Below are 230,686 nucleotides of genomic sequence, written 5' to 3'. Positions count from 1 at the left end.
ACCGACAAGAAGCAGGCTTCATTCGGGGAGGCGGTGCGCACCATCCGTACAAGCGTCAACCTGACAGCAATGGACGAGAAACACCGACTGTTTGGTGTCACCTCAACGGTGCCCGGTGAGGGCAAATCATCGGTGGCCTCCAACCTGGCGCTGGCTCTTGGGCAGCTGGGCAAAACCCTCCTGATTGACTGTGACTTACGTCGCCCGGTGGTGGGTAAAAACTTCCATATCAAAGGGGGTTCTGCCGGGCTGGCCAACTTAATGGCCGGTACCGCCAAAGTGTCCGATGCGGTGCATAAACTGGAAGAGATTGATGTGATTCCCTGCGGCATGGTACCTCCGAACCCACAAGAACTGCTGGCTTCTGATCGACTGGCAAGCCTGCTGACCAAACTGAGGGAGCATTACGACTACATCGTACTGGACTGCCCACCGGTGCAGAACGTCAGCGATGTATTGATGGTCTCCCGCCATTGTGACGGGCTGGTCTATGTAGTGGAAGCCGGCCGTATGCAGGCCAATGCCGTCAACGCGGCGGTTGGCCGACTGCTGCAGGCCGGGGCTCCGGTTACCGGAGCGGTGCTGAACAAGATTAACCCGAAAGCCAAAGATCCTTACGGTTATAACCAGCGGTATTACGACACAACTGGTTACTACTCCGGAGCCTCCTGATCTCTGTTAAATCGTGAAGAGCGCTAAGGCTTAAAAAATGGCCTTAGGCTCTTGGTAAATCGAAAAATACCGTTTTATGTCGCGGGAGCAATTCAAGCTGAGGCCAAAAACGAGAGCCTGATACCTGCCAATGATAGACCAATTGCTGTGGCAGGTATTGACCAAAGTCGTATATTAGTTAATCGAAATATTGATTATGTACGACAGATTAAATATGTTATTTTTAATGCTCGGCGTGACCTCTGATACTTTAAATATAAAAATATTGTCTAAAACTAAAAACCATAGCTTTTCGCTACTGAGCCAGTGAAATTACCAAAAAACTATTCAGGGCTGTAGTACAAACTCCCTGAAAACAACGACTTATGGGGTTTAATGCGGTCATACACTCATGTGAACACAGTACAAAACATGCGTCGTACTTGAAATGTAATATTGTAGCCGTAAAATGTATCTCCATTGTTATCGGGGTGCTAGATCTCTCTAATTTTTCCCTGTCTGCTCATACCTGCATCATTGGTTGTCAGTGGTGTGCTTTTTTTTATTTGACAGGCAGCGTGGTTGGCGATGTAAGCAATGCCTGTTACCGAGGCCGTATGGTTAGACATCACAACTCAACGCTGGTTGTTTCAGTAAAAACCGAAAATCTGAGGGGCGGTAGCGTGTTTTTTTATCGCAATAGTTGTCTAATGCTGCCAGATTCTATGAATTCCGGTTAGTTTATCTAACCAGTTCCCGCACCCGCGTCTGACGGCTTTGAGCAAAATTAACGCTTCACGCATTACCCAGCACTTTTTAACCGGTTTGGCCGGGCTGCTGCGAAAATACACGATCACAAATCTGCCTCGGCAATTTTGACGCTCTGAATATACAAGTGACTCCAATGCCTAAAATTGCAATAGCCGGAACCGGATATGTCGGTTTGTCCAATGCCATGCTTTTGGCCCAACACAATGAAGTGATTGCGCTGGACATTATCCCTGAGAAAGTGGGTATGCTGAACGAACGCCTCTCACCGATCGAGGATGACGATATTGAACGTTTCCTTCGCAGTGAGATGCTTCACTTCCGGGCCACTCTGGATAAACAGCAGGCATTTGCCGAGGCTGATTATGTCATTATCGCAACCCCTACGGATTATGATCCGAAGACCAATTATTTTAATACCGAAAGTGTTGAAACAGTGGTTCGTGATGTGATGGACATCAACCCGGATGCCGTCATGATCATTAAATCAACGGTACCGGTAGGCTTCACCCGGCAATTAAAAGAAGACACCGGCAGCAACAACATCATCTTTTCTCCGGAATTCCTGAGAGAAGGTAAGGCACTGCACGACAACCTCTTCCCCTCCCGAATCATCATTGGTGAACAGTCAGAGAGGGCAAAAAAAATAGCGGAGCTGTTTGCTCAGGGTGCGGAGCAAAAAGATACTCCCATTCTTTTCACCAACAGCACCGAAGCCGAGGCCGTGAAACTCTTCTCGAATACTTTTCTGGCACTGAGGGTTTCCTACTTTAATGAACTGGACACCTACTGTGAAACCCACGGTATCGACTCACGGCAAATCATCGAAGGTGTTGGGCTGGACCCAAGAATTGGCAACCACTACAACAATCCAAGCTTTGGTTATGGCGGCTATTGCCTGCCAAAAGATACCAAACAGTTACTGGCTAATTATCAGGATGTGCCCAATAACCTGATCAGAGCCATTGTTGATTCCAACACCACCCGAAAAGATTTTATTGCCGACTCCATTCTCCGGCGCAACCCTGAAGTGGTCGGAGTTTACCGACTGGTGATGAAAGCTGGCTCCGATAACTTTCGTGCATCAGCCATTCAAGGTGTGATGAAACGGATAAAAGCCAAAGGGGTTAAAGTTGTCGTCTATGAGCCGGTTCTGACTGAAGATGAGTTCTTTCATTCAGAGGTGATCAACGATTTGGAAGCCTTTAAAGCAGTCAGTGATGTGATTATTGCCAACCGCAAAGAATCTGATTTGGAAGATGTTGCGGAGAAAGTTTATACCCGTGATTTATTTGGCGTGGATTCGTGAAGTCGCAGATCAAACGCACTCAGTTTTTCACACAACCGAGTGAATTGCTCATCGTATTTAATGCCGGTTAACACTTCTTGCAATATCGGGCCAATCATCACAGCCCGGTGTTGGCGGATTAATCTCTGCAACAGTATTGTTTCTTCAGGTATGGATTCAGTCCTGCGTCGACGCAGTGCAGCCGACCATACACAGGTATCAACAAGCACCATTATTTTCTTCGGGCCTCTTTTTTAAGGGGCTGAGCGTCGTAATCAATGGTGCCGAGATCATCCAGTAGTTCCAACTGCTTGCGGTGGCGAATAAATTCGGCGAGAGCTTCGTTAACGGCTGCTTTTTTGGTTTTATAGCCACCCAGTTGTTGGACCTGAGCAATCAAGTCGTCGTCTATAGCGAGGTTTGATGGCATGTTATCAACTGCTACACAATGGTTTACACAAAAAATCAATTTAGCCCGAGTGCTCATCCATTGCCAATGGCTGAACAATCGCAAAACCTGAGTGACCGACTAAGACCAGGTAGAAACGACTATCGGCTGAGGCATTCCATGAGACCATCGGCAGCATTAAAAAAATACCGGGTAAAGATCAAGGCCATCATAAAAGAGCACAAAGCGGCCAATGCCAGAGTATTTGGCTCTGTACTGAATGGAACAGACACCGAAACCAGTGACCTGGACATACTGATTGACCCAGATCAAGGCATGACCCTATTTGATATTGGAGCGATTCGCCACAAGCTAAAGCAGCTAACCGGTGTAAAAGTTGACATCCTGACCCCCGGCTCACTTTCAGACTCGATCAGAGAAGAAGTTCTTAGCCAGGCAGAGCCGATATAAAACTGAAAAATCCCCTAACCTCAGTTTTTTGACCTGAACCTGGTTTCCTACTCTTCGCACCTTAAAGTAAAACTATATTTGTCTTACCTTAAGCTGAAGGTAGAAAACCATGAAAAAGAAAACAGAGAGTAATTTTCTGCGTTATCTGAAAAGCACAAAAAAGATGACAGCCGACTGGCCTGAGTGGAAAAAAGAGGCTTTGAAGACAAGGTCTGCAGAGCATGATGTTCTGGATGACCATGATGCTCTCAATAATACGCAAGTTACACAAGATCGTAGCGATTGTGCTCAGTGGCTAAAAAATCACCTGTAATGGGTGATGAAGAGTAACCAAAAGCACATGGGTGAAAAAATGATCGACTTTGGAAAGTTCAAGCAGTCACTTGTGCTTCTAGAATCGCAATTCGGAAATTGGCAAACTCTGGATACCTCATTACCTTCATGGATTCAGGAAGCAGTTTCTGAATCCGTTATCCGGCGGTATGTAACCTGCTACGACTGCTTATGGAAAGCCCTGAAACACTACCTGAAAGAAGGCCTTGGTCTCCCTGATGTGCCTAACAGTCCAAAGCCGCTGTTTCGGATAGCCAATGAGAACCGCTTACTAACATCTGATGTCGCTCAGTGGATGACATACGCAGACACTCGCATCGGAACTTCTCACGACTACGATGGGAAAAAAGCAAAAGCTGCACTAAATATTATGGATGCCTTTATCAAAGATTCCGTAAAGCTTTATGTAAGCATGAGCGATGAAACCTGGTCATGAAAACAGCGTTGGAAACACCTGACCTGAATGCTCTGTTGGGCATTCCATTTACAGACCAAATACTGGAACAGGGAGTGGCAATTAACCTGGCCATTCATTTGTTTCGAAATGACGTGGTTACCCTTGCTAAAGGGGCCAGGATAGCCCGGGTTCCACTGGGTGATTTTATCCAGATTCTGGGTGCACAAGGCATTCCTGTAGTTGACCATGACCCTGCGGATCTGGACAGTGACCTTGAAAACCTTGGATAAGCCGAGGATACTTCGCAAATCGTAGCCAATAGCAGCCCAATAATTGCCTTTGATAATCACCAGAAATTCAACACCAACAGTGAAAATCAGCTTTTTACACTGACTTCCCTGCTGTTTCTTAAGAAAGACATCAATGGGTTTACGCACTATTCGGCTGACAGTTACATAGCAGATATGGAAGACCTGAAACCAGCAGCTATTTTTTATGATCATTACGGTTCAGGTACTTAACCCAGATCACCAGTGCACAGACAATGGAAAAGAAAATAGCCAGAGCCCAGGCGAAAGGGTTCATCTCAATCATGGTCAGACTCCAAATGAAAGCCCAGACCCCGGTTTTTCCTTGGAAAAACCCGGCAAAAAAGTTACGTTGCCTAAACCATTACCGATAGAGCTAATATCAAACCAATGGAACCACTGCACAAGGCAGTCATCATCTCATTTCTCAGGCAAGCTTATGGTGACTTGTCACAAGGTATACTGCTCTTTGGGAGCCATGCCAACGGCACAGCCAATAAAGAAAGTGACATAGACTTGGGTATTTTGATTGACGGTATGGCTGACCCGGTTGAACTATGGGAAAACGCCCAGACACTAGCCAGCCAGGTGAATACCAATATTGACCTGATAGATTTACGCGCAGCAACTACTGTACTACAGCATGAAGTGATCAATACAGGAATCTGGCTGTGGCAGCAAGATACCCTAACCTGTGACTTATTCGAACTCCAGGTTATGTCGTTGTACCAGCAGCTACAATACGATAGACGGGAAATCCTGGACGACTTACAAAGAAGGCTGCGTAATGAATGACATTATTCTTAACAAATACTCAATCATTCAGCGCTGTATTGCCCGTATTAATGAAGAATACAAAGGTCATGAGTCTGAACTGGCGACAAATTACACTCAGCAGGATTCTATAATTCTGAATATTCAGAGAGCCTGCCAGGCTGCCCAGGATATGGCGAACTACGTTATCAAACTGAAAAAATTGGGAATCCCCCAGAATGCCAGAGAATCTTTCCAGCTACTAAACGATCATGGACTAGTATCAGCCCCACTCACAGTCAGTATGACAAAAATGGTGGGGTTCAGGAATATAGCGGTTCATGAGTACCAAAAATTGAACATAGCTATTCTCAAATCTGTTATAGAAAACCATGTTGATGAAATTAACGGGTTCGCAGAAGAAGTTATGCGCAGTTTTAATAAGGATTGACAATGAAAGACCTGAACATGGTTTTCCTGACCCCGGTTTTCCTTTCCGGTTTTTGTAACTTGAACACGTATCCAAATGGATACATACTTCTTTAATGTACTTGCTCAAGACCACTGACCACTTCGAGAAGTGGTTGAACAAACTCAAAGACAAGCCGGGCAAGGCTCGAATCCTGGCCTCTCTGAAATTGCTGGAGCAGGGGCACATCGGGGACTGGAAATCAGTTGGAGGCAAAGTGTCAGAGCTTCGGGTGCACTAGGAGGCCGACCGAGAATAGACTGCCCTACTGCGGCGGCAGCAAATTGGTCTAAAAATCCGCTTTTGTTCGTCAAATAGCTCGCTATTCTCCTCACAAAACCGAATTTTCATCCTCAATTTTCTGCCGTCCTCGCTACGGGCGCTATTCTCGGTCGGCCTCCTAGGGGGCAGGCTATAGGATCTACTTTGCCAGGCAAAAGGATATCATCATCGTATTACTCAATGGTGGTGACAAGTCCAGCCAGTCCAGAGACATTGAAAAAGCAAAAGCCATTTTAAAAAATCTGGAGGCATGACATGAGCAGGAAGCTAAAGACCTTTGATGCATCAGAGTATCTTGACGACAGTGAAACGATTGCAGAGTACCTGAATGCTGTCATTGAAACGGGTGACCAGGCTTTGCTCTTATCGGCTATTGGTGATATCGCCAAGGCAACAGGGATGCAGAAGATAGCCAATGACTCAGGCCTTGGTCGGGAAAGTCTATACAAAGCCCTGGCACCAGGTGCGAAACCAAGGTTTGAAACAGTGTTCAAAATTCTTCAGGCTCTGGGAGTGAGTTTGAAAATCAGCCCTCAGCATTAGTGTTATTCTGGCATCGGACAATACAAAGTATAAAAGTATAATAAGGATGTTGGGTTACATTGTGAACGATGAAAGACCTGACCCCGGTTTTCTTTCTATTATCAGTAACCCTCGCCAAGCTTGGTAAGTTGACAACAGCTAAAAGACAGCCTTTTGCATCACGGGAGAAGTCCCGTGGATGCTGTTGTCAGGTGCCGTGGTTATTTTTGGAGGTGGTTTACAATGATAGCCAGAGTGTCTTCAATCTTGTCAAAACGTTCACGGTTTTCTTGCTGGTTAGCGTCGATCTTGTTAAAACGTTCACGATTTTCTTGCAGGTTAACGTCAATCTTGTCAAAACGTTCACGATTTTCTTGCTGGTATTGGCGAACTTCTTGCTGGTTAGCGTCAATCTTTTCATTAAGTGACTCAATAGCTATTTCCTGCCGTGCGCTGTGCAGGTACAGCTTCCTAATATCGTCCTGTGAGTTTTTTACACTGACCTCTATGCGACTGATGGCATTAAAGAAATCATCTGTGTCTTTATCGTGGTTCACGCGTACACCCTGTGATTATTTCTTGTGCGTTGAGCATAGCAGACAATAAAAGATGGCACAGAGACACCTAACCTTTTTCTGACCATCTGTGCTGTCACTGCCAGCGCAGAAAGCCAGATGTATTTTGTCAGTGTTATCATCTTCGTTAAGTTTTTGAATGGATGCAAAAGCGACATATCCTCAGTTCTGCCGACAGCTGGCGGAAAATGCGTGAAATTCGCAATGCATTTTCTCACGACTACCCGGAAGCTGAATCAAAGCGGGCTGAGGCGCTTAACATGGCATGGGCTGTGGCTCCCGAACTGATTGAAATCACCGAACAGTTCGAAGCCTATGTACTCAAGCTCCACAATATAAAGTTAGGCGGCGGTCATTGAGAATCAGTCCGGAACAGAAAGACGACATCATCGAGTTGGTCAGGAAAGAGATCAGCCAGCAGGCCAGGGTCTGGCTCTTTGGCTCCAGGGTCAGAGATGACGCACGGGGTGGCGATATTGACTTGTTGATTGAAGTCGATGGTTTAAGCAACCTGGTCGAAAAGAAAACCACTTACGCCTGGCCACGGAAAACCGGTGGGGTGAACAAAAAGTGGATATTCTGATTCACGACACCCAGCACCCTGAACAGCCCATTCAGCGAATTGCCAAGCTGGAAGGTGTACGGTTGGTTTGATGTAGATGTTTTTAGACATTTTAGAGTCAAACTGCTGAACAATACGAAAACCTTCAAAACGGGCCTGAAGAGAAAACAAAAGAAAGCTGCTATAAGTATAAGCTAACTGGCTGATGTCCTTGCTGGGGAGGCGATTTCATAATTTTGCCGTAATGTCTGAGTAGAGCAGAGCAACAGTTAATGATTCAGGATTAAAGAACTACCCCCAGTTGATTAATTGGTTAACTAAAAACGGAATAAATTCAAAATGAAAAAAATTCTTGCTGTGGCTTCCGGTGGTGGTCACTGGAAGCAACTAATTAAATTGAAACCTGAATTAGAAAAAGCAAATATAATATATGCAACAACTATCAAAGGTTTGGCTGAACAAGAGGGTATTAAAAACTCATATATCTTGCCTGAAGCTAGCAGTACTGAAAAGTTAAAAATACCCAATCTTCTTTATGAAGTCATTAAAATGATTGTTAAGGAACGGCCAGATATTATTATTTCGACAGGTGCTGCACCAGGCTTATTAACAATAGTGTGTGGTCGGCTATTAGGCTCAAAAACACTATGGGTCGATAGCATAGCAAATGGTGAAAAACTTTCTATGTGTGGTAGATTATCCACCTTCTTTGCGCATAAAACGCTTTCACAATGGGAAAACCTTTGTGATGGTAGAAAAGTTTTTTATCATGGTTCAATTATTTAAGAGATAAGTACATTGATATTGGTTACTACAGGCACACAGTTTCCTTTTGACCGAATGGTTCTTGCTGTAGACAAGTGGGGCAGTATAAATAGTGAAGTAGAGATATTTGCCCAAATTGGTAAAGGTGGAATTAAGCCACAACATATAGAGAGTACTGATTTCTTAACTCCAGTACAGTATTCAAGCTTGCTAAAAAAAACAAAGGTTATAGTAGCGCATGCTGGCATGGGTTCTATTTTAACCGCTTATGAATTGAATATTCCTATTATAATTTTCCCTAGAAGTTTTGCTCTTGGTGAGCATAGGAATGATCATCAAACATCAACAGCAAACAAATTTAAAGATGTATCTGGAATCTATGTTGCGACAAATGAAACTGAAATACACAACTACTTAGATAAATCGAATAGATTAAAGAAACCTGAACAAAAAAATAATCCTGAATATTACAAGTTGAAAAATTTCATCAATTCTTTTATTGAAGGGAATGAATTATGAAATTCTTACTTATGACAACTTCAATATTAAGCGAAAAAGCAATAAAGGAATTAGAACGCCTGTTTAACAGTATTGAAGAATCAGAGAACAGGCTAGAAAAAATTAAACACATAGTTCTTCTTCAAAACTTTACAGAAGAATATCAGTTTTTTATAGAAAAACACTCGAGATTAATTGATTTCATGACTTTTGATTCAAAAATGTCTTTATCAAAAGCACGAAATCTAATGTTAGCAAAGGCTAGAAAAGAAGGTACTTTGACAAATGTTGATATAATTGCTTACCCCGATGACGACTGTTGGTATACAAAAAGTTTTCTGGAATACATTAGCTCTATCTTTGCAAGCAAAAACAACCTTGACTTCTTATTTTGTAAGTATTCATCTAAGCCGGTAGATGCATTGGATAGTAATAAACCAAAAAAAGCTAAAATTACTGATCTAATAAAAAATGCTTCATCAAATACTATATTTGTCAGGTCAAATATAGCAATAAATGCAGGTGGCTTTGACGAATCATTAGGTGTGGGCACACCAAATAATGGGGGTGAAGATTTGGATTATGCAATAAAATTATTCTTATCATCTAGGTCAACAGAATTTATTGATAATGAACTGGTTGGTCACAGAGATAAAATATTAGAACTGAAAGAAAAATATTTCCAAGGTAGCCATATTGCTTTAAGAAAACATGCATTTAAAAAACCAACCCTTTTTTACCAATGGTTTCGAAAATTGATTGTTGGGATCGTATTGATTATTAAAGGAGACATGAATATTACTAAACTTATGAAGGCTAAATATTAAAGAACGAACACTTCTAGTTTTTTTGAAAAACCATATCAATTTATTGAAAAGACGCTAATGATCCACCGTATAAAATATACAGCATTAATTACAAAGCACACTAACAACTAAACAATGACTATGAAAGCTATTTTTGTATGTGAACGATTACCAAGCTTGGGCTTCAGTGGCGCTCAAAGCTACAACCTTAATATAATTAATGCATTGTTAGACTGTGGTTATGAGGTAACTGTAATAATAACTGGTGACTACTTTCCTGCTATCTTTTCAAGCAAATACGAAATCAAGCATCCACAAGTTAAAACTAAATATGTAAATGCGGTAAAGATTTTTAGTATTTATCTGTCTAAATCATGGCGTTCATTTTTAAGGCCATTAAAAAAAATAAGTTATTTGTTTTTTGATAGTCATAGTCCTCAAAAAAAAATGACAATTGGTAAGTTTTTATCAAAAAGAGATACCAACTCTACAAAAAAACTGATTACGAAAGAATGCAGCTTAGTTGTTGTAGACACAATATTTAGGTCAGCAATTATTGATGAGCTATCGTCAAAAAAAATATTAATAGCGCATGATGTATTTTTTGATCGGACTAAATCATTTCAAAAACGGGGTTATGAAGTATCACCTAGTATTACAAAGGATAAAGAGATTGGTATATGGAAAGAATTTGATTGTATTGCAGCAATCAATATTGAAGAGATGGATTTAATATCTTCATTAATAAAGAATAAGTCAGTGGTAACCATTTATCCAAGTGTTTCTAATAACACCTATCCGGCATTACGTACTTATAATGGATCTAGTATCTTATATATTGGTGCTAATGCAAACCACAATGTTGATGGGCTTAAATGGTTTTTTAATGAAGTTTGGCCAACCATTCTCAAACAGCATCCAAATATACATTTAAATATTATCGGTTCAGTTTGTGATGCTTTTCAAAGCCCGCCAGAAAATGTCAACTTCCTTGGTCGATTAGATTCCATAGAGGAAATTGCTAAAGACTGCCTATTTGCAATCAATCCGGTATTAATGGGGAGCGGGATAAAAATAAAAATTCTTGATTACTTAGCTTTAGGGTTACCGACAATAACCACAAAAGAAGGTGGATACGGGTATCCGAAGGGTGATCATGTGCCATATATTTGTGTATCAACAGCTAGTGAGTATATCAATGCTATTTCTAGCTGGATAGGTGACCGTAAATTAGTAACTGAAAGAGCAGAATATTGTTCGGCTGTTTTAGAGATTTTTACAAGGAAGTCTGCAGCAAAATCAATGGCTGGTTGTTTTAAAAAATTAGGTTTGAATAGTGACACAGATACGATCTAGCTTATTATGGTCAGCAGTAAAAAACTCTCTAGTCCGATTCAGTGGTGCTATTACTTTTATAGTAATGGCCAGGGTTTTGGAAACAGAACAACTAGGTATATTTTCAGCAGTTCTTGCAGTTTTAGCATTCCTAGAAATTTTTAGTGATGGTGGTATTAGTGATGCTCTTATTCAAAGAGAAAAGCTTAATGATATAATATTAAATACTGCTTTTGCTATAAATATTGTCATTGCCCTTATACTGGTTGTTTCGGTATGGTCTTTTTCAGACAACTTGGCTTTTCTTTTGCCAATGGAGGGAATAACAGAAATTCTTAAATTTGGTAGCCTTGCACTATTAATGAACGCTATTGGCTTTGTACCACAAGCGTTACTCAGGAAAAATTTTAAGTTTAAATGGCTGGCAATAAGAGCAGCTTGGGGTGCTCTAATCAGTAGTGTTTTTGGTATAACCCTTGTATTGGCAGGCTTTGGTGTATGGAGCCTACTGGCTCAGTTTCTATTAATGGCTCTTGTAAATGTGGTACTGGTTTGGAAAGGAGTTGACTGGCGTCCAAGCACTTCTTTTTCGATTACAGAAGCCAAACCGCTAGTTAAGTTTGGATCAAATTTAATTGGAGCTAAAGTACTGGATTATTTTTCAAATAGATCTGTAGAAATCTATGTGGTTACAATTTTTGGGCCCGTATCACTTGCTTTGTATGTAATGGGGCAAAGATTATACAGTCTGGCCATGCAAGTTATTTCTGCTGTGACCGTAGATGTATATATGCCCAAGTTTTCATTGTTAAAATCTTCCCATGAGGAACTTAGCAGTTGTTACTATAGAGCAGTAACTGTTACAGCTGCTATTGGCACACCCATATTTATTATACTAGCTATTTTGTCGCCTGAAGTCGTTAATATACTTTACTCGCATAATGGGCAAGGTTCTGAAAGGGTGGCCTTTTATCTTTCTATTTTAGGTGCAATACAAGTTATTCAGTTTTATAATGGTACTCTTCTAAATGCTATAGGGAGGCCAGATCTCACTCTTAAAATACTTTTAGTAAAAAGTATTGGAGTGTTGACATTAATGATATTTGCCACAGAAGTAAGTTTTTCTGACTTTGTTTTTTTCTACTTCACAGTCCAACTTTTTATTGTACCAGCCAGTTTTTTGATGGTCGCAAAATACTCCAAAACCTCATTAATTAATATTGTTAAAAAAACATATCCGTTTTTCTTAGCTTCCACTGCAATGGCGTTTAGTGTTACTCATCTCAGAGATCACCCGTTATTATCTTTGAATAATTCCCTTCTGAGTTTATTTTTACTTGGAATAATTTCAGTATCAATTTATTTTTTTGTTTTGGTGACTTTCTTTAATTCGAAAGCCAATTTAGTTTTGAAAATTGTATTAGGTGATAAATATTATGGTTTTTCACAATCAAAAAAAAAGTAAGGAAACAAAATCAATCAAATCTCAGATTAGAGAGTTTATTTTGCCACCGCTAATGTTTACTTCGTGGTATTTTTTAAAACGCAAGATAACTCCTATCAAAGTTGATAATTGTGTTAAAAAATTGGTATTTTTCTCACCCCATACAAGCAACCCTTTCGGCTCTAAAGGTGATGAAGCAATGCTTATTGCACTTGTCAATAAGTTAAAGGTTCAAAACCCTGATATCGAGTTAGCAATAGCGGTTGAACCTGGAGCATTTGTTTCTCCTTTGAAAAAGCTTGATGTAAAACCAATTGAGTGCTGGTCTTATCCATGGAGCCTTAAAAATATTTTTGCCCATGTAAAGGATTATGATGCAAGTATTTGCATAGGTGCAGATGTTATGGATGGCTATTATTCTGACATTAAGTCACTGCGGCTTTGGCTAATTTCAGATTTGATGGCTCGACATGGAAAAAAAACAATAATAGGAGGGTTTTCATTTAATTCTTTGCCTGCTACTTTTACCAAACTCTTTTTAACTAAATTTATATCAGACAAAATCATTGTAAATTTAAGGGACTCTTGTTCTTTAAAGCGCTATGATCAAATAGCTCGCTTTGATGCCAAACTCGTCGCAGATAATGCATTTATGCTTGCTCCTACTTTAAGTAAAGAAGTGAGTGATATAAAAAAATGGGTTGAGATACAGAAAAATAACAAAAGAATGGTTGTTATTTTTAACATCCACCCGATTTTAGTTCCTGATCGTTCTAAAGAAAAACTGACCTCAATGATTAACAGCTGTGCACAAACTGTTGACTTTATCATATCTGAATATAATGCAAGCGTTTTATTTGTAGCACATGATTTCAGAGATAAAAACACTGGTGATGTTTTTATGTTGAATGAGATTTATTCCAAGTGTAAGAGTGATAAGAGTTATCTTTCAACAGTATTCAATGATATTCCTGCCTCAGACTTAAAGGGTTTAGCATCATTGGCTGATTTGGTGATTACAGGACGAATGCATTTATCAATAGCAGCCTTAGGCTCAGGCGTACCTATATTAGGAATAACCTATCAAGATAAATTTGAGGGTCTTATTAAACATTTCGAACTTCCAAGTTACGTGCTTGCATCACCAGAGAAGATTATTGACGCTTCATTTTTTAAAAAATTTTGTGAGCATGGGATTCATAATGTAGATGAACTCAAAAAAAATGTTCAATCCAAAGTAGAGGTTGTCAGTTCGCTTTCAGAAAAAAACATACGATTAATTTGAACAGTTTAAATGTTGTCTAGTCTCACTCTTGGTAAAACAGTATTTAAGTTACTAACTTGTGATTTTTAATTTGTAAAATTCGGTTTTCAATTCTGGCTTGTTTAAAGGAGGTGCTACTTTGCTTTGGCAGGCGTAGTTCGTATTGTAGCAAAAAGCAAAAAATACTGTTCTTATTCTCGATTAACTAGTTACAAGTTTTTGTGCTTTAAACCATAAGAATTGCTTAAATCAATTACCCCCCACATATGTCATTCGGTAAATTTATACTTTAGTAATCTGTTATAGATTTATAGCCAGGTTGTATTTCAATATTGGTTTTTTAAAAGATAATGATTTTCTACCAGCTTTTTTCATTTTCATTGCTTTTATTAGTATTAAATGTTGGAATGGTTTTTAATGTCGGTTTTGCAAATCCAATAGAAAAATCCTTCCTACTACTTTCAGCATTGGTACTAATTTTTAGACGGCATTTTGATCATAGAATAATAGCAATACTATTTGTTATTTTAATGATCACTCTTTTTAGTGCGATCCTGTCAGATTACTCTGATTTTAGTTGGATTATTTACGGAAAAGCTTTATTTCAAATAATTACAATTTTTATTTTCTTATCTGCCAGATTAACTGAGGCTGAAATAAGGTTCGTCTTAAAGGTGGTTACCTGGCTACCAACTTTTTCAATACTAATTGGTATGTTTTATTGGGTTGCTTTTGGCAGAAGCATATTTAGTTATGAGTTTGCTAGTGGTTTACCTAGGCTACAAGGTTCGTTAATACCTGCCTATCTTGGAGCCTATTGTATTGCAGGTTGTTATTCATCTTTAAGGTATGCTGATACATATGATATACGTTATCTCTGGTTAGTTTTTATTAATACAGTCATACTTATCTTAACTGGAGGGAGAATGGCGCTATTTATTGGTGCTCTTCTCTGCTTTCCAGTTTTCTGGGGTGGCTTCAAAAACTACATGAATCTAAAACGACTCATAATTATTGCAGCAGCTATATTTTTAATTTTATTTTTGATATTGTTGGGCGATGTTATAATTGGTCGTATTTTTCAAACACATTTAAGTGGCAGAGAAATCATTTGGGATTATCTTAACGACGTACTCGCCAAACATTGGTGGTTTGGTGTTGGTTATGGGCATCAGGCTACAATCCTTCCAGATGAGGTTAGAATTTTAGTGGGTGGAACAATAAGTGCGCATAATGAGTATTTGAGAGTCGCAGTGGAAATTGGATACATCCAAACTATTGTATTCTATTCTCTTTTGCTCCTCGCACTTATTCTCAAGGCTAGGCTGACAGAATGTACTAAGCCCTTTGAAATAATTTGGTCCAGCATATTATTTTTATTAATTTGTATAACTGAGAATGCAATTTCTTCAGTTTCTGGTTTTTTGTTCTTAATTGTTGTTGTAATGACTCGCATGGAACCAATGCGTACTTCTATGCGACAACCGTAAACTATTTACCTCTTGCTAGGATTTTGCAATGAGTAATCAAAATAGAATTAGCTCTCGTAGTAAAAGTGGAGGGGACAAAAAACTGTTTTAAATACTTTTGTGTTTTAAAATTTAATAACCAAATAATAAATATAAACTCCCTCAAAAAAGTCTATTAAAAATTAATAATCCTTCATAGGTTGGGCTTACTACGAGGCTTAGAGACTTATGAAGCTGACATATTCATTTTTTTGAGTGATTCCAAATTAACTTTATTTTCTTTTAAGAACTTAACGAAAGATGACTCTAAACAAATTCCTTTTTTTACAAAGAGCTTTAGTAAAGCTGAGATTGTTTTGGTATACACATTTTTGGGGAATGAAGATACATAAAACAGTCGTTATATCTATGAGTGCAAAACTAGATAAAACCTACCCTAAAGGAGTCAATATAGGTGAATACTCATACTTAGCATTCCGATGCTCAATCCTGACGCATGATATGACTAGGGGGATTAAAACGAATACTATTATTGGCAAAAACTGCTTTATCGGTGCTAACAGCATTATCTTACCAGGCATAACTGTTGGTGATAACAGCATTGTGGCTGCTGGGGCTGTAGTAACAAAAAATGTACCCAACAATTCTATTGTTGTAGGTAATCCGGCAAAGTTATTACGGTCCAATATCTGTGTAGATAAATATGGAGTTCTCATTGCAGAGAATGATCATTCCACGAAATAAAATCCTATTTATTCTCTCGTCTTTTTTACTATTCACTCTGTATGGTTGCACAAGCACCCTTACCAAGGAAAAGCCTGCAACAGGCTGCCAAATCTTATGGAAGCCTAACTCGGAGAATTTAAGATTCAAAGGTAGTTCCGCATCATCTATTATCATGGCGCTTGCTCCAGATGATTCACCGTCACTAAAGAGAAATGTTTTTAAGGGTCCAAATGATATAGCACAAATCAAACTTACTTTATTTGATCGCAATATAACAGCTGCCAGAATAACCTTTGATATTTTTCTTGAAGATGGATTTGAGTTCAGTCGCGGTGGTCATAAGCTACCACTCGGTTTATGGGGTGGCAGTTTGGATAGCAGATGCCTTGCAGGTGGTTGCCCACCTACAAGGCAAGATGGATTCAGTATAAGGTTGATTGAAAATCAAGGACTCCTCGGTTTATACATATATAACCTAAACAGGTCATCAGGTTCGGATAAGAAAGTATATGGCTCTACTCACATTAGCTCCACTTATATTGAATCTAATCGTTGGCACAAAATAGCTATAGATGTTTTCTTGAACTCCCCTAATAGAAACGATGGTATGTCCTATCTCTGGTTGAACGATAAGCTCGTTTTAATTGTGAGAGACTTGATTTTTAGAAATGCAGATGACTGGTTTATTCGTGGACCACTCCTGACTGAACTATGGGGGGGAGATATTTATCTATGGGGCAGTCAATCACCAAAAGATCAGAGTATTTGGTTTAAAAATTACAGAATTAACAAACTAAATTGCCATGAAGATTTATGATTTAATATTTATTGTTTTGATTACTATGATATCGACTCCCACAGAAGCATATGAAAATAAAAATAATATTGAGATCATTGCTATTGGGACAAGCTTGACAAAGCGCGGTATATGGTTAGAAGAATTAAGTAACGAATTAAGCAAATGTTTATCAGCTCCAGTAAAGCACCTAAATTTCGGATACCCTGGTAGAAACATTGAATATGGTTTAAGTCAACTTGATCTTATTCTTAAAAATAGAGCTGATTTTTTTCTTATTGAATTTTCGGTTAACGATGCCGACCTTATTAAAGGTGTAACGTTTACTAAAAGCAAGGAGCAAACAACAACACTAATAAATAATATAAGAACAACTTATCCTGAAGCCAAGATAATCATGATGAAGATGAATCCTGCTCTTGGCTTAAAGAAAGTAATGCGACCTAGGCTTAAATCTTTCTACGATATTTATGACCAGTTTGCCACGCTCCATAATGTATTTGTGATTGATTTTTATGAAAAATGGGAAAGTATACTTTCTGATGAACTTAAAGAAAATATTCCAGATGGGATTCACCCTGCACCCACCTACGCAGCTAGAGTAATGGTTCCACCACTTTTAAAACTCCTAAGTAACGAAAACTGTACTAATTAGTTCTAAATACATAACAAAATAAAATCATATGTTATCTTGCTAGCAGGCTACAAAAACCCAGAAATATACTTAAAAAACTAAATCGCCTTACACCTAATCTTTACTTTAATCGGTAAGCCTTAATATACCTAGTGTTAAATATTATTCCTTTTATTACATGTCAAGATTGACTACATCATTCATTACCTTGAGTTAACGTAAGAATATCTATGTTTTTAACACCCGTCATCATGTCCGGCGGCACCGGCAGCCGCCTCTGGCCCCAGTCCCGCTCTCTATACCCTAAGCAGTTCCTGCCACTGGTAAACGAACAAACCATGTTGCAGAACACACTTTCCTGGCTTGACGGGTTGGATTCGGTATCGGATCCGTTAGTGATTGCCAATGAAGAACACTGCTTCCTGGTAGCAGAGCAAGTCCGCCAGATGGGGGGCGGTGACTTCGGCCATTATTCTTGAACCTGTCGGTAAAAACACGGCACCCGCCGTCGCTCTGGCAGCCCTGAAAGCTCAATCCCTGTCTGAAAAGTAAGACCCATTACTGCTGGTATTGGCTGCGGACCATGTGATTCAGAATGTACAAGCTTTTCATCAGGCGATTGAAGCTGCATTACCTGCGGCAAGCGTTGGTGTATCAGTGCCATCCAATATTGCGGAAGGTGCTGGGCGGGGCAGCAACAAGGATTACTTGCGCTTTCTTTATATTGCCAGAGGTGCACTTCGTGAATTGGAAACACAGCTTATTATCGTAGGTGAGCTGGGTTTTTTTCCACCTGGAACCATATTAGCGAAAGTCGATGGGCTATTCAGAGTGCTGTCAGGCTTAATCAGCGCCATCAAAAAAACTCAATAACTATTCTCTATTCCCAGCCCAAAACTCCCAAGGATTTAACAATTTCACCCCTGTCTGTTCAAAGTCCTTAATGTTCCGGGTAACGACCGTCAGTTGATGGGTGATTGCTGTGGCAGCAATCATGGCGTCCCGCTCGGATTTTGGATTGGGGATATGTAACCGGGCACAGGTCAGGGCAATCGTGGTATCTAGTGGCAAAATGCGCCCCTCGAAAGCGGGTAGCATTCGCTCGTTCATCCATGCTCTGAGCGACCGGCCCTGCACTGGGTCTTTCCTGTCTTTCAACAGGATGCCCATTTCTATTTCCAGGACGCTGATGACTGATAAATAGAGTTCATTCGGTGCCACGGTTGTGGCCCAATGACTCACTGAAGGATGACCTTTGCCTGCACTGCACTTGCGCAGCTCAGACACAACATTAGTATCAAGCAGGTACATCAGGAAAAATCTTCCGGTTTCAGGAAGTTGTCTTTCAGGGGCAGCGCTTCCAGATCGGCATCCTCCACATCGGGCATCGCCAGCAGCTCGAGTATGTTGGCTGCATTGCGGGTAATCTCTTTATAGTGTTCGATATTAAGCAGGACATGGGTGACGGTCCCTCTGTCGGAAATAAATACCGGCTGCTTGAGCGCAGATCGTTTAGCCTCAGTAACATTCTGGTTGAATGTCCGTGATGAAATGGTCGTTATACTCATATCGAAATCCCTCTGCCCCTATTAACTTTTCACTATTAACTATTCACCACGTAGTAATGTAGCTACATTATTTATGGTTTTCAAAGTTTATAAATAACGTTTATGTGGCGGGCCACCAGGGCATGGTGGGCTCGGCTATTGTTCGTCAGCTGTCTGGACAGGCTGATATAGAACTGATCACCCGAAGTCGTGATGAGTTAGATCTGACCAATCAACTGCATCAACACACCAAAGACTACTTTCTTTAATTTTTTTTGGCTGCAAAAGCACGGTGAAAACCTGTGCTAAAAAAAAGTCTGTGCCTCCGTTAACTCTTGGCAAATATCCTCTATGAATTTAATACCCGTTATCATGTCCGGCGGCTCCGGCAGCCGCCTCTGGCCCCAGTCCCGCTCTATATACCCTAAGCAGTTCGGAGTTCCTGCCACTGGTAAACGAACAAACCATGTTGCAGAACACACTTTCCCGGCTTGATGTGTTGGATTCGGTATCGGATCCGTTAGTGATTGCCAATGAAGAACACCGCTTCCTGGTAGCAGAACAAATCCGCCAGATGGGGCGGCAGACTTCAGCCATTATTCTCGAACCTGTCGGTAAAAACACGGCACCTGCCGTCGCTCTGGTAGCCCTGAAAGCTCAATCCCTGTCTGAAGAGGAATAACCATTACTGCTGGTATTGGCTGCGGACCATGTGATTCAGAATGTTCAGGCTTTTCATCAGGCGATTGAAGCTGCATTACCTGCGGCAAGCGATGGCAAGCTGGTGACCTTTGGTATCGTACCTACCCATCCGGAAACCGGGTATGGCTATATTAAGGCCAGTAAAACATTAACCGGGAATAGTGAACAGGTTTCTCCGGTAGACAATTTTGTGGAAAAGCCAGATTTAGAAACGGCTCAGGGCTATCTTGCTTCCGGTGACTATTATTCCCATTGGTGTCGTGCATCGACTGGAAAACCCCGGCAAGTTTGACCTTGAGTTGATTGAGGTGCAGAGCGGCGGGTATCTGGGTGAGGATGATATTGTGCGGTTTGAGGATACGTACGGTAGGGTGTAATGAGTCGTGGGTGAATGCCGCCACCCGCTGCCCGCCTCACGTTAATCGCAAGCGTTTTGTTCTTTTGGTAAGCGGGCACAGGGCAGCGTTTCTTGGCATTCACTATTCCCTCATAAGCCAAAGGTGATTGCTCCCCGCCCTGTCGAGGGTGTTGCAAAACTCCAACAACTCGTTCCCACGCTCTGAGGTTGTCGCAAAACTCCAACGGCTCGTTCCCATGCTCTGAGGTCGTCATTCCCGCGAAGGCGGGAATCCAGCGCCAACGGCGGATCTCTGTCTCGGGGATGACAAGGCCAGGGGGCACCGGGCGGTTTGGTTCTGGTGGTGAGTCAGTGTGGATTCCTGCCTTCGCGTGAATGACGAGAGTGAAGTCGGGGATGACAAGGCCAAGGGGGCACCGGGCAGTACGGTTCTGGTGGTGAGTCAGTGTGGATTCCCGCCTTCGCGGGAATGACGAGAGTGAAGTCGGGGTTGACAAGGCCAGGGGGGGCACCGGGCAGTATGGTTCTGGTAGTGAGTCAGTTTGGATTCCCGCCTTCGCGGGAATGACGTGAATGAAGCCGGGAATGTCGGGAGTCAACTCGTTCCCACGCTGGAGTCAGTTTTGCGACACCCTCTAAGGGCAATAGATCTCCAACCACTTGGGCGTATAGCAGGAGCTGATAATGATTAAAATTGTTCAGGCTGTTTATCAGACAAGGCTGGAAATAAAGCTTCGCTTTTCTGATGGCAGCTTTGGTGTTATGGATTTTAGTGAAATGTTGTCACATAAAACCAGCCTTACCCTGGCTTTAGAGGATGGCGTTTTTTTTCAGCGCTTCTTTATCGAGCTGGGTGCTCTTTGCTGGCCTAATGGCCTGGAGTTCAGTGCGGGCAGCCTTTATAAAAGGCTGGAAGAATCCGGTAAACTGGTTAAGCCAGCTGCATAGGAATTGTCTTCTAAATAAGTTGCCTATGGGGCAAATAAGCTTTTAAATTTGCGTAGCTCCGAGACAACGTTGGTATCAAGCAGGTACATCAGGAAAAATCTGCCGGTTTCAGAAAGTTGTCTTTTAAAGGCTCTGCTACCAGATCGACATCCTTCGCTTCGGGCATAGCCAGCAGTTCAAGAATATTGGCAGCATTGCGGGTGATCTCTTTATAGTGATCAATATTGAGCAGGACGTGAGTAACGGTCCCTAACTCCCTATTGCGCTGAAGATTTGAGTCTTAATCCTGTGTTGGCGATCGTCGCCTTGTCTTAAGGCTCAAATCTCCATGCTTATCACAAGTGTATTAAGACACCAAAGATTATTTTTTAAAAAGACTGAACCTTAAAAATTATGAATTTAATACCCATAATCATGTCCGGCGGCTCCGGCAGCCGCCTCTGGCCCCAGTCCCGTTCTTTATACCCAAAGCAGTTTCTGCCGCTGGTCAATGAACAGACCATGCTGCAAAACACATTGAGCCGGTTGGATGGGCTAAACTCTGTTTCCGCTCCAATGGTGATTGCCAATGAAGAGCACCGCTTCCTGGTAGCAGAGCAGTTTCGCCAGGTGAATCGCAAAGCCTCTGCAATTATTCTGGAGCCAGTGGGGCGGAATACTGCACCTGCTGTTGCCTTGGCTGCTTTAAAAGCCAAGACCCTCTCCGAAGATGAAGAACCGCTGTTATTGGTATTGGCTGCGGATCATGTGATTAATGATGTCAATGCTTTTCATCAGGCTGTTGAGGCTGCGTTGCCAGCGGCTCTTGATGGCAAGCTGGTCACTTTCGGGATTGTGCCTGGTCATCCGGAAACAGGGTACGGTTATATAAAAGCCTTGAACGACAGTGAGACAAAGGCACAAGGTTTTTCTTCTGATGAGCAAAAAGAAACCTTTGAGCCTTCGAGCCTTTCTGCTGAAAAAATAATGCCTGTGGAGCATTTTGTAGAGAAACCAGATCTGGAAACGGCACAGGGTTATCTGGCTACAGGTGACTATTACTGGAACTCCGGCATGTTCCTGTTCAAAGCCTCGCGCTATCTGGAGGAATTGAACAAGTTCCGTCCGGATATTCTGGAAGCCTGCCAGAAAGCCATGGAAGTACAAACTGCTGATCTGGACTTCGTCCGTTTGGATGAATTGGCCTTTAAAGCCTGCCCGGAGGAGTCCATAGATTACGCCGTGATGGAAAAAACCACCGATGCAGTGGTGGTTCCCTTGGATGCAGGCTGGTCTGATGTTGGCTCCTGGTCATCGCTGGCAGATATTTCTGAAAAAGATGAGGTTGGAAACTCCACCCTGGGTGATGTTCTGCTTCATGATACCCGTAACACTTACGTGCGCAGTGAGAAAAAACTGATTGCCACCCTGGGCGTCGATGATCTGGTGATCACCGAAAGCGATGATGCCATTCTGGTGGCCCATAAGAACCGGGTGCAGGATGTTAAAAAGATTGTTGAACGGCTAAAGGCAGCTAACCGGTCTGAAGCTAAATTGCACCGTAAGGTTTATCGCCCCTGGGGTGCCTATGACTCGATTGATATGGGCGACCGCTTCCAGGTTAAGCGCATTACTGTTAAGCCGGGTGCACAGCTTTCTTTACAGATGCACCATCACCGGGCCGAACACTGGATTGTTGTGAAAGGCACTGCGCTGGTCACCAATGGCGATCAGGAAATTCTGCTGACTGAAAACCAATCGACTTATATTCCTATTGGTGTCGTGCATCGACTGGAAAACCCCGGCAAGTTTGACCTTGAGTTGATTGAGGTGCAAAGCGGCGGGTATCTGGGTGAGGATGATATTGTGCGGTTTGAGGATACCTACGGTAGGGCTTGATTGACGCCGCCCGCTGCCCGAAAACGCACAGCTCTTATCTTTTATGGGGAGCGCGAGGCGAGCGGCGCTCCTTAACTATTCATTCCCTGTGAAGAAGCCGGTATCTGGTCATTCATTGTGCATAACCAGCAAATCTGCTACATGCTGTATGCCTACACCAAAAACCGACAAAAAGACTTAACAAGTGCCGAGAAAAAGTTACTGTCAGAACTAGCGAGGGAGTTTTGCAATGAGTGACCATGAATTTAACTTTGATGAATTGGTGGAGAGCGTCAGGGAAGCGATCGACATTAACAAAGGCATTAAGAAACCTTCACGGTCGTTCAAATATGAAGAGATTGACGTCTTTGCTATCAGGAAGGCAACGCACCTTTCACAGGAGAAGTTTGCCGCCCTCCTTGGTGTGAGCATCAAGACAGTGCAGAGTTGGGAACAAAAGGTGAGAAAACCGCTCGGGCCAGCCAGATCGCTACTTATTATGTTTCGCAACAATCCTGCCCAGGCAATGGCTTTGCTTCATCAATGAGAACGTGATATAGACCTGTTAAATAAGAATTCTCGAAAAAGAAAAAAGATTTTATGCAGGCTGTTCAATGTGTTGCGAGCCATAACGCAACAGCACATTGGTAGCCACAGCAGTCATTGTTCGCCCCGGAATTTTCTGGCGGCTTTGCCTTTGATGGCTTTTTTGGTGTTCTCTGGCGTCAGGGGCAGATGGGTATCAGCGGATAATTTGATGGTGCCAGAGAGATCATCGGAGTTCATTTTTACCAAATGTGCCACACCGTCGCGCTCGAAAACCTGTATAAAGTCGCCTGGTTTTAGCCCGAGCTTTTGGCAGATGCTTTGAGGAATAGTCACTTGCCTTTTGGTCGTTAATTTATGCACATCGCACCTCTTTATGTATTACTGTGTTGCAATAGTAATATTATCTGTAGGCACAGATTGTACACAGGGCAACTATTATCGCTACTCGCTGCCCGAAAAGTGGAAAATGACCTTGACCAGCTGCAAACGTACAGTTATTAAGGATGATCATTGCATGGCTTTCCATGGCTCGTTGGTGCATTCCGTGAGATCATCGGCCTGTGATTTTGACGCCAGCTCGTTCAGAGCTTTACCGGCTGATTGTCTCAGGGCGACAGGTGAGGCAATCGTGGCCAGCATTTCGCCATTGGAAGTGACCGTAACTGGTTGACCTGCCTGAGCTTTTTTTAGATAGCTCAACAGATTGGCTCGTAGTTCACTGATATTGATCAGTTCCATGGTGATCTCTTTTTTGTACGTAAATTTTGTACAAAATAGCAGATTCAGTGAACCCCAGGCTTGCTTATTGACGTGATTTAATCCTGTTACACTTGTTGGCCCTCTTTAAGTGATACTGGCAAATTTGACCTTGAATTGGTCGAGGTTCATAGCGGGGTATCTGGGTGAGGAAATCAAAATGATTAAATTTCGCAAGGTCGATAACTCGGAAATAGCAGTGATTACTGCTATTGCTGGATATCATCCTTTGCAACATTTAAAAGCATTGAGTGTTGAGCTTAAGTCTATTGATTATTGTGGCGTTGTCGTATTTGACCTTTTGGTTTTTAATGGCCAGAGTGATAACCGTTTTGCAACATTATTTTTTAATGGAAAAAGCTTCGACAGAGCATCATTGATTCGACGAGTTTCCAGGCCGGGACGCTGAGCGCTGGACCAGTCAATATGTTCATAAATGCTGTCGTGGCCCTCATCAAAGGCCTGGTCAAATTCTTTGGCTTTCATAAGCGGCTATCTCTTTGGCTCTTGAGCGGCGTATTGAAATAATTGAGGTTTTATCTTTACTGGCGTAAATATGGCAGTCCAGTGCTTCCCGGCGTATTTGGCAATGAACAGGAAACTGGCGACATTAGATTAGGGTCACGGCCAGCCAAAACCCGAAAGACTAAAACGGTATGAAGCTGGTGCGGGAAGAAAGCAAGCCGATTTCCGGGGATACCGGGTTGCGGAAGGCGGATAGCGTTCATTAACTATTTCCGACTCACTCGAAATCGCCCATCCAGCCTGACCAGAACTTTCAGAGCTTATGGCTGAGGCACGATCTGAACCTGCAATGAAACCTGCATTTTTTCTCGCAGTGCAGAAAATATATCTGCCAGATTATCCATACTGGGATTTCCTTTGCCCGATAACATTCGATGAAGGCTTTTGCCGGATTTTTGGGTAGTATTCGCCAACTGCTCGAAACCGATCGTGGCATTTACCAAATCCCTTAGAACCATTCGGGCGGCATCGGGCTCACCGTTAAGGAACAGGGTTGCGGCTTCGTCCAGAAGGGTACAAGCAAAATCAGGATCTCGTTCTGCCCGGGCCTGTATTGTCTTTTTGCAATCTCGTGTTAATGGCATAGCGAAGTTCTCACTGGTTTTTGGCTTATATCAACATTAGAGCCGGATTGTTTTTCTTTTATTGAGGCAACTTAGTCAATAAATCAGCTGGTTGCCGGACTTTTATTTTCGGGGTTTACAATGACCAAACGCTCTTGTTTCAAGGCTTACGATATCCGTGGCCGCATGCCTGATGAATTGAATGAAGCTGTCGCCTGGCGGATTGGCCGGGCAACAGCGGAATATCTAAAACCCAAAACCATGGTAGTGGGGGGCGATATTCGCTTGTCTACGCCTGAGTTAAAAGCTGCTCTGAGCGACGGTCTTCGGGCAGGCGGGGCGGATGTGATTGATATCGGCCTTTGTGGCACTGAAGAGGTTTACTTTGCCACATCGCACCTGAAGGCAGATGGCGGCATTATGGTCACGGCCAGCCATAACCCGAAAGACTACAACGGGATGAAGCTGGTGCGGGAAGAAAGCAAGCCGATTTCCGGGGATACCGGGTTGCGTGAAATTCAGCGGTTGGCTGAAGATGTGTTTGTGGAGCCAAATAGAACGGGCTCCCCGGATACCCCATTAGGTTCTTATCGGCAGATCAGCAACCTTGCTCCCTATGCCGATCACATTCTGGGGTATATCAAACCGGATGAGCTAAAGCCTCTGAAACTGGTGGTCAATGCCGGCAATGGCGCTGCCGGGCATGTGATTGATGCCATTGAGGAACGGTTTAAGGCATCTGCTGTGCCGGTGGAGTTTGTGAAGATTCACCATGAGCCGGATGGTCACTTTCCCCATGGCATTCCTAACCCGCTGTTACACGACTGTCGGCAGGCAACGGTGGATGCGGTTCTTGAGCACAAGGCCGATATGGGCATTGCCTGGGATGGGGATTTTGACCGTTGCTTCCTGTTTGATGAAAAAGGCCAGTTTATTGAGGGGTATTATATTGTCGGGCTGTTGGGCGAGGCGTTTTTGGCTCACTATCCCGGTGCGAAAATTATCCATGACCCCCGATTGACCTGGAATACTACTGATCAGGTTGCCAGTGCCGGTGGTGTGCCAGTGTTGTGTAAAACAGGCCATGCTTTTATTAAGGAACGGATGCGGGAAGAAGATGCGGCCTATGGCGGAGAGATGAGTGCGCACCATTATTTCCGTGACTTTGCCTACTGTGATTCCGGGATGATTCCCTGGTTACTGGTGGCGGAGTTGATGTCCCATAAGAACAAGAAGCTTTCTGAACTGGTGGCCGAGCGGATTGCCCTGTTTCCATCCTCTGGTGAGATCAACAGTACATTGGATAATCCACAAGCGGCTATTGATCGCACTCTGGCAATTTATGAAAAGGATGCGGTGGCGGTGGACCATACCGATGGTATCTCTCTGGACATGGGTGACTGGCGATTTAACTTGCGCCTTTCTAACACTGAGCCAGTGATTCGGCTGAATGTGGAAAGCCGGGGGGATGTGGCGCTGATGGAAGAAAAAACATCTGAACTGTTGAGTTTGATTCGGCAGTGATTGTTTTGGACACGGAGGCACGGAGTTTTTCTTTTTAAAAAACTCATTCTCCGTGCCTTTGTCGCCAATAAACAGGGTTGTGAATGGTACGGATTATAGCGGCTGGCTGGCTGGCCTTTGTGGTGATTCTTTCCGCCAGTAAGAGTCTGGGCTATGGCAAATGGGCCTGGGGCAGTATTGAGCATTTTCTGGGCGGCAATTTGCAGATGCATTTTGTCATGGCGTTTATCCTCTCTGCATTGGCACATCTGGCCAGCTCAGGATTCTGGCAACGGGGCTGGTTGTTAATACTGTTGATTATTGGCTGTGCACTGGATGAAAGCGTGCAGTTTTTTTTACCCCTACGAAATTTTAACCCGCTGGATTTTCTCGTAACCTGTATCGGGTTGTTGTTGGCTGCTTTGCCGTTTATGGTAGCGCAGTGGAGAATTCTGAAGAAGAGTTGTACTCCAAAAAGATAGAGTCTATGTAAATGCCTACCTCTTTGTTATCGGGCCGCTCCCGGCTGCCTCTTTTTTCTCTGGTGATTATGGACATAGCCATCGCAATTGGTTGTGCTGAGCTGTCCGAATATATCCGTTTTGGGAATCATGCCACCCATTATGTGAATGCGATGGCCATACAGGCCCTTTTAGTCGTGGTTTTTTCGTTTTTGTGTGATGTTTACTCGCCGTGGCGGGGGCGTAAACTCATTGAGCGGCTCAGCAGAGTTTTTGCTGCATGGCTTCTGTCGTTTATGACGTTGTTTGCCATTTTGGTATTGACCAAAACCTCTGCGCAGTATTCCCGAATCTGGTTATTGATCTGGGGGGTGGGAGGCATTTTCATGGCGCTGCTGACCCGCTTTGTTCTCTATCGTATATTGATGTCGATTCGACGGCGCGGTCGCAATACCCGGCATGTGCTGGTGATTGGCGAAGGCCGTAACTTTGAGGCAATGCGCGCCTATTTTTCCAAAGACAACAGCTTGGGTTTCCGTTTGCAACATGTGATTGAGCATCACAATAATGAGCAGGCACTGGCAGAGCTACAAGAATACCTTGCTGAAAATAAAGGCTTTGATGAGTGCTGGCTTTGTATTCCTTTTAACAAAAACTCTCTGCTTCAGCCGGTGCTGTTCACCCTGCGCCACAGTACCGCCAACATTCGTTACATGCCAGGGCTGCAGGATCTGCCGCTGTTAAACCATAACATTACCAAAGTCGGTGATTTTGTTACCCTGGATATCAGTTGCTCCCCCATGGACAACAGTAACGCTTTTATTAAACGGATGTCTGATATTCTGTTTGCTAGCCTGATTCTGTTGCTGATATCACCCGTGATGATAGGTGTCGCCATTGCCGTGAAGCTTTCGTCACCGGGGCCAGTGTTTTTCAGGCAATACCGTCACGGTGCTTCTGGCAAGCAGGTGAAAGTGTATAAGTTCCGCGTAACCGCTCATTTGAGGACGTCTTCAAAAATCACAACCTGACTGCCAGCCTTTCCCCTGCAAACAACGCAGGAGATACCTAACGTGAAGCAACTGACAAAACCCTTTACCCGTCTCAACCCTGAGCAGTGGCAACAGATCATTGATCAGCAAATAGCCAGTGGCTTGAGCCAGAAAGCTTTTTGCCAAACTCAAAACATAAGCCTGGCAACATTCACAAACTGGAAGCGCAAACTCAGGGATAACGACAACACTGACTCCTTTGATATCGCTCAGGCTTCTGCCCCGGAATGGGTTGAAGTCCCAAACGGGCTGACTGAACCTCCAGCCAGCTTAAACTGGCAGTTGGAACTTGAGCTGCCCGGTGGTGTTATTCTTCGTATGCGTCGCTGATCATGTTTTTTCCAGAATCTCAGGTTCGGATCTGGCTCTACAACCGGCCCACCGACATGCGTAAATCCTACGACGGCCTGTCTGCCCTGGTGAGAAACAAACTTGAAGAAGACCCACTCAGCGGCCAGCTGTTTGTCTTCATCAACCGCAAACAAACCCAGTGCAAGGTGCTGTATTTTGATCGCAGTGGATACTGTATCTGGAGCAAACGACTGGAACAGGGTCAGTTTCATACTCATGCAGGCAAATCCATCAAGCAAACAATGGCGTGGACAGATCTGAAGCTCATCCTTGAAGGCATTGATACCCGCTGCGTTCAGCAATATAAACGCTACAAACATCAACCGTCCCGTTACACAAAAGGAGAGTCAAAGGTCTATCTTTAACCGCCATGAAATTACCTGTTTCGACCCCCGGCACCACTGACCAGGACCTGCTCCAGCAGATCCTGGTCTTGCTGTCGGAGCGTGATCAGGAAATAGCTTCTCTTAAACATCAGCTGGCCTGGTTTAAACATCAGCTATTTGGTGAAAAATCCGAAAAGCGCCTGATTGAGAATCCGGACCAGCTGGCGCTGGGAGAAATCCTTCAGGACAAGCCTGAAGAGCAGGAAACTCCCACAGAAACCATCACTTACGAACGGCGGAAAAAGAATCGCCCTGAAGACTGTGTGACCGATCAGGGGCTGCGCTTTACTGAAGATGTACCGGTTGAACTCATCCCGATGCCTGCTGCAGAAATGAAGGGTGAAGACGCAGACCAGTACGAAATCATTGACTACAAGTACACCTATCGGCTGGCGCAGCGCCCTGCCAGCTATGTCATCCTGAAATATCAGCGCGAAGTCGTTCGCCATAAGCCCAGCCAGACGCTAACAACGGTAGCCGCACCATCAGGATTATTTGATCGCAGCTTTGCCGATGTCAGCTTTATCGCAGGTCTGCTGGTAGAGAAGTACCGCTTTCACGCACCGCTTTACCGCCAGCATCAGAAACTTGAGTCCAGTGGTATTACTATCAGCCGTGGAACCCTGACACATCTTGAGCAGCGTGCCGGGCACTTACTCAAACCCATCGCTGACGAAGTGCTCAACAGCTGTCTGGAAAGTCGTGTCCTCACTCTGGATGAAACGCCCGGAAAAGCGGGCCGTAAAAGCAAGGGCAAGATGCAAAGAGGCTACTTCTGGTGTTTTTACGGAGACCAGAATGAGATAGCTTTTACTTTCTCCACCACTCGTTCTGGCAGGGTCGTAGAACCTTATCTGAAAGAGTATAAGGGGGTCTTGCTGACCGATGGTTATTCGGAATACGACCGCCTGTGCATGAAATACCCCAAAATCATCCATGCCCAGTGCTGGACACATAGCAGGAGATACTTCGTTAAGTCACAAGAGGTCGAGCCAGAAGCCGCAAAAGAGGCGCTGGACTGCATAGGTGCGATCTATCAAGTCGAAGACGAAATCCGCAAAGCTGAGCTGCAAGGCGAAGCAAAGCGGGAATACCGCCAACAGAATGGCAAGCCACTGGTTGATCAGTTCTTTAACTGGCATGAAGAACAACTTCGTCGCCTGAATCTGGTGAAAAGCAACCCATTGAGCAAGGCTCTTGGCTACGTGAACAAACGGGAAAAAGAGCTACGGCTTTATCTGGATAATCCGGATGTCGCCATTGATACGAATCACCTGGAGCGAAGTCTCAGGTGTATCCCGATGGGGAGAAAAAACTGGCTTTTTTGCTGGACAGAAGAAGGAGCAGACAATGTTGCCGTGTTCCAGACGTTAATCGTCAGTTGTCTTCTTGCAGGCATTGATCCATACAAGTACTTCGTCGATGTGCTTCAGCGCATCAGTTACCATCCGGCTCGAGATATCCGGGAGCTAATCCCACGAATCTGGAAAGAGAAATTCGGGGCCAATCCGTTAAAATCCGATCTCGATAAGTAGGGGGAGTCTATACCCTGCTTGAACGCTTACAGTTCCGCAGTATGAAGGTACATAAGGAAGGCGAGGGTAAAGTAACCCAGGCCACCAAAGGTGATCCGCGAGTGACTAAAGTCGGTGCCTTTATTCGCCGCACCAGTCTGGATGAGCTGCCCCAGTTTATTAATGTGCTGCAGGGGCGGATGTCCATTGTCGGGCCAAGGCCTCATGCCCTGGCTCATAATGAGTATTACAAAGACCTGGTGGAATCCTATATGAAACGCCATAAAGTGAAACCGGGTATTACCGGTCTGGCCCAGGTGCGCGGCTTCAGGGGTGAGACCGATACACTGGATAAGATGCAGCGAAGGGTGGAGTGTGACCTGGAATACATCAACAACTGGTCGCTGTGGTTGGATATCAGGATTATCATCGGTACCGTGTTTAAAGGGTTTATGAACCCTAACGCCTATTGATTTGACGCTGCCTGCCTTGCCCGAAAAAGATAAGACTGAGACTTTTATGAGCAGCGGGCAGCGGATTTAAATAAACATGAAACAAGTTCTTTTTTTAGCATTGCTGGCGGTGATGCTCTGGCTGCCGTTACCCGAAGGCAGCAAGCCCGAGTGGGCGATGGGGATTATGATGATGCTGGTCTTCGGGCTGGCGTTGTTCTGGTTACTGGGTTATGCCCTGAATCGGCTGCCGGTGACCCTTGTTTTTCAGAAAGCCCGCTGGTTTCACGTTGGGTTTATTCTGATCACCAGCTGGCTGTTTATACAACAAACGCCGCTACCGGCTAATTGGGTAAAAACGATTTCCCCCCATGCGTGGGATATTCATTCTCAAGCCAGTTTGGCATTGGAATTGCCTCTTCCCGAATGGCTCCCACTCTCTATTGATCCTTTTGCCACGCTGGTTACGGCCTTGCTGACAATGGCTTATTACCTGCTGTTTTGCCTGTGTCTTCTACTGATTGACCGGCCTGAGAAACTGAAAATCTTTGCCTGGGTGCTGGTCATTTCAGGTATTTTACAAGCAGTGTTTGGTTCATTAACTACGCTGTCAGGTCTGGAGGTTTTGCTGTTCCGGGATAAGCCCTCTTACTTCGGTGTCGCCACCGGTACCTTTGTGAACCGTAACAGTTTTGCCGGTTTTCTGGAGATGACTTTAGCCGCTGGTATGGGGTTGCTGATTGCCCAGCTTAATGAGCGACCTTCCCAAAGTTGGCAGGAATGGCTGCACCGCACCCTGAAAACCCTGATGAGCAATAAGGTAATTCTCCGCACCGGGCTGGCCATTATGGTGATTGGTCTGGTGCTCTCGCGCTCACGTATGGGGAATACTGCGTTTTTCACAAGCCTGATGGTGACCGGCTTTTTGTACGTCATCTGTCGAAAACAGCTGAGCCGGAGTATGGTGGTGCTGTTTGTCAGTTTACTGGTGATCGACATTGCTATTGTCAGTCAATGGTTTGGCCTGGAGAAGGTGGTGGAGCGTCTTGAGCAGACTTCACTGGAACGGGAGACCCGTCCCAATGTCTCCGAAGTGACACTAAATGCCATTGGCGATTTTGGCCTGACCGGCTCCGGTGGCGGCTCCTTCTATACGACACTGCCTTTTTATCACGATGGTAGCTGGAGGGGGTATTATGACTTGGCCCATAATGATTTTCTGCAGTTTCCCCTGGAGTTTGGTTTGCTCGCTTATGCCATTCTGGCGCTGATGGTGCTTGCTGCGGTCTGGCATGCCATTGTGGCCATGCGCCAGCGTCGTAATCGGCTGATGATTGGTATGGGCTTTACAGCCTTTATGGGCATTCTGGCCATTATGATTCACTCATCGGTGGATTTTAATCTGCAAATCCCTTCTAACTCAGCGTATTTTATCTGCATGATGGCGCTGGCATTGCTGGCGCGATATTTGCCGACGGTTGGCAAAACACGCAGGTAAAAGATCTCTGGTGAGAGGTTTTTGAATAGGGATAAATCATGAAAGCCCCCGAAGTCACTGAGTTCAATGGCTATAAGGATGTCCACCTTAATAGACTATAATTTTCTGTCACATATGTATTGGAGCAACATATAAGCATGAAATTTACTATTGAAGGTAATGATTGCATGCCTCCACTTTCAGGAGGTTATTTAATCATTTTTCTTGACAACCAGGAAATACATGTTGTTAGTGTTCCATCTCCAAATATATTTGCAGATAGACATAAGGACAGCATTTCAGAAAATCATGATGAATTTGAAGACTCGAATGGAAATGAATTTTCAATATCGGTATGGTCTTCAAATGTGGGTGTGGATTGGCAGCTAGACATAACGTCAACTAATAATAGAGAAAACTTAAAAGAACGTATTGGTGTGGAGTATCGCCCAAATGACTTCTGACCGATGCAAAAGTAGTTTCTATGAAGAATTCTGTTCTGGTATAGAAATAATAGAAAACCAAAGTAATGATAAGTTTCACAATAAATTATATTTTTCTAATGTAATAAGCTTGATGGAAAAATATCTATATGACCTTTTCATAAATGAAATCTCTTCAAATAGGGAGGCGATTGTAAGATTAGGAATGCAGAATAAATTTAGAACTGAATCACTGAAAATTCCTTACTTGCTTCATCATACAGTTGAAGAATATTTAATTAATGCAATGAAAAACATGGTCTGGCATAGACTTAACGATATTGATGTTTTGTTCAAAAATGTAATTGGTATAAAGATTAATATCAGTACAACATTGCTTGAAATTCTCAACATAAGGCACCACATCATTCACAGAAATGGTTACGATCTTGAAGGAAATAAAGTAGTAATTGAAGATCAAGATTTACAATACTGTATAGCCCTAGTCAACTCTTTTGTATTCGAAATAGATAAAAAGTATCAGGCTCAAAGGTAAATGAACAAATTGTAGTTTTGTGCATTAGCAACATAACGAATCTGTCATTTATGACGCATGTCAACAATGGAAAGTAGATCATAAACTTGCTGATATTCTGCTCTTAACCATCTCTGCGGTCATTGCAGGTTGTGAAGATCGGTAAGAAATTGAAGACTTCGGCAATGAAAGGCAGCCATGAGCACACAATACCTGTCTGAAATCCTTGCTGGGTGTGAGGTTTCGTGATTTTTCCCCAGGCTTTTAAGCCTTTCAGCCACTTTTCAGTGGCTGAAAGCAATGCCTCCGGCTGGCTGGCAGCTATCCAGAAGATACTGTTGTGAGGTATCAATCACTGCCAGGTCATCCAGCGTATTCCGCCCAAGCAGAATACTCTGGGGAAATTTGGAACGTGAGGTAAGGCTGAACTCGGTGGTGGTTTTTATATTGCCCAGTTCGATAGTGGCTTCTATGACGGGCCGTCGTTGTGGTTTCCCGGAATGGGTTAGTACACGAATAAACCGTTTAACGGGTTTGAGCAGGGTCACTTCCCGACCATAACCGCCCCGCTCTGTCAGGATCTTGAACCTTACCCAGTCTGAACCATTGACTGAGGTTTCGAAATTAATATCCCTGGCATCCATAGAGGATGTGGTGGAACCGGAGTCAATCAGTGCGGGAAGTTGGGTATCAAACTGATGGTCAATGCGAGTCACGGTTTCCAGATGGCCCACCAGGTAACGGTTGCCAATATTGCACTGTTGAGAAGTGCTGGCCGAAAGGGGCTGAGACAGTGGCGGGAATAACAGCATCAGAGCCAGTGAAAGAAAACCAGCTGCATAGCGCAGCCTTAGAGAATACAACATATCTTCCTCCATGAAGGTACTACTTCTTTAACCTTTCCTTAAGTGTATTCATGGAGGATGGTGTTGCCGGAGGGTGCTGACCAGAGGCATTAAATGGCGATGTACCTAATTATCCCGATGATTGCTCAGGGTCAGGGCGTCAGGAGTTCAGCACTGCGAACGGGCTTATCGGGTTTCTGGTGAATGGGATTTGTGAAAACGTCAATATCACGGCGAAAATCATGAACGAGCCTCTGCTGACTAATGCCACCATTCTCCTTTGGGTGGTAGTTGCAGAGGTGCCGGTGATTAATGCATCATCTTGTGACGTCCCAGCAGTTCGAAATAGACAGAAACTATTCTTCAATAAAAGCAAAGTACGTTGTTTGCTCCAGCTAATTATACAATTGCCATTTGACAAGAGCAGGCAAAGGGTTGGCACACTGCGTTAGCCTCTCCTACAAATTCGCAACTATTGATTTTTGATGGTTATAGGTAATACTACTCTTACTCAAAATCCAAGAAAGCAAGGCTTGACTGTGTAACGTCAAGTTACGAAAATTCAGTAAGGTAGTACAATGTGATTGAGTTTTTATTGCATAAAAGGCCAGTGTCGCTCCAAGTAAAGAGGCGAGAAAATCTTCAAGCATGGAAAGATTTTATTTACGGGAGGGCCAGGCAATTCTGGCGTGGCCCACCTTTAACAGAAGATAACGACATACACCTAACAGTCGTCTATTTTTGTAATGATTCACCTGTCGATGTGGACAATATAATTAAACCTATTCAAGACGCACTTAGCAGCCTTGTATTCGCTGATGATGTGCAAATCACTGACGTTGAAAGCCATCGCCGCTATTTATCCGATGGTATTGATGTGTTACAAATTTGCCCTCTATGCTAGCTGAAGCAGCAGCAACAGGCGAAGAAAGTGTATATATTAAAGTTGGACTTGCTAGTGCTTTAGAGGAATATTTATGAAATCTTTTTATGAGAAGTGCGAGCAAAAAGCAAATGAGCTTGCTGAAGAGTTACATGAGAAAGGATACTCTGTTAATATACAGCCTCAGAGGGACTCACTTCCTTTCACTCTTGAAAATTATCAGCCTGATATTATTGCCACAAAAGGAACTGAAGGTCTTATCATAGAAATAAAATCCTCAGCCAAGCGAGTCTCTATTGATAAATTCCAAAGTATTTCAAATGAGATTTCAAAGCACGAAGGGTGGAGGTTCATATTGGTCACCCTTGACGATGAGGGGATTGATTTATTTTCATATAGCAATGAGTCTCTACCTAGTAGAGATGAAATCAATGAGCGCAAAGAAGAAGTTGAACAACTGATAACAATAGGAATGTTTGATGCTGCACTGTTGTATTTATGGAGTACATTGGAAAGCTGTTTAAGGATTTTAGCCTTAAATACAAACATTCCAGTAGAAAGATTGGCGTTTAATAAATTATCTGATCACTTATATTCTAATGGAGAATTATCTATCGAACAGCATGAGTACTTGAAACAGATAATAGTGTTAAGAAATCAAGCAGCGCATGGATTTAATACAGAAATTCAAGCAGATCAGTTAAACACCGGTGTCAAAATATTAGAAGATCTTAATACTAGAGAACGAGGCTAACACATATGCTTAGGGTAGACATTAAGCCCCACCCTCAGCACAAAGACCTAATCTTGTACGCCCTGAACAACCATCTCGTGCAGGGTGTTCACGTTTCGCATTATTTGCCCAGAAGTTGTGCAGCTTCCTTATATGTGAGAGCAGAGACTTTCCTGCATTCATCAGGGATAAAATGACATTACCAACTGCCTTTCACCACCCCGATTGATATTTGCCTAAAATCTGTTGTCAAAGAAATAAACAGACATTCAGGTGCACCAACATGCCTCAAGCTCAATACCAGTCTAAGAACCTCAACCACCTTGGCTTGGTTGCCGCTATGTGTCGGGAGTTAAAGATAGCCGAATACATTGATGCCCGTATCACAAATGACTCCGATGTTCGTAATGTCACTATTGGACAAGCTGTAGTTGCAATGATCATCAATGGCTTGGGCTTTACGGGGCAAACTCTGTACATGCTCCCTGAGTTTTTTGAGGATAAGCCGATTGACCGCCTTATCGGGGAAGATATACAGGCTGAACACTTGAACGACAAGGTACTTGGTCGGGCTCTCGACAGTTTGTACGACGCTGGTGTTAGCGACTTGTATCTCAATCTGGCCGTCAAGGTCGTCAATCATCTGAAACTTCCTTGCAAGGCATTAAATCTGGATGGCACCAGCTTTCATGTGGATGGAGTCTATAACAGTCATGACAATCCAGACGACTTAAATTGTATTCATATCTGCCAAGGTTACAGCCGTGACCACCGGCCTGACCTGAATCAGGTAGTCTTGCAGTTAATGACTGAAAATCAGGCGGGCATCCCTGTGTTTATGGCCCCTGCCAGCGGTAATGTAAACGACAAAACCTGTTTTCAGGAAATTATCAAAAATCATCTGTCATGTTTTAAGGCCGCTTTGAATAGCCGCTATCTGGTTGCTGATGCTGCCATGTATGTTGCAGAAACCCTTCAGTTGCTTGATGAGCAAAAGCAGCTGTTTATCTCCCGGGTGCCCCTGAACATCAAGGAGGCAAAGGAGCTGGTCTGCAAAGCGCCAACCATGTCGCTGGTGCCTGTTGAAGGCTATGAAGATTACTACTCAGCTGAAGTGCCTTCCTGCTACGGAGGGGTTCAGCAACGATGGTTCCTGTTTCTCAACAAAAAGCGCGGGCTTAGTGAACGGAAAACATTGACCCGAAAGATGCAAAAGCAGTCACTGAAAGAGGCCCGTGATCTGGAGAAGCTGAGCAAAAAGGCCTTTTTGTGCCGGGACGATGCATTGAAGGCTTTTGCCTTGTGGCAGAAACAATCGAGACTTTGCCAAAGCGAAACAGAGCCAGAGGTTATCCGTAAACCCTGCTATTCGGGCAAAGGAAGACCATCGCCGGATAGCAAGCCTGATCACTTCGAGTACTTTGTGCAGGCTGAGTGCTTTGTTTCCTGCGAGAAAAGGGAGCATGCAGAAGCCTCACTGGGTTGTTTTATCCTAAGCACCAATGAACTGGATAAAAATAGTTTGAATGCCTCTGAGCTGCTGTCTACTTATAAGTCGCAACAAAAAGTTGAAGGCGGCTTTCGGTTCCTGAAGAGCCCGGACTTTCTGGTCTCTTCGCTCTATCTGAAGAAAGCGGAACGTATTGAAGCCCTGTTAATGGTGATGACTCTATGCCTGATGGTCTATGCTGCTATCCAGCACAGAATCAGGCAGGAACTGAAAAAGCAAAGTCGTGTATTTCCAGACCAGAAAAAAAAGCCCTGCCAGAACCCAACAGCAAGATGGGTATTTTTCTGTTTCCAGGGGCTTAGTGTATTAACGGTCAATAATCAGGAGGAACATGTGATTGGCTTGAAGGAAAGGCAGTGGACGATCATTCAAATTTTGGGCATTTTTTACGAGTCCATGTATTCCTGATAGGGGTGGTGAAAGGCGGTTACCAAACAACCGGGTTCCACTTTTCATCGCCTTATGCGTCGAGATTTCTTCAATGGCTCCACTTTCATAAAGGTTCGCCTGCGCAGCGTGGGCAAGATACTTTTTCAACGTCACAACCACGAAGGATATTAGAATCAGACTAAACACCAGTGTCGCTGATTTAGTGTTAAAACGATGCCACCCTGAATAGGACTTGGTCAAAGTTATTGAGGAGGTTCTGAGTAAAAACTCATAAAAAAAATCCAGAGGTCGGCGCCGACACGCTGCCCCTGAATTTGGCGTTATGCGCTTAGTAGTAAGGTGCATTCAACTATCTGCTATATTGTATTTCCTGAATTAATTATTTTGTATGAGGTTTTCTATAGTGAGTCAACTGAAAAGAATAAAGTCGGCCTTGATTAACTAAGCTTATCTTGATCCAAAAGATTTCAAAATTAATATAATCCGAGGTGAGCCAGCTACTGTAGAACATCTCGAATCAGGAATAACCATATCAATCTATCCAAATGATTCGATTATTGTTAATGGGGCAGCATTAAAAATATGGGCCATGAACAAAAATTAAAAGTTTGGATTTAGACAGTGATGAATGGGTGAATGTTTGGAGAAGACTTAAAGATAATAACGAGATATAAAACATTTAAAAAGTCATGGGGTTAATAATTGATTGCCTTCATTAAGTGGTTAAATGAACCAAACCGAATCAAAAATTGGTTCTCTTGGTTGGCCTGGGTTAGCTTATCTGCATTATTCATTGCGGCTGGTCATAAGGCAGGATACTGGCCAGTAACATTTCTGGGTATTTTTTCTGCATTCTTATGTTGGGTTTCTTCTGTTCATAGTTTATCAAACCTCGTAGGGGATTTTATTACCAAAAGGTTACCAAAATGGTTGGGCTGGCCTATTGCAGGTATTGTTGTTGCTATAATGCCACTTGGTATCCTGATTCTACTATCAATGTCACTGGTCGCACTCATCAGCAGCGCATAACGAATAAGGATAGATCGCGCCCAGCCGCAATCTTATCCTGTTGTTGCACAAGCAGACGACGCTAGACGTGCCGCCGCTTTGCTCATCGTTAAGTGCTATTCATGAAAATTGAACAAATGAATATTTGGATGAATTTCAAAGTTAGGCTTAATATCATGTCTTTCCAAGTCTGCCATTTCCTGAATAGCTTCTGGAGTTACTACTTTGGAAATACCATCTTGGATAATTCCGATAAAGTGTATGAGAGATTCATTAGATAGATAGTGGTATAAACGCCATATCCTGATGCCTTGAATTCTATTTTCTATCATGAAATTGAAATATTCAGACAAGCAATGATCACATCGATTTAAATTTTCTATCATTAAATTTAAGACTCTGCGAGCACCAAAACACCATGCTACCCTGTGCTCATCATACATAAGCCGATCTAATATCTCTTCGTAATCAGAGTGAACAGATGAGCTACTAAGGCAAATGACAAACAATACATACTGAAAGTATTTACTTTTCACGCTGGCAACCTGCTATAGATCAGTAAGTTAGCGGTATTATAGTTTTCATACTCCCCTGTAGCACGCACCTAAACGGGTAAGAGCTGGCCTTTCTCCAGCTCTCCCCAGTCGAGTCAACCAAGCATTCGGGCATGTAGATCTATACCGCAGTAATATGGGTGAGAATTAATGCAGAATCCCATTGGGTCTTCTCCATGTGGGATTGATTGGTTGCCTTTAGCTTATTGTTTCGGCAATAAGCTGGGGAGAAGGCTCAATAAGTACCGAATGGTTCCAGTTCGTGGGCCTGCGCCCCCTCCAACCGACGTCCGCAGCGCGGTTGAACCAGGCGTTATGCTCCTATCAATTCTTCTAGTTCACAATTTGTAAAATTCCCTTATGCGTGCTAGAGTTCACAATACGTGAATATAGAGACTATTATGCACGTTATCTCAAGAAAGCCGTTTAACGAGGCTGCAAAAAAGTATCCAAACGATGCTACTGCAATTGACGCAACCTATAAGTCATTGAGAAATAGTGATTTTCATAGCCCGAATGAGTTGAGTTCACTATTCCCCAGCTTGGATAATTTCAAGTACAAAGATAAATGGTGGGTAATAGATGTTGGTGGCAACAACCTTCGACTCATAGCTTTCATTGAGTTCAGAGACAGTAGAATGTATGTCAAACACATCGTCTCACACTCTGAATACGACAAACTATGCAAGAAGTACGCAAAGGAGGCTGGTACATGAGATACACAAATCTTAAGCAAAAGGCTCTAGACTTTTTTTCTGAAGCAGGCTTTGTAAGTCGTATTCATAGTGAGGAAGAGTATGAACAAGCTCTGGAATTGATGGAAGAACTCATCGAAGACTACGATAAATATCTTCCTCTAATCGAAGTTCTCTCTATATCCATTGAAAAATGGGAAGATGAGTCTGAGGATTTTTCAGATTTCAATGCAAGAATTGAAGCTCTGGATGATGGTGTAGCTGTTCTAAGAACACTAATGGATCAATATCAGCTCAAAGCTGATGATTTAAAAAGTGAGCTGGGAAGTAAGAGTTTGGTTTCAATGATCTTGAATGGTTCACGAAATCTAACCAGAGATCATATTCAGGCTCTTTCACAACGGTTCAAAATATCGCCGTCTGTATTCTTCAGTGGAGCATAAATCGGGTAGCCGGAGGATTCTAACCTCCAGCCCCCACTCCACGAAGCGTGCGGGTCCGCACTACACGAGTCACCGAGGATGGTGAAACCTGATCCATAAGTCTTTCAGAGAAACAAGCCCAGGATTTGCAAGAAAGCTGTCGTTCAATGCTTGCTGCACTGCGAACGTTTTGCTCAACCGGTAATACCCTTTGTTACTGGCTGCGATCGAGGCGGCTTTGATATGGTCAACGCCTAACTTGATCAGATTTATATAACGGGTTTTCGGTTTACGCCACTGCTTGATAAAACAGCAACGGATGCGCCGACGTATCCATTGATCCAGTAACAGTATGGGGCAGTAATTAAAGCGAAGCAGGCCCTTCTGTGACCAGCGGATTCTCTTCCCTGTGAAGGTAAAACTCAGGAACTCGATCTCGTGAATTTCACCACCTTGCTTGTGGTCGGGTTGACTGTCAGTTTTAGTCGACGTTCAAGGTACTGAGTGATGCTTTCCATCACCCTTTCCCCTGCCCATTGGCTGCGAACCAATATCACGAAGTCATCGCAATATCTTGCGAAACAGTGACCCCGGTATTCCAGTTCCTTGTCCAGGTTATCAAGAAGTACATTCAACAGTAGCGGTTAAAGTGGACCACCTTGTGACATACCTACCCGAGTGGGGTAGCATTGCCCATCAATCTTATCAGTTGGCCTGTTAGGCGCAAGATCCGATGCTGGTTTACCCAGAAGGGACTTTCATCCCATAATTTCATGCCCATGCCGGGCGTACCAAAAAATTTCAGCGGACACTAGCTCCGTTGGTGCCGCTGAATTTGGCGTTAGGCTCCTAAAATATCATTTGGTATGATTGCGCATTAAGCTATCATTTCAAATCATGAATAATGCAAATAGAAAAACACTAAAGGCGCTATTTGCCGACCCGATAAATGGCAATATTGAGTGGCGCAAGCTCGAAGCATTGTTTCTGTCATTGGGAGCCAAACGGACAACTAAGGGAGGTTCTTCAGTCAGTTTCGTTCTGAATGATGTACGTGCTGATTTTCATAGACCGCACCCAGACAAAGCATCGCTACGGTACCGGATTAAGGATGCCAGGCGTTTTCTGGAACAGGCAGGGATTAAACCATGAATATAATGAAATATAGAGGCTATATAGCCAGAGTTGAATACGATGATGAAGATCGTATATTTGTAGGGCATCTGGCTGGCATAAAAGATATTGTTGGTTTTCATGGTTCTTCTGTAGATGAACTGGAAACGGCTTTTCATGATGCGGTTAATGACTATATTGCAATCAGTGAAAAAACGGGGCGTCCGGTTCAGAGACCCTATTCGGGCAATCTGATGCTGCGGATTTCACCGGAAGTTCATGCTGCTGCTGCGACTGCCGCCGAAGCAAAAGGGAAAAGCCTGAACCAGTGGGCTTCAGAAGTTCTAAGCAATGCTTCTCAAATTTAACCTCTCTGCCTACCGAAGCCTAAATCGGGTAAGAGCTGGTCTTTCTCCAGCTCTCCCCACACCACAACAGTATGCGGGTCCGCGCCTGGCGATTGACCGAGGATGGTGAAACCTGATCCATAAGTCTTTCAGAGCAACAAGCCCAGGATTTGCAAGAAAGCTGCCGTTTAATGCCTGCTGCACTGCGAACGTTTTGCTCAACCGATAATTTCACGTGCCCTTGCGGTGAATAGCTTTTAAACATGATCGATATTCATAACCATATTATCCCCGCCATTGATGATGGCCCGGACACCCCGGAGCAGTCTCTGGAACTGCTGCGCATTGCCGAAGCCAATGATATCCAGCGGTTGGTCTGTACGCCCCATATGCATCCTGGTCGTTACGATAACGATATCACCACCATTGCTCCCGCCTTTGATGCACTGTTAGGCTTAGCCCTTGAAGCAGGCGTGGGTATTCAACTGGCCATGGGCGCTGAGGTGCGCTTCAGTGACGAGTTGATGTTTCAGCTCCGCAATGAGCGTATTCCGATGATCGGCAAGTGGGAGGGCAACGACTGTCTGTTGCTGGAGATGCCTCACCAGAATATTCCCATGGGCATTGAAGAAATGCTTGAGTGGCTGACTCGGCAGCATGTGAGGGTAGTGATTGCTCACCCGGAACGTAATAAAGAATTGATGGCCTACCCTGAGCGAATCTTCCCGCTGGTGGAGAGGGGCGCTTTGTTGCAGGTGACTGCGGGTTGCATTCCCGGTTTTTTTGGTGAAAAGGCGCAGACCACAGCCCGCTGGCTACTGGATCATGAACTGGTGCAATTTGTGGCTTCTGATGCTCATCACAGCAAACATCGACCACCCGCGATGAAGGCTGCTGCAGAGGTGCTGGATGACTGGTACGGTAAGGAGTTTCGGGATCAGTTGACGATGATCAATCCGGACTTGTTGACCTTTTCGCTCTTTGGTAACCAATCACTCTTAAAGGCTGGACGTGATGTTTAAGCGATGGTTGATGGTTTTTCCAGCGATAGTTCTGCTGGTAACCGCCTTGAATACTGCATGGAATCTGGTGCAGTCGCAGATATGGCGCTCCCAGACAGAGAACTTTCTCGATCATTGGGCTGCTAAAACGAAAGAAGATGACGGCTTCTCGGTGGATAAAGAAGAGTGGCAACTCACGCTGAATGGTGCAGATAAGGCGTTAGACAACATGCCAGGCTCTCCGGACTTGCTGGTGATGCGTGCCAAAGTACTTGATCGGGGAGTACAAGCGGGCTGGTCAAAGCATGATTACGGAGAGCTGTCAGAACTTGACGCCTGGCAACAATCCATTCTGTTAAGGCCTGGCTGGCCTTATAGCTGGAGCAACTATGCTCAGGCTCGTTCACAGCGATCATTAATTGACTCGTCGTTTGAGCAGGCATTGGTTCGCGCTGACCAACTCGGTCCGTGGGAACAATACGTAATGGAAAACGCCAGCATTCTTGGCAGATATTATCACGGATGGTTGTCTGAGCCGACTCAGCAGATGCTCAATAGCAGTCATCAGCGGCTGGTAACGCTTTATTCTCATCGGGCTAAACAGATAGAACAGAAATACCCACTGCCTTAAAGTATTAGCCATTTTCCCCAAAGGGCATAAAAAGCTCTTAAATCACAAAAGTACAATTGATTATGCTGAAAAAATGTCTTTTCCCTGCTGCCGGGTACGGTACGCGTTTTCTGCCTGCTACTAAAAGTATGCCCAAAGAGATGATGCCGGTGGTGTCCAAACCACTGATTGAATACGGTGTAGAAGAATCCCTGCAGGCTGGCTTATCGGACATCTGTATGGTGACTGGTCGCGGTAAGCGAGCACTGGAGGATCACTTCGATACCAATTACGAGCTGGAGCACCAGATCGCAGGTACGGACAAAGAAACATTGTTGACCAATATTCGACAGTTGATCGACAGCTGTACTTTTTCGTACACACGACAGCGAGAGATGAAAGGTCTGGGCCATGCCATTCTCTGTGGTGAAACATTAATTGGCAAGCAGCCCTTTGGTGTGGTCCTGGCCGATGACCTGTGTATCAATGCCGATGGGCCTGGTGTACTGGCACAGATGGCACAGCTCTACAAACAGTTCCGTTGCTCAATTGTGGCAGTCATGGAAGTGCCGGAAGATGAAGTCCATAAATACGGTGTCATTGCCGGACAGGCTATTTCTGATGACCTGATTCGCGTAGAAAATATGGTGGAAAAACCTGCCAGAGAAGAGGCTCCCAGTAATCTGGCCATTATCGGGCGCTATATTCTCACTCCGGACATTTTCGACCTGATCAGAGATACCCAGCCGGGCAAGGGAGGTGAGATCCAGATTACCGATGCGCTGATGACCCAGGCTCAGCTTGGCTGTGTGCTGGCTTATAAATTCAAGGGCAGACGGTTCGATTGCGGCAGTATTGAAGGTTTCATCGAAGCCACTAACTATTGCTACGATAAGCTTTACGCTCATTAATAATAAGTGGTTGACTTTGAACCCACTTTTTGAATAATTAGCCTCAGGTTTCACCGGGGGCGATCTGGATTCGACGACGGTTACGAAACCTTAGGTGCATGTCGAGAATGTAGTGATTCTCGTAAATCAAAACACTACAACCTTTTAGTTGCTAACGAAGACAACTTCCAAGGAGCTCTGGCAGCCTAAACCCTGCCTCCTCCCGGTCACTCCGACTTGCCTGTTGGCTGGAAATGACCGCTACTGAAAACAGGATCGCCTTGATGTCTGCCTGGGGCTGACAGGTTAAACTTTTCAGGATCGCGCAGTGTCACCCTGACCGTTGGGTCGTTCTGCGTTAACCTAATAACGGAATCTAAGCATGTAGAGCCGAAGGCGGAGAATCGGCGGACGCGGGTTCAATTCCCGCCGCCTCCACCAACTTGTCAATAGCCCTAATGAGTTCTTAGCAACCATTAGGGCTTTTTATTTTAAATTAACTATCAACCCTCGTTACTGACTCTCGAATCCATCAGGCTTCTTCTTGCCATCATAACTGACCCAGACCTTAATCCTGTTGGCATCGCCATTATCAATCCATAATAATCCATATGGATCCGCGCCTTCACTCACACTGACACTGGGGGCCTCACCAGTCTTTTTCTCCCACCAAAATTTCGCCACTCTCTCAGAGTGTGCTTTGCTTTTCACCAGGAACAGCTGGGTAGCAGCGGACTTTTCGCTACAAGCACCGGATTCAAGATAATGGATATTCATGGATTGACCGTTTTCATACGCCTGAATCGTCCCCACATAACGAGGCACGACAAAGTCAACACATACGCCCGATGAGTCCCACACTGCCTTAACGGAGTAGGCGTCCTCATCGGGTCCGACTTTCTGAAAGATTTCTACCTGCCTCACACCGTCGGAGAGAACATTCAGGGAGCATAAAGAGAACACAACCGTTAAAAACGCGAGCTTAAAGGCCTGCCTTGTATTTTGCGTCAACATAATGGAATCTCTCGCTACATCACAACAACTTACATTCTAGCTGCCTTTCACCACCCCGATTGATATTTGCCTAAAATCTGTTGTCAAAGAAATAAACAGACATTCAGGTGCACCAACATGCCTCAAGCTCAATACCAGTCTAAGAACCTCAACCACCTTGGCTTGAAGTGGTCTAATGACACCGGACACCTCGTTAAGCACAATAGTGCAACCAGTAACGAGGTTCATAATGGCAACGCGAAAACATTATTCTCAGGAATTCAAACTCAAAGCTGGAAAACTGTTTACTGAACAAGCTCAGTCGCCTACAGCAGTCGCCAGAAGTCTAGGAATTTGTGCGACTAACCTCCGTCGTTGGGTTCGACTCAGTGAAGAGAAGAAAGAGCTGGCTTTCCCCGGCAAAGGCCATCAGGCCCTGACGACTGAACAGCAGAGAATCAAAGAGCTTGAAGCTGAAAACAAACAGCTGAAAATGGAACAGGAAATCTTAAAAAAAGCCATGGCCTTCTTTGCGAAAGACCAGCTGTAAGATACGCCTTCATACAGCGGGAGAGGAAGGCCTATCCTGTCGTAACGCTATGCAAAGCACTAAAAGTTAGTCGCAGCAGCTTCTACTAATGGAATAAACAACAGGCAAAAAATCAACAGATTGACCCGGAGATGTTTCGCCTGGAGGCAGATGCCCGAGAGATTTTTGCTCAATCAGGTGACTCTTATGGAAGTCGTCGAATGGCGAAAGCCCTGCATTCAAAAGGTTACAGCATAGGGCGTTATCAGGCCAAAACCCTGATGCAACGGCTTGGCCTGCGGGTTCGGGTGGTCAAAAAATTCAAGGTGACAACCAACAGCAAACACAAACTGCCAGTGGCGGCAAACCTTTTGAATCGTGAGTTTTCAGTTTCAGCACCCGACAGAGTATACGTAGCTGATATCAGCTACCTCTGGACTCGTGAAGGCTGGGTTTATCTGGCGGCTGTCGTTGATCTGTTTTCGCGGAAAGTCGTCGGTTGGTCGATGAGTAACCGTATGACGACAGAGCTGCCCCTGGAAGCTTTGAGAATGGCTTACTGGGGCAGAAAGCCTGGAGATGGTGTGATGCACCATTCAGATCGTGGCAGCCAGTACGCGTCTCTGGAGTATCAGAATCAACTCAGGGAGTATGGGATGGTCTGTAGTATGAGTCGCAAGGGTAATTGCTGGGATAACTCTGTGATGGAGCGGTTCTTTGGCAGCCTGAAAAGGGAAAGAACGGATCATTATATTTATGATACTCGGGCAGAAGTAGAGGCACATGTTATTGATTACATTTTGTTCTACAACAATAACAGATTACATTCCTATCTGGACTATATGAGTCCAGTAGACTTCGAGAAGCAAAAATTGAAAAAAGCAGCTTAATCAGGTGTCCGTTTTTACTTGACCACTACAAAAAATGCTGGCAAAAATAAAGGCACAACACAGATACTTCATTGCAGATAACCAAGCTCAAATAGAAACAAAACATCACTCTGGAATATTCAGGGATTAGTGCTGACCACCAACAGTAAACACTGAACGTACTGATCTATTTTTTCTGCCCTGAGCAGCTCTTATCCATTAAATCAATATTCAGTTGCATCCACAGCAGAGTAGCAGCCAGGTTCACGTTGTTATGGCAGGTTCCATCATCGAGAGATAACAGGCCCCGAGTCTTATCGATCACCTGATTCACCTCCTGTTGGCGTTCTTCAGGAAAATTTTCCAGCAATCGTTTCAGACGCTGCTGCCCTTGGGTCAGATATGCAAACCTCGGAGGAAACTGGCACAGCTGATAAAGTTTAACCAAATCTGGTTCCAGCCCCCAGTCCTTCCAATTTCGCAATGCCATCATAACAAGGGATTCCAGATCAAGGGTATCAAAGGCAGGCTTGTCTAGCGTTTCAATAAAGTCCTTATCCTCCCCATTGATTACCAATCGTCCCAGTTGTTCACTTCCCTCCAGATACATTATTTGCAAAAAAAATCTCAACATCTTCTCTTTAGTAAGAGGTTCTTTTTCTGAATAATAACCGTTATCAGCCAACATGGGGAATGCCAACAATGTTTCCAGATCGTGAAACACGAATGACTCACAACCAAAGCGACTGACTTGACGTTGAGGAAAAAAGTAAAACCGGGAATCAGTAAAGCCGTGATATTTTATCGCCAGTGTTAAAGCTAAAGCGACAAAATGCGGCAGGGGTGAATAAGTTTGTTCATTATTGTAGTACTTAAAAACATTCAGGCTATCAGCGACAAAAACCCGATAATGCCCTTTGCTATTTCTCCTGATAGAAAAAACACTAATGTGGCCTGTTTTAACCTGAAAAATATAGTTTTTTGGCTCTTCGGCTGCCATTAATGGCAACTCGGTTATAAATAACGCAACCAGCTGATAAAGACACTGCGGGAAGCCAATATAAATATGCATGAGTTTTATAATATCTGCGCTGGCAGCATCCAAAACCCTCTCAACTAACTCGTCGTCGAGCAGCCCTTTGGGTAACTCAAGCTCAGGAAGCACCGCTTTGGCAAAAAATTCGATTAAATTTACTGGTAATTTCTTAAGCTTTGGATAGTCAAGTAGAACATGTGTCATTTCACCAGTTTCCAGCTTTCCAGGAAAATAAAGCTGAAGTAAACTTAGAATCGCTTTCCAACGGTATTGACTCTTCTCCAGAGAGCCTTTTTCTTCCAGAATACCGGGGTTTTCGGCGTAGAATTTTTTCACTTCTTCATTAAAGTCATCAATATTTTTTTTCTGATCCATTGTTTTCAACGACTTTTCAGTGGCCTTAAGTATTTCTTTCAGTTTTTCAAGATACCTGGCATGACCCTCACCGTTTCCGGAAGCTGACGCTGACGCTGCAGCAGAGGAACCTGAACTGCCCAGCCCTTCACTGCGTTGCTTTTTGCTTTGTCGCTGCTGCTGTGGTGGTGGCGATTGATTGCCCGTTTTGGTCTGTTTCTTGTTTTCATTACCAAAACGGTTCAATTCGAATGGATAGGCAGAAAACACCGTTGCTTTATCTGGCTGTAATCCTCCCCATTCAGAGACAGGTGAACTGACTATCGAACCTTTTTTTTTTCTTCTGTAACAGCAAAAACGGAACAACCTTAGACTCAGGTAAACGAATGGGGTCAGATAAGAAAGAGGAAAGAATCGCATCGACACCACCACTGGAGAGCAATGACGAAGTGTGAGGAATTACAGCCTGGCCGCCAGCTGACCAAAAGATGCTGGCAAAAATAAAGACATGGCTCATATTCTTCATTGTTGATAACCAAGCTCAAATAAAGACAAAAATATCATACTAGACAAAAAACTCAGATTTGCCCGACTAGGTGGTGTCTTCTTTTTGTCTTAAGAAGATTGTCTTAAACAGATCAGAAGCTCAATATATACGACATCAACTAACTAAAAACCGGGAATTCCGTCTATGTTACCTTTAGACGTATTTTCAGAACTGATTCAAGCTCAGGCAGATAATCATCGATCACAAATACCCGCTACTCCATTTTGTAGTAAATATTACCGTTTAAACATGCCCAACGGAATCAATCTTTGACTACCTGACCAGTTGATTTTGCAGACGCCTCAAATTCAGTTTTTGCAGATTGGTAACCGGGAGCACCAGGAGCAAAATAGAGTTCATCAAACAAATTATTTGTTTCAATATATGCAGATTCCCCAGATGTATATTGTTTAGCAAATCTTGTCTCACTAACAGTTTGAGTTACAGTCAATAACACTTCACCCCTGTAATAGACACGATAATGAGTACTGCTATAACCTTCACAACATGAACAAATATTATTCCCGTCATGAACATCTTCGCCCTTTGAAATATCGCAAGGTTGAAGATATTCAAGTAATTGGATGGCGTTCTCGAATACCTGAATCTTCGGGTTAGGTTTTTTTGCGCGATAGTGCTCATCGTTTTCAGTCAGGATTTTTTTTAACCTGTTCATATGCTTTATGATGCCTGGCACAGTTTTATGAGCTTTTGAAGCGGTCGAAGAAGTACGCCTACGCTTCGATTGTTCAGTGTCAGAAGAGGCGTCAACATGCTCATCTACTTCCTCAAACCTGCGTTTTTTTGACACTTTCTCCTTTCTCCTTTTCTCCTTTTTCCGTTTCTCTTTTTTTCTTTTCTTAGCTTGTCTCTCTACTTTTGCAATAGCCTTATCGGCGCGTGGCTGAGAGCGTTGTTTTTCTTTCATCGCGTGATGACTTTGGCTTGTCGAACTTTCAACGGAATTCAGCGCCCCTTCATCAGACTCACTACTGTTGGATGATAGAGAGAATTTACAAATGCCATAACAGGCAGCGACATAGCAATTTAAACCAAAAGTATGCTGTTCTTCTTCAGGGTCTTCCTTTCCATCGTCAGAGTCAGACGCCAGTGGATAAGTGAAATAGCCTGCAACACGGGTAGTTGTCCCTGAGCCTGAGGCTTGCTGACCGGATGATTCTGATTGTGGGTTTTGTTGGTCATTTTGTTGTTGGCTTTGTCCGGGTAGCACCAAAGTGGTGATCGCAAACGAGTCATCCTGACTTACCCCCAGCTGACCCATTGACTTAAACAGCATCGAATCGGGCTTCCAATAGCTTTTTAAAAGCCAGCCGACAGTGACAAGCGCTTCTGCAGGTATCCATGAATAATGTTTGTCACTCAGAGCGGCGTGATTGGTTGCCAGGATCAGTTCGTAAGCAACCAGCAGATTGGTGACGAAAAGCAATCGCCATGAAATGGACTCACTAAAGTTCATTTTTAGCCCGTAAACACCGTGTCTGCCTGGCTTGTCATCATGTGGCAAAGTTGATCCTGCACAGTCGTTTGTGTCAGCAAGGTCTGTCGGATTGCCCAACAACGGATTGAAGTTGTGCTTTACAGAAAAGCTCTGAGTGATTGGCGTATGCTCGATAACAAAATGTCTTGTCAACGATTCTGCCTGACAGACAATAGACAGCGCTAAAAGCAGGAACAGCAGCGTCGCAAAAAGCGATTGTTTCATTATTCGACCTGCGCACTTTGACACTCCCCGCCTTGTCGAGGGTGTCACAAAAGAGTAAGCAAGGCTGATTTATTTTCCCTGCCCCTGGCAGTTCCCATCCAACAAATCAACATTCAATTTCATCCATAGTAGGGTAGCAGCCAGGTTCACGTTGTTACGGAGAGTTCCATCATTGAGGGTTAACAGGCCCCGAGTTTCATCGATTACCTGATTCACCTCCTTTTGACGTTCTTCAGGAATTTTCTCCAGCAACCGATTCAGATTCTGCTGTCCCTGAGTCAGGTGTGCAAACCTCAGAGGAAACTGGCGTAACTGACACAATGTAACGAAATCGGGTTCCGGCCCCGATATATTCAAAATGTGGATCATCATGTAAATAAAAGAGTCGAGGTCTTGCGCATCAAAGGCAGGTTAGGTTTTGGTATACGAACTGGGTCGGCGGATAAGATAGAGGACAGAATTGTATCTACACCATAACCAGAGACCAATGATGAAGTGTAAGGAATTGTAGCCTGACTGCCAGCTGAAAAAAAATATGCTGGCAAAAATAAAGACACAACAATTACTCTTCATTATTGATAACCAAGCCCAAATAGAAGCGAAAACATCATTCTAGACAAAAAACTCAGATTTTCCTCACTCTTGGATAACTTATTTAATCTGAACCAGCACCCGGTCATAATATACGTCATTAAGTACCTAACCAGTTGATTTTGCACACGCCTCAAATTCACTTTTTGCAGATTGGTACCCGGGGGCATCAGGAGCATAATAGAGTTCATCAAATAACGTACTGGTTTTAATATCTGCTAACTGTCCACAACTGTACTTAGTTGAAAATCTTCTTTCACTAACAGTTTCATTAACAGTGAATAACACATCACCTTTATAATAAACATGGTAATAAGTATTGATGCCAAAATCATAGTTTCCACAGACATCAGGCACGAATTTAACATCTTCACCTTTTGAAATAACCCAAGGTTGAAGATATTCAAGTAATTGGATGGCATTCTCGAATGCCTGAATATCCGTGTTAGGATTTTTCGGGCCATAATGCTCATCGTTTTCAATCAGAATTTTTTTTAAAGAGTTCATGTGCCCTATAATACCTGACACAACTTCATGAGCTTTTGCGACTGCCGAAAAAGTGCTGTGCTCCGCTGGAAAGGCGTTAACAAGTGGCTCACTACTATCAGATGATTGTCGGAGTTCACAAACACCACAACAGGAACCGACGTAACAATTTAAATCCAAAGTATGCTGGTTTTGTTCAGGGTCTTCCTTTCCGCCGCCAGATCCAGACGACAGTCGACTTGTGATAGAGCCTGAAACACGGGTACTTGTCCCTGAGGCTTGATGACCGGATGATTCTGATGGCGGCTTTTGTTGGTCACTTTGTTGTTGCTTTTGTCCCGGGAGCATCAAAGTGGTGATTGCAAACGAGTCATCCTGACTTGCCTCCAGTTGATCCATTGGCTTAAACAGCAGTGAATCGGAGTTCCAGTAGCTTTTTAAAAGCCAGCTAACAGCGACAAACGCTTCTGCTGTTATCCATGAATAAGGTTTGCCGCTGGAAGCGGTGTCACCTTTGGCCAGGATCAGTTCGTAAGCAACCAGCGGATTGATGGTGAAAAGCAATCGCCATGAAATGGACTCGGCAAAGCTCTTTTTTCGCCCGAAAACAACAAGCCTTCGTAGTTGGTCATCAGGCGGAAAAGTTGCCCATGCATAGTCGTTTTTATCGGCATTGTCTGACGGGGTGTACTGCAATGAATTCAAGGCGCACTTAATAGAAAAGCTCTGGTATAACTGTGCATGCTCGACAAGAAAACGTGTTGTCAACGATTCTGCATGACAGATGACAGACAGCAACAGAAGCGGTAAGAGCAATGTCGTAAAAAACAGCTGTTTCATTATTCGGTCTATACAATTTAATTTTGTGGAGATTAATTAATAGACCAGAAAAATGGCAAATCAAAAAAATAACTGTAATTTGCCTTCAGAAACAAACCAAAGGTTGCCGCAAAAAAAGTTTGTAGACACCATTGCCACTAGCACCATCGCAGTGTCTTGAGAGCTGGGAAGATGGCAGACCATCCGCTGAGCAATACATGAGGCCTTGCCCCTTCTTTCACTTTTCTTCATCAAGATAGGTTTACAGCCTGAAATCCTGATGCAAGTTTTTCCAATGCTCTGTTAACTTTTCTTTGTGTTTCACATTCATCGGAAGTTCTTTAATAGCGGAATGCCACAATGTTCGGGCCCTATACATTACATCTTCTAGATGAGGCCTTACTGCTCGCCATGGTATGCCCGATTTTTCTGACCACGCCTTGAAGTTTGAGAATGATACAGCATACCAATCTTTTGTTTTTCCCAAATTCAAAGCAAAGTTTCGCTCCCCATCGATATACACATTTGTCGTTACTATGTCATAAGCAGGAGATAGCCGTGGTGTCACCTTGTCTTCGTATAAAAGACTCCAGTTTTTTAAATGCGCGTCACCATTTGCCAACAAAATATTCACTAACAGTCGTCTTGCGAACTGCTGTACATCTGTTAATGCATCACCAGAAAACTCGTACAAGACCCTGGCAATCTGTTCATAGTTTGCGGTGCGATATTTTTCATGGGGATACTTCACCAATACTTGTGCGAAGTCTTCCATATGAACTCGCCTGCTCTTTTTTCGATCAAAACGCTTTATCGCAAAAGCAAGGGATTCTTCAGGTAAATTGATTTGTGGCAGGTTATCCAACTGCCCCATATCAACCAGCTTGATTTCCGGTATATCAATACCCGCTATGGATGCCAGAGTCATCGCCGAATATTCATTAACAGGAACATCTCTATATTTTGTTGATGGCGTTTTTATAATCCAATCGCCTAAAACCCCGGATTTACAAAGGTTATAACGCCCATCCTTTTCTTCCATTGAAAACTTCATCTGGACGCCTGCCAGGGAAAATTTATTTTCTCGTTCTAATTTTTCGAACTTAATCACTTTCGCATTTCGATAATGACCTCTGGAAATAAGGGATACAACATCATCAGGTACGTGTTCTGGCTCTAATGGTGTGGCAATGATTGCTCCGGGCAAATCTTCCCCCAGATAAGAGAAGATTTGAAATTCATTATCAATATGCACCTTTAATCCCTGTGCAATGAGTTCTCGCAGCGATCCTTCTGGTAATAAATTTGATAGCGTTGGATGCAAGCGTTGATTTCGTGCCCAAGGCTCTGACATCAATTTATCAGAATGAGGAAATGCAGGATGGGTGATCAGGCTAAACGTTGACCGATGAATATTACTGCTAAATTCATCGGCAAAAAAAAGTACATTCCTACCACTCTGGTAGCCAGCCAAATAACCCACGCACTCTCCATGAAGTGTCAGCTTAATGACGTTAACATCGTTGCTCACGAATCATCTCCAAGCAAATCTTGCCACGGATCATCAAACAAGCTTTTCTTGTTCACTGAATTAGACTGATCTCTTTGGCCTGAGCTAACACCTTCAGATCCTGCCTCCTGCTCTTCGTTAACGCTTCTCCCCAGGACGGTCAGAACCGCCCCAAGCTTCTCTTTGGGTATAAGCACTACTTCACTATTTAAGCCCTTTGCTATCAATTGGAGCGTGTCAAGCCGTGGATTCCCTTTAGACTCCAGGCGCTGATATTGCTGGCGGGAAACACCAACACGCAGCAACATGTCGTTTTGTTTCAGACCTAAATCCAAGCGCCTTTTTTTAAGTTGCTGAAGCAAAGTATCCATATCATCTTGTCAACTTACTAGTTGCTTTGTTAGCTATAAAGAAACATATTAGTTTCATTTTTGAGAAAAGCAACTAATGTATTGCTTTACAATTTTCCAATCCATTGAATCAGACCCAAAGCAGCCAGAATTGCAAGTTTTCAGTCAAATGCTATTTTTTCATGTCCAATCATGAATTAATTACCATTGAGGTCGCTTTATGAAGAATTACCTGTTTGTAATAATGCTTGGGTATACGAGTGTTTTCTCAAGCACTGCCCGCTCTAATGACGTCTGCGTCGTCCCTCGCAGCTACGATCAAAAACCCATGTTGTCAGGTTTATACGATGAGGAAAACTCCAATGATGACTACGTCGTCCCTCACAGCCACAATCGAGAACCCATGCTGTGGGGTTTATACGATGAGATAAGCTTGAGGAGGACCTTGCTGGCATTGCACGCAATGGGGCTTGTTGTTTATTGGGTTATTCCACGTGCATGTCTAGGCGCTGCTGGAGGATATTATTTTTTCTCTGGATCACCCCACATCAGGGCGTTGAAGGGTGCTGCAATTCTGGGAGGGCTATCAGCATGTGCATTTTCAACTGCAGCTGGCGTTATGCTTTATAATTGCCGCATAGATAATGTAAAAGAGGGGTCGCACTGAAAGAAAAACAGATCACCCGTATATTTCTTAATCTCCCTGGCTTAAAGCGTCGATAACCTCTATTGTTCCTTGCACAATATATAACCTGCTGCCTGACTCTCAAGTTAGCTTTCGTTTCTTTCTTGCCTTTTCACCAAAGATGCTGATTCCAATCAGAACCTTCTTAGCTTGGACGATGGTTCAATAATTTTTTCAATCACGCTCAAAGCAGCCCGGCTTGCAAGCTTTCAGTCAAATGCTATCCTGCGTGTTCAATCAGGAACTAATGGCCATTGAGATCATCTAATGAAAAACTTCCTGTTTGTCATAATGCTTGGATATGTGATTATTTTCTCAGGCGCTGTCTTCTCCAGTGGCAGCAGTGATCATGGCAATTACAATTATGGCTGCTGCGATGATGATGACAACTTTGGTCCTGACAGCTACAGCAAAAAAACCATTTTGTGGGGTTTATACACTCCGAAAAGCTTGGTGAATACTTTTGCGGCATTGTTCGGAACGGGAGTTGTTGTTTTTACTGTGACTCCACACGCATTCATAGGCGCTGTTACAGGGTATTGTATTTACCATGGATCACCCCACATCAGGGCGTTGAGAGGTGCTTTAATCTATGGAGGTCTGGCAGCATGCGTATATTCACCTCGAGTTGGCATTTTGCTTTATGACTGGAGCAGAGGTAACGGGGGATCAGACTAAGCCAGTAATCTTCGTCAAAACAGTCCTTCACCGGCCAGTGGCAACTCCTGTCCTTTAAAAACACAACCCTTTTCGATGAACAAACTTTAATCTACCGGACACGATCTGTTTATCCACAACCCTCTACACTTGAGCCATGACTAACTTCCTCCCTGATCGAGGTAAATCATGGAAAAATGGCTCAATCAATTAAAAAATGACTTCATTCACGTTAAGACTGCTTTTTTTGAGCAGCGTAATGGCGCTGCCATCAGCCCGTTTAAAGCAATTCTCGGCACCGTTATTCTCACGGGCCTGTTTGTACTGATGTTGCCGCTGATCATGCTGATCTTTATGGTTCAGATGGGGCTGATTCTGGTGGGTATGGTTGCTGTTCTTTTTATGGGGACCCGAAAACAGAGTGGACAATGGCCCAAAGAGGAAAAGCTGGTTAATCCCAAACCTGAGCCCGCAGAAACCGACAGGGAAGCGGAGATAGGAGGCTGATATTTTTGAGTTAGCTGTCCGGATAAGGTATTTTTCATCGACTTATCCACAGATCGGGTGATCCTTGTGTCTACTGCTATCCTCATTGTTTTTATTGCTGTCATCTTGTTCTGGGGCAAACGCCGCTTTGACCAGAAAAAACAACTGGCTCAGGAGGCCCTGGTTCAGGGTCAGGCTTTTCTGGAAAAAAACCGGAATGAAGAAGGCGTGATGACTACAGAGTCCGGATTGCAGTACAAGATTCTTGAGAAGGGTGAAGATTCCGATCACCCCACAGCCACCAGCAAAGTGAAAGTGCACTATCACGGTACGTTAATTAATGGTCAGGTGTTTGACAGTTCTGTAGACCGTGGACAGCCGATTTCTTTTGGACTGAATCAGGTGATTCCGGGCTGGACCGAAGGTCTGCAACGGATGTCGGTAGGCGACAAGTTCCGACTGTTTATTCCTGCCAATCTGGCGTACGGCAGCGGGGGTGCCGGTAAAATCCCCGGCAACTCTGCGCTGATCTTTGATGTGGAGCTGCTGGGTATCGAATAAACCATTCATTCATGATAAGGGCAGAGACCCTCTGCCCCATTAATCACTTATTCTTCAACAACCCCCTGCTTGCGCAGGTAATCGTCATAAGTTCCGTGGAAATCGACGATGCCATTTTCTGTGATTTCAATGATGCGGGTCGCCAGAGACGATACAAACTGACGATCATGACTGACAAAGATCAGTGTGCCCGGATAGTTTTCCAACGCCAGGTTCAGAGATTCAATGGATTCCATATCCATGTGGTTAGTCGGCTCATCCATCAGTAATACGTTCGGTTTTTGTTGAATCAGTTTGCCGAACAACATACGGCCCTGCTCACCACCGGAAATAACGCGGACTGACTTTTTGATGTCGCTCTGGGAGAACAGCATACGGCCCAGAACACCACGGATCACCTGCTCATCGTCGCCTTCGTTCATCCATTGACTCATCCAGTCGTACAGGTTCATATCCTTATCGAACTCGTCGCTGTGGTTCTGGGCGTAGTAACCGATATCAGCGTTTTCTGACCACTGGATAGTGCCTCCCTTCGGTGCCATCTTACCGGCCAGAGTATGCAGCAATGTGGACTTGCCAATACCGTTCTGACCAATGATGGCAATGCGCTCACCTACTTCAACCATCAGGTTAACGTCGTTGAACAGCATGTTGTCCTGGTAACCCTGGGACATTTTTTCCATCACCAGCGCATTGCGGAACAGTTTCTTTTCCTGTTCAAAACGGATAAACGGATTCTGTCGGCTGGAAGGTTTAACCTCTTCGAGCTTGATCTTGTCGATCAGCCTGGCCCTGGAGGTCGCCTGCTTGGCTTTGGAAGCATTGGCAGAAAAGCGACTGACAAAACTCTGGAGCTCCGCAATCTGGGCTTTCTTCTTGGCATTATCAGCCTGCATACGCTCACGAGCCTGGGTAGCCGCAATCATGTACTCGTCGTAATTACCCGGGAACGTTCGCAGCTCACCGTAGTCCAGATCAGCCATGTGGGTGCAGACACTGTTCAGGAAGTGACGGTCGTGGGAAATAATGATCATGGTGCAGTCGCGCTGCTTGAGTACCCCTTCCAGCCAGCGGATCGCATTGATGTCCAGGTTGTTGGTGGGTTCGTCCAGCAGCATGATGTCCGGATCGGCAAACAATACCTGAGCCAACAGAACACGGAGCTTCCAGCCCGGGGCAACAGCACTCATTGGACCATAGTGTTGCTCCAGAGGAATATCCAGGCCCAGCAGCAGTTCACCGGCACGGGCTTCGGCGGAATAACCGTCCATTTCACCAAACAGAACTTCCAGATCTGCGACACGCATACCTTCTTCTTCTGTCATGTCAGCCTTGGCATAAATGCGGTCACGCTCTTCCTTGACCTTCCAGAGTTCGGCATGGCCCATGATCACGGTATCAATCACCGTGTTTTCTTCATAGGCGAACTGATCCTGGTTCAGCTTTGCAATACGCTCGTTGGGATCGTAGCTGACATTGCCGGCAGAGGGTTCCAGTTCGCCACTGATAATTTTCATCAAGGTGGACTTACCACAACCGTTAGCACCGATCAGACCGTAACGGTTGCCGTCGCCAAACTTGACGGAGATATCTTCAAAGAGGGGTTTGTCCCCGAATTGCATGGTCACATTAGACGTTATCAGCATAACCTAGCTCCCCCTTGGCGATCTGCCTGACCAGACAGCCTATACATCATTTAAAAGATAAACCGCCAATTATTACACAAATGTGCCTGTTTGGTTATCAGAGGTGCTCCATACTTCCCTGTTGATAGTGACAGTGTCCGTCAGCAAACGGCTATGGCCTCCCGGTTTGCCGCTGGCAATAGAAGAAGGATCTCACTATTATCAGCTAACTGCCCGAGCTCTGTGCGGACATACAGGCTTATCCAAAGGAATTAATAATTTATATTCTATGACCATCTTCGCATTTCTTTCAGGCATCCTGTTAACTTGGCTGGTAATGTCAGGACTTTTGTCCCAGCTGATCAGTCTGATCGTCAATATCTGGTGGCCCCCTTCTAATGGAGAGCGTGGCATGCTGGCTGATCAGTGGCTTTTGAACAGTGGTGTATCAACTTCCTCCGGCTGGAGGCTGATCGGTTATTGGCGCGAGACTTCCGATTATGGTCATGCCTGTTCCGAGCTGGCAGGTCTGCTTGCCGATAAAGCCTGCCTCTCCAATCAGGATAAGGTTCTGGATGTGGGTTTCTCCAGCAACGATCAGCTTTTGGTCTGGCTCGATTATTATCAGGTTGATTCACTCACCGCATTGGCAGAAACAGAGCAACTGCTGGCAGGCGCCCAGGACCAGTGTGATCACTATGACCAGCTGAAGCTGGTAAGAGGCCACGAGCTGGAGCTGGCGAAGCTGGAGGCTGATTCTTTTGACAAATTGCTGGCCCTTGATTGCGCTTACCAGTTTGATAACAAATCGCGTTTTTTCAACAACGCCAGAAAAGTCCTTAAGGATGGCGGCAGCCTTACCCTGACCGATATGATACTCAGCCGCCCTTTCAGGAATCCCATGGAACGAAGAATGGTAAACCTGCTGGCAAGACCCTGTGGTATTTCTGTGAAAGGCTTAATGGTTCGGCAAAAGTATGAATTCCATCTTAAAGAAGCGGGCTTTGAAAAAGTTGAGTGTCTGGACATCAGCCAGGATGTTCTTTCGGGCTTCTGCTTCTGGTTCTCGCAGCACTATCGTCAACTGTCGCCTGTTACCCGTCCAAAAGTCTGGATTCGTTTGCGGCTGCTGGTCTGGTTTATCCGCTGGATGCAACACCGGGGATTGCTGGAATACCACGTCATATCTGCACGATGATGACAGTTATGTTTCATTATCCACAAATATTGTGGATAACCTTGTGACTTCTTTCTGGATACATCTGGAAGCCTCATTAAACGGTTTTTTTGTCAACTGATCAAAAAACAACCAACTATTTATGTAGATACTTTAAGGCTGTCGTTTAGATTCAGTCGTCGGAATGCAAAGAGTGTGGATAACCCATGCATCCCGGAAGACTGACTGTAAAATGACTCAACTCAAAGCTGGAAGAAGGGTTGCAGAAGCCTGGGAACGAGACCATTGAATCGTAAAGGTGCATCAGTGGCAATCAGACAAATGCAGTCTTCGCCTGTGTCTGCCACCGGTTGATGTTGAACGTCCGGGTCCAGATCGGCTACATCTCCAGCGCAGAATCGACCCAGCTCATCCGAATAGGAACCTCTCAATACCATGGTAAGTTCTGAGCCGGTATGCCCGTGGGAAGGCATGCAGGTGCCAGGTGCGATCTTTAACAACCGCAGGTTGCTGCCACCAGACGCTGGCAGTAAGAATTGCTTCAGGCCCGGAGCCATGTACCGCCAATGCAGATCGTCCAGGTAATAGCCGAGCAAGGGTCTGAAAGGAGCCGGTATATCGGCATCAACCGGAACATCCCGCTCCTCTCTGCTACTGACGGGAGCCTGCTCAATCTCATCAAGCAGGGCAAGAATGTCGTCTTTAGCATGGTCAGACATGGGTGCTGGTTCTAACTCTTCCAGTAAACTGATACCGACTTGTTCAGCTTCCTGAACCTGTTGTCTGCAATGACTGCAAACACTCAGATGAGCAGCAACCACAGTAGCAATGGCATCAGGCAGACTGCCCGCAGAGTAGCTCATCAGGGTGCTGAGGTCAGGATGATGTGTAGTCATTTTAACCCTCCCGCCTGACTACGAAGTTTGTTGAAAGCCAGTCTCAAGCCTGACTTGACACTGCCCAGAGGCATGTCCATGTCTTCAGAAATTTCCCGGTGGCTTTTTCCTTCGTAGTAGACCTTATACACCAACTGAGCCTGTTGTTGAGGCAGGCTCTTGAGAGCGGACTTGATCTTTTCTGAATCAAGCTCCGCCATGGCTGGCTCAAAATGGCTTTCCGGATAATTATCTAACGGCGTCATCAAGTCCGCTTTTTCCTTTCTCAACCGATCAATCCAGAGGTTGCGTGCAATCCTGAAGATCCAGGTGGACGCCGTAGATTTCTCGGGGTCGTAGCTTTTGCAATGTCTCCAGACAGAGAGCATGGTTTCCTGAACCAGCTCTTCAGCCATTTCTCCGTGTGCGCCTTTAGTCATCAAGTGTCTTTTGAGTCTGGGTGCAAAAAAACTGTACAGGAGCGCAAACGTTTGTTTGTCCCGATAGCGGCCCAGATCAACCAATGACTGCTTGAGCTTGTCTGGCATTTCAGAGTGACTGTTTTCTGAATCCATTGTGGTCTTGTTCGTAGATGGACTTATCATGAGAGTATCGTGTGTCCAGCTCATTTGTCTCTCTTTACGCTATGAAATGTCGTTTGGATCATCTGGATTCCGATTTTTTAGTGAGTGATCCAAATAAATCGTTATAGCGTAAAAATCTTGAAGATTATGTTTACAGGTCGCCCTATGACAGCTAAAGGACTCAGCATTGCTGTAATTGGATCAGGCATCAGTGGGCTTTCCAGCGCCTGGTTACTGTCCAAGCAGCATCAAGTCACTCTATTTGAAAAAGATGATCGTTTTGGAGGTCACAGTAACACGGTGATGGTTCAGGATGATGACCAGTCTATACCCGTGGATACCGGTTTTATTGTCTTCAATGATAAAACTTACCCCAATCTAACAGCTCTTTTTGACCATTTGGATGTACCTGTCACCAATACGGATATGTCTTTTGCGGTATCCATGAATAAAGGACAGACTGAATATTCCGGAACAGACCTGAATGGACTGTTTGCCCAAAGGTTGAATGCCGTTAAGCCCGGATTTCTGAAAATGTTGCTGGATATTTTCCGGTTCTATCGGTCCAGTGCCAAATTAATGAAACAGCTGGACCCATCAGTCACGCTCCGGGAACTGCTCACAGGTCGGGGCTACAGCCAACGTTTTATGGATGATCACCTGGTGCCAATGGGAGCGGCTATCTGGTCAACGCCATCCGATCGAATGCTGGATTATCCCGCCCTGGCTTTTATGCGTTTTTGCCAGAATCACGGCTTACTGCAGCTGACAAATCGTCCTCAGTGGCAAACTGTCGATGGCGGTAGCAAAGAGTATGTTCGCCGCATTCTGGACGACATGGACGGCCTGGCCATCAAAAATCGCTGTGTTCGAAAGGTCAAGCGCCATGCAGACCGGGTTATCATTTCTGACTTGCAGGGCGATACTCATGAGTTTGATCATGTTGTTATGGCCTGTCACGCAGATACTTCTCTGGCGATGTTGAGTGAACCCAGTGAGTTGGAACAATTACTGTTAGGATCGTTCAGTTTCCAGCGTAATCGGGCTATTTTGCACAGTGATGAACGACTGATGCCTAAACGAAAAAGAGCCTGGGCGAGCTGGAACTATTTTGGCACCCAGAGCAATGAGGGTCCTTCCGTCACTTACTGGATGAATCGTCTTCAGCATCTGGAAGGTCTTCCTCTGTTTGTCACTCTCAACCCTTCCTTAGAGCCTGAATCTATTCATGGTTGCTACCTCTACGACCACCCTGTGTTTGATCGAAATGCTCTGGAGGCACAATCAAGATTATGGGAGTTACAGGGCCGTAATCGTACATGGTTCTGTGGCGCCTGGTTTGGTTTCGGTTTTCATGAAGACGGCCTTCAATCCGGGCTGGCCGTTGCCGAAGCACTGGGTGGAAAAAGAAGACCCTGGTCTGTTGAAAACCAGAATGACAGGTTGATCTGGCCCGAACATGGTATCGGGAAGAGGCCGGTTTCTCATTTTACAAACAGCACTACCAACAAGGTTACAGACAGCAGTGTCAGTAATGGGAGGCGGACATGAAGTCAGCGGTCTATTGGGGACAGTTAATGCATAACCGTATTCGGCCCCGGAAGCACCGTTTCAGTTATCGGGTGGCTTCCTGGCTTATCGATCTGGATGAGCTGAATCAGCTTGATGACGAGCTCAAGCTGTTTTCAGTGAGCCGATTCAATGTGCTCTCTTTTCATCCAAAAGACTTTGCTGACGGTTCCGGAAACTGTCTCAAAACCCAGGCAACCAAGCTTTTGTTGGCATATGACATCCCGGCACCTGAACAAATCTTTATGTTGTGTTACCCCAGAGTACTTGGCTATATCTTTAATCCTCTGACGGTCTATTACTGTCTGGACTCAGAGCAGAAACTGTCTACCCTTATCTATGAGGTGTCCAACACCTTTGGTGAACGACACAGTTACGTTATACCGATAGAAAACAGTGAGGGTAAAAAAACAACCTTTCACCAGTCCGTCAAGAAGCAACTTCACGTTTCACCCTTTTTTGAAACCGAATGTGAATACCGTTTCAAGGCCCGCTTGCCCGACCAGATTCTGAAACTTGGCATTCATCTACATAATGCTGATGGCCAGCTATTTGCAGCAGTTCTCAAGGGCGAGCGACAGGCGCTCAGTGATCTGAACATTCTCAGGCAGTTGTTTGTTCTGCCATTGCAGGCTTTCAAGGTAACTCTGGCCATTCATTGGGAAGCTCTCCGGCTATTCATTAAAGGTGTTCGGGTAGTTCGCCATGTTCCAAAAGATCGCTTCTTCAGTTGGAGTCGCGGCATCACACACCGCTGGAATAGCACCCTGAAACGCACAGGAAAAACAACAACCATGAACGAACAAAAAAAGTACCAGAAACAGGGGGCGTAAATGTTGGACATCTCAGGAAAAACCCTGTCGCAGAATGGATTGCCTCCCGGGCAGAGCGCAGCTAACCTCCATGCTGAAAGAAGCGCCCACAGCGAAGGAAATGCCCTTGGCGAAGGTGAATTGTTTCTCAATAAAACATCGTCCAAAGCCGTTAATTGGCTGGTTAAACGGTTGGAGAAGGCTTCGCTGAGTCGTATTGAGTTAGTACAAAAGAACAGTGTGATAAAAATAGGTTCGTCTCTACGGGACGTACCGATTGCCAGAGTCAGAATTAATCACCCTTTCAGCATGCTCCTGGCAGCCAACCGGGGGATCATCGGGCTGGCAGAATCTTACATGAAAGGCGACTGGGATACGCCAGACCTGCAGGCTCTGCTGGACTGGGGAATGTTTAATGAAAAGCAGTTAGACAAGCAATTTTCCTCAAACTGGCTATTTCGAAAACTGAATCGATTAAGTCATCTTTTAAACAACAATAGTCGCTCAGGAAGTCGTCGCAATATTGCCGCCCATTATGATCTGGGCAATGACTTTTACCGATTGTGGCTGGACGACTCCATGACCTATTCCAGTGCCTTGTTCAGCAACAACGATGAAACACTTGAACAGGCTCAGGCCAATAAATACAGATGGGTACTGAACTGGCTGGATGTGATGCCAGAACATTCCGTGCTCGAAATCGGTTGTGGCTGGGGAGGTTTTGCCCGCTCATTACAGCAGCAGGGAGGACAGAATTATTCCGGAGTGACGCTGTCCAGAGAGCAGTTACAGTTTGCCCGTGATTCGCTTCAGCAGGATGCCGGTTTTAACTTTCAGCTAAAGGATTACCGGGATATCCAGGGACAGTACGACCGCATTGTCTCCATAGAGATGTTAGAGGCCGTGGGAGAGAACCACTGGCCCATTTATTTCCGGAAAGTGTTTGATGCCCTCAAGCCTGGCGGAGTGGCGGTGATTCAGGTGATTACCATTGATGAAGAGCGCTTCAGCGATTATCGGGCGGAAGCCGACTTTATTCAGCGTTATATCTTCCCGGGCGGCATGCTCCCGACAGACCAGGTGATCCACGACCAGTGTCATCAGGCAGGCCTGAATATCGAGAACACTCATTCCTTTGGCCGTGATTACGCCAGAACACTTTCAATCTGGGCCCAATCATTCAGGCAACACTGGCCAGAGATTGTGACTCTGGGCTTTGACGAACATTTTAAACGTATGTGGTTGTTCTACCTGGCTTATTGTGAAGCCGGCTTTAAGCAGGACAGCATTGACGTGAGACTTTATCGAATCAGTAAGCCCGGTATATGAAGCAGGCAGGGAGGTCTTAGTTATGCGGGAAGCAATACAGAAGCGATACAGGCAGGACCAACCTGTTCTAACCATTGAACAATATTTCCAGGGCACCACCTATGCCTGGGGAGAGTTTGTTGATCGCTTTGGTAAAGTGCGGAACTACTTTGAAGTCATCATGAAAGGTCGAATAGAAGACAATACACTAATACTGGATGAGGACTTTATTTATGACGATGGCACTGCATCCAACCGGCTCTGGAAAATAAAAACACTGGATGACAGCCACTACGAAGGTCAGGCAGATGATTTGATCGGTCTGGCCACAGGCAGCAGTCAGGGCAACACCTTTAACTGGACCTATGAAATGAATTTACCCATCAAGGGAATCAACTGGCGGGTGAAATTTGATGATTGGCTGTTCCTGCAGGAAAATGGCCAGATTCTCAATATTGCTGATGTCAGCAAATGGGGGTTCAGGCTGGGCACCCTGACCTTCTATTTCAGTAAAGATGCTTCGCTGATCAGTGCATCATCGCTGGAAAAACTGCAGCTTTCGAATACAGAATCAGAGAAGGAAAAATGAAGAAACTCCCATCTCTGAAAAACAAGGTAATCTGGATTACCGGTGCCAGTCAGGGAATCGGTCGCCAGCTGGCTTTAATGATGGCCCGTCAAGGTGGCACGGTCATAGCTACGGCGCGAAGTTTCGGCAATCTGGACCGGCTACAGAACGAAGCGCTTGATCTGGAGGGAGTTATTATCCCTTTGCCTGCCGACGTGACCCGTCAGGATGAGGTGACGCGAGTAGCCGAGGAGATTATGAGCCGCTTTGGTCAGGTGGATATTGCCGTATTGAATGCAGGCACATTTATTAAAACAGCAGGCGTGGATTTCAGATCCACCCATATGCGTCAACACTTCGAATTGAATGTGATGGGCGTCTGTCATTGTCTGGATGCGTTAATCCCCATGATGGTGAACCAGCAGTCGGGAACCCTGGCGATTAATGCCTCGCTGGCCGGCTATCGTGGTTTACCTGCTGCCGCCGCTTATGGGGCCAGCAAGGCAGCTCTGATCAATATGGCTGAGTCCCTGTATACGGATCTGAAACCGAAAGGTGTGGATATCAAACTGATCAATCCGGGATTTGTAAAAACCCCTCTGACGGATAAAAACACCTTTGAGATGCCCTTTCTGATGGATGCTGAGCCAGCAGCAGAAGCTATTCTGCGCGGTTTAAATGGCAAACATTTTGAAATTCGATTTCCGAAGGTGTTTGGCATGATGATGGGAATGCTCAGAATTTTGCCCTATAGAGCCTATTTTGGTGTGACCGGTCGGCTGAATCAATAATGGTCTCTTCAGGTTGTGCCAGAATGGACTCAACGGCACCCTGTTTCGGAGACTTGGGAGGCTGATCAACCAATAACAGATCTCACTCTTTATGAAATTTGCCAAGTACCTCATCATCCTGACCGCTGTCCTGGCTGCCATTGTCTGGTTTGGGGTAATGGATTCGTTCAGCCCATTGGCGAGAGAGGATATTACCCACCCCGTATTTACCATTGGTGATGCCAGCTATCAGAGCGCCCTGTCGGAAGGCAAAAATATCATCAAGTTTGGGCCTATGTTCTGGGGGTTATATCCCGGTGGATTGGCGTTTAAAAGTGCCAGAGAAGCCACAGCTTTTATGCAAAATAACCAAAGTGAACTGGATAAATTTGCTTCCGGCTGGGCGGTTTACGAATTGACCGGGGATTTTGAAATGGATACACATTCATCAGGCCAGCATCGCTATTTAAATCAATCGTTACTGGTCAGGCGGCGAGTGGGCCAACCTTAGCCAATACAAAAGCTCTAACATGTTCGGCTGGGCAAGGGTTTAAGGCGTTTTTGCTAAAGCTCGTCTATTTCCCCCAAATACACCTCTGCCTGATGAGTAATAACTGCCTGTTCATCAACGGACTGTTTATCCCAGTTCTTGTAAATCATGCCGATTCTGGGGTTCTTGCTCAGTTGCTCTCTGTGTTTCACCATAAAATGCCAGTAAAGACTGTTGAATGGGCAGGCCCGCTCACCGGTTTTTCGCTTCACGTCGTAGTGACAGCTTTTGCAGTAGTCACTCATCTTGTTGATATAGTTACCGCTGGCCGCATAGGGTTTTGAAGCTAACAAACCACCGTCTGCAAACTGGCTCATGCCACGGGTGTTTGGGAGTTCGACCCACTCAATAGCGTCCACATAAATGCCCAGGTACCACTCATCAACCTGACCGGGGTCGATTCCTGCCAACAAACAGAATGTGCCGGTAATCATCAATCTCTGGATATGGTGGGCATAGGCATAATCCAGAGACTGACCAATCGCCTCCTGCAGACAGGTCATTCGGGTTTCGCCGGTCCAGAAAAAGTCCGGCAATGCACGCTGAGCCTTGAAGTAGTTGAGTGAGGAATATTCTGGCATGTTGACCCAGTAAATGCCCCGAACGTACTCCCGCCAGCCAAGAATCTGTCGGACAAATCCTTCCACCTGGGCAATGGAGATGGACTCGGGGTCTGCTCGCCAGGCTCTGACTGCGGCCTGAATCACCTGCATTGGGGTCAGCATTTTACTGTTCAGGGCAAAGGACAGACGAGAGTGATAGAGGCTCCATTTTTTATCACTCCGGTGAGTCATAGCGTCCTGAAACTGCCCGAACCGCGGCAATCCGTGTTGACAGAAGTAACGCAGTTGTTTGAGTGACTGCTGCCTCGTAATCGGCCAGATCAGCTCGGGAGTGGCTTTACCAAAATATTGAATATTTTGTCTGTTCAGCCTTTCCAGAATGCCTGTCACCGGATTACTGAACACCAGTGGCTCCGGGATCTCTTCAAGATCACTGGCTTTGAAGTAGTTACGGTTCTCCTGGTCATAATTCCACTGTCTGCCTTCTGGCTGATCGCCGTCCATCAGAATGTCGAATCGCTTTCGCATCTTGCGATAAAAGTGCTCCATCCTTGTGGCTTTGCCCTGAGAGAAATAGCTCGAAAGCTCATCAAACGGCAGTAGAAAGTGTTCGCTATCGACTTCCTGGACAGGGACACCGATATTCATGTCCTGCAACTGCCTCAGAAGCCGGTATTCATCGGCTCTCTGGTATTGAAACCGCTTGATCCCGTGGGTTTTGACCAGCGCTCGCAGAAGGGATGGCAAATCCTCGTATTGAGCCGTCTCATCGAGGGTTAAATGCAAAACCTCATGGCCGGACTTTGCCAGTGCCGCAGCAAAGGCTTCCATCGCTGCAAAGAAGGCACAGATCTTTTGTACATGGTGCTTTACATAGGAGGCTTCCTGATAGAGCTCTGCTATCAGATAGAGGGTATCCGGCTCTTTGTTACTGAACCAGCTATGGCCAGCGTATAGCTGGTCTCCGAGGATGAGCCTCAGTGTTGAATAGGTTTTCATAGAACCTTCGCAAGTATCTGCCTACATCCTTACCTTTAATGCCTTCTGGGGCAAGAGGAACTTTCTCACCCTTAGTCGTGTCTAAATTATTAAACGGATTTACTATCAGGAGGTACCATTATGAAGTATTTATGGACAATTCTATTGATTCTGGCCCTGCCACTTAAAGCTCCAGCGGAAGAAATCAATCAGGGAATGATTGATATGGTTTCCACAGCCTACGGTTTGAGCGTATCGGGCGCCTATCCCGAGACTGCTTTAGTGGTCGGCAATTCTGCTTATTATGAACAAATGCTCGCTGCCGGAGCCATCGGTAACGACCACTCTGTGGACCCTGCTTTCTCTGAAGCCTATACAGCTCTTGGAGCCAAGGCTGAGGAGAATTTTTCCAAACTCTGTGAAGCCTATAAATTGTCAGCTTCCGAGAGTAAACCGACGGCACAGGATGTTCTGGATGCCATGAAGGCGCTGGACTTCGGCAGGCAATTTAATGCCGGCATTGAGGCATCCCGCAACAGAGATGACGGGCTCTTACTTTACAAAACGCCTTCCCTGATTAAAAAAGCTTTTAAGTCACTCCTGCCCTCTCGTGCAAGAAGTTTCAGAAAGCTCATAGAAAGCAGCCATGCCAGAACCATGATTTTCAATATCAATAAAGATCTTGTTAATTTACTGGGCATCGGTTCAAAGGCACGTACTGACCAGGTTAATGACATCGTCAGCTTTACCTCGAACAGCAAAGATTCAAGACTCATAAGGAGCAACACCGGCAATGCCGAGGGCATGAGCAAGGGGTTTAATGCCGTAGCCGGTGGATCTGGCCTGCAACTAAGTAAAGTAGACCCCGGAAAAGTCGTCAGCCATTACAGTGGCAAAAGTCAGGCTGATGTCATCATTGCTGCCGTTACAGAGCACGCTGCAAAACATGAAGACGTCGTCTACCTGCTGGCATTTTATGGTCAGTCCAAATACCAGTATTTCACCGTCAGCATTGCCAGGGGGTTCATCAACATTACCTTTGCGGCTGATGATAACAAACCGATTCCGGTCGTCATTGCCTCAATGCCCGCAAGCAGAGTCGATTATTCAACCCTGGCGGCAGCCATTAATGACTTTATGAGAGGCAAGGATGAAGTGCCGGATCTGCTGGGAATCTGGAGAATGGCTGACCTGTAAACTCGCTTGATTCCGGGCTAATTGTTCATGAGAGCCTGCCGGGACGTCAAAGTTAATCCCCTTTTCTGGGAAAAAGCTTGTGACGAACCCAGCCTCTCAGGCTATTCCCCCCCAAAACATAGCGATCCAGTTCCTCCTGCATGTGAAGGAAACGATCGCTGTCCCGAAACATAAATTCTCTTTTCAGCATCCGGCGTTGGGGGTTCAGCTTTTTAATGACTTTGGCCGGATTGCCTCCCACTACCGTATTGGGAGGCACGTCTTTCACAACCACCGCACCTGCTGCCACAACACTGTTCTCGCCTATGGTGATACCCTTGCCAACTTTTGCACCATGCCCTACCCAGACATTATCTTCCAGCACAATAGGTTTGCTGCAATGGAAGGGGCGCAGACGGTTATAGAGACCGTGCCAGTCGCTGTCGGATATGTAGCAATCGGCGGCTAACATACAGTTGTCACCAATGGTAATGCTGGCTGCTGAAGATATTGTAGTTCCCGGAGATATCAGGCAATGATCACCTATTTTGATATCACCCTGGATTCCCCGGCCGCTCCAGGTGGAAAGACTGACCGGGTTATGGCGGATACTGATCAGGTGGACAAAACGACCAATGGAAATACCGGCACCATGAACATTGACAGTAGAAGGGTGAACCACCATGGGGTGTTCGCCCAGATGTTCAAAATGTTTGCTGAAAAAGTGCCGGATATAAAACCGCTGCCAGCGGTCTGAGAGCACCTTGATCCAGAAAGGTTTATGATTTTTACGCACTGTCCAAGCCTGATTTGTTATTATGCCTTTGCAGCCAGTCATCTGACTGAACTACTTCCGACGTATAAATTGAAAAAAACGAACGACCTTTTTACAGACAGGTCTTTTACAAACGGGTCTTTTACAAGCTATGCCTCTAAAACTGCCACTCAATATCGATTCGGTTAAAGGCTTTCTGGCACCGGATGAAGGTGAAGCACTTTATCAGTTCGCCCTGAAAGCCAGCCAGCTGGGCCCCTGTCTGGAAATTGGCAGTTACTGTGGCAAGTCTACGGTCTACCTGGGTGTTGCCTGTCAGCAAAATAACAGTGTGCTCTACGCCGTCGATCACCACCGGGGTTCAGAAGAGCACCAGCTGGGAGAAGAGTACCATGACAGTGACCTCTACGATGCCAGCATTCAACAGATGGATAGCTTTAAAGCGTTCCGAACCACAATGCGCGAAGCCAAACTGGAAGATACGGTTGTCCCTGTTGTTGCACCTTCAGCGGTAGCATCCCGTCACTGGGCCACGCCTCTGGGCATGGTGTTTATTGACGGCGGTCACAGTGAAGCAGCCGCCCGGACAGATTTTCGCAGCTGGGTCAGCTTTATCAAGCCCCGCGGCATTCTGGCCATACACGATATCTTCCCCGATCCGAAAGACGGTGGGCAGGCGCCTTACAATATCTGGAAGCTGGCGAAAGCCTCCGGATTGTTTGAAGAGCTGCCCATGGTCAACACTTTGGGGCTTTTCCGCCGCCTTTAATTGTTGACTGCTGCCAGAGCTTCTTCGGTTTCTGGCAGTTCCACTTCCGGTTTTATCTCCAGACTCGATTCCAGAAACAGACGGGAAGCGGCTGTGTGTTCGGTCAGAGCATCGGCTGCCAGCAAAATAGCACCGGCAGTCCAGGTCGTTTTTTCCTGCGGCCAGATCACCTCTTCAACGTATTGATAGCCTGTCCAATAGCCGCCATCACTGTCACGCCAGTTGTGCAACCAGCTATAGAGCTGAGTGGCTTTCTGCTTTTCACCGGCAGCCAGCAGCGCCATGGTCAGCTCGCAGGATTCAGCGATGGTGACCCAGGGTTGATCGCTGACACAGAGACAGCCCATGTCTTTACGTACAAACTTGTCCCAGAATGTCTGGATTCGGTCACGGGCTTCCTGACCACGGAAGACACCGGCCAGAATGGGATAAAACCAGTCCATGGAAAAACGCTCTTTGCTTTCCCAGGTGCGGTCGAAGTACTCGGGATGGAATTTCAGAGCCTGCCCCAACTGTTGCCAGGCATTGAGCCATGGCTCAACCTTCCTGTTCAGCGCTTGAGCGATCAGAATGGCGCATTCGAGACTTTTCAGAACCGAAGAGCAGCCTGTAATCAGCGCATCTTTGTGTGGCTCACCATCTTCCATGACCGCCCAGTAAATCTCACCAGTAAACGACTGTTGTCGTAGTACAAACTGGATGGCACTTTCGACCATGGGCCAGTTCAGTTCCAGAAACCCGATATTTTCAGTAATCAGATAGTGATGCCAGACACCGGTCGCCACATAGGCGACAAAGTTCGTTTCTCGCTTATCACTGTATAGAGGCTTGCCGTCCTGATAGTTGGCGAACCAGCTGCCATCTTCCAGCTGCTCTTTTCGCAGCCAGCCATAGGCGCTTTCAGCTTCAGAATAATGACCAATAATACTCAGTCCCATGGCCGCTTCGGTATGATCCCAGGGGTCCAGCTTGCCACCGGTAAACCAGGGAATGCTGCCATCTTCCTGCTGTACAGAGAGGATGTGCTCTGCCGTTTTGTTGAGAAAATCTCTTGGGAACAGGCCTTTGGTCAGCAGCAGGCTATCCATAACAGACCTCCTTGTTGGTATCGTTGGATTTACCTCTGCCTGACTCCCACTCGAAGTACATCACGACACTTTTTCCCATGACCGGATCAAGCAGCTTTTCGGTAATGCGGGTCACCTTCGGCTTTTTCATAAGATCCCATACCAGCAGTTTGTGATAGTGATCGACCAGTTTAGAGGGCTGTTCCCATTTCCAGCACTTCAGCCACCAGTAGGGAACGTGCAGGGCGTGAGCCCAGTGTCGTGAATAACGACGCCAGCCAAGCGATTCGATATCATGGCGCAGATGCGTGGCGTTGAAGATGCGAATATGGCCACCTTCCACCTCATGGTATGCTTTGCTCAGTCGCCAGCAGATCTCTTCCGGCCAGGCTCTGGGCACACTGACTGCCAGCAAACCATCGGGCTTCAATACCCGTTTGATCTCGGCCAGCACCCCCAGGTAATCGGGAATATGCTCCAACACTTCGGAACAGATTATTTTGTCGAACGTGTCGTCTTCAAAAGGCAATTCCAGAGCGTTGCCCTGAATAAAACGAAGACTGCGACCGTCTTCTGCCCCCTGCAGAAATTGTTCAGACTCCTGCTGCCTGTCACGGGCTGTTTGCAAGTCTTTTTCGCAAAGGTCCAAACCTGTCACATCCACTCTGACCTTCAGCCAGGCTGCGATGGAGTGACGGCCCTCACCGCAACCCACGTCCAGCACTTTATCGCCACTGCGTAACTTCAGACGATTAAAATCTATGGTTTGCATATTGTTTCAGTTATCCTCTGGCATCACCCGCTGACAGCGGTTCGCTGGTCAGGCTCTGCATCGGCAGCGATTGTGGCTTTTAATTCTTCGGGTTCTTGTTCAGTATCCAACAGGTTCAGGTAATACTGGCTGAACTGTCTGGCGGCTAGTTTCCAGCAGAAGGTATCCAGAATTCGTTGTCGGCCAAGCTGGCCGTATTTCATCCGCTGTTCAGGGTTTTCCAACAGTGTCCGCAAGGCTTGTGCCAGGGCTTTGCTGTTGCCAGCCCGGACAATCAGGCCAGCATCTCCCACAACTTCAGGGAGAGCTCCTCCGTCTGAAGAAATGACTGCACATCCACAGGACATGGCTTCTCCGGCTGGCAGCCCAAAACCCTCATAGAGTGAAGGGGTCACAGCAATGGCGGCCTGGGAATAGTATTCCACCATTTGTTCAGTGGAAATGCCGGACACAAAAGTTACCACTGAACCAAGATTCAGTTGTTTCAACTGCCGCTCTGTCTGACCACCTGCTCTCAGTTTGCCTACCACCAGCAGTTCCAGCTCAGGATAGTCCGGTTTTAACAAAGCCATGGCTTCCAGAAGGTGTTTTAAACCTTTCAAAGGCTGGTCCGCAGAGGCTGTTGTCATAATTCTGAACGGCTTGCGTTCGATATGGGGTTGAGGACTGAAGACTTCGGTATCAATCCCATTATAAATAAGACTAATGTCGTCAGCTGGACGCTCAAAGGCTTCAGCAATATCCCCCCGGGACTGCTCCGAAACAGTGACAATGTGCTTCAGTTTACGAACCACTTTGCCCTGCATGGTCAGGAAGGAATACCAGCGACGAGTCAACAGACGGTGCTTCCAGTCAGGCGCGGCATCCAGAGCCAACTGTCTGTCCCGGGTTATGGGGTGATGGACGGTGGCGACAACAGGAATACCCTGTTTTTGCAGGTCCAGAAGGCCATAGCCCAGACTCTGGTTGTCATGAATAATGTCGTAGTCATGACCGTTTTTGTGCAGATATTTCACGACACGACGGGTAAATGTGTAGGGCTCGGCAAAGCCTCCGGTCAGCATGGCCCACCATTCAAAAAAATCAGACCAGGATTTCAGGTGTCTGGGTCTCAGGGCTGTGACATGACTTTCCTGGCTGAACAGATCCAGACTGGGGATTTCAATCAGTCCCACCCGGGGATCAAGATCCGGATAGGGAGGGCCGGAAATAACATCCACCTGATGGCCAGCTTCGACCAGAGCCTTGCTCAGGTATTTGAGGTAGATGCCCTGACCGCCCACGAAAGGATGACTTCGATAACACAGCAGACAGATTTTAAGCGACCTGGCAGGCTGTTTAGATACCTCAGACGACAGAGGGCTTGCTGACGTCAGTGTGTTGGGTAGTTTTTCTTGTATGGTCATTGAATAACCTGTCACCAGACTGGTTTATGGGCTTGAAACAGCGCAGTTTGCTGAATGTGACGGGACAAAGGCCACCGTTTTCTACCCGTATCATTTGCGGGTGAGTCCTTTCTGTCAGACTCGGACAGGCTCCTGATCGTCAGGGTCGTGGGAAAATAGCATAAAGTGAAGCGGGCGTGAAATGGCGGGTGCATATCGAATGAATCTCTGAGGGTCATGCTCTCTTTGTCTGCAGCGAACTAATGACAGATCTACCTTCATGCCTGATCTTTTGGACAGAATGTTGGTCACGCAAAAAAACTGTTATAACACTTTTATGCGCAATAAAATGTTATAAAAATACACTTTATTGCGCATAAAAGTGTATACACCTACACTTTATTGAAGAACGATCAAAAATCCGACATAACCCATGAAAAGATTGTTGCTGAAAAAACTGCTTGATTGGAAGCAAAGCCCCTCAAGAAAGCCTGTTCTGCTTGATGGTGCAAGGCAAACGGGCAAATCTTTTCTCCTTGAAACACTGTTCGGTGGACACTTTGAACAAGTCATACGCCTGGATTTTCTTGAGCAGCCCGGTTTGGCGAACCTGTTTGCCGACTCTCTCAAACCAGACGATATTATCACCAATATCGAGATTGAACTGAACATCAGCATTGACAGGCAAAAGGATCTCATCATTTTTGATGAGGTTGGAGAGTGTCTGGCGGCCCTTCACTCCCTGAAGTTTTTTGCTGAACAGTGTCCTCATATGTATCTCTGTGCATCGGGGTCAAATATTGGTCTTCTGGATTCATTTCCCGTTGGTAAGGTGGAATGGCTTGAACTCTACCCAATGACATTTGAGGAATTCCTCCTGGCCTCCAATCAACCGCCTCTGCTTAAAGCTTTTGAACAAATGAATCTGGGTAAGGTAGCTCATGAAAAGCTCTTCAGTTTGCTTATTGACTATTACTTTGTTGGAGGGATGCCAGAAGCAGTAAAGGCCTGGTTTGAGATTGATAAAGACATCACTGAAAGAACCCGGACAGTCCAACAAATACATACTTCACTTCTCTCGGGTTATGAGCGCGATTTCGGAAAGTACTCCGATAAACTTTCTGCACAACATATACAGGCAATTTTTAAAAATGTGCCAGTTCAGTTATCCAATACCATGGACGACTCAGTTAAACGGTTTAAGTTCAAAGACGTTTTAGAGAAAAAAAGTCGCTACAAAGAGCTGGCGGGCCCCATTAACTGGCTGGAAAATTGCCGACTGATCTCCAAGTGTCACCCCATAGACTGCAAGCCTGACTCCCCCCTTAAACCACTGGCCAAAGAAAATATCTTCAAACTGTTTTTATTCGATATTGGCTTACTGGGACACATGCTGCAGATCAACTACAAGGAGCATCGGGATCAGAAGTATCACTACAAGGGTTTTATCGCAGAAAACTTCATACAAAACGAACTCATCACCCTGATCGGCAAGCCAACCTATTCATGGGAATACGCCAGAAGTGAAATCGAATTTCTGTATAAAACCGAAGCAGGTGACATCGTACCTGTAGAAGTAAAAAGTGGCAAAAGGACTCGAGCCAAATCGCTGCAAACTTATGTCCAGCGATATAGCCCAAATACAACACTCAAGCTGATTGGTTCAACAGGCTCACTGGATGACCCTGCTGCCAGAGTCCTGCCTTTGTATTACATTTCTAAAATCAAAGAGATTCTGGGGTAATTTGGATAGCCGGACTTCTGTGCGCCAGGTGCTGCTGGAACAATAAGAGATGGGAGCGAGATATATAAAAAATTGTCTTACTTCTATAGATGGCCTATAACTAAATGATCCAATGAAGTTTTGATCCGGGGGCGATCTGGATTCGACGACGGTATCGAAACCTTAGGTGCATGCCGAGGACGTAGTGGTTCTCGTTAATCAAAACACTACAAACCTTATAGTTGCCAACCTGGTAGCTCTTGGAGACGCTCAAAACGAACTCTTCGATCAAGAAGAGATCGCACTTGCAGCTTAATCGTAGCTAAACCCTACGAGTCTTCCAGTCTCTCCGGCTCGTCTACTGGCCGGTTTTTGGACTGTCACCGTAAGTAGACTCGCGAGGCCCGGTATGCCTGTGGCTGGCCAGCTAAAACTTAACAGGATCGCTCAGTAGAACCCCGACCGCTGGGTCGTTACTGAGTTAAATCCAAAGGCGGATCTAAGCATGTAGAGCCGAAGGCTGAGAATCGGCGGACGCGGGTTCAATTCCCGCCGCCTCCACCAATATAAAGCCCTGTGGATAATTGATCTGCAGGGCTTTTTTTATGTCTGACAAGACACTTTTTCTTCAGGGTTCCGAAAAAGTATCAAAGGTTTGTCGAGCGAAACTTCCAGCCGTTTTCGCAGGTTTATCTCCGGGTCGTGCAATTCTCGAGCGCATGAACATTTGCCACCTGCCTGAAACACATCATCCCTGACGGACTATTTTTGAAGAAATAAAGATTTCTTATCAAGTTTGTTTGTTCCCACAAACTTCTATCTTGAAGTAATTTGGAGTCAATATGAAAATTGCAGTACTGTCTCGCAACCCCAAACTGTACTCTACTCGTCGTTTAAAAGAAGCCGGCGAAGAAAGAGGACATGAAGTTGATATTATTGACACACTCCGATGTTATATGGATGTAACACGCAGTCGCCCCACTGTTCGTTGTGATGGTGAGTCTCTTCCATACTACGACGCAGTCATACCAAGAATTGGCGCTTCAATTACATTTTATGGCACCGCCATCGTCAGGCAATTTGAAATGATGGGCACATTCTGTGTGAATGAATCTGTTGCCATTACTCGCTCTCGCGACAAATTACGTTCTTTACAATTGTTGTCACGAAAAGATATTGGATTACCGAGAACAGGCTTTGCCTGTAAACCCGAGAATGTAAAGGACCTTATCAAAAACGTAGGTGGAGCCCCCCTGGTTATAAAATTACTGGAAGGTACTCAGGGTATCGGAGTAGTTCTCGCAGAGAATCAGAAAGCAGCAGAAGCAATAATTGAGGCTTTTTTTGGGTTGAAAGCTAATATTTTAGTTCAGGAGTTTATAAAAGAAGCAGGAGGTGCAGATCTCCGTTGCTTTGTGATTGGCAGCAAAGTCGTAGCCGCTATAAAACGACAGGGAGCAGATGGAGAATTTCGCTCAAACCTCCATCGCGGTGGAACAGCAACGCTTGTCCGTTTGTCAAAAGAGGAGAGAGCGACTGCCGTTAATGCCGCAAAAGTAATGGGACTGAATGTCTGTGGTGTCGACCTTTTACAATCTGACAATGGGCCAGTCGTTATGGAAGTTAACTCCTCTCCGGGACTGCAGGGCATTGAAACAGCAACAGGAAAAAATGTTGCTGGCATGATCTACGAATTTATTGAAAGCAAAGCAACTAAATCAACCCGAACCCGTGGAAAAGGCTGAAGGTGACAAAGATGTTATTACCAGATATCAGTATCGGTGGCTCTGTGATCAAGGCCGGGCAAACCAGACAAGTTAGTCTGGAGGTTGCAAAGCTGTACACCAATACCGACTTTTCAGTACCTGTACATGTTATACACAGTAAAAAACCGGGTCCAAAAGTCTTTGTGTCTGCAGCTGTTCATGGTGATGAACTGAACGGAATTGAGATTATTCGTCGGCTAATAAATTTAAAGACATTTAAAGTTACTGTGGGCACATTAATTCTTGTCCCAATGGTTAATGTTTATGGCGTGCTTTATCAAAGCCGATACCTCCCAGATCGCCGAGATTTAAACAGAAGCTTTCCCGGTTCACCGAAAGGCTCATTGGCCAGCCGGTTAGCTCATATATTCCTGAAAGAAATAGTCAGCCTCTGTGAATACGGCATAGACCTCCACACAGGTGCTATTCATCGCTCAAACCTGCCTCAGATTCGTGCCAACCTGATGGATAAAGAAACACTCTCTCTGGCCCGTGCATTCGGTGTACCCGTTTTATTGAACGCCAATATTCGTGATAATTCTCTTCGACAGGCAGCTGAAGAGCACAATGCGCGAATACTGCTTTATGAAGCTGGAGAAGCCTTAAGATTTGATGAAGTCAGTATACGTGCGGGAGTTCATGGCGTTATCAATGTGTTAGCTGAACTGGGGATGCTCAGACTAAGGCGCAAAATAAAAGCTTTTACTCCCTACATAGCGAACAAAAGTTCGTGGGTCAGGGCTAATGCCAGCGGCATTATCAACTCACTTAAAAATCTTGGTGATCAGGTTGATAAGGGAACTCCATTAGCCACTATTGGTAGCCCACTTGGTGAAATCATTGATGTAGTAAAAGCGACACAGGCAGGCATCATTATTGGTAAACAGAATATCCCTCTCGTTCAGGAGGGTGAGGCTATGTTTCATATCGCTTTCTTTTCTGCATCCGATGATGATGTTGCTGAAGATATAGAAATGATGCAGGAAGAACTGCAAACTGAATCGTCCGTCTTGGAGTAACTTAAATGTTTAAAAAAATACAAAAAGCAAACAACAAACCTGTTATTGGCTGTGTAGAGCTATGCGACCTGCCAGACCTGGGTATTTGTGGCGTTGAAGTACGCATTGATACCGGAGCAAAAACCTCCTCCCTGCATGTGGACAATTTAATATCCTTTGAAGACGAGGGGAGCCCATGGGTTATGTTTGACCTGCATCCAAACCTCCATAACGTGGAAGAAGTTCTAAGCTGTAAAGCGCCTGTTAAAGATATCAAAACCATAAGGTCATCAAACGGGATGATAGAAAAACGGTATGTGATTAGTACCACATTAAAATTGCATGACTACATCTGGACTATCGATGTAACACTTTCTAACCGTGCAAAGATGACATATCTGATGTTACTTGGAAGAGAAGGGATGGGTAATTTTTTTTTAGTAGATCCTTCTCGGAAATTTATGAAGAACAAATAGGATAGATACATTCTTTGGGTGTGAATGCCAAACCATGCTGGCAGCAACACTCGATTCTGCCTGCCGATTGCGACCTGTATATTCTCGTCGATAAAGTTGCCACCCGGGATGCCATTCCAGATGGAAAGATATGAGGAGACCACCGGTAAAGTGATTTTCGGATTTTTAACCATGCAGCAGCCATCAGCTAGTGTTTTTCGGGAACTTACACGGGGTCCGGCGTGTCTAATGTGCATGGCTTAAGCAATTTTAAATATCAGCTCATTCTTATTAATTCACTAAACTTCTTGACTGAAGCGAAGTGTTCTGAAGATTGGAGGATCGTGTAATGAAGAGATTTCTCAAATTTGGCCTTCCTTTCACCCTGTTATTTTCTCTGGGTGCGAGTGCCGAACCATGTTGGCAGCAACAGTCGGTTCTGCCTGCCGACGGCAACCTGTGTATTCTCATCGATGATAAAGTGGAGCCAGATCAACCAAAATGGTTTTTCGGCAGGGCGGCACTGGATCTGAGTGAAACCGACCAGGCGGATGGCAAAATAAAACACTTTTGTGTTTATGAAGTAAAGAGTGAAGGTGGCTATGACATCAGGCGCAGCAATGACTATTTCTGGCTGGATGCGACGGAAAGTGAGGTCCAGTCAAGATTTCAAATACTGCCTAAGCACAAAAATGATCCACTCAGCCCTGATCAGTCTGATAAATGGGTTTTGAGCTCAGGCGCTCTGGCAGATCTTTTCAAGTTCTGCTCTGCTGAAAAACCAGAAGTGGTTGATTCAAGCGATATCAGCATGTGCGCAAAACCTTTGCAGAACGAAAGCATTGCTTTCGGAAAACTTTCCACACAGGCTAAATGCAAGGTGTTTGATGCAGCGGTAGGCGAAGGTGTATTGCCCCTCCGTCTGGTGCAGGCTATGCGTAAAGATATGTCTTATGCCACGTGGATAGGCGTTGGCTGGGCTGTGCGCAATGGTCAGCCATTTGCCACGCATACGGTTTATGGCCCTCCCTACTCCACAGAATATTGCCTGCTTCAGGCCATGATTCGAGGCCACGAGTACTGTAGCGTTGATAAAACCGGTCACTATCAAACTGGCAATCTGATTGACTACGATGACACAGCCGACGGCATAAACGACGCTTATCTTTTAAATTATCCTGATCAACCCTCAGGCAAACCGGAACTGTAATATCAGGGATTACTGCTATCAATCGACAGTCTGGCGGCCTCAAGCAGAAAGACGGCTAAAATAACATGTCAATAACTGTTAGATTTTAAAAGCTATTCTTCGCAAAAAAGCAGTAGATCCCTGACAACAATGGAAATAAGAAAAGCACAACGCAGCGATGCCCATAGAGCTTTTGAGCTTCGAACTCTGGCGATACGTTCTGAATGCAAAGGCCATTACAGTGATGAAGCCATCGCTCTTTGGACTGATGGTTCTGCCACTGAGAAATTTGTCGATGACGTTGAGCAGAATTTTCATGTTGTGGTGATGAAAGGGGAAGTGGCCGGTACAGGAATGATTGATATTGGGAACGGTATGATCGATGCCATCTTTGTGGACCCTCGATTTATGGGAATGGGCGTAGCCCGCAGGATGATGACTCACCTGGAACAGATTGCGAGAGAAGCCGGTCTGCCTGAGATGAAGCTGAATTCAACTTTGAATGCGGCTCCGTTTTATAGACTTTGTGGTTTTGAAGGAAATGAAGTATCGACTTATCATTCTTCCAGAGGATTTCAGCTGGACTGCATTCCCATGACGAAAAACCTCTCTGATGATGCCTGCTGACTCATTGTTGTGGTTTCACCCACACTTCTAAGAGGCTGTCGCAAAAGTGCTGCGCTTCTCCGAGGGCAGCCCTGGAGGCGGCTGGGATGCTCATTTACTCGTTGTAAACTGGCCTTTTTCGCCAATTGGTGCTGTGTCTCAGCTTGACTCGGTAGTTTTTCAGCAGCCTCTTAACCCGTTGCTATTCGTGACTTTCAGCTGAACCGTAAAGACAGGGTTTGTACCTATCCATCATCGTTTATTCATCTATATTATATGGAAATAATAACAAACAAACTTTATGTCATATTGATATTCCGGAATTACTATGAACGATTTCATTTCTGCATCGAATAATCTTCTTTGGGGAAGTATCCTGATTTACCTGCTGCTAGGAGCCGGTATTTTGTTCACTATTCGTACCCGCTTCGTGCAGTTTCGCCGCTTCGGTCTGGCCGCCAAAACCATGATGGGAAGTCGCAGAACCCACTCCCACCGCCAGATTTCTGCGTTCCAGGCATTCTGCACCAGTCTTGCGGCCCGAATAGGTACCGGTAATATCGCCGGTGTTGCCGTTGCCATCTACCTGGGTGGACCCGGTGCTATCTTCTGGATGTGGCTGATCGCCCTGCTGGGTATGGCAACCAGCTTTTCTGAAAACATTCTCGCCCAGATATACAAAACCAACAATGGCGACGGCACCTATCGCGGAGGTCCCGCTTACTATATGCAGAAAGCGTTGGGTCAGCGCTGGATGGGCATTGCTTTTTCCATCGCCCTGATTATCGCATTCGGATTTGCTTTCAACAGTGTTCAGTCCAACTCTATTGCGGCTGCTTTTTCGGGTTATAACATTGCTCCTGAGTACATTGGTGCAGGTCTGGTACTGGTCAGCGGCATTGTTATCTTTGGCGGCATTCGTTCCATTGCCAAAGTCGCTGAAATGATTGTTCCTGTGATGGCTCTGGGCTACCTGGCTGTGGCTCTCGTGATCGTTGCCATGAATGTCTCTGAACTGCCAGCTGTATTCACTCTGATTTTCAAGAGTGCTTTCGGTCTTGAAACAGCTATGGGTGGCGGTGTTGGCTACATGGTTTCCCAGGCGATGATGCAAGGTATCAAGCGCGGTCTTTTCTCCAACGAAGCGGGTATGGGTAGCGCACCTAACGCTGCAGCGACTGCACACTCTACTCACCCGGTCAGTCAGGGCATGATGGGAATGCTGGGCGTATTTATGGACACTATCGTCGTATGTACAGCCACGGCTGCTATCATTCTGATGTCTGGCATGCTGGAACCGGGCAGTGGCCTGACCGGCGTTGCATTGACTCAGGCTGCCCTGTCCAGTGAGATAGGCTCCTGGGGTGAACATCTGGTTGCAGTAGCTATTTTGTTGTTTGCTTTCACTTCCATCATTGCCAACTACTACTATGGTGAGTCCAACCTGCTGTTTATCAAAAACAGCAAGCCTCTGTTGGTGCTTTATCGTCTGGCAGTGCTGGTTATGGTGTTCTGGGGCTCTATTGGCAATCTTCCTGTCGTCTGGGCTTTTGCCGATCTGTCTATGGGTATCATGGCCCTGATCAACATTACCGCTATTCTGCTACTGTCAGGCATCGTTGTGCAGGTTCTGAAAGACTTTGACGAACAGGTGGCTGACGGCGTTGTCCCGGTATTTAACCGTAAGAAGTTTCCATTGCTTGATAAGACCATGGATAAAGACGTATGGCAGGAGCACAATGCTGGCGGGGTTCAACCATACCCTATCCCGAAAGGGAAGGTCCAGACGGCTGTTGAATAACATCTGTTGAGGTCGAGCCACCTGCCCGACCTCTTTTTCCTGAAAATGCTCTCCTGCCTGACATAAAACCGCTTCAGCAGAACCTGTCCTAACCCGGATTTGTGATATGCTTGAGCCCGTTTAAAGTTATCCAGGTGAGTACCGTCCTTTTTGCCATGCACTGAAGCACTCTGGCTGTGAAAGGTCATCCCAAAGGCAGGTATTCCCCCACCAAGTCAATGGAAAAGGTTTCTGAGCATGCCGGAAAAAAAGCAGGGCTTCGCCTTTGAGCAGTCGCTCACCGAACTGGATACACTGGTCCAGCAAATGGAATCCGGTGATATGTCGCTGGAAGAGTCACTGAAGGCCTTTGAAAAAGGGGTAAAGCTGACACGTGAATGTCAGAAAGCCCTGACTGAAGCAGAACAGAGAGTCCAGCAGCTTCTGGAAAATCAAGGCCAGCCGGAAACCCGCCCGTTCGATCCGACAGAAGGCCAATAATCCATGACTCTGCTGGAATACATCAAGGGTTGTCAAAGCCGCGTTGATGAGCAGCTCAAAAATCATCTTCCCGGAATCAGTCAGGTCAGTGAAAGACTGGTTGAGGCTATGTCCTACTCCGTTTTTAACGGCGGCAAACGCGTCCGACCGATCCTGGTTTATGCCGCCTCTGAAGCCCTCGGCGGCGAGCAGACTCAAGCAGACCCTGCTGCCTGCGCTGTAGAGCTGATCCATGCTTACTCCCTGGTACATGATGATCTTCCAGCAATGGATGACGATGACCTTAGAAGAGGCAAACCCACCTGCCACAAAGCTTTTGATGAAGCCACAGCCATTCTGGCCGGTGACGCTCTGCAAACCCTGGCTTTTGAAGTACTGGCTACCAACAGTCATGAATTACCCGCACCTGTCCGTCTGCAACTGGTCAGGGAGCTGGCCCGTGCTTCTGGCCATGGGGGCATGTGCGGTGGCCAATCCATGGACCTCAACTCGGTAGGCAGTCCTCTGAATCAGGAACAGCTGCAGTTAATGCACAGCCACAAAACCGGGGCGCTGATTCGCGCCAGTGTTGTCATGGGCGCCATCTCAAGCGGTAAAGTCGAAAGGGAACAACTGACCCACCTTATTCGTTATGCGAACGCTATTGGTCTGGCTTTTCAGGTTCAGGATGACATTCTTGATGTCACTGTCGACACCGAAGTATTGGGCAAACAACAGGGGGCAGACCTGGCTCTCGACAAGCCCACTTACGTATCGCTCATGGGACTGGAAGGAGCCAGAGAGCTCGCCAGCTCCCTTTCTCAGCAGGCGATTCACTCCCTTGAAAGCTTCGGGAGTCGAGCCATAATACTCAGGCAAATGGCAGAGTATCTCATCCAGAGATCTCATTGAACCGATCTGAGCAGTATTCCAATAGAAAAAACCTCCTGTTCAGGTACAATCCTATAATTCACCGATGACATTTACTGTTATCATTCTTTGCCCTTTGAGAAGAGTGTGGAATGATATCAGTCTCTCATGACTGTGTTATGACGCTGTCAGGCTTCGATACCCTCAAACCTGGCAAACTGCCGGAAGCATCAAGGTTTCCCCTTCCCGTCCCATACAAGTTGTGGTGAATGAGGAACTACGTCGAATTTTTGAAAAGCGACCCGGAACACCGCTTCCCCTGAAAAAGTCGCTTTTTATGGCTGAGAGGCCTGGATCGCAAGCAAACATGTTTCACGAAATACCCAAGACAAAACCTGATACTCCGCTGTTGGATCAGGTCGATACGCCTGATCAGCTGCGCCAACTTGACAGGACAGATCTGCCCCAGCTGGCCCGGGAACTCAGAGAATTTCTGCTCTACTCGGTCGGTCAGGTAGGTGGGCATTTTGGTGCCGGGCTGGGTGTTGTTGAACTGACTGTCGCCCTGCACTATCTCTTCGATACCCCCCATGATCGCCTGGTATGGGATGTGGGCCACCAGACCTATCCCCATAAAATAATCACTGGTCGCAAAGACAAAATGAGCACTCTTCGTCAGAAAGACGGTCTGGCTGCGTTTCCAAAAAGAGAAGAAAGTGAATTTGATACTTTTGGCGTAGGTCACTCCAGTACGTCTATCAGTGCCGCAATGGGCATGGCGACCAGCGCTCGACTGAAAGGAGAAAAACGTCGTACCGTTGCCGTGATTGGCGATGGTTCCATGACGGCCGGGATGGCTTATGAAGCCATGAACCATGCCGCCGACCTCAAAGCCAACATGCTGGTTATTTTAAACGACAATGACATGTCCATTTCAAAAAGCGTGGGCGGCTTGTCGAATTATCTGACCAAAATCTTATCCAGCAGGACCTATCACCATATTCGGGAAGGCAGCAAGAAAGTACTTAATGGCATCCCCCATGCCTGGGAGCTGGCGCGCAGGACCGAAGAACACATGAAGGGAATGATCATTCCCGGTACTCTGTTCGAAGAAATGGGTTTTAACTATTTTGGTCCTATTGACGGCCACGACCTGCCCATGTTGCTGCACACTCTTGAGAACCTCAAAGATCTGGACGGTCCTCAATTCCTGCACGTAGTAACCCGCAAGGGTAAAGGCTTTACACCGGCAGAAAAAGACCCTATTGGTTATCACGCCATCACAAAACTGGAACCCAGCTCCAAAGCCAGTGAAGAAAAACCCAGTCTTCCCAAAAAACCCAAGTACTGTAATGTCTTTGGTCAATGGCTCTGCGACATGGCTGCAAAAGACGACAAACTGGTCGGTATTACCCCGGCCATGTGTGAAGGCTCGGACCTGATTCGCTTTGCTGATCGCTACCCGGATCGCTATTTTGATGTCGCCATTGCCGAACAGCACGCAGTGACTCTGGCTGCCGGTATGGCTTGTGAGGGAATGAAACCCGTCGTAGCGATATACTCTACTTTCCTGCAACGAGCCTACGATCAGCTGATTCACGACGTTGCCGTTCAAAAGCTGGATGTCCTTTTCGCCATCGACCGGGCAGGCATGGTTGGCGAAGACGGCCCGACTCATGGCGGCTGTTTTGATATTGCCTACCTGCGCTGTGTACCTGAAATGCTGGTCATGACGCCCTCTGATGAAGATGAAACCCGTCGTATGCTTTCTACAGGTTACCAGTATCAGGGACCGGCTTCTGTCCGTTATCCCAGAGGAACCGGACCCGGTGTCGCGATCAGTGAAAGTCTGGAACCCATGACAATCGGTAAAGGAGAAATTCGTCGTCGGGGACAGCAAGTAGCTATTCTCTCTTTCGGCACTTTGCTGCAGAACGCTCTGCAAGTCGCTGACGAACTGAATGCCACTGTCGCAAACATGCGCTTTGTCAAACCGCTGGATAAAGAGCTCATTCAACAACTGGCCAAAGATCATGAACTGCTGGTCACTCTGGAAGAAGGCTGCATTGCCGGTGGAGCAGGCTCAGCCGTTTCCGAGTTCCTGAATGAGCATGGCATTAATGTGCCCATCATGCAGCTGGGCATTCCGGATGACTACATCGAAGCCGCCAGTCACAAACAACAACTGGCCGAGTGTGGACTGGATGCCGAGGGTATCAGACGATCCATTTTGAAACGCATGAGCCGGAGCCTGAAAAGAGCGATTAAAATCGCCCACGTCACCCCGGCCTGATCATCTCATTATCAGCCTCCTGTTCATGGGAGGCTGATTCATTTCACTTCTGATACTCTGATCTATTGCTGAACAGATGTTGCTAAATGCATAGCTTCTTCGCCTTCCATCTGAATGGTCACATCTTCATACAGTGATATTTTATTGTCGCGCATCTCTATATAGCCAAATATTTTAAACAAGGCGGTAGTGCCCTCATTGGAGGTTACTCTGGAGGTGTGGTGATCGAACCCCCGGTCACCGTCAAAAAAAATCCGATGCACAGAAATATCTACGCTTCTGGTATGCTCCTTTATCCACTGTAATCGCTCGCAAATTTGTCGGCTGCCCTCCAGACGTCTTTCATTGATGATTATGACGGCGTCCTCCGTAAAATAATCAGTCACTTTTGAGGTGTCATGCTTTGCCAGGACAATTTGTAGAGCATCACAGAAAAGTTGCACTTTTTGCTGATAAGTCATTACCTTTGCATTCATGAGTACTATTCCTACCTTCGACATCCTCCCCGCCGTGAAGAGGGTGTCGCAAAACTCTCTCCAGCGTGGGAACGAGTTGACTCCCGTCATTCTCGTCATTCCCGCGAAGGCGGGAATCCACACTGACTCACCACCAGAACCGTACTGCCCGGTGCTCCCCTGGCCTTGTCATCTCCGAGAAGGCAGAGACCCACCGTTGGCGCTGGATTCCCGCCTTCGCGGGAATGACGACCTTCAGAGCATGGGAACGAGCTGTTGGAGTTTTGCGACACCCTCTGAACGACGGGGATTCCTACAGCTAGGAGCCTGACCGAGAATAGCGCCCGTAGCGAGGACGGCAGAAAATTGAGGATGAAAATTCGGTTTTGTGAGGAGAATAGCGAGCTATTTGACGAACAAAAGCGGATTTTCAGACCAATTTGCTGCCGCCGCAGTAGGGCAGACTATTCTCGGTCAGGCTCCTAGAGGGTCATGCCCGAGCGCAGTGTACACCTTACCCAACAGCGGCATACACCTTATTCGACAATCTGCTCTACCTTTCGGATTGTCTGGGCGACCCCTTTAACAAACACGGGCAGAAAGCGGAAGGTATTTTACTTTTCCTGTCAGGTAGCGTAATCGCTAAAAACACCTGACGGATAGCAAAACAGCACAAGGGGCTTGCTCTGCAAGCCGAGCTTTCATCCCCGTCCTCAAAGTACGGGGTTTTACGCTCATTCGATAAGAAAGGTTCAATTTCTTCAGATATCCCACCCATTCTGAACCAACTGGAAATTGATTCAAATGAATGGCTCAAAACCATGAGATGGAATAACCGCCTTTATCGGGCAATGGGCAGGCTGGAAGCCATGAAAACTATTGCTCGGAAAATGGGGCAGTAATGAGTATAGGGATCGTTTACCTGTAGTCGCTCATTTCATGGCGTAAGCTGACTGCCCAACTTTTCCATTGTTATTTGTTTGTCCTGTCATATGGGGACCTTTACTATTTCTGACTTTTCCCCTTTTGAGCTATTCGTTTGTCGTTTGTTATGACAAACGATTATTCTGCTTGGCTGTAGGTTTGATGGTCTGCTGGGCTCGCGGTTAATAGGCCGTATTTTATATTTTTATATGGATGTCCTATTTTTCTTTTGAACTTTAATGACCATTACCTGTCTAAAACTTAGATGGCCATTGCTCGTCTAAAACTACAAATTATTACGAGGGATATATAATGACTTACGGAGTAACAACCAGCGCCGCAGTCAGTGCGGTAACTCAACCGCCGCATTACAGTGCAGCCGCGTCCAGGACCGATTCGGAGGCTACAACGCTTATTCCACGTGTTGATCAGCCTTCTGTAGATGAGGCTTCAGGCATTGCAGCCCGTAAAGCAACTAAAAGAAAGTTTGAAGAAGTACTGTTGGTTCCGACAGACAGGCCGCCTTCTGGCAGTCATCCCTCTACTTCCATTTTGGAAAATAGAGAAAATAACCATGAAAAATATTCACAAATGACTAACGCAGAATATGCTAGCACGTTTAGTTATGACGATCCGTTAGGATCAAATATAGAAGTTATCCTGGGAACAGGGGATTCAATTTGGGCTGAGTTGCCTTCCATTTATAGTGCGTGTCATCGTTATTGTTATCTTCTGATTTCTGCGAGTGAGAACAGAATTAATGCAGCCATGCATACTGCCATGAATGAAATAAACCTTGACTCTCATAAGGGAGAGGTCGATGATTTTTTAGAGGAATTCGGTGATAAAAAGTATAAAAAACTACTTTTTGTAAGAGACCATGAACTCTACTCCCATCTTGTTGAAAATGGTACCAGATTGGGTAACAACAGCGACGTTTATGTGTGTTTTTTTAATGAAAATCCTGTTACCGCATCCGACTACGATATTCAGTGTGATGCAAGACATAACAAATACGTGATATTAGACTCATCCGATAAATCAATCATAAAAGAGGGCAGAATATTTCATGATTAAATCCTCATTAGCCGACAGCTTGCACTAAGTTCTGTGCAAACTGTCAAGTGCCGAAAACAATGGAAAATACAAGACACTCGTAACCTGTTCCTTTTTTGGGATATATGGTTGATTTGTTTCCAGTAGCATTTTTGGGTGCCCAGTTTATTTCATATGGGACCTTTGCTATTTCTGACTTTTTCCCCTTTTGAGTCATTCGTTTGTCGTTTGTTATGACAAACGATTATTCTGGGGAGCTGTCAGGGTTTGACGGGCTGCTGGGCTCGCGGCTTATGGGCTGTATTTATATGGATGTCCTACTTTTTTCACCAAGAGCCAGAAACAGGTCGCATCTGGCTCCAGCTCAGACATCATGCAGTATCGTACAAGTGTCCCAGCTTCCAGACCTTGGTGGTCAGGTACTTCTCGTTATGAGGATTCTGCCCGGTCTGATGGGGCTGACGATGAATAATATCAATCCCCTGACGGGTCAAAGCATCAACCTTTTTAGGGTTATTGGTCATCAGCACTAACTGTGTGACCCCCAGATGATCCAGCATGGTCTTGCACATATCGTATTTGCGCAGATCAGCAGCAAAACCCAGTTCTTCGTTGGCTTCTACGGTATCCAGACCTGTATCCTGAAGCTGGTAAGCCCGTACTTTGTTCAGCAGACCAATGCCACGGCCTTCCTGACGCAGATACAGGATAACCCCGCGACCAGCTTCGGCAATCTTGCGCATGGCCTCCTCAAGCTGGGGGCCGCAATCACAGCGCATGCTGAAAAGAGCATCTCCGGTCAGACACTCTGAATGAACCCGTGCCAGAACGGGACCACCCTGACTCACATCCCCCATGGAGAGAGCCAGATGCTCCTTGCCGGTGCCACTCTCTTCAAATCCATGCATCATGAACTCACCGAAAGGGGTGGGCAAGCGAGACTCTGCAACGTAACGAACAGACACTCACTACTCCTCAAGACAGTCGTGCGTTGGGATTGTAACAGTACAAGATGTTACAGGCGAGTTAATATGGAGCCTCCAGTGTCATGACCCCGCCTTCCTCACTGAATCGGATATTCTTCAGATAACTCATACCCAGTAACACCTTTTCAGGGCTGCTGCCTTCGATGACCGTCGCTTCAACATTGGCAACCCGTATGCCGCCGACGGACACGAAATCCAGCATCACCCGAAAACCCCTGACGACGCCACTGGCCGTTTCGACACGAACCGCGCTGCCATCCCTGTAGCGAATGCCAAGACGGTCAGCCGTGGCACCGTTGATGGCGACAACATTCGCTCCGGTATCTATCAGCACCTGAACCGGATTATTGTTAATGACACTCTGGGCAAGGTACTGCCCATCATTGCTTCTGTTGATTCGAAACGTCAAAAGCTCGGGCGATTGAATGCCGTTACCCATATCGCGACTGAGAAAATAATCTTTCGCTACGCCATTGATTTCGAGCCGGGCTTTTCGACTGCTGGCGTCGATCAGTTTGACACCTTTCACCGGTTCTTGACCGGCCTTAAGAAATTGACGTTCACCATCAATGAAGACAAGAGCTTTGTCTGGAAACAGGGCCACTACCCTGACATTGACGGCGTGGGAAGAGTATGAAAAAGACAACAATAGGCTGGTAAAAACCCCAGCAATCACCTTGAAAGAGAATACTGATTTCATTCTATTTTTTATTTTGATCACCCACGAAGGGTTATAACCAATTCCGTTTAGGCACTATCTTGCTCACCACAGGCGACAGGGTCAAGTTGTTAGACACAGCCGAATATTTTATTCTCGAAAACACCCACCAACTCTCAGAGTCGGCACTCAGCTCTATGGCTCTGAGATCCAACAGGACACAAGCCATCAGAGCACAAAATAAGCAATAACCTGAAGACAGACAAGCGCAAAAATACCAGCCACAATGTCGTCTATCATTATACCCAGACCACCATGCACTCTCTTGTCTAACCAACCGATGGGCCAGGGTTTCCAGATATCGAAGATTCGGAACAGGATAAAACCGACTAACACCCACTCCCAGCCTCTGGGAGCAGCCAGCATAGTGATCCAGTAACCGACAAATTCATCCCAGACAATACCCGGATGGTCATGGACGCCCAGATCTTTAGAAGTCTTTCCACACAGCCAGATACCCAAAACAATACTGACAGCCAGTATTAAAAAATAATTCCAGAGCGGCAGGTACTGGAACATCAAATAGAAAGGAATGGCCGCTACCGTACCAAAGGTTCCCGGCGCAACAGGCGACAGGCCACTACCCAGACCAAAGGCTAAAAAGTGCACCGGATTTTTCCAGACTGAGGGTGTATTGCTCATAAGTTTCTGTAGTCCATGAAAGAATGCTCTTTCATAAAAAAGATGTCACTAAAAGTGCTGGTAGGCTCGTGGAGAAAGTGGCTCTGCCGTCTCTGCATCCACCAGCCCGGTAGCGGAAGTTATTCGACCGATACAGGTTACAGGATTTTCAGCCAGCAGGCTGTCAGGAAGCTGCAACTTTTTTCGATCGGGCCATGTAAAGCACAGCTCATAATCATCGCCTCCAGCCAGGGCCAGCTCCCTGGCTTTCTCCAGACCCTGCAAACTTTCGAGCTCTTTGGAGACGGGAACCGATGAAGTACTGATTTGAGCACCTACCTGGCTGGCTTTGAGAATATGCCCCAAATCGCCTAATAGACCATCGGAAATATCCAGGGCAGCTGTGGCTCCATTTTCCAGTAACCACTGACCCAACGCTATTCTGGGTGTCGGTCGATAGTAACGTTTCAGCAGATGACGCTGTTCGAGGGTGCGAACACTGTCCGGGCTCTCACCTCTCAAAACATCAGGTAATGCACCGACAGCGTCACCAAGACAACCACTGACGTAAATCAGGTCTCCGACTTTAGCGCCATTTCGCCGCAGCGCTTGAGCTACAGGTAATGTTCCCTGTACCTGTATCGAGAGGGTCAATGGCCCGAGGGTGGTGTCACCCCCGATCAATCCTATCTGATAGGTTGACGCAAGCTCTGCCAAACCGTCAGAAAACGACTGCAGCCAGACATCATTCGATTCAGGCATGGTGAGACCCAGCGTAAAACTGTGGGGTTTTGCCCCCATAGCGGCGAGGTCACTGAGATTAACGGCCAGCGCCCGACAACCCAGCAGATAAGGGTCGCAGTTTTTCGGGAAGTGAATGCCTTCAACCAGCGTATCCAGGGATTGAGCCAGTTGTTGACCAGGTTGAAGAGACAGAAGCGCACAATCGTCGCCTATACCAACGACATCACTTAAGTGCGATCGAAGACCCGGACGATCGAAGAAACTGCGAATCAGATCAAATTCGCCAAGCGCCATAGGAAAGGTTCCAGCCAAGCTAAAATATGAGTTTAACCTGCTGTCAGGCGGGTTAACAGATCAGGAGACAACAGCGCTACCTCCTGATCAAAAACCGATTACTTCCGACGGAAGTTACGCACCTCGTCAGGACGAACACGGGGTGCCAGCTTGTCCAGAATGCCGTTTATGTAACGGTGAGAATCCTGAGCACCAAACCGCTTAACCAGCTCAATCGCTTCGTTGATGACCACGCGGTATGGAACATCAGAGCGATTCATCAGTTCGTAGCAACCAATGCGTAGAGCCGACATTTCAACCGGGTCCAGCTGTGAAATGGGACGGTCCAGCAGCGGCGACATGGCGTCATCGAGTTGACTGACTTCACGGGCAATCCCGGTCAGCAGCATGTGGAAATAGCCGTCGTCAACTTTGCTGAAATCGTTGTCCGCACGGAACTGCATTTCAATCTGGGTGACGGATGACTGGGACATCTGCCACTGGTACAGGGCTTGCAGCGCCAGTTGACGTGCACGACGACGGGCAGATGGTTTAGGACGCGGGGCAGGTTTCTGCCCGGTTTCCTGCTTCTCAGTGGACAACTCAGGCCTCCAGTTTCTTGAGCAGGGACACCATTTCGAAAGCTGCCATGGCAGCCTCTTCACCCTTGTTACCCGCTTTGGTGCCGGCACGCTCGATAGCCTGTTCAATGGTGTCTACGGTCAGAACACCAAAGCTCACTGGAATTTCTTCCTCCAGATTCACGCTGGACAGGCCTTTCACGCACTCGTTAGCAACGAATTCAAAGTGTGGCGTGCCACCACGAATGACGGCACCCAGAGCAATAATAGCGTCGAAGCGTTGGGTTTTGGCGACTTTTTTAACAGTCAGTGGAATTTCGAACGCACCCGGACAACGAATAATAGTAATATCTTCTTCCGCAACACCGTGACGGGTCAGGCTGTCCACAGCCGCATTGAGCAGACTTTCTACAACAAAGGCATTCCAGCGGCCAACAACAATCGCATACTTGCCGTCATTAGCCTGCAGAGTACCTTCGATGGTTTGCAATGACATTGCGCTTTCCTCAATAAATCTTTGTAATGCACTTACTTCAAAGTACATGTGCTCTGACGTTCAGTCTTCACACGGGATATATTCTACAATTTCCAGATCAAATCCGGACAGGGCAGCGAAGCGAACCGGTGAGCTGAGCAGGCGCATTTTGCCTACTCCCAGGTCACGCAGAATCTGTGAACCGGTACCAATGGTCAGATAAGCACCGGACATACCGTTGCTGCCACTCTTGCCTTCCGAGAACTTTTCCAGTGCTCCGCCCAGGTCCAGTCTGGACTCAGAGTCCAGCAGCACAATCACGCCACGACCTTCACTGGCCACTTTGGCCATCGCCTTGTGCAGCGGCCAGCTGGACTTACCGCTTTCCGGATGTGCCGACAGCAGATCACGGAATGGTTCCATAGCGTGAACTCGCACCAGCGCCGGAGAGTTCGGTGTAATATAGCCCTTGGTCAGGGCAATGTGCGTAGCGCCGCTGATAGAATCCTTGTAGGCCGTCATATCAAACTGGCCAAAATCGGTATCCAGTGTGCGCCGCTCTGACTTTTCAACGGTTTTCTCATTCAGGATTCGGTAGTTGATCAGATCGGCGATGGTGCCGATTTTCAGATCATGCTCTTTGGCAAACACTTCCAGATCGGGACGACGAGCCATCGTGCCGTCTTCGTTCATGATCTCGATGATAGCGGCTGCCGGTGTCAGTCCGGCCAGACGCGCCAGGTCACAACCGGCTTCGGTATGACCCGCACGGCTGAGTACACCGCCAGGCTGCGCTCTCAATGGGAATACATGACCTGGCTGAACAATATCGCCGGGGCGGGACAGTGGGTCCGCTGCCACTCGAATGGTTCTGGCCCGGTCATGGGCAGAAATACCTGTGGTTACGCCTTCTGCGGCTTCAATGGAAACGGTAAAAGGTGTACCAAAGCCCGATGCATTGTCTTCCGAAGTCACCATCGGTGGCAGCCCCAGAAAATCACAGCGCTCTCCGGTCAGTGTCAGGCAGAGCAGACCTCTGGCCTCCCGGGCCATGAAATTCACGATCTCAGGAGTGATTTTTTCAGCAGCGATTATCAGGTCACCTTCGTTTTCACGGTCCTCATCATCTATCAGGATGACAGGTTTCCCGAGGCGAATATCCTCAATAATCTCTTCAATGGAGTTAAGCTGCATAACACCCCCATGTGTGTTTTTTATACATCCGGTATGCGAAACCGGCGTATTCTAACGGTTTCGTTCCCAAGCTGGAAGCAGTCACTTCATAAAGCCATGTTCAGCAAGAAAACCGGCTGTCAGGCTGGCAGGAGCCGATTCACTCTGTTCCCTGAGGCTCGGGTCCATTAGCCTTTCCAGATACCTGGCCAGCAGATCCACTTCCAGATTGATTTCTGTTCCTGCCCGGTACCCGGCAATAATGGTTTCCTGCCGGGTATGAGGCACGATGTTCAGGGCAAAGCGACAGCCATCCACCCTGTTTACCGTTAAACTGACACCATCTATCGTGACTGACCCTTTGTGGGCAATGTACCGGGCCAGATGAACGGGAGCCTCCACCCAATAGACCGTCGAACGACCCGAGAGTTCGATGGAGACAATTTTACCGACACCGTCGACATGACCACTGACCAGGTGGCCACCCAGCCGGGTTGAAGGCGTCAGAGCTTTTTCCAGATTCAGGGCAGAACCGACAGCCTGTCCCGAAAGCGTTGAATTTTCAAGCGTTTCCAGGGAAACATCGGCTACATATCCCTGTCCGGTCAATTCCACCACAGTCAGGCAGACGCCATTGGTGGCAATACTGTCACCCAGTTTTACATCAGAAAGATCCAACGAACCAGAGTTGACCGTTAACCTCAGATCACCAGAGAGGGGTTCTACTTTCTGCAGGCTACCAACAGCCTCAATAATGCCTGTAAACATGAATAGTGAATCTCAGTAATCAGTGTTCTGTTTAAACGTTGCCTTAATAAGCCAGTCATCGCCAATAGCACGGATATCAGAGATATTAAGACCCAGCTTTTCTGACATAAACTGGAATGGAAGGTTCAACAATGGCCGGGCTGCTGACCCCATCAAGATCGGGGCCATAAAGATATTCAGCTCATCCACCAGTCCTTCACTGACAGCGGCTCCGGCAAGGGTAGCTCCTGTTTCCAGCAAAACTTCCTGGCAATCTCTTTGAGCCAGTTCGCTCATTAATGCGTTCAGGTCCACCTGTCTGTCGGCGTTCAGCCTGATCACTTCAGCACCGGCAGCCTCCAGCTGTGCCTGTCGGCTCTGTTCTGCCTGATTCGTGCAGACAATCAGAGCCCTGCCGGGCCCGGTGACCACTTTCGCGTCGACAGGGGTTTGCAGGGATGAATCCAGAACCACCCTTAATGGTTGTCTGCGGGCCAGTTTTTCAGCGTCTGGCAGCCCCAGCTCTTCAGCTCTGACTGTTAATGAAGAATTATCATGAAGAATCGAGCCAACACCCGAAACAATGGCACAGCTCTGCGCCCGGAGCTTTTGAACTTCACTGCGGGCATCGGGTCCGGTAATCCACTGGGATTCACCACTCTCCATAGCCGTTCTGCCATCGAGGCTCATGGCCAGCTTGAGTCGGACGAAAGGTTGCCCGCTCATCATCTTTTTGATGAAGCCAGGATTCAATGCTCTGGCTTCGGCTTCAAGAACACCGGATTCAACCTCAATGCCGACGTCACTCAGCCTTTTCAACCCACGACCGGATACCAGGGGGTTAGGGTCTTCCATAGCAGCGACCACCCGGCTCACCCTGGCATTGATCAGCGCTTCTGCACAGGGCGGTGTTTTTCCGAAATGACTGCAGGGCTCAAGGGTGACATAGACCGTTGCTCCCTTAGTCCGGTCACCTGCCATTTCCAGGGCATGCACTTCAGCATGGGGCTCGCCCGATCGTTCATGAAAGCCTTCACCGACAATGACGCCATCCTTTATGATCACACACCCTACCCTGGGATTGGGCATTGCGGTGTATAACCCTTTACGTGCCAGTTGCAGCGCACGAGACATCATTTCATGATCAATCGCAGACGCCATGGGACCTTCTCCAGGCTCAGTCAGAAATGGGGCCAGTTTATATGAATTTACCTCCGGCATCACTCACTGGTGAAAGCGCTCGATAAAATTTAAAGAGGACAATACTCACTTCTCATTGCCCCCTTCAGCCAGGGAGAATCAGCCAAAAGTAAATGAGTTTAGCGGGATGCTTTCGGTTAAAAAAGATTCAGTCAATGGCCCATATCGTCTTAAGTCCGGGCTGACAAAGGAGGCCATGGACGCTGCTCTTCGCTCTCAATCCAGGCCTTGACCCAACCTTCCGGCTCTGGACGCCAGTCTTCCCTGCCCGTGGCTTTTCTGACTCGTTCAGTGGCGACTATCCGGCCCTTCTCGGTGACGGCCGTTCTTAACAGAATTGAAGAAGCCGGTTCCCCTTTGACCCACATGGACTGGATAATATAAACCCATCGCTCATCCATCGCAGCCACCTGAGTGTACATAGTTACTTTGTCGAACATCCGGACCCGCTTTCGATAACGAGTGGTACTGCCAGCAACCACCAATCCCCACTTCTCTCTTTTGAGGACATCAGACAGCCCACACTGAATAGAAAGAGTAAACCGGCCCAGATCATAGAGCGTCAAAACACGACCATTGTTCATTTCCATGAACAGATCTAAATCCCATGGCATACAGCGAAAGCAGTTTTCACTGACAGCATCGACGGAAATTTTGGGCGCTTTTTTGGCTTTACGGATTGTGGTCAGCAGTCGAATGAATGGATACATACTCAAATCTTCTAGTAATTATGCCGAGCATCATAGCCATTCAAACAGTAGAAAGAAACAAGCGTTTAAAACTGAGTCATTCACGCTTGTTAATCAATAGCTCAAAGTCTGTTCGAAGCTGATATGTTGTCTAGACTATCCTAGATAGCTTTCAGCCCTGTATGAGATGTTTCATGGCTAAGAACTAAGTGCATGCAACTGATGACAGGACGTAATGACAGCTACCCCTCACAAACGACGTACCCATTAATGAACTTTGTCCGGAAGATGACAAGCCCGGAGATAAGAGAGGGAGAGGCCAGGAAAACAAGCCCTTCTTCCGGAGTAAACTATGAAAAAATTATTATTTATTATTCTATGTTGGCTAATGACCAGCCCTGTATTGGCGTTACCTGCTATTAAACCGGCTCCTCTCAATAAGGGTGATACCGTTGCCTTAATTTCCAGTGGCTTTCGTGTTAATACCGCCCAGGATGTGCAATTTGCAACAGAACGACTCGAGGCACTGGGCTTGAGCGTTATCTACGGTAAAACTATTTTTCAACAAACCGGATATTTTGCAGGTACTGATCAGGCACGAGCTGCTGATATCAATGACATGTTTGCCAATCCAAAAGTAAAAGCCATTATCGAGTTGCGGGGCGGCTGGGGGTCAGCGCGAATACTGGAATATTTAGATTTCCCTTTAATCAAAAAGCATCCCAAGATTTTTATGGGTTTTAGCGACATTACCACCTTGCTGCTAGCCATCCACCAGAAAACCGGCTTAATAACGTTTCACGGCCCGATGGCTGCAGCTTACCCCTGGACACAATACACCGTTAATTATTTAAAGAAAATTCTCTTTGAAGGTAATGCCATTACCATGAGCAACCCCATCATCAAAAGCGATGATTTAACCCGTACTGTTGCCAGGATTCAAACTATTCGCCCTGGCATTGCCACAGGGGAAATTCTGGGTGGCAACTTATCCGTTTTAGTTTCTATGCTGGGAAGCCCCTACTTACCCAGTTTTAAAAATAAAATTCTGTTTTTGGAGGATACCGGTGAAGATGTTTATCAAATTGATCGCATGTTAACCCAGTTACAAACTGTCGGTATATTAAAAGAAATCTCTGGTTTTATTTTTGGTCAATGTATAAATTGTAATGCCAAGGTTCCTTATGGCTCTTACCGCTTGCAGGAGGTGTTAAAACAACATATTTCACCCTTGAATATTCCAGCCTGGAATGGAGCAATGATTGGCCATCAGGCCAGTATATTTACCATTGGTGAAGGTGTGAAGGTTCGTATCGACGCAAGTAAAGGGACTATTACGATGCTGGAACCTGCCGTCAATCCCTGAGACGAAAGTTTTGAACCGAAACTGCCTGTTCTAAAAGCCGGAAACTGAGAACAGACCACCAAAACAGATACTAAGACATATTTGTATGGCAGCACTTCGGTAATTCCTCTGGATATCATTCTCATAGCTTCTGGCGATTTGCATACTAACCAGCCTGTCAATGGATCGCGCCAGCACCTCTTCATCCATGACTATGGGAAGATTGGCATGCAGCAGGGTACCGCGTCATAAGAGTGCCATTATTCTTGCTGCATTTGCCGTCTACTATGGGTGTGCTGGCATTGTCAATCATTGACTTATGAACGAAAAACTCTGCAATGAGGTCAGCAATGGCCTCATTGTTTATCAATGGTTTCCAGTCGTTCAATTTCTTCCCGGAATTCATTCAGGTCCTTGAAGTGACGATAAACAGAGGCAAACCGGATATAGGCTATTTCGTCCAGCTCCCGAAGTACACGCATCACTTCTTCCCCCAAAACCAGGGATTTTATTTCCCGCTCACCGGTGGCCCGAAGCCGATGCTTGATCCGGTTCACAGACTCTTCAATCTGTTCCACGCTGACAGGACGCTTTTCCAGAGCTTTGGATATGCCTGCCCTTAGTTTTTCTTCATTGAAGGGTTCACGGGAACCGTCCCTTTTGACCAGCCTGGGAATCAACAACTCTGCCATTTCATAAGTCGTAAATCGTTCACTACAGGTCAAACATTCACGACGACGGCGAACCTGGTTACCGTCTGCCACCAGGCGGGAATCAATGACTTTGGTATCGACAGCGTTGCAAAAAGGGCAGTGCATGGGTAAGAGAAACGTTTTTCAGAGTGAGTCTTCCATCATAATTCACCCCTGTAAAATTACCAAGACTTTGCAGAATGAAGTGATTCTGTGTGGGTAAGCCGCTGACCCGATTCTCAGGTCAGCCGTCTTACTTTGAAAAACAGCCCTGGATCAGCTGTAGACAGGCAGACGCTTGCAGATTGCCAAAACCTTCGCCTTCACATCCCCGACAACCTGTTCATTACCAATGTTTTCAAGTACGTCACAGATCCAGCCTGCCAGAGCAGCAGAATCCTCTTCATTGAAACCACGGCGGGTAATGGCCGGAGTACCAATACGCAGACCACTGGTGACAAATGGAGAGCGAGGATCATTTGGAACAGCATTCTTGTTGACCGTAATGTTAGCTTCACCCAGAGCCGCTTCGGCGTCTTTACCTGTGTACTCTTTACCGATCAGATCCATGAGGAACAGATGGTCGTCAGTGCCGCCGGATACAACCTTGATGCCGCGCTCGAGCATAACCCGGGTCATCGCCTGAGCATTTTTAACGACCTGCTGCTGGTAAGTCCTGAAGTCATCGGACATGGCCTCTTTGAAGCAAACCGCTTTAGCTGCAATCACGTGACACAGAGGACCACCCTGGGACTCGGGAAATACCGCAAAGTTGAACTTTTTGTTCAACTCTTCATCATCGTTAGCCAGGATCAGACCACCACGGGGACCACCCAGGGTTTTGTGAGTCGTTGTCGTAACAACATCGGCAATACCTACCGGAGACGGGTAAACACCGGCAGCAACCAGACCAGCCACGTGAGCCATATCAACCAGCAGGAAAGCACCTACCTTGTCGGCTATATCGCGGAAACGCTGCCAGTTCACAACACGGGAGTAGGCCGAGAAGCCTGCAACGATCATTTTTGGCCTGTGTTCATCCGCCAGACGCTCAACTTCTTCGTAGTCGATCTCGCCGGTTTCAGGATTCAGGCCATACTGAACCGCTTCGTAAATACGGCCGGAAAAGCTGACCTTGGCACCGTGAGTCAGGTGGCCACCATGGGCCAGGCTCATACCCAGAACCTTGTCACCGGGCTTGATCAGAGCCATGTAGACCGCCGCATTGGCCTGGGAGCCGGAATGAGGCTGAACGTTAGCGTAGCTGGCACCAAACAGCTCTTTGGCACGATCAATAGCCAGCTGTTCAGTGACATCAACATGCTCGCAGCCACCGTAGTAGCGCTTGCCCGGATAACCTTCTGCGTATTTGTTGGTCAGGACAGACCCTTGTGCTTCCATCACTCTGGGGCTGGTGTAATTTTCGGAAGCGATCAGTTCGATGTGCTCTTCCTGGCGAACCGCTTCAGCGTCTATGGCAGCCTTGAGTTCAGGGTCGAACTCAGCGATGGACATGTCCTTTCTGAACATTAATGATTCCTCGGAATGTTGCCTGTTAATGAGGTTTTTCGGCGACCATTCTAATACAGCTGTTCAGGATTTCGTATCGAAAAAGTTTCATGTCAATTTGAGCGAGACTCATGGGCTCTGGCTCAGCTTTCTGGCAGCCAGTCCTCAGTCATGATCTGATCAAAGCTCCAGGGGGAGTCAGCCGGGAAATCATCGGGCTTACATTTCATGTCAGCCGCTGCATCTCTTTTTGCAGACCGATAGGCTTTTGGCAAGACCTCATCAATCTTACTGTTTAGGCCAGGGTTATCTTCGAGTAGATCGAAGATGGCACCTCGTTGTTTAGCGATACTGACCAGCCAGCTCCTGTACCAGTCCGTCATTGTGTGCTGATCGTCTTTTCCAGACTGCATTTGCCATTTCAGCAGGTGCAAGAGCAATTCTTTAACACAACTGCGTAAAGCCTGATACTGAGCCTTACCCATGTCTTCAATTTCCTCTACCAGATTGGCAATATCAAGTTCATTGAAACGACCTTGCCTAATCAACTCGGCCTGACGATACGACCAGCTATAGAAATCAGTGTCATACAGGTTTTCCATAAAAATACCTCCATTGCCATAACACTGTAGGCAAAGAACGGAAGGGAATCAAAATGAAGCATGCAGAGGCTGACGCCTTTGCGGAGTAAGTACGAGCATACAGAAATGCCTCAAAAGTGCTATCATACGGGGGTTTCGATCAAACCTATTATGGATGCCTAAATTGTCACAATACGTCTATACCATGAACCGGGTGAGCAAGATCGTTCCCCCAAAGCGCCAGATTCTTAAAGACATTTCCCTCTCTTTTTTCCCCGGTGCCAAAATTGGCGTCCTGGGTCTGAACGGTGCCGGTAAGTCCACTCTGCTGCGCATCATGGCTGGTGTCGATCAGGAATTTGATGGCGAAGCCCGTCCACAACCCGGTCTGAATGTTGGTTACCTGCCTCAGGAGCCGCAACTGACACCCGGTAAAACAGTCCGTGAAGTGGTGGAAGAGGCACTAGGTGAAATCAAGGAAGCCCAGGACAAGCTGGAAGCCGTTTACGCAGCTTACGCTGAGCCCGATGCGGACTTTGACGCCCTGGCGACAGAACAGGCCAGACTGGAAAACATTATTCAGGCGGCCGATGCCCATAACCTGGAGCGCAAACTGGACGTCGCTGCCGACGCTCTGCGTCTTCCCGAGTGGGACGCTGTCGTAGACAATCTGTCAGGTGGTGAGCGCCGTCGTGTAGCTCTTTGCCGCCTGTTGCTCTCCAGTCCCGAAATGCTGCTGCTGGACGAGCCTACTAACCACCTGGATGCCGAGTCAGTGGCCTGGCTGGAGCGCTTTCTCGTTGAATATCCGGGAACCGTTGTGGCTATCACCCACGATCGTTACTTCCTGGATAACGCAGCGGGCTGGATTTTGGAGCTGGACCGTGGCCACGGTATACCCTGGGAAGGTAACTACAGCGACTGGCTGGAGCAAAAAGAAGCCCGACTCGAGCAGGAAAGCAAGCAACAGGACGCTCATCGAAAAGCGATGCAACAGGAACTGGAATGGTCCCGCTCAAATGCCAAAGGTCGCCAGTCCAAATCCAAAGCACGTCTGGCACGCTTTGAAGAGATGCAGTCCCAGGAATTTCAGGCCCGTAACGAAACCAACGAAATCTACATTCCACCCGGCCCACGTCTGGGTGATAAGGTTCTGGAATTCAATCATGTTTCCAAAGGCTTTGGTGATCGGCTGCTGATCGACGACCTGAGTTTCAGCATTCCCAAGGGTGCTATTGTCGGTATCATCGGGGGTAACGGTGCTGGTAAAACCACCCTGTTCAAGATGATTACCGGAGACGAACAGCCTGATTCCGGAAGCATCGAACACGGCGAGACGATCAAAATCTCTAATGTTCAGCAGATGCGTGACGAGCTGAAAGACGACAAAACTGTTTTTGAAGCGATCTCCGATGGCCAGGACATTCTTCGCATCAATGGCTACGAAATGCAGTCCCGCAAATACATTGGTCGTTTCAACTTCAAAGGCGGTGACCAGCAGAAGCGTGTGGGTGAGCTCTCCGGTGGTGAGCGCGGTCGACTGCAATTGGCCGCGACACTGAAAGAAGGCGGCAATGTACTGCTACTTGACGAACCCTCCAACGACCTTGATGTTGAGACCCTGCGTGCACTGGAAGATGCACTTCTGGCCTTCCCGGGCTGCGCCATGGTGATCTCTCACGATCGCTGGTTCCTGGATCGCGTGGCCACACATATCCTGGCTTACGAAGGCGATTCCAAAGTCACCTTCTTCGAGGGCAACTACACCGAGTACGAAGCCGATCGCAAAGAGCGTCTGGGTGAAGAGGCAGCGGGCCCTCATCGTATGAAATACAAGCGTATTGATGCCTGATTGCCAGCCGACTAGGAGCCTGACCGAGAATAGCGCCCGTAGCGAGGACGGCAGAAAATTGAGGATGAAAATTCGGTTTTGTGAGGAGAATAGCGAGCTATTTGACGAACAAAAGCGGATTTTCAGACCAATTTGCTGCCGCCGCAGTAGGGCAGTCTATTCTCGGTCAGGCTCCTAGAGCGTAGCTTTCTGGCTACGCTCTTCAGTCAGCAGTGCGTGATTCGTCCGGTTACTCAGCCATTGACTGAGACCTGAGAGTAGGTCCCCTGTAATATGAAAAAACGACGAATGTCTGCTTCAACCGATCGACAAAGCCCCGAAAAGAAATGGAAACATTTGTTTTCGGGGCTCTCAATTTGTCTGGCTGCGCTCTAAAAGTTGCTGCGGCCATGCATGGGAACAACTTTGACTTTGAATCTACTAAGTTCAGCCATTGGATCTCCAGCGTTGAATAATGGCAGCTTCTCATCAAGTTTATTTGAGTAGTCGATAACACAATCAGTGTTATATCCACTTAGTTGCGGAACTTGTGAAATTATTTCATTTGGATTTGTCGTTCCATCCAACTGTTGTATTATCAGCCCCTCTGCGGAATTTTCACCTGCGTATATCCTCATCCCCCTACCCATAATGAAGAATGGTTCATCGGCTCCTAACTCTGTTGCAACCTTCAGTGCTGATCTTAATTTTATATAGTGGATTCTTTTTCCATCAATTGAAATTGGTGGATTCAACCTGAATTCCTGTTCGTAAAACAGCAATCCTTCTTTAGTTCGAACGCACTCCATTGTCTTCTCTGCAAAGGCTTCGAAAGACATGCACATAATAACTATTGGCAATATCAGATAGGATTTAAACATCTCATAACCTTTTGAACAACGTGTTTAAAATAATACACATTTGTTTTTTTTCAACATCAACCGAGACCCGGTACAGTAATGCTCTTCAGCACTTCCGGCTACTTGCTTTTTAAGCGGTCACGAACGAAAAAGTACTTAAGAGCCGTTTCTTTTCAGACCCTGACCGCTTAATCCCGAATAAGAATAGAACTTTCCTAAGATTCATCTAGTCTTCTCACTTCTGCAAAATAATTCAGGATTTATGGCTATGCTGTTTAAGGCACTCGGTAGTTTGCGTCTTGGTTTGATGTGCACTATTACAGGCTCAATACTGTCAAATAGTGCACAAGCTTCCGGAGCGGTTTTTATTGGGAGAATGGGAAGCTTGGCAGTACAGGTTCAGGGAGATAAGGCCCTGTTTAAAAACAACGAAATGCTTCACAAAAGCAACCCGTTGTCTCTGGCAATGGATAACAAAGGCATTCAAAAAATAGAAATAGAACCGGACAAGATAGAAATTTACAAAGATAAAAACAACTTGCCAGACACCATTTATTTTCCACTACTGATTGAGCCAACCCCATCGGCCACAGGCATTCAAACCATTGACCAAACCAGAGGGCTACAACTACTGAACGACAGCGTTATATCACTGGCAACCACCGTAATCGATAAAACCATCGTTCTTTCTACACCCACTCTGTACGCCCCGCCAACGGAATACAACTCTAAAACGATCGCTTATTCTGAGCTGGAACTCTATCAGGAGACTCAAAATACATTTTATGCGACAGCTTCTATTCCTATGCTGACCCCTGTGTCCTCAGCGGCATCCGAGGGGGATTATATTGACCTTGATTTTGAAACTCGGGATACCATCAGGGTTTACCCAAAAGGAAAGGACTCTGACTCCACATCCGGTTTTTTTGAGCAGATTATCAGAAAAGTGCCTGATAGCCCTGAGAAAAAAAGCGAAAACGGAGGGCAACAGGAAAAGCAAACGACCAATTCGTCCGGTGATGACCCCAACTCGGAAGACACTACTTCAGAAGACACTACTTCAGAAGACACTACTTCAGAAGACACTACTACAGAAGCGACAACAGATTCCTCGACCACAGTCGAAACTGCTTCAACCCCCACACAGCGATCGGAAGCCTCAGCGCTGGATGAAAAAGCTGATCTAACGCCGAAGCCTCTATCTGAAAATTTCAACACGTATCACTCAATAGAAAACAGTTCGAATCAAATCGTGCTTGATGCCATTAGAGCATTCATTGAAGAAAATGATGAACAGGATCTTTCATGGGTCGTACTTGAAAAAATTCACGGCTGCAACTACAGCTTCTGGACGGACGGCAGCATTGTTAAGGTGGGTAGAAGGAATGATTGGATTGGTGAAGATGAAAACTTTTTTAACCACCGCCCGGTAAATGAACAATACAGAGAAATGATTCTTGATATGCACCGGAAGTTCTGTAAAGAAGGAGACATTTTAAATGTTACGGGCGAACTCTACGGCAAATCTATTCAGAAAGAAATTTTTTATCAGGATAATATAAAATTTGCGGCTTTTGACATTTTCGTCAACAAACAAAAAATAGATTATAACACTTTTAAACAGTGGACTTCAGCTATTGGTATCCCTACGGTTACAGAGATAAAAATATGTGACTCCCTTGAAAGTGCTCTTTCTTTCAATCCGGTTTTTACAAGTTTTCATAGTCAAACCGGTGATGTTGCAGAAGGTGTTGTTATTAAGCCTGTGCAGCCTAAATTTTTAAAATACCAAAAACCTGTCATTTTAAAAATAAAAAACCCGAGATTTGCTGAAACCAATTTTAAAAAAGCACTTCCTAACGAAAATAAAAAAATAAAGCAAGAGAATCAGATTATACTCTCCTCACTTCTTGCAAAAGTAACGGAAAACCGTCTTTGTTCTGTTACTTCAAAATCAGATAAATTAACAACAAAAAACACTAATAAAATTAAAGGCGAACTTGTTAAGGACATTTTAGATGAATATGAAAGAGAGAATGAGCTAGCTGCCAAGAGTAAAGTAAACGATAACAAACAGTGGAAACTTATAATTTCTGAATTATTTAAAGCCGCATATCAACTGATAAATGATCGGCCTGAGACTTTTCAATAACCGGGAAAGCCTGTTGACTAGTTTGACTCGTTCCTATGCCAGTTCATGGTAATGAGTCATTCTTTGTGAAACTCTATAGCCAAACCTCACCCCTCGATAAGAGTTAACTACGAATTGAAAAAATCACACCAAATGAAAGAATGTCTTTGAAAACCTTTTCCTAGATGTTACTCATCCCAATTTTCAGTACAATTGATTGAAGAGTTTTCATAACGCATATAATTACGTTCATATAAAAATGGTCTCAATACCCCCTCAAAGACTTTTCTAAAGGCATATGGGAAGCGTGATAATTGTAACTGTGGCGTTATAGATAATATGGTAATTAAAGCAGTAATTGTTAGCACCGGAAAAAGATCAAATAATGCTTTATTTAATTCCTGGATGTTCGTTATATTTCTCTTTAGCTCAGCCCGTGTATCTTCTGGCAAAAGAAACCAGTAGAAAAAAATAAAATAATGGTTAAATAAACAACTATCTCTCGCATACGTATATATAGTATTGCAATCAATATGGTAAGAACTACCTAAACCAGCATTCGGGTCAGCTCCATATACTAATAATAAAAAAATAATCTGCATGCTTTCTGTCTCAAAAATGGCTGGATGGAAAGAAGAATAGCCAATAAATCTAATACAAAAAGCAGACACATTGGGATCAGCCCCATTTTGAAGTAAATGAAGTATCATCTCAACACTTCCATGCTGAAGAGCTGCCACTATTGGATAGACAGCCTCTTCATAGATTTCTTCATCTTCAACTACTCCATCGAACTCCCTTACATTAATATCTTTTCCTTGCGTAACGAGCAGAGTAACTTTCTCCTTATCTGCACTTTTTATGGCATCTAAAAACTCTCCGGAATAAACATAAATTGGATATAAAAAAAACGCATCTTAATAAACCTGAAAAATTGTAACCCAGTGCAATATAGCACCGAAATCATGAAACAACTAAATGAGCAAAAATCCCCACTGACTAAAGACTTTTAATTGCGTACAATACGCAGTCCGAGAAACGTCACCTTCGCTTCGCAAGACGATAAAACAGCAAAGCCCGGGAGTAGGAAAGTGATCAGCAAACTGAACCAACAGGCCGTCAATGCCACCAGCGCAGAAGGGACGCTGTATCAGAATTTTGCCGATCGGCTGGCCAGCTCCGGATTCCAGGGCGATATAGAGCTGGGCTATGCAGAACGGACTGTGCTGGCTACTGACAACTCGATCTATCAGGTGTATCCGGCAGGTGTCCTATACCCCAAAGGCACCGAAGATCTGAGCACAATGTTGTCATTGGCTAATGAACCTTCTTTTCAAACGGTTGTACTCTCTCCAAGGGGAGGAGGTACCGGCACCAACGGCCAGTCACTAACCTCGGGATTTATGGTAGACACCAGTCGCTATATGAATCAGGTTCTGGAGATCAACCCTGAAGAGCGCTGGGCAAGGGTTCAAAGCGGTACCGTCAAAGACTATCTGAATGATCTGGCTGCAAAGCACGGACTGTTTTTTGCCCCGGAACTGTCCACCAGCAACCGGGCGACAGTGGGTGGCATGGTGAACACCGATGCCAGTGGTCAGGGTTCGGTTGTCTATGGCAAAACCCGCCATCATGTCCTTGAACTGACCTCGGTCTTTGCTGATGGCACCGTATGGAACTCATCACCACTGACAGAACAGGAGCTTGATGAAATCTGTCAGCGCAAAGACCGCGCAGGGCAGGTTCACAAAACGGTGATTGAAGCCTATAACCAGAATAAAGATCGTGTCGAAACCATCTTTCCAAAGCTCAACCGAAATCTGACCGGCTACGATCTGGCCAACATCCGCAGAAAAGATCCTGTGAACCCTGAAGACGTTGGCAAGTTTGATCTCAATGCCATTCTCTGCGGTTCTGAAGGGACTCTGGCCATGATCAGTGAAATCAAGGTCAACCTTCTGCCTATACCCGACACCTCTGCACTGGTTCTGGTGTTCTACTCCAGCTTTCAGGAATCGCTGAGGGATGCCCAGTCCCTTATGCAAGCGACTCCAAGCTCGGTTGAAACCATTGATTCCAAAGTTCTGTCGCTCGCCAAAGCAGACAGTGTCTGGGAGAGCGTCAAAGAGTACTTTCCGGATGATGTTGATCAAATAGACGGCATTAACTTTGTTGAATACACCGGCCAGTCGCAAGCCGATATTGAAAAAGGTATTGAACGCTTAAAAGCAGAGTTGGACAAGCCATCGGAAATCCAACGGGTGGGTCACAGCGTTGTGACAGGAACTCCAAACGTTAAAAAGATCTGGAATATGCGCAAGCAGTCCGTGGGATTGCTGGGCAACATGGAAGGCGACGCACGACCTATACCCTTTGTAGAAGACGTTGCCGTGCCACCAGAGAATCTGGCTGCTTTTATCGCTCGCTTCCGGGCGTTACTGGATAGCCATAACCTGTCTTATGGCATGTTTGGTCATGTCGACGCCGGGGTTCTCCATGTAAGACCCGCCATTGATATGAAAGATCTTGAGCAGGAGGTTCTGGTCAGAACCATCAGTGATGAAGTCTCTGCGCTGGCGAAAGCCCATGGTGGCGTCCTTTGGGGAGAGCATGGCAAAGGCGTTCGCTCTGAATACGCACCCGACTTTTTTCAGGATCTTTACCCGGTACTACAAAACATCAAAAGTGCTTTCGACCCCCATAATCAGTTGAATCCGGGAAAAATAGCGACACCCTCCACCCGGGCATCAGAAACCCTGCTGAAGATTGACGGTGTGCAAACCCGTGGCCAGCTGGACAGAACCATCGAAAGAAAAGCCTTCGATGCTTTTACCCATGGCATGTATTGCAATGGCAATGGCGCCTGCTTCAACTACAATCCCAACAGCGCCATGTGTCCAACCTGGAAGGCCACTCTGGATAGAACTCAATCACCCAAAGGCCGATCAGGACTGGTACGTGAATGGTTGCGACTGCAAAGCGCGGCGGGCAGCAACATCTCTGAAGCAGTGGACGAAGCTCGCCAGTCCGGACTTTTCTATAACGCCATGGACAAGACCCGCAACAGCATTGCCAAGCTGCGAGGCAAGGAAGATTTCAGTCATGATGTTTATGAAGCACTGGACAGCTGTATGAGCTGTAAGTCCTGTGCAGGTCAGTGCCCTATTCAGGTGAATGTGCCTGACCTGAGGTCCCGGTACTTTGAGCTTTACCACACTCGCTACCTGCGCCCTGCTAAACATCATGCTGCTGCGATGTTGGAACCCGTTCTGCCAACACTGGCAAAAGCCAAATCTGTTTACAACCGTGTGGCCAACTCGGGTTTGATGAACAAGCTTTCGGCCAAAACGTCCGGTCTTCAGGATCTGCCGACTATCACCAGTGCATCCCCTCTGGAAGACAGCTGTCGTTCTGGTGCCTCCGTGGCCTCAGACAGTCTACTTGCTTCCATGACAGAAAAAGAGCTGGCTCGAACGGTGGTGATTGTTCAGGACGCCTTTACCAGTTTTTTCGAAACTCCGGTATTGACTGACCTGGTCGAGCTGTTGGTCAGACTCGGTTATCGTCCTCTCGTTGCGCCCTATAAACCCAACGGCAAAGTGTTGCATGTCTATGGTTTTCTGGGGCGTTTTGAGAAAGTCGCGAAAACCAATGCCAGAGCACTCAAAAAACTGGCCGATAAAGGTGTAGCCCTGATAGGGATTGATGCTGCCGTTACCCTGACTTATCGCGATGAATACCATGAGATCATGGGTGAAGAAGCTCCCAAAGTGCAATTACTCTCGGAATGGTTTGCCAGTCAGGCAGATACCATTCGTGAGCTTCAGTTAAATCTGAATGGTGAGTTCAAGCTGCTGGGGCACTGCACGGAGACCACGAATGCGCCAGCAGCACCGGCACAGTGGCAAAAGCTGTTTGCCGCCTGTGGACTAAAACTGACTTACCAGGCTACTGGCTGTTGCGGTATGGCGGGTATCTACGGACATGAAACCCGTAACCAGGAAACGTCCCGCAAGCTATACGACATGAGCTGGAAACCTGTGATCGAGAATCCTGACAACCAGGATCAACTGTTGGCTACCGGCTACTCCTGTAGAAGTCAGGTTAAGCGTTTTGGGAATACCGAGATTCCTCACCCGGTCTCAAGGCTGTTGGCCTTGATGAACGAGTAAAATAACAGTGCTCAACCCACTGCCAACAGCTCTGACAGCTCATTAGGATTCTCAATCAGATCAGCCACCAGCGTGTAAGCTTCCAAAACCGCCATGAACGCTGACACAGGGGGTCATCGTCCTGATTCGTGAGCAGATTGAAATCCCGGGCGCTCACCAGGATTCGGCCCTCACAAGGAAATCTGATCTGTGCTGAAGAGTGCTCAGGGTGCTCTCCTGCTGACGCCTTTTTGTCATCTCCACTCACTGTTAAAGCTTATCTAAATGTTGAATCAGGTTTCTGACTCTGATCCTGACTCTGTTTCTGTTGCTAGATTCTTGATAAAGAGGTTTTAAAACAGGGAAGTAAACAATGACTCAGGGTCTTTATGAACAGGTTCGGGATCTGACGCTAGATCGTAATAAGTTTGCACCGGGTACCAGGGTTGGACTCAATGACCAATACGAACTGGTGGAAGTAATAGCCAGCTATAAAGACTGGATTGTCACTCATCCGGACCCGGTTCGCCTGAGAAACCTGCTCGGCTCGCTGATTCAATCAGCCCAGAATGTGAATCAACATCTCAACCTGAGTGATCGCTCCGTCTCAATGCTTGAAGCAAAGGTAGCGGGAGAGCTGGACTTCTCAGTACTGACCAAACAGGTTGCAGCATTCCTGAAAACCCCCGCCTGTCAGATCATTCGTACCAGAGAGCAGCTCAATAATCTGCTGCAAGCTTCCGTCAAAGCCAAAAAAACCGGGAAAAATATTCAGGTCGAACTGAAACAAACCCTGCATGAAGGCTTTTCAAGATTCTGCGACCTTATGGACGTCAGCGATCTCAACCAGCTTGTCGGATTCTACAGAACAGCACTGTTTGAATGGCTGGATGAATTCAGTCATCTGTGCGCAACTCAGGGCGATCTGAATGACCTGTATCAGACCACCCGGAACTGTTTTGATGCCTTCACCAAAGACCTTATTACTGAGACTCAGGGCAATGTTGTCACGCCTTCTTCTACCAAGGCAGCGAATCAGGTTGCAAAAGATGAGAAGCGACAGTGGGATGATAATGCCGAATCACTGATTGAAATGGATGGCTGGTTGCAATCATCCAACACTGAAAATCTGGAACGACTGCTGAAGAAGATCCGTCAGGATAAAGATCTTGGTGACAGGTTTCTGAAAGTTAAAGGGTTTGAACTCAGATCCCGTCTGGAAAAATGTCCTGACGCCGTAGCTATGGACCTGAAGAGCATGAAGCTTTCACTCGATGATCACCTCCTGCGCATTGCAAAGCCTCAGCGCAAGAAACAAGATCCTCTTTATCAAATTGTTCTCTCTGTTGCCCGGCAGCAGAGCACCGACATTATTGCCCGTCTGCCACAGGATGATCCTGACATGATGGGTCTTGGTCTTTATCTGAAATACCCGAATGTGTTGGCTCGATGTAAGTCAGCCCTCGTGCATCAGCTCATTCTTCTGATTCAACTCAGCCCGGAAATGGAAGAGCACTATATTACCGTAGCCTCAAAACATTATCTGAGGCACCAGAACGGCTTGATGGTTGCCCGGTCACCGCTTTTGTGCAAAGCCACCCGAAGTACACTGCTACTGTCTGACTTTACCCAGGAAAAAACTATCACTCTGGAATTCATCAAACATTACCCAAAAGCGGCTCTGGACATTGAGCCGACTGTTTTTAAAAAACTACTTGCTCACCCTGATCTGGTCGACTTCTGGCCCGGGTTTATCGCAGAAAATGCGACCCGGCTCAGTATTGAAAACTGGCAACAGCTCTTTTCTGGAAACCCTTCCGGTTTTCATCAATTGATCACCCGACAAATGTCAGCAACACCTCCCGTGGTTTGCCGGTTTCCCAACGCTTTCGCAGCTCAGGTAAAGAGCTTCCTGAAAAACAACCCGGATATGTTAAGCAAAGTACTGAAGTTACCCAGACAGGTAGAAAGTGCTGGTTACAGAACGTTGATAGCCATCGCCCAATCACTCTCTTTTGAAATTGCCACCCTCTCGGAAATCAAACCTGATTCAGGTTTGAAATCAGAGGAAATTGGCAGCTCAAGTCAATACCGAATCATAAACGACGATGGACAAATGAACTCGGCATCGCAGGCAAGACCATGCCTGCGGCCGAAACACGGCCTGAAGCCAGGGTTGTATGAGTAGAGGTGTTTGGTATCGACAGTTGAAATAAAAATTGTCAACTAACGCCAAAAAACTGCTGATAAGGCCAGTGTTGTCATGAATACTCCGGGCGTTAATTACTTAGAAGACATTTTCTAGCACGGTGAAACCTTTGTTTTTGAAAAAATACTTATTTTCTTGATCTATCAATTTTCTGGTCTAGCCTCTCAATTCTTAAAAACACAAAACAGATGTAAGGATAAAGCTTTGAAAAAGCCATTTTCCAAGGCACTGCTGTTATTGCTAATATTGCTGCCTGTTACCTGTAATGCCAAATCTTTTAAAAGACATTTTATTGTCGAGTTTGAACAAGATGGAGGCGTTCCAGAAAGGAGTTTTTTCATAGAATACAATAAAAACACATTGTCGTACGATAAGTCATACTCTGCCGAAACAAATGATGACTCAGGATCAATTTTTCCGCCTGATCACAAATCATACAGACTTGGCGATTATGGAGAAACAACGCCTCTTATTGAATCAATCCCGTGGGAATTGATTTATGTCGCTCATCTGCTGGTTGCTTACAAGCTGGTTCTGACCACCAGCGCCCCGCTTCTGAGCGCCAAACCCTATTCATGGATACCCGCAGAAGCGTTTGTCGCTGTCGGCATACTTTTGAAAAGCTATTGGAACTCCAATTCATCGCTGTTTAACCCGGTGGATCAACTGGAGACAAGTCAGCATCATCCGTTTGCGATCACCACTATGGTGCTTCCGGGACAGGATCAAACAGAAAATGGCCAACAAAACCAGGCATCAGCATCATCCGGTCAGCAGGCCTCAGGAACAATCACCCGTAGAGGCTTTTTCGCCAGGTTTCTGTCTCGCGGCTCTGGCGAAGGCAAAGAAAATCCCGAACAACATCAGCATACTTTCGGCTTAAATTGTTACGTCGATTCCTGTAATGGCGTTTGTCAATTCCGATCACAAGCTGATAGCAGCAGGCAACCTGATAGAGGTGAGGAGTGCCCCATATGCTTTGAAATGTTTGGAAAAGTAACTGTGACTCCCTGTTGTTCGAATAAAATTGACACACACTGTTTAAAAGAGATATTTCTGAGCACTTCACCAGGGTCAACGAAAACCTGTCCATTTTGCAGAAGAGATCTGTCTTTCCTGGCAGAATCACCGGATTTTGCAGCAAGTGTAGAATCACAGCAGGACTTAACAGTTGCTGATAACAAGCCTTCGGGTATCAGTTCCTCACAAACGGCCTCTTTCACTAACACTATGAGAGCACTTGATCTAGCAGTCTGCGAGGTGATCCTAATGGACGGGATTGGCAGGGTGTTGCCATGTGGGAAGGTCTGCAAAAATCACGCAGCCCTGGCCAATCATGTATCACACTTCCACTTTCGCCGATGAAACTGTGACGTGGCCAGAGAGCCCCCTCTATGATTGGAGCGGGGAATTTCATACCAATCGATCATTTTTTCTTGATTTAACAACGTTCTGATCTAGCCTCTCTATTTCAAAAAATACGAAATAGATATTAAGGATGACCCCTTGAGAAAACCATTTTCTGCGGCATTGCTGTTCTTGCTGATGTCGTTGTCTGTTATCTGTTACGCCGAACCTTACAACAATGCCCTGAGCGCCAAACCTTATTCATGGATACCGGTAGAAGCGTTTGTCGCCGTCGGCATGCTTTTGAAAAGTGATTGGAACTCCAATTCATTGCTGTTCAACCCGACGGATCAACTGGAGGCCAGTCAGGATCATCCGTTTGCCATCACTACTATGGTACTTCCCGGACTGGGTCAACAAAAAAATGACCAGCAAAGCCAGGCATCAGCATCATCCAATCAGCAGGCCTCAGTAACAACCACCCACCTTAAAAACTGTTTCGCCCAGCTCCAGACTTGCCGCCGCGACGGTAACGGGAACCCTGAACAACCCCAACATACTTTCGGTTTAGAGTGTTACGTCGATTCCTGTAATGGCGTTTGTCGATTTCGATCACCCGCTGCTAGCAGTATGTCACCTGAAGCAAGTGACGAATGCCCTATATGCTGTGAAACGTTTACCAATACGATTCTTACTCCTTGTTGTTCACAGAAAATTGACAAACACTGCTTGCAAGAGGCATTTGAGAAAACTGGGAACACCTGCCCATATTGCAGAGAAGATTTGTCTTTTCTAGCTCAATCACCGGATTTTTCTCCAAGTGAAGCAGATGGGGAGTGCCCTATATGCCATCAAATGTTTAGAGATGATGTACTTGTGACTCCCTGTTGTTCGAAAAGAGTCGAGACATGTTGTCTACTGGATGCTTTGGTATGGTCGGAGTCGGGACACTGCCCATTTTGCACAGCAGGCACGTTATCAGTATTACGATCACTAGGTTTTATAGCAAGCGCAGAGGCACCGCAGGACTTAACAGGTTCTGTTAACGGAGACTTGCCAATAGTTGGCGAGGATGGGCCATGTCAAAGAGTCTACAAGTATGTTAGAGACCTGATCGGGTATCTCGAATAAATATACCCCTGATGAGTTTCTGGTCTAGCCTCCACATTCTCAAAGACACAAAATAGCTGTCAGGTTAAACCTTTGAAAAACCCATTTTCAGCGGCACTGCTGTTATTGTTAATGTCGGTTTCTGTTATATGTTCCGCCGAACCGTCGAAAAGCTATTTTATTGCCGAGTTTGAACAGAATGGAGGCGTTCCAAAAGGGAGCGTTTCTATAAAACTCAACAGTTACGTTGAAACAACCTCTTTTATTGAATCGATATCGTGGGAGCTGATTTCTGCCACTCATCTGCTGGCGGCTAACAAACTGCTCCTGAACACCAGTGACACCTCTTTGAGCGCCAGACTTTATTCATGGATACCATTAGAAGCGCTTGTTGCTGTCGGAATGCTTTTGAAAAGCTATGGGAACCCGGATTCACCTCTGTTTAATCCGCTGGATCAACCGCAGGCAAGTCAGGATCATCCGTTTGCGATCACCACTATGGTCCTTCCGGGACAGGGTCAAACAGAAAGTGGCCAGCAAAGCCAGACATCAGCATCATCTGGTCAGCAGGCCTCAGGAACAATCAACCGTCTTATAGGCTCTTTTGCCAGGCTTCTCTCTTGCCACCGCGACGGTAATGGAGACCCCGAACAACAGCAGCACACTTACGGTTTAGATTGTTACGTCGACTCTTGTAAAGGCGTTTGTCGATTACGACCACCAGCTGAGAGCAGAAAGCTACCTGAAGCAAGTGCCGATTGCCCTATATGCTTTGAAATGTTTACCAATGCGATTCTTACGCCCTGCTGTTCACAGAAAATTGACAAACATTGTTTACAAAATATATTTCAGACAACTCCGGAAATCTGCCCGTATTGCAGAGTAGGCCTGTCTTCATTAGCAAACTCACCAGATTTTGTAGTACGCGATGGGGCACAGCAGCACTTGCCGGAGCCTTATGACGAGTCCCGGGGTGTCAGCTCCTCACAAACGGCCTCTTTCGATATCCATTCGAGAGTACGTGGTCCAATAGCTTGCAACATGATCTTAATCGACGAGAATGACGGCCTGCGGCAATGTGGGATAGTCTTCAGTAATTATGCGGCCCTGAGGACTCACATAGCAAGATACCACCCCCCAGCACCCGGGCCATGACAGGGAGCAGCCCTGAAGCTCGAAGTAAACAGGATTCTAAAAAACTGACTGATTGCACATACGACTTTTGCTGTCATGGCTGTGAGCCCTGTGCGAAAAAGGCTTCAGACTCGCAACAAAGAGATGGCGCTTTAAGTTGGAGCTGACACAAGGACAGGCTACCATACAGTTTTATCTGAAACCTTCTAATGGCCAAAGCAAAATCCAGAAAAGCCTATGTCTGCACCGAGTGCGGCAGCGAGTCCTCCAAGTGGCAGGGGCAATGTCCAGACTGTAAAGCCTGGAATACGTTCAAAGAGGTCAACCTGGGACCTGCGGCTTCCCCCTCTATTGGTGCCGTCAATAAATCAGGCTTTGCAGGCACCCTCAGTGGTCTTCAGACCCTGAGTGAGGTGGATGTTGCTGAAGCGCCCAGATTCAGCAGTGGCACGTCAGAGTTTGACCGGGTTCTCGGCGGTGGTTTTGTCAAAGGCAGTGCTGTCCTGATTGGCGGCCATCCGGGGGCTGGCAAGAGTACCATCCTGCTTCAGGTACTGTGTCATGTTGCCCAGAGCATGAATGCCCTTTATGTCTCCGGTGAGGAATCACTGCAACAGATTGCAGCCCGGGCCAAACGCCTCGACCTGCCTGCTGATCGCCTGAAGATGCTGGCAGAAACCTCAGCCGAAAATATTGTCGCTGTGGCCGAACAGGAGAAGCCAGGGGTTATTGTTATCGACTCTATCCAGGTCATGTATATGAACGGTGTGGATGCGGCTCCCGGAGGCGTTGCCCAGGTCAGGGAGTCCGCTGCCTTTCTCACCCGTTTTGCCAAACAGACAGGCACTGTCTTATTGTTGGTAGGCCATGTGACCAAAGATAATTCTCTGGCAGGCCCCATGACCCTGTCCCATATTATTGATACCCAGATCATGCTTGGAAATACTGATGATTCACGCTTCAGGGTTATGCGGGCAACCAAGAACCGATTTGGTCAGGTGAATGAGCTGGGCATCTTTGCCATGACGGAAAGGGGCATGAAAGAAGTCAAAAATCCTTCAGCCATTTTCCTGTCCCGGGCATCTGAGCCCACCTCAGGCAGCATTATCAATGTTTTGTGGGAAGGCACCCGCCCTCTTCTGGTGGAAATTCAGGCACTGGTCGTAGACTCGCAGCTAGGCAACCCAAGACGTGTAACAGTGGGACTGGATCAAAACAGGCTGGCCATGCTGCTGGCGATACTGACTCGACACGGGGGTATTTTTACCAGCGATCAGGATGTCTTTCTCAACGTGGTAGGGGGCGTGAAAGTCACAGAAACCAGCGCCGATCTGGCCGGTTTGCTGGCAGTCGTTTCCAGCCTGCGCGACAGTGCTCTGCCCCAAGACCTTTTTGCCTTTGGGGAAGTGGGCCTTGCGGGTGAAATCAGGCCCGTTGCCAATGGTCAGGAGCGCCTGATTGAAGCGGCCAAACATGGTTTCAGAAGAGCCATTGTTCCGGCAGCAAACAAGCCCAGAAAACCCATTGAAGGATTAACTGTTGTCGGTGTTCACAAACTGTCCGAGGCACTGGAGGCTATCTGAATTATCCGGGTCGACACTCATCCTGTTATAATCCGTCGAAATGTTTGAAATCAGGTTAGAACATGCTCAAAGGTCTCTACGGTGTAACCGACAGCCAGCTTCTCCCCGACGATCGTATTCTACTGGAAGCGGTTGAACAGGCTTTGATGGGCGGCATGAAAGTACTTCAGTACCGAGACAAAAGTCTGGATCATGAAAAGAGGTTCCGTCAGGCCAGTACTCTGAGGGTGCTCTGCCACACTTACGGGGCCCTTTTGATCATCAATGATGACATTGAACTGGCTGTAGAATCGGAAGCAGACGGCGTGCACCTGGGACAACAGGATGAATCCATAAAATCCGCCCGAAAAAGGCTCGGGGAATACGCTATTATTGGTATCAGCTGTGAAGGATCTCTCGATCTGGCCCACAAGGCTGTTGAGGAGGGTGCCGATTACATTGCCTTTGGACGTTTTTTCCCCTCACATACCAAGCCTGACGCCAAGCCTGCCGAGCCGTCACTTCTGCCTTCTGCCCGGGAGACCTTTGAAGTCCCTGTTGTAGCTATTGGAGGAATTACTGTGGATAATGCCCCGCAGCTCATAGAGGTGGGTGCTGATATGGTGGCAGTGGTTCATAATTTATTTGCTTCCACAGATATTCAGAGTCGTGCCCGCAGTTTTACTGAATTGTTTTAATCAGGAATAGATCATGTCCCTTCCCCATGAACGCTCTAGCACTCTGTTTACTGAAGCCCAGGCTGTCATCCCGGGGGGAGTCAACTCACCGGTCAGAGCGTTCAAGGGTGTCGGTGGCAAGCCAGTCTTCTTCAAAAGTGCCAAAGGTGCCTATATTCAAGATGTCGATGGCAACAGCCTGATTGATTATGTGGGTTCCTGGGGTCCGATGATTCTCGGACATAACCATCCGGATGTTGTCAGCGCCGTTCGCGATCAGGCTCTGGATGGAATGAGCTTTGGTGCGCCCACAACCCTGGAAACCGAGCTGGCTCTGAAAGTCCGTGAAATTTTTCCCTCCATGGAACTGCTCAGAATGGTGAGCTCGGGCACCGAAGCCACCATGAGTGCTATTCGTCTGGCCAGGGGCTTTACCGGCCGTGACAAAATTGTCAAGTTTGAAGGCAACTACCATGGCCATTCTGACTCACTGCTGGTAAAGGCTGGCTCTGGCGCACTGACTCTGGGAGTGCCAAGTTCTCCGGGAGTTCCTCAAGCTCTGGCAGAAAGCACTATTACACTGACGTACAACGACATTGACTCTGTTAAACAGGCTTTTGCAGAAACAGGCAGCGAAGTGGCCTGTATCATCGTCGAACCAGTGGCCGGTAACATGAACTGCATTCCCCCGGTCAAAGGTTTCCTTGAAGGTCTGAGAGAAGTATGTAGTGAGTACGGCGCCCTGCTAATCTTTGATGAAGTCATGACCGGATTCCGTGTTGCCCTGGGTGGAGCACAGGCTCACTATGGCGTAAAACCAGATCTGACGACACTGGGTAAAATCATAGGTGGCGGTCTGCCAGTGGGTGCTTTTGGTGGCCGAAAAGAGGTCATGGAGCACCTGGCTCCACTGGGACCGGTTTATCAGGCTGGTACCCTGTCTGGTAACCCGTTGGCTATGGCCGCAGGGCTGGCGACACTGAGAAACCTGAGTCGTCCCGGCTTCCACGCAGAACTTACCGAAAAAGCAGCGAAGTTACTGGCAGGCTTCAAGGAGAAAGCCTCACAACATGGTATTCCCCTGCAAACCTCTCAAGTGGGTGGTATGTTTGGTTTATTTTTCACTGACCAGCCTCGCGTCGACCGCTTTAATCAGGTAATGGCCTGCGATGGAACCTTCTATGGTCGCTTCTTCCACGCCATGCTGGATGAGGGAGTCTATCTGGCTCCCTCCGCATTCGAAGCCGGATTTATATCCGAAGCTCATGGTGATCTGGAGATTCAGAAAACCATAGAGGCTGCGGATCGTGCTTTCCTTCACTGTCGATAAGGTAATCAATTGACCGTGAAAAATATTTTACTGCGTCGTTTTCCATGCTCACCGGATTCATACATGAGAATGACGCAAAATAGTTTTCTTACCTCACGGCTGTATTCACTATGAGTTCACTGGCTCTTTCGGATGCGGTGCTGGCAGCTGCCAGCACCTTTGCTGTTTTCCTGCTCTGCCAGCAACAGGCATTTGCCGAGATTCACAGAACGGCTACCAAGGGGGCCCTCCTGGGCTTCCTGCTGGTTGCTCTGGCGTCGGCAGCGGGCACCCTGAAGTATGGCTTTTCAGAGATCTGGACCGGTGTCTATCTCTTTCTGAATAACGCCGCTACTTACCTTTCGCCACCATTAGTTGGTACAGCCATTGCCCTGCTTCTGTCTAACAAGGTGTGGAGCAAGCCGGCCTGGGGAAGGATGATCATCGGACTCTGTCTGGCTTACGAAATAAGCCGCTGGTACGGGGTTGAAACACTCTACAGGGACGCCCTGTTGGCTTTCAGCCTGCTCATAGCCCTCTACAGTGTCGTCAGAGCACAGGTAGAGCCCGGACCCAAAGGCTTACTGCTCATTGCGTTCATCAGCTTTTTTATTGGCGGCCTGGTCATTGGCAATCAGGGCACCCTGGGCGGATACCTGAGGCTTAACCTATTCCGCTACATGCTTGCCCTGGGAAGCCTGCTGATGGCAACCGGTTTGTTCATGCTATTGAAAAACCAGAACCGGCCTTTCGAACAAGCAGACATCAATCAGGAATAAACGAACCCTCCCCTTTCCTGCTGCACTGCCAGCAGCAGGCGACCGGCAAACAAATGCGCGATCAGGGCTCAGACCCGAAGGCTCATGCCGGAGGCATTGGAAACAGTTTGACGTTATTGCCTTTTGCTTCAGAAACCTTGGCTGCCCCTTCTTTTTCAACTTCGTCAATACGAATAATAGACGACAAAGGAATATAACTCCGCTTAACACCTTCGAAAGTGCTCTTTAGTTTCTCTTCACTGGGATCGACCAGCAACTGGCTACGCTCACCAAAAGCAAATTCCTCTACTTCAATAAATCCCCAGAGCTCGCTCTGGAAAATCTGTCGAGCATACACTTCAAAGACTTCAGACTCATTCTGAAAAATAACGCGAAAAATCTGAGATTTCGACATTGACTCCAAACACCTGTGACGCCGGAAACTTTAATGAAAAACATTCATTTCCAAAGGAGATTAGGGACTGGTTCTAACGCCTATGGTCATTTCGGGCATGTAATACTAAAGGCGGCTAGCATAGCACAGACTGGGCGACCATGAGCTAATGAAAACGGGGGTTTATTGGACTTTAGTAATTTTTCGATATCTAAACTATATTTCACTGTGGGCTGGTTATGGAACATGGTTTGTATTCGATATGTTTACAGTGTCGCAAATTTCGGGCCCGGTTTTCTATCTAGCTAACTCTGGTGAGCTTGAGTCCCTTGAATCAGGCATGCTGATTTCTGAGAGCACGATAATTTCAAGTCCCGATGAGCATCATGTGGTTCTTCAGGAAGAATCAGGATCCCCGATCTCTGTTTTAGTGAAAGACCTTCAACCTGTGGCTGACATCTTGCAGAATAATGCTGCTAATTCTGCAATAAACAGTGTCCACTCAGCCAATAGTTTGCCTGACAGTGGTTCAGATGAAACACTGCAAGCGACTGAAACAGCCAGAGAGCATAATGACCGTCGGGTTATGCATGTTATAGAGTTTGAAGACGGGCATCATAAGGCAGCAGCTATTGTGGAGCGCGTTAACCTTGAAGTGGAGGTTTCGAAAGGACAAGCTTCCGCTAATGATCAATCTGCACGAGACTACACCGGCGATTTAAATACAGACTCTGGCTCAGTTTCGCTATTTAATGAAAAATCTTTTTTAAATTCACGAAACGGGACCGTTGCTCCACAGATAGCAGGAAGGTCACCAGCATTATCCGAAAATGCTGCTTCGAGTAATTTACCTCTGACAATTGTCGGCAGTTTTGCTGGTCAAGTGATCGAAGATTCGCAGATCAGTGCTTATGGACAATTGGATTTAAAAAATGGGGAGGGCACTTTCCCCGCGCAAGTTTATCAGGGTAAATATGGTGTTCTGACCATTGAGGAAAGTGGTGCGTGGGGCTACACGCTGGATAACAGTGCATCTGATGTTCAGGGGCTGCATGATGGACAGCGTGTATCTGAGCATTTTGTCGTACATGCTCTAAATACAAACGGTGTTGATTTCTCCCGCGCGTTTACTGTTGAAGTTCAAGGCTCTAATGACTTGCCAGTCGTAAATGGTGGACATGCAGGCCATTCAGTTGAAGGTGTCAGTCAACCGACCACTGGCAGCATTACCTCTACCGATGTCGATACTGGCGACACTGCAACCTTCTCTACCACGATGACAGTAGCAGGGTTCGCACTGAATGCCGATGGCTCCTATTCTTTCGACCCAACCGATCCGGCTTACAACAGCTTGGCTCAGGGCGATTCGGAGAAAATCGTCATCCCGGTCACGGTGACTGACGCTAGCGGCGCTTCTGATACAAAAGCTCTGTTGATGACAATTAGCGGCACCAACGACGCCCCCGTGCTTGATCAGATACAGGCGCAAAGTGTAAAGAAAGATGGCAACCAACTTAGCGGACAGATCACTTCACAAGACCCGGATAACCATGCATCCGTCGCTTATTCAATCGCCACTCCGGTTGATGGCTTCACGCTCAGCAGAGATGGTCAGTATGCCTTTGACCCAGGCCATACCGCCTATCAGCCCCTTGTCGCCGGTCAGAATAAAACGCTGACTATCCCCATCACGGTTACGGATCAACACGGAGCCACCGATACCCGGAATCTGGTCATTACCGTACACGGTCAATCCAATGCTGCGGTGATTGCTGGAGCAGACTCCGGTAGTGTCACCGAGGACTCTTCATTACAAGTCACTGGTAGCCTGAGTATCACCGATAAGGATGCAGGGCAGGATCACTTCCAGGCAGGTATCTACACAGCAACCTGTGGCAACTTAAACCTCAACGCTAATGGTCACTGGGCTTATAATCTGGATAATGCCCATGCCAACGTTCAGGCGCTGGGGGCTGGCACAACGACCACCAACAGCCTGACCGATACAATCCAGATTCAGAGTGCAGATGGCACAACGCATGACATTGTTATCACCGTTAACGGTTCTAACGATGGCCCGGTGCTGAACGCCATTCCCGCCGCCTCTGCAACAGAAGGTGCCAGTCAGGCAACCATGGGAAGCATTACTTCCGTCGATGTTGATACGGACGACACTGCCACTTACTCCACCACAGCGACGGCGGCAGGGTTTACGCTGAAGGCCGATGGTACCTATTCTTTCGACCCAGCCGATCCGGCCTACGATGGTTTAGCTCAAGGCAATACGCAAAGAATCGTGATCCCGGTCACGGTGACTGACGGTAATGGCGCTACAGATACTAAAGCCTTGTTGATGACGGTTAGCGGTACCAACGACGCCCCCGTGCTTGATCAGATACAGGCACAAAGCGCAACGGAAGATGGCAGTCAACTTAGCGGGCAGATCACTTCGCAAGACCCGGATAACCACGCATCCGTCGCTTATTCAGTCGCTACTCCGGTTGATGGCTTCACGCTTAACAGGGATGGTCAATATACTTTTGATCCGGGCCATGCTGCTTACCAGTCCCTTGCGGCCAGTCAGGATAAAACGCTGAGTATCCCTATTACCGTTACGGATCAACATGGAGCCACCGACACACAGAATCTGGTCATTACTGTACATGGTCAATCGGATGCTGCGGTGATTGCTGGAGCAGACTTCGGTAGCGTCACCGAGGATTCTTCATTACAAGTCACTGGTAATCTGAGTATCACCGATAAGGATGCAGGGCAGGATCACTTCCAGACGGGTAACTACAAAGCAACCCATGGCAACTTGAACCTTAATGCTAATGGTCAGTGGGCTTACAATCTGGATAACGCCCATGCCGACGTTCAGGCGCTGGGGGTCGGCACCACGACCACCAACAGCCTGACCGACAGGATTCAGATTCAGAGTGCTGATGGCACAACCCATAATGTTGTTATCACCATTAACGGTTCTAACGATGACCCGGTACTGAATGCCATTTCCGCCGCCTCTGCAACAGAGGGTGGCAGCCAGCCGACCACGGGAAGCATTACTTCCGCCGATGTTGATACGGGTGACACTGCAACTTACTCCACCACAGCGACAGTGGCAGGGTTCATGCTGAAGGCCGATGGCACCTATTCTTTCGACCCAGCCGATCCGACCTACAATGGTCTGGCTCAAGGCGATACGCAAACAATCGTGATCCCGGTCACGGTGACTGACGGAAGTGCCGCTACAGATACTAAAGCCCTGGTAATAACCGTTAGCGGCACCAACGACGCCCCCGTGCTTGATCAAATACAGGCGCAAAGCGCTTCGGAAGATGGTAGCCCGCTCAGCGGGCAAGTCACTTCACAAGACCCGGATAACCATGCATCCGTCGCTTATTCAATCGGTACTCCGGTTGATGGCTTCATGCTCGGCAGCGATGGTCAATATACTTTTGATCCGGGCCATGCTGCCTACCAGTCCCTTGCGGCCGGTCAGGATAAAACGTTGACTATCCCCGTTACGGTTACGGATCAACATGGAGCCACAGATACCCGGAATCTGGTCATTACCGTATATGGTCAATCGGATGCTGCGGTGATTGCTGGAACAGACTCCGGTAGCGTCACCGAGGATTCTTCATTACAAGTCACTGGTAATCTGAGTATCACCGATAAGGATGCAGGGCAGGATCACTTCCAGACAGGTAACTATAAAGCAACCCATGGCACCTTGAACCTTAATGCTAATGGTCACTGGGCTTACAACCTGGATAACACCCACGCCGACGTTCAGGCGCTGGGCGCTGGCGCAACGACCACCAACAGCCTGACCGATACCATTCAGATTCAGAGCGCGGATGGCACAACCCATAATGTTGTTATCACCATTAACGGCTCTAACGATGGCCCGATACTGAATGCCATTTCTGCCGCCTTTGCAGCAGAAGGTGACAGCCAGCCGACCACGGGAAGCATTACTTCCGCTGATGTCGATACGGGCGACACTGCAACCTACTCCACCACTGCGGCGCTGGCAGGGTTTACATTGAATGCCGGTGGCACCTATTCTTTCGACCCAACAGATCCGGCCTACGATGGTTTAGCTCAGGGCGATGCGCAAAGAATCGTGATCCCCGTCACGGTGACTGACGGTAGTGGCGCTACTGATACTAAAGCCTTGGTGATGACGGTTAGCGGTACCAACGACGCCCCCGTTCTTGATCAGATACAGGCGCAAAGCGCGACAGAAGATGGCAGCCAGCTTGGCGGGCAGATCACTTCTCAAGACCCGGATAACCATGCATCCGTCGCTTATTCAATCGCTACTCCGGTTGATGGCTTCACGCTTAACAGGGATGGTCAATATACTTTTGATCCGGGCCATGCTGCCTACCAGTCCCTTGCGGCCGGTCAGGATAAAACGGTGACTATCCCCATTACGGCTTCGGATCAACATGGAGCCACTGATACCCGGAATCTGGTCATTACTGTGCACGGTCAATTGGACGCTGCGGTGATTGCCGGAGCAGACGCCGGTAGCGTCACCGAGGATTCTTCCCTACAAGTCACTGGTAGCCTGAGTATCACCGATAAGGATGCAGGGCAGGATCACTTCCAGGCAGGTAACTTCACAGCAACCCATGGCAACTTACATCTTGATGCCAATGGTCACTGGGCTTACAGCCTGGATAACACCCACGCCAACGTTCAGGCGCTGGGGGCTGGCGCAACAACCACCAACAGCCTGACCGATACCATTCAGATTCAGAGTGCGGATGGCACAACCCATAATATTGTTATCACCATTAACGGCTCTAACGATGGCCCGGTTCTGAATGCCATTTCCGCCGCCTCTGCAACCGAAGGTGACAGCCAGCTGACTACGGGAAGCATTACTTCCGCCGATGTCGATGCGGGCGACACTGCAACTTACTCAACCACTACGACGGTGGCAGGGTTTACACTGAATGCCAATGGCACCTACTCTTTCGACCCAGCCGATCCGGCCTACGATGGTCTAGCTCAAGGCGATACGCAAAGAATCGTGATCCCCGTCACGGTGACCGACGGCGGTGGCGCTACTGATACTAAAGCCTTGGTGATGACGCTTAGCGGTACCAACGACGCCCCTGTACTTGATCAGATACAGGCACAAAGCGCGACCGAAAACGGCAGTCAACTTAACGGACAGATCACTTCACAAGACCCGGATAACCATGCATCCGTGGTTTATTCAATCGCTACTCCGGTTGATGGCTTCATGCTCAGCAGGGATGGTCAATATACTTTTGATCCGGGCCATGCTGCCTACCAGTCTCTTGCGGCCGGTCAGGATCAAACGCTGGCTATCCCCATTACGGTTACGGATCAACACGGGGCCAGCGATACCCGGAACCTGGTCATTATCGTACACGGTCAATCCAATGCTGCGGTGATTGCCGGAGCAGACTCCGGTAGTGTCACCGAGGATTCTTCATTACAAGTCACTGGCATCCTGAGTATTACCGATAACGATGCAGGGCAGGATTACTTCCAGGCGGGTAACTACACAGCAACCCATGGCACACTACATCTTGATGGCAATGGTCACTGGGCTTACAACCTGGATAACACCCATGCCGACGTTCAGGCGTTGGGGGCTGGCACAACGACCACCAACAGCCTGACCGATAGTATCCCGATTCAGAGTGCTGACGGCACAACACATGATATTGTTATCACTATTAACGGTTCTAACGATGGCCCGGTACTGAATGCCATTTCCGCCGCCTCTGCAACAGAAGGTGACAGCCAGCTGACTACGGGAAGCATTACTTCCACTGATGCCGATACAGGCGACACTGCAACTTGCTCCACCACTATGACGGTGCCAGGGTTTACACTGAATGCCGATGGCACCTACTCTTTCGACCCAGCCGATCCGGCCTACGATGGTTTAGCTCAGGGCGATACACAAAAAATCGTGATCCCGGTCACGGTGACCGACGGTCTTGGCGTTACTGATACTAAAGCCTTGGTGATGACGGTTAGCGGTACCAACGACGCCCCTGTGCTTGATCAGATACAGGCACAAAACGCGACGGAAGATGGCAGTCAAGTGAGCGGACAAGTCACTTCACAGGACCCGGATAACCATGCATCCGTCGCTTATTCAGTCGCTACTCCGGTTGATGGCTTCACGCTCAGCAGGGATGGTCAATATACTTTTGATCCGGGCCATGCCGCGTACCAGTCCATTGCGGCCGGTCAGGATAAAACGCTGACTATCCCCATTACGGCTACGGATCAACATGGAGCCACTGATACCCGGAATCTGGTCATTACTGTACATGGTCAACCGGATGCTGCGGTGATTGCTGGAGCAGACTCCGGTAGCGTCACCGAGGATTCTTCATTACAAGTCACTGGTATCCTGAGTATTACCGATAAAGATGCCGGGGAGGATCAGTTTCAGACGGCTAACTACACTGCGACTCATGGCAACCTTGACCTTAATGCTAATGGTCATTGGGCTTACAACCTGGATAATTCCCATGCCGATGTACAGGCGCTGGGGGCTGGCACAACGACCACCAACAGCCTGACAGATACAATCCAGATTCAGAGTGCTGACGGCACAACACATAATATTGTTATCACCATTAACGGTTCTAACGATGGCCCGGTACTGAATGCCATTTCTGCCGCTTCTGCAATAGAAGGTGACAGCAAGCCGACCACGGGAAGCATTACTTCCGCTGATGTCGATACGGGTGACACTGCAACTTACTCCACCACAGCGACAGTGGCAGGGTTCACGCTGAAGACCGATGGCAGCTATTCTTTCGACCCAGCCGATCCGACCTACAATGGTTTAGCTCAAGGCGATACGCAAAGAATCGTGATCCCGGTCACGGTGGCTGACGGAAGTGGTGCTACTGATACTAAAGCCTTGATGATGACGGTTAGCGGCACCAACGACGCCCCCGTGCTTGATCAGATACAGGCACAAAGCGCGACGGAAGACGACAGCCCACTTAGCGGACAGATCACGTCAAAAGATCCGGATAACTATGCATCCGTCGCTTATTCAATCGCTACTCCGGTTGATGGCTTCATGCTCAGCAGGGATGGTCAATATACTTTTGATCCGGGCCATGCTGCCTACCAGTCTCTTGCGGCCGGTCAGGATAAAACAGTGACTATCCCCATTACGGCTACGGATCAACATGGAGCTACTGATACCCGGAATCTGGTCATTACTGTGCATGGTCAATCGGATGCTGCGGTGATTGCTGGAGCAGAGTCCGGTAGCGTCACCGAGGATTCTTTATTACAAGTCACTGGTAATCTGAGTATCAGCGATAAGGATGCAGGGCAGGATCACTTCCAGGCAGGTAACTACGCTGCAACCCATGGCAACTTAAATCTTGATGCTAATGGTCATTGGGCTTATAACCTGGACGAGACCCATGCCGACGTTCAGGCGCTGGGGGCTGGCGCAACGACCACTAACAGCCTGACCGACACAATCGAGATTCAGAGTGCGGATGGCACAACCCATAATATTGTTATCACCGTTAACGGTTCTAACGATGGCCCTGTACTGAACGCCATTTCCCCCGCCTCTGCAATAGAAGGTGACAGCCAGCCGACCACGGGAAGCATTACTTCCACCGATATCGATACGGGCGACACTGCAACTTACTCCAGCACTATGAAAGTGCCAGGGTTTACATTGAATGCCGATGGCAACTATTCTTTCGACCCGGCCGATCCGGCCTACGATGGTTTGGCTCAAGGCGATACGCAAAGAATCGTGATCCCGGTCATGGTGACTGACGGTAGTGGCGCTACTGACACTAAAGCCTTGATGATGACGGTTAGCGGCACCAATGACGCACCAGCACTCTCTTCAACAGTAGTGTTGCCTCCGGGTACAGAGGATCAGGTGGTTATCATAAAGGCTTCTGACCTTCTGGCTCACGCCACTGATGTGGATCACCGTGCTCAGCTTAGTATTCATAAGCTGTCAGCAGACCATGGTCGTATTACTGATAATTATAACGGCACATACACCTTCATCCCGACTGTAAATTACAACGGCCCGGTGCAATTTAGCTATGAGGTCAAGGACGAGCATCAATCCTCTGTCACCCAGACGGCTTCAATGAATCTGGCTGCTATTGATCATCCTTCGATAATATCCGGAAACCTTGTTGCCACTGTTGCCGAAGGTGACATCGGTGATATCACTAATGTCAGAGGCATGCTCACTGTTAGTGATGTTGATGCTGGTGATAATCCGGTTTTCCACAATGTGTCGCCCACTGCAACAACCTATGGTCATTTCACCATGGTTAATGGCTTGTGGACCTATCTGCTTGACCAGAGCAAGGTGCAGGAACTAAACCCGTCTGCTCCGGATGCCAGCAAGCGCCAGGCCGCAGACTCTTACACATTTACGGCCAGTGATGGCAATACTCAAACCGTTCATATCACCATCACGGGTAGCAATGATGAACCCACGGTTGCAACAGTTCCTCTAAGTGGTACTGAAGACACAGCCTATACCTTCAGTGCCAGTGACTTTGGCTTTCAGGATGTGGATGCGGGTGCAGTTTTGGATCATGTCACCATCACCCGGTTGCCTGCAGCCAATGAGGGCAAATTCCAGTTAAATGGTGCAGATGTGACTGTCGGCCAAAATATAGTGACCGGTGCTATCCCCAATTTGGTATTCATCCCTGCCGCCAATTTTAACGGCGATGTACATTTTACTTATACCGTTAACGATGGTACGGCAGATTCAGCCATAGCAACTGGCAACATCAGTGTTTCGAGTGTTGTTGATGCCGCTGCCATTTCAACCAGTGCCCCACCTGCAGGAGATGAAGATAAGGCCATCGCACTAAACCTGGTTATTGCATCACACGGTGATACCCTGGAAAGCATTACCCTCACAGGTTTTTTAGCCGGTACTCAGTTTTCATCAGGTCATAGCGATGGTTCCGGTGGGTGGGTAGTAAATGCGAGCGATGTCTCATCGTTGACTTTAACACCTCCAACGAATTATCAGGGCTCCATGCCGTTATACGTCACTGCAACGACGACTGATGGCACCCACTCTGTTACCTCTCCTCCCCAAGCTGTTTCGGTCATGGCCAACTCTGTAACTGATGCAGCATCAGTTGCTTTAAGTTTTTCCGCTGAGCAAAAAGTTATGACCTTTAGCAGTGCGGGAACCGGGGGGGTTCTGAACCAGGGCCAGCTTGATACACCAGACCCTATTACAAAGTTGGCCGTTGAGTTTAACATTATCGGTAGTCAGCAAGTTGCCACAAGTGCTCATCACGGCGCTACGTTTCTGAGTTATGGCGTCCCGGCAGATCCAAATGAGTTTTATGTCTGGAGACCAGATAACCTGACCATTGGAATAGGTCACCATGAATACGCTACCGGCATTGATACAACTGACGGAAATAGCCATCGCTACTCATTATTATGGGACTCAGTGACCGGTCACCTGGATGTTCTTGTCGATGGCCAGAGCGCTTACAGTCATGACCACATTGCAACAGGCTACCAGATCCCGGGGCACGGCGTTTTTGCTCTTGCCCAGGACCAGGATCATTATGCAGAAGAGTCGGGACCTGCTGCCACAGGAAACCATGGATTTAACCCTAACGATGCCTATCATGGTCAGATATTCAGTGTATCGATGGCTGCCAATGTTGATGTTGACAAAACTCTGCTGACTCATTCTCCCCTGGGCAAAGTAATATCAAAAAATGCAGGCCTGGTTTTTGATATACAGGCAGACTATTCTGGCATGCTTGTCGATGTGACAGGTCATCATCAGTTATCACAGGTCGGAGCATTGACCGAACAGAAGGTATCAGTCGATACGGATATCGCTACTCCCAATAGCTCTGCACTATTGCATTTACACCCAAAGATAACACCACCTGCTGATCCGCAAGACCGTATCAGCAAGATTGAACTCACAGGTTTTAATGTCGGAACGGTATTAAGTGATGGCCATGGTCACGCTCACACAATTACCCAAATGACAGAACATGTCGATGTTCAAAACTGGACAACCACCGACTTGACTGCACTGTTACCAGGTGGGAATGCGCAAAATATGAATATCCGGCTAGTCGTAACAACCTCCGGTGCAGGAGGTGATACGGTCAGTGAACATTCTGCGCCGTTGATAATGGATCCGACCCAGCCTTTACCAGCACCGCCGATTTCAAGCCATGAGCAGGCTCCGGGGAGTGAAAGCGCCGACATTAACGTTCAACATGATAGACAAGCAACTGAAGGACCTATACAGGTAAGCGTTTCTGATAATGAACCTCAAGTCAATCTGGAGGCGCTGCGTGATCAAAATCAACCCCGTACTCAGGGTGATATCGACAATGCCCGGATCATACGTGCCGAGGTCGTTCTTGAAGCAGCTACCGAAAATGAAGCCGAGGGCTCTTTACGGCGTCAGGTTGAGCAACATCTCAATGAACAACAAAGCGAGAACGCTGGAGAACAAACCATTTCCAATGAGCTAAAAAGCGAACCATCACAGCCGACTGATGAAAAACCCTTGGCAAGCAGTAACACAGAGACTACCCACGATGATGCAACCTCAGGGAGTTCAAGCTTTCACATAGAGAATCTGGTACCAAAGCCGGATGATAATTCCTTTCCACCGATTTAACGACACAACTGACAATCGGTGCAAACGCAGACAAGAACCGTTCCAAAACTCAATGTTTGGGAGAATAGATGACAGATCAGAGCAACACTGAAGCCACTGATCGATGGGATACAGGATCTCCCGAGCGGACACACTTTGATGCCTTGCTCGATAGCCTGGTTATCGTGACTAAGTTGTATGATAAACCAAGTACGGCGACTGCCTTAAGTGCAGGCTTGCCTTTGATTGAGAATAAACTCACCCTTGCTCTGTTACCACTGGCGGCTGAACGAGCCAGTTTGTCTGCGCGCTTATTGAATCGTGAACTCGACACAATACTTCCCGAAGTCTTGCCAGCTATTTTGTTGCTTCACAATGGCAATGCCTGCGTGCTGACCAAGCTCGACATTACAGCTGACGAAGCCACAATTATTCGCCCGGAAGCAGGTCTGGGCAAGGCTGAAATGCACCTTGATGAGCTGCGTCTGCTGTACACAGGGTTCTGTTTTTTTATTAAGCGTGAGTATAAATTTGATAAAGGCCGCCGCCTGATAACCGGTGAGGCGGGCAAACATTGGTTTTGGGACACCTTGCGACTGTCTTTCCCAATTTATCGTGATGTGATCATTGCCTCTGTTGTTATTAGTTTATTTGTACTCGCCACCCCCTTTTATGTCCGAAATATCTATGACCGGGTCGTCCCTGACTCAGCTTTTGATACCTTGTGGGCATTTTCAATTGGCGTCGCCATTATTTTTTTCTTCGATCTTTTGCTTAAATTGATTCGGACCTTTTTCCTGGATGTTGCAGGGAGAAAGTCGGATGTCATTCTTTCATCCAGAATTTTTGCTCATGTTCAGGCTTTGAAATTAGAACACCGACCCAGGTCAGTGGGTTCATTTGCCAGAATGGTGAGTGAATTTGAGAGTATTCGGGATTTTATTACCTCTGCAACACTTAGCACATTGGTTGATATACCTTTTGTCATTATTTTCCTGATCGCAATTTATATATTTAGTGGCTACCTCGTTATTGTCCCGATGGTTTCAATTTTTATTATTTTGGTCATTACACTGTTGATCCGTCGACCAGTTGATGAGGCTATCTCTCATAGCTATGGTGCATCCTCGGTAAAGAATGGGTTGCTGATTGAAACCCTTAATGGCCTGGAAACCGTTAAGAGTAATCGAATGGAGGGGTTAAATCAGCGAAAGTGGGAACAGAATATTGGCGAAGCTTCGTACTGGAGCAATCGCTCCCGGCTTTATTCAACCTTTGGTACGAGTACGTCTGGCTTTATCCAGCAAATGTCGACGGTTGCCGTACTCATTGTTGGTGTGTATAAAATTGCAAACCATGATCTGACCATGGGTGGGTTGATTGCGGCCAGTATGTTAACAGGGCGTGTAATTTCTCCAATGACCCATGTTGCAGGCTTAATCGCACGATGGGGGCAAACCAAAGTAGCTTACAAGGGTATTGCCGGTATTATGGCAATGCCTGTCGAACGGGAAGATGAAAAACAGTACCTTCAGTGCGACCTTACTGACGGTCATTATCAGCTTGAAAATGTTTCGTTAACCTTTCCTGAGCAAACTGTTCCTGTTATCAAAAGAGTGTCCATTAATATTCCTGCGGGAAGTCGATTGGCGGTAATTGGTCGCATTGGTTGCGGAAAAACCACTTTGCTTCGGCTCTTAATGGGACTTTATACGCCTACCGAAGGTGTCATTAAGCTCGACGGTATTGATATTCGTCAGCTTGATCCAAGTGACCTGCGCAAGATGATAGGCTCAGTTGAGCAACTGCCGACCCTGTTTTCTGGAACGATACGCGATAATATCGCCACGGGTACACCTTATGCTACCGATGCGCAGATTCTTAAAGCCGCAGAGATGGCAGGCGTCATCGAATTTACCGGGACGCACCCGGACGGCTTGAACCGAGAGTGCGGCGAGCAGGGGAGAATGCTCTCCGGAGGTCAACGACAGTGTGTGGCACTTGCTCGCGCTTTGCTCCGGGATCCTAAAATTCTGATCTTTGACGAGCCCACCAGTGCCCTTGATCAAGACTCGGAAAGAAAACTGATACAGCGCCTGAATCGACTGGCACCTGATAAAACCATCATTGTTTTTACACAACGGCTTGCCATATTGAGTTTACTTGATTCCATCGCGGTTATGGATGATGGCGAGATACTGATGAAAGGACAAAAGCGAAAAATTCTTGATCAGCTTGCGAGTCAATCTCCCGGCAGGATGAGGGCTGTATGAGTTTATCACGGTTAAAAGGCAAAGCATTCACTCAGGCCGATCTCGATTTTATCACTGACGCCTCTCAAGGTGAGTTAATGCGAACACCGTCTGCAGCCAGAGTGACGCTTTGGATAGTATTTGTGATGGTGTTGTTTTTGCTGGTTTGGGCCTATTTTGCCAACATCAATGAAATCGTTCGCGGCCAGGGCAAAGCGACCCCCATTAGCCGTACACAGGTCATTCAAAACCTCGAAGGCGGTACTATTAAAGCAATCCACGTCATTGAAGGGCAGTCGGTCATGCAGGGTGAGCTGCTCATGGAACTTGATCCAACGGTAGCGAGCGGGTCATTGACACAGTCGGTCGTGGAGACTTCATCGTTACTTGCAAAAGAAACGCGCCTTGCAGCAGAAGTTGCTGGTACTCACCCAGAATTTACCCCTGAACAAATTGCTACCCATAACACTTTTATAGATACACAGTTAAAGCTCTATAAGGTGAGACAGGATGAGCTTCATATGCAGCTTGATGACATCCATCTGAAAACAAGCAAGGCTCGCCAGGAACTTGTCTCAGCTCAACAGCAGGTGGAAGATCAGCAGCGACAGGTTGATTTGATCCAGCAGCAGCTCAAAATGAACGAGCCTCTACTTAAAATGGGTGCAGTATCTGAGTCTGTTGTGATTGACGTTAAACAAAGGCTCAGTCAGGCACAATCAGAGGTTAATAAAACAAACAACCAGATCCCAAAGCTGCAAGCAGAGATTCAGCGTCTTGAGAAAGAAGAAGGCAGTACTCTGTCGGGCTTCCGGGCGGAAGCTCAGGAACAGCTATCCGAAGTGCGAACTCGTCTTGGTATTGCACGTGGTAAAAAAACCGTCAACGAGGCAAGTGTTCAAAACACCGAGCTGCATTCGCCGGTTGATGGGGTAATTCAAAAATTGTATGTCACAACCATTGGTGGTGTCGCAAAACCAGGGGCTGAGCTTATCGATATTGTGCCAGTAGATGATGAGCTATTGGTTGAGGCTAAGGTAAAGCCTAAAGATATTGGTTTTGTGCAGCACGGCCAGCATGCAAAAGTGAAAATTTCGGCGTTTGATTTTGCTGTTTACGGTGGGCTGGATGGCAGAGTACAGACCATTTCCGCAGATTCCATTACTGACCCCCATGGCGATAGTTTTTACATCGTAAAAGTAAGAGTCGAAAAAGCTTACTTTGGCGAGGGTTACAGCCACCTGAATGTCATTCCTGGCATGCAGGCAACTGTCGACATCAGCGTGGCAGAACGCAGTGTATTGCAGTACATCATGAAGCCACTATTGAGAGCTTTAAAGTGATAATTGCAGTGGCGATTATGTGTTTATATTGGAGCTGATGACAATGAAGCCTGTATTACGCACCACACTAACAGTGCTTGGTATGCTTTGGTGCAACACGAATTGGGCACAAAGCCTTGAGCAAACGATTAATGATGCCATACAGACCAACCCGGATATGGCTGTAACCTTACAGTCTTACTTTGCATCGCAGGCTGAACTCGACATTGCCCAGGGAAGGTTTCTACCCAGTCTTGATTTAAGAGCTGATAGTGGGCGGGAAGATCAGGATCGAGCTAATGTTGGAGAAACCAATCAAACTCGCAAGCAGGCCAGGCTGAAATTATCAATCCCGCTATTTCGTGGTTTTGCCAATACCAGTGAATACTCGCGCGCTGACTTCAACATGCAGGCTCATTATCATCAGACACTGGCACAAGCTGAATCACTCGCTTTACAGGTGGCGCAGGTTTATACCCATGTAATGAATGCTCAAGAGGTACTGCGTTTGTCGCAAGAAAACCTGGAGCAACATCTCGAAACTTACGATATGGTCGCTGCACGCAAGCGACAAGGCATATCGGATAAATCTGATCTTACGCAAATCAAAGGACGTATTGCCAGAGTCAGAGCCAATATACTAGCTGCCCGTAACAACCTGGCTGATGCTGAAACTTTATACAAGCAACTCACTGGTGACTATCCCGGTGACTTTATCCGTCCGGAGGTCGATCAGTCTTATTTACCTGAAAGCCAGGATCGAGCCATTAAATTAGCACTTCAGAATAATCAGCTACTCATCGCCAGCAGACTCGATGTGAATGCTTCAACAGCTGATGTGAAAGGTGTTCAATCTGAAAACTATCCCAGCTTTGACTTAGTTGCAGATCGTAGTTGGAAAGATAATGTGTCTGGTTTTGATGGTCGGGAAGATGAATCGCGACTGCTTGTAGAAATGAACTGGAACCTCTACTCCGGGGGACAAAGCAGCTCCCGTTATCGTCGGGCTCTCTATCGGGAGGAAGCCTCCCGGATGCGTTCGAATAAGGTGTATCGCGAGGTTCAGGCCAATGCAGAATCATCTTGGGACGCTTTCGTGACACTAAAGCAATCACGCGTCCATTTACACGATTATGTAGAGCAATCCAGAGAGAGTACGGAGTTATATCTGGCGCAATTTAAGGCTGGCCATCGTACGTTATTGGATTTGCTTGATACTCAGAACGAGCTGTTTGAAGCGCGCAAGCAATACCTCGCTGCTGATTATCAGTACGTTTATGCCCAATACCGTGTTCTTGCGAGCATAAGCAATATCCTGGGTGCAATGCGAATCAATACTATACGGCCACTGTTGCAAAAAGGGCCAAAGAAGACGACTCCATAAGCAAGGAGCGTGTACCACCCAGGGCTCACTTGGGATGAAATACAACAGGTGTTAGCGACTGATTCCGATATTCCACAGCGGAATTTGACAGATTCGACAATCGTATCTAATTAAAATATGTGCTCCGCTTTCCTTCCAATATCTTGCCTGTTCATTCCTTAACATCTCCTAAGGCTCCTCATGAATACACGACTCCCACTGCTTATACCCATACTCCTGTCTCTTTTTATCCCTCCTGCTTTTGCCGACAAAGAGTGTTCCGACATTGACGCTCTTGGTCTGAAAGAGAAGCAGCAAAGATTGACTGATATGAAACAGCGCTTCATCGAAACCCTTAAACCCTGGAAACACCTGGATCATATTCGTAAAGAGGCCACCAACCCCTCGCAATTAGATGAAGCAGGGGATCTTGCCCTGCAAAGCATCCCTGAAATCATTCAAAAAAATTATCCGGAAGTGCCCAAAACCATTCAGGAAGATATTAGTCAGCAGATAGAAGAACTCGATAGGGTGGCAGACTGTTTCCACTTTGGTAAGCGAAACAAAGAGTCGCTGATGAAACTGCGTTACCGGAAGGTACAAGACACCGATAGCCCCTATATTGGCTTCCTGTTACCAAAGGAGCGGGATCAGCCCCGCAAAGCGGAAGTCACCAGCTCTTCATCCTGCCGGGATAAACACTGCGACTTCACCACAAAGAATGTCGATGACCTGGATAAAGATGTCATCCTGCTGGTTCATCGCCCTGCCCGACTCAGTACTCCGGTAACGCATACGAAACCCATTGTCGACCCCAACACCACTGCCACAGAGCGCCTGCCTGAACGTGATTATCTTCTGGAGCTCAACCTGGAACGGGTCGGCGAGTATTTCACCAAGCCTGAAATCTACATGCATCTGACCTACTACAATGGCGACCAGCCCATTCGTGAGGATACGATTGAAATCCCCTGGGCAAAAGAAAAAGGCGTCAATAAAGGCAAAACAGAACTGATTATCTGGATGAATGCAGACTCCGTACAGCTGACTCTGATGGAAAATGACTGGGAAATCCCCTTCAGACTGATCGGCAAAATCCTCAGCAAGGCTGTAGCCATTGGAATACAGCTGGCCAGCGCCAGTTATCCTGAAATAGGCCATATCAAGAGTGCTCTCGATACGCTCAATAATCGCTTCTCATCGGAAGAGACCGAATTCTATGATGCCTTGGGCAGAATGAATGCCGATGATCTCCTGGATACCGTTCGTCTGCAAAGAACCGACGTGCAAAGTTATGTCGTCATGAAAACCGGGGTTGTAAAAATGACACTGATGCCTGTCTACACCCCCAAAACAGGCTTGAAAGACGAACTATAGCCGAATGGTTATCACGTAGTCTCTGTATGGAGGGTCAGAAATATTGCTCACTACCTTACGGGGTCGACTGCCGTTATAATGGCGACTTTTTCACCAGCCAGATCAGTGATCGCTGATTTTGCTATTCTGAGTCACCTGAGGCCTGAACATGACAGCTTCAGGGTCTCAGACCATTATACAGCAGACAGGAATCCGGCTTTGGCGTCTGAAATAACCAAAACAGCCCTGAGCAAACAAACAGCCCTGAGCGAAAAGAATGTGAACCCAGAAAGCAAAAGTATGAGCGCAACAAAAAAGCTTTATATCAAAACCCACGGTTGCCAGATGAACGAGTACGACTCAGCTCGAATGGCTGACCTGCTCGGAGAAACCCATACTCTGGAGTTAACGGACAATCCGGAAGAAGCCGATGTTGTGTTGGTTAACACCTGCTCTGTGAGGGAAAAAGCCCAGGAAAAGCTGTTCCATCAACTGGGTCGCTGGAAAAAACTGAAAGAAGCCAATCCCGACCTGGTGATCGGTGTCGGAGGCTGCGTGGCCAGTCAGGAAGGGGAAGCTATCCGCAAGCGTGCGCCCCAGGTAGACGTAGTATTCGGACCACAAACCCTGCACCGCCTGCCAGAGATGATCGATGCCACCCAGAGCAACCATATCCCTGTGGTCGATGTCACCTTCCCGGAAATTGAAAAGTTTGACCGGCTGCCAGAGCCTTCTGTAGAAGGACCAACGGCCTTCGTTTCCATCATGGAAGGGTGCAGCAAATACTGTACATTCTGCATTGTTCCTTACACCCGTGGTGAAGAAGTCAGCCGCCCCATGGATGACGTAATTGCCGAGTGCGCCGGTCTGGCTGAGAAAGGGGTTCGGGAAATCAATCTGCTGGGGCAAAATGTAAATGCTTATCGTGGCGAAAAAGACGATGGTACTGTTTGTGATCTGGCTGAGCTGATCACCATAGTCGCTGCGATAGACGGCATTGACCGAATTCGTTTCACCACGTCTCACCCGAAAGAGTTCTCCCAGAGCCTGATCGATGTTTACGCTCAGGTACCGGAGCTTGTCAGCCACCTGCACCTTCCTGTGCAAGCCGGATCTGACCGAATTCTCTCCCTGATGAAACGTAACCACGAAGTTGAGATGTACCGGGACAAGATTCGCCAGTTGCGTGAACACCGCCCTGACCTGAGTCTCTCTTCAGACTTTATCGTGGGCTTCCCGGGTGAAACCGATGAAGATTTTGAAGACACCATGAACCTGATCAACGAGATCGGTTTCGATGCCTCGTTCAGCTTCATCTACAGCAAACGCCCCGGAACCCCGGCATCCGACATGCCCGACGACGTTCCTGAGTCCACCAAAAAGCAGCGACTGAAAATTCTGCAGGAGCGAATCAATCAACAGACCATGCAAATCAGTCGTCGTCTGGTAGGCAGCACCCAGAAAATTCTGGTAACGGGTTACTCCAAAAAAGACCCGGGCGAACTGAGTGGCCGGACAGAGTGCAATCGTGTGGTTAACTTCAAGTGTGCCGAACCTCGCCTGATTGGTCGATTTGCCGAGGTTGAGATTGTTGAGGCGTTCCCTCACAGTTTGCGTGGCAGCCTGATTGATTCTGAACTGGGTGTTGTTGCCTGACCCTTCGAACAGAGCGGCTGGTCTCAAGGTGAATGTTCCCCGCCCTGTCGAGGCTGTCGCAAAACTCTGCTTCCCGCCTTCACCCCCGTCATTCCCAACTTGATTCTCGTCATTCCCGATTTCATTCTCGTCATTCCCGCGAAGGCGGGAATCCACACTGACTCACCACCAGAACCATACTGCCCGGTGCTCCCCTGGCCTTGTCATCCCCGAGAAGGCAGAGATCCACCGTTGGCGCTGGATTCCCGCCTTCGCGGGAATGACGAACTCAGTGCATGGGAACGAGCTGTTGGAGTTTTGCGACACCCTCGATTGGGCGAGAGTTTACGACGATTTTGCTAAGTTTTGTAAGCTTTGGGAGTTAACACATAACTACCCAGAGCTATCGAGACCGACGCTCTCTGTACCCTCTCTCAAAGTCTGCTATGCTATTTTTCTCATTCATTTGATAGAGGAGTAAAGCATGAGCTTAAACGCTGAACAGCCGCCCGAAACCGAGCTTGACCCTATTCGGGACACCCTGACGGAGATTGTCAGCTACGCCAGTAAAACCCGTGCTGAAATGCACCAAGGGTTCGCTCAGATAAACAAACGTTTTGATCAGCAAGACAAACGTTTTGACCAGCAAGACAAACGTTTCGAATAGTTCAAACAAGAGACTCATGAACGCTTCGACAAAATAGAAGACACTCTCACCATCATCGTCAACCACATCAAGAAATAAGCCACAGCGGAAAAATTATAAATTAACCGGGAGCCTGAAGATCAGCACTCGCTAATAACAGGAGCCGCAAGTTATACGGCTTTGTTTTTGGATTTTTCTACAGGCTCGTTATGTGCTCAAAATACAACTATAATCTCGTGCGGCATGGTTGGTTCAAATGTAGGCCTTTGCTCCTGAAAAGCATGATTATCAAGAAATTGAGAGATTTCGCATACATATCTATCATTTATTGAGTTTCGTTAATTGCACGCAACATGCTTTCATTATGAGTTGGCTTTAGCGCATGAATACTAATCATTAGTACCGGATATAAGGAGTTTAATTTATCAAGAGCTTTATATGCGCCCTTTTTATTACAGGCATCTCGAATTTAGGGCACGCTTCATGTCTAGTATATAAGAGTTCCAACAGCTGGACGGCCATTGGTTACATTGGTTTAGATAACCAAACCATCTACAAGATTTCTGATAAATCACATAAAAATGTTTACGTTGACATGCTACAAAAGTTTGCTTTTGAGCTAACAAATAACTTGGGTTATAGTATTTTTTCAAAAATCTTCTACGAAACCCCACATCAAGAAAAAGTGATAGGTTATATTAGCGTTTTCAAAAATGTTATTTATGAAAACGCTAATAGTTGGAATGAGGTTGGTTTTATAGGTTGGGATCGTCGTACTATCTATAAAAATAGGGATAGTTGGGACATCACAGGGTATATCGGATTTGGTTGCGACGATGACGATGACGATGATTAGTAATTCTAAATTTTAAGTTAAAGTTCGGATGAATCATAACGAATAAGGATAGATTGCGCACAGCCGCAATCTTATCCGGTTGTTGAACAAGCCCGTATTTGACAGCCACTCAGTATGGTTTATGGGAAATAGCTTTTTCTCTGGCCGCCTTTATAACTGATGTGGGTTGGTTTTGACTTTTGTTAAGCTAAGCGTGCCCCCGCCCCAGCCATTAATTGAGCATTGTCGCAAAATTATGTATTCAGATTGTGCTGGCTCTCCTCTGTTGAGTGAATTTAAGCCCTTTTCTATTGGTCAGGTGTTTTTGGCAAAGTTCTTCGAACTTTTTTTTCGGTTGAATTCATGTTCAGTATTCCTGTTATTCAGACACATCAGAATTGATGTGGTATCAGGAATTATTAAACAATATTGAGAGTTTTTTTACCGCGTTAGCGGCTTGGTTCATCAAAGCGTTTAAGAGTGACTACCCACGCTTGCTGATTTCGCTTCGCTCAAATTATAGCAAGCTTGGGCAGCACCTTGACACAATGTTAGGCGCGACAGGAGGTTCATTTGGAAAATCTAATTGTTTTTACTGGCGGTCCAGGTTCAGGTAAAACATCTGTTATTAATCACTTGAAAGAACTCGGGTATGAGTGTGCCCCCCGAAGTCGGTCGTGAAGTAATTAAGAAGCAAGTAGAGTCTCAAGGTCTCGCGTTACCATGGTGTAACAAAGTGGCATTTCGTGACGAAATGGTGAGAGAGGAGATCATAAATTATGAGAGATATAGAATGATCAAAGACACAGTTTTCTTTGATCGATGTGTGATTGATTGTTACGGGTATAGTACGCTGGAGCAGTTGCCAGTATCAAATATGTTGCTCAGATATTGCATTGAGATTAGCTATCGTAAATCGGTTTTTTTGTTCCCACCTTGGGAATCAATATTCACTAATGATCTGGAACGAAAACAAGATTTCAACGAGGCTGTAGCTACGTACGAACACATGGTTGAAGCCTACTACAAATTCGGTTATGACTTAGTGGAAGTGCCAAAATGTTCTACCAAGAAACGGGCAGAATTTATCGTGAATAATGTGTAGCTAACAAGCGGCTGCATTTCGTTCCGGCCTGCGGCCTCCAACGGACTCGCTTCACTCGCCGATGAGCCGAGCGTTAGGTGCCACCACCTCTGAAACTTCTCATGAAATTGACAGTACGATTCCTGTGAGCCATCATTCTTGGCAGGAATCATTTGTCTATCATAGATTATGGGAGATTGGATTTTTTGCATCTGACACTCCCCGCCCTATCGGGCGAGGGTTCTTGATCGCTCAAGAACGTTTCTGTTTCATAGTTCGTTGCTCAGGGAACAGGCTTGGTTATCGCATAAAAGTTCCACAGTGAGAGCTTTTACGATGGCGAATCAACGGGGGCGCCTAGCCCCATGCTCCCCAAGTCTCACACAAACTCCACAGACTTAACATCCCGTCTGCCCGACGGTAGGTCTACAAGAGACAGGACAAAAGGTAGCAGTTTACCTACAAACACTCAACCGGAACGCTCTACGCGTTCCCGCCTTATATCCCCGCCCGCATTGGGCGAGGCTTTACGGCGAAACTGGTAATAAAGCGAAAACCATTCGATGACCTTGCTGTTCGGTTTCCAATGGATCGTGAACCTATCTTGAGAACGTACAGGTTGCTTGACAGTATGAAGTGTAAACCAAACAACTCTCAAGAGCTTAAGAACCTGTTCCCAAGCTTAGATAGATTCAAGTACGTGGAAGATTGGTGGGTTATTAATATTGGTGGTAACAAATATCGAACTGTACTCGGAATTAATTTCAGATCGGGTAGAGTTTTTGTGAAATTTGTTGGGACTCATAAAGAGTATGAAAAATTTACGAATGAGTATAGATGATATAGCTAGTGCGGAAGCTTGAGCTCCCACCAAAACATGCAAAAAGTGAATTGACAATGTTAGTAGCACTTGAAAATAGAGAGAATACGATGACTATATATGAACAAATGAGAGAGTTTGTAGCGTCAGTATCTCATGAAGCTAAAACGAGCTTCGGATTTTCTTTGCCTCTATCATCAGAAGCAGATTACAACAAAGCTTGTGATTTAATAGAGGAACTTGACTCAAAAAAGGGTACTGATAAAGAAGTTGATTTTATTTATCATTTCATGAAAATGTGGGAAGACAAAAATCTTCAAGCATTGCCTGAAGCCAGAGGAATAGATTTTCTATTACATTTGATGGAGGTAAACAATCTATCACAATATGATTTACCTGAAATTGGTAAGCAACCATATGTATCAAGAATAATTTCAGGAAAAGCAACGCTTAAATTACATCACATAGATAGATTAAGTGATAGATTTAATGTTCCTAGATCTATGTTTCTAGATGATTGAGACCACTCCCAATATAATTAGCTCCAGCACCTAACGAATATGGATAGATTGCGCGTAGCCGCAATCTTATCCGGTTGTTGAACAAGCCCGGATTTGACAGCCACTCAGTACGGTTTGTAGGAAATGGCTTTTTCTCTGGCTGCCTTCCCCTCTGTGTCAGAATAGATGTCGCCCTATTTTCTTTTCTCGCAGGTTCGCTGGTCGACCATTGACAGCTCCACCTGATCCGTTACAGTGTCGTCACTCACCTGCATGCCAAAACCCGTTAGTTGGCATTTCCCATAACATCAGACAATTACCACGGAGCACACCATGTCAGTTTTGAGAATCGCTGTGAACGGAGCCAAAGGCAAAATGGGACAGACAGTGGTTGAGTTTGTCCAAAAACACAGCCGTCTGGAACTGGCCGCATCCATCGACCTGGGCGATGACCTGGCAGCGGAAGTGAAAAACAACGACGCCGATATTGTCGTTGACTTTACCCGTCCGGAAATTCGTATGGAAACTGTGAAGAACACTCTGTTCTCTGGTGCTTCAGCGGTAGTCGGTACCACCGGCTTTACGCCTGAAGACCTGGAGAGCATTCGGAGCTGGGTCAGGGAAACCGGCAAAGGCTGCTTTATTGCACCTAATTTCATCGTGGGTAACGTGCTGATGCAGCAGTTTGCCAGGCAGGCCGCCCGTTATTATGAATACGCCGAAATCATTGAGTACCATCACCAGCAAAAAGTGGACTTCCCATCGGGTACCGCAGTAAAAACAGCCGAACTGATGAGCGAAGAGCGCGAGAAGTTCAATATTGGTACCCATGATCAGGTTGCCAACATTGAAGGCTCGCGGGGTGGTGATTACAGGGGAATAAAGCTTCACGCAGTCCGTATGCCAGGCTTTGTAGCCTCTCAGGAAGTGATTCTGGGCGACACTGGTCAGTACCTGACCATCCGTCATGATTCCATTGAACGAACAAGCTACATGCCAGGCATTCTTATGGCCAGTGAGTACATCCACGACAAGGCTGAACTGGTATACGGGCTGGAACATATTCTCTGATCGCAGAGAATGAATGGATTAAACAGATGACATTGTTAAAACCTACGGTAAAATCCTATTTTTCAGCAGTCTGATTCACTCATTTTTGCCCGCTGCGAGTGCACAGCAAAATACACTCATAGCGAATAAAATACGGCAAGAATCGGACTGCAGTATATGCTTAACCAATATAAATCGCAGTAAGAGCTGAATTCTCGACTTGAATACCCAGATCCAGGCAACACCGACAAAAAGTGCAGGTATAACCTGTCAGTTTCTTCTCGAACCGGACGATCCCCATCGATTCGCAGAGCTCTGCGGACAATTCAATCAGCACCTGAAACAGATAGAACAGCGCCTTGGCGTTGATATCCGTTATCGTGGCAACCAGTTCACGATCAGGGGTGAGGATCGGAGTGCCCAGGCTGCTTCGGAGATACTCAAGCGTCTATACCGGGAGACCGGAAAAACAGAACACCTGACGGCTGAGACAGTGCACCTCTATCTTCAGGAGTCAGCTGTTGAATGGGTCCACGAAGCCAGATCCGACAATCTGATCACTCTGCGCACCCGCAAGGGCACAGTCACTCCAAGAGGTGAAAACCAGCAGAAATATGTTCGTTCCATTCTTACTCACGATATCAACTTTGGTATTGGCCCGGCTGGCACCGGTAAAACCTATCTGGCTGTTGCTGCTGCCGTTCAGGCTCTGGAAGAAGAGGAAATCCGTCGAATCCTGCTGGTAAGGCCCGCTGTGGAAGCCGGTGAAAAGCTGGGCTTTCTTCCGGGTGACCTGTCTCAAAAAATCGATCCTTATTTGCGTCCTCTCTACGATGCACTCTATGAAATGCTGGGCTTTGAGCGAGTCGACAAACTGATCGAGAAAAATGTGATCGAGGTTGCCCCTCTCGCTTACATGCGTGGCCGTACTCTTAATAACTCTTACATCATCCTTGATGAAGCCCAGAACACGACGCCGGAACAGATGAAAATGTTCCTGACCCGCATCGGTTTTGGCTCAACCGCCGTCATTACCGGTGACATTACCCAGGTCGACCTGCCCAGGGGCACCCGCTCTGGTCTGGCTCATGCCATTGATGTTCTCAAAGGTGTCGACGGTATTGGCTTCAACTGGTTTAACGCCAAGGACGTTGTCCGTCACCCGATTGTCCAGAGAATTGTGCGGGCTTACGATCGCTTTGATCAGTTAAGTCAGAACAAATCTGTTGCAGGGGTTCAGTAATGTCTGCAGACGTCCATGTCGACGTACAGATAGCCAGCGGGAGTTCCGAAATACCCTCGCAATCGGATCTGCACAAATGGGCAGCTGCAGCAGTTGGCAATCATCGCGAAGAAGCCGAAATCAGTCTGCGTATTGTTGACAGTGAGGAAGGTGCAGAACTCAACCGGCAATGGCGCCAAAAAGACGGTCCCACCAACGTTCTGTCTTTTCCCTCTGACCTGCCGGAAGAACTCAACCTGCCGCTTTTGGGCGATCTGGTTGTCTGTTCACCTGTGGTTGAACGTGAGGCCAGGGAACAGGAAAAAACCCTTCAGGCACACTGGGCTCATATGATGGTTCATGGCACACTGCACTTGCTGGGTTATGACCATATCGAAGAAGACGAAGCCGAGGCGATGGAATCTCTGGAAACAGCGATTCTCCAAAGCCTTGGTTTTCCTGATCCGTACCAGTCTGAAAAGGGCGGATCATCATCATAGGAGAGGCTGGCCGAATCATGCAGATGATGCCATGAGAAGGCCTTCACGGTAATACAAGGTAATGAACGACGACACTGCGCCGGGCGACTCGCCCGCCCCGACATGGAAAGACAAACTGACGGCTCTGTTCGCTCAGGACCCTCAGAACCGGAGTGAGCTACTGACTCTACTCAATGATGCCGGACTCAGGGGCATTATTGACGATGAAGCTCTCAGTATTATTGAGGGCGCTGTTCAGGTGGCTGACATGCAGGTCAGGGAAATCATGATCCCACGCTCCCAGATGGTCTGTGTTGATGAAGACCAGGAGCCTCGGGACTTCCTGTCCAGGGTGATCGAATCAGCCCACTCCCGCTTTCCCGTCATCGGCGATACCAAAGACGAGATTATCGGCATTCTTCTGGCCAAGGATCTTCTGCCGCTGATTCTCCAGAATGGTAAATTCAATATCAAGGACCACCTTCGTCCTGCCACTTTCATTCCTGAAAGCAAACGTCTGAATGTGCTCCTGAAAGAGTTCCGAACCAACCGTAATCACATGGCCATAGTCATTGATGAATTTGGTGGTGTAGCCGGTCTGGTCACGATCGAAGACGTTCTCGAACAAATTGTCGGGGATATAGAAGACGAGCACGATGTTGAAGAGGACAGCTTCATCAAACCGGTTGAGGAACAGGCCCGTACTTTTATCGTCAAAGCCCTGACCCCTATAGAAGACTTCAACGAGCACTTTGAATCCAGCTTCAGCGACGAAGAGTTCGATACCATTGGGGGGATTGTCCTGCAGGAGTTCGGACATATGCCCAAACGGAATGAGTTCGTGGAAATTAACGGTTTCCGATTTGATGTTCTGAATTCTGACGGTCGCCGAATTCGACTGTTGCGAGTTAGCCCCGTCTAGCAAAATCAGGCAAACTGGTGGGGAGGACTCACGGTGTGACTGGTTTCAGTCCGACGGTTCTCCAGCCAGTCACCGCTGAGGAAACTGACTTTTCCGAATTCCATTTATGAACAAAAAAACGCTCTACTTTGGTCACCTTGCCACACTGTTGGCTGGAAGTTTGTTTCCACTGGGTTTCAGTCCCTTTAACATCTGGCCTGTCCTGATCGTTGCTACAGCAGCAGGCTTTGCTTATACCCGCACAGAAACAGTAAAGACGACCACTGTCCGAGGCTTTCTGTTTGGGCTGGGCCTTTTCGGTACAGGGACTTCATGGATTTATGTCAGCATCCATAACTTTGGTGCTGCCTCAGTCCCTCTGGCAGCTCTGTTAACCGCTCTGTTCGTTATTATGATGGCTGCCCTGATGGTCATGCCGCTTTTCTATCTTTATGCAAAACTCAGGCATCGATTCAATATTCAGGCTCCCTGGCAACAAGCTCTGATTTTCGCCGGATTATGGACACTGTTTGAATGGGTTCGTAGCTGGCTACTCACTGGCTTCCCCTGGCTTCTTGAGGGTTACTCACTGCTCGACACCCCTGTTCAATCCTGGGCACCTGTCGTAGGTGTTTTTGGATTGACTCTGCTCATGGCTTCGACTGCAGCCCTGATTACTGCGACACTGGTCACTGATCGAGCCCATCGGAACCCATCTTTGATCGCCCTGTCAATCACCCTGGTGTTCTGGGTTGCATCGGTTCCACTGGGTAAATTACAGTGGACTCACCCCGTGGGGGAGATAAGCTTCAGCGCTGTTCAGGGGAATATCCCCCAGCTCCTGAAATGGGACCCCGGCTATGTTGAGAAAACACTGAATACTTTCTATGGACTTTCTGAAGACGAGTGGGATCAGGAGCTGATCATCTGGCCTGAAAATGCCATGCCTCTTTACTACAGTCAGGCCAGATCGGTGCTCAGTCAGCTCAATCGTAAAGCAGCTGAACACAACAGCGCCCTGATTCTCGGCTTACCTATTGATGAGCGATCTGAGGACACAAAATCTTTGTTCGACGAAAAGTATTACAACGGCATAATCGCCATGGGTCTGGGAGAAGGTCGCTATTACAAGCAGAAGCTGGTTCCCTTTGGGGAGTATGTTCCTCTTGATTCACTCCTGCGCGGGCTGATCAGCTTTTTTGACCTGCCTATGTCGGCATTCAGCCCGGGGCCTGGTGGTCAGGAAAAACTGCGAGTCCCCAACACTGTGATAACCACTTATATTTGTTATGAGGTGGTTTACCCCGACTTTGCTGCCCGGCAGGCAAAAGACAGTGGGTTGTTAATAACCATCAGTAATGACACCTGGTTTGGCAAGTCTATCGGCCCCGAGCAACATTTCCAGATGGCCCGTATGCGCTCACTGGAGACCGGTCGATACATGATTCGCGCGACCAACGACGGTATCACTGCCCTGATAAACGATAAAGGTCAGATGGTTGAAAGCATCGAACGTTTCAAACCCGGAGTACTTAGAGGCACCGCTGAAGTCATGACAGGCAATACTCCTTTCATGTTACTGGGGTCCTGGCCTGTTTTATTCTTGAGTTTGATAATGATTATTGTGGCAGTTCTCAGCGCAAGAAGATCTGTCTCTGATTCACAGAAGTAAGGATCGGCTGTCTGTTATCTGAATTAAAAAGGGTGGCTTTGAGTCACCCTTTTTAATTCGGCCATCCTTTGATAAAAAATCAAACCACGCCCAGTTCTTTCAGTCGTTCCACCAGGTAACTACGCTGAGTATGACGCTCAGACAAGACCACCTCACTGCGTGGATGCAAGAACAGAGGCAGGGACATTCTGGATTTCTCACCCTTACCACCAGTCGGGTTGATCACCCTGTGACTGGTGGAAGGGAAATAACCGCCGGAAGCTTCCTGCAACATATCCCCGGTGTTGATGATCAGGTAGCCGAACTTTGAAGGAACATCGACCCAGCTGCCATCTTTCAATCTGACCTGCAGGCCGGGCTCACTGGCTGCTGGCAGAATGGTCAGCAGATTGATATCTTCATGGGCTGCTGCGCGAATGGCTCCCGGCTCTTCTTCGCCAGTGAACGGAGGGTAGTGAAGTACCCTGAGCAAGGTATTTGGCGTGTCTTCAATCATATGTGGAAGCGGCTCGGAAAAGCCTTCTGCTACCTCACAAGGCGCATTACTTTCAACCCATCCCAGCAACTCACCCGCCAGATCAGAAGCTTTTTCATAATAATCTGTAATTTCTGATTTCAGTTCAGCAGGAATCCGGCCCCAGGGGTAAATATGGTAATACTCTTTAATATCTTTCTTCTCATGCCCTTTGGCCACTTCAGAAACCTCTGGTGGAAAATAGCCGTCCTGCTTTTCAGGATCAAACAGAAAATCCTGTCTGGCGGGAGAATTAAAGAAGTTCAACCAGTTATCGTAAATTGACTGAACCAGATTCTGACTCAAAGGGTGGTTGGTTAAAACCGCAAAGCCGGTTTCGCGGAGTGATTCAACAAATTTTTGAGCTGCATCTGTGGCCTTATAATCGACTACCTTAACGTCCATTATCCTGATATCCGGTCAGTAAAAGTGGCGAGATTTTATCGTTCAGTTCAAGAAAAGAACAAGCTTTATGCGGTATTAAAAGCATTAAACCGGCTTCATACAAAAAATTGATTTTTTATTCTCAATAGCCGCCAATAGGCTATAAGGGTCTATGATATTGGCGTTCACATTCGAATTCCGGACTGGATAGGGTTTCGATTCAATGACAAACACCAACCTCAAGCAAAAACCCTGGCGACATTTGACTCTGGCACTACTAATGGGACAGTCGACAGCCATGTACAGCTCTGCAGAACGCCCAACCGGGGTGCGAATTGAACGCGATAGCCTGGGAGAAGTGACTGTTCCCAGGGACGCCCTCTATGGTGCCCAGACCCAGCGGGCAGTTGAGAACTTTCCTGTCAGTGGGCAGCCATTGCCTCATCCTTTCATAGAAGCCATTATCCGCATCAAAAAAGCCGCAGCCCGAACCAATCAGTCACTTGAGTTACTGGCTGAAGAGAATGCCCTGGCCATTATCGAAGCTGCAGATACTCTTATTGAAGGAAAATATGCGGATCAGTTTCCTATCGATGTCTACCAGACCGGGTCCGGAACAAGCAGTAATATGAATGTGAACGAAGTGATCAGTAATCTGGTCAATCGTACTTCAGGATTAAAAATCTCGCCCAATGATCACGTCAATATGGGACAAAGCAGCAACGACGTCATTCCTTCTGCTATTCACGTATCGTCTGCCTTGTTGATTCATAATCACCTGCTGCCCGCTTTGAATCATCTTCTGGAAGTGATGAAAAAGCGTCGGTTAGAGCTTGAGAATACCGTAAAAACAGGCAGAACCCATATGATGGATGCCATGCCCGTAACCTTTGGTCAGGAAATCAGTGGCTGGATAGCACTGATCAATAATGACCAACAACGAATCAGGCAGACCCTTGAGCGTCTCTATCAACTCACTCTGGGTGGCACTGCTGTTGGCACCGGAACCAACACTCATCACGACTTTGCAACAAAAGTCAGCAAACAACTGAGTCAGGATACCGGTTTGCTTTTCAAGCCTGCTAATAACTTCTTTGCAGCCCAGAGCCTGCCGGCCACAGCGCTTGAACTGTCCTCAGACCTTCGCAGTGTGGCGGTGTCACTGATGAAGATCGCCAATGACCTGCGCCTGATGAACAGTGGACCTTTGGCAGGGCTTGGTGAAATTGAACTGCCTACCCTGCAGCCTGGCTCCAGTATCATGCCGGGTAAGGTGAATCCGGTTATCTCCGAATCGGTTACCATGGCAGCCGCCCAGATCATGGGGCTGGACTCAGCCATCGCGATTGCCGCCCAGTCTGGCAATTTTCAGCTCAATGTCATGCTGCCACTGATCGCCAACAACCTGATCAATAGCATTACTCTGGCCACCAATAGCAGCCTGATTCTCGCCGACAAGGCTATAGCCGACTTTACTGTCAGGGAAGCTCATATCAAGGAGACGCTGAGGCGCAATCCGGTACTGGTGACAGCCCTGAACCCATTGATTGGCTATATGAAGGCGGCTGAAATTGCCAAGCAGGCTTATCGTGAGAAACGTCCGGTCATCGAAGTTGCTAAAGAAAAAACCGGTATGTCGGAAGAGGCATTGAAGAAGATTCTGGACCCTGGACGGGCCACCAAAGGCGGCATTGTCAAATAGCCCGGCTTGCTAAAGAGGGCGTCACAAAAACCCGTTTTCGACACCCTTAACGAATGGTCAGCCGATACCAGATTAAGCCCAGATATTCATTCAGGGCCAGTTCACTGAGCCTGAGATTGCGAACCCTCGGGATCCAGTTGGCCCCTTTCTGCCAGGTGATCTCTTTCGAGTTGAATGCTGTGGGTGCCGGAATCACTTTGAAGCCAGCCCTTTCAAAACTCAACACTGCCCGGGGCATATGCCAGGCGTGAGTAATCAGGACAACCGTTATCTGCTCTTTACCTGCCAGCTTATTACCCAGCAGCTTTTTACTGTTCCGGGCGTTTTGCCGGGTTGTCGTGCTCTGAGTTTCTTTCCATGAGACATCAACGTTATAGTCATTCTTCAGAACTCTGGCCATCATTTCCGACTCAGGTCGCTTCCCACCGCCAGTGGCCAGAATGGGGACTTCACACTCCCGGTACAACAAAGCGGTATAACGAATACGCTCAAGTGACAGAGGGGTCGGCTGATAACCCTCCAGTTCAGCAGAGCTTCTCGGCCTTCCCCCTCCCAGCAGCACCATGGCATCGGCTTTTTTACAAAGACTCCTATCAACAGGAGGATATATCTCCAGCCCCCTGGCGAGAAGATTGGCAATAGGGGCAACCGAAAGCAGATAGAGAAAAATCAGGGCCAACCACGCCAGCAAGCCCATTGTTGTTTTAAAGATCATGTTTTAAAGATCATTCCCAAAATCAGCATCCATAAAATATTAAAGGGGGGAAGCTGTCAGCCTCTCACCCCAATCAGCTACTGTAATTCACCAACAATATAACATCGTTACTGAGAAAAAAGCTTAACCGTTCAAGAGCCTGTCAGAATGATCTGATTCAGGCATTCAACCTGATAGCAATGAGTCAAAAAAAATGACAAGGCCCAGCTTGATGGGATCAATAAGAATTTACTTATTCAGCCGCCACTAATGCTGATATTTTAAGCTTTTTCGTAACATCCAGTATTCAGTATTCCGGCTCAGGACTATTTATCTGACAAGAGATCCTGATAATAGATCGGAAAGCACGTACTAAACCCCTGATCCAGACATGAGTTAATAAAGCCACTGACAAACTTTTATTGAAGTAGCCTTATGACCGAAAAAGAGAAAATGCTTGCAGGACTGGATTACCTTGCATTTGATTCTGAATTGACCCAGGATCGCCTCGAGGCCAAGAAGCTGTGTCACCGCTTTAATCAAGTTTCACCGGACGACAAAACACAACAGGCAGAGGTTCTCAATGAACTTCTGGGTACCCTTTCAGAAGCATGGATAGAGCCCTTTTTCTATTGTGATTATGGCTACAATATCCACTTGGGAGAGAACTTTTATGCCAACCATCACTGCACGATTCTCGACGGTGCTAAAGTCACCATTGGTAATGATGTGTTGTTTGGCCCCAGTGTCACCATAAGTACTGCGGGACACCCTCTGGATTCAGTAACCCGAAACACAGGGCTGGAGTTCTGCAAACCCATCACCATCGGTAATAACGTCTGGCTGGGCGCCAATGTGAGCGTCAATCCCGGAGTGACTATTGGCGATAATTCTGTGATTGGAGCGGGCAGTGTGGTGACTCGTGACATTCCTGCGAATAGCGTGGCAGTGGGAGCACCCTGCAGAGTCATTAAATCAGTCATGAACAAAGAAGCCATCTTATCACCCTTAAGCTGATGAGATAGCTTTATCTTGACATCCTCTAAAAGTACGGGGCTTTCCGCTCATTCAGGTAAAAGGCCTCTGATTCACGACTTCACTTCGGCTTCCTCTGGTTTTCGTGACGTCAGACGAGCAAACAGAATGCCCACCTCAAACAACAACCACATCGGGCCAGCCAGCAGAGTCTGGGAAATTACATCAGGAGGGGTCAGCAGCATGCCCAGAACAAAGCAGCCTACGACAATATAGGGACGCTTTCCAGACAGGGACTCAACGGTTGAGACTCCCGACCAGATCAGAAGCACAGTGACAACAGGAATCTCAAATGCCATACCGAAGGCAAAAAACAGTTTCAGAATAAAATTCAGGTAACTGTTTATGTCGGTCATCACCGTGACACTCTCAGGGCCGGTGCTGGTAAAGAACCCAAAGATCAGCGGAAAGACCACAAAGTAGGCAAAAGCCACTCCGACATAAAACAGTACGACACTGGCAATCAGCAGTGGTACAGCCAGCCTCTTCTCATGCCTGTATAGCCCCGGCGCAATAAACCCCCATATCTGATTGAGGATAAAAGGAATAGCGGCAAACAGTGACAGGACCATTGTCAGTTTGAAAGGTGCCAGAAAGGGCGAAGCAACATCCGTTGCGATCATGCTGCTATTTTCCGGCAGGAAAACTCGCAGAGGCTCTGAAAAGAATTCATAGAGCGTACTGGAAAAGTAGAAGAGCCCGGCAAAAATAATCAGCACAACAACGATGCTGCGCAGAATACGGGTTCTCAGCTCTAGCAGATGCTGAACCAAAGGTTGTTGCTTGTCACTGCTCTCGGTAGTAGACGACATTTATTTGTTATCCTGAAAATCACTCCGATGGCCAGATACTTAAGCATACTCAACTGAAAACCCTTCTCACAATCAGTAGATTCAATAGGACAGCCACTACTTGCGAAAAAAACAGCCGCCATTCTGCACAGAACCCTATCTGAAATGATTTCCAATAAGTACCTGGCCAGTTGGTTTCGCATATTCTGGCGAGTGGATTTTTTCATCCTTCAAGGCGCAACGACGGGCGCGTAGCCATAGCTACGCAACCAGAGTTGGAACGCAGAAGGGTGGAAAAAGCCGCCGTCCAGAATATGCGAAACCAACTGGTTAGGTACTTAAGTGAATTCATTCGATTAATGACATACCCATCCTTACAATAACGGGCAATATTTGTGAGGACAGTTTATGAGACACTCGATTCTCGACATCTTCTGGCGCTTTCTGGTGCTGGGTTGCTACTCCTTCGGGGGACCCACAGCCCACATTGGCTACTTTCATAAAGAGTTTGTAGGACGTCGCAAATGGCTCAGCGAAAGAGATTACGCTGACACCGTAGCCCTCTGCCAGATGCTGCCCGGACCGGCCAGCAGTCAGGTAGGAATGAGCATAGGTTTTGAACGTGCCGGCCTGCCGGGTGCTGTGGCCGCATTCCTGGGTTTCACCCTTCCTTCTGCCCTGATCATGATCCTGCTGGCACTGGGCTACAGTGAGATATCCGGCATCCCTGCCGCTATGGGAATGCTACAGGGCATCAAGCTGTTTGCCGTTGCTGTCGTGGCGGATGCCCTCATCAAAATGGGCAAATCATTATGTCCGGATCGTCCCAGGGTGACATTAGCGGTGTTGTCAGCAGGGGTCATGTTGCTGCTTCCCCATGTATTCACCCAGATTGGGGTGATTTTTGTGGCGGCAGCCTGTGGATTCGTCATCTACAAAGATCAGTCTGCTCATGACGACCATGCCCGGGTTAAAGGCAGCAAACGACAGGCCTTTGCTGCACTGGTTCTTTTTCTTGCCGGCCTTATCTTGCTGCCTTTCTTTGCAGATATGTCAGACTCTACCAGCCTGAGCTTGTTTGACAGTTTCTATCGCGCCGGTGCCTTGGTGTTTGGCGGCGGTCATGTTGTTCTGCCGATGCTTCAGGCTGAAGTTGTACATCCCGGCGGTGTTACCCCGGACGCCTTTCTGGTTGGCTACAGTGCCGCCCAGGCACTACCTGGCCCTATGTTTGCCTTGGCTCCTTTTCTGGGCGGTGTATACGGCGATAGCTACAGTATTTCCAATGCACTGGCCGCTCTGTTGGGTATTTTTGCTCCCTCTTTCCTTCTGCTGGCAGCGGCCTGGCCCTTCTGGAATCGTCTGAAAGCCATGCCAAAGCTGAGAGCCGCTATCAATGGCATTAATGCGGCGGTGGTAGGCTTGCTTCTGGCAGCCTTTTACAATCCGGTGATTACTCTGGCCATCAAGGATGCTCAGGATGTTGCCCTGGCATTGTTGGCTTATCTGCTTCTGGCTGTCTGGAAGCTGCCAATTGCCTGGATGGTTCCCCTTTTTGCAGGCATTGGTTTTCTGTTGATCTGAAACTGAGCAGACACTTCCGGGGAACTTTTCACTCCCCGGAGACTCTAAACTATATAAGCTTTTGGAGGGTACGATTATGCAATTCGTGGTGTTCTGGGATATCAACTGGCTGAAGGAACGACTGAGAAAGAAGCCTCTCTCTGGTCGGGAAACTTACCTCTATGCGATATGCTGGCTGGCATTTCTAACCCTGGCTTTTTTTCCTGGAAGCATCAATGACCGCTCTGCCCATTCCGTCTGGCTTGAGGCCATAGAGCTCTTGATTCCTGTCATTGCTATCTTTTACGCCTGGCTCTGCAACGGAGGTCTTCAGGGAGAACAGTTCTGGACCCGACTGATTTCAATAGGTTGGGTCGTCACCATGAGAGCGTTGGTGTTCAGCCTGCCGATCTTTTTAATATTGGCTTTTGCACCCATGGAACAGTCAGAGCTTATTTTTGAATCCGTCACCACATTGGTGAGTTTATTCATAATCTGGCGGCTGGGGAGTCATATCGAAGGACTAAGGGAAGTCAATATGACTAAAAAAACTTCCCTGTGAGCGGATGTTTTACTGTTACTTTTCATTCTCGAGAGTCTTGATTCTGGCTCTCACCTGCCTTATGTCCCGCCACAGTTGAAAGCTTTCTGCAGGGTTCTTATACCACTTCAATTTGTCTTTTTGCTTAATCATATTGTTCAATACATCTTGTTCGTTAACTAATCTGACCTGACGCCCCCCCCATTCGACAGCCTGTGATGCAGTCTGATAAAACTCTTCTGCTTCATGCTTGACGGCATCAACAACCTTAACTGCGGCTTTTTTTATCTGATTCAGAGGACCCTTCTGTCTTGCTTTCCTTGCTTCGGCCATTCGGCTTCTTTGTTCCTTACGAATTTTTTCATTTTGAAGCTGGGCACTGGTTTTGGCATTTTCCGCCTGGGTTCTGAATTTTTGAGCTTGCTCTAGTGTGCACTTTTGCGCAACCTTCGACCTGTACTGTCCAGCCTGTTTTTCCAGATGATCAGCTTGAGCCAAAAAGAATTCTTTTGACTCCTTCAGGATGGGTTTGCCATCGACAGCCTCAGCTGCTCGATGATCATATCGCCCGACCTGCTTGCCTTTGACCTTGTTCGAACTCTGTGAAGTTGAAGCTCCCACCAAGCCTTTGAGAAAATTTACTGGTCCAGCCATGGCTCATGATCCTCCTTGAAAGCTGAAAATACCTTACATCTAACTATCGACGATTTTCAGGTTTCTTCCATCACTGGACAGTGTTTAGAGAAATTCTTCTCCCATACCTTCGGCAAAAACGTTATATTATAACAACCTCAATCAGTTTCAGATGTCATGACCAAAGCAATCCCTACTAACCTGATTACCGGCTTCCTCGGATCCGGTAAAACTACTGCGATCCTTCATCTTCTTGCCAACAAGCCCAGAGAAGAAACCTGGGGTGTGCTGGTGAATGAGTTTGGAGAAATCGGCATCGATGGCGCCATAATGTCGGGCAAAGGCGCAGTTGTCCGGGAAGTGCCCGGTGGCTGCATGTGCTGCGTGGCCGGGCTGCCCATGCAGATAGGGTTGAATATGCTGATTGCCCGCAGCAAACCAGACCGTATTCTGATCGAACCCACAGGACTGGGGCATCCGGAGCAGATTCTGCAGACGCTGTCAGGTGAGCACTATTGCGATGTACTCGATCTGAAAGCCAGTATCTGTCTGGTGGACCCCCGGAATCTGAAAGACCAGCGGTATCTGGATAACGAAAATTTTCAGGATCAGATCGCTCTGGCAGACGTTATCGTGGCCAATAAGACCGACTGTTGTGAGGATTCCGACAAAGAGCGTTTTGACAACTTCTGCAGCTCTATGGAAAACAAAACATTCAAAACAGCCTGGGTAGCCCATGGCGCACTGGAGCAGCAATGGCTAGATCTTCCCAAAGGTCATCAGGTCGCTCTGCACCCGGATGCGCATCACTCACACAGCGCCATGCCCGAAACCGCTCCCCTGCAACTGCCCGATGGCGAGCTGTTTATCCGGCGAGAGAACAAGGGACAGGGCCATTTCAGCTGCGGCTGGCTGTACAGTTCAATGCTGGTGTTTTCCTTCGATGCACTGTTTCATCTGTTCAACAGCATACCCGCCAAACGTCTGAAAGCTGTGGTTAATACCCATCTCGGGCCAAGGGCATTTAATGCCCAGGATGGAGTAGTCAGCATCATGGAACTGGAAGAATGCGATAACAGTCGGATTGAGGTGATTCACAACGAACCTCTGGCATGGGATGAGATTGAAGAGTTATTGTGCCAGGCGGCAGGATTGGTGCCTGATTCAGAGTGAAGGCTTTACCAGTTACAAAAACGGGACCTCCATGAGATCCCGTTTCCAGAAAGTGTTGTGTTTCATCTGGATAATAAGCTTGCCAGAATCAAGCGCCGCAGCACTTCTTGTATTTTTTACCACTGCCACAGGGGCAAGGATCATTGCGACCAATTTTGGTAACAGAAACCGGATCTGGCGTTTCCGTAATGGCTTCCCAACGGGTGCGAACTCCCAAGTCAATGGAAGCCAGCTCCCTGGCTACAGAGGGCACTGCAGACAGCATCTTGCCAATGTCAGGCCCCCCCGGTTTTTTGGCTTTATCCATTAGCTGCTCAGGGTTGGACCAGACGCTGAGGAGAATGGTGCAGGCCGTCCAGGATTCTTCCAGCTCTTTCATGGCCTGGTGCTGGAATATTTCTTCCCAGAAGTTCACCAGCATGGCATTGGCTTCACCGAAACCTTTGGACCACTTTTGAAGATTGGGGAACAGCTCATCTTCCGGCGTTTCTGACAGACAGTCTTCAGGAATGATATCCAGCCCCATTGCAGCAGTCCGCTCAATCGTGTCGCAAAGATTAAACAATATACGGTGAGCGTCTTTTTCCTGCTGCGCATCCGTAAAAGCAGGTGTTTCACCAAAGATTTTTTTAAACCAGCGGTTGGGTGGCACCGGTTGAGGCGAGCCCCAGATACCAAACAGGAAACCTTCCAATTCCTGATAGGACATCTGGCCATACTCAGACAGCATGGTTGCCAATGTTGCCTTCTGGGCATCGTCAAAACGCCAGTCAGGAATGAAGGAACGGGTTTCTCTCAAACCCAGCTCAATCTCCACGTCCTCAATATCACCATGAACCTCACGATCAACTTTACCACGCTCAAAAGCATCGCGGATGACTTTAGCTGCTTCTTTGCCGTGCAGATCGATCAGGGCACCGACCAAGGCCGTATTCAGATAGTTCCCATCATCTTCCCTGTCTTCCAGAAGCTGCTGAAGGCCTGCTACTGTGCTTTCACGATCCGCGTCATGGTAAGTCGCATTCCAGCGCAGAGACTCTATAGCCAGATCCCGGGCATCTTCATTTTCCCCGGTGTTTCTGGCAATGCTCCAAAGGCGATCAGTGGCCACTTTACCAAGACGACCGACCACAGAAGGCAGATACTCTGAAATCACAAAATGTTCATCATCTTTGTAGAACAGCTCCAGCAGAGGTTCTACCGCTTCTTTTGCCTGCAGAATACCCAGAACTCTCCAGGCATGAACGGGTGACCAGACGGTATCGGCATCGTCATGGTCAAAGAAGGTCCAGTCCTGAGCCAACTTCAACAGCTCCGGGATGTGCGACTCATTAAATTCAAAACGGCTATAATCCGTCCAATCCTGCCAGTCGCAGTGGCCCAGACCAAGAAGTTCAGAAATAGGAGAGGTATAAGGACTCATGGAGATATCCGAAGGTGATCCGTACAGAAAGGCACGCAATCATAGTAGATCAGTTCAACTAATCCAACATCCTCGAGCTCCTTCAGAATAAATACTCCGGAGAGATTATGACGCTCATTCAAACTAACGTCTGAGAATAGCAATCCAGCGGCCAAGATTAAGCAGGCTGCCCAGCGCTGCAGCAACATAAGTCATGGCAGCCGCTTTTAATACCTCTCTGGCAGCAGGCATATCTTTTTCTGACAGGTAACCCTCCGCCAGAATGGGCAGGGCTTTTTTAAAGCTGGCATCCAGTTCAACGGGCAAATTGATCAGTTGCACCCAGATAGCCGCTAGCATACCGGAGACACCGATCAAAACCGTTAGCAACATGCTGTGTGGAACCCGGGTCAGGGCGAAAATCAGTGGCGTAATCATCAGTGCCATGGCACTGAAACGCTCTATGGTTATGGCGAGACGTATCCGCCTCTGACGAAGCATAAATCCGGCATGTTTTTCCTGATGCTGAAGCGCATGTCCGGTTTCATGGGCCGCGACAGCAACTGCTGAAACTGAACGTCCATCGTAGTTTTCCGGAGAAAGCGAAATCAGCCACTCTTCCGGGTTATAGAAGTCTTCTCCCTGGCTGCCTTTGACAACCTTTACGCCCTCAAGGCCAAAGCGTTCCACAAGATGTTCAGCCAGCTCGCCACCGGTTCCCTGGAGATCCGGACGATCACTGCTATGTAGTCTGATTGTTCGCTTTACCCAGATCTGGGGACCAAACACCAGAACAAGAATCAACAACCCCAGGATGACAAAGACCATTCCATGCTCTCCAATCCATTGATAATGTTTTAGCCCGGAAATTTCGTAAACTATCGAGCTTTTCGCTCAGCCATTCTCTTGATTTGCAGCGTTTTTATACGCTTTCAGGATTAAAAAATGGCCTGTTCACGTACCACGTCGGCGATCACTTTCAAGACGACCAGGGCCAGAATCAGCCTTGGGGCCCAATGCATATTTTTTACATCTTTAAAGAATTGCAGCATGTTTTTCAGCCCATATTACCGCTTACTGTTTGTGAAAAGGTCTTTCATAATGAAAAATAATTTCACTTTTTCACTTGTGGCTGAGAAGCTTTATATCATATCTCGGCTGCCAGCTCATATAAGTGTCCGTCGCTGGCGTGGTTCAATGGCGGTATATTTCTATCTCTGCTGTTTGCTAAAATCCTGACCTGAATCGGGAAGCCTGGCATTATTGGCCGATCTGGTTTCTGAATCCTTGCCTCACTCCAGAATCTGCTTTTCATGGCTATATCGAATTTTGCCCCTGAGTATAATCACCGAGCCGTGTCCAGCCTTCTGCTGGATATCGCTGTTCTGCTTACGTCATCCGGTGCACATACTGACAGGGTTGATCGTAATATACGACGAATATCTTATGCCCTGGGATATGACATTGAACTATTCTTCTCCTTTGCCGGGATTACTTTGACTCTATCTGATCGAGAGAGCCCCCACCTTCAACACACTGCTTTTAAAAGAGTTGGCCATTACGCTGTAAACCTCAGTGTGGTATCCGCCATCAGTCGAATGAGTTGGAAAGTCGCTTTTGAAAACTGGCCCATGACCGACATTGCCATAGAAATAGAGCGCATCCGAAGCATTCCTCATTACCCAAAAATGGTATTGCTGGTCATGATAACTCTGGCAGGTATGGCCTTTTGTCGACTGGCCGGCGGAGAAGTTCTGGCCATGCTGCTGGCAGGTGCGGCGACAGCCATTGGCTTTACAGCCCGAAATATATTGCTGGCCAAGGGTTATAACCTTGCCCTGACCGTTGTCGCTGCTGGCTTTATCGCCAGTACTATCAGTGGACTGGGTCTGGTGTTTCACTGGGGAGATTCTCCGGAAATAGCTGTAGCCACTTCCGTTCTTTTTTTGATTCCGGGCGTGCCGCTGATCAACAGTATTATTGATCTCATGCATGGCTATATTATTGTCGGACAGGCACGCGCCACGCAGGGCATTGTTATCGCATTTGCCATTGCCGCAGGTATCGTCATCAGCTCCGCACTGTTGGGAGTTCATCAATAATGAGCGGCTTGCTGTTAGAAAAGTGTCTTTGGGCTGCTCTGGTCGCCATGGGCTATGCTGCGCTGTTCACTTCGCCTATTCGGGCATTCTGGGCTTCAGCTTTTCTGGCTGCCCTGGGATACGGGCTGAGAGGTGTAGCCCTGCAGTTTGGTCTCGATTTACTGACATCCACACTGCTGGCATCATGCACCATGGGCTTGCTGTCGATTCAGTTAGCACATTGGGTGCACACGCCTACTACTGTTTTTATGGCACCCGCTGTTATTCCGATGGTGCCGGGCGTCTATGCCTATAGAAGCATTATGGGGCTTATGGAGATGAGCCAGGCCACCACCTTCTCAAGCGATCTTTTAATGCAAACCGTCAGCTATGGGTTGAATACACTATTTATTCTTTTATCCCTCGCCGTCGGCGTCACCATTCCATCTCTGCTCTTTAAGAATCGCAGTGTCAAAGACATCCGTTTCCTGAAATCCCGTCGCACAAGAGTCTAATTTCTCATAAGTAGCTGGTTAAGTTGTCATCCAGGGAGTGTCAGGCAGTTTATCGAGATTCTGCTCATATCTGTTCAGATTGAAAGTCGCATCATTTTGAATCACATCGATAATCTCGACCGAAAGGGCGCAGGCAATATAGTCCATGGCTTCCTGTCTATCCATACCCGTCATGGTCAGCCTGAGCAGTGTCTCTTTAACCCTTGTGGGGTTATTCCCGGTCAGCTGGTTTTCTACGATTTCCAGCAAATGCGCCTCAGTGACCAGATCATCATCAATCATGGCAGTTTTCCGATTATTAAATGGGGTAATCTTAGCGTTTTACCTTATCGATTGGCAGCCTGACGATGACTGAAATGGTTGAAATTCGGGAAGACTATTATCTAACCAACTTCCTGTCACTGCTGGATTTTGTTAATCATCATTATGAAGACCTGTTGGTGGATGATGAAAATAGTTTTCTCAGCTGTTTCCATGCTGCCTCTGAACCTGCCCGGCGTCTCTATGTACGTCTGATTTGCAGAAAGGGCCCCTTGTTCCGCTCAGACTTATTGAAGTATCCGGAAATATTGGCCATAACCCCGGCAGCCCGTGAGCTTGAGAAGCTGGGGCTACTGGCTGTTAATCCTGATATTAACGTCTCGGAACTGGTTCAACTTGGCACCAAGCCAGAGCTCTTGAAGTGGTTCAGCTCAGTCAGTGGCATTGCTTCGAAGTTGAAAAGACCTGAACTTGTTGAACGGATTGTGGCTGAAGTCTCTCAGTCACCCGATCTGCCTTTTGATATTTATAAGCCTCTTTTCGCCGAACAGGTTCAGAATCTACAATTCCTGTTTTTTGGTAATCTCCATCAGAATCTGACCGAATTTGTGCTGCAAGACCTGGGACTTTATAAGTTTGAAAATTACCCTCTGGAAAAAAGCAATCGACTATTCAAAACCCGGCAGGAATTAAACGACGCTTTACAACTATCTAAGTTAGGCATTCTCGCTTATGAAGCAGAGTTTGATAAAGACTCTCAAGCCCTTTGCCATTTACAAAATGAACTCCCCGCCCCACCTGCCAGCCCCATTCTAAAAAGACGCTTCAGCCGCCTGGTCAACCGGATCGCCAGAGAATTGGAGCGTAAAGAACGGTTCGATGAAGCTCTGAGCCTGTTTGCACAATCAAACCTGCCGCCAGCTCTGGAAAGAATGGCTCGTATCCACCATAAGCTTGGAGAGATAAAAGCCAGCGAAACGATTTGCACCCATATTCTGAAACAACCTGCCAGCGATATGGAGCTGGAGTTTGCCAAACGATTCATCAGAAAATTAAAGAGGGAGAAAGCCTTACGAAAACAATCCCGTTTTTCTGAAAAACGCCTTTCCCTACCTGATAGCAGCGAAAGGGTTGAATTTCAGGTGCAAAAACACTTTCAGAATAATGGCTGGAAAACATTCTATGTAGAAAATACTCTGATCTGTGGGCTGGCAGGTCTGCTGTTCTGGGACATTCTGTTTGCCGATATTCCAGATGCCTTTTTTCATCCTTTCCAGAGTGCGCCTGCTGACTTATCGACCCCCGACTTTTACCGTAAACGACAGAATTTGTTTGAAAAAAGATTCAGACAACTGAAAACGTCTGATGTGACCCGGGAGGCTCTGACTATTTATCAACAAAAGCGGGGCATTTCCAACCGTTTAATCTATTGGCCCGGGCTTTCAGAAGAGTTAATCACGCTTGCCTGCGACCTGATACCCTGGCCTCACCTGAAAGCCATGCTGGAAAAACTGGTTTTCGACTTTGCCCATAATCGTACTGGCTTTCCCGACTTGATTCTTTTTCAGCCAGAAACCCGGGAGTATCGATGGGTAGAAGTAAAAGGCCCTGGTGACCGACTTCAGGACAATCAGAAACGCTGGCTTTCATTTTTTTCCGAACACGATATACCGGCTGAAGTTATGTATTTGGATTGGCAGTAGTCAGAATGGTGTCATGACCATCGCCGAGATCAGCCTCTTTGGCTACAGCACACTAACACTTGACCGACTTTCCTTTTATCGTGGTCAGGCTTAAATGCTTTTTCAGAGTCCGGTTTCTGAAAAGATTTCCTCTTCCCCGTCCGACGCTGAGGTATTTCTTTGATAAGCTGGTGGAGGGTTTGCAGGTGCAGTTAGGGTGGATCGACTGTCTCTTTCTTCATAGGGTGGCGGTTGCATTGAAATAATGGGCGGATAAGAATGACTACCGGCATCTTCATCAGCCCGGAGTAAACCCTGAAGCACGGGAGTACTTCCAGGCTGGTCTGTTACTGGCAAATGTCTGCGACAAACATCATCTGCCTCAGTTATACGACGACACCGGATACTGCAGCCATCGTTCCGATATGCACTGACAGCTGGGTAAATCAGGCAACCAATACTGGAGCCAGTAATGCCACCGATAATAAGTCCTGTGGGGCTAGTTCCGCTTCCAATAGTGACAATACTCCCTATAAGGCAACCAACAGCACCTCCAAGGCCTGTAGAAATTCCAGTACAAATCCCGTGTCTTCGAGCACTTTGCAACGTCGGGTCCTGGCAAGTACATTCTACTATTGTTGCACTTCCTGCTACCTGCATAACATCCTACCCCCATTAATGGTCTGTGTTGTCATTATTTATTAGGCAAAAGTGTCTGAAAAAAGTTCCTCAGTTTTTGTCAGAAAACATCCAGAGCCTGTGAGAGTGAGTTAATACTTTAAATGCTTTTTCAAACCGTAGTTTCTGAAGAAGTTTCCTCTTGCCCATCCGACGCTGAATCATGTCTTTGGTAGGGTGGCGGAGGATCTGCAGGTGTGGTCAGGGTGGCTCGACTGTCTCTTTCTTCATAGGGTGGCGGTTGCGTTGAAACAATGGGCGGATAAGAATGGCTACCGGCGTCTTCATCAGCACGGAATGACCCCTGAAGCATGGGGTTACTTCCGGGTTGGTTCATTACTGGCAGGTGTCTGTGACAGGCGACGTTTGTCTCAGTTATACGACGGCAGCGGATAGTGCAGCCTTCAGTCCTGTATGCACCAAAAGCCGCAGAAGACAGGCAACCAACACAGCAACCAGTACAGCCTCCGATAAGACATCCTGAGATTGCGCGAGCCACCGCACCCCCAGCCAAGCCAGCAATCAGACCTCCAAAACATCCAGAAGTTACACCAAGAATGCCGTGTTTTCGAGCAGTTTCCGGCGTTGGGTCTGGGCAAATACATTCTAATATTGTTGCACTTCCTGATACCTGCATAACACCCTACCTCCATTAATGATTTATGTTGTTAATACTTTATTGGACTAAGGTGCATTAAAAAAGTTCCACAGTTTTTGTCAGAAAAATGAATTTTTCTCTCTGTCAACAATCACGGAGCAGCGGGGATCATTGCTTAGTGCCAGACAGGCACAGTCTCTGATATGTGATGCATGGGAATAGCGTGACGGAACCCGGAAAGGTTCATTATTCGGTGTCAACAAGGACAATCAATGAAATGGCGCTCTCGTAGGGAATCGAACCCCAATCTCAGCCTCCGGAGGGCCGCGTGTTATCCGTTACACCACGAGAGCATCGTCTGGCGTAGCCTCGACGGGGCTGAGGCAGGTTAGAATCCCTGTCCAGCTGAGCTACGACTGTTTGAAAGCCAATTGACTTCAGGGCTTTCAGCGGAGGCCAATATTACTGATCAGCTTCCTGCCTGTCTATGGCTTTTTGCCGCAAATACGGTTTTAGACACTGGTATCTCAAGCTGAACAGGTTTTGGCGGATTCGTCAACTGTCTGCTAATAACCTTTCCTGGCAGCCGGGGTCCTGCATGCATAAGCGTGTCTTGTCTGGTGGAAATACCTGTGACCAACCTTTTTTGCTTTTTCAAACGCCCTATCCGAGGTGACGTAAGATTCAGCATTTGCCATGAACTCAGGGAACTGATGGGAAAAGATGAAATCTGATCTGGACGAACATGACACTGCCTTCTATACATCAAGCACAAATCTCAAAGCAGCACTTAATAACAAATTCAGGGACTGCCAAGTAGATGCATTCCTGTGGATTTTTTTTGTGACGCTTGCTCTCTTTATTAAAATCAAAATGGTGTAGCTGTTTATGCGCTTGTTTATTTTTTTAGTTTTCAACTTAATTTTAACAATAGGGTACGCTGACGTATGTCCAATTTGTCTGCATGAAATTATCAGTGGTCAGCAAAGTACCAGCCTTTGTTGCGGACATGATTTTCATAAGGATTGTATAGAGACATTGCGATCAAATCATCGTGATCTGTTATGCCCGGTTTGCAGGCAGCGATCCCGAGTACACCATGGTGCAAGTTCGGGAGATCATAGTGTTTGTTTTGGGCAAGAACCTGCGGTTGAGGCACTTTCCAGACCAGAGCTTCAGGCAAATATGATTGTCGAGCTACAAAACAAACCGGCAAGTCCTAAGTTATTATCTGCAGCAGCTCTATTTGTACAATCACAACTCCATTGTCCACCAAGAGACGATAATGACAGAAGATTATACAAAACATTACTTGATTTGTTCTTTCAGCGTTTTTCAGAGTTAAGCGAAGCCGATCGGTGGAAATCAGTAGAAGCTTTTCGAATGATAATGGATATAACATGCAAGCCAGAGACACAGACTCAGACAGAGAATCAGACAGAGACAGAGACTCGGACAGAAACTCAGACTCAGACAATGACAGTGACAGTGACAGAGACAGAGACAGAGACAGTGACAGAGGCAGAGACAGTGACAGAGGCAGAGACAGAGTCAGAGACACAATGACAGCTGATTTTATTTAGCAAAATCGCCGTCAACCCTCGCCCAATCGAGGGTGTCGCAAATAAAGAAGCACCAATGTTTATATTTCGACAAATAGTTCAATACAATCAATCTGTTAAACAATTAGCTGATATGACAAACGTTTTGTTCTATAATCCGCGTTGCTTAAAAACAATTCGGTTGCTGGCGGTGCCCTGAGCACACAATAATAAGATCATCTCAATGGTTTATTCAGGTCCACCAGATCTAACCATAAGCAGCATAAGCGTTGAGATGCCTGACGTAGCCAAGTGCCACTGGCCAATTACAGTAAATTGTGCCACTGACTCATTACATGGTGCCGCGGGCCTTTGTCGATATAGGGGATAAGTGAGTGTCTCGGGTAACTCAAATACGTACGTTAATTGCCTTGGTCGGAGGCCTGTTTTCCGTCCTGGCGTTCGCCAAGCCTGTTGAGCTGGATGATATTTCCCGTAAAGAAGTAGCCGAGCGCATTGCTCCTCTTGGCTCTGTGTGTCTTGAAGGTGAAGACTGTGCTGCCAATGCCGGCGCCACTGCCAGCACCGCCAGTGGTCCTCGTTCCGGTGAGCAGATCTTCAACCAGTTCTGTACTGCCTGCCATACTTCCGGTCTGCTTGGCGCTCCCAAGAAAGGCGACAAGGCTGTCTGGGAAACCAAACTGGCTGCAGCGGGTGATTTCAGCAAGCTGCTGGGTAATGCCATCAAAGGTGTCGGCAGCATGCCTCCAAAAGGAACCTGTGGAGATTGCTCTGACGAAGAGATCAGCAACGCCATTGAATTCATGAGTGGTCTCAAGCCCTGATACGCTTCAGTGTTGTCAGCTTCACTGGCTCTCAGGCCAGTGGACTGACAAAGCCTTCCGGCTTAACAGCCAGAATTGAACAGTAGATATTGTTCAGAATATTCTCAGCCGTATTCCCCATCAGTACTCCACGGGCATGACGGCTCAGAGTTCCCATAACGATCAGATCCACATTAATTTCGTTGGCCAAATTCTCTATTTCTCTGGCAGCGTTGCCTTTCAACAGGTGTACTTTTACCCTGTCAGATTCAGGATCAATGCCCGCATCAACCAGTGTCTTATCCAGTCTCTGCTGATAGCGCTGATGAGTGCTCTCCTGAAGATCATAGATCTCCTCATCACCCAACATCCTCAATGCAGGCTGGTTCAACGGCAGGTTCCAGACTGTCACTATATGCAGCTCAGCGTCTTCCTGACTGCTGAGATAGTGACCATGAAGGAGCAGATTTCTATTCAGGGCCACCGCATCAGAGTCCGGGTCACCGACATCGACCGCTACCAGAATCTTGCCGGTGAAATCAGGCAGCTGATCCCTGCAGGCCATCATCAATACAGGGACCGGACATTTTCTTAGCAGCGCCAGGTCATTACCAGTTAACTGATTACGAACCAATGCCCCAGAGGGATCTGCAAGCTTGATAACCAGGTCTACACCAAATTCTTCAATTAAACCCGCAATGAGCTGTCTTGGCTTGCCAGCAACAATATGAACTTCGGCTTCAATGCCTTCTTCCCACGCCAGTTGCCTGAACTTCTCGGCATCCAGTTCCAACTGCTTTCTCATGGCAGCCTCCAGCTTGCTTTCCAGAGGTATGAACTGAAGCTTGCGCATAATTTCCAGGCTTTGATCAAAAAAGGCCATAATAAGCCTGGCGTGGTTATCAGCCACCAGCCTGAAGGCCTGTCTTAACTCGAGCTCGCTGGTATGACTTCTGGTAATGGCCACCATAACGGTCTTGAAAGCATGCATAGTCAACCCCATACAGTTCGCATCGGGCTTGTCGAATTACGTGCCGCCATCCTGCGACAAGCTCAGAACGAACGAAGTGTGTATATCAGTTCCTGGCTGCACTGGAAGCAAGGCTCCAGAAAACGCCTCAGATCATCTCACCAATAACCGGAATAATAGACAGCACCAGTAAAAGCGCCATAGTGATGTTAAATGCCCTTTGATAAGACGGCTGTTGCAACACCTTTTTCAGACGAACACCAAAAAATAACCAGACGCCTACGCAGGGAATCGCAGCGACCAGAAAGGCCAGGGCAATGACAATCACTTGCAGAAATACATCTCCGGACACTGTTGTATATGCAGCCACGGCACCTGTCGCCATAATCCATGCCTTCGGGTTTACCCACTGAAACAGGGCTGACTGTATAAAAGTCAGTGGTCTGGACTTGCCGCCATTTAAATCGGCAGGTGCAGACTTTGCGATGAGCCAGGCAAGGTATAGAAGATAAGCGACACCCAGAACCTTGATAATATCGTGAAGCACTGGAAAAAGATCAAACACCGCCCCCAGCCCCAAACCCACAAACAACACCATCAGAGGAAAGCCAAGACAGATGCCCAAAAAATGGGGGATGCTCTGTCGGGTGCCATAATTCATCCCCGAGGTCATGATCATGACATTATTGGGTCCCGGAGTAATCGTACTGGAAAAAGCAAAAGCCAGCAGGGGCCACAAAACGATGCTCAACTCGCCACTCATTATGAAACTCCCGATACTGTTATCTGGCCTTTGAGGAAGAGTACAGCGGCTCCACGCAGCAACACCCTGTCCTCAACCCATTCACACCCCAGCTCCCCCGTTCTTCGGGAAATCTGTTCAGCTTTGAGTGTTCTTTTGCCCAATAGTCCAGACCAATAAGGAGTTAGCATAGTATGAGCTGAACCGGTGACCGGATCTTCTTTATGAATGGGAAGCACTTTCATTATTTGTTCCTTTCTTCGGTTGTCCGATCAAAAACGATTTGGACTCTCTTGTTTTTTTGCCTTTACTTTCAACCGGCATAAATTGTCACCATACAATTTTATTTTTATTTTGCTTTTTTCATTTGATTGCAGTTTATAGGCTGCTTAAAATGGTTCAATCCTTTTATTGTCACCATGACAATCATGTAAATAGCTGAATCTATGATCGACTGGCAACCTGATCTGGATCGTTTTTCCGGTCCCAAATACAAAGCGCTGGCTGACGCTATAGAAGAAGCCATAAAGGAGGGCAAGCTAAACAATGGCGACCGGCTGCCCACACATCGCTCTCTATCTGAGCAACTGGGTGTCACCATCGGGACAATTACACGTGGCTACGCTGAAGCTGAACGACGGCGGCTTATCATCGCAAGAGTGGGAAGTGGTACATTTGTTCTTGGCAAGGTCTGGGAAAAAAGAGATTTCTCTATTCCAGAGCCCCGGGAATCCGACCTGATCGACCTTAGCCTCAGCTTGCCCGTCCCGGCCAACCGAGAGCAAACCCTGGCCAGGAGCCTAAGTTCAATAGCCGAAAAATGGCAACAATTGTCGCCTTTACTGGATTACCATCCGGAAACGGGCATCCCCCGGCACCGTGAGACCATAGTTCGCTGGATGGGCTATCACGGAATGAAAGCGGCGCCAGACAATATTCTGATAACATCCGGTGGCCAGAACGCTAACATGCTTACCCTCCAGGGTCTCATGAGGCCCGGAGATGTTATCGCGTCAGAATATCTGACCTACCGCGGATTTATTAATGCCGCCAGACACTGGCAGCTTCGCCATATGGGTTTGGCCATGGATCGGCACGGTCTGACGCCTGAGGCGCTGGAGCAATGTTGTGATCAATTCAAACTCCGTCTTCTCTACCTGACGCCAAACCTTCAGAACCCGACGGCCACTTTAATGCCACTGGCCAGGCGTCAGGAAATTCTGGACGTTGCTGCTGCGCACAACCTTGTGATTCTTGAAGACGATGTGCAGTTTATTCCACCTGAAAACCGCTTACCGTCTCTCTATAGCCTTGCGCCGGAACGAGTGGTGTACACTTCAAGTTTTTCCAAATTCCTGGCGGGAGGGCTGAGAGTCGGTTTTATTTGCAGCCCGAAAGACTTGAACCTCAAAATCAGAATTGCCATGCAAAACAATTATTGGAGCGCACCGCCACTGATGTCAGAAGTGGTAACGGAATGGATTGACTCCGGGGAAGCCCGGCAACTGACAGACTGGCAGCGGGAAGAAATCCTGCACCGGCAGGACATTCTGAAAGAAACTATCGGGCACCTTGATATTCAGTCACAGCCTTATAGTTTTTATGCCTGGCTGAGACTGCCAGAACCCTGGCGGGCAGAAACATTTGTCCAACAGCTGGAAAGTAAAAATGTTAAAGTGTTGCACTCTGAAGTTTTTGCGGTTGGCAGCTCGGCTGCGCCTCAGGCCGTGAGAATCTGTATCAGTAGTCCATCATCAAGAGATCAACTCAAAAGAGGACTGGAAACCATCAGCGAACTTCTGGCCTCTGACCCCAAACCTGTTTTCAGACCCATTGTCTTTTAAATGGTTTTTTAGATGAAACAACTGAATACTTTCTGGCTTAACAGTGGCCTGGCTTTGGCAGGCTGGCTGGTGTGCATGACAACCCGATCAACCTGGGCTGTTGCCGCAGCAGTCATCATTCTGATAGTACACTTCTCTACCTACGGCTCATGGAAAAAAGAGCGGGAGATTATGTTTATTACCCTGATTCTCGGTAGCGCCCTGGACAGTGTGATGAGCAATATAAGCGTTCTTCAATTTGCCGGTGAGAGTCGAATTCTTCCGCCATGGCTGGCTTGTATCTGGATAATGCTGGGACTGACCATCCGTCATAGTCTGAGCTGGTTAGGTAAAAGCAGACTGACAGGCAATCTGTTTCTTATTATTTTGAGTGCAGCACATTACTTCCTGTTGTTACAGTTTACCTATGTATCTTCCTGTCTGCCCACATGGCAGGCAGTGGCTATTCTTTCAATATCCGCAACAATAATTATTAATATTATTCTGACATTCTCTGATGTCTGGTGGGAAAAATATCGTCTCCAGAACCCGAAATAATCTCACCTGTTATTGAGTCTGAAAAATCACTGCTATCGAATTGCTGCCACAGAAACAGGCTCAAAAAGAGTCTGCTCTCAAATACGCTTACATAAAAGTATCACTTTAGTTACATAAACTATTGTAATATGCCGTCATTTCTGTGTAGCCTGACAACATTTCCGGGCGATGAGCTCTAGATGACATAGTGCGCGAAAATAAAAAAGGAAAGTATTTGATGACCGTCTCAGCCCCCCCTGTTAATGCCAGCAACTTTCTGACTCAAAAGGCAGCTGATATGAAGTCCTGGTTCGAGTCCGGGACCCAACCCATAGAAGGCCTGAATGTTCGTAAAATGCCGGCCCGTGCAGAGCCTCTTGAATACATAGCGAGCGCGGGAAAAACCAAAAACAAGGCTCGCTTCAAACTGATTGTCAGTAAGAACTTTAAGCTTTGGTCGATGGATCTTGAAATGAGTTTTTTCTGCCAGCCCTGGCTAAGCAATGACGGCATAGCCAACCCACCTGGTTTACTTTTCTCAGTCATTGATGACGAAGGTACGATTCACCCCATTGAATACCTGCCGACAGTGTTCGATTATGAAGAAGAGGATATGAATGCACCACAATGGTTCAGCTTCTGGATTCAAAAAATTCTGAAAAGACCTTCAATCAAAATTGTCTTTGCCTATAAACAACTGATTTTCTCTGAGCTTGATGACTAAAGCGCCCTTTCATTTACCATGATACGCCCAGAAACAATAATAAGAACCGGAGCCTGCTTTGAATAATTCATAACAAAAGGCTCCTTTCTTTTTATTTCCGGACGGGTGAAAAATATCTGCTATTACTTAATAAAAACAGGCAGAGCCTTCTTACTCCGAAAATACTGGATTAGTAACATACGTTTTTCTGCCATCTAACTTTTTGGAAGGAAAATAATGAATCGTTTACTCCTGCTTTTCTTCACTGCTTCACTATCACTCTTCTCATATTCAGAATTCAGTCACTACACTCATCGCTGGGTTGCCGTATTTGACTCAGGTATTGTTAAAAGCTGCGATGCAGAACTACTGATCGAAAAGCTGGACAAACTCTCTTCAGAGGTGACGATATCACTGGTACGCCCCTTCGGATCCTGCGGTATTGTTTTTCTTTCCGATTCATCGCTGGATATTGAAAGCCTGACTCAGCAGGACCCATCCATTCGATATATTGAACCAGATGGCCTTAACCAAATTCTGCCGGAAATGACACCCATTAATTAGCAACAAAACATAAGAGAACGATAATTAAAACAATTCCCTTCTAAAGAGTGATGACAGCACTAACAACCTTGTAGCCTGTTATCTGGCATTGATTCCCTGGACTCCGGCTCTCCCACTGCTTGCTTCTACTTCTATTAGTGCTAAAGTGCATGATTTTTCCATTTTATCCCTCTTGAGCATTTTAATGACCTCCCAGTACACCAACAACATCAAGCTGACTGAATACAGCCATGGTGCAGGATGCGGCTGCAAAATTTCGCCACAAATTCTCGATGGCATTCTAAAAACCAACCTTCAGCTGCCTGACTTCCCCGGACTGATTGTCGGTAACTCCAGCAAGGACGATGCCGCTGTTTTTGACCTCGGAAATGGTGAAGGCGTGATCAGCACCACTGACTTTTTCATGCCTATTGTTGATGATCCCTTCGATTTTGGACGAATCGCTGCCACCAATGCGATCAGTGATATCTACGCCATGGGAGGTAAGCCCATGATGGCTATTGCCATTCTGGGCTGGCCAGTGAATAGGCTGCCCCCTGAAATTGCCGCAAAAGTTGTCGATGGCGGTCGTCGGGCTTGTGCTGATGCCGGTATTCCTTTGGCAGGTGGGCACAGCATTGATGCACCGGAGCCTATTTTCGGACTGGCGGTCACTGGCAAAGTACCGCTAGAGCAGCTCAAGCGCAATGACCAGGCCCGGGCAGGTAGCAAGCTTTACCTTACCAAGCCTCTTGGTGTCGGTATTCTCACCACAGCCCAGAAGAAAAAGCTGCTCAGGGACGAACACAGCCACCTGGCTCGTGATGCCATGTGCACACTTAACAAAATTGGCTCAGAGCTGGCGCAATTACCGGGTATCAGTGCCATGACCGATGTCACAGGATTTGGTCTGCTGGGTCATCTGATTGAAGTCTGTGAAGGCAGCGAAGTAGCGGCCAATATCAGAATGAGCGCTCTACCACTACTCCCCCACGTCAGTGAATACCAACTACAAGGTTGCATTCCGGGCGGTACTGTACGCAATTTTGACAGTTATGGGCATAAAGCCGGGATCATCATAGAAGAGCAAAAACAACTCCTGTGTGATCCACAGACCAGTGGTGGCTTACTGGTCGCTGTGGACAGGGAAAGCGAAGAAGCGTTTCTGGCCATCACCCGGCAGCATGGTCTTTCACTGGAGTCTATTGGTGAGCTGGAAGAATATTCAGAGGGCCCTTTAGTGAGGGTTCAGATATAAGAGGATCGAGTAGGAGGCGGGGTTGCCCCCGCCGTCCTTTCACACCACCGGGCATACGGTTCCGTACCACGGCGGTTCCTGTAAACTCAGCTTTCGTTGTAATACGTCGCCTGCTGTCCAATAAACACCCAACCCAAGCTTCAGATACTGTCTTCCACTCTTTCGGATTTAAAGGCCTCTTTCGAGCATCTGTTCTAAACAGGCAGAGATCGCTTACTTCACATCATTTACAGGTTCAGCCCTTCAGTTTGCGGCAACAAACCTACTATGGCGTCTGCTGACTTCTGTTTTCCCATCCCAACACCTCACGATGCCGGTAGCCTGAGGCAGGAGAACAGATCTCCCGAGGTAATGCGCGTGACCTTCCCACTTATACCCGCCGCATCTACGTCCGCAGTTTCCATGCAAGTATTGGGCTTTGAAGATAATGGCCTTCTTACCCACTGCGACCGCCTACTATGCGATTCCTGTTCGTCGGGTCAGTGTTTTGCCTTCAGCTTTCTTCAGATTCCACCTCACGATGGACACCCTTGCCGTTCGGCTAATCATTCCCCTTGCCGGGCTGATAGAGGACTTTCACCTCCAAGTCATCCAGCCGCCACCACGCGTACTGGAACAGCGCCGTTTGGCGCTACGCGCCATACTCGGCGCACCGCCAAAAAAAAGCCCGACAATGTCGGGCTTAAAAATCGGTTTAAATTGTACGGTTACCGTATTCGCTCGAAGGTTTTTTGGGCGGATCAGCAGTAACGTTTGATGGGACCTCTTCTATTTCACCACCGGACTTAAGAAAGGCCTCTACCTGAGCGTTAAGACTCTCTCTGAGTTTTTTCCGGGATTCAACTGTGCGTTGATCAGCGGGTTCGTCTCGACTCCCCAGATAACTGATATCAACCCCGTCAAAACCAGCAGCAGCTTTTTTCGGCGTTTTCCGTGCCATAGCTATTTCCTCTTGGATACTGGTCAATGGAGCAATCTGTGCTCCAACCCATATTTTAAGACTTTAGTTCCGATTTTTTTTAGTTATAGTCCAGCGTTGGTAAAACGCCAGTCGGTTCGAGTCCTCCATTGATATACTGCTGTTAAAAAAGACCAATGAAATTATAATTACCTATATAGACGGCCTTGTAAAGTCGCAATCAAGCGACGTTTTCCGCCGCGCTTTTTGTGCTCTCCTAACCAGAGTCCCTGCCAGGTCCCGAGATTAAATCGGCCCCCGGTAACAGGTATCATCACACTGGCACCCCACAAGCTTGATTTTATATGGGCCGGCATATCATCAGCCCCCTCAAGAACATGGCGATAGTAGTCGGCACTATCCGGAATAGCTTGAAGGGAAAATGTTTCCATATCATGACGAACATCCGGATCTGTATTCTCATTCAGAGTAAGGGACGCGGATGTGTGCTGAATAAAGATATGAGCCAGACCCACCTGATAGAGTGAAAGCTCGGGAAGCTTTGACTCCAGCTCATCAGTGATAAGATGGAAGCCCCTGTCTTTTTCCGACAGTTGAATCAGTTTCTGAAACCAACTCATATCAAGTCTTCTCCTGTTTTGCCGAACTGCATTGGGCATTAAGCCCTTTTGGATAGCTTAACAGGCCTGTTTAATGATTCAGAGATTTTGGTTTGCTTTCATACTGCCTCTTTCTTTTCTGACAGCACTGTCTCACGCCAACGATTTGAATAACTTTGGCTGTGACTTTCTTGCTATGCAGGCTTTCTATATGGAAGAACTGGGAGTCAGTGGTGTCACTATTGTTCATCTGACACAAAAAATGGATAAGCCCGAAATAAAGGGCTTTACCAAACCGCTCGGGCCGAAAAAGTACCTGATAGCCTTGGCAGAAGGACTCGAACCCAGTGAAATAAGAGTCACCATGGCTCATGAACTGGTGCATGTCCGGCAGCTGGAAGAAGGCTCAATCGAAAACAGTGAGTTTAAAAAGCATTATCTGGACCGAAGCTTCGAAGATGAAGCCTTCCGGCTAAGCCTGCCATTAGCTGCCCAATTCTACACCAGCCATTCATGTAATGATGAAAATCAGGCAAAGCAACACTGAACGAAGGGGTAGTAGAGTATTTTCCAGCTCAGGGGCGTCGATAGTTGCGCCGTCTATTGATGACAACCTCTCCGAACTTATTGATCTACCCGCTGTTATAGTCTACTTTTTGGATATACAAAATATATATACAGGACTAAACATGGAAACCAGTGTATTTAGAAACAACCGTTCACAGGCGGTCAGAATCCCCAAAGAGCTTGAGCTGCCAGAAGGCACAAATCGTGTCAGGATCTCCAAACGTGGAGAATCTATACTGATCACTCCGATAAAAGGAGACTGGGACTCATTCTTTCAGATGGTTGATGAAAACGCTGTTGAGTTTGAGCGTCAGCCTCAACCCGACATGCAGGCCAGAGATCTGGGGGATTGGGGCGAATGAAATATATGCTGGATACCAACATGGTTATCTTCGCTATGCAAAAAGACGACCCCAGGCAAGTACGCCAAAAGATATCCAGCCACAATGGTGATATGTTCATTTCCTCAATCACCTATGATGAGCTGATGTTCGGTGTTTATAACTCAGACAGCGAAAAACGAAAGCAGACCAAAATCATTATACTAAACGAGTTTCTCATGAGGGTGTCCATTTTGCCCTTTGATGAAAAAGCCGCCGATCACTCAGCCAATATCCGGCAACACCTTTGCTCAAAAGGCCAGCAAGTCGGCGTATACGACAATCTCATTGCGGGTCATGCCCGAAGTCTTGGCATGACATGCATCACCAACAATACCCGTGAATTCGCCAGGGTACCCTCTCTGCTCGTGGAAGACTGGACCAATGTAAAAACACAAAAAACCAGCAGAAAAAGGTCATTGAGTTCAAACTGATCTACGAAAGAGCCTTGTGTAACTGCCAGAGTTCACCGCTGATTCAATTGCTAAAAGTTGAGTCTGTCAGTTGAACAGGGTCGAGAGATAATCCAGAGGCGCATAGAACTTTTTCCACTGAGTCCAGCCGGTCTCTGAAAAGCCTTCTTCCATTGGATAGCCATAAACGACGTAGTTTGAAAGACTGTTGATGAGAGCGAAGGTCAATGCAGGCACCAGAGTGACACCGGCTCTGATAAATGGGTTGTTTGAGGTTATCTTCGAACTGCCGAACATAAGCAGGACTCCAACTCCGCCCACAGCTGAGGATCCGAGTCCGACTCCGAATCCGGCTCCTAATCTGGCCAAGGCTCCGGCTGAGGTCGTGGCACTGGCTATGGCTCCAGCTACGGCCCCGGCTTCGGCTCCAGCGCCGGCTCCGGTTATAGCTCCGACTTCTGCTCCGGCTCCTGCTATGGCTCCGGCTCCGGCAAAAGTTCCTGCTAAAGCTGCGATTCCGACTCCGGCTAAGGCTAAGGCTCCAGCTTCAGCCTTTAACTGTTCCCCCGCATCAATTGTTAACAATGAAAAAATTCCCGAGAGGCTACCCGCAATTGCTGCGCTGACAGCGGAAGCAAGAGTCGCTTTTGCCGGACTGAAGCCTTTATAGATCATGGCTTCATAGGCGACAGCGCCTGCCATAATCCCATTGACCACAGACAATGTCGTGTACCCTCCAGCCGCATACCATTCAGTTGTAGTATTTCTCACGCTCATTTTTCTTAGAATTACCGCCGAAAAAGCGCTGGCTCCAGTTCTTAATAATGCTTCGGACGCAAGGTAGATCAGGACTGTAACAGGTATCTTCCCACTCGTTTTCGTTATAGCCGCATAAGCTGCCATTACAGCACCGGCAAAATATAGGGGTTTCCACCAGCGCTGCTCCAGGGGCCAGGGAGACACATGCCCAGCCAGCGCCACTTCGGTGCTGGTCATCAGGGGGGCCAGCTGCAAACAAAAATCCGTTTTCAACTTCTCCAGCTCCTTTGTATCCGATTCAGCCAGATCATATTTACTAGAAAGCCCCGAGACTATTCCCGCTGTTTTACACACACCCCACCAGATACCCAGGTTGAGCAGGGTAGACAGAGAGAATCCAGCAATGTTTACCGTTAACTCAAGCCCGTTTGCCACCAGTGCGGTGTCATTTAAAGGCTCAAGAAAATCAAAATCATTTTGTAAGGGGGGACTGGCCTGTGCTGTCGTATAAAGCAAACACAAAACTAATGGACACAGGTTGAATGGCTTTCTCATGGTGATTTACCAGATGCAGCTACTGAACCGGAAATATAGACCTTTATCAGAGCTATGGATGACAAAATTCTTAACTCCAACGTGCGCTGCAGATAAGGCAACTAACACATAATGAGGCTCTTTTACCGTGTTCTTCTCACCAAGGCTGATGGTTTAATTCCTGTTAACCTCAGGGGCACTTCAAGCGTATGTCATCTAAACAGGGTCGAGAGATAATCCAGGGGCGCATAGAACTTTTTCCACTGGGTCCAGCCGGCCTCTGAAAAACCTTCTTCCAGTGGATAGCCATAAACGGCGTAGTTCGAAAGACTATTGATAAGAGCGAAGGTCAATGCAGGCACCAGGGTGACACCGGCTTTGATGAACGGGTTGTTTGAGGATATCTTCCAATTGCCGAACATTAGCAAGGCTGCGACTCCACTTAAGGTAAGGGTTCCGGCTCCGATTCCGCCTGAGATTCCATTACTGACTTCTGCTGAGGCTCCAGCTCCGAGTCCGGCTACGGCTCCGGCTCCGGCTCCGATTCCGGCCAGGGTTCCTGCACATGCTCCTCCACCGGCAACAGCTCTGACTACAGATTCGATTGTGGCTGTGGGTATAACTTCAGCTCCGAATCTGGCTAAGGCCAAGGCTAAGACTCCAGCCCCGAGTCCGGCTATGGCTCCAGCTTCGATTCCGGCTAAGGCTCCAGCTACGATTATGGTCAGGGCCTGCGTCTGTCCGTCCACATCAATTGATAGCATTGAAATAACTCCCGAGAGGGTACCCCCAATCGCTGAGCTGACAACAGAAGCAAGAGCCGCTTTTGCTGGACTGAAGCTTTTATGGATGATGACTTCATAGGCGACAGAGCCCGCCATAACCCCATTCATCGCAGAAAATATCATGTATTCCCAAGCGGCATACCTTTCAGCTTTAATATCCCTCACGTTCATTTTCCTTAGAATTAGCGTCGAAATAGCGCTGGTTCCAGTTCTTGATATCGCTTCGGACGCAAGGTAGGTCAAAACTGCGACAGGTATGTGCTTCCTCGTTTTCGTAACACTGGCGTAAGCTGCCATTCCTGCACCGGCAAAATACAGGGGTTTCCACCAGCGCTGCTCCAGGGGCCAGGGAGATACACGCCCGGCCAACGCCACTTCGGTGATGGTCACCAGGGGGGCCAGCTGCAAACAGAAATCCGTTTTCAACTTCTCCAGCTCCTTTGTATCCGATTCAGCCAGATCATATGTGCTTGAAAGCCCGGAGACTATTCCCACTGTTTTGCATACACCCCACCATATACCCACATTGAGCAGGGTAGACAAAGAGACTCCGGCAATGCTTGCCGTTAACTCAAGTCCGTTTGCCACCAGTGCGGTGTTATTTAAAGGCCCAAGAAAATCAAAATCATTTTTTAAGGGGAGACTGGCCTGTGCCGTCGTATAAAGCAAACACAAAAGCAAAGGAAACAGTTTGAATGACTTTCTCATGGTGACCTGCCAGATACAGTTACTGAACGGGAAATATAGACTCTTAACAGAGCTACGGATGACAAAATCCTTAACTACAACGTGCGGTGCAGATAAGGCAGCAAACACATATTGAGGCTCTGCTAATGAGGTCTCACCACAGCCTGATGGTCTACTTCCTGTTAACCTCAGGGGCGCTTCGAGTAAATGGATTTGAAGGTTGAATCTGTCAGTTAAACAGAGTCGAGAGATAATCCAGGGGCGCATAGAACTTTTTCCACTGAGTCCAGGCGGTCTCTGAAAAACCTTCTTCCAGTGGATAGCCATAAACGGCGAGGTTCGAAAGACTATTGATAACAGCGAAAGTCAACGCGGGCACCAGAGTGACACCGGCTTTGATAAACGGGTTGTTTGAGGTTATCTTCCAATTGCCGAACATAAGCAAAGCTGCGACTCCGCTAAAGGTAAAGGCTCCGGCTGTGACTCCGGCTCCGATTATGCCTCTGATTACTGCTGAAGCTGAAGCCCCACCTCCGATTCCGGCTATGGCACCCGCACATGCTCCTGCTCCGGCTATAACTGCGACTACAGCTTTGATTCCGGCTGCATCTCCGGCTATGGCTCCAGCTCCGGCTATGGCTGTGGCTCCAGCTCCGGCTATGGCTCCAGCTACAATTCCGGCTAAGGCCTGTGCCTGTGCGTCTACCTCAATGGTTAATACTGAAATAACTCCCGAGAGGGTACCTGCAATCGCTGAGCTGACAACAGAAGCAAGAGCCGCTTTTGCTGGCCCAAAGCCTTTATGGATGATGGCTTCATAGACGACAGCGCCTGTCATAATCCCATTGATCAAAGACAACAATGAGTATTCCCAGGAGGCATACGTTTCAGTTGTAATATTCCTCACACTCACTTTTCTTAGAATTAACGCCGAAATAGCGCTGCCTCCAGTTCCAGATACTGCTCCGGACGCGAGGTAGGTCAAGACTGCGACGGGTAAGTGCTCCCTGGTTTTCGAAGCAATAGTGGCGTAAGCTGCCATTCCTGCACCGGCAAAATACAGGGGTTTCCACCAGCGCTGCTCCATGGGCCAGGGAGACACATGCCCGGCCAGCGCCACCTCGGTGGTGGTCACCAGCGGGGCCAGCTGCAAACAGAAATCTGTTTTCAACTTCTCCAGCTCTTTTGTATCCGGTTCAGCCAGATCATATGTGCTTGAAAGCCCGGAGACTATTCCCACTGTTTTGCATACACCCCACCATATACCCACATTGAGCAGGGTAGACAAAGAGACTCCGGCAATGCTTGCCGTTAACTCAAGTCCGTTTGCCACCAGTGCGGTGTTATTTAAAGGCCCAAGAAAATCAAAATCATTTTTTAAGGGGAGACTGGCCTGTGCCGTCGTATAAAGCAAACAGAAAAGTAAAGGAAACAGTTTGAATGACTTTCTCATGGTGACCTGCCAGATACAGTTACTGAACGGGAAATATAGACTCTTAACAGAGCTAAGGATGACAAAATCCTTAACGTGCGGTGCAGATAAGGCAGCAAACACATATTGAGGCTCTGTTAATGAGGTCTCACCACAGCCTGATGGTCTACTTCCTGTTAACCTGAGGGGCGCTTCGAGTAAATGGATTTGAAGGTTGAATCTGTCAGTTAAAGAGAGTCGAGAGATAATCCAGAGGCGCATAGAACTTTTTCCACTGAGTCCAGGCGGTCTCTGAAAAACCTTCTTGCAGTGGATAGCCATAAACGGCGAGGTTCGAAAGACTATTGATAAAAGCGAAAGTCAACGCGGGCACCAGAGTGACACCGGCTTTAAAAAGTGGGTTGTTTGAGGTTATCCTGGAACTTTCCAACATAAGCAAGGCTGCGAATCCGGCAAAGGTAAAAGATCCAACTTCGGCTCCAACTAAGGCTACTAATCTCTCTCTGAACCCGGCAGGAGCTGCGGCTGGAACTGCGCCTGTGGCTGTGGCTGTCGCTGCGGCTGAAGCTGCAGCTGTGACTGTGAGTAAAGCTGCGGCCCCGGCTCCTAATCCTGCTCCTGCTCCGAGTCCGATTCCTGCTCCGGCTACAGCTCCGGCTAAAACTCCAATCCCGGCTTTGGCTAATGTCTCTCCGCCCACATCAATTGTTAACAATGAAATAATTCCCGAGAGGCTACCCGTAATCGCTGCGCCAACAACAGAAGCAAACATCGCTTTTGCTGGCCTGATACCTTTATGGATCATGGCTTCATAGACGACAGCGCCTGCCATAACCCCATTAATCAGAGACAATATTGCGTATTCCCCAGCCGCATACCATTCAGTCACCATATCCCTTACGCTCATTTTTCTTAGAACTAATGTCGAAATAGCGCTGGCTCCAGTTCTTGATGCCGCTTCGGATGCAAGGTAGATCAAGACTGCGACAGGTACGTGCTTCCTCGTTTTCGTACTACCGGCGTAAGCTGCCATTCCTGCACCGGCAAAATACAGGGGTTTCCACCAGCGCCGTTCCAGGGGCCAGGGAGACACATGCCCGGCCAGCGCCACTTCGGCGGTAGTCACCAGGGGGGCCAGCTGCAAACAGAAATCCGTTTTCAACTTCTCCAGCTCCTTTGTATCCGATTCAGCCAGATCATATGTGCTTGAAAGCCCCGAGACTATTCCCGCTGTTTTGCATACACCCCACCATATGCCCACATTGAGCAGGGTAGATAAAGAGACTCCGGCAATGCTTCCCGTTAACTCAAGCCCTTTTGCAACCAGTGCGGTGTCATTAAAAGGCTTAAGAAAATCAAAATCATTTTGTGAGTGGGGGCTGGCCTGTGCCGTCGCATAAAGCAAACATAAAAGCAATGGAAACAGGTTGAATGACTTTTTCATGGTAATTTTCCCAGTACAGCTAATGAACGGGAAATATAGACCCTAAACGGAGCTATGGATGACAAAATCCTAAGGCAGCAGACACATAGCGAGGCTCTGTTACTGAAGTCTCATCACGGCCTGATGGTCTGCTTCCTGTTAGCCTCAGGGGCACTTCGGGTAAATGGAATTGAAAGTTGATTCTGTCAGTTAAACAGAGTCGAGAGATAATCCAGGGGCGCATAGAACTTTTTCCACTGGGTCCAAGCTGTCTCTGAAAAGCTTTCTTCCATTGGATAGCCATAAACGGCGTAGTTTGAAAGACTGTTGATAACAGCGAAAGTCAACGCAGGCACCAGAGTGACACCGGCTTTAATAAGCGGGTTGTTTGAGGTTATCCTTAAACTGCCCAACATAAGCAAGGCTGCAACTCCGCCAAAGGCAAAAGCTCCAGCTATGGCTCCAGCTGCGGCTTCGACTCCTGCTCTGAAATCGGCTTTGGCTATGACTGTGGCCGTTGCTGTGGCTTTGGCTATGGCTGCGGCTATGATTGTGGCTTTGGCTGCGGCTGCGGCCACAGCTCCGACATCTGCTCCGATTCCGACTACTACTCCGGCCAGAGCTCCAACTAGAACTCCGGTCCCGGCTTTGGTCTCTGTCTGTCCGCCCACATCAATTGTTAATAATGAAATAAAACCCGAGAGGGTACCGGCAATCGCTGCGCTGACAACAGAAGCAAGAATCGCTTTTGCTGGCCTGAAACCTTTATGGATCATAGCTTCATAGGCGACAGTACCTGCCATAACCCCATTAATCACAGACAATATTGGGTATTCCCCAGCCGCATACCAATCAGTTACCACTTCCCTCAGGCTCATTTTTCTTAGAGCTAACGCCGAAATAGCACTGGCTCCAGTTCTTGATACCGCTTCGGACGCAAGGTAAATCAAGACTGCAACAGGTATGTACTCCCTCCTTTTCGAACTGGCAGCATAAGCTGCCATTCCTGCACCGGCAAAATACAGGGGTTTCCACCAGCGCTGTTCCAGGGGTGAGGGAGATACATGCCCGGCCAGCGCCACCTCTGCGATAGTCACCAAGGGGGCCAGCTGCAAACAGAAATTCGTTTTCAACTTCTCCAACTCCTTTGCATCCGATTCAGTCAGACTGTGTGTGCTTGAATGCCCGAAAGCTATTCCTGCTCTTTTACATACACTCCACCATATACCCACATTGAGCAGGGTAGACAAAGAGACTCCGGCAATGCTTTCTGTTAACTCAAGCCCGTTTGCCACCAGTGCGTTGTCATTAAGAGGCTTAAGAAAATCAAAATCATTTTGTGAGGGGGGGCTGGCCTGTGCCGTCGTATAAAGCAAGCACAAAAGTAACGGAAACAGGTTGAATGACTTTCTCATTCTGATTTGCCAGATACAGTTCCTGAACGGGAAATATAGACTCTAAACGGAACTATGGATGACAAAATAGACATTCAGGGCCAGTCGTTTTATACGCCTTCTGTAGTTTTTATTATCCGGTGATGTCGAGTTAGGTAGCCGACTCAGTGTCTGTGGAGACTTTTTATGTCTCAAACACCGGAAATGATCATAATTCGGGGAACAAATCCGTGACATTCTTCACGGGAACTGGTTGTCTGCTTTTGAGCTTCTTAACGAACACGGTAGCTGAAACCGCTGCAACGAAGACAACACCCACCGCGATAAGCCCAATACCCCAGTCCGGGATTTCTGCTCGTGATAAAGGGGGAAGGTTCTTTGGGTTGTAGTTTTGAAGACCCAGAGAAAGCACCTGCATACGGACATGCCGGATACCCTTCTCAATATCAGCGTCTGCAATTGCCAGATAGGCGTTATTGCCCACAAAAATCGGGCGCATCGACTTTGTTGCCGGGGTCTTGAATGCGGTGTCAAAATGATGGACATTGACCTGATTTTCATAAGTAATGACAGACAGTTGTCCATTACTGTTGTAAATAATAGCGTGCAAATAATGGTCTGAAGTCACCAGTCTGACGATTAAAAACGAACCAGGTTTTCCTGAAGGAAAACGAATCACATCGTCTATAATATGAGCACTGTCCATCACTCCAGTGTCAGTCGCCACCCGGCGAATGGAGAGTTTCTCTTTCTCAGGGCTGAATACAGCAACGTAAACATGGTCCTTTTGAATCAGAATGTCCTGCCGGATGTTGTCACTTTCAATGTTTGTGTCAATTACTATCTCTTTGCCATTGTATCCAAAAGAGAAAGCGGGATTGAGTTGTTTTTTTTCGAACTGTCTTATAAATACAGGATAGGGCGCATTTTTACCGCCACTGATGCCCGTTACATAAAGGTGCTTGCCATCTGGAGAAACCCTCAAAAAAAGTCCTCGTTCCTCATCGCTCTTAAAACATTTTTTAGGAAACGTGAGTCCTTGTTGATGATAACTGCTCATCAACAGTTTGTTATTAATTTTTCCTGTTAAATACATGACACCCTGATGATGAGCGGTATCATTAATTTGAACCCCTTCAGGAAATACCTTGTCGTGTACGCTGAATCGTGCCCGGTATCCCTGGCCAGCAATTAACGGAAACTCCAACAGAACCGTTTTTCCAGACGTTGGCGTTGCAATAATGTCAAGGTGAGAACCTGTAGTTTCGTGAATAACCTGTCCAGCCAGAGACTGATAGGAAGCCAACCTTCTGAAACTGCTGGCAGAGGTTGTGTAAGTCACAATACCACACAGACCAAATTGTTTATCCAGTTCAGAGCCTTTATAACGTGCCAGAATAATCCTTTTGGGATCCGACTCAGGCTGAATAACAACGTATATCTGCTGATTTGCAGCATCATACGCTTGAAACTGGGGTATTCCTCCTGGCGGTGAGCAGCCAGCCGAAAGGCTGGGTGCATTTGTATTGTGAGGCAGAGTTGTATTCGACGATAAAGTTTTGTTCAGCAGTGAATTTGCTGACGGAGATTCCGAAATGATCGTAGAAGTCGTGGTCAGTTTTCTGGTTGACAGACGTGTAGAGGGTGATGTTTTCGCTGATGCTCTTATACCGACCTGATAAATCCAGACCTTTTGGTCTTCCCCACCGGCTGCCAGCAGGGTACCGTCGTGGTTGTAGGCAACGCTCTGTATATCGCTTTTCGCATCGGAGATGGTGTGCAGGAGGCGAGCTGGTTTCGACACGTCATATATCCTAACCTTTCGATCACCTGACCCAACTGCGAGTCGGGTGCCGTCGTGATTGAAGTCGATGCTCATGATCCAGTCTCTCGCAACGGACAGAACTTGCGGCGGAATGGTCAGGTTATTCGGGTTATAAATCCTGACCTTATTCCAGACCTTTCTATCACTTCCCCCAGTTGCCATCTGAGTGCCGTCGTAGTTGTATTTAACGCTCCGTACCTGACCATTTGACTCGTGCAGAGTATGGGGGAGAATGGACAGATTCCTCGGATAATAAACCCTGACCTTTTGATCTTTCCCTCCCACTGCCAGCTGGGTGCCATCGTGGTTGTAGTCAACACTCATTACCCAATCATTTGCATATGGCAGTATTTTCGGGGAAATGGACAGGTCATTCGGGTCATAAATCCTGACCTTGTGATCTTGCCCACCCACTGCCAGCTCGGTGCCGTCGTGGTTGTATTTAACACTGCGTACCGCTTTTGTCGCATCGGACAGGGTAGCAAGGGGGGAGGACGGGGACACTGGGTCATAAATCCTGACCTTATTATCATTCCCCCCGGCTGCCAGCCGGGTGCCGTCGTGGTTGAAGGCAACAGTCCTGACCCAGTCTTTAAAATCGTGCAGGGTATGCAGCAGTCTGGGCCTCGCCGGGTCACTCATATCAAAGATTTGTACGGGGCCTGAAGAAGGGCATTTGGGATCAGCACTGCCGGAACCCATTCCCACAGCCATGAGCGTACTGTTCTTATTCCATGAGACACTCATAACCCTGTGGGGCCCACAATAACTTGGTGGGACAACGCCTCCTGTGGGTGTTGGAGCGGTCGTTACCGGCAACATGTTCGGATCTATATTAATCTCGTGGATCAGTAAAGGTTGCATTGTTGGCCGGGCAATAACGGCCGTTTGAGCAACTGCCTGCATACAGCTTGTTGCCAATAAGATAACCAAACCCGCAATAGAACAGCTCTTTGCAATGCCCATAACCACTCTCCAGAATTCCAGCTTGGTGATCTGAGGCAATGAAAATGGACACAAAATTCACTGCCGCCCGGTTAAAAAACAGGGAAAGATGTGAGGTGCCTGACGCTGTCGGTCAGCGGTAAAATAACAGTTGTCGAGACAGCTATTTCAGAAAACAGCAACAATAGACGTGAGTCTCAGTGGGTGTTGGCGCTTCAATCAGCTCTTCAACATCTTCTGCTAAACGCTGTATCTTACGACGACTTTCAGATAGGTAGCTATCAATCCATTCATTTCCAGATGTTAACGCTGCTGTACTGTGATTACTGGATCCTCGTAAGCACATCGTTAAAAAAAATCACCATTTTCGGTATGGATAAATATATACGATTTCATGCGGAAGCGTTGCTGACCCTATTTGCTGATAATGGGCTTTGATACGCTGTACAGGAATGTCAGGTGTCTTCTCGTTAATCCCAGAGGATCATCAGCGGGTTGATCTGGTTGCCAGACTGTTTGGTGGTTATTAATGATCATCACTCTTGGAGCGCATTCGTGGCATCACTTACTGGAACGGGTGGTTTCCTCCTGAACTTCTTATGGACTAAGACTGAAACCGCGACAACCAGGACCACAACAACCACTGTAATAAGCCCAATACCCCACTCAGGGAATTCTCCGGGGGGTGAAGGCGACAGGTTCTCAAGATGCAGAGAAATCACCTGCATCCGGACATGCCGGGTACCCTTCTCAATATCGGCGTATGCAGCTGCCAGATAGGCGTTATTGCCCACAAAAACCGGGCGCATTGACCTTGTTGCCGGGATCTTGAATGCGGTGTCAAAATGATGGACATTGACCTGATTTTCATAAGTAATAACAGACAGTTGCCCATTACTGTTGTAAATAATGGCTTGCAAACAATTTTTCGCAGTCACCAGTCTAACGGTTAAAAACCTACCAGATGTGCCTGAAGAACAACGAATCGTATCGTCAATAATAAAAGCGCTATCCATTTGTCCATTGTCAGTGGCGAACCGACAAATGGAGAGTTTCTCTGATGCTGGGTTGAATACGGCAACATAAACATGGTTCTTTTGAATCAGAATGTCCTGCAGACTGTTGTCACTTTCAATGTTTGTGTCAATTACTATCTCTTTGCCATTGTATCCAAAAGAGAAAGCGGGATTGAGTTGTTTTTTTTCGAACTGTCTTATAAATACAGAATAGGGCGCATTTTTACCGCCACTGATGCCTGTTACATAAAGGTGCTTGCCATCTGGGGAAACCCTCAAAAAAAGTCCTCGTTCCCCATCGCTCTTAAAACATTTTTTAGGAAACGTGAGTCGTTGTTGATGATAACTGCTCATCAACAGTTTGTTATTGATTTTTCCTGTTAAATACATGACACCTTGATGATGAGCAGTATCATTAATTTGAACCCCGTCAGGAAATACCTTGTCGTGTACGCTGAATCGTGCCCGGTATCCCTGGCCGACAATTAACGGAAACTCCAACAGAACCGTTTTTCCAGACGTTGGCGTTGCAATAAGGTCAAGGTGAGAGCCTGTAGTTTCGTGAATAACCTGTCCAGCCAGAGACTGATAGGAAGCCAACCTTCTGAAACTGCTGGCAGAGGTTGTGTAAGTCACAATGCCACACAGACCAAATTGTTCATCCAGTTCAGAGCCTTTATAACGTGCCAGATTAACCTTTTTGGTATGCGACTCAGGCTGAATGACAACGTATATCTGCTCATTTTTTGCATCATACGCTTGAAACAGGGGTATTCCTTCTGGCTGCGGGCAACTACCCGGCAGGCTTGGCGCTTTTGTATTGTGAGGCAGGGCTGTATACGACGATGAATGCGTGATCAGCGTTGAATTTTCTGATGGAACTCCCGAAATGGTTGTAGAAGCAGTGGCGAGTTTACTGGTTGAGTGACTTGCAAAGAACGAAGCAGTGGTTAGTTTACTGGTTGAGAGACGTGTAGATGACGATGTTGTAGCTGACGCTCTTATATCGAAACGATAAATCCTGACCTTTTCATCTTCCCCCCCAACTGCCAGCAGGGTGCCGTCGTGATTATACTCAACGCTCCGTACATCGTTTTTCGCATCAGAGATGATGTACAGGGGGCGTGTTGGATTTATTGCCTTGGACGCAATGGGCGGGGGCAGTTTGGTGTGCAGGAGGTCAGATGTATTCGACATGTCATATATCCTAACACTTCGATCACCCGACCCAACTGCGAGCTGGGTGCCGTCGTGATTGAAGTCGATGCTCATGATCCAGTCTCTCGCATCGGACAGAACTTGCGGCGCAAAGGTCAGGTCATTCGGGTTATAAATCCTGACCCTATTCCGTGCCTTATTATCACTTCCCCCAGTTGCCAGCTGAGTGCCGTCGTGATTGTATTTAACGCTCCGTACCTGACCGTTTGAATCCTGCAGAATGCGCGGGAAAATGGACAGATCCCTCGGGTCATAAACCCTGACCTTTTTATCTCTCCCTCCCACTGCCAGCTGGGTGCCGTCGTAGTTGTAGTCAACACTCATTACCCAATCACTTGCATCGGACAGAGTGTGCGGGGAAATGGACAGGTCATTCGGGTCATAAATCCTGACCTTTTGATCTTGCCCACCCACTGCCAGCTGGGTGCTGTCGTGGTTGTATTTAACGCTGCGTACCGCTCCTGTCGCATCAGACAGGGTAGCAAGGGGGGTGGACGGGGACACTGGGTCATAAATCCTGACCTTTTTATCATCCCCACCGACTGCCAGCCGGGTGCCGTCGTGGTTGAAGGCAACGGACCTCACCCAGTCTTTAAAATCGTGCAGGGTATGCAGCAGTCTGGGCCTCGCCGGGTCACTCATATCAAAGATTTGTACGGGGCCTGAAATAGGGCATCCGGAACCGCCGGAACCCATTCCCACAGCCATGAGCATACTGTTCATATTCCATGAGACACCCATAACCCTGTGAGGCCCACAATATCTTGGTGGGACAACGCCTCCTGTGGGTGTTGGAGCAGTCGTTACCGGCAAAACGTTCGGATCTATATTAATCACATGGATCAATAGAGGGCGCATGTTTGTAGTACCAGACGTTGTTGGCTGGGTTGTATACGACGATGAAGGTCTGGTCAGCGTTGAATTTCCTAATGGAGATCTCGAAATGGTTGTAGAAGCAGTGGTAGGTATACTGGTTGAGGGACGTGCAGATGGCGAAGCAGTTGTGAGTTGACTGGTTGAGGGACGCGCAGATGACGATGTTGTCGCTGGCGCTCCTGTAGCGACCTGATAAATCCTCACCTTTCCATCTTCCGCCCCAACTGCCAGCAGGGTGCCGTCGTGGTTGTATTCAACGCTCCGTACAACATCTGTCGCATCAGAGAGGGTGTACAAAACGCCAGGCAGATTCAACATGTCATATATCCTGACCTTATGATCAGCCGACCCGGCGGCGATTCTGGTGCTGTCGTGATTGAAGTCAATGCTCATGACCTTGTCTGTCGCACCCAACAGAGTATACTTCGTGCTGGCCAGGTTCTTTGTGTCATAAACCCCAACCCTTTTTTCCGGCCTTCCAAGATCACTTCCCCCAATTGCCAGCAGCGTCCCATCGTGGTTGAATTTAACGCTCCGCATTTGACCAAGCCAAGGGATCTTAGCTTGCGGGGCAATGGACAGATCCCTCGGGTCATAAACCCTGAGTCTGTAGTCTCTTGATACCGTTGCCAGTTCGGTGTCGTCGTGGCTGTAGTCAATGTCCATTACCCAGCCTCGTGAATCGGTCAGAATTGTCGGGCGAATGGACAGGTCCCTTGGGTCATAAATCCTGACCTTTTGATCGTTCCCACCCACTGCCAGCTGAGTGCCGCCGTGATTGTATTTAACGCTGCGAATCGGGCCTGTCGCATCGGACAGGGTAGCAAGGGGGGCGGACGGGGACACTGGGTCATAAATCCTGACCTTTTTATCATCTCCCCCGACTGCCAGCCGGGTGCCGTCGTGGTTGAAGGCAACAGCCCTCACCCGGTCTTTAAAATCGTGCAGGGTATGCAGCAGTCTGGGCCTCGCCGGGTCACTCATATCAAAGATTTGTACGGGACCTGAAAAAGGGCATCCGGAACCGCCGGAACCCATTCCCACAGCCATGAGTGTACTGTCCTTATTCCATGAGACACTCATAACCCTGTGGGGCCCACAATGTCTTGGTGGGACAACGCCTCCTGTGGGTGTTGGAGCGGTCGTTACCGGCAACATGTTCGGATCTATATTAAGCCCGTGGATCAGTTGAGGTTGCATTGTTGGCGAGGCAGTAACGGCCGTTTGAGCAAATGCCTGCATACAGCTTGATGCCAATAAGAGAACCAAACCCGCAATAGACAAGCTCTTTGCAATACCCATTGCCATTCTCCAGAGTTCTGTCTACCGACACTTCACTTCGTGGTCGAGGAAGCCAGTAGGGTTTAAAAACCTTTAGAAACATCCTCTACAAAAACGAATGAGAGCAAAGTAAGAGTCGTAAAGTTGATTGCTGAAATAATGCTTGCGTTGAAAGCTACTTTCATTCTTTGAAAGTAGAAACGCAGCTTTGTATGCCTATGATGAATGGGGCAGCAGATGCGTCAGGCGGTGTTTGAATATATTGAAATTGATTGGTTCTTTTGAATTTTAAGTGGGTAAGCAGGCTTCGCTCACCCTACTGAAGTCGAGCTTTCCTGTCAGCAAATATACCATTATCTTGAAGTGTGGCTTCTTATATTCCCTTGCCTTTCGCTTTGCAGCCTGTATCACCGAGTTTAACCCCTCCAGTAAGCCATTGTTGATTTGGCTGTCTTTCCACTGAATAACGCCATCCCAATGTCGTTTGATGGTTTTCGCTGCATTGATAACAGGCTTCAGGCGGCTGTGTGTTGCCCAGAAGTACCACTTCTTGAGCCTTGCTTCAAACTCTTCTCTGTTGGTCGCCGTGTAGAGCTGCTGAAAGGTCTCCCGTATCTGCAAAGCTCGAATTGACTTCAGGTTGAGGCCAGGCAAACTCAGACTTTCACGATGTGTTTTTTGCTTTGCCGTCAAGTTGCTTTCATTCTTTAACAGGATGTACTTCGCCCCCTTAAGCAGCGGGTTGGTTTTAGCTTCTTCCCGGCGAACCTTGTCGACAGCTTCGTTGATGATCTTGATGATGTGGAACTTGTCAAAGGTGATTTCTGCTGATGGCAGCTCCTCTCGAACTCCTTTGATAAAGGCTGGCGACATATCGCAGCTCACTTGTTTGACCTGTTCCGGCTTGCCATTGTGCTCTTTCAGGTCCTCTGTAAACGCCTTAACGGTATCACTGCTTTTTCCGTCAGCGACAAATAGGGTTTTCTTTTCCTCAAGGTCCACAAATAGCGTGATGTAGTCATGCCCTTTGGTGGCCGATGTTTCATCCATGCCCAAGGTATGTAAACGACTGTAGTCTTCATCAAATCTGGACGCATTGACGTAGAGTTCAAGAAGTATCCATAGCCGGTAGTCAGAAACCCCGGTTATCTTGCTGACGTGGTGAATCGGCATTGATCGGCACATTTGGATTAGGAAAGCCTCAAACAAGAGGGTAAAACCGCTGAGCTTGCCACTCCAGGGCGGAGGAATCAGACGGACTCTGCCATCATCTCGTTTAATCCGTGGTACACGAGCATGCAGGTAGCACTCATGCTGGAAGAAGTTCAGATGCCGCCAGGTTTTCTTAACAGTGTCAAAGGCTGTGTATGCCTTGCCGGAAGGGTCATCCTCTATGCTGTCCCGGAAGGTAGAGCCTTTCTGGAAGTTAACGTATATGTCCAGCCGTGACTGCTCAGTGTTGAACTTAACAGACTCAATAAACCAGGGAGAGGCGATGCCGAGAGCTGTCTGAAACAGGTCTTCCATGGAGAGGTAACTCAGGTTAGTTTAACGGGAAAGATTGAGAGAGCACTATACTCCGTTAGCCACTCGTTTTTCAAAAGAACCAATTGATTATAGTCGGACGCGTCAACACAGTTTTAACGGGTATGTGAGCTCTGAAAAATATGAATAGCCAGAAGCAGTTTAATCCGGCGTCACTTATATACTGTCTCAGATCAAGTGTTCTCCGGAACATAAAAAAAGACCTCGGTCGCACTTATCCCAAACCGGATCGATATCAAGGAACGTCCTGAGATCATTGGTTTGCGATCTCGCATAGGGGATTGGGAGGGCGATACCGTCTTTGGACAGAACGCCCACCTGGTTACCCTTGTTGATCGTAAGAGTCGTTTAACATTGATTGGAAAAGTTGACACCAAGCAAGCTGAAACCGTGGCAGATAGGATGATAGAACTTCTGAAGCGCGTCTCATCGGTTAATACAATTACACTGGATAACGGGGGTGAGTTTGCTGCTCACGAGAAGGTCAGCAAGGCATTCAATGCGGATGTTTACTTTGCCAAACCTTATGCCAGTTATCAGCGAGGAACTAACGAAAACACGAATGGCATCATTCGGCGAACCTGGCCCAAGAAAATGGCACTAGGAGCCTGTCGGACTTAAGCGTCCGTAGCGAGGATTGCAAGAAATTGAGGATAAAACTGCCTTTCACCACCCCGATTGATATTTGCCTAAAATCTGTTGTCAAAGAAATAAACAGACATTCAGGTGCACCAACATGCCTCAAGCTCAATACCAGTCTAAGAACCTCAACCACCTTGGCTTGGTTGCCGCTATGTGTCGGGAGTTAAAGATAGCCGAATACATTGATGCCCGTATCACAAATGACTCCGATGTTCGTAATGTCACTATTGGACAAGCTGTAGTTGCAATGATCATCAATGGCTTGGGCTTTACGGGGCAAACTCTGTACATGCTCCCTGAGTTTTTTGAGGATAAGCCGATTGACCGCCTTATCGGGGAAGATATACAGGCTGAACACTTGAACGACAAGGTACTTGGTCGGGCTCTCGACAGTTTGTACGACGCTGGTGTTAGCGACTTGTATCTCAATCTGGCCGTCAAGGTCGTCAATCATCTGAAACTTCCTTGCAAGGCATTAAATCTGGATGGCACCAGCTTTCATGTGGATGGAGTCTATAACAGTCATGACAATCCAGACGACTTAAATTGTATTCATATCTGCCAAGGTTACAGCCGTGACCACCGGCCTGACCTGAATCAGGTAGTCTTGCAGTTAATGACTGAAAATCAGGCGGGCATCCCTGTGTTTATGGCCCCTGCCAGCGGTAATGTAAACGACAAAACCTGTTTTCAGGAAATTATCAAAAATCATCTGTCATGTTTTAAGGCCGCTTTGAATAGCCGCTATCTGGTTGCTGATGCTGTCATGTATGTTGCAGAAACCCTTCAGTTGCTTGATGAGCAAAAGCAGCTGTTTATCTCCCGGGTGCCCCTGAACATCAAGGAGGCAAAGGAGCTGGTCTGCAAAGCGCCAACCATGTCGCTGGTGCCTGTTGAAGGCTATGAAGATTACTACTCAGCTGAAGTGCCTTCCTGCTACGGAGGGGTTCAGCAACGATGGTTCCTGTTTCTCAACAAAAAGCGCGGGCTTAGTGAACGGAAAACATTGACCCGAAAGATGCAAAAGCAGTCACTGAAAGAGGCCCGTGATCTGGAGAAGCTGAGCAAAAAGGCCTTTTTGTGCCGGGACGATGCATTGAAGGCTTTTGCCTTGTGGCAGAAACAATCGAAACTTTGCCAAAGCGAAACAGAGCCAGAGGTTATCCGTAAACCTTGCTATTCGGGCAAAGGAAGACCATCGCCGGATAGCAAGCCTGATCACTTCGAGTACTTTGTGCAGGCTGAATGCTTTGTTTCCTGCGAGAAAAGGGAGCATGCAGAAGCCTCACTGGGTTGTTTTATCCTAAGCACCAATGAACTGGATAAAAATAGTTTGAATGCCTCTGAGCTGCTGTCTACTTATAAGTCGCAACAAAAAGTTGAAGGCGGCTTTCGGTTTCTGAAGAGCCCGGACTTTCTGGTCTCTTCGCTCTATCTGAAGAAAGCGGAACGTATTGAAGCCCTGTTAATGGTGATGACTCTATGCCTGATGGTCTATGCTGCTATCCAGCACAGAATCAGGCAGGAACTGAAAAAGCAAAGTCGTGTATTTCCAGACCAGAAAAAAAAACCCTGCCAGAACCCAACAGCAAGATGGGTATTTTTCTGTTTCCAGGGGCTTAGTGTATTAACGGTCAATAATCAGGAGGAACATGTGATTGGCTTGAAGGAAAGGCAGTGGACGATCATTCAAATTTTGGGCATTTTTTACGAGTCCATGTATTCCTGATAGGGGTGGTGAAAGGCGGATTAACGCCAGAGCTGCCCAGTTCATTTCTCAGGTCTCTTGCCATATTATTCAGGTCATCGTACAAGGCCACCCGTTTTGCAATGGCCAGCTCAGCGTAACCCCCACTTTCAAGGCTGCTTTTTAGCTCATTTAAATAACCCGTGATACGGTTCTTTTCTGAAGACAACTTGTCAAGCAAAGCCTTTGACTGAGCCGTATCCAGGTTCACCGAAAAGCTTCTGGCCTCATCCAGTCTTCTGAGATGAATACCGTAGATTCGGGTATCCCCCTGGCCATTACCATCGGTGTCATTCCAGTTACTGGCATAGGCAATCTCAAAATAAGCACTGGCCCAATCTCCTTCATCCATGGCCTTGCTCAGGTTGTTGCCAATAATCGCCGGGCCACCGTTATAAGCCAGGGAGAGCAGGGAAGCCTTGTGGGCATTGGACAGGTCATCAAACAGGTTCTGGGCATTTTGCTGGCTTGTACCCAGCTTAACCTGAAGACGGTTGACCACATCGTCTTCAATAAAAGCAATGGCCGTATCGAATACGGGCTCCATATCCGTGGTGGTGTTTTCAAAGGTGAAGGTGATTCTCGGGCTGCTGCCGTCTGTGACCTTGGTCGCATAGTCCGACAGGATTTGGTTGACCTGGGTAGTGTATGTGGCGGTGTTTTGTGGGGTCCAAGTTTCTTCAAATACATTAAATAAATCTCTCGAAAGATAGCTGAATTCAGTGATTCCAAGAGATTCTCTAGTGTAACCAAATTGTTTAAGAACTGACTCAAGTACTTCTCGTTCCTGAAGATTGTAACCCACTCCTATTGTTGGAATACCCTTTGAATCAGCGTAAATAGACAATTTTGCATCTTCAAGTCTTTTTATTTCTTCATATAAGCTCATGAATCAAATCCCTTTATTCCTTGTTTTTCTATTATTTATTCAGCCAGTACTTACAGGCGTTACGCCCTTTGATACGTTTTATTTTTCTATCCTTGTAAATTTTTTCAAGAGTTATCCAATTTCTACTCCCCCATTCTTTATCAAAATTCCTAAGATCTAATTTATACATATCAAATGAAAAAAAGTGACCTTGATAGCTGATAAGGTTGTCTACTAGAGATATATGTTTTTGTTCAGCATTTGATGAAAAAATACTGTAAAATTTTTTAAAACCATACTCCTTTGAAGCTCTATATTTCACCTTATTACTTAGAGTCTCCCATTTCTTTTGGATACTAAGAGCCTTTCCTGGAATGGATGGTATGCAATACTTTTGTGGAATTTTTTGCTCAATCACATGCTCTTTAACCCCATCCCCATCCAGATCCAGAAAAGCTTCAGAGAGTTTGCTGTAGCCTGTCAGATACTCTTTTTCTTTCTCCGGCCAGGCATTCCGGTAGGCTTCTGTGCCATTGTCCCGGTGGTAAAGGATCTTTCCGTATTCAATCTGTCGCTTACTGTCCAGTGGAGTAAAAGGCACCAGGGTAAAGGGGCTATCACTGAAATCAGGGGTGTGACAAGGCAACAGCTTTTCTTCTGGAATGCGGTTGATAACCTCCAGAAAAGCCTTACAGACGTTTCCTTCAATACCCTCTACAAAACTGGAGTGGTCTCGGGTGATCCGAAAGTTGTCAGTTGGTTTTGATTCTGCCCAGAGGATGGTTGGTGACAGTAAAATCAAACTGACATATTGGATTGATTTTTTCTTTCTCATAATGCTCACTGATAATAAGGCTATCTTTCTCGAATACTCTCCTGCTTAAACCTCAAAAGCGGACTCAAAAAGTATTCTATCAATCGCCGCTGCCCGGTTTTAATTTCCACAGCTACACTCATGCCAGGCGACAGATTCACTTTCCTTTTCTCTACCAGCATCCAGTCTTTCTCTATGTGAACACTGGCCAGGTACCGCAAGCCTTGCTTTTCATCGGGTACAGCGTCGTCGGAGATATTGATCAGCTCACCGCCAATCAGACCGTATTTGGTGAAGTTGAAGGTGTCGATTTTCACCTCTGCCCGCTGGCCTTCCTGCACAAAGCCGATATCTTTGTTCAGCACCCAGGCTTCAACTTCCATGGTTGCTTCTTTAGGTACGATCTGCATCAGTGCCTGTGCAGGCTGGACGACACCGCCAATAGTGTGGATCTGTAGTTGCTGCACTGTGCCGTCTATGGGCGAAACAATCTTCTGCTGGTCATGCAGTTCCTGGGCCTTGATGCTTTCCTGCTTCAGGCTGGTCAGCTGGCGACGAACCTGCTCCTGTTACCAGAGAAACCAGTGGATCGCCAGCTTTCACCTCATCGCCTTCCCGAACGTGAATGGCCTGTACTTCACCTATCACCATCGGCTGAATGGTTTTTACGCGCTCGCCCGGTACGATTTTGCCCTGTGCCGTGGCAACAATATCAATCCTGCCCACGCAAGCCCACACAATGGCTATTGTGAATAACAGGATGATGGTTTTTACAATTATTCGGCTGGTCGGGTTCGCCGGTGTTTCCTCCACTTCCAGAGCTGCCGGTAGAAATTGGCGTCGTGTATTGTGCAATGCTGCCTGCTTTTCTGTTCTGGACAACAGGAACCTGGTCGCTTTTTCCCAAAGTGGTCTGACCATTAGATAGCCTCCCGCAAACCATGTTGATGGGCATTCAGTCGGGCGTAATGGCCGCCTTGCTTAACCAGTTGATCATGAGCGCCTTCTTCCACAATACGACCTTTTTCCATGACAATGATGCGGTCAGCATCCCGCACAGTTGAAAGACGATGGGCAATAATAAAAACCGTCCTACCCCGGCTGATCCGCTTCATATTCTGTTGGATAATATGCTCGGACTCGTAGTCCAGGGCACTGGTGGCTTCATCGAAGATCAGAATTTTCGGATTGGTCAGTAATGCCCGAGCTATGGCAATACGCTGTTTCTGCCCACCAGAGAGGGAGCTACCCTGTTCACCAACCTGAGTGTCATAACCTTCAGGCAATTCAAGAATAAAGTCATGGGCACCTGCCAGCTGGGCGGCAGCAGTGACCCGCTCAATAGAGGCACCCGGATCAGCCAGTGCTATGTTGTCGCGTACTGAGCGGTTAAACAGAAAGTTTTCCTGAAGCACCACGCCGACTTGCCTTCTCAACCAGGCGGGCTCGACTAACGCAAGGTCAATGCCATCGACCAATACTCGACCAGACTCAGGCACATAAAGTCGCTGTACCAGTTTGGTAAGTGTGCTTTTTCCTGAACCGGAGCGACCGACAATGCCAATGACTTCACCCGGTTTGACGGCGATGGAGATGCCATTCAAGACAGCAGGACGATCGGGTTGATAGCGGAACGTGACATGTTCAAACTTGACAACACCCTTCAGTGTTGGAAGTGTCGTACGATTTGGGTCATGTCCCGGCTCTGTGGGTTTATTCAGAACATCGCCCAGCCGCTGAACGGAAATACCTGCCTGCTGAAAGTCCTGCCAAAGTTGAACCAGTTTCAAAATAGGTGCACTGACCCTGCCAGCAATCATATTGAAGGCAATCAGCATACCGACCGATAGCTCACCATTGATCACCAGGGTGGCGCCAACCCAGAGAATCAGCACTGTGACTACCTTGTTGATTAGCCCTGCAAACTGGCTGGCAATATTACCCAGGTTCATCGCCCGGAACGCGGCAGAGACATAAGCTGCAAGCTGATCTTCCCAGACTCGTTGCATCTGAGGCTCAACCGCACTGCTTTTTAATGGTTTCCATCCCGGTGACAGATTCCACCAGAAAGGACTGGTTTTCTGCGCCTCTCTTGAACTTTTCATTCAATCGGGCACGAAGAACAGGCGTTACTATCAGGGACAGAATGATATAGAAAGGAATAGAGCCGAGAACAATCCAGGTCAGTGTCGGGCTGTAGAGGTACATTACTACAAAGAAAATGATAGTAAACAACAAATCAATACACAGCGTCAGCGCAGAACCGGTAATAAACTCCCGAATTGTATCCAGCTCACGGACACGGGCTACCGTGTCACCGACTCTGCGGGCATGAAAAAAAGCAACGGGCAAGCGGAGCAGGTGATTAAAAAGCCGGGAACCCAGCACCACATCTACCCGATTGGTAGTATGGCTGAACACATAGTTCCTGAGCCCATTCAGCACAATATCAAAGACTGACAGCACGAGCAGACCAAAAGCCAATACATCCAGTGTCGTTAGTGCCTGATTGACAAGAACCTTGTCGATAATGACCTGGAAGAACAGAGGCGTAATCAGGGCAAAGAGCTGAATAAAGAAGGATGCCAGCAGCACTTCATAAATCAGTTTTTTATGCTTGAGTATGGCCGGAATAAACCAACTGAAGTCGAATTTTGCCATTCCCCCTGGTAGCAATGATCGCTTGGTGAATAGAAAGAGTTCACCAGTGAACAGGGTTACCAGTACATCCAGCGATACCGTTTCAGGCCGGTCTTTCAAAGGGTCCTGAATCAGTGCTTTGCCATCATGAAAGCGGGCAATGATAAAGTAATGGCCATCAGAGTGACGGGCAATGGCGGGTAGAGGCAGATCTTGAAGTTTTTCACACTGAACTTCTGTACGACGAGCCTTGAGCTTTAAAAATTTTGCGGCCCTTAAAAGGTCTAACCCCTCAACAGGTCGATCGGAATCACCAAACTGGTGTTTGATCTGCTCCGGCTGAGCGGCCAATCCATGAAAACGGGCCAGCATCACCAGACAGGTCACTGCTGATTCCGAACTGCGTACACCATCCATCGGTGCGACTTCCTATAATTATTCTGTTCCTTGTGAGTTTGGATTGGATACTTTTATGGCAGTGCTTGTCAAGATTTACCACTAAATGTCACCAAATGTTCATCAAAAGAACAAATAACGAACACTTTCAAGTAGAAGTGCCTTAAGTACCTAACCAGTTGGTTTCGCATATTCTGGACGGCGGCTTTTTCCACCCTTCTGCGTTCCAACTCTGGTTGCGTAGCTATGGCTACGCGCCCGTCGTTGCGCCTTGAAGGATGAAAAAATCCACTCACCAGAATATGCGAAACCAACTGGCCAGGTACTTATGATTTGAATTCACTTACCTGCTTTCTGGTACTGGCTATTGAGGAAGGAGTGGCAGGGTCAGAAGACGACTGTTATCGGATACATGGACGACAGATTACAGCCATTAAGCTATTTCTTCGGCTTTGTGTTTTGAGTCCCATGTCGGCGATAGCACATGATCTCTATGACGTCATTTCAAAGCGACTTCGGCGCTTGCATAGCATCGACTCTTGCGAACCTTTCTATTTTGTGTTCACAGATCGCAATCAGAACCAGGACTGCATAATGAATTGTTTTTTCGGTTATGCGTATGAACTTTTTTACAACAGCCTGTCATAGTTTGAAGAGTGGTTAAGTCAAGCTAAAGAAATAGAGCTGGTTCAGAAAACCGTCTTGGATGAGAGAGCATTTTTATGGTCGGTTTTTCTGACAGAGGTACAACAGCTTGAGCATGTTTTGTTCAATGAGAAACCAATCAGGCTGGAGCAACACCCATATATTAAAAAACTACTGGACAGAATGGACGATTATAAGAAATATGTTGGACCTTGAGCAGCGGGGTGGTCACCGGATAACAGCAGAGTGGGTGACTTTTGAACGGTAGAGGTGGTCAATCTGGACAGTACAGCTAATCGGTAAGTATCTTGGTGTGAGCAGCGATACTGTATACCGCTGGATCGATAAGCAGGGTATGCCAGCCCACCGCTTGGGCCGACGTTGGAAGTTCAAAAAAGATGAGCTTGATGCCTGGGTTAAAACGGGCGGAGCTGCTGAACCTTCCCCTCCCAAAAAGTCACCCAAAAGAAGCCCCCAAAAGATAACCCAGGAGTAACACCCGGCTATGAACCACGAAATCCATAACAGTATTGTGCGTTTTATCTGGGGTATTGCCGACGATGTACTTCGGGATATCTATGTGCGTGGCAAGTATCGCGACGTTATTCTGCCGATGACAGTCATTCGTCGTCTGGATGCTGTACTGGAGCCCAGCAAAGAACGTGTACTGGCAATGCAGGAGCAGCTGGTTAACGCTGGTATCGCCAATCAGGACGCTGCACTCTGCCAGGCCTCTGGTGAAGCGTTTTATAATATCTCTCCTTTCACACTCCGTGATCTGAAAAACCGCGCAAAAACACAACAGTTTAAAGCCGATTTTGAAGAATATCTGGATGGATTCTCCAACAACGTGAAGGAGATTCTCGATAAGTTCAAGTTCCGCAATCAGATCCCAACACTGATTGAAGCGGATATTCTCGGCCACCTGGTAGAAAAATTTCTCGACAACCGCATCAATATAAGCCCGAAGCCGGTTCAGGACGACGAGGGCAACGAGTTGCTCCCGGGGCATACTGGAAGCCATTGATATGAACAGTTACCGCGTTGAAGTGAAAAGCAGTCAGAGCATCAGTCTACAAGATCAGGATGCCGAAATAGGCTCAGTGCCAACCAGTGGGGGTGGCCGCATGCCAGAGCCGGAACTGGATCAACTCAGCAATATTATCAAGACATTCAATGACCAGTTCGGGAGTTTCGACTGGAGGGATGGCGACAAAGTCAGCAAGATTATTGTCGAAGAAATCCCGGCCAAGGTAGCAGCAGACGCAGCCTACCAGAATGCCATGAAAAATAACGACAAGAAGACTGCCAGAATAGAGCACGATGCAGCCCTGCAACGGGTAATGATTGATCTGCTGGCGGATAATACCGAGTTATTCAAGCAGTTCAGCGATAACCCTTCATTCAAGAAATGGCAGGGCGACACTACGTTTGGTGTGACCTATCAGCAAGATTCAGGACGAACCTCACCAGGAGCTAATCATGGATGTTAAATCCGCTGCCATTCAGGTTTTAAAGCAGGCGGGGAAAGCGCTGCATGCCAAAGATATCGCTCAACAGATCATCTCTGATGGCCTATGGCAGTCGGCAGGTAAAACACCAAATGCTAGCGTTAGCGCCCGTATTTATTCTGATATCAAGGCTAAAGGGGATGACTCTGCTTTTGTAAAAGTTGGCCCTCAGGTATTTGCGCTTCGGAATAGTAGTGAAATGCCGATCCCGGATGGCTTGGTTCATAAGGCTGTAAAAAAACCGGTGGAATCAGCCTCTGAAAATCATGGCTTTTCATTCACTCAATGTGCTCAGAAAGTGCTTGAGAATTTTGGTAACAAAAAGCCTATGCATTATAAGGAGATCACCCAGAAGGCTTTGCAACAAGGCTGGCTGGTCACGGCTGGAAAAACACCAGAAGCCACTATGTATGCTCAGGTGATTAGCGAGATCAAAAGGCAAAAAAAACGTGGGGATCATCCACGTTTTGTTCAACATGGCAAGGGTTATGTTGGCTTAAGTCAATGGATGAAACGAGGATTAACCTTCCAGATTGAGCAGCATAATCTTCAGATTCGCAAGGCCTTACATAAGCGGCTGCTGGCTATGAAGCCCGGAGAGTTTGAAGAACTCATTTCACTTTTGCTAGCAGAAATGGGTTTTGAAAGTGTCGAAGTTACCAAGCTGAGCGGTGATGGCGGCATTGATGTTCGTGGAATCCTGGTGGTTGGCGATGTAGTCCGCATCAAAATGGCTGTACAGGCTAAAAAATGGAAACCCAAAAATAATATCCAGGCTCCCGTTGTACAGCAGGTTCGTGGTAGTCTCGGCGTACATGAGCAAGGGCTAATAATTACTACCAGCAACTTTAGTTCAGGAGCGATCAACGAGGCTGCACAACCCGACAAGACCCCAATCGCATTGATGAATGGTGAACAACTGGTAACGCTTCTGATGGAATACGGCATTGGCGTGAAAAGCTCAACGCCAGCACTGTTTGAAATCAATGATGAGTTTGCCATTCAGGATCTAAGTGATTAATTGCCATAGGTGAGAAGTAAATGCCTTGGACTACAGAGCATGTTGAAAAGTGGCTCGTTGATACTGGTGAACGGTTAAGGACTGCTGATGGTAAAGAAATTGAGCTCTGGGAGTTTCGTCATGCGGAGGACGAGGAAGTGCTCACAGCATGGGCCAGGCATTTCCGGAATCACTACTGCCTGGATAGTGATATCGAGTTTCTCCGTGGCAGGCTTTCGTGTGCAGACTACCTGAACAACACTATTTTCCCCTGTCAAAGCAGCAAACTGGGTCCGGGCATACGTGCTGGCGACTTTGGAGAAATTCTGGTTTGTGATTACCTTCAATGGTTTTCAGGCTTCTGGGTTCCCAGAATACGGTGGTCATCCAAAGTTGTCAGAGATGAGTCCCCCAAAGGAAGCGATGTGATAGGGTTCAGGTTCGATCAGGAGAGCGGTGAAGCATCGGGCAAGGATAGCCTGTTTGTTTTTGAATCCAAAACAAAGTTCTCAAAGTCAAAGATTAATCGTCTGCAGGATGCTATCAATGATTCAGCCAAGGATCATATTCGTATTGATGAGTCGCTGAACTTCATTAAGCGAAAACTCCATGAGAGGCGCGATTTTGAACAGGCCCGGAAGATTGCAAGGTTTCAGACCCCAGTAGATATCCCCTATGAGGAGAAGTTTGGCGCTGCTGCACTTATTTCCGATGAATTTTTTGATGTTGATGAACTTGCATTATCCAACTGCACTCAAATCCCCAAGTCAGCAAAATCCAAAGAGTTTCTACCCCATCCAAACATCGATAATTTGGTACTACTGGTGATCAAAGGTCCTAATATGATGACTCTGGTTCACGAGCTATACAGGAGGGCTGCTAATGAGGCCTGAACAAAGATCCCTGCATCTACTGGGGGTCACCCGCTCAAAAGCCAAGATGCTCGAATACAGTGTGCCCAGAGAGCACCATATCAAAATCACTCAAGATCCAGCCAGACTATTCAGAATATCCATTGCATTACTGGGAGATCTTGCTGCGGCAATCAACCTTGAGGAACCAGATCAAGACTTGCTCACTGAGCTGAAAAGTAATCTGCTCTTTTCTGCACGTTTCTTTGACTCTTACCTTCAAACAAAACTGAATGAATCGCTTGACCCTTATCTTCTACTACTAGGATCTTCCTCATACTACCTCTGTGATTTACCCGGTAGTGCTTCAGTCCTGGCCAAATGTATCAAAGGCAACTGTCCTGACTTGGATGGAGAAGGACTTGAGGCTTTATTACTCTGGATGTTGCAGGCGAACATCAACACCTATTTTGAAGGGTCAACCGGGCCTTACGGTAAATTGATCGATGAAATTTCACGACAACTTTCTCGCTATATTGCGGAGGGAGATGGCGAAGAGCTCCTGGTTGATCTGGCTAGACAACTTAGGAATTCTGTCTATGACTTTGGTACACCCAGGCAACTGTTATTCGGAGATGTAATAGGTGCTGTATTAAGAAAAAAACTCGACAACTCTTCATGGAAAGCGCTGCCGCTCTATTCTGGACTGAACCGTGTCAAATGGCTTTCTGCCTTACAAAAAGAGACCTTTATCAAAGAGTTCTGGCCAGCTCAACACTTATTGGGTCGGGCAGGTGTTCTTAAAGGTGAATCAGCTATCGTCCAAATGCCTACCAGTGCAGGCAAAACGAAAGCAACTGAGCTGGTTTTAAGGAGTGCCTTTCTGGCTGAACGTGTGTCACTGGCCATCATTATTGCGCCGTTCAGAGCGCTATGCCATGAGATAAAGAACAGTCTTGCTGAAGCATTCCTTAATGAGACAGTCAGAGTGGATGAACTGTCTGATACTCCCCAGGCTGATTTTGAAGCAACTGAGTTTCTGGGACACCAACAGATTCTTGTTGTTACTCCTGAAAAATTGCTTTATGTCTTACGACATGATCCGGAGCTTGCATCTCAGGTTGGACTGGTTGTCTTTGATGAAGGCCACCAGTTTGATGATGGCTCCCGCGGCATAAGCTATGAGTTACTTCTGACATCACTACGCTTCATGCTTCCTGAGATCACTCAAAAAGTGCTGATTTCAGCAGTCATTAGTAACGCGGAAGCGATTGGAGAATGGTTAAATGGTAGCCCTGAAGTAGTGCAAGGAACTGCTCTTAGTCCAACCTTCAGATCTGTTGGATTTGTAAGTTGGATGGATCAGCTGGGAAGGATTGAGTACGTTAATAGCCAAAATGCTGAGGAGAGAGAGTTTTTTGTTCCCAGAGTTATTGAAAAATTAAACCTTGGAAGAATGGATAGAGAAAGAACTGATCGGTTTTTTCCAAACGAAAATGATGAACAGTCTATTGCTCTTTATCTCGGCCTTAAACTCGTTCCTAACGGAAGTATCGCTATTTTCTGTGGAAGAAAGTCAACAGCTACCAAGATCTGTGAGAAAGCTATAAACGTTATTAAGCGAGGAGCTCCATTAACGTTCCCAACAGAATTCTCAGACATGCAGGAGGTTGACCATTTATCGAACTTGTATGTTCAAAATCTGGGGGCTGATGCAGCGGTATCCCAGAGTGCTGTTCACGGTATTTTCACTCACCATGGTAATACGCCGCATGGTATCCGGCTTGCGGTAGAGCACGCTATGCGTAAGAACCTCGTACGCTTTGTCATATGCACCTCCACCTTGGCTCAAGGTGTAAATTTGCCCATTCGGTACCTTATTGTTACCAGCGTCTACCAGGGGACAGAGCGTATTAAAGTTCGTGACTTCCATAACCTTATAGGTCGTGCAGGCCGAGCAGGATTACATACCGAAGGCAGTATATTATTTTCAGATCCTGTGGTTTATGACAAGAAAAAGGTTCGTAGAGACAGATGGCGCTGGGAGCAAGTAAAAGAACTGCTTGAGCCACAAAACTCGGAGCCTTGCATTAGTAACCTTCTTTCTTTTTTTGACCTCATTAAGAGTAGCAACGGCAAGATAAGAATAATTTTGGATGATTTAGATGTTGCGGTAGCTCACATCGGAGGCCCAGATGATGTTGCAAGATTGATTGAAAGACTTGCTGATACTGGGTTTCCAAGAGAAGAGCTCCAAAGGCAGATTAGATGGAGGATTGAGCTTATCAACGCCATTGAAAGCTTTTTACTATCACATTGGCATGAAAACGAAGGCAGCCTTTTGGAAGAAGATGTCATTGGATTAGCAGAGGGCACGCTTGCTTTCTTTCTAGCCAATGCCTACTACAAAAAAGAGCGTATCCGAGAATTATTCCTGCTTTTGGCGAAAAACATTTACACTAAAATACCGGATTCTAACCATCGTCAAATCTATGGAAGAACACTATATGGAGTACAAGACGCACAAGCTATTGAAGGTTGGGTTCGTGCAAATGAAACCAACTTATTTTCTCTTGTAGAGGATATAGAAGTGCTTGATCTTGTATGGCCTATGATTACTGAATATGTAGGGGGAGGTGTTTTCAGTAGATTTGACCCACCGGAAGTACTCAAAGAAATTACTTATGGATGGATTTGTGGAGAATCATTCAGTAATTTACTGAAGCTAATTAAAACAAAGAAAACCAAAATGATATGGGGTAACCAACGACGGGAGTTTAAGGTTGATCATGTCGTAGAAGTCTGTGAGGGTAAGATTGCTTACGATGGTGCTCTCCTTATTGGTGCAATCTGCGAAATTGTTGAATTGCTTGACCAAAACGATACAGAAAAGCTGGTTCAGCTTCTGCAACGTTTTCAAAAACAGCTTAAATATGGACTGCCTTCTGAGACAACGATCACTGTGTATGAGCTCGGCTTTTCAGATCGTGTGATTTCTCAGGATCTCATGGCATTTCTCAATCTTACAGGGGCAGATAAAAAAGGAATTGTGAAACAACTTAAACAGGAGCGAGACAGGGCCATTGCTGTGATAGAAAAATACCCAAGCTATTTTCAGGAAAGAATGAGCGAAATTTTACAGTCATAATTTTTCTTCACCTGCTCACACTTTAAACCAGCGGTTTGGAAATTAGTATTTCAGACCCTAGGGGGATCTGAAGTACTTCAAAGATGCCTACATGGTGTTAATGAACCGCATATTATCTGCGTTTTAGTAAAGAGCGTAAAGGAATCAGTCTTGTATATTTTGCGGGTATAATACGGGACTCCCCCTTGCGGGCATCCATTTTCCAGCAAGAGGCAGACTGCATCTGTTTGAACTCCAATTCATCAATACTAACATCAAACGGGTTTGGTTGTGCCTCTAGCTTTTCATCTGCATCAACCTGGTCTTTTTTTGTAATGTGATCCATGTAATAGTGATATCCCGCTATGAAATGTTCCATATTCAGCTCATCATCATTATTCAGGATGGCTTCTTCAGCGGCATAATTTATTAAAACCCTCAATCTCCTCATATTGCCTTTAGAGAAGGTAAAAAGTCTTGGGTAAAGCTCCACCTCGTGAAGCCCAGGTTTTTTAGAGAATGGCAAGCTGTCGTTAAATACTTTTAAAAAAGTTCTGAAGTCTTTCCGCTGCTCTTTATCAATAATCCGAAATGGCTCAATTCTTCTCTGGATCATAAACCGTCCAGCAAGGGCATCATCACAATCAAGAATAATTTTACTGTATGGCATACCAAAGAGAACAACAGGAAGACCTGATGTATTGATTAGAATCTTGAGCCACTTTGCAGCATCTTCAAGAACAGTGAATGACTTCGTTTCAATTAGATGCTGAAATTCATCGAGAAGACTGATCTCAACACCACATTGCCTCATTAAGTTGGCCAGGATTTTTGTCAGCTGTGGTGCTGAAAGCCCTTTAGATGAAAGCTCATGGCCAAGATCCTCCAAAAAGCAGATAGCGGCCTGCTTTGGTACAGTTCTATCTGGGAAGTCACTTGAAAAAACACTAACGACGGATCTCTCTAGCTCTTCTCTTGTGGGGTTTAGCCTTAGGTACTCCTTCCTTAAAGTCGTTTTTCCAGCACCGGGCTCGCCAAGTACAAGCATACACTCTGGATACCCACCTCTTTCCGATATTCTACGGCATCGGTGAATGTCGGCTAGAATACGATCCAGGTTAGGAGAACTGATATAGCAATTTCTTACTTGGAGAATCTTTTTATCTTGTTCATCCGTTATGTTGTCATATCGATCATAGAGTGTATTCATGACACATTACTCTGCCATCCAGTTGTATCTATCTCATCATCTTCTAACTCAAAGTCCACAACTGAAGCCGTTGAAACCTCCTTATCGGTTTTTTTAGAGGGAGACGCTATTGCCTCAAGACCTTCATTCAGGCTGGAGTTCGCATCTTGTGCGATGTCTAAGTATTTGGCTAATGCCGTAGTAGAGCTGACAGAAGCAGTGGAGCTGATATCCCAGCCATTTGCTTCTTCCTGAATTCTACGCTCAATTTCCAGACTGGCCCGTACCACATCCTGTTGGGTGGTATAGCTTCCTTCAGAACTTTTCTTAGCATAAGCCATATGGGTGTCATGTTGTATCAATACTAACATCAAACGGGTTTGGTTGTGCCTCTAGCTTTTCATCTGCATCAACCTGGTCTTTTTTTGTAATGTGATCCATGTAATAGTGATATCCTGCTATGAAATGTTCCATATTCAGCTCATCATCATTATTCAGGATGGCTTCTTCAGCGGCATAATTTATTAAAACCCTCAATCTCCTCATATTGCCTTTAGAGAAGGTAAAAAGTCTTGGGTAAAGCTCCACCTCGTGAAGCCCAGGTTTTTTAGAGAATGGCAAGCTGTCGTTAAATACTTTTAAAAAAGTTCTGAAGTCTTTCCGCTGCTCTTTATCAATAATTCGAAATGGCTCAATTCTTCTCTGGATCATAAACCGTCCAGCAAGGGCATCATCGCAATCAAGAATAATTTTACTGTATGGCATACCAAAGAGAACAACAGGAAGACCTGATGTATTGATTAGAATCTTGAGCCACTTTGCAGCATCTTCAAGAACAGTGAATGACTTCGTTTCAATTAGATGCTGAAATTCATCCAGAAGACTGATCTCAACACCACATTGCCTCATTAAGTTGGCCAGGATTTTTGTCAGCTGTGGTGCTGAAAGCCCTTTAGATGAAAGCTCATGGCCAAGATCCTCCAAAAAGCAGATAGCGGCCTGCTTTGGTACAGTTCTATCTGGGAAGTCACTTGAAAAAACACTAACGACGGATCTCTCTAGCTCTTCTCTTGTGGGGTTTAGCCTTAGGTACTCCTTCCTTAAAGTCGTTTTTCCAGCACCGGGCTCGCCAAGTACAAGCATACACTCTGGATACCCACCTCTTTCCGATATTCTACGGCATCGGTGAATGTCGGCTAGAATACGATCCAGGTTAGGAGAACTGATATAGCAATTTCTTACTTGGAGAATCTTTTTATCTTGTTCATCCGTTATGTTGTCATATCGATCATAGAGTGTATTCATGACACATTACTCTGCCATCCAGTTGTATCTATCTCATCATCTTCTAACTCAAAGTCCACAACTGAAGCCGTTGAAACCTCCTTATCGGTTTTTTTAGAGGGAGACGCTATTGCCTCAAGACCTTCATTCAGGCTGGAGTTCGCATCTTGTGCGATGTCTAAGTATTTGGCTAATGCCGTAGTAGAGCTGACAGAAGCAGTGGAGCTGATATCCCAGCCATTTGCTTCTTCCTGAATTCTACGCTCAATTTCCAGACTGGCCCGTACCACATCCTGTTGGGTGGTATAGCTTCCTTCAGAACTTTTCTTAGCATAAGCCATATGGGTGTCATGTTGTACTTACCGCTGCCGTCACTGGGAAAATCGACTTGCGAAACGTCAAGATTGAAAGCACTGTAGACTCTGCTGAGCAATAATACCCAAAGCATTTTTTATAACTTAATCGAAGGTTACCACTATGAACAAAGCGTTGATTTCCCAGCTAACCAACCGATTCGAGGAAATTACCCACACATTAGCCGATGCAACCATAGAGTTCTGGTATGCACGGGAGCTGATGTCTGAGCTGGGGTATGACCGCTGGGAAAACTTCACCAAGGTTGTAGATAAGGCCAGAGCTGCCTGTGAAAACTCAGGAAATCCTCAAGACGACCATTTTCGTGACGTCACGAAAATGGTTCAGTTGGGCTCCAGTGCACAGCGCCCTGTTGCTGATGTTATGCTGACCCGCTATGCCTGCTATCTGGTTGCCCAGAATGGCGACCCCCGTAAAGAATCCATTGCCTTTGCCCAAACCTATTTTGCTCTTCAGACCCGAAAACAGGAGGTTCTGGAAGAACGTTTACGGCTTCAGGATCGACTGGATGCCCGGCAAAAGCTCAGGGAATCTGAAACCGAGCTTTCGAGAAATATCTATGAGCGGGGCGTTGATGAACGGGGTTTTGGTCGTATTCGGTCAAAAGGTGATGCCGCCCTGTTTGGAGGCAACAACACCAGAAACATGAAACAAAAGCTGGGTATGCCTGAGAAGCGGCCACTGGCTGATTTCCTGCCTACGGTGACCATTGCAGCGAAGAATCTGGCCACCGAAATTACCAACCACAATGTCACTGAGCATGACTTGCAGGGAGAGCGCCCCATTACGCAAGAACATGTTCAGAACAACCGAAGCGTTCGCACAATGTTGCAGGAACGTGGCATTACACCAGAAGAGTTGCCACCAGAAGAAGATATCAACAAATTGTCTCGTCGCGTGAAAAGCAATGAACGTAAGTTAATCAAGGAAAATCGGCTGCCCAAACCTGCCCGGCAGACTGATAAAAGCTGAATTTGATATTAAGAGAGTGTTTTGCGACACCCACATTTCTAATGGGTATGTTAGTTCTGAAAAAGATGAGTAGACAGAAGCAGTTTAATCCGGCGTCACTTTTATACTTTCTCAAATCAAGTGTTCTCCTGTACATAAAAAAGACCCCGGCTAAACAACACTGAAAGTATTGTTGCTGGGGTCTGGTATGTCAAAGTTGCTTGTATCTATGTCATTTTTATCTGTTTTATGTCATGAGATGCTTGTAGCGACAGCCAGAGCATGTTCACTGCCGTGCAATTTCCAACTGCCTGCTCGGCAGGTCACAAAATTGATAACTTTACGCTACACCTGTTTCTATTTCCAACTGCCTGCTCGGCAGGTCACATTACAAAATCAGTGTCGCTGTCCGATCTCCGATTTCCAACTGCCTGCTCGGCAGGTCACGGGGGCGAGGGTGCTTAACAGTTACCGTCGGCATTTCCAACTGCCTGCTCGGCAGGTCACCGGGAGGGAAAATGTATATAACCCTCACAGCTCAAGAGGATAGGCCAACAATCCACAAAACACCCTTTTTTAGCTCGATCAAAAAATTTCTAAAAAAACAACCAGCTAAAAGCCCTGATTATTTTTTGGTAAAAGTCAGATCCGGCACCGTTCCGCATACACACTCCTGGTTTGCTAACCCATAACTGGTATACCCATCACAGCATATATTTTTAGCCGCGTGCTTCTGGAGCCTAAAGTAAAACACTTGCGTGGGATCCTCAGAGCTGGTCATTGGAATGTTATGAAACAACTGAATATTGCGAACACGACTTGATGGGTTCTGCCTCGGTAGATATTTATAGCCTTTTTTTTCAGCTATTCGCTGCCCACGCCTTATGCGCCGCTGCCTGCCTCCTTCACAATATTTATCGCTTTTTAATTCTTTTCCGTATCGAACTTCTTTAACGTTATCAGGAACTATGGTGATCTCATGAAAGAAAAACTTCTGAAGTCTTTGCATCTCCAGAAAGTACGGCTGTGACATTAGTTGCTGTAAGCAGAGCCGGTCTACTGAAACACAAGCAATGATGTCACCGATGGTTTTATCGCAGAATTTCGGAAATGTGACCCCCACACTGTTGATGCTATGCCTACACTGGAACCCATGGAGGATTTTCAAGCACCTGCCAACCAACAGTTCATTATTCGATCCCGGCTGAAACTGGATACCGAAGGTAAAGCGTTTCATTCTTTTTTCTCCGGTCTCATACCACCGCACACATGGCAGGCCATAAGGAAGTGATATCATCCATTGCTGGATCATTCAAATCAGGTTTCGCTACCAGAAACTCAATATATCGCTCTATATTCTTTAACAGGGAGAAATAATCCTTTCCTGTACTTGGGTGTCGGTGAGCTGTCAGCTCTTTCCTATCCGCACAATATGCACTCACTTTTTTCCGAGATGTTGCCCCAGGAAACCAGTCATCAATCTCGTGCAACGCTGCCCCAAGCTTATGGCGGCTGAATACCACTTGCTCCTCACTATTGATTTCACAAGTGGCCAGCAACTTACTTCTTGATTCACCATCGGCAAATGCCTGGCTTGGAAATACCTCAGAACAGAGCGGTAACATCAACCTTGCCTCAACCAATAGCGAGCAGGAATCTCTCAAGGATGTCAGAGCCTTTTCAAATCGATCAACCCATTTTTCGATGGATTCCTCAAGGTCATCCAGCTCTCTGTTCCACCGCCTTGTTTCCACATGATCAATGATCATTTGATCTTTATCCCTGCAATCATGAAGGCGAATTTCTGTACCGAGAGTGTATTGGTTTTCCCATAGCCAGTTACCCAACAACAGGTTCTCAAGATACCTTCGGGCCAACACTCGATAACCGCCCACTTCTTTGTAGGCATCACTTAGCCTCGCCACGGCTTCCTTCATTTCCGGGCGATCACATTGATACAACTGCCCAGAATGCGCCTTAATCCTTATTGAAAAACGAACCACCAATGCCTCGGACTCAGGTGGCATATAAACCTCCTGAATGGTTTGGATATTCGCATGGGATAACGATGAGGGCTGGCAACTTTCTTTTACGCCCCCTTTAGCAGCATAGGCTTCTGCGTAACCTTCTTTGGTTGCAGCAATAGTGGTTGTATCGGGCAACAGCGGATGCTCCCTGGCCTCATTATCAACCCAAAAAAACAATCCTTTCCCAAGGTAGATCGATCGTTGTTGAGCATGCTGACTACACAGCTTCATCACCTGGATTCTCCTTTACTGAAACCTCAATACCAGAGCTGCTGAAAGTAATAGACCAAAAAGCACGTTCAAGTGGATTTATTTGCTGCACCGGACGCAATGCAACAACGGATACGACAGGTGTCGCAAAAGCATGAGAGCAACCTCCAGCACCCACTCTTGTTTCCGGTTTACCCAGGAATCGGAACCCGCCACCAATGGGAAAACTCTTGCCCTGGGACAGACATTTCAGCAGTTCGCTTCTCTCGGGAGAATTACGTAAAGCGACAATCACTCTCCCATAACTAGGCATCCGCACCAATGATGCTGAGACTTCTTCCACAGTCCCATAACGATCACATTTCCTGTAAAGCTCACATTGCCCATAACTTCCCTCCATTGGGTGCGTTAAAGTCCCTCCAGCAAACCTTGAGGGTAGACAGCCAAACAGGTTGTCTTCACTCAGGTCTATCTCTTCTCTGTTCTCCGGAAGCTGTACGATCAGATCGAACTCAACATCACAACTTCTGTGGTCAATCACTGGACTATTAACCAAGCTACTGTTTTTCATCTCTTGATCCGAAGCGGGATGCCCTTTGTTCAGACCGTATTTTCGCAGCACCACAGCAAACCGAAAATCCGTTCTGCCAGGTTCATACCCGAGGTTGCATAAAAAGGCATGCACCAACCCAGTCCAGGCTGTTAATGAGGGCAGACCAATAACATAAGGATTGCTTCTAGCGTTGGCGTTGTAGACTAAAAGTCGTTTGAAGTGCAGGAACCGGCCAGAAATTGCCGGGACTTTAATCGGTACTGTAAATTTATTTAGCGTGATATTTACTGCTTGTTCCAGTAGAGGCAACAGATCAGGATTGTAGGACAGCTGTGCTGAATACCAGGAATGCTCAAAAAGGGTATTGATATAAGTCAACACATATTCAGCGGCTCGATCTTCCTCATTCAGGCCCCCCTGAATCAGCCTCATTTCCAAAGCTTCACTTAGAACTCTGGAAATCTGGCTCTGACCTGCCAAATAGTGAGTCCTCAAGATAAAAAGGAATGAAAAAAGTTCTTCAATGACCTGTGCTAACTTGTTCCTTTCATTACTCAGTCGTTCCTGTCTCTGCCTTTCCGTTTCAACAATCTGCCTGTTCGAGATCAACTGCAGAAGAAAGCTCAAATTTCCCTTACGAAAAATAGCCCGATCATTGAACACATGTTTTTTAGATCGCCACTTATCCAGTATGGATTCGAGGCTGAGATCACGTTTATCCAGCCTTGGCGGGTAATAGAGGCAATACAGTTTCCCTCCGCAAGTCGCCAAAAAACTGCTGACTTGAAAGGGCCACGCATAGAATAACGGACGACAACGAATGTTCGTATGCCTCACCAGGTTGTGTATCCATCTCTGAAAACCAACCTCAACCAACGGGGTAACAGCGATATAATTTCCATCTCCATCGGGAAAAGAGACCACCACACTGTTTGGACTCACAAAATCAGGTAGAGTGTTATACATTCCCCCTCGACAAGCATCCTGTAGTGGTTGAACTCGCTTCTCCGGAAACCCAAGGGTGATAAGCTTTTGAATAAACGGGCTGCCCCTCTCGTTCGAGAACTGTTCAAAAAGCGAGGTCACTCGGTTATGCCAGAAAAACTCCGTCGCCAGGAAATGGCTCTTCGATACTTTGTTGCTGTTATGGGAATATCCCAAATGCTTCTGGCCGTCCTCGCCATAGTGTTCAGGGAACCATCGGGCGCAACCAGAGGCACGACTGTTTGGATCCTTAAAGTAATGGGTAACCACCCATGGCGCGGTTGCAAGTATGCCTTTATGCCAGTGCTCACTTTTGAAGAGCTCCTTTGCTGCCATTTCATCAAACAAATCCGTCTTGTCACCCATTGATCGTGTCAAATTTGCCAGAATGATCAGAGCCTGAGCAATACTTCCATCAATCACCACAGGAACATCAGAGAAAAAGGCATGCTTGATTCTGATGTTACGCTCCTGACTGTCCTTACCCTCCAGCAGATCACTCAGTTTCACCATTATCACCACCTTGAAAGATAGAGGCTGCGGTTGGATTCTCCTGACTGAAAGCTCACGCACCATAGGACAAAAACGTCATTCAATCTGAATAACGGCTGTTCAGGGCTTATGAGTTGCTTGTCTTTTTGCAGCCTATACGGATGCAGCATCCCCTCTTCAATCAGCCGTGCCAGATGCCGAGTATTAATCCCTAAAATCACACAGGCCTCAAAACCATCCAGCAGGGTTTGTCCGATTTCAGCATAGGGATGCCCCTCCTGAAAAATAGCCCGGTCAAAAAAGGAAAATACGAACTTGAGAATGTCGTTGGTCGCCAGCCGACTATCTGGCAAATAACGGCTTACTCTCAGCAACGAACCAAAAATAGAGCGAAATGCAGTTTCTTGCATCGACCGCACAGAATACTCAAGTCCGCCCTGAGCCAGCTGATCCAGCCGGACGTATAGCTTGCGCGGCCAGTCATCAAAGAAATCAATGCACCGAAGCAGAACGTCGTCTTCATCCACAGATGGTCCGCCAGAATCATCAGCCCACAGCATAAACCACAGCACTGCTCCAAAAACGGCTTCCGTCGTTGAAGCACTGTACAGAAGATTGTCTCCTTTGCTTTTTGTCTTGTACCCGTAGACCCGTTCCGCCAACTTCACCAACTGAGGATTCCCAATTTCAGTTTTTGCCGAGATTAAATCAAAGCCACACCGGCAAGAGTGGACTGCTGCGTCTCGTATATAATCGACACCCACCCCGCACTGAGGACATTTAAAAACAAGCGCGGTACCATGCCTGGGACAAGCTCGCACCAGAGAGATATGCCAAAAAGTTGGGATATAAGATTTCTCTTTTAAACATTGAGGGCATACAGGAATGTTCTCTGATCGAAAAAACACCTTGGGAATATCAAGCCCTTTCCAGTACAGTGAAGAGTGATGCCCCGCAAACAGCCGATCTGTTTTGAGTACCGACAGCTCCAGAAAAGGCAGGTGTTCTTTGCAGCACAAATCAGATAGCAGGCTCAACGCCCAGTAGCGTTTACTTGAGGAAGTGTTGGCGTGATAGAGATTGAAAGAGCCAAGGTCTGTGGGCATTGCCCCTGCCAACTTGCCATGTTGCTTTTGCAGGAGCTTCCCTAAATGGGGGAAAAGCTTCTTTACCCTGAAATGGTTTTCTTCGGCGAGCCGGATAATATAGCTCTCCAGAGATTCGTCGTATTCAGGGTCTGGGCGGATCAGAAACATAAGCACCATTACTCAGGAATTCTGAGCATCAATATAGCGGCTAATTCTCCACACGGAGTGGCATTTTCCTGCGCTTCTATGGATTGTGCTGCAATCATCTGACTTACGCTTTAAAATTTGAACTGACACAGTAACACTCTTGCATGTGAAGGCATAAATCTACTAAAAATTAGCTGAACTTACCTGAAATAATTAAACTACAAATACAGGGTAAACATAGAGACAATATTTTTTAAGAAAAATCAAAAAGCTAAAGCCTTTGCACCATTTGAAAGCATACTTTCGCACTCATATAAGGCATTTCCTATTTTGAAAAATTATTGACTTACGCAGACGATCCAATTAAATTTTCTCATGCTTCCTGTGAAGTATAAGGTAGCCAACCCATGAGCTTGAAAGGAATGATAAAATGTAAATTAAAGCAGATGTTAATGTCGATGCCCCCAGTGCATTCACTATTCGTAATCATGCATTTGAAACAAAAAATCCAAGTGCATTTACTATTCGTAATCATGCATTTGAAACAAAAAGCCCAAGTGCATTCACTATTCGTAATCATGCGTTTAAATCAAAAAAATAAGCTGTATTTTTGATAAAGCAAGCTGTTTGGCAGAGTGGAGCAGTTCATTCTGTCAGACACATTTTAGGCGATAAGGATAAGACTATGAAGCTTGCTGAAAATGTTATTAGGGAGTTGAAAAGTATAGGTGCTAATAAGTATCCATTGTACGAAAAGATTTTAAAACACTCTTTTGATATTAATAGCCCGATCTTTGCAAAAGATAAATTTTCTCGAGCTTACAGAGAGCTTGCTAATGATGGTGAGTGGTTTGCGAACCAAATGGTTGCAAATGCTTGTTTGGAAGGCTATGGCGCTCAACAATATTGACCTTTATAAACTTTGTAGGGATTTTGAAAATAGTTTTTTTTGCAAATCAAATTGCAATATGTATATTACACCTCCAAACACTCAAGGTTTGAAAGCTCATTATGATACTCAAGATGTAATAGTGCTTCAGATAAAAGGCTGTAAGAAGTGGTTCTTTGAAAAAGAATCAACCTTATACCCAATGGACAATGATTACGATGACCAACATGTCGAAGATATTATAGAACTTCACTCAGAGGTTTTAACTCCTGGGAGTATTCTTTATTTGCCAAGAGGTTGTGTTCATAAAGCCCTTAATGAAGGTGATAATACTTCTATTCACCTCACAATATCGCTAACACCGTACAGAAAGATACACTTATTGCATGCAATGCTGGAGCAGGCTGTTAATAATCATTCCTTTTTAAGGAAAGCGGTTACTTTAAGCGACATTAAAAAAACCTTAAGTGGGAAAGACACTGGATCAATAACACGTTTAGTTGACTCTCTTAATGAGTTCATATGTAACAGTATTGAAAAAACAGAAGAAAGAATTCTACTTGACGCAGCTCTTAGTTTAATAAAAGATATTCACGATCATCAAAGAACAATATCAATAAACTCGACATTTGAATTCTCTGATATGAATAGGGTTGTTGATCATAATTCGATATTAACTGTTTGCGAAGACCAAAACCTATTCTTTTCAGAGAATGAAAATAAGATTTTTTATATAGGAGGTGAAATTACTATAGATCAAGCGCATATATTTATTAAACGACTATTACTCGAAAAGAAGGTATTCAAGGTTAGTGATATTGATTCTGATGATGCACTAAATATAGCTGATTCTCTAATCAAATCAGGGATCGTCTATTTGAAATAATCTATTTCGCCAGACAACTATAGGGGGTGCACCAGTGCTTTTATTTTTCTTTCTTGCGGTATCAGTAATGGTAATTACTCCAGGGCCTAATGGAGCACTTATAATAAAAACAGTTTCAAAATATGGAAAATTGCATGGTTATCATAATGTGCTTGGAATAGTAGCAGCATTTTTTATACACGGTACTTTATCTATATTCGGATTATCAGCAATTATATTGACTTCTACTGGGATCTTCAATGCAATAAAAACTATAGGAGCTATATATCTTGCATATTTGGCGATTAAAGCTTTTATGTCATCTATTAAATATAGAGAATTAAAGAGTGATGGATACAACATCGAAAAAGGACGGTGCCTTTATAGGAGAAAATACATCTTATCTTTAACAGAAGGACTCTTGACTAATACTTTAAACCCTAAAGTTTCGTTGTTTTATATTTCTGTGTTCCCACAATTTTCAGGCTACTACGGTAGCAATATTGCAACGCTATATAGTCTTGTCACTATTCATGCTATCTTCGCTTTTTTATGGTTTTCCCTAATGACAATATTTGTATCGAAGAGTATTTCATTTACTAATTCACAAACCTCAAACTTTGTCATCCAGTTCAGTGTAGGGTGCATTCTGTCCGTTTTTTCATACAAAGTGTTAATTCTTGGAGCTTAGCATTAAGTCTTTAAAAATCAATGAGTTACATGCATTTTCTGACGTAAAAGCAATTTTGTAGGCCGATAGATACTCCCTTTCAATGGCCTTCATGTCACGTCTGAAATTCTGAAATGCTCTCTTGTCACTCGGTGAGCATGGTACCCTAAGAAATGGGCCAAATGGGGAAATAAGCTTTCCATGCCTTTTACCGTTCTGAAATAACCAGCCTTGGTCGACTTTCTTTGAGACCAGTGCGCCGATCTCTTTACAACTGCTGAACTTTCGCATTATCAACATCCTTGAAGGCAGGTGCATTCATACACCTGCCATATTCATTTACTTACTTTTTGGAACTTCCTGTATTCTTAGCTGCAGCAGACTGTGCACGAGAAGCAAAACTGCCACTGGAAACCTTTCCACCATCTGCTTTAGCTTCACTGCTCTGGATGCGTGCCGCTGCACTGGGTGTCATAGGAGCACTGGTCTTGGACTTATTAGCCATGAGATAACCCTCAAGCGTTCTACACAACCCACCGTAGGTTGCGTTTCGAGTCTCGCTTTGGAGACAAGGTTGAGGTTACGAAAGAAGCGGGGAGTTGGCGGCAGCGTGGGTGGTGAAAAATTTTTTATTTTTGTGTAGGCCAGATAAAACCTGACCTACACGTGGACTCTATAATATCTCGGATAGAGTTCTCACTTCTGTAAATGTTTCCTCAACAACTGGATTTACTCCTCTCTTTGCATTTTGATCCCAGTACGATGGTTTCTCTAGCTCAACAAATTCTATCTGATCAAGGTCTTTCATACGGAATGGATTTTTATCCTCTGGAAAGAATACCTCACATGCTTTCAGAAAATGGTCGTAAGTAATTTGTCGAGTACTTTCTTTGATTGCAAGGAATGCAGCTTGATCGATAACATTCCTTAAAACCCGCAAATTGCCACGACTCACCACAAAAAGTCGAAGAGATATTTCTCGACTCTTCAAATTCGCTTTTTCTTCAAACCCAAGCTCCTCGTCCAATTCATCCAGAAAGTTGAGATAAATTGCCTTTTTTGGTTTGTCTGAGATGATAAATGGAGACAGATATCTTCTACGAAGAAAACGACTTGCTAACTGGGAGTTCTGTTCAATGGCATGCAGGCACCAAGGCATCCCAAACAGGATAAAAGGTCTTTTGGTTTCAATGATTAGCCTTTTTAAGCACTCTGTAGCGTCATATACCAATTTTCTACTTTCGTGTTCCAGAAACCCCTGGGCTTCATCAATAATGAAAAGCTCAATACCAAGCTGATCCACATATTTAACTATTAATTGCAGCAGATCCTCCTCATCCAGTTCCTTGTAATCTTCAATCTCCTGACCAATGGCTTTTAGAATCTTGATCAACAGGCCTCTCTCTGACAGTTTCGTAGGCAAGACACAATATACGACAGGCATTATTGATCGATCCGCCTTCTCATAGCGCTTATGGTCATTTCTAAATTTTTCGATTTGTGCTGACTTACCTGCTCCAGTGTCTCCGTAACATAACATGCATGGTGGTTCTCCCCCGTACTTTGCCAGCTCCTTACATTCTTCCATGTCACTAAAAACAAGGTTATGAATCTCCATCCAGATTCGCAGGTCTCTGACGTAAGCACTTCTCTTTTTTTGCCAGTCTGACAGTACTAACGCCATTACTCTTCACCTCCAGAAGAACTCCAAGCTGAACGGTCAATAGGAACATACCAATCATCTTTTTGATCTGATGAATCACTGGAATTGGAGCTCACTGCATTATTTCCAGGCTCCTTGGTTACACTTGTCAAAGAGCCTGTTGAGTTGTCTGCGACTTTGGCATACCTAGCAGCTCTGACAGACGTACTATTTTTTCCGGTTCTTCCATGACTTTCCCAACGCTCAATCTCCTTTCGAACCAACTCTTTGATAGCGTCTCTTGCCGCTACAACGTCATCATGCCTGTATTTCGCACAAATATATTTCCGAGCGTACTTTTTATGTACCTTATGCTGCCATTCAGAGAGACCATCAGCATATTCAAAATCGACAGCAGGTACTTTCAAGTAACGCCGCTCCGATTCATTAAACACATGAATATACCCAAGGTCATCAGGGTCAACTTTGTACATGACCGTACCGCTACCGATTCTGCCTCTCAACATAGCCAGTTCATCTGAGTCATATCGAAGATTTGAATACTGAACACCACCACGACGCAACTTGCTGTACTTGGTTCGACCTAAGATAACATCCAGTCTTTTTGGATCTACATGCCGAGGAGGGAAATCAAGGATGGCTTCCTTCCAGGCAAGGTCAGGAATAATGGTTCCTTTCGCTACTGGTTGCTGCTGATAAATATCCACTACCCAGGTATATAGAATTTCTGTGAAGGTAGTAAAAGTTATTACGGCGTTTTTGGCTGGGTCATAGTCACCTCGCTCAAGGATATTGCAGAAGGTTTTACCCGGTAGATCAATCAACAATTGTTTATTGATGGTTCCATATAACCTCTCAACCTTCCCTTTCAGCCACGGCTTTTGCACAGGATTATATTGGGTCTGGATGTTTAACTCTGCCAGAACAACCTCAAGGTCTTTTGACCAAAACTCTTTTCCATTATCAAAAACAAACAGCTCTGGCACACCAGAGCAAATCCATGGATTCTGTATCTCCGGATATTTTTCACTAATATAATTTTTGGGAATAATTATCGACTTGAGCAGCTTTATAAGAGACAAAAAGCTCGGTGGATGAAAGCCTATATAGAAGCCAGTAATAGAGCGAGACAAAGCATCTATGGAAGTAGTCAGCCAGGGACGTCCAAGAGGTAGGAAGTTCTCATCATCATCAACAACAAAGACATCAAGCTTCGTATGATCGACTTCTACTCGTTGTAAAACCCTTTCTAGGTTCAAGGACTTACCTGTAGAAGAAAACTCAATATCAGCCTTTCTCTTTCCTTCTCTTGCCATCATCAATTCATAGGGCGGCTCAGCTTTTATACGTTTTCGGAATATGTCATAGCAAGGTGTTTTGAGTTTTTCATCTTCAGATCTTTGCTTGTTCGCCTTTGTTATATAACCATCAAGGTTATCCCACGCTTCCTGAATCGATATACGTTCTTTGGTCTTGTATGTTTCTATTGCCTGCTTTATGAAATCCTCAACTTCCTCTGGTAGTCTGCTGGTATGATTTCCCTGCTTAATATAATCCGTAAATAATGCTTTCACTGTTTGACCATTGGAACTGTACGCAGCATTCCAGCGTGCGAGAGTTCTCCAACCAGGAGGTTTTGAGTCATTCAGCTCTCTGGCAATCTCAGGAATTAATGGAGAAAGTGATTTCTCTGTCCAAGAATCAACAGATTTTCGCAATTTACTGACATATTTGAATCTTCGTAGTACTTCTTCTCTTTGCTTTTTGGGTAAGCTGGCTAAATCTTCAGATAAAGAATCCTCTTCCAAGCTTTCTGGACTATTGATCACAAACTCAACTCTTCCAGCAGCCAGACTGGTTTCAATCTCTTCTATGCTTTTTTTGAGAACCTCACCACTTTGCAAAAGATCTCTTAGAGCAAGCTCCTTTTCATTGCGATTCTCCACTCGAAAAAGTTTTTCAACTTGCGTTTCCTCCTCTGGAAAAAACTTAAACACAGTTCCTTCAGTGAAACGCTGGACGATGGTCATGGCATATTCTCACTACAGAGTCTTTGGTCAAGGGAGAAGTATCTAAGTCAGTGGTCAACTCGTTTCTGGCAAGAAGGTCATATGCCAGCGGAAGAAAATAAGGTAGCTCCATATCAGACAGAACAGCATGATCCTGAAGACTTAGTTGCTGTTCTTCGTTTGATCTCACTATTTCAATTATTTTTCTTTGTTCTGATGCTAGAACACCACCAGTCCTATACCTGTGCAGTATTTTCAGATTATTTAGGTAAGGCTGTCTCCGGATATACTCTTCAGTCCACAACAAGAGCTGAGTGCCTGAACGTTCTGCAGCAGCCTTCATGCAATGAAAACGCTCCAGAAAATCTTTCCGCCTGGCAACTCTCTCTGGTTTAACCTCTATATATGGTCTTTCACCTCCTATCATTCGAGACAGAAAATCAGGGGTATATCTGCAAATGCGACCTTCAAAAACATACTCATAACCCTCAGGCTGGGACTCATAGGAGAGTACCTTTGAGCTGTATTCAAGAGGGTAACAACTATCAAATTCGAGCGCTGATTCAGTGAGGATCGTTGAAGGGTTCTTGAGGCTAACGAAACGATGAATATTGTTAACCTTGGATTTTCCGAGTTTTCTACGATACATAAAAAAGACCCCGGTCATACAACACCAGAAGTATTGTTGCCGGGGTCTGTTTTGTCAAAGTCGTCGTTTTATGTCATTCCTAAACGTTTTATGTCACGTTATGGAAGTATCAACACACACGGCGACAGCTTTTTTTAATCACCTGCATCTTATCACTGTTTACCCATAAACTCGGGATAAGCTTCCATACCACATTCGGTCAGGTCAGCACCTTCATACTCTTCTTCTTCAGTAATACGCAGACCAAGTATCTGCTTGATAGCAGCCCAGACGATCAGGGAAGAGAGGAATACCCAGGCGAAGATTGAACCGATACCCAACAGCTGGGCGCCGAAAGTTGCACCGTCGTTGGTCAGCGGTACTGCCAGCAGACCCCAGATACCTACAACACCGTGTACTGAAATGGCACCCACTGGATCGTCGATGCGCAGTTTATCCAGTGCCAGGATGGCCAGAACGACCAGAGAACCACCAACGCCACCGATCAGAGTCGCAGATACTGCGGTTGGTGTCAGCGGCTCAGCGGTAATGGATACCAGACCGGCCAGAGCACCGTTCAGAGCCATAGTCAGGTCAGCCTTACCGAACAGGACACGGGCTATGATCAGAGCAGCAATGACACCACCAGCAGCACCAGCGTTAGTGTTGACAAAGATCTGGGCGACAGCGTTCGCACTTTCAACATCAGACAGTTTCAGCTGAGAACCACCATTGAAACCGAACCATCCCAGCCACAGAATAAAGGTACCCAGAGTAGCGAGTGGCAGGTTGGCACCGGGGATCGCATTAACAGCACCGTCTTTACCGTACTTGCCTTTGCGTGCACCCAGAAGCAGCACACCTGCCAGAGCGGCAGCAGCACCAGCCATGTGCACAACACCGGAACCTGCGAAGTCCTGGAAGTTAGCTTCGTTCAGGAATCCACCGCCCCATTTCCAGAAGCCCTGAACGGGATAGATGAAGCCAGTCATGAAGACCGCAAACAGCAGGAAAGACCAGAGTTTCATGCGCTCTGCAACCGCACCGGAAACGATCGACATTGCAGTCGCTACAAAGACCACCTGGAAGAAGAAGTCTGAACGTACAGAGTAGTATGGCGCATCATCACCACCCGCAGTTACCGCTGCAACCGTGTTTTCAGTACCAATCAGAGAGCCAAGGACCGGCAGGATACCGCCTTCATTGGTTCCAGGGTACATAATGGCGTAACCACAGAGCAGGTACATGGTAGAGGCAATCGCAAACAGGGCGATATTCTTTGTTAGAATTTCAACGGTGTTTTTAGAACGGACCAGACCGGCTTCGAGCATGGCAAAACCGGCTGCCATCCACATTACCAGCGCACCGGACATCAGAAAGTAGAAAGTATCGAGTGCGTACGACACTTGAGCCAGATTTTCCACAGGGCTCCTCCCAAAAAAGTTCAGCAGATAAGTAGTCTTTTGCTACGGCATTTGTGCCCTGAAAACAGTCTCCTCAACTCGGAAACTGTTTCCACATTAGCTATTTTTATTCTTGCGAATGTCGTCTGGTGCTTTTAGTGTATCTGCAACAAACGACGAAGTTTTTTAATTGTTGTGCATGCACCCTGAGAACCATCAATTTCCTGACTATGGTCTCTTGCTGCTCTGCACATCAAACAGCGTCTTCGCCAGTTTCGTTGGTTCTGATCCGAATCGCCTGCTCCAGATTGGTAACGAAGATCTTCCCGTCACCAATCTTTCCTGTGTTGGCAGCTGAAGAAATGGCTTCGATCACCTGGTCCAGCAGGTCATCTGCAATGCCGACCTCCAGCTTGACCTTGGGCAGAAAATCAACCACATATTCAGCTCCACGATAGAGCTCAGTATGTCCTTTCTGTCGACCGAACCCCTTAACTTCGGTGACAGTGATACCCTGAACACCAATCTCGGACAAAGCCTCTCGCACGTCGTCCAGTTTGAATGGCTTAATGATGGCTGATACCAACTTCATAAAAGCTCTCCTGAGTGAATCCTGTTGGCCAACAGGGAAAATCCGGACATTGTTATTGTGATCCGCGCTCCCAGCCCTGAATATTCAGCTGATCTAGATTCCAACTGAGTTTGGTGGCTTACATGCAGACAATGTGCCAAATTTTGAAAATAACCTGATAAACGGGTCTTTAGAGTAAAAAAGGCCCATTTCCGTTCACTTGTTAAATTTCATGCACCAACAAAGCCCATCTCTAACAATTCTCGCACTTAAATCGCGCACTCTTCTGATGCAATGGATCAGCCTCTGTCTCTCATACAAAGCCTGGCTAGCTACTTGGGGAACATCGCCGTAACCGCAAAGCGGAACCCCCAACCTTCAGCGCCCTGTTCTGGCGCATCAGCCCAGTAACGCACACCAGCTGCAAAGCTCACCGGTAGCTGGCCTATGCGAACTACTTTTGACAGCACAGCATTTACTGGAATATTCCATTGACTATTTTCCCAATCGTAAGTGCTTTCGGATTGTAGCGTATATGTCCAGCCTTTTTGGGTGCAGGAGAGAAGTACCCGATTGCGAACCGCTGTTACCTGCTACATCATTTTGTTCGATCAAAGGTAGAATGGTTCTGGACACGATATTCCAATTATCATTCATCTCGATGGGTATAACAGGCTGTATATTAACAGTTACTCTGTGCCCGTCTTGAGGACCAAAGCCCGTATCATAATTGGCTTGCACGGGCACACTGACTCAAATCAGCGACAGGGTTGGTTAATTTTTTTGCCAGCTCATTGTCGTCACAATAACCTGACAGGCAGAGAATCAGGCTTAAACACGATTACAGAAACTTAAACATAACGACAGTAGACTTTTAAATTACTCTAATCCAGGTACAGGCTGACTCTTCCGCTGAAAGCTTCCATCGGAATTTCCGTAAAGTCGGTAGCAAACCAGACTACTACATTATCTCTGGAAGGTGACACATATAAGCCCTGGCCATTCATACCACTCTTATAGAGGTCACCATCAGCGAATACAGCATCCCACTGATAACTATTAAATAGTGGTGCATCTCTGAACTCTTCTGCCAGCCTGGGCCCAAGTGCGCCTTTCAAATAGTTATCGCGTTCTCCTGATGTTTGCATACGTTTCAGCATTTTTTCTGAAACAATGCGTCTATCGCAAAGCTTCTTCTAACTCGGGGTAAACAACATGCCAAAACGTGCCATATCATCTAAACGAGAGCTGACCAGGCCATGAATAATGGCATTACCCTGCGGACTTAAACCAACTGTTGCATCGCCCGCCATGCTCGCTTTGGACCAAATCCGCTCAGCAATAACCTCTGCCAATCTTTTTTGTGTGATTTCCTCAATTACCAAACCCAACATCTGTGTATTAGCGGATGAATACTCAAAAGCCGTGCCCGGCTTTTTCAGATAAGGAATCGCGAATAAGGCATCGTCGTGGGTGTAAACTTTTCCGTCATCAGCGGGCAAACCAACCTCTGCTCTCACAAAGGCGTTGTGAGGGGTATCACCGCTACGTGTTGCGGGACTTTCCTCTAAATTGAGGCCCGACTGCATATTCAACACATCAAATAGTTTCACTTTCCCCCAAGCTGTACTTTTTGCTTTGGGTAGATAGTCTGCCACGGTTTTCTGTAGATCAATACGCCCTTCCTCTTCCAGCAAAGCGATGAGCGTGCCGACGATCACTTTTAAATTCGACATCCACACATGGCGGTCGTTCTCTCTAATGCCGGGGTATTGCTGGTAGACAATTTCGCCGTTTTTGACAACCAGAACGCCCTGAACCGGTGAATGCTTATCCAGGATCACTTGCTCGAATGTAGTGGATTCGCCGTCTTTTTTGAGTGCGATTTCAGCAATTGATTTCCTGGCATTTTCATTAAGCCTGACCACCCCTCCATCATGGTAAATCATGGCTTGCGGAAGAAACTCACCCAAGTGCAAATAAGAGTAAGCACCCGATTCGGTAATATTTAGAAACTTGCTCAAGCTCCACTCATTATGCAACCGTCGTGCATCGGTCAGGCTATAACCATGTTTGATTGCGTGCACCGAGAAATCTTCGGTTGGCGTGGCGTAGGCGTCGTCTCTGTTACCCGCAGCGCTGACACTGTTTGAGAGGATAAGGCTTGCGAACAGAGAGAACCAGCCGAGGGCAGATACAAGTTTGATTTGAGTCTTTGGCATAAGCCAAATCCATGAGTTCACCAAGTCAATGTTCATGAATTAACCAACAATTTAGCACATAAAAGCAGACACGGCGAAATAGCTGCTTGTGGTATCATCACTGCCGGTTTTAAATCACAGCAATTGCAGGAATAATCGATGATCGATAAAGCCTCCCTTATCGGTAGTATTGCCGGCAAAGCAGGACAGGTTCTGGGTGGGCAGAAAAGCCAGACCCGGGAAGATATTGAGCACAACATCAAGGCAATGGTGAGCAGTGCTCTGGCCAAATTTGAACTGGTCAGCCGTGACGAGTTTGATGCCCAGGTCGCGGTTCTGAAGCATACCCGTGAAAGACTGGAAGCCCTCGAAAAGAAAGTGGCCGAATTGGAAAAAGCTGGATCGTCCGACGGTTGCTGCTGATGTCATTGGCCGTTCTTGCCCTGAGAACGGCTGCCCCACGCACTGCCAGATTTTACTCTTCACTGACACTTTTCATTGTATAAAAAAATAATTCAAATCAATAAGTTAACTTGAAATCAAAATTATCCCCCTCGGTAGTTATCCCTATAGAGATACTACTTTCTTCGCTATAGCATTGCTCTACAAATTAAGATGACTGCCTCAACTCCATTTGGTAGCAATGGCCATATCCCTACAAAGACAGGATGGCCTCAAGGACAAATAGTGAAAATTTCAGGAGAACAATCACTATGAAACGCGCACTTTCAATGTTTACTCTGCTGATGACCATGGTGATGTCTGGCTTTGCACAGACTGCATCTGCGGCTGGCTGGGAGCTTCTGGGCGAAAAGAAAGTCAGTCGTCGTGCAGAAGCAGACACCATCCGTGTTGGTCTGAGAGACGGTGCTTTCAAGCGTCTGCAGTTCAAGGTCAAAGGTGCAGACGTGGATTTCGACAAAGTGATTGTTCACTACGAGAACGGTCAGAGCCGTGAAGTAGCCATCCGCAGCAAAGTCAGAAAAGGCGGTAGCTCCCGCGTCATTGACCTGCCCGGCAAAGCAAGGGCCATTGAAAAAGTAAGATTCTATTACGACACCGAAGGAACCGGACGCGTTCAGGCCAGTGTTCTGCTGATGGGTAAGTCTGCCTGATAACAGACAACCGAGAAGTGGCAGCTGAACGACTAAGCTTCCGGGTCTGGAGCCATTGAGCTTCAGACCTCTCTGGAGAGAACCCATATGATAAAACGACTGTTTACGTTTTTAGTTTTACTCACCACTTTTTCACCGGTCTCAACAATGGTCCATGCAAGCCCGGGCAATAATGATCGGGATGAAATCCGTGAAGAGCGCCGTGACGACCGTCAGGATAATCGTGAAGAGCGTCGAGACGACCGTCAGGACAATCGCGAAGAACGTCATGACGACCGTCAGGATAATCGTGAAGAGCGTCGAGACGACCGCCAGGATAACAGAGAAGACAGAAGAGATGATCGTCAAGACCACCGTCATAATGGCTGGGATGGCCCAAAGGTCATTAAGAACAACCTGGTCGTTGTAGCCCCTAGAAAAAGGGTGATCAGAAACAATATTGTCGTGGTAAGAAACTATGGTAACTCATACTACGGCTATGGCCATTACCACGATGACAACGATGCCTACAAATGGCTGGCGTTTACGGCCATCACGCTGAAAATTCTCGACAACATCAATGAAGCGGCGCAGCGTGCTCACGAAGAAGCACAGATCAAAGCCACTACAGCGCCTGTCGGTGAAAAAATCATCTGGGATGAAGGCGATGCCTCCGGCTATGTTGTTACTACCAAAGAAGGCAAAAGTGCCTCCAGCGGTCTGGTTTGCCGTGAATTTCAACAGTCCATTACAGTAGGTGGTCAAACTGAGGATGCCTGGGGTCAGGCTTGCCTGCAGGAAGACGGTTCCTGGAAAATCATTAACTGACCTCTGCACCGGCCAGCCTGCTGGCCGGGCAATTCTGCCAGCAAATCTCTGAATCACTGCTATTCTCAACCCTTCAGCTTTGCAAAGGCATTCCATTCCGGTGTGCCAAAACAACAAAAACAAGCACAAAAAGAAGGGAGTGTTTATGTCGCGGCTAGCTGTTGTTCAAACCCGCGCCAAAACCGGGCTGGATGCGCCTGCGGTATCGGTTGAAGTGCATTTGTCGGCAGGTCTGCCAGCCCTGAATATGGTCGGTCTTCCGGAAGCTGCTGTTCGTGAAAGCAAAGACAGGGTAAGAAGTGCCATCCTCAACAGTGGCTTTGAGTTTCCGGTTTCCCGTATTACCGTTAATCTGGCACCCGCTGATCTTCCCAAAGAAGGCGGTCGCTTTGACCTGCCTATCGCTCTGGGTATTCTGGCGGCATCGGGCCAGCTCAAACCTGAGTCTCTGGCAGGTTACGAGTTTCTTGGTGAACTGGCCCTGTCAGGCGCGCTGAGACCGATCACCGGCTCACTGCCAGCATCCATAGCCTGCAGCCAATCGGCTCACACACTGCTGCTTCCCCAAATGAATGCACAGGCGGCAGCCCTTTGCCCTGATGCCAGAGTGTTGGGAGCAGAAAACCTGCTGGGAGTCTGCGCTCATCTCACCGGTAATCAACATCTTACAGAAGCCACCTGCAACAGGAATGAATCCCCTGTCGATTATCCCGACCTGCTGGATGTCAAGGGGCAACAACAGGCTAAACGAGGCCTGATGACGGCAGCCGCTGGTGCTCACCATCTGATTTTCTACGGTCCCCCAGGAACCGGCAAAACCATGCTGGCCAGTCGCCTGCCCGGAATTCTTCCCGAGATGAATGACCATGAAGCTCTGGAAGTGGCCGCCATACATACTTTGTCTTCCTACAGCCAGCCCCCTTCATGGAAACAGCGACCCTTTCGCAACCCCCATCATACCGCTTCAGCCGTCGCCCTGGTGGGTGGAGGCAGTGTCATTTACACCCATTAATGATAACTAATACTCAATACTGATAGCACTATTCTCCTTCCTATAACTTAAAACGCTAATCATGTGCTGGTTTTGAATCCAGAATTAGAAGAAATATTGGTGCTTTTAACAGTTTAAATCGTTCTAGCTTGCCCCTACATTTATAGAGTTTCGAGGAAAAAATAGTCAGAATTTTCGGGTGAAAATATGGGGCACGAAGTAGATATATTGGGTGTTGGAGAAAAGTCGAACAGCGGGGATGCCATAGCTCTTCGGTTTGGTAATCTTCATGGAGACCGATCAGAGCAGGTGGTCGTCATTATTGATGGTGGCTATAAAGACGACGGCCAAAAACTGGTTGAGCACATAACTGAACACTTTGATACCAATAAGGTTGATGTGGTAATCAGTACTCATCCAGACCAGGATCACATCAATGGACTTCAAACAGTCATAGAAGAATTGGAGGTCTCCGAACTATGGATTCACAAAGCTTGGGATCATAATGAGGGGCTAGCAGCAGAATTCAAAGACGGTCGAATTACTGATAATAGTATCAGTGAAAGGCTTAAGGAGAGCTTGAACCAAGCCCATGAACTTGTGAAAAAAGCAGAAGAAAAAGGCATTATAATAAGAGAACCGTTTACTGGCTTAACCCGCTATGGCATAAGGATTTTAGGCCCTTCGTTAGAATTCTACGAAAAGCTATTGCCTCAGTTTGACGGTATGCCTGAAGCAAAAAAAATCGACGAGACCGCAAAAAAATCTTTGGCTGCAGCCCTGCTTGACTCTGCAAAGGCAATGGTACATATGGTCTTTCCGAAGTGGGGAACAGATGAAATTGATGACGAAGATGGCACTTCGGCTAAAAACAATTCCAGCGTTATTACTCAAATAGTGGATGATGGTCATCGATTAATTTTCACTGGTGATGCAGGTATAACAGCTCTTAACTATGCAGCGAATGAACTAGAAGGTGATCAAGACGATGCTACCTTAACATTCTTCCAAATACCGCACCATGGCAGTAGACGAAATATAGGGCCAGAGGTCTTAAACAGACTTATCGGTAAACCCTTAGAATCCGAGGGCGGAAGCCGTCATTTTTCTGCAATTGCATCCACTGCAAAAGAAGGTGAGCCTAAACACCCGCACAAGAGTGTACTCAATGCATTTATCCACCGTGGTGCAACGGTTCACGCCACACGTGGTTTAGGAATCAGGCATAATAGAAACGCGCCAGAGCGAAGAGGATGGGGCGCTCTGAATGGTGAACCTTTCTCCACTGAACCGTATGAAGAAGAGGCGTAAGAGAGGCTTAGAGATGACAAATAGGCTAAAG

Annotated in this window: 225 protein-coding genes, 1 tRNA gene, 2 other RNA genes and 6 pseudogenes (2 of these 234 running past the window's edge); 148 read left to right on the top strand and 86 right to left on the bottom strand. The window is 46.8% G+C overall.

Annotated elements, in window-relative coordinates; all coding sequences use genetic code 11:
• Positions 1-672, top strand: partial view of a GumC family protein gene (locus ACO6VG_RS10890; RefSeq protein ID WP_422473830.1) — the end only. It extends 1,542 nt beyond the left edge of the window; 672 of the gene's 2,214 nt are visible here — the last part of the coding sequence; its start codon lies beyond the left edge, outside the window; it ends in the stop codon at positions 670-672.
• 883 nt (positions 673-1,555) lie between these two features.
• Positions 1,556-2,728 carry a nucleotide sugar dehydrogenase gene (locus ACO6VG_RS10885; protein ID WP_422473828.1) on the top strand — a complete coding sequence of 391 codons (1,173 nt, stop codon included), beginning with the start codon at positions 1,556-1,558 and terminating at the stop codon, positions 2,726-2,728.
• Positions 2,729-2,939: 211 nt separating this feature from the next.
• On the opposite strand, the gene ACO6VG_RS10880 is transcribed toward ACO6VG_RS10885, so the two are convergent.
• Positions 2,940-3,137 (bottom strand): type II toxin-antitoxin system VapB family antitoxin, encoded by a 198-nt coding sequence (locus ACO6VG_RS10880; protein ID WP_422136935.1) that lies wholly within the window; start codon positions 3,135-3,137, stop codon positions 2,940-2,942.
• Positions 3,138-3,275: 138 nt separating this feature from the next.
• On the opposite strand from ACO6VG_RS10880, the gene ACO6VG_RS10875 reads away from it, so the two are divergent.
• The 8 genes from ACO6VG_RS10875 to ACO6VG_RS10840 all read left to right on the top strand — a co-directional run bounded on the left by ACO6VG_RS10875 (position 3,276) and on the right by ACO6VG_RS10840 (position 6,651).
• On the top strand, positions 3,276-3,566 hold the full coding sequence (locus ACO6VG_RS10875) for a nucleotidyltransferase family protein (RefSeq protein ID WP_422139906.1): 291 nt from the start codon (positions 3,276-3,278) through the stop codon (positions 3,564-3,566).
• A gap of 109 nt (positions 3,567-3,675) precedes the next feature.
• The gene (locus ACO6VG_RS10870) at positions 3,676-3,879 is read left to right on the top strand and encodes a hypothetical protein (RefSeq protein WP_422411544.1); all 204 of its coding nucleotides are present in this window, start codon (positions 3,676-3,678) and stop codon (positions 3,877-3,879) included.
• Between the two features lie 6 nt (positions 3,880-3,885).
• Positions 3,886-4,335 (top strand): nucleotidyltransferase substrate binding protein, encoded by a 450-nt coding sequence (locus ACO6VG_RS10865; RefSeq protein WP_422473826.1) that lies wholly within the window; start codon positions 3,886-3,888, stop codon positions 4,333-4,335.
• The gene (locus ACO6VG_RS10860; protein WP_422136931.1) at positions 4,332-4,586 is read left to right on the top strand and encodes a UPF0175 family protein; all 255 of its coding nucleotides are present in this window, start codon (positions 4,332-4,334) and stop codon (positions 4,584-4,586) included. The genes ACO6VG_RS10865 and ACO6VG_RS10860 overlap by 4 nt, the downstream gene beginning before the upstream one ends.
• Positions 4,587-4,994: 408 nt before the next feature.
• Positions 4,995-5,399, top strand: coding sequence for a type VII toxin-antitoxin system MntA family adenylyltransferase antitoxin (mntA, locus tag ACO6VG_RS10855; protein ID WP_422136930.1), 405 nt, complete (start codon positions 4,995-4,997; stop codon positions 5,397-5,399).
• Complete coding sequence (gene hepT, locus ACO6VG_RS10850; RefSeq protein ID WP_422136929.1) at positions 5,392-5,808, top strand: type VII toxin-antitoxin system HepT family RNase toxin; 417 nt, start codon at positions 5,392-5,394, stop codon at positions 5,806-5,808. Before mntA ends, hepT begins: the two co-directional genes overlap by 8 nt.
• Before the next feature lie 94 nt (positions 5,809-5,902).
• Positions 5,903-6,067 carry a hypothetical protein gene (locus tag ACO6VG_RS10845; protein ID WP_422139904.1) on the top strand — a complete coding sequence of 55 codons (165 nt, stop codon included), beginning with the start codon at positions 5,903-5,905 and terminating at the stop codon, positions 6,065-6,067.
• Positions 6,068-6,363: 296 nt separating this feature from the next.
• The gene (locus tag ACO6VG_RS10840; RefSeq protein ID WP_422473824.1) at positions 6,364-6,651 is read left to right on the top strand and encodes an addiction module antidote protein; all 288 of its coding nucleotides are present in this window, start codon (positions 6,364-6,366) and stop codon (positions 6,649-6,651) included.
• A 200-nt stretch (positions 6,652-6,851) separates the two neighbouring features.
• On the opposite strand, the gene ACO6VG_RS10835 is transcribed toward ACO6VG_RS10840, so the two are convergent.
• Positions 6,852-7,187: a hypothetical protein gene (locus ACO6VG_RS10835; RefSeq protein ID WP_422473822.1), complete on the bottom strand. Its 336-nt coding sequence runs from the start codon at positions 7,185-7,187 to the stop codon at positions 6,852-6,854.
• Positions 7,188-7,393: 206 nt separating this feature from the next.
• On the opposite strand from ACO6VG_RS10835, the gene ACO6VG_RS10830 reads away from it, so the two are divergent.
• The 14 genes from ACO6VG_RS10830 to ACO6VG_RS10765 all read left to right on the top strand — a co-directional run bounded on the left by ACO6VG_RS10830 (position 7,394) and on the right by ACO6VG_RS10765 (position 18,377).
• Positions 7,394-7,564, top strand: coding sequence for a hypothetical protein (locus tag ACO6VG_RS10830; RefSeq protein ID WP_422473820.1), 171 nt, complete (start codon positions 7,394-7,396; stop codon positions 7,562-7,564).
• Positions 7,561-7,788, top strand: coding sequence for a nucleotidyltransferase domain-containing protein (locus tag ACO6VG_RS10825; protein ID WP_422473818.1), 228 nt, complete (start codon positions 7,561-7,563; stop codon positions 7,786-7,788). The genes ACO6VG_RS10830 and ACO6VG_RS10825 overlap by 4 nt, the downstream gene beginning before the upstream one ends.
• 318 nt (positions 7,789-8,106) lie before the next feature.
• Positions 8,107-8,553 (top strand): UDP-N-acetylglucosamine--LPS N-acetylglucosamine transferase, encoded by a 447-nt coding sequence (locus tag ACO6VG_RS10820; protein ID WP_422473817.1) that lies wholly within the window; start codon positions 8,107-8,109, stop codon positions 8,551-8,553.
• A 12-nt stretch (positions 8,554-8,565) separates the two neighbouring features.
• The gene (locus tag ACO6VG_RS10815) at positions 8,566-9,051 is read left to right on the top strand and encodes a glycosyltransferase (RefSeq protein WP_422473815.1); all 486 of its coding nucleotides are present in this window, start codon (positions 8,566-8,568) and stop codon (positions 9,049-9,051) included.
• Positions 9,048-9,857, top strand: a complete 810-nt coding sequence (locus ACO6VG_RS10810; protein WP_422473813.1) for a hypothetical protein — start codon at positions 9,048-9,050, stop codon at positions 9,855-9,857. The genes ACO6VG_RS10815 and ACO6VG_RS10810 overlap by 4 nt, the downstream gene beginning before the upstream one ends.
• Before the next feature lie 120 nt (positions 9,858-9,977).
• Positions 9,978-11,192: a glycosyltransferase gene (locus tag ACO6VG_RS10805; RefSeq protein WP_422139900.1), complete on the top strand. Its 1,215-nt coding sequence runs from the start codon at positions 9,978-9,980 to the stop codon at positions 11,190-11,192.
• Positions 11,173-12,636 (top strand): lipopolysaccharide biosynthesis protein, encoded by a 1,464-nt coding sequence (locus tag ACO6VG_RS10800; protein WP_422136920.1) that lies wholly within the window; start codon positions 11,173-11,175, stop codon positions 12,634-12,636. Before ACO6VG_RS10805 ends, ACO6VG_RS10800 begins: the two co-directional genes overlap by 20 nt.
• Positions 12,608-13,900 carry a polysaccharide pyruvyl transferase family protein gene (locus tag ACO6VG_RS10795; RefSeq protein ID WP_422136919.1) on the top strand — a complete coding sequence of 431 codons (1,293 nt, stop codon included), beginning with the start codon at positions 12,608-12,610 and terminating at the stop codon, positions 13,898-13,900. The genes ACO6VG_RS10800 and ACO6VG_RS10795 overlap by 29 nt, the downstream gene beginning before the upstream one ends.
• A 329-nt stretch (positions 13,901-14,229) precedes the next feature.
• Complete coding sequence (locus tag ACO6VG_RS10790) at positions 14,230-15,369, top strand: O-antigen ligase family protein (protein WP_422139897.1); 1,140 nt, start codon at positions 14,230-14,232, stop codon at positions 15,367-15,369.
• 387 nt (positions 15,370-15,756) lie between these two features.
• The gene (locus ACO6VG_RS10785) at positions 15,757-16,092 is read left to right on the top strand and encodes an acyltransferase (protein ID WP_422136917.1); all 336 of its coding nucleotides are present in this window, start codon (positions 15,757-15,759) and stop codon (positions 16,090-16,092) included.
• A 154-nt stretch (positions 16,093-16,246) separates the two neighbouring features.
• On the top strand, positions 16,247-16,891 hold the full coding sequence (locus ACO6VG_RS10780) for a polysaccharide lyase (protein ID WP_422139895.1): 645 nt from the start codon (positions 16,247-16,249) through the stop codon (positions 16,889-16,891).
• A complete protein-coding gene (locus ACO6VG_RS10775) occupies positions 16,878-17,525 on the top strand; it encodes an SGNH/GDSL hydrolase family protein (RefSeq protein WP_422136916.1) in 648 nt (215 codons plus the stop codon). The genes ACO6VG_RS10780 and ACO6VG_RS10775 overlap by 14 nt, the downstream gene beginning before the upstream one ends.
• A gap of 209 nt (positions 17,526-17,734) precedes the next feature.
• Entirely contained in the window at positions 17,735-17,983 is a 249-nt protein-coding gene (locus tag ACO6VG_RS10770) for a sugar phosphate nucleotidyltransferase (RefSeq protein WP_422136915.1), read from the top strand.
• A gap of 106 nt (positions 17,984-18,089) precedes the next feature.
• Positions 18,090-18,377 (top strand): four helix bundle protein, encoded by a 288-nt coding sequence (locus tag ACO6VG_RS10765; protein ID WP_422136914.1) that lies wholly within the window; start codon positions 18,090-18,092, stop codon positions 18,375-18,377.
• On the opposite strand, the gene ACO6VG_RS10760 is transcribed toward ACO6VG_RS10765, so the two are convergent.
• Together ACO6VG_RS10760 and ACO6VG_RS10755 are read right to left on the bottom strand one after the other, a co-directional pair.
• Positions 18,378-18,815 (bottom strand): type II toxin-antitoxin system VapC family toxin, encoded by a 438-nt coding sequence (locus ACO6VG_RS10760; RefSeq protein WP_422136913.1) that lies wholly within the window; start codon positions 18,813-18,815, stop codon positions 18,378-18,380.
• Positions 18,815-19,072 carry a type II toxin-antitoxin system Phd/YefM family antitoxin gene (locus ACO6VG_RS10755; protein ID WP_422136912.1) on the bottom strand — a complete coding sequence of 86 codons (258 nt, stop codon included), beginning with the start codon at positions 19,070-19,072 and terminating at the stop codon, positions 18,815-18,817. Before ACO6VG_RS10755 ends, ACO6VG_RS10760 begins: the two co-directional genes overlap by 1 nt.
• Positions 19,073-19,194: 122 nt before the next feature.
• Between ACO6VG_RS10755 and ACO6VG_RS10750 the strand changes: the two genes are divergently transcribed.
• The 8 genes and pseudogenes from ACO6VG_RS10750 (at position 19,195) to nadS (ending at position 23,463) form a co-directional block, all read left to right on the top strand.
• On the top strand, positions 19,195-19,320 hold the full coding sequence (locus ACO6VG_RS10750) for a hypothetical protein (protein WP_422473811.1): 126 nt from the start codon (positions 19,195-19,197) through the stop codon (positions 19,318-19,320).
• A gap of 82 nt (positions 19,321-19,402) precedes the next feature.
• A complete protein-coding gene (locus ACO6VG_RS10745) occupies positions 19,403-19,546 on the top strand; it encodes a sugar phosphate nucleotidyltransferase (RefSeq protein WP_422473809.1) in 144 nt (47 codons plus the stop codon).
• Positions 19,518-20,045, top strand: a pseudogene (locus tag ACO6VG_RS10740) (sugar phosphate nucleotidyltransferase). The gene ACO6VG_RS10745 and the pseudogene ACO6VG_RS10740 overlap by 29 nt, the downstream one beginning before the upstream one ends.
• Positions 19,990-20,130 (top strand): hypothetical protein, encoded by a 141-nt coding sequence (locus ACO6VG_RS10735; protein WP_422136909.1) that lies wholly within the window; start codon positions 19,990-19,992, stop codon positions 20,128-20,130. Before ACO6VG_RS10740 ends, ACO6VG_RS10735 begins: the two are co-directional and overlap by 56 nt.
• Before the next feature lie 428 nt (positions 20,131-20,558).
• Positions 20,559-20,684, top strand: a complete 126-nt coding sequence (locus ACO6VG_RS10730; protein ID WP_422136908.1) for a hypothetical protein — start codon at positions 20,559-20,561, stop codon at positions 20,682-20,684.
• 111 nt (positions 20,685-20,795) lie between these two features.
• Positions 20,796-21,059, top strand: coding sequence for a DUF2442 domain-containing protein (locus ACO6VG_RS10725; protein WP_317143429.1), 264 nt, complete (start codon positions 20,796-20,798; stop codon positions 21,057-21,059).
• Positions 21,060-21,452: 393 nt separating this feature from the next.
• Positions 21,453-22,937 carry a mannose-1-phosphate guanylyltransferase/mannose-6-phosphate isomerase gene (locus ACO6VG_RS10720; RefSeq protein WP_422473807.1) on the top strand — a complete coding sequence of 495 codons (1,485 nt, stop codon included), beginning with the start codon at positions 21,453-21,455 and terminating at the stop codon, positions 22,935-22,937.
• A 229-nt stretch (positions 22,938-23,166) separates the two neighbouring features.
• On the top strand, positions 23,167-23,463 hold the full coding sequence (gene nadS, locus ACO6VG_RS10715) for a NadS family protein (RefSeq protein WP_317143432.1): 297 nt from the start codon (positions 23,167-23,169) through the stop codon (positions 23,461-23,463).
• Between the two features lie 113 nt (positions 23,464-23,576).
• Here nadS and ACO6VG_RS10710 read toward each other — a convergent pair whose 3' ends face one another.
• The gene (locus tag ACO6VG_RS10710; protein WP_422411907.1) at positions 23,577-23,825 is read right to left on the bottom strand and encodes an AbrB/MazE/SpoVT family DNA-binding domain-containing protein; all 249 of its coding nucleotides are present in this window, start codon (positions 23,823-23,825) and stop codon (positions 23,577-23,579) included.
• Between the two features lie 147 nt (positions 23,826-23,972).
• Positions 23,973-24,203 carry a type II toxin-antitoxin system Phd/YefM family antitoxin gene (locus tag ACO6VG_RS10705; protein WP_422136905.1) on the bottom strand — a complete coding sequence of 77 codons (231 nt, stop codon included), beginning with the start codon at positions 24,201-24,203 and terminating at the stop codon, positions 23,973-23,975.
• Between the two features lie 178 nt (positions 24,204-24,381).
• Between ACO6VG_RS10705 and ACO6VG_RS10700 the strand changes: the two genes are divergently transcribed.
• A complete protein-coding gene (locus ACO6VG_RS10700; RefSeq protein WP_422473804.1) occupies positions 24,382-24,630 on the top strand; it encodes a type II toxin-antitoxin system RnlB family antitoxin in 249 nt (82 codons plus the stop codon).
• Between the two features lie 376 nt (positions 24,631-25,006).
• Here ACO6VG_RS10700 and ACO6VG_RS10695 read toward each other — a convergent pair whose 3' ends face one another.
• Positions 25,007-25,330, bottom strand: a complete 324-nt coding sequence (locus ACO6VG_RS10695) for a DNA-binding protein (protein ID WP_422473802.1) — start codon at positions 25,328-25,330, stop codon at positions 25,007-25,009.
• A 120-nt stretch (positions 25,331-25,450) separates the two neighbouring features.
• On the opposite strand from ACO6VG_RS10695, the gene ACO6VG_RS10690 reads away from it, so the two are divergent.
• From ACO6VG_RS10690 to ACO6VG_RS10645, 10 genes and pseudogenes are all read left to right on the top strand, one after another.
• Positions 25,451-26,833, top strand: coding sequence for a phosphomannomutase CpsG (locus tag ACO6VG_RS10690; RefSeq protein ID WP_422473800.1), 1,383 nt, complete (start codon positions 25,451-25,453; stop codon positions 26,831-26,833).
• Positions 26,834-26,916: 83 nt separating this feature from the next.
• Entirely contained in the window at positions 26,917-27,294 is a 378-nt protein-coding gene (locus tag ACO6VG_RS10685; protein ID WP_422136898.1) for a VanZ family protein, read from the top strand.
• An 11-nt stretch (positions 27,295-27,305) separates the two neighbouring features.
• On the top strand, positions 27,306-28,304 hold the full coding sequence (locus ACO6VG_RS10680; RefSeq protein WP_422473798.1) for a sugar transferase: 999 nt from the start codon (positions 27,306-27,308) through the stop codon (positions 28,302-28,304).
• Positions 28,305-28,346: 42 nt separating this feature from the next.
• Complete coding sequence (gene tnpA / locus ACO6VG_RS10675; RefSeq protein WP_422452199.1) at positions 28,347-28,655, top strand: IS66 family insertion sequence element accessory protein TnpA; 309 nt, start codon at positions 28,347-28,349, stop codon at positions 28,653-28,655.
• A 2-nt stretch (positions 28,656-28,657) separates the two neighbouring features.
• The gene (tnpB, locus tag ACO6VG_RS10670) at positions 28,658-29,041 is read left to right on the top strand and encodes an IS66 family insertion sequence element accessory protein TnpB (protein WP_422452200.1); all 384 of its coding nucleotides are present in this window, start codon (positions 28,658-28,660) and stop codon (positions 29,039-29,041) included.
• 5 nt (positions 29,042-29,046) lie between these two features.
• Entirely contained in the window at positions 29,047-30,597 is a 1,551-nt protein-coding gene (gene tnpC / locus ACO6VG_RS10665) for an IS66 family transposase (protein WP_422472703.1), read from the top strand.
• A 29-nt stretch (positions 30,598-30,626) separates the two neighbouring features.
• Positions 30,627-31,049: pseudogene (locus ACO6VG_RS10660) on the top strand (sugar transferase); the annotation flags it as partial.
• A gap of 76 nt (positions 31,050-31,125) precedes the next feature.
• Positions 31,126-32,526, top strand: a complete 1,401-nt coding sequence (locus ACO6VG_RS10655) for an O-antigen ligase family protein (protein WP_422411900.1) — start codon at positions 31,126-31,128, stop codon at positions 32,524-32,526.
• A gap of 137 nt (positions 32,527-32,663) precedes the next feature.
• Positions 32,664-32,969: a hypothetical protein gene (locus ACO6VG_RS10650; RefSeq protein ID WP_422136895.1), complete on the top strand. Its 306-nt coding sequence runs from the start codon at positions 32,664-32,666 to the stop codon at positions 32,967-32,969.
• Positions 32,959-33,483, top strand: a complete 525-nt coding sequence (locus ACO6VG_RS10645; protein ID WP_422136894.1) for a hypothetical protein — start codon at positions 32,959-32,961, stop codon at positions 33,481-33,483. Before ACO6VG_RS10650 ends, ACO6VG_RS10645 begins: the two co-directional genes overlap by 11 nt.
• Before the next feature lie 263 nt (positions 33,484-33,746).
• Here ACO6VG_RS10645 and ACO6VG_RS10640 read toward each other — a convergent pair whose 3' ends face one another.
• Entirely contained in the window at positions 33,747-34,328 is a 582-nt protein-coding gene (locus ACO6VG_RS10640) for an ATP-dependent zinc protease (protein WP_422136893.1), read from the bottom strand.
• Between the two features lie 559 nt (positions 34,329-34,887).
• Between ACO6VG_RS10640 and ACO6VG_RS10635 the strand changes: the two genes are divergently transcribed.
• The 4 genes from ACO6VG_RS10635 to ACO6VG_RS10620 all read left to right on the top strand — a co-directional run bounded on the left by ACO6VG_RS10635 (position 34,888) and on the right by ACO6VG_RS10620 (position 38,852).
• Positions 34,888-35,211: a RusA family crossover junction endodeoxyribonuclease gene (locus ACO6VG_RS10635; protein ID WP_422139878.1), complete on the top strand. Its 324-nt coding sequence runs from the start codon at positions 34,888-34,890 to the stop codon at positions 35,209-35,211.
• A 73-nt stretch (positions 35,212-35,284) separates the two neighbouring features.
• Positions 35,285-35,944, top strand: a complete 660-nt coding sequence (locus ACO6VG_RS10630; RefSeq protein ID WP_422139877.1) for a hypothetical protein — start codon at positions 35,285-35,287, stop codon at positions 35,942-35,944.
• A 262-nt stretch (positions 35,945-36,206) separates the two neighbouring features.
• On the top strand, positions 36,207-37,841 hold the full coding sequence (locus tag ACO6VG_RS10625) for an IS1634 family transposase (RefSeq protein WP_422472526.1): 1,635 nt from the start codon (positions 36,207-36,209) through the stop codon (positions 37,839-37,841).
• A gap of 684 nt (positions 37,842-38,525) precedes the next feature.
• Positions 38,526-38,852 (top strand): hypothetical protein, encoded by a 327-nt coding sequence (locus ACO6VG_RS10620; RefSeq protein WP_422139875.1) that lies wholly within the window; start codon positions 38,526-38,528, stop codon positions 38,850-38,852.
• A gap of 95 nt (positions 38,853-38,947) precedes the next feature.
• Here the strand turns inward: ACO6VG_RS10620 and ACO6VG_RS10615 are convergent, their stop codons facing one another.
• Entirely contained in the window at positions 38,948-39,367 is a 420-nt protein-coding gene (locus tag ACO6VG_RS10615) for a hypothetical protein (RefSeq protein ID WP_422136891.1), read from the bottom strand.
• Between the two features lie 419 nt (positions 39,368-39,786).
• Here ACO6VG_RS10615 and ACO6VG_RS10610 point away from each other — a divergent pair, with 419 nt between their 5' ends.
• From ACO6VG_RS10610 to ssrA (ACO6VG_RS10575), 8 genes are all read left to right on the top strand, one after another.
• Complete coding sequence (locus ACO6VG_RS10610) at positions 39,787-40,101, top strand: type II toxin-antitoxin system HigB family toxin (RefSeq protein ID WP_422136890.1); 315 nt, start codon at positions 39,787-39,789, stop codon at positions 40,099-40,101.
• On the top strand, positions 40,098-40,523 hold the full coding sequence (locus ACO6VG_RS10605; RefSeq protein WP_422136889.1) for a helix-turn-helix domain-containing protein: 426 nt from the start codon (positions 40,098-40,100) through the stop codon (positions 40,521-40,523). The genes ACO6VG_RS10610 and ACO6VG_RS10605 overlap by 4 nt, the downstream gene beginning before the upstream one ends.
• Before the next feature lie 876 nt (positions 40,524-41,399).
• A complete protein-coding gene (locus ACO6VG_RS10600; protein ID WP_422136888.1) occupies positions 41,400-41,654 on the top strand; it encodes a type II toxin-antitoxin system HicA family toxin in 255 nt (84 codons plus the stop codon).
• Positions 41,651-41,983 (top strand): type II toxin-antitoxin system HicB family antitoxin, encoded by a 333-nt coding sequence (locus ACO6VG_RS10595; protein ID WP_422136887.1) that lies wholly within the window; start codon positions 41,651-41,653, stop codon positions 41,981-41,983. Before ACO6VG_RS10600 ends, ACO6VG_RS10595 begins: the two co-directional genes overlap by 4 nt.
• 242 nt (positions 41,984-42,225) lie before the next feature.
• A complete protein-coding gene (locus tag ACO6VG_RS10590; protein WP_422139873.1) occupies positions 42,226-42,984 on the top strand; it encodes a tyrosine-protein phosphatase in 759 nt (252 codons plus the stop codon).
• Positions 42,977-43,594, top strand: coding sequence for a hypothetical protein (locus ACO6VG_RS10585; protein ID WP_422473795.1), 618 nt, complete (start codon positions 42,977-42,979; stop codon positions 43,592-43,594). The genes ACO6VG_RS10590 and ACO6VG_RS10585 overlap by 8 nt, the downstream gene beginning before the upstream one ends.
• 62 nt (positions 43,595-43,656) lie before the next feature.
• Positions 43,657-44,484 (top strand): UTP--glucose-1-phosphate uridylyltransferase GalU, encoded by an 828-nt coding sequence (gene galU / locus ACO6VG_RS10580; protein ID WP_422136884.1) that lies wholly within the window; start codon positions 43,657-43,659, stop codon positions 44,482-44,484.
• A gap of 55 nt (positions 44,485-44,539) precedes the next feature.
• Positions 44,540-44,904: a transfer-messenger RNA gene (ssrA, locus tag ACO6VG_RS10575) on the top strand.
• Between the two features lie 72 nt (positions 44,905-44,976).
• Here the strand turns inward: ssrA (ACO6VG_RS10575) and ACO6VG_RS10570 are convergent.
• Positions 44,977-45,477: a hypothetical protein gene (locus tag ACO6VG_RS10570; RefSeq protein ID WP_422136883.1), complete on the bottom strand. Its 501-nt coding sequence runs from the start codon at positions 45,475-45,477 to the stop codon at positions 44,977-44,979.
• Positions 45,478-45,706: 229 nt separating this feature from the next.
• Between ACO6VG_RS10570 and ACO6VG_RS10565 the strand changes: the two are divergent.
• Positions 45,707-46,875, top strand: a pseudogene (locus ACO6VG_RS10565) (IS3 family transposase).
• Positions 46,876-47,041: 166 nt separating this feature from the next.
• On the opposite strand, the gene ACO6VG_RS10560 reads toward ACO6VG_RS10565, so the two are convergent.
• From ACO6VG_RS10560 to ACO6VG_RS10535, 6 genes are all read right to left on the bottom strand, one after another.
• Positions 47,042-48,514 (bottom strand): hypothetical protein, encoded by a 1,473-nt coding sequence (locus ACO6VG_RS10560; RefSeq protein WP_422473793.1) that lies wholly within the window; start codon positions 48,512-48,514, stop codon positions 47,042-47,044.
• A 31-nt stretch (positions 48,515-48,545) separates the two neighbouring features.
• Complete coding sequence (locus ACO6VG_RS10555; RefSeq protein WP_422473791.1) at positions 48,546-48,770, bottom strand: hypothetical protein; 225 nt, start codon at positions 48,768-48,770, stop codon at positions 48,546-48,548.
• Between the two features lie 283 nt (positions 48,771-49,053).
• On the bottom strand, positions 49,054-50,088 hold the full coding sequence (locus tag ACO6VG_RS10550; RefSeq protein ID WP_422473789.1) for a hypothetical protein: 1,035 nt from the start codon (positions 50,086-50,088) through the stop codon (positions 49,054-49,056).
• A gap of 1,125 nt (positions 50,089-51,213) precedes the next feature.
• Entirely contained in the window at positions 51,214-52,431 is a 1,218-nt protein-coding gene (locus ACO6VG_RS10545; RefSeq protein ID WP_422473787.1) for a hypothetical protein, read from the bottom strand.
• Between the two features lie 241 nt (positions 52,432-52,672).
• Complete coding sequence (locus tag ACO6VG_RS10540) at positions 52,673-53,941, bottom strand: type II toxin-antitoxin system HipA family toxin (RefSeq protein ID WP_422136879.1); 1,269 nt, start codon at positions 53,939-53,941, stop codon at positions 52,673-52,675.
• The gene (locus tag ACO6VG_RS10535) at positions 53,938-54,291 is read right to left on the bottom strand and encodes a helix-turn-helix domain-containing protein (RefSeq protein WP_422136878.1); all 354 of its coding nucleotides are present in this window, start codon (positions 54,289-54,291) and stop codon (positions 53,938-53,940) included. The genes ACO6VG_RS10540 and ACO6VG_RS10535 overlap by 4 nt, the downstream gene beginning before the upstream one ends.
• A gap of 199 nt (positions 54,292-54,490) precedes the next feature.
• Between ACO6VG_RS10535 and ACO6VG_RS10530 the strand changes: the two genes are divergently transcribed.
• The 4 genes from ACO6VG_RS10530 (at position 54,491) to ACO6VG_RS10515 (ending at position 56,659) form a co-directional block, all read left to right on the top strand.
• Positions 54,491-54,937, top strand: a complete 447-nt coding sequence (locus ACO6VG_RS10530; RefSeq protein ID WP_422136877.1) for a hypothetical protein — start codon at positions 54,491-54,493, stop codon at positions 54,935-54,937.
• A 285-nt stretch (positions 54,938-55,222) separates the two neighbouring features.
• Positions 55,223-55,633: a hypothetical protein gene (locus ACO6VG_RS10525; RefSeq protein WP_422473785.1), complete on the top strand. Its 411-nt coding sequence runs from the start codon at positions 55,223-55,225 to the stop codon at positions 55,631-55,633.
• A 168-nt stretch (positions 55,634-55,801) separates the two neighbouring features.
• The gene (locus tag ACO6VG_RS10520; RefSeq protein WP_422136876.1) at positions 55,802-56,119 is read left to right on the top strand and encodes a hypothetical protein; all 318 of its coding nucleotides are present in this window, start codon (positions 55,802-55,804) and stop codon (positions 56,117-56,119) included.
• Between the two features lie 66 nt (positions 56,120-56,185).
• The gene (locus ACO6VG_RS10515; RefSeq protein ID WP_422136875.1) at positions 56,186-56,659 is read left to right on the top strand and encodes an FKBP-type peptidyl-prolyl cis-trans isomerase; all 474 of its coding nucleotides are present in this window, start codon (positions 56,186-56,188) and stop codon (positions 56,657-56,659) included.
• A gap of 47 nt (positions 56,660-56,706) precedes the next feature.
• On the opposite strand, the gene ACO6VG_RS10510 is transcribed toward ACO6VG_RS10515, so the two are convergent.
• Complete coding sequence (locus ACO6VG_RS10510; protein WP_422136874.1) at positions 56,707-58,305, bottom strand: ABC-F family ATPase; 1,599 nt, start codon at positions 58,303-58,305, stop codon at positions 56,707-56,709.
• Positions 58,306-58,408: 103 nt separating this feature from the next.
• Between ACO6VG_RS10510 and ACO6VG_RS10505 the strand changes: the two genes are divergently transcribed.
• Positions 58,409-59,482, top strand: a complete 1,074-nt coding sequence (locus ACO6VG_RS10505; RefSeq protein WP_422473783.1) for a methyltransferase domain-containing protein — start codon at positions 58,409-58,411, stop codon at positions 59,480-59,482.
• 221 nt (positions 59,483-59,703) lie between these two features.
• Here the strand turns inward: ACO6VG_RS10505 and ACO6VG_RS10500 are convergent, their stop codons facing one another.
• Both ACO6VG_RS10500 and ACO6VG_RS10495 read right to left on the bottom strand, forming a co-directional pair.
• The gene (locus ACO6VG_RS10500; protein WP_422136872.1) at positions 59,704-60,357 is read right to left on the bottom strand and encodes a ChrR family anti-sigma-E factor; all 654 of its coding nucleotides are present in this window, start codon (positions 60,355-60,357) and stop codon (positions 59,704-59,706) included.
• Positions 60,354-60,965, bottom strand: coding sequence for a sigma-70 family RNA polymerase sigma factor (locus ACO6VG_RS10495; protein ID WP_422136871.1), 612 nt, complete (start codon positions 60,963-60,965; stop codon positions 60,354-60,356). The genes ACO6VG_RS10500 and ACO6VG_RS10495 overlap by 4 nt, the downstream gene beginning before the upstream one ends.
• A 120-nt stretch (positions 60,966-61,085) precedes the next feature.
• Between ACO6VG_RS10495 and ACO6VG_RS10490 the strand changes: the two genes are divergently transcribed.
• The 6 genes from ACO6VG_RS10490 to ACO6VG_RS10465 all read left to right on the top strand — a co-directional run bounded on the left by ACO6VG_RS10490 (position 61,086) and on the right by ACO6VG_RS10465 (position 66,458).
• Positions 61,086-62,471: an NAD(P)/FAD-dependent oxidoreductase gene (locus tag ACO6VG_RS10490; protein WP_422473781.1), complete on the top strand. Its 1,386-nt coding sequence runs from the start codon at positions 61,086-61,088 to the stop codon at positions 62,469-62,471.
• Positions 62,468-63,322 (top strand): DUF1365 domain-containing protein, encoded by an 855-nt coding sequence (locus ACO6VG_RS10485; protein ID WP_422473779.1) that lies wholly within the window; start codon positions 62,468-62,470, stop codon positions 63,320-63,322. Before ACO6VG_RS10490 ends, ACO6VG_RS10485 begins: the two co-directional genes overlap by 4 nt.
• Positions 63,323-64,630 (top strand): class I SAM-dependent methyltransferase, encoded by a 1,308-nt coding sequence (locus tag ACO6VG_RS10480; protein WP_422473777.1) that lies wholly within the window; start codon positions 63,323-63,325, stop codon positions 64,628-64,630.
• A gap of 22 nt (positions 64,631-64,652) precedes the next feature.
• Complete coding sequence (locus ACO6VG_RS10475) at positions 64,653-65,198, top strand: DUF3833 family protein (RefSeq protein WP_422136867.1); 546 nt, start codon at positions 64,653-64,655, stop codon at positions 65,196-65,198.
• Entirely contained in the window at positions 65,195-65,968 is a 774-nt protein-coding gene (locus tag ACO6VG_RS10470) for an SDR family NAD(P)-dependent oxidoreductase (RefSeq protein WP_422473775.1), read from the top strand. The genes ACO6VG_RS10475 and ACO6VG_RS10470 overlap by 4 nt, the downstream gene beginning before the upstream one ends.
• 91 nt (positions 65,969-66,059) lie before the next feature.
• Entirely contained in the window at positions 66,060-66,458 is a 399-nt protein-coding gene (locus tag ACO6VG_RS10465; RefSeq protein WP_422473773.1) for a hypothetical protein, read from the top strand.
• Between the two features lie 53 nt (positions 66,459-66,511).
• Here ACO6VG_RS10465 and ACO6VG_RS10460 read toward each other — a convergent pair whose 3' ends face one another.
• Positions 66,512-68,059, bottom strand: coding sequence for a cryptochrome/photolyase family protein (locus ACO6VG_RS10460; RefSeq protein ID WP_422473771.1), 1,548 nt, complete (start codon positions 68,057-68,059; stop codon positions 66,512-66,514).
• 120 nt (positions 68,060-68,179) lie between these two features.
• On the opposite strand from ACO6VG_RS10460, the gene ACO6VG_RS10455 reads away from it, so the two are divergent.
• A complete protein-coding gene (locus ACO6VG_RS10455) occupies positions 68,180-69,235 on the top strand; it encodes a hypothetical protein (protein WP_422411117.1) in 1,056 nt (351 codons plus the stop codon).
• Positions 69,236-69,287: 52 nt separating this feature from the next.
• Here the strand turns inward: ACO6VG_RS10455 and ACO6VG_RS10450 are convergent, their stop codons facing one another.
• Positions 69,288-70,010, bottom strand: coding sequence for an acyltransferase (locus ACO6VG_RS10450; protein WP_422473769.1), 723 nt, complete (start codon positions 70,008-70,010; stop codon positions 69,288-69,290).
• A gap of 130 nt (positions 70,011-70,140) precedes the next feature.
• On the opposite strand from ACO6VG_RS10450, the gene ACO6VG_RS10445 reads away from it, so the two are divergent.
• Positions 70,141-70,758 carry a class I SAM-dependent methyltransferase gene (locus ACO6VG_RS10445; protein WP_422136861.1) on the top strand — a complete coding sequence of 206 codons (618 nt, stop codon included), beginning with the start codon at positions 70,141-70,143 and terminating at the stop codon, positions 70,756-70,758.
• Here ACO6VG_RS10445 and ACO6VG_RS10440 read toward each other — a convergent pair.
• The 3 genes from ACO6VG_RS10440 to ACO6VG_RS10430 are packed head-to-tail and all read right to left on the bottom strand — an operon-like array spanning position 70,755 to position 74,003.
• A complete protein-coding gene (locus ACO6VG_RS10440) occupies positions 70,755-71,846 on the bottom strand; it encodes a prenyltransferase/squalene oxidase repeat-containing protein (RefSeq protein WP_422473767.1) in 1,092 nt (363 codons plus the stop codon). The genes ACO6VG_RS10445 and ACO6VG_RS10440 overlap by 4 nt on opposite strands.
• Positions 71,839-72,597: a class I SAM-dependent methyltransferase gene (locus tag ACO6VG_RS10435; protein ID WP_422136859.1), complete on the bottom strand. Its 759-nt coding sequence runs from the start codon at positions 72,595-72,597 to the stop codon at positions 71,839-71,841. The genes ACO6VG_RS10440 and ACO6VG_RS10435 overlap by 8 nt, the downstream gene beginning before the upstream one ends.
• A 23-nt stretch (positions 72,598-72,620) precedes the next feature.
• Positions 72,621-74,003: a glycosyltransferase family 4 protein gene (locus ACO6VG_RS10430; protein WP_422473765.1), complete on the bottom strand. Its 1,383-nt coding sequence runs from the start codon at positions 74,001-74,003 to the stop codon at positions 72,621-72,623.
• Positions 74,004-74,415: 412 nt separating this feature from the next.
• Between ACO6VG_RS10430 and ACO6VG_RS10425 the strand changes: the two genes are divergently transcribed.
• From ACO6VG_RS10425 to dxs, 11 genes are all read left to right on the top strand, one after another.
• Positions 74,416-75,726: an ATP-binding protein gene (locus ACO6VG_RS10425; RefSeq protein ID WP_422136857.1), complete on the top strand. Its 1,311-nt coding sequence runs from the start codon at positions 74,416-74,418 to the stop codon at positions 75,724-75,726.
• Between the two features lie 127 nt (positions 75,727-75,853).
• Positions 75,854-76,269, top strand: a transfer-messenger RNA (tmRNA) gene (gene ssrA / locus ACO6VG_RS10420).
• Positions 76,270-76,547: 278 nt separating this feature from the next.
• A complete protein-coding gene (gene rimK / locus ACO6VG_RS10415) occupies positions 76,548-77,450 on the top strand; it encodes a 30S ribosomal protein S6--L-glutamate ligase (protein ID WP_422136856.1) in 903 nt (300 codons plus the stop codon).
• A gap of 11 nt (positions 77,451-77,461) precedes the next feature.
• Positions 77,462-78,490: a succinylglutamate desuccinylase/aspartoacylase family protein gene (locus tag ACO6VG_RS10410; protein WP_422136855.1), complete on the top strand. Its 1,029-nt coding sequence runs from the start codon at positions 77,462-77,464 to the stop codon at positions 78,488-78,490.
• A 5-nt stretch (positions 78,491-78,495) separates the two neighbouring features.
• Entirely contained in the window at positions 78,496-78,945 is a 450-nt protein-coding gene (locus ACO6VG_RS10405; protein WP_422136854.1) for an ATP-dependent zinc protease, read from the top strand.
• 328 nt (positions 78,946-79,273) lie between these two features.
• The gene (locus ACO6VG_RS10400; RefSeq protein ID WP_422136853.1) at positions 79,274-80,134 is read left to right on the top strand and encodes a hypothetical protein; all 861 of its coding nucleotides are present in this window, start codon (positions 79,274-79,276) and stop codon (positions 80,132-80,134) included.
• Between the two features lie 129 nt (positions 80,135-80,263).
• Positions 80,264-80,740 carry a GNAT family N-acetyltransferase gene (locus ACO6VG_RS10395; protein WP_422411108.1) on the top strand — a complete coding sequence of 159 codons (477 nt, stop codon included), beginning with the start codon at positions 80,264-80,266 and terminating at the stop codon, positions 80,738-80,740.
• A gap of 307 nt (positions 80,741-81,047) precedes the next feature.
• Complete coding sequence (locus ACO6VG_RS10390; protein ID WP_422473763.1) at positions 81,048-82,520, top strand: alanine/glycine:cation symporter family protein; 1,473 nt, start codon at positions 81,048-81,050, stop codon at positions 82,518-82,520.
• 237 nt (positions 82,521-82,757) lie between these two features.
• Positions 82,758-83,000 carry an exodeoxyribonuclease VII small subunit gene (locus ACO6VG_RS10385; RefSeq protein WP_317143495.1) on the top strand — a complete coding sequence of 81 codons (243 nt, stop codon included), beginning with the start codon at positions 82,758-82,760 and terminating at the stop codon, positions 82,998-83,000.
• A 3-nt stretch (positions 83,001-83,003) separates the two neighbouring features.
• Positions 83,004-83,891, top strand: a complete 888-nt coding sequence (gene ispA, locus ACO6VG_RS10380) for a (2E,6E)-farnesyl diphosphate synthase (RefSeq protein ID WP_422411103.1) — start codon at positions 83,004-83,006, stop codon at positions 83,889-83,891.
• 325 nt (positions 83,892-84,216) lie between these two features.
• Positions 84,217-86,142, top strand: coding sequence for a 1-deoxy-D-xylulose-5-phosphate synthase (gene dxs / locus ACO6VG_RS10375; RefSeq protein WP_422136848.1), 1,926 nt, complete (start codon positions 84,217-84,219; stop codon positions 86,140-86,142).
• Between the two features lie 62 nt (positions 86,143-86,204).
• Here dxs and ACO6VG_RS10370 read toward each other — a convergent pair whose 3' ends face one another.
• Positions 86,205-86,618 (bottom strand): nuclear transport factor 2 family protein, encoded by a 414-nt coding sequence (locus tag ACO6VG_RS10370; RefSeq protein WP_422136847.1) that lies wholly within the window; start codon positions 86,616-86,618, stop codon positions 86,205-86,207.
• 76 nt (positions 86,619-86,694) lie between these two features.
• On the opposite strand from ACO6VG_RS10370, the gene ACO6VG_RS10365 reads away from it, so the two are divergent.
• Both ACO6VG_RS10365 and ACO6VG_RS10360 read left to right on the top strand, forming a co-directional pair.
• On the top strand, positions 86,695-86,928 hold the full coding sequence (locus ACO6VG_RS10365; RefSeq protein WP_422136846.1) for a hypothetical protein: 234 nt from the start codon (positions 86,695-86,697) through the stop codon (positions 86,926-86,928).
• Between the two features lie 905 nt (positions 86,929-87,833).
• Positions 87,834-88,598: a hypothetical protein gene (locus tag ACO6VG_RS10360; protein ID WP_422136845.1), complete on the top strand. Its 765-nt coding sequence runs from the start codon at positions 87,834-87,836 to the stop codon at positions 88,596-88,598.
• A gap of 350 nt (positions 88,599-88,948) precedes the next feature.
• Here ACO6VG_RS10360 and ribA read toward each other — a convergent pair whose 3' ends face one another.
• The 10 genes from ribA to ACO6VG_RS10310 form a co-directional block, all read right to left on the bottom strand.
• Positions 88,949-89,542, bottom strand: a complete 594-nt coding sequence (gene ribA / locus ACO6VG_RS10355) for a GTP cyclohydrolase II (protein WP_422473761.1) — start codon at positions 89,540-89,542, stop codon at positions 88,949-88,951.
• Positions 89,543-89,603: 61 nt separating this feature from the next.
• Complete coding sequence (locus ACO6VG_RS10350) at positions 89,604-90,263, bottom strand: retropepsin-like aspartic protease family protein (protein ID WP_422136843.1); 660 nt, start codon at positions 90,261-90,263, stop codon at positions 89,604-89,606.
• A gap of 186 nt (positions 90,264-90,449) precedes the next feature.
• Positions 90,450-90,923, bottom strand: coding sequence for a phosphatidylglycerophosphatase A (locus tag ACO6VG_RS10345; protein WP_422136842.1), 474 nt, complete (start codon positions 90,921-90,923; stop codon positions 90,450-90,452).
• A gap of 48 nt (positions 90,924-90,971) precedes the next feature.
• On the bottom strand, positions 90,972-91,940 hold the full coding sequence (gene thiL, locus ACO6VG_RS10340; RefSeq protein WP_422473759.1) for a thiamine-phosphate kinase: 969 nt from the start codon (positions 91,938-91,940) through the stop codon (positions 90,972-90,974).
• 98 nt (positions 91,941-92,038) lie between these two features.
• Complete coding sequence (gene nusB / locus ACO6VG_RS10335; protein ID WP_422136840.1) at positions 92,039-92,521, bottom strand: transcription antitermination factor NusB; 483 nt, start codon at positions 92,519-92,521, stop codon at positions 92,039-92,041.
• 1 nt (position 92,522) lies between these two features.
• Positions 92,523-92,996, bottom strand: coding sequence for a 6,7-dimethyl-8-ribityllumazine synthase (gene ribE, locus ACO6VG_RS10330; RefSeq protein ID WP_422136839.1), 474 nt, complete (start codon positions 92,994-92,996; stop codon positions 92,523-92,525).
• 60 nt (positions 92,997-93,056) lie between these two features.
• Positions 93,057-94,169, bottom strand: a complete 1,113-nt coding sequence (gene ribBA / locus ACO6VG_RS10325) for a bifunctional 3,4-dihydroxy-2-butanone-4-phosphate synthase/GTP cyclohydrolase II (protein WP_422136838.1) — start codon at positions 94,167-94,169, stop codon at positions 93,057-93,059.
• 81 nt (positions 94,170-94,250) lie between these two features.
• Complete coding sequence (locus ACO6VG_RS10320) at positions 94,251-94,916, bottom strand: riboflavin synthase (RefSeq protein WP_422139847.1); 666 nt, start codon at positions 94,914-94,916, stop codon at positions 94,251-94,253.
• 12 nt (positions 94,917-94,928) lie between these two features.
• A complete protein-coding gene (gene ribD / locus ACO6VG_RS10315; RefSeq protein WP_422473757.1) occupies positions 94,929-96,056 on the bottom strand; it encodes a bifunctional diaminohydroxyphosphoribosylaminopyrimidine deaminase/5-amino-6-(5-phosphoribosylamino)uracil reductase RibD in 1,128 nt (375 codons plus the stop codon).
• 209 nt (positions 96,057-96,265) lie between these two features.
• Positions 96,266-96,805 (bottom strand): acyl-CoA thioesterase, encoded by a 540-nt coding sequence (locus tag ACO6VG_RS10310; RefSeq protein ID WP_422139845.1) that lies wholly within the window; start codon positions 96,803-96,805, stop codon positions 96,266-96,268.
• Between the two features lie 331 nt (positions 96,806-97,136).
• Here ACO6VG_RS10310 and ACO6VG_RS10305 point away from each other — a divergent pair, with 331 nt between their 5' ends.
• Entirely contained in the window at positions 97,137-98,150 is a 1,014-nt protein-coding gene (locus ACO6VG_RS10305; RefSeq protein WP_422136834.1) for a S66 peptidase family protein, read from the top strand.
• A 335-nt stretch (positions 98,151-98,485) separates the two neighbouring features.
• Here ACO6VG_RS10305 and nrdR read toward each other — a convergent pair whose 3' ends face one another.
• From nrdR to ACO6VG_RS10290, 3 genes are all read right to left on the bottom strand, one after another.
• Positions 98,486-98,947 (bottom strand): transcriptional regulator NrdR, encoded by a 462-nt coding sequence (gene nrdR / locus ACO6VG_RS10300; RefSeq protein ID WP_422136833.1) that lies wholly within the window; start codon positions 98,945-98,947, stop codon positions 98,486-98,488.
• 150 nt (positions 98,948-99,097) lie between these two features.
• Positions 99,098-100,351 (bottom strand): serine hydroxymethyltransferase, encoded by a 1,254-nt coding sequence (gene glyA, locus ACO6VG_RS10295; RefSeq protein ID WP_422136832.1) that lies wholly within the window; start codon positions 100,349-100,351, stop codon positions 99,098-99,100.
• A 122-nt stretch (positions 100,352-100,473) separates the two neighbouring features.
• A complete protein-coding gene (locus tag ACO6VG_RS10290; RefSeq protein WP_422136831.1) occupies positions 100,474-100,932 on the bottom strand; it encodes a DUF29 domain-containing protein in 459 nt (152 codons plus the stop codon).
• Positions 100,933-101,095: 163 nt separating this feature from the next.
• On the opposite strand from ACO6VG_RS10290, the gene ettA reads away from it, so the two are divergent.
• Positions 101,096-102,763 (top strand): energy-dependent translational throttle protein EttA, encoded by a 1,668-nt coding sequence (gene ettA, locus ACO6VG_RS10285; protein WP_422136830.1) that lies wholly within the window; start codon positions 101,096-101,098, stop codon positions 102,761-102,763.
• Between the two features lie 371 nt (positions 102,764-103,134).
• Here ettA and ACO6VG_RS10280 read toward each other — a convergent pair whose 3' ends face one another.
• A complete protein-coding gene (locus ACO6VG_RS10280) occupies positions 103,135-103,623 on the bottom strand; it encodes a hypothetical protein (protein WP_422136829.1) in 489 nt (162 codons plus the stop codon).
• A 247-nt stretch (positions 103,624-103,870) separates the two neighbouring features.
• Between ACO6VG_RS10280 and ACO6VG_RS10275 the strand changes: the two genes are divergently transcribed.
• Positions 103,871-105,754, top strand: a complete 1,884-nt coding sequence (locus ACO6VG_RS10275) for an RNA ligase family protein (RefSeq protein ID WP_422473754.1) — start codon at positions 103,871-103,873, stop codon at positions 105,752-105,754.
• 167 nt (positions 105,755-105,921) lie between these two features.
• On the opposite strand, the gene ACO6VG_RS10270 is transcribed toward ACO6VG_RS10275, so the two are convergent.
• Positions 105,922-106,473, bottom strand: a complete 552-nt coding sequence (locus ACO6VG_RS10270) for a hypothetical protein (protein ID WP_422136827.1) — start codon at positions 106,471-106,473, stop codon at positions 105,922-105,924.
• Positions 106,474-106,824: 351 nt separating this feature from the next.
• Between ACO6VG_RS10270 and ydiJ the strand changes: the two genes are divergently transcribed.
• The 9 genes from ydiJ (at position 106,825) to ACO6VG_RS10225 (ending at position 120,011) form a co-directional block, all read left to right on the top strand.
• Positions 106,825-109,905 carry a D-2-hydroxyglutarate dehydrogenase YdiJ gene (gene ydiJ / locus ACO6VG_RS10265; RefSeq protein WP_422473752.1) on the top strand — a complete coding sequence of 1,027 codons (3,081 nt, stop codon included), beginning with the start codon at positions 106,825-106,827 and terminating at the stop codon, positions 109,903-109,905.
• Between the two features lie 352 nt (positions 109,906-110,257).
• Positions 110,258-112,072: a hypothetical protein gene (locus ACO6VG_RS10260; protein WP_422473750.1), complete on the top strand. Its 1,815-nt coding sequence runs from the start codon at positions 110,258-110,260 to the stop codon at positions 112,070-112,072.
• A gap of 225 nt (positions 112,073-112,297) precedes the next feature.
• The gene (locus ACO6VG_RS10255) at positions 112,298-113,458 is read left to right on the top strand and encodes a hypothetical protein (protein ID WP_422136824.1); all 1,161 of its coding nucleotides are present in this window, start codon (positions 112,298-112,300) and stop codon (positions 113,456-113,458) included.
• 141 nt (positions 113,459-113,599) lie between these two features.
• Positions 113,600-114,571 (top strand): hypothetical protein, encoded by a 972-nt coding sequence (locus ACO6VG_RS10250; RefSeq protein ID WP_422136823.1) that lies wholly within the window; start codon positions 113,600-113,602, stop codon positions 114,569-114,571.
• 72 nt (positions 114,572-114,643) lie between these two features.
• Entirely contained in the window at positions 114,644-115,705 is a 1,062-nt protein-coding gene (locus ACO6VG_RS10245) for a hypothetical protein (protein ID WP_422136822.1), read from the top strand.
• 188 nt (positions 115,706-115,893) lie between these two features.
• Positions 115,894-117,267 (top strand): DNA repair protein RadA, encoded by a 1,374-nt coding sequence (radA, locus tag ACO6VG_RS10240; RefSeq protein WP_422136821.1) that lies wholly within the window; start codon positions 115,894-115,896, stop codon positions 117,265-117,267.
• Between the two features lie 62 nt (positions 117,268-117,329).
• The gene (thiE, locus tag ACO6VG_RS10235; protein ID WP_422473748.1) at positions 117,330-117,944 is read left to right on the top strand and encodes a thiamine phosphate synthase; all 615 of its coding nucleotides are present in this window, start codon (positions 117,330-117,332) and stop codon (positions 117,942-117,944) included.
• Positions 117,945-117,957: 13 nt separating this feature from the next.
• On the top strand, positions 117,958-119,253 hold the full coding sequence (gene hemL, locus ACO6VG_RS10230) for a glutamate-1-semialdehyde 2,1-aminomutase (protein WP_422136819.1): 1,296 nt from the start codon (positions 117,958-117,960) through the stop codon (positions 119,251-119,253).
• Between the two features lie 110 nt (positions 119,254-119,363).
• Positions 119,364-120,011, top strand: coding sequence for a hypothetical protein (locus tag ACO6VG_RS10225; protein WP_422473746.1), 648 nt, complete (start codon positions 119,364-119,366; stop codon positions 120,009-120,011).
• Between the two features lie 82 nt (positions 120,012-120,093).
• Here ACO6VG_RS10225 and ACO6VG_RS10220 read toward each other — a convergent pair whose 3' ends face one another.
• Positions 120,094-120,405: a DUF1820 family protein gene (locus tag ACO6VG_RS10220; protein ID WP_317143534.1), complete on the bottom strand. Its 312-nt coding sequence runs from the start codon at positions 120,403-120,405 to the stop codon at positions 120,094-120,096.
• Positions 120,406-120,724: 319 nt separating this feature from the next.
• On the opposite strand from ACO6VG_RS10220, the gene ACO6VG_RS10215 reads away from it, so the two are divergent.
• The 18 genes from ACO6VG_RS10215 to lnt all read left to right on the top strand — a co-directional run bounded on the left by ACO6VG_RS10215 (position 120,725) and on the right by lnt (position 148,205).
• Positions 120,725-131,089 (top strand): VCBS domain-containing protein, encoded by a 10,365-nt coding sequence (locus tag ACO6VG_RS10215; RefSeq protein ID WP_422473744.1) that lies wholly within the window; start codon positions 120,725-120,727, stop codon positions 131,087-131,089.
• Between the two features lie 68 nt (positions 131,090-131,157).
• Positions 131,158-133,341: a type I secretion system permease/ATPase gene (locus ACO6VG_RS10210; protein WP_422136816.1), complete on the top strand. Its 2,184-nt coding sequence runs from the start codon at positions 131,158-131,160 to the stop codon at positions 133,339-133,341.
• Complete coding sequence (locus tag ACO6VG_RS10205) at positions 133,338-134,663, top strand: HlyD family type I secretion periplasmic adaptor subunit (RefSeq protein WP_422139834.1); 1,326 nt, start codon at positions 133,338-133,340, stop codon at positions 134,661-134,663. The genes ACO6VG_RS10210 and ACO6VG_RS10205 overlap by 4 nt, the downstream gene beginning before the upstream one ends.
• A gap of 43 nt (positions 134,664-134,706) precedes the next feature.
• The gene (locus tag ACO6VG_RS10200) at positions 134,707-136,026 is read left to right on the top strand and encodes a TolC family outer membrane protein (protein WP_422136814.1); all 1,320 of its coding nucleotides are present in this window, start codon (positions 134,707-134,709) and stop codon (positions 136,024-136,026) included.
• A 180-nt stretch (positions 136,027-136,206) separates the two neighbouring features.
• Positions 136,207-137,382 carry a hypothetical protein gene (locus ACO6VG_RS10195; RefSeq protein WP_422473742.1) on the top strand — a complete coding sequence of 392 codons (1,176 nt, stop codon included), beginning with the start codon at positions 136,207-136,209 and terminating at the stop codon, positions 137,380-137,382.
• A 279-nt stretch (positions 137,383-137,661) separates the two neighbouring features.
• On the top strand, positions 137,662-139,017 hold the full coding sequence (gene miaB, locus ACO6VG_RS10190) for a tRNA (N6-isopentenyl adenosine(37)-C2)-methylthiotransferase MiaB (protein WP_422409675.1): 1,356 nt from the start codon (positions 137,662-137,664) through the stop codon (positions 139,015-139,017).
• A 99-nt stretch (positions 139,018-139,116) separates the two neighbouring features.
• Positions 139,117-139,359, top strand: coding sequence for a hypothetical protein (locus ACO6VG_RS10185; RefSeq protein WP_422139832.1), 243 nt, complete (start codon positions 139,117-139,119; stop codon positions 139,357-139,359).
• 121 nt (positions 139,360-139,480) lie between these two features.
• A complete protein-coding gene (locus tag ACO6VG_RS10180) occupies positions 139,481-139,663 on the top strand; it encodes a hypothetical protein (protein WP_422139831.1) in 183 nt (60 codons plus the stop codon).
• 574 nt (positions 139,664-140,237) lie between these two features.
• Positions 140,238-140,498 (top strand): hypothetical protein, encoded by a 261-nt coding sequence (locus ACO6VG_RS10175; protein WP_422473740.1) that lies wholly within the window; start codon positions 140,238-140,240, stop codon positions 140,496-140,498.
• A gap of 552 nt (positions 140,499-141,050) precedes the next feature.
• The gene (locus ACO6VG_RS10170; RefSeq protein WP_422136811.1) at positions 141,051-141,158 is read left to right on the top strand and encodes an AAA family ATPase; all 108 of its coding nucleotides are present in this window, start codon (positions 141,051-141,053) and stop codon (positions 141,156-141,158) included.
• Positions 141,130-141,582 carry an AAA family ATPase gene (locus ACO6VG_RS10165; RefSeq protein ID WP_422136810.1) on the top strand — a complete coding sequence of 151 codons (453 nt, stop codon included), beginning with the start codon at positions 141,130-141,132 and terminating at the stop codon, positions 141,580-141,582. The genes ACO6VG_RS10170 and ACO6VG_RS10165 overlap by 29 nt, the downstream gene beginning before the upstream one ends.
• Before the next feature lie 565 nt (positions 141,583-142,147).
• Positions 142,148-142,402, top strand: coding sequence for a type II toxin-antitoxin system HigB family toxin (locus tag ACO6VG_RS10160; protein WP_422136809.1), 255 nt, complete (start codon positions 142,148-142,150; stop codon positions 142,400-142,402).
• Between the two features lie 56 nt (positions 142,403-142,458).
• Complete coding sequence (locus ACO6VG_RS10155) at positions 142,459-142,902, top strand: helix-turn-helix domain-containing protein (RefSeq protein ID WP_422136808.1); 444 nt, start codon at positions 142,459-142,461, stop codon at positions 142,900-142,902.
• A 312-nt stretch (positions 142,903-143,214) separates the two neighbouring features.
• Positions 143,215-143,952, top strand: a complete 738-nt coding sequence (gene dapB / locus ACO6VG_RS10150) for a 4-hydroxy-tetrahydrodipicolinate reductase (RefSeq protein ID WP_422136807.1) — start codon at positions 143,215-143,217, stop codon at positions 143,950-143,952.
• 199 nt (positions 143,953-144,151) lie between these two features.
• Positions 144,152-145,174: a PhoH family protein gene (locus tag ACO6VG_RS10145; RefSeq protein ID WP_422136806.1), complete on the top strand. Its 1,023-nt coding sequence runs from the start codon at positions 144,152-144,154 to the stop codon at positions 145,172-145,174.
• Positions 145,174-145,653, top strand: coding sequence for an rRNA maturation RNase YbeY (gene ybeY / locus ACO6VG_RS10140; protein ID WP_422136805.1), 480 nt, complete (start codon positions 145,174-145,176; stop codon positions 145,651-145,653). The genes ACO6VG_RS10145 and ybeY overlap by 1 nt, the downstream gene beginning before the upstream one ends.
• 61 nt (positions 145,654-145,714) lie before the next feature.
• The gene (locus ACO6VG_RS10135) at positions 145,715-146,554 is read left to right on the top strand and encodes an HlyC/CorC family transporter (RefSeq protein ID WP_422136804.1); all 840 of its coding nucleotides are present in this window, start codon (positions 145,715-145,717) and stop codon (positions 146,552-146,554) included.
• 106 nt (positions 146,555-146,660) lie between these two features.
• Positions 146,661-148,205 (top strand): apolipoprotein N-acyltransferase, encoded by a 1,545-nt coding sequence (gene lnt, locus ACO6VG_RS10130; protein WP_422473738.1) that lies wholly within the window; start codon positions 146,661-146,663, stop codon positions 148,203-148,205.
• 79 nt (positions 148,206-148,284) lie between these two features.
• Here lnt and ACO6VG_RS10125 read toward each other — a convergent pair whose 3' ends face one another.
• Positions 148,285-149,124 (bottom strand): isopenicillin N synthase family dioxygenase, encoded by an 840-nt coding sequence (locus tag ACO6VG_RS10125; RefSeq protein ID WP_422136802.1) that lies wholly within the window; start codon positions 149,122-149,124, stop codon positions 148,285-148,287.
• Between the two features lie 277 nt (positions 149,125-149,401).
• Here ACO6VG_RS10125 and ACO6VG_RS10120 point away from each other — a divergent pair, with 277 nt between their 5' ends.
• On the top strand, positions 149,402-150,805 hold the full coding sequence (locus tag ACO6VG_RS10120; protein WP_422137068.1) for a class II fumarate hydratase: 1,404 nt from the start codon (positions 149,402-149,404) through the stop codon (positions 150,803-150,805).
• Positions 150,806-150,851: 46 nt separating this feature from the next.
• Here the strand turns inward: ACO6VG_RS10120 and ACO6VG_RS10115 are convergent, their stop codons facing one another.
• Positions 150,852-151,520 carry a YdcF family protein gene (locus ACO6VG_RS10115; RefSeq protein ID WP_422136801.1) on the bottom strand — a complete coding sequence of 223 codons (669 nt, stop codon included), beginning with the start codon at positions 151,518-151,520 and terminating at the stop codon, positions 150,852-150,854.
• 414 nt (positions 151,521-151,934) lie between these two features.
• On the opposite strand from ACO6VG_RS10115, the gene ACO6VG_RS10110 reads away from it, so the two are divergent.
• Positions 151,935-152,516 carry a sugar O-acetyltransferase gene (locus tag ACO6VG_RS10110; protein ID WP_422136800.1) on the top strand — a complete coding sequence of 194 codons (582 nt, stop codon included), beginning with the start codon at positions 151,935-151,937 and terminating at the stop codon, positions 152,514-152,516.
• Positions 152,517-152,587: 71 nt separating this feature from the next.
• Here ACO6VG_RS10110 and tatC read toward each other — a convergent pair whose 3' ends face one another.
• Positions 152,588-153,346 carry a twin-arginine translocase subunit TatC gene (tatC, locus tag ACO6VG_RS10105; RefSeq protein ID WP_422139827.1) on the bottom strand — a complete coding sequence of 253 codons (759 nt, stop codon included), beginning with the start codon at positions 153,344-153,346 and terminating at the stop codon, positions 152,588-152,590.
• Between the two features lie 387 nt (positions 153,347-153,733).
• Here tatC and chrA point away from each other — a divergent pair, with 387 nt between their 5' ends.
• Together chrA and ACO6VG_RS10095 are read left to right on the top strand one after the other, a co-directional pair.
• Positions 153,734-154,909, top strand: coding sequence for a chromate efflux transporter (chrA, locus tag ACO6VG_RS10100; protein WP_422473736.1), 1,176 nt, complete (start codon positions 153,734-153,736; stop codon positions 154,907-154,909).
• A 76-nt stretch (positions 154,910-154,985) separates the two neighbouring features.
• Positions 154,986-155,450, top strand: coding sequence for a hypothetical protein (locus ACO6VG_RS10095; protein WP_422473734.1), 465 nt, complete (start codon positions 154,986-154,988; stop codon positions 155,448-155,450).
• A 15-nt stretch (positions 155,451-155,465) separates the two neighbouring features.
• On the opposite strand, the gene ACO6VG_RS10090 is transcribed toward ACO6VG_RS10095, so the two are convergent.
• Positions 155,466-156,083 carry a hypothetical protein gene (locus ACO6VG_RS10090; RefSeq protein WP_422411412.1) on the bottom strand — a complete coding sequence of 206 codons (618 nt, stop codon included), beginning with the start codon at positions 156,081-156,083 and terminating at the stop codon, positions 155,466-155,468.
• A gap of 156 nt (positions 156,084-156,239) precedes the next feature.
• On the opposite strand from ACO6VG_RS10090, the gene ACO6VG_RS10085 reads away from it, so the two are divergent.
• Positions 156,240-157,235 carry a CobW family GTP-binding protein gene (locus ACO6VG_RS10085; protein ID WP_422136795.1) on the top strand — a complete coding sequence of 332 codons (996 nt, stop codon included), beginning with the start codon at positions 156,240-156,242 and terminating at the stop codon, positions 157,233-157,235.
• 88 nt (positions 157,236-157,323) lie between these two features.
• Here ACO6VG_RS10085 and ACO6VG_RS10080 read toward each other — a convergent pair.
• From ACO6VG_RS10080 to ACO6VG_RS10070, 3 genes and pseudogenes are all read right to left on the bottom strand, one after another.
• Positions 157,324-157,392, bottom strand: a pseudogene (locus tag ACO6VG_RS10080) (SEC-C metal-binding domain-containing protein); the annotation flags it as partial.
• 225 nt (positions 157,393-157,617) lie between these two features.
• Positions 157,618-157,965 (bottom strand): annotated as a pseudogene (locus tag ACO6VG_RS10075) (UPF0149 family protein); the annotation flags it as partial.
• Positions 157,966-158,781: 816 nt separating this feature from the next.
• Positions 158,782-159,465, bottom strand: a complete 684-nt coding sequence (locus ACO6VG_RS10070; RefSeq protein ID WP_422411415.1) for a zinc metallopeptidase — start codon at positions 159,463-159,465, stop codon at positions 158,782-158,784.
• Between the two features lie 485 nt (positions 159,466-159,950).
• On the opposite strand from ACO6VG_RS10070, the gene ACO6VG_RS10065 reads away from it, so the two are divergent.
• Both ACO6VG_RS10065 and ACO6VG_RS10060 read left to right on the top strand, forming a co-directional pair.
• A complete protein-coding gene (locus tag ACO6VG_RS10065) occupies positions 159,951-160,739 on the top strand; it encodes a threonine/serine ThrE exporter family protein (RefSeq protein ID WP_422473732.1) in 789 nt (262 codons plus the stop codon).
• On the top strand, positions 160,739-161,233 hold the full coding sequence (locus ACO6VG_RS10060) for a threonine/serine exporter family protein (protein WP_422411417.1): 495 nt from the start codon (positions 160,739-160,741) through the stop codon (positions 161,231-161,233). The genes ACO6VG_RS10065 and ACO6VG_RS10060 overlap by 1 nt, the downstream gene beginning before the upstream one ends.
• An 18-nt stretch (positions 161,234-161,251) precedes the next feature.
• On the opposite strand, the gene ACO6VG_RS10055 is transcribed toward ACO6VG_RS10060, so the two are convergent.
• Positions 161,252-161,515: a hypothetical protein gene (locus ACO6VG_RS10055; protein WP_422136791.1), complete on the bottom strand. Its 264-nt coding sequence runs from the start codon at positions 161,513-161,515 to the stop codon at positions 161,252-161,254.
• A 65-nt stretch (positions 161,516-161,580) separates the two neighbouring features.
• On the opposite strand from ACO6VG_RS10055, the gene ACO6VG_RS10050 reads away from it, so the two are divergent.
• On the top strand, positions 161,581-163,197 hold the full coding sequence (locus tag ACO6VG_RS10050) for a VRR-NUC domain-containing protein (protein ID WP_422473730.1): 1,617 nt from the start codon (positions 161,581-161,583) through the stop codon (positions 163,195-163,197).
• A gap of 769 nt (positions 163,198-163,966) precedes the next feature.
• Here ACO6VG_RS10050 and ACO6VG_RS10045 read toward each other — a convergent pair.
• On the bottom strand, positions 163,967-164,191 hold the full coding sequence (locus ACO6VG_RS10045) for a hypothetical protein (RefSeq protein WP_422411421.1): 225 nt from the start codon (positions 164,189-164,191) through the stop codon (positions 163,967-163,969).
• Between the two features lie 539 nt (positions 164,192-164,730).
• A tRNA-Arg gene (locus ACO6VG_RS10040) sits at positions 164,731-164,805 on the bottom strand.
• 535 nt (positions 164,806-165,340) lie between these two features.
• Here ACO6VG_RS10040 and ACO6VG_RS10035 point away from each other — a divergent pair.
• On the top strand, positions 165,341-166,018 hold the full coding sequence (locus tag ACO6VG_RS10035; protein ID WP_422473728.1) for an RING finger domain-containing protein: 678 nt from the start codon (positions 165,341-165,343) through the stop codon (positions 166,016-166,018).
• Between the two features lie 370 nt (positions 166,019-166,388).
• A complete protein-coding gene (locus ACO6VG_RS10030; protein WP_422139819.1) occupies positions 166,389-166,838 on the top strand; it encodes a c-type cytochrome in 450 nt (149 codons plus the stop codon).
• A 31-nt stretch (positions 166,839-166,869) separates the two neighbouring features.
• On the opposite strand, the gene ACO6VG_RS10025 is transcribed toward ACO6VG_RS10030, so the two are convergent.
• From ACO6VG_RS10025 to ACO6VG_RS10015, 3 genes are all read right to left on the bottom strand, one after another.
• On the bottom strand, positions 166,870-167,808 hold the full coding sequence (locus ACO6VG_RS10025) for a universal stress protein (protein WP_422136786.1): 939 nt from the start codon (positions 167,806-167,808) through the stop codon (positions 166,870-166,872).
• A 127-nt stretch (positions 167,809-167,935) separates the two neighbouring features.
• Positions 167,936-168,550 (bottom strand): LysE family translocator, encoded by a 615-nt coding sequence (locus ACO6VG_RS10020; RefSeq protein ID WP_422136785.1) that lies wholly within the window; start codon positions 168,548-168,550, stop codon positions 167,936-167,938.
• The gene (locus ACO6VG_RS10015) at positions 168,550-168,774 is read right to left on the bottom strand and encodes a PhzF family phenazine biosynthesis protein (RefSeq protein ID WP_422136784.1); all 225 of its coding nucleotides are present in this window, start codon (positions 168,772-168,774) and stop codon (positions 168,550-168,552) included. The genes ACO6VG_RS10020 and ACO6VG_RS10015 overlap by 1 nt, the downstream gene beginning before the upstream one ends.
• 201 nt (positions 168,775-168,975) lie before the next feature.
• Between ACO6VG_RS10015 and ACO6VG_RS10010 the strand changes: the two genes are divergently transcribed.
• The 5 genes from ACO6VG_RS10010 to selD all read left to right on the top strand — a co-directional run bounded on the left by ACO6VG_RS10010 (position 168,976) and on the right by selD (position 173,393).
• Positions 168,976-170,373 (top strand): PLP-dependent aminotransferase family protein, encoded by a 1,398-nt coding sequence (locus ACO6VG_RS10010; protein ID WP_422136783.1) that lies wholly within the window; start codon positions 168,976-168,978, stop codon positions 170,371-170,373.
• A gap of 12 nt (positions 170,374-170,385) precedes the next feature.
• Positions 170,386-170,910, top strand: a complete 525-nt coding sequence (locus ACO6VG_RS10005; RefSeq protein ID WP_422136782.1) for a DUF2878 domain-containing protein — start codon at positions 170,386-170,388, stop codon at positions 170,908-170,910.
• Between the two features lie 217 nt (positions 170,911-171,127).
• Positions 171,128-171,613: a hypothetical protein gene (locus ACO6VG_RS10000; protein ID WP_422136781.1), complete on the top strand. Its 486-nt coding sequence runs from the start codon at positions 171,128-171,130 to the stop codon at positions 171,611-171,613.
• A gap of 216 nt (positions 171,614-171,829) precedes the next feature.
• Positions 171,830-172,156, top strand: a complete 327-nt coding sequence (locus tag ACO6VG_RS09995) for a hypothetical protein (RefSeq protein ID WP_422139818.1) — start codon at positions 171,830-171,832, stop codon at positions 172,154-172,156.
• 184 nt (positions 172,157-172,340) lie between these two features.
• Complete coding sequence (gene selD / locus ACO6VG_RS09990; protein WP_422411431.1) at positions 172,341-173,393, top strand: selenide, water dikinase SelD; 1,053 nt, start codon at positions 172,341-172,343, stop codon at positions 173,391-173,393.
• A 694-nt stretch (positions 173,394-174,087) separates the two neighbouring features.
• On the opposite strand, the gene ACO6VG_RS09985 is transcribed toward selD, so the two are convergent.
• Together ACO6VG_RS09985 and ACO6VG_RS09980 are read right to left on the bottom strand one after the other, a co-directional pair.
• Positions 174,088-174,333, bottom strand: coding sequence for a hypothetical protein (locus ACO6VG_RS09985; protein ID WP_422136778.1), 246 nt, complete (start codon positions 174,331-174,333; stop codon positions 174,088-174,090).
• A gap of 167 nt (positions 174,334-174,500) precedes the next feature.
• Positions 174,501-174,932, bottom strand: coding sequence for a secondary thiamine-phosphate synthase enzyme YjbQ (locus ACO6VG_RS09980; protein ID WP_422136777.1), 432 nt, complete (start codon positions 174,930-174,932; stop codon positions 174,501-174,503).
• A 73-nt stretch (positions 174,933-175,005) separates the two neighbouring features.
• On the opposite strand from ACO6VG_RS09980, the gene ACO6VG_RS09975 reads away from it, so the two are divergent.
• The 3 genes from ACO6VG_RS09975 (at position 175,006) to ACO6VG_RS09965 (ending at position 176,292) form a co-directional block, all read left to right on the top strand.
• Positions 175,006-175,458 carry a hypothetical protein gene (locus ACO6VG_RS09975; protein WP_422139816.1) on the top strand — a complete coding sequence of 151 codons (453 nt, stop codon included), beginning with the start codon at positions 175,006-175,008 and terminating at the stop codon, positions 175,456-175,458.
• Between the two features lie 142 nt (positions 175,459-175,600).
• The gene (gene vapB, locus ACO6VG_RS09970) at positions 175,601-175,840 is read left to right on the top strand and encodes a type II toxin-antitoxin system VapB family antitoxin (RefSeq protein WP_317143578.1); all 240 of its coding nucleotides are present in this window, start codon (positions 175,601-175,603) and stop codon (positions 175,838-175,840) included.
• The gene (locus ACO6VG_RS09965; RefSeq protein ID WP_422473726.1) at positions 175,837-176,292 is read left to right on the top strand and encodes a PIN domain-containing protein; all 456 of its coding nucleotides are present in this window, start codon (positions 175,837-175,839) and stop codon (positions 176,290-176,292) included. Before vapB ends, ACO6VG_RS09965 begins: the two co-directional genes overlap by 4 nt.
• A 66-nt stretch (positions 176,293-176,358) precedes the next feature.
• On the opposite strand, the gene ACO6VG_RS09960 is transcribed toward ACO6VG_RS09965, so the two are convergent.
• The 8 genes from ACO6VG_RS09960 to ACO6VG_RS09925 all read right to left on the bottom strand — a co-directional run bounded on the left by ACO6VG_RS09960 (position 176,359) and on the right by ACO6VG_RS09925 (position 191,973).
• The gene (locus tag ACO6VG_RS09960; protein WP_422136774.1) at positions 176,359-177,585 is read right to left on the bottom strand and encodes a hypothetical protein; all 1,227 of its coding nucleotides are present in this window, start codon (positions 177,583-177,585) and stop codon (positions 176,359-176,361) included.
• A 191-nt stretch (positions 177,586-177,776) separates the two neighbouring features.
• Positions 177,777-179,057 (bottom strand): hypothetical protein, encoded by a 1,281-nt coding sequence (locus ACO6VG_RS09955; protein ID WP_422473724.1) that lies wholly within the window; start codon positions 179,055-179,057, stop codon positions 177,777-177,779.
• 208 nt (positions 179,058-179,265) lie between these two features.
• Positions 179,266-180,489, bottom strand: a complete 1,224-nt coding sequence (locus tag ACO6VG_RS09950) for a hypothetical protein (RefSeq protein ID WP_422473722.1) — start codon at positions 180,487-180,489, stop codon at positions 179,266-179,268.
• Between the two features lie 202 nt (positions 180,490-180,691).
• Positions 180,692-181,912, bottom strand: coding sequence for a hypothetical protein (locus tag ACO6VG_RS09945; RefSeq protein ID WP_422136771.1), 1,221 nt, complete (start codon positions 181,910-181,912; stop codon positions 180,692-180,694).
• A gap of 185 nt (positions 181,913-182,097) precedes the next feature.
• Positions 182,098-183,306: a hypothetical protein gene (locus tag ACO6VG_RS09940; RefSeq protein WP_422473720.1), complete on the bottom strand. Its 1,209-nt coding sequence runs from the start codon at positions 183,304-183,306 to the stop codon at positions 182,098-182,100.
• Positions 183,307-183,493: 187 nt separating this feature from the next.
• Positions 183,494-186,076, bottom strand: a complete 2,583-nt coding sequence (locus ACO6VG_RS09935; protein WP_422473718.1) for a WD40 repeat domain-containing protein — start codon at positions 186,074-186,076, stop codon at positions 183,494-183,496.
• 515 nt (positions 186,077-186,591) lie between these two features.
• On the bottom strand, positions 186,592-190,467 hold the full coding sequence (locus tag ACO6VG_RS09930; protein WP_422473716.1) for a WD40 domain-containing protein: 3,876 nt from the start codon (positions 190,465-190,467) through the stop codon (positions 186,592-186,594).
• 267 nt (positions 190,468-190,734) lie between these two features.
• The gene (locus ACO6VG_RS09925; RefSeq protein WP_422136767.1) at positions 190,735-191,973 is read right to left on the bottom strand and encodes an ISL3 family transposase; all 1,239 of its coding nucleotides are present in this window, start codon (positions 191,971-191,973) and stop codon (positions 190,735-190,737) included.
• A 225-nt stretch (positions 191,974-192,198) separates the two neighbouring features.
• Here ACO6VG_RS09925 and ACO6VG_RS09920 point away from each other — a divergent pair.
• Both ACO6VG_RS09920 and ACO6VG_RS09915 read left to right on the top strand, forming a co-directional pair.
• A pseudogene (locus ACO6VG_RS09920) lies at positions 192,199-192,597 on the top strand (IS30 family transposase); the annotation flags it as partial.
• Between the two features lie 130 nt (positions 192,598-192,727).
• Positions 192,728-194,362, top strand: a complete 1,635-nt coding sequence (locus ACO6VG_RS09915; RefSeq protein ID WP_422473714.1) for an IS1634 family transposase — start codon at positions 192,728-192,730, stop codon at positions 194,360-194,362.
• On the opposite strand, the gene ACO6VG_RS09910 is transcribed toward ACO6VG_RS09915, so the two are convergent.
• From ACO6VG_RS09910 to ACO6VG_RS09885, 6 genes are read right to left on the bottom strand one after another with little or no spacing between them, the layout of a single operon-like run.
• Positions 194,319-195,269, bottom strand: coding sequence for a hypothetical protein (locus ACO6VG_RS09910; protein ID WP_422473712.1), 951 nt, complete (start codon positions 195,267-195,269; stop codon positions 194,319-194,321). The genes ACO6VG_RS09915 and ACO6VG_RS09910 overlap by 44 nt on opposite strands.
• Before the next feature lie 31 nt (positions 195,270-195,300).
• Positions 195,301-196,083 (bottom strand): hypothetical protein, encoded by a 783-nt coding sequence (locus tag ACO6VG_RS09905; RefSeq protein WP_422135473.1) that lies wholly within the window; start codon positions 196,081-196,083, stop codon positions 195,301-195,303.
• A gap of 20 nt (positions 196,084-196,103) precedes the next feature.
• Positions 196,104-196,571 carry an HlyD family efflux transporter periplasmic adaptor subunit gene (locus ACO6VG_RS09900; RefSeq protein ID WP_422476279.1) on the bottom strand — a complete coding sequence of 156 codons (468 nt, stop codon included), beginning with the start codon at positions 196,569-196,571 and terminating at the stop codon, positions 196,104-196,106.
• Positions 196,564-196,983 (bottom strand): biotin/lipoyl-binding protein, encoded by a 420-nt coding sequence (locus ACO6VG_RS09895; protein WP_422473710.1) that lies wholly within the window; start codon positions 196,981-196,983, stop codon positions 196,564-196,566. The genes ACO6VG_RS09900 and ACO6VG_RS09895 overlap by 8 nt, the downstream gene beginning before the upstream one ends.
• Positions 196,983-198,071 carry an ATP-binding cassette domain-containing protein gene (locus tag ACO6VG_RS09890; RefSeq protein WP_422136760.1) on the bottom strand — a complete coding sequence of 363 codons (1,089 nt, stop codon included), beginning with the start codon at positions 198,069-198,071 and terminating at the stop codon, positions 196,983-196,985. The genes ACO6VG_RS09895 and ACO6VG_RS09890 overlap by 1 nt, the downstream gene beginning before the upstream one ends.
• A gap of 7 nt (positions 198,072-198,078) precedes the next feature.
• Positions 198,079-199,119 (bottom strand): ABC transporter transmembrane domain-containing protein, encoded by a 1,041-nt coding sequence (locus ACO6VG_RS09885; RefSeq protein ID WP_422136759.1) that lies wholly within the window; start codon positions 199,117-199,119, stop codon positions 198,079-198,081.
• 901 nt (positions 199,120-200,020) lie between these two features.
• Between ACO6VG_RS09885 and ACO6VG_RS09880 the strand changes: the two genes are divergently transcribed.
• Genes ACO6VG_RS09880 through ACO6VG_RS09855 form a run of 6 tightly spaced genes read left to right on the top strand, consistent with a single transcriptional unit; the run spans position 200,021 to position 206,253 of the window.
• A complete protein-coding gene (locus ACO6VG_RS09880; protein ID WP_422137067.1) occupies positions 200,021-200,239 on the top strand; it encodes a helix-turn-helix domain-containing protein in 219 nt (72 codons plus the stop codon).
• Between the two features lie 9 nt (positions 200,240-200,248).
• On the top strand, positions 200,249-200,770 hold the full coding sequence (locus ACO6VG_RS09875) for a type I restriction-modification system subunit M N-terminal domain-containing protein (RefSeq protein ID WP_422136758.1): 522 nt from the start codon (positions 200,249-200,251) through the stop codon (positions 200,768-200,770).
• 1 nt (position 200,771) lies between these two features.
• The gene (locus tag ACO6VG_RS09870) at positions 200,772-201,236 is read left to right on the top strand and encodes a hypothetical protein (protein ID WP_422136757.1); all 465 of its coding nucleotides are present in this window, start codon (positions 200,772-200,774) and stop codon (positions 201,234-201,236) included.
• Positions 201,226-202,275: an HTH domain-containing protein gene (locus tag ACO6VG_RS09865; RefSeq protein WP_422136756.1), complete on the top strand. Its 1,050-nt coding sequence runs from the start codon at positions 201,226-201,228 to the stop codon at positions 202,273-202,275. Before ACO6VG_RS09870 ends, ACO6VG_RS09865 begins: the two co-directional genes overlap by 11 nt.
• 20 nt (positions 202,276-202,295) lie before the next feature.
• Positions 202,296-203,147, top strand: a complete 852-nt coding sequence (locus ACO6VG_RS09860; RefSeq protein WP_422136755.1) for a Hachiman antiphage defense system protein HamA — start codon at positions 202,296-202,298, stop codon at positions 203,145-203,147.
• Positions 203,137-206,253 (top strand): DEAD/DEAH box helicase, encoded by a 3,117-nt coding sequence (locus tag ACO6VG_RS09855; protein WP_422473707.1) that lies wholly within the window; start codon positions 203,137-203,139, stop codon positions 206,251-206,253. Before ACO6VG_RS09860 ends, ACO6VG_RS09855 begins: the two co-directional genes overlap by 11 nt.
• Before the next feature lie 112 nt (positions 206,254-206,365).
• Here ACO6VG_RS09855 and ACO6VG_RS09850 read toward each other — a convergent pair whose 3' ends face one another.
• The 4 genes from ACO6VG_RS09850 to ACO6VG_RS09835 are packed head-to-tail and all read right to left on the bottom strand — an operon-like array spanning position 206,366 to position 209,046.
• The gene (locus ACO6VG_RS09850; protein ID WP_422473705.1) at positions 206,366-207,442 is read right to left on the bottom strand and encodes a TniB family NTP-binding protein; all 1,077 of its coding nucleotides are present in this window, start codon (positions 207,440-207,442) and stop codon (positions 206,366-206,368) included.
• Positions 207,439-207,762 carry a hypothetical protein gene (locus tag ACO6VG_RS09845; RefSeq protein WP_422136752.1) on the bottom strand — a complete coding sequence of 108 codons (324 nt, stop codon included), beginning with the start codon at positions 207,760-207,762 and terminating at the stop codon, positions 207,439-207,441. Before ACO6VG_RS09845 ends, ACO6VG_RS09850 begins: the two co-directional genes overlap by 4 nt.
• Before the next feature lie 7 nt (positions 207,763-207,769).
• Positions 207,770-208,726, bottom strand: a complete 957-nt coding sequence (locus ACO6VG_RS09840) for a TniB family NTP-binding protein (RefSeq protein ID WP_422473703.1) — start codon at positions 208,724-208,726, stop codon at positions 207,770-207,772.
• On the bottom strand, positions 208,723-209,046 hold the full coding sequence (locus ACO6VG_RS09835; RefSeq protein ID WP_422136752.1) for a hypothetical protein: 324 nt from the start codon (positions 209,044-209,046) through the stop codon (positions 208,723-208,725). The genes ACO6VG_RS09840 and ACO6VG_RS09835 overlap by 4 nt, the downstream gene beginning before the upstream one ends.
• Before the next feature lie 136 nt (positions 209,047-209,182).
• Between ACO6VG_RS09835 and dinD the strand changes: the two genes are divergently transcribed.
• The gene (dinD, locus tag ACO6VG_RS09830; protein ID WP_422136751.1) at positions 209,183-210,052 is read left to right on the top strand and encodes a DNA damage-inducible protein D; all 870 of its coding nucleotides are present in this window, start codon (positions 209,183-209,185) and stop codon (positions 210,050-210,052) included.
• Between the two features lie 604 nt (positions 210,053-210,656).
• Here dinD and cas6f read toward each other — a convergent pair.
• Genes cas6f through ACO6VG_RS09810 form a run of 4 tightly spaced genes read right to left on the bottom strand, consistent with a single transcriptional unit; the run spans position 210,657 to position 215,553 of the window.
• Complete coding sequence (gene cas6f / locus ACO6VG_RS09825) at positions 210,657-211,268, bottom strand: type I-F CRISPR-associated endoribonuclease Cas6/Csy4 (protein ID WP_422136750.1); 612 nt, start codon at positions 211,266-211,268, stop codon at positions 210,657-210,659.
• 16 nt (positions 211,269-211,284) lie between these two features.
• Positions 211,285-212,289 carry a type I-F CRISPR-associated protein Cas7f/Csy3 gene (locus ACO6VG_RS09820; RefSeq protein WP_422476277.1) on the bottom strand — a complete coding sequence of 335 codons (1,005 nt, stop codon included), beginning with the start codon at positions 212,287-212,289 and terminating at the stop codon, positions 211,285-211,287.
• Positions 212,276-214,318 (bottom strand): type I-F CRISPR-associated protein Csy2, encoded by a 2,043-nt coding sequence (locus ACO6VG_RS09815; protein ID WP_422473701.1) that lies wholly within the window; start codon positions 214,316-214,318, stop codon positions 212,276-212,278. The genes ACO6VG_RS09820 and ACO6VG_RS09815 overlap by 14 nt, the downstream gene beginning before the upstream one ends.
• 2 nt (positions 214,319-214,320) lie before the next feature.
• Entirely contained in the window at positions 214,321-215,553 is a 1,233-nt protein-coding gene (locus tag ACO6VG_RS09810) for a TniQ family protein (RefSeq protein ID WP_422476275.1), read from the bottom strand.
• A gap of 664 nt (positions 215,554-216,217) precedes the next feature.
• Between ACO6VG_RS09810 and ACO6VG_RS09805 the strand changes: the two genes are divergently transcribed.
• From ACO6VG_RS09805 to ACO6VG_RS09795, 3 genes are read left to right on the top strand one after another with little or no spacing between them, the layout of a single operon-like run.
• Entirely contained in the window at positions 216,218-216,442 is a 225-nt protein-coding gene (locus ACO6VG_RS09805) for a hypothetical protein (protein ID WP_422136747.1), read from the top strand.
• Entirely contained in the window at positions 216,369-217,307 is a 939-nt protein-coding gene (locus tag ACO6VG_RS09800) for a JmjC domain-containing protein (protein ID WP_422136746.1), read from the top strand. The genes ACO6VG_RS09805 and ACO6VG_RS09800 overlap by 74 nt, the downstream gene beginning before the upstream one ends.
• Positions 217,308-217,341: 34 nt before the next feature.
• The gene (locus tag ACO6VG_RS09795) at positions 217,342-217,977 is read left to right on the top strand and encodes a LysE family translocator (protein ID WP_422473698.1); all 636 of its coding nucleotides are present in this window, start codon (positions 217,342-217,344) and stop codon (positions 217,975-217,977) included.
• Positions 217,978-218,299: 322 nt separating this feature from the next.
• Here ACO6VG_RS09795 and ACO6VG_RS09790 read toward each other — a convergent pair whose 3' ends face one another.
• The 8 genes from ACO6VG_RS09790 to ACO6VG_RS09755 all read right to left on the bottom strand — a co-directional run bounded on the left by ACO6VG_RS09790 (position 218,300) and on the right by ACO6VG_RS09755 (position 226,452).
• On the bottom strand, positions 218,300-218,461 hold the full coding sequence (locus ACO6VG_RS09790; protein ID WP_422136745.1) for a hypothetical protein: 162 nt from the start codon (positions 218,459-218,461) through the stop codon (positions 218,300-218,302).
• Between the two features lie 168 nt (positions 218,462-218,629).
• Entirely contained in the window at positions 218,630-219,640 is a 1,011-nt protein-coding gene (locus ACO6VG_RS09785) for a TniB family NTP-binding protein (RefSeq protein WP_422136744.1), read from the bottom strand.
• A complete protein-coding gene (locus tag ACO6VG_RS09780) occupies positions 219,640-221,649 on the bottom strand; it encodes a transposase (protein WP_422473696.1) in 2,010 nt (669 codons plus the stop codon). The genes ACO6VG_RS09785 and ACO6VG_RS09780 overlap by 1 nt, the downstream gene beginning before the upstream one ends.
• Positions 221,624-222,277, bottom strand: a complete 654-nt coding sequence (locus tag ACO6VG_RS09775) for a TnsA endonuclease N-terminal domain-containing protein (RefSeq protein ID WP_422136742.1) — start codon at positions 222,275-222,277, stop codon at positions 221,624-221,626. The genes ACO6VG_RS09780 and ACO6VG_RS09775 overlap by 26 nt, the downstream gene beginning before the upstream one ends.
• Positions 222,278-222,429: 152 nt before the next feature.
• On the bottom strand, positions 222,430-223,680 hold the full coding sequence (locus tag ACO6VG_RS09770) for an ammonium transporter (RefSeq protein ID WP_422136741.1): 1,251 nt from the start codon (positions 223,678-223,680) through the stop codon (positions 222,430-222,432).
• Between the two features lie 232 nt (positions 223,681-223,912).
• Positions 223,913-224,251, bottom strand: a complete 339-nt coding sequence (glnK, locus tag ACO6VG_RS09765) for a P-II family nitrogen regulator (protein WP_422136740.1) — start codon at positions 224,249-224,251, stop codon at positions 223,913-223,915.
• Positions 224,252-225,114: 863 nt separating this feature from the next.
• Positions 225,115-225,378 (bottom strand): hypothetical protein, encoded by a 264-nt coding sequence (locus ACO6VG_RS09760; protein ID WP_422139801.1) that lies wholly within the window; start codon positions 225,376-225,378, stop codon positions 225,115-225,117.
• 48 nt (positions 225,379-225,426) lie between these two features.
• Entirely contained in the window at positions 225,427-226,452 is a 1,026-nt protein-coding gene (locus ACO6VG_RS09755) for a serine hydrolase domain-containing protein (protein ID WP_422473694.1), read from the bottom strand.
• Between the two features lie 138 nt (positions 226,453-226,590).
• On the opposite strand from ACO6VG_RS09755, the gene ACO6VG_RS09750 reads away from it, so the two are divergent.
• From ACO6VG_RS09750 to ACO6VG_RS09725, 6 genes are all read left to right on the top strand, one after another.
• The gene (locus tag ACO6VG_RS09750) at positions 226,591-226,854 is read left to right on the top strand and encodes an accessory factor UbiK family protein (protein WP_422413513.1); all 264 of its coding nucleotides are present in this window, start codon (positions 226,591-226,593) and stop codon (positions 226,852-226,854) included.
• A 290-nt stretch (positions 226,855-227,144) separates the two neighbouring features.
• Positions 227,145-227,546 (top strand): hypothetical protein, encoded by a 402-nt coding sequence (locus ACO6VG_RS09745; protein ID WP_422473692.1) that lies wholly within the window; start codon positions 227,145-227,147, stop codon positions 227,544-227,546.
• Positions 227,547-227,633: 87 nt separating this feature from the next.
• Positions 227,634-228,353 (top strand): hypothetical protein, encoded by a 720-nt coding sequence (locus ACO6VG_RS09740; RefSeq protein WP_422136734.1) that lies wholly within the window; start codon positions 227,634-227,636, stop codon positions 228,351-228,353.
• 145 nt (positions 228,354-228,498) lie between these two features.
• A complete protein-coding gene (locus ACO6VG_RS09735; RefSeq protein ID WP_422473690.1) occupies positions 228,499-229,365 on the top strand; it encodes a YifB family Mg chelatase-like AAA ATPase in 867 nt (288 codons plus the stop codon).
• Positions 229,366-229,551: 186 nt separating this feature from the next.
• Complete coding sequence (locus ACO6VG_RS09730) at positions 229,552-230,655, top strand: ComEC/Rec2 family competence protein (protein ID WP_422473688.1); 1,104 nt, start codon at positions 229,552-229,554, stop codon at positions 230,653-230,655.
• A gap of 13 nt (positions 230,656-230,668) precedes the next feature.
• A protein-coding gene (locus ACO6VG_RS09725) for a hypothetical protein (protein WP_422473686.1) crosses the window boundary here: on the top strand, positions 230,669-230,686 show its 5' portion. Its footprint extends 609 nt past the window's final position; 18 of the gene's 627 nt are visible here — the first part of the coding sequence; it begins with the start codon at positions 230,669-230,671; its stop codon lies off the right edge, out of view.

Source organism: Endozoicomonas sp. ALB032 (assembly GCF_049310125.1).
Lineage (GTDB): Bacteria > Pseudomonadota > Gammaproteobacteria > Pseudomonadales > Endozoicomonadaceae > Endozoicomonas_A.
The sequence above is the reverse complement of the archived record's forward strand: the minus strand, read 5'-3'. Positions and strand labels throughout refer to the sequence as shown.

Excerpts from the sequence above, each read along its gene's own strand:
- ACO6VG_RS10885 (WP_422473828.1), top strand. The coding sequence starts at position 1,556 with ATGCCTAAAATTGCAATAGCCGGAACCGGATATGTCGGTTTGTCCAAT.
- ACO6VG_RS10880 (WP_422136935.1), bottom strand. The coding sequence starts at position 3,137 with ATGCCATCAAACCTCGCTATAGACGACGACTTGATTGCTCAGGTCCAA.
- ACO6VG_RS10875 (WP_422139906.1), top strand. The coding sequence starts at position 3,276 with ATGAGACCATCGGCAGCATTAAAAAAATACCGGGTAAAGATCAAGGCC.
- ACO6VG_RS10870 (WP_422411544.1), top strand. The coding sequence starts at position 3,676 with ATGAAAAAGAAAACAGAGAGTAATTTTCTGCGTTATCTGAAAAGCACA.
- ACO6VG_RS10865 (WP_422473826.1), top strand. The coding sequence starts at position 3,886 with ATGAAGAGTAACCAAAAGCACATGGGTGAAAAAATGATCGACTTTGGA.
- ACO6VG_RS10860 (WP_422136931.1), top strand. The coding sequence starts at position 4,332 with ATGAAAACAGCGTTGGAAACACCTGACCTGAATGCTCTGTTGGGCATT.
- mntA (WP_422136930.1), top strand. The coding sequence starts at position 4,995 with ATGGAACCACTGCACAAGGCAGTCATCATCTCATTTCTCAGGCAAGCT.
- hepT (WP_422136929.1), top strand. The coding sequence starts at position 5,392 with ATGAATGACATTATTCTTAACAAATACTCAATCATTCAGCGCTGTATT.
- ACO6VG_RS10845 (WP_422139904.1), top strand. The coding sequence starts at position 5,903 with ATGTACTTGCTCAAGACCACTGACCACTTCGAGAAGTGGTTGAACAAA.
- ACO6VG_RS10840 (WP_422473824.1), top strand. The coding sequence starts at position 6,364 with ATGAGCAGGAAGCTAAAGACCTTTGATGCATCAGAGTATCTTGACGAC.
- ACO6VG_RS10830 (WP_422473820.1), top strand. The coding sequence starts at position 7,394 with ATGCGTGAAATTCGCAATGCATTTTCTCACGACTACCCGGAAGCTGAA.
- ACO6VG_RS10820 (WP_422473817.1), top strand. The coding sequence starts at position 8,107 with ATGAAAAAAATTCTTGCTGTGGCTTCCGGTGGTGGTCACTGGAAGCAA.
- ACO6VG_RS10810 (WP_422473813.1), top strand. The coding sequence starts at position 9,048 with ATGAAATTCTTACTTATGACAACTTCAATATTAAGCGAAAAAGCAATA.
- ACO6VG_RS10805 (WP_422139900.1), top strand. The coding sequence starts at position 9,978 with ATGAAAGCTATTTTTGTATGTGAACGATTACCAAGCTTGGGCTTCAGT.
- ACO6VG_RS10795 (WP_422136919.1), top strand. The coding sequence starts at position 12,608 with ATGGTTTTTCACAATCAAAAAAAAAGTAAGGAAACAAAATCAATCAAA.
- ACO6VG_RS10790 (WP_422139897.1), top strand. The coding sequence starts at position 14,230 with ATGATTTTCTACCAGCTTTTTTCATTTTCATTGCTTTTATTAGTATTA.
- ACO6VG_RS10785 (WP_422136917.1), top strand. The coding sequence starts at position 15,757 with ATGAGTGCAAAACTAGATAAAACCTACCCTAAAGGAGTCAATATAGGT.
- ACO6VG_RS10780 (WP_422139895.1), top strand. The coding sequence starts at position 16,247 with ATGGCGCTTGCTCCAGATGATTCACCGTCACTAAAGAGAAATGTTTTT.
- ACO6VG_RS10775 (WP_422136916.1), top strand. The coding sequence starts at position 16,878 with ATGAAGATTTATGATTTAATATTTATTGTTTTGATTACTATGATATCG.
- ACO6VG_RS10770 (WP_422136915.1), top strand. The coding sequence starts at position 17,735 with ATGTTTTTAACACCCGTCATCATGTCCGGCGGCACCGGCAGCCGCCTC.
- ACO6VG_RS10760 (WP_422136913.1), bottom strand. The coding sequence starts at position 18,815 with ATGTACCTGCTTGATACTAATGTTGTGTCTGAGCTGCGCAAGTGCAGT.
- ACO6VG_RS10755 (WP_422136912.1), bottom strand. The coding sequence starts at position 19,072 with ATGAGTATAACGACCATTTCATCACGGACATTCAACCAGAATGTTACT.
- ACO6VG_RS10750 (WP_422473811.1), top strand. The coding sequence starts at position 19,195 with ATGGTGGGCTCGGCTATTGTTCGTCAGCTGTCTGGACAGGCTGATATA.
- ACO6VG_RS10745 (WP_422473809.1), top strand. The coding sequence starts at position 19,403 with ATGAATTTAATACCCGTTATCATGTCCGGCGGCTCCGGCAGCCGCCTC.
- ACO6VG_RS10725 (WP_317143429.1), top strand. The coding sequence starts at position 20,796 with ATGATTAAAATTGTTCAGGCTGTTTATCAGACAAGGCTGGAAATAAAG.
- ACO6VG_RS10720 (WP_422473807.1), top strand. The coding sequence starts at position 21,453 with ATGAATTTAATACCCATAATCATGTCCGGCGGCTCCGGCAGCCGCCTC.
- nadS (WP_317143432.1), top strand. The coding sequence starts at position 23,167 with ATGAGTGACCATGAATTTAACTTTGATGAATTGGTGGAGAGCGTCAGG.
- ACO6VG_RS10705 (WP_422136905.1), bottom strand. The coding sequence starts at position 24,203 with ATGGAACTGATCAATATCAGTGAACTACGAGCCAATCTGTTGAGCTAT.
- ACO6VG_RS10700 (WP_422473804.1), top strand. The coding sequence starts at position 24,382 with ATGATTAAATTTCGCAAGGTCGATAACTCGGAAATAGCAGTGATTACT.
- ACO6VG_RS10695 (WP_422473802.1), bottom strand. The coding sequence starts at position 25,330 with ATGCCATTAACACGAGATTGCAAAAAGACAATACAGGCCCGGGCAGAA.
- ACO6VG_RS10690 (WP_422473800.1), top strand. The coding sequence starts at position 25,451 with ATGACCAAACGCTCTTGTTTCAAGGCTTACGATATCCGTGGCCGCATG.
- ACO6VG_RS10685 (WP_422136898.1), top strand. The coding sequence starts at position 26,917 with ATGGTACGGATTATAGCGGCTGGCTGGCTGGCCTTTGTGGTGATTCTT.
- ACO6VG_RS10680 (WP_422473798.1), top strand. The coding sequence starts at position 27,306 with ATGCCTACCTCTTTGTTATCGGGCCGCTCCCGGCTGCCTCTTTTTTCT.
- tnpB (WP_422452200.1), top strand. The coding sequence starts at position 28,658 with ATGTTTTTTCCAGAATCTCAGGTTCGGATCTGGCTCTACAACCGGCCC.
- tnpC (WP_422472703.1), top strand. The coding sequence starts at position 29,047 with ATGAAATTACCTGTTTCGACCCCCGGCACCACTGACCAGGACCTGCTC.
- ACO6VG_RS10655 (WP_422411900.1), top strand. The coding sequence starts at position 31,126 with ATGAAACAAGTTCTTTTTTTAGCATTGCTGGCGGTGATGCTCTGGCTG.
- ACO6VG_RS10650 (WP_422136895.1), top strand. The coding sequence starts at position 32,664 with ATGAAATTTACTATTGAAGGTAATGATTGCATGCCTCCACTTTCAGGA.
- ACO6VG_RS10645 (WP_422136894.1), top strand. The coding sequence starts at position 32,959 with ATGACTTCTGACCGATGCAAAAGTAGTTTCTATGAAGAATTCTGTTCT.
- ACO6VG_RS10640 (WP_422136893.1), bottom strand. The coding sequence starts at position 34,328 with ATGTTGTATTCTCTAAGGCTGCGCTATGCAGCTGGTTTTCTTTCACTG.
- ACO6VG_RS10630 (WP_422139877.1), top strand. The coding sequence starts at position 35,285 with ATGAAATCTTTTTATGAGAAGTGCGAGCAAAAAGCAAATGAGCTTGCT.
- ACO6VG_RS10625 (WP_422472526.1), top strand. The coding sequence starts at position 36,207 with ATGCCTCAAGCTCAATACCAGTCTAAGAACCTCAACCACCTTGGCTTG.
- ACO6VG_RS10610 (WP_422136890.1), top strand. The coding sequence starts at position 39,787 with ATGCACGTTATCTCAAGAAAGCCGTTTAACGAGGCTGCAAAAAAGTAT.
- ACO6VG_RS10605 (WP_422136889.1), top strand. The coding sequence starts at position 40,098 with ATGAGATACACAAATCTTAAGCAAAAGGCTCTAGACTTTTTTTCTGAA.
- ACO6VG_RS10600 (WP_422136888.1), top strand. The coding sequence starts at position 41,400 with ATGAATAATGCAAATAGAAAAACACTAAAGGCGCTATTTGCCGACCCG.
- ACO6VG_RS10595 (WP_422136887.1), top strand. The coding sequence starts at position 41,651 with ATGAATATAATGAAATATAGAGGCTATATAGCCAGAGTTGAATACGAT.
- ACO6VG_RS10590 (WP_422139873.1), top strand. The coding sequence starts at position 42,226 with ATGATCGATATTCATAACCATATTATCCCCGCCATTGATGATGGCCCG.
- ACO6VG_RS10585 (WP_422473795.1), top strand. The coding sequence starts at position 42,977 with ATGTTTAAGCGATGGTTGATGGTTTTTCCAGCGATAGTTCTGCTGGTA.
- galU (WP_422136884.1), top strand. The coding sequence starts at position 43,657 with ATGCTGAAAAAATGTCTTTTCCCTGCTGCCGGGTACGGTACGCGTTTT.
- ACO6VG_RS10570 (WP_422136883.1), bottom strand. The coding sequence starts at position 45,477 with ATGTTGACGCAAAATACAAGGCAGGCCTTTAAGCTCGCGTTTTTAACG.
- ACO6VG_RS10555 (WP_422473791.1), bottom strand. The coding sequence starts at position 48,770 with ATGAAGAATATGAGCCATGTCTTTATTTTTGCCAGCATCTTTTGGTCA.
- ACO6VG_RS10550 (WP_422473789.1), bottom strand. The coding sequence starts at position 50,088 with ATGCTGTTTAAGTCAATGGGTCAGCTGGGGGTAAGTCAGGATGACTCG.
- ACO6VG_RS10545 (WP_422473787.1), bottom strand. The coding sequence starts at position 52,431 with ATGAAACAGCTGTTTTTTACGACATTGCTCTTACCGCTTCTGTTGCTG.
- ACO6VG_RS10535 (WP_422136878.1), bottom strand. The coding sequence starts at position 54,291 with ATGGATACTTTGCTTCAGCAACTTAAAAAAAGGCGCTTGGATTTAGGT.
- ACO6VG_RS10530 (WP_422136877.1), top strand. The coding sequence starts at position 54,491 with ATGAAGAATTACCTGTTTGTAATAATGCTTGGGTATACGAGTGTTTTC.
- ACO6VG_RS10525 (WP_422473785.1), top strand. The coding sequence starts at position 55,223 with ATGAAAAACTTCCTGTTTGTCATAATGCTTGGATATGTGATTATTTTC.
- ACO6VG_RS10520 (WP_422136876.1), top strand. The coding sequence starts at position 55,802 with ATGGAAAAATGGCTCAATCAATTAAAAAATGACTTCATTCACGTTAAG.
- ACO6VG_RS10510 (WP_422136874.1), bottom strand. The coding sequence starts at position 58,305 with ATGCTGATAACGTCTAATGTGACCATGCAATTCGGGGACAAACCCCTC.
- ACO6VG_RS10500 (WP_422136872.1), bottom strand. The coding sequence starts at position 60,357 with ATGACTACACATCATCCTGACCTCAGCACCCTGATGAGCTACTCTGCG.
- ACO6VG_RS10495 (WP_422136871.1), bottom strand. The coding sequence starts at position 60,965 with ATGAGCTGGACACACGATACTCTCATGATAAGTCCATCTACGAACAAG.
- ACO6VG_RS10490 (WP_422473781.1), top strand. The coding sequence starts at position 61,086 with ATGACAGCTAAAGGACTCAGCATTGCTGTAATTGGATCAGGCATCAGT.
- ACO6VG_RS10485 (WP_422473779.1), top strand. The coding sequence starts at position 62,468 with ATGAAGTCAGCGGTCTATTGGGGACAGTTAATGCATAACCGTATTCGG.
- ACO6VG_RS10480 (WP_422473777.1), top strand. The coding sequence starts at position 63,323 with ATGTTGGACATCTCAGGAAAAACCCTGTCGCAGAATGGATTGCCTCCC.
- ACO6VG_RS10475 (WP_422136867.1), top strand. The coding sequence starts at position 64,653 with ATGCGGGAAGCAATACAGAAGCGATACAGGCAGGACCAACCTGTTCTA.
- ACO6VG_RS10470 (WP_422473775.1), top strand. The coding sequence starts at position 65,195 with ATGAAGAAACTCCCATCTCTGAAAAACAAGGTAATCTGGATTACCGGT.
- ACO6VG_RS10465 (WP_422473773.1), top strand. The coding sequence starts at position 66,060 with ATGAAATTTGCCAAGTACCTCATCATCCTGACCGCTGTCCTGGCTGCC.
- ACO6VG_RS10460 (WP_422473771.1), bottom strand. The coding sequence starts at position 68,059 with ATGAAAACCTATTCAACACTGAGGCTCATCCTCGGAGACCAGCTATAC.
- ACO6VG_RS10455 (WP_422411117.1), top strand. The coding sequence starts at position 68,180 with ATGAAGTATTTATGGACAATTCTATTGATTCTGGCCCTGCCACTTAAA.
- ACO6VG_RS10445 (WP_422136861.1), top strand. The coding sequence starts at position 70,141 with ATGCCTCTAAAACTGCCACTCAATATCGATTCGGTTAAAGGCTTTCTG.
- ACO6VG_RS10440 (WP_422473767.1), bottom strand. The coding sequence starts at position 71,846 with ATGGATAGCCTGCTGCTGACCAAAGGCCTGTTCCCAAGAGATTTTCTC.
- ACO6VG_RS10435 (WP_422136859.1), bottom strand. The coding sequence starts at position 72,597 with ATGCAAACCATAGATTTTAATCGTCTGAAGTTACGCAGTGGCGATAAA.
- ACO6VG_RS10430 (WP_422473765.1), bottom strand. The coding sequence starts at position 74,003 with ATGACCATACAAGAAAAACTACCCAACACACTGACGTCAGCAAGCCCT.
- ACO6VG_RS10425 (WP_422136857.1), top strand. The coding sequence starts at position 74,416 with ATGAAAAGATTGTTGCTGAAAAAACTGCTTGATTGGAAGCAAAGCCCC.
- rimK (WP_422136856.1), top strand. The coding sequence starts at position 76,548 with ATGAAAATTGCAGTACTGTCTCGCAACCCCAAACTGTACTCTACTCGT.
- ACO6VG_RS10410 (WP_422136855.1), top strand. The coding sequence starts at position 77,462 with ATGTTATTACCAGATATCAGTATCGGTGGCTCTGTGATCAAGGCCGGG.
- ACO6VG_RS10405 (WP_422136854.1), top strand. The coding sequence starts at position 78,496 with ATGTTTAAAAAAATACAAAAAGCAAACAACAAACCTGTTATTGGCTGT.
- ACO6VG_RS10400 (WP_422136853.1), top strand. The coding sequence starts at position 79,274 with ATGAAGAGATTTCTCAAATTTGGCCTTCCTTTCACCCTGTTATTTTCT.
- ACO6VG_RS10395 (WP_422411108.1), top strand. The coding sequence starts at position 80,264 with ATGGAAATAAGAAAAGCACAACGCAGCGATGCCCATAGAGCTTTTGAG.
- ACO6VG_RS10390 (WP_422473763.1), top strand. The coding sequence starts at position 81,048 with ATGAACGATTTCATTTCTGCATCGAATAATCTTCTTTGGGGAAGTATC.
- ACO6VG_RS10385 (WP_317143495.1), top strand. The coding sequence starts at position 82,758 with ATGCCGGAAAAAAAGCAGGGCTTCGCCTTTGAGCAGTCGCTCACCGAA.
- ispA (WP_422411103.1), top strand. The coding sequence starts at position 83,004 with ATGACTCTGCTGGAATACATCAAGGGTTGTCAAAGCCGCGTTGATGAG.
- dxs (WP_422136848.1), top strand. The coding sequence starts at position 84,217 with ATGTTTCACGAAATACCCAAGACAAAACCTGATACTCCGCTGTTGGAT.
- ACO6VG_RS10370 (WP_422136847.1), bottom strand. The coding sequence starts at position 86,618 with ATGAATGCAAAGGTAATGACTTATCAGCAAAAAGTGCAACTTTTCTGT.
- ACO6VG_RS10360 (WP_422136845.1), top strand. The coding sequence starts at position 87,834 with ATGACTTACGGAGTAACAACCAGCGCCGCAGTCAGTGCGGTAACTCAA.
- ACO6VG_RS10350 (WP_422136843.1), bottom strand. The coding sequence starts at position 90,263 with ATGAAATCAGTATTCTCTTTCAAGGTGATTGCTGGGGTTTTTACCAGC.
- ACO6VG_RS10345 (WP_422136842.1), bottom strand. The coding sequence starts at position 90,923 with ATGAGCAATACACCCTCAGTCTGGAAAAATCCGGTGCACTTTTTAGCC.
- thiL (WP_422473759.1), bottom strand. The coding sequence starts at position 91,940 with ATGGCGCTTGGCGAATTTGATCTGATTCGCAGTTTCTTCGATCGTCCG.
- ribE (WP_422136839.1), bottom strand. The coding sequence starts at position 92,996 with ATGTCATTGCAAACCATCGAAGGTACTCTGCAGGCTAATGACGGCAAG.
- ribBA (WP_422136838.1), bottom strand. The coding sequence starts at position 94,169 with ATGCAGCTTAACTCCATTGAAGAGATTATTGAGGATATTCGCCTCGGG.
- ACO6VG_RS10320 (WP_422139847.1), bottom strand. The coding sequence starts at position 94,916 with ATGTTTACAGGCATTATTGAGGCTGTTGGTAGCCTGCAGAAAGTAGAA.
- ribD (WP_422473757.1), bottom strand. The coding sequence starts at position 96,056 with ATGGCGTCTGCGATTGATCATGAAATGATGTCTCGTGCGCTGCAACTG.
- ACO6VG_RS10310 (WP_422139845.1), bottom strand. The coding sequence starts at position 96,805 with ATGTATCCATTCATTCGACTGCTGACCACAATCCGTAAAGCCAAAAAA.
- ACO6VG_RS10305 (WP_422136834.1), top strand. The coding sequence starts at position 97,137 with ATGAAAAAATTATTATTTATTATTCTATGTTGGCTAATGACCAGCCCT.
- nrdR (WP_422136833.1), bottom strand. The coding sequence starts at position 98,947 with ATGCACTGCCCTTTTTGCAACGCTGTCGATACCAAAGTCATTGATTCC.
- glyA (WP_422136832.1), bottom strand. The coding sequence starts at position 100,351 with ATGTTCAGAAAGGACATGTCCATCGCTGAGTTCGACCCTGAACTCAAG.
- ACO6VG_RS10290 (WP_422136831.1), bottom strand. The coding sequence starts at position 100,932 with ATGGAAAACCTGTATGACACTGATTTCTATAGCTGGTCGTATCGTCAG.
- ACO6VG_RS10280 (WP_422136829.1), bottom strand. The coding sequence starts at position 103,623 with ATGTTTAAATCCTATCTGATATTGCCAATAGTTATTATGTGCATGTCT.
- ACO6VG_RS10275 (WP_422473754.1), top strand. The coding sequence starts at position 103,871 with ATGCTGTTTAAGGCACTCGGTAGTTTGCGTCTTGGTTTGATGTGCACT.
- ACO6VG_RS10260 (WP_422473750.1), top strand. The coding sequence starts at position 110,258 with ATGACTCAGGGTCTTTATGAACAGGTTCGGGATCTGACGCTAGATCGT.
- radA (WP_422136821.1), top strand. The coding sequence starts at position 115,894 with ATGGCCAAAGCAAAATCCAGAAAAGCCTATGTCTGCACCGAGTGCGGC.
- thiE (WP_422473748.1), top strand. The coding sequence starts at position 117,330 with ATGCTCAAAGGTCTCTACGGTGTAACCGACAGCCAGCTTCTCCCCGAC.
- hemL (WP_422136819.1), top strand. The coding sequence starts at position 117,958 with ATGTCCCTTCCCCATGAACGCTCTAGCACTCTGTTTACTGAAGCCCAG.
- ACO6VG_RS10225 (WP_422473746.1), top strand. The coding sequence starts at position 119,364 with ATGAGTTCACTGGCTCTTTCGGATGCGGTGCTGGCAGCTGCCAGCACC.
- ACO6VG_RS10220 (WP_317143534.1), bottom strand. The coding sequence starts at position 120,405 with ATGTCGAAATCTCAGATTTTTCGCGTTATTTTTCAGAATGAGTCTGAA.
- ACO6VG_RS10215 (WP_422473744.1), top strand. The coding sequence starts at position 120,725 with ATGCTGATTTCTGAGAGCACGATAATTTCAAGTCCCGATGAGCATCAT.
- ACO6VG_RS10210 (WP_422136816.1), top strand. The coding sequence starts at position 131,158 with ATGACAGATCAGAGCAACACTGAAGCCACTGATCGATGGGATACAGGA.
- ACO6VG_RS10205 (WP_422139834.1), top strand. The coding sequence starts at position 133,338 with ATGAGTTTATCACGGTTAAAAGGCAAAGCATTCACTCAGGCCGATCTC.
- ACO6VG_RS10200 (WP_422136814.1), top strand. The coding sequence starts at position 134,707 with ATGAAGCCTGTATTACGCACCACACTAACAGTGCTTGGTATGCTTTGG.
- ACO6VG_RS10195 (WP_422473742.1), top strand. The coding sequence starts at position 136,207 with ATGAATACACGACTCCCACTGCTTATACCCATACTCCTGTCTCTTTTT.
- miaB (WP_422409675.1), top strand. The coding sequence starts at position 137,662 with ATGAGCGCAACAAAAAAGCTTTATATCAAAACCCACGGTTGCCAGATG.
- ACO6VG_RS10180 (WP_422139831.1), top strand. The coding sequence starts at position 139,481 with ATGAGCTTAAACGCTGAACAGCCGCCCGAAACCGAGCTTGACCCTATT.
- ACO6VG_RS10175 (WP_422473740.1), top strand. The coding sequence starts at position 140,238 with ATGCTACAAAAGTTTGCTTTTGAGCTAACAAATAACTTGGGTTATAGT.
- ACO6VG_RS10165 (WP_422136810.1), top strand. The coding sequence starts at position 141,130 with ATGAGTGTGCCCCCCGAAGTCGGTCGTGAAGTAATTAAGAAGCAAGTA.
- ACO6VG_RS10160 (WP_422136809.1), top strand. The coding sequence starts at position 142,148 with ATGGATCGTGAACCTATCTTGAGAACGTACAGGTTGCTTGACAGTATG.
- ACO6VG_RS10155 (WP_422136808.1), top strand. The coding sequence starts at position 142,459 with ATGTTAGTAGCACTTGAAAATAGAGAGAATACGATGACTATATATGAA.
- dapB (WP_422136807.1), top strand. The coding sequence starts at position 143,215 with ATGTCAGTTTTGAGAATCGCTGTGAACGGAGCCAAAGGCAAAATGGGA.
- ybeY (WP_422136805.1), top strand. The coding sequence starts at position 145,174 with ATGTCTGCAGACGTCCATGTCGACGTACAGATAGCCAGCGGGAGTTCC.
- ACO6VG_RS10135 (WP_422136804.1), top strand. The coding sequence starts at position 145,715 with ATGAACGACGACACTGCGCCGGGCGACTCGCCCGCCCCGACATGGAAA.
- lnt (WP_422473738.1), top strand. The coding sequence starts at position 146,661 with ATGAACAAAAAAACGCTCTACTTTGGTCACCTTGCCACACTGTTGGCT.
- ACO6VG_RS10125 (WP_422136802.1), bottom strand. The coding sequence starts at position 149,124 with ATGGACGTTAAGGTAGTCGATTATAAGGCCACAGATGCAGCTCAAAAA.
- ACO6VG_RS10120 (WP_422137068.1), top strand. The coding sequence starts at position 149,402 with ATGTACAGCTCTGCAGAACGCCCAACCGGGGTGCGAATTGAACGCGAT.
- ACO6VG_RS10115 (WP_422136801.1), bottom strand. The coding sequence starts at position 151,520 with ATGATCTTTAAAACAACAATGGGCTTGCTGGCGTGGTTGGCCCTGATT.
- ACO6VG_RS10110 (WP_422136800.1), top strand. The coding sequence starts at position 151,935 with ATGACCGAAAAAGAGAAAATGCTTGCAGGACTGGATTACCTTGCATTT.
- tatC (WP_422139827.1), bottom strand. The coding sequence starts at position 153,346 with ATGTCGTCTACTACCGAGAGCAGTGACAAGCAACAACCTTTGGTTCAG.
- chrA (WP_422473736.1), top strand. The coding sequence starts at position 153,734 with ATGAGACACTCGATTCTCGACATCTTCTGGCGCTTTCTGGTGCTGGGT.
- ACO6VG_RS10095 (WP_422473734.1), top strand. The coding sequence starts at position 154,986 with ATGCAATTCGTGGTGTTCTGGGATATCAACTGGCTGAAGGAACGACTG.
- ACO6VG_RS10090 (WP_422411412.1), bottom strand. The coding sequence starts at position 156,083 with ATGGCTGGACCAGTAAATTTTCTCAAAGGCTTGGTGGGAGCTTCAACT.
- ACO6VG_RS10085 (WP_422136795.1), top strand. The coding sequence starts at position 156,240 with ATGACCAAAGCAATCCCTACTAACCTGATTACCGGCTTCCTCGGATCC.
- ACO6VG_RS10070 (WP_422411415.1), bottom strand. The coding sequence starts at position 159,465 with ATGGTCTTTGTCATCCTGGGGTTGTTGATTCTTGTTCTGGTGTTTGGT.
- ACO6VG_RS10065 (WP_422473732.1), top strand. The coding sequence starts at position 159,951 with ATGGCTATATCGAATTTTGCCCCTGAGTATAATCACCGAGCCGTGTCC.
- ACO6VG_RS10060 (WP_422411417.1), top strand. The coding sequence starts at position 160,739 with ATGAGCGGCTTGCTGTTAGAAAAGTGTCTTTGGGCTGCTCTGGTCGCC.
- ACO6VG_RS10055 (WP_422136791.1), bottom strand. The coding sequence starts at position 161,515 with ATGATTGATGATGATCTGGTCACTGAGGCGCATTTGCTGGAAATCGTA.
- ACO6VG_RS10050 (WP_422473730.1), top strand. The coding sequence starts at position 161,581 with ATGACTGAAATGGTTGAAATTCGGGAAGACTATTATCTAACCAACTTC.
- ACO6VG_RS10045 (WP_422411421.1), bottom strand. The coding sequence starts at position 164,191 with ATGAACCAACCCGGAAGTAACCCCATGCTTCAGGGGTCATTCCGTGCT.
- ACO6VG_RS10035 (WP_422473728.1), top strand. The coding sequence starts at position 165,341 with ATGCGCTTGTTTATTTTTTTAGTTTTCAACTTAATTTTAACAATAGGG.
- ACO6VG_RS10025 (WP_422136786.1), bottom strand. The coding sequence starts at position 167,808 with ATGCATGCTTTCAAGACCGTTATGGTGGCCATTACCAGAAGTCATACC.
- ACO6VG_RS10020 (WP_422136785.1), bottom strand. The coding sequence starts at position 168,550 with ATGAGTGGCGAGTTGAGCATCGTTTTGTGGCCCCTGCTGGCTTTTGCT.
- ACO6VG_RS10015 (WP_422136784.1), bottom strand. The coding sequence starts at position 168,774 with ATGAAAGTGCTTCCCATTCATAAAGAAGATCCGGTCACCGGTTCAGCT.
- ACO6VG_RS10010 (WP_422136783.1), top strand. The coding sequence starts at position 168,976 with ATGATCGACTGGCAACCTGATCTGGATCGTTTTTCCGGTCCCAAATAC.
- ACO6VG_RS10005 (WP_422136782.1), top strand. The coding sequence starts at position 170,386 with ATGAAACAACTGAATACTTTCTGGCTTAACAGTGGCCTGGCTTTGGCA.
- ACO6VG_RS10000 (WP_422136781.1), top strand. The coding sequence starts at position 171,128 with ATGACCGTCTCAGCCCCCCCTGTTAATGCCAGCAACTTTCTGACTCAA.
- ACO6VG_RS09995 (WP_422139818.1), top strand. The coding sequence starts at position 171,830 with ATGAATCGTTTACTCCTGCTTTTCTTCACTGCTTCACTATCACTCTTC.
- selD (WP_422411431.1), top strand. The coding sequence starts at position 172,341 with ATGACCTCCCAGTACACCAACAACATCAAGCTGACTGAATACAGCCAT.
- ACO6VG_RS09985 (WP_422136778.1), bottom strand. The coding sequence starts at position 174,333 with ATGGCACGGAAAACGCCGAAAAAAGCTGCTGCTGGTTTTGACGGGGTT.
- ACO6VG_RS09980 (WP_422136777.1), bottom strand. The coding sequence starts at position 174,932 with ATGAGTTGGTTTCAGAAACTGATTCAACTGTCGGAAAAAGACAGGGGC.
- ACO6VG_RS09975 (WP_422139816.1), top strand. The coding sequence starts at position 175,006 with ATGATTCAGAGATTTTGGTTTGCTTTCATACTGCCTCTTTCTTTTCTG.
- vapB (WP_317143578.1), top strand. The coding sequence starts at position 175,601 with ATGGAAACCAGTGTATTTAGAAACAACCGTTCACAGGCGGTCAGAATC.
- ACO6VG_RS09965 (WP_422473726.1), top strand. The coding sequence starts at position 175,837 with ATGAAATATATGCTGGATACCAACATGGTTATCTTCGCTATGCAAAAA.
- ACO6VG_RS09960 (WP_422136774.1), bottom strand. The coding sequence starts at position 177,585 with ATGAGAAAGCCATTCAACCTGTGTCCATTAGTTTTGTGTTTGCTTTAT.
- ACO6VG_RS09955 (WP_422473724.1), bottom strand. The coding sequence starts at position 179,057 with ATGAGAAAGTCATTCAAACTGTTTCCTTTGCTTTTGTGTTTGCTTTAT.
- ACO6VG_RS09950 (WP_422473722.1), bottom strand. The coding sequence starts at position 180,489 with ATGAGAAAGTCATTCAAACTGTTTCCTTTACTTTTCTGTTTGCTTTAT.
- ACO6VG_RS09945 (WP_422136771.1), bottom strand. The coding sequence starts at position 181,912 with ATGAAAAAGTCATTCAACCTGTTTCCATTGCTTTTATGTTTGCTTTAT.
- ACO6VG_RS09940 (WP_422473720.1), bottom strand. The coding sequence starts at position 183,306 with ATGAGAAAGTCATTCAACCTGTTTCCGTTACTTTTGTGCTTGCTTTAT.
- ACO6VG_RS09935 (WP_422473718.1), bottom strand. The coding sequence starts at position 186,076 with ATGGGCATTGCAAAGAGCTGTTCTATTGCGGGTTTGGTTATCTTATTG.
- ACO6VG_RS09930 (WP_422473716.1), bottom strand. The coding sequence starts at position 190,467 with ATGGGTATTGCAAAGAGCTTGTCTATTGCGGGTTTGGTTCTCTTATTG.
- ACO6VG_RS09925 (WP_422136767.1), bottom strand. The coding sequence starts at position 191,973 with ATGGAAGACCTGTTTCAGACAGCTCTCGGCATCGCCTCTCCCTGGTTT.
- ACO6VG_RS09915 (WP_422473714.1), top strand. The coding sequence starts at position 192,728 with ATGCCTCAAGCTCAATACCAGTCTAAGAACCTCAACCACCTTGGCTTG.
- ACO6VG_RS09910 (WP_422473712.1), bottom strand. The coding sequence starts at position 195,269 with ATGAGCTTATATGAAGAAATAAAAAGACTTGAAGATGCAAAATTGTCT.
- ACO6VG_RS09905 (WP_422135473.1), bottom strand. The coding sequence starts at position 196,083 with ATGAGAAAGAAAAAATCAATCCAATATGTCAGTTTGATTTTACTGTCA.
- ACO6VG_RS09895 (WP_422473710.1), bottom strand. The coding sequence starts at position 196,983 with ATGGTCAGACCACTTTGGGAAAAAGCGACCAGGTTCCTGTTGTCCAGA.
- ACO6VG_RS09890 (WP_422136760.1), bottom strand. The coding sequence starts at position 198,071 with ATGCAACGAGTCTGGGAAGATCAGCTTGCAGCTTATGTCTCTGCCGCG.
- ACO6VG_RS09885 (WP_422136759.1), bottom strand. The coding sequence starts at position 199,119 with ATGGATGGTGTACGCAGTTCGGAATCAGCAGTGACCTGTCTGGTGATG.
- ACO6VG_RS09875 (WP_422136758.1), top strand. The coding sequence starts at position 200,249 with ATGAACCACGAAATCCATAACAGTATTGTGCGTTTTATCTGGGGTATT.
- ACO6VG_RS09870 (WP_422136757.1), top strand. The coding sequence starts at position 200,772 with ATGAACAGTTACCGCGTTGAAGTGAAAAGCAGTCAGAGCATCAGTCTA.
- ACO6VG_RS09865 (WP_422136756.1), top strand. The coding sequence starts at position 201,226 with ATGGATGTTAAATCCGCTGCCATTCAGGTTTTAAAGCAGGCGGGGAAA.
- ACO6VG_RS09860 (WP_422136755.1), top strand. The coding sequence starts at position 202,296 with ATGCCTTGGACTACAGAGCATGTTGAAAAGTGGCTCGTTGATACTGGT.
- ACO6VG_RS09855 (WP_422473707.1), top strand. The coding sequence starts at position 203,137 with ATGAGGCCTGAACAAAGATCCCTGCATCTACTGGGGGTCACCCGCTCA.
- ACO6VG_RS09850 (WP_422473705.1), bottom strand. The coding sequence starts at position 207,442 with ATGAATACACTCTATGATCGATATGACAACATAACGGATGAACAAGAT.
- ACO6VG_RS09845 (WP_422136752.1), bottom strand. The coding sequence starts at position 207,762 with ATGGCTTATGCTAAGAAAAGTTCTGAAGGAAGCTATACCACCCAACAG.
- ACO6VG_RS09840 (WP_422473703.1), bottom strand. The coding sequence starts at position 208,726 with ATGAATACACTCTATGATCGATATGACAACATAACGGATGAACAAGAT.
- ACO6VG_RS09835 (WP_422136752.1), bottom strand. The coding sequence starts at position 209,046 with ATGGCTTATGCTAAGAAAAGTTCTGAAGGAAGCTATACCACCCAACAG.
- dinD (WP_422136751.1), top strand. The coding sequence starts at position 209,183 with ATGAACAAAGCGTTGATTTCCCAGCTAACCAACCGATTCGAGGAAATT.
- cas6f (WP_422136750.1), bottom strand. The coding sequence starts at position 211,268 with ATGAAACGCTTTACCTTCGGTATCCAGTTTCAGCCGGGATCGAATAAT.
- ACO6VG_RS09820 (WP_422476277.1), bottom strand. The coding sequence starts at position 212,289 with ATGAAGCTGTGTAGTCAGCATGCTCAACAACGATCGATCTACCTTGGG.
- ACO6VG_RS09815 (WP_422473701.1), bottom strand. The coding sequence starts at position 214,318 with ATGGTGAAACTGAGTGATCTGCTGGAGGGTAAGGACAGTCAGGAGCGT.
- ACO6VG_RS09810 (WP_422476275.1), bottom strand. The coding sequence starts at position 215,553 with ATGTTTCTGATCCGCCCAGACCCTGAATACGACGAATCTCTGGAGAGC.
- ACO6VG_RS09805 (WP_422136747.1), top strand. The coding sequence starts at position 216,218 with ATGAAGCTTGCTGAAAATGTTATTAGGGAGTTGAAAAGTATAGGTGCT.
- ACO6VG_RS09800 (WP_422136746.1), top strand. The coding sequence starts at position 216,369 with ATGATGGTGAGTGGTTTGCGAACCAAATGGTTGCAAATGCTTGTTTGG.
- ACO6VG_RS09790 (WP_422136745.1), bottom strand. The coding sequence starts at position 218,461 with ATGGCTAATAAGTCCAAGACCAGTGCTCCTATGACACCCAGTGCAGCG.
- ACO6VG_RS09785 (WP_422136744.1), bottom strand. The coding sequence starts at position 219,640 with ATGGCGTTAGTACTGTCAGACTGGCAAAAAAAGAGAAGTGCTTACGTC.
- ACO6VG_RS09780 (WP_422473696.1), bottom strand. The coding sequence starts at position 221,649 with ATGACCATCGTCCAGCGTTTCACTGAAGGAACTGTGTTTAAGTTTTTT.
- ACO6VG_RS09775 (WP_422136742.1), bottom strand. The coding sequence starts at position 222,277 with ATGTATCGTAGAAAACTCGGAAAATCCAAGGTTAACAATATTCATCGT.
- glnK (WP_422136740.1), bottom strand. The coding sequence starts at position 224,251 with ATGAAGTTGGTATCAGCCATCATTAAGCCATTCAAACTGGACGACGTG.
- ACO6VG_RS09760 (WP_422139801.1), bottom strand. The coding sequence starts at position 225,378 with ATGCAAACATCAGGAGAACGCGATAACTATTTGAAAGGCGCACTTGGG.
- ACO6VG_RS09755 (WP_422473694.1), bottom strand. The coding sequence starts at position 226,452 with ATGCCAAAGACTCAAATCAAACTTGTATCTGCCCTCGGCTGGTTCTCT.
- ACO6VG_RS09750 (WP_422413513.1), top strand. The coding sequence starts at position 226,591 with ATGATCGATAAAGCCTCCCTTATCGGTAGTATTGCCGGCAAAGCAGGA.
- ACO6VG_RS09745 (WP_422473692.1), top strand. The coding sequence starts at position 227,145 with ATGAAACGCGCACTTTCAATGTTTACTCTGCTGATGACCATGGTGATG.
- ACO6VG_RS09740 (WP_422136734.1), top strand. The coding sequence starts at position 227,634 with ATGATAAAACGACTGTTTACGTTTTTAGTTTTACTCACCACTTTTTCA.
- ACO6VG_RS09735 (WP_422473690.1), top strand. The coding sequence starts at position 228,499 with ATGTCGCGGCTAGCTGTTGTTCAAACCCGCGCCAAAACCGGGCTGGAT.
- ACO6VG_RS09730 (WP_422473688.1), top strand. The coding sequence starts at position 229,552 with ATGGGGCACGAAGTAGATATATTGGGTGTTGGAGAAAAGTCGAACAGC.